Consider the following 230,686-nt stretch of genomic DNA (forward strand, 5'->3'; position numbering starts at 1 on the left):
ACTTTGGTAGAACCAAAACAGTAGTGTTGAGAAAGCTAAGAGCAAAATAGTTCGTGAAAAATACCCCGAAATTTGATTGGCAAGCTTTTCGATTTTAGGCTTTTTATTCATTGCATCTTCAAGCAAACAGACCAACTTGGAAAACATGGAGGAGGAAAAAGTATGGGTCGCTTGGTAGTGAATAACGCTGTCTAAGCAGATAGAACCACTCAGAATTTTATCGCCTTTTTGGGCTAAAACAGGAATGGATTCGCCATTAAGACGGGAAAGATCAAAAGAACCTTCCCCTTCAGTAATGACACCATCGATTGCCACTTTGTCGCCTGCTCGCACTTCGATGATTTCACCCAGTTCGACCGACTCAACACTGGTTAAAATCTTTTCATCGCCTTTGACCAAAATGACTTCTGTGGGCATAGAACTTCCAAAGGCATCAAGTGTGTCTACCGCTTTTTTCTTCGTTAAAACTTCCAAATATTTACCCGCAAAGACAAAGGTAACAATCATGGTTACTGAGTCAAAATAGACCTCAGCATTGTGTGAAAACATCGCGTAGAGAGAAAAAACATACGTGAGTGTTGCCCCCGTAGCAACGAGAAAATCCATCGTAATATAACGATGTTTGATGCCATAATACGCCCCTTTAAAATAAACCGACCCGGTGTAAAACAGCGTTGGAGTGGCGAGAACAAACTCGGCGAAATTAAGAATATTTTTGATATTGCTCTGCATGCCCGTGAAATAGCCTGCATATTGCGCAATCGCAATCCACATCACATTCATTGTCGCAAAGATACCTACTAAAAGTTTGGAGTAATACTCTCTGCGTTGTGCCGTCGCTCGCTCTTCTCCACTTTTGGGATCGTAAGGATAAGCGTTATACCCAATGCTACGAATGGTTTCAATAATTGCAGAAAGTTTAATCAATGATTCATCCCAAACAATTTTGGCTTTATGATTGGAATAACTAATCGAAACTTCAACGATTCCCTCTTGTCTAGAGAGCACTTTTTCATTAAGCCATACACACGCACTACAGTGAATTCCTTCTATAATAAGTGCTATTTCGCTAAATCCTTCTTTACTTTTTTTCACATATTTGGAAACAAATCCATCCAAATCAAAACGATTGACATCGTCTAACGTCACTTTCGGAGGGGTAAGTGTCGTCTCTCCCATTTTAGTATAAAAAGTATCCAGCCCTTCATCGCTTAAAAGGTGAAAAACACCTTGACACCCTTTACAACAAAAAAATTTAGGGGGGTTAAAACTTGTATCAGGTAGTAACATTGAGGTTTCGTATTCTAAGTGACAATGATCGCAACGTTGTTTGCTCATATTAATCTTTCATCTAAAGTTACATCTTAGAAAACATTATAGCGTGACTTTTTTGTGATGAACCTGATACTCATCTAAGCATAATAGCTTTTTTGAAATCTCCTCTCATTTTAAGACCCTAGACAAAAAAATCACTTAATTTTTTTTTAAAACCTTTGTGCTAAAGTGCTACCCCTACATGTAAATGTAAGCATCTATGGGCTCAAAGGAATACGTTGGAGAGTAGTAAAAAATTCTATCTTAAAATGGTATTCTTTCTTTTGCTTACGCTATGCCTTACTTATAGTGCCATTTGGTATCAGTTGCCAGAGATCGCTTGTCTCCTCTTCACGCTATCTGCTATTTTCAACCTTATAATTGTTACAAAAATATACAAAAGTAATACAAAACTAAAAAATGAGCTACGCAAAAATTTTTATATCGATCTTAACACCAAATTGCCAAATCGCCTTAAATTGCTGAAAGACACAAAAGAACTTGATCCCGATATTGAGTCGACTCTGATTATTATCAATATTGACTCCTTTCAAAATACCAATAACTTTTATGGACATAATTTTGGTGATAAATTTCTTAAAGTCATTGGTGAATGGCTTCGCCAAAATCTTCCTCCTATTGATGCGACATTGTATAAGTTTGAAGCCGATATTTACGCCATTTTAATCCGTGTTCCTTTCAGCGACTACAATCTCAAAAAATACCTCAAAAAAATCTCGATGAAAATCACCAAAGATCGCATTATTTGCGATGATGTCGAGGTCGATACAACCCTTTCCATTGGAGCACATCAAGGTAAAAAGAGTCTTTTGAAACTCGCATCCATTGCTTGTAAAGAAGCTAAAAATAAACGTTTGCCGTATATTATCTATGATAAAAGTAGTCATAAAGAAGCCGAGTACCATCACAATATGATGATGAGTCATACCCTCAAAGAAGCGCTTGCAAAAGATTATGTCATTCCTTTTTTCCAACCTATTTTAAATCTCCATACCAATGAGATCGAAAAGTTTGAAACCTTAATGCGCATCAAAAAAGAAGATGGAAATTATTACCTTCCAGCAGAATTTTTAGATGTCGCCAAACACTCTAAAATCTACTCTAAACTCTCTATGTCACTCATTCAAAAAGCATTTGAAACCTTTCAAATCTCGTCAAGTAGCTTTTCGATCAACCTCTCGTACCTTGATATGACGAACATTGTTACCACAACCTTTATCCTCGAAAAGCTTGAAGAGTTCAACGTGGGGCCATGGGTTATTTTTGAGATTTTAGAGAGCGATGGTATTGAAAATTATGAAGCCATCGCCAAATTTATTGACCAAGTCAAATCCTATGGTGCCAAAATCGCCATTGATGATTTTGGCTCAGGCTACTCTAACTTTGAACGGCTGACCGAACTTAGAGTTGATTTCATTAAGGTTGATGGAAGTTTGATTAAAAATATTCATCAAAATGAAGAGACGAAAATCATCGTTAAAACGATTGTCAACTTTGCCAAAGAGCTTAATATCAAAACCATTGCAGAATATGTCCACTCAGAAGAAGTTCTTGCGTGCGTTAAAGAGGTCGGGATTGATTATGCGCAAGGCTTTTACATTGGTAAACCAAACCCAAAACTTCCACCTACGGCTTCACATTAACACTTTTTTTTGACAAATAAACAGAGATAAATTCCTCCAAAAATCAAAAGGATACCACCTAAATGGTACCATTCTAAACGCTCACCTAAAAAAAGATACGCTAAGAAGCTTCCAAACAGTGGCATCAAATGGGTAAATTGTCCTGTTTTTCCAGCACCAATGTGAGCGATGCCATAATGCCACAAATAGTAGCAGAGAATAGATGTAAACAAAACGACATAAGCAATCACCCACGTGTAGTGTGTTAGGATCATCACTTCACGCTCCCACGTGTATCCTTGTGCAAGATAAAAAGGCAATAGCATGACTAAACCTAAGCTCACCGTCGTAATAAAAAACTCAAAATTACTCAAGCTCGAAGGCCTAAATTTAACCAAAACACTGTAACTTGCCCAACATAAAGATGAGGCAATCACCCAAAAATCACCTGAATTGAAACTCAAGGTAAGAATACTTTGGACATCACCTTTAAGCACTAAAAAAATGACGCCTAGGGTTGAGAGAAGAATACCAGAAACCTGTAGTTTAGAAATACGTGTTTTTAAAATTACAAAAGAGAGTAAAACAATAATGATTGGAATTGAGGAGTTAATCAACAACGCATTCGTCGCGGTTGTCTTTTGAAGTCCAATATACAAGAGTGTATTAAATGCTGCAATACCAAGGGCTGAAAGCACGACTAAAATACCAAAATGCTCTCTTAATGCTCTCCAAATTTTCTTTACATGTAAAAGTAAAAAAGGCAAAGTGACCACAAAAACACCTAACCATCTAAAGAATGCTAATTCCCAAGGTTCAATGGCTCCAGCAACAAATCGTCCGAGAACAAAATTGGCAGACCAAAAGAGCACACATAACACTAAGAGAACATAAACTTGCATTGATATCCTTTATTGCAAAGCGTGATTATAACAAATATAACGCCGTTACAACAGTAGCGCTCTATAATTTAAACCGTAAAAGGGATTGTAAGGAGACTTCAGTATGTACCATCAGCTTAATCTACGAGAAGTGACATATGTTCTCACGGAAGCACTTGATTATGTTGGCATCAATGATATACATCATGGTAAACGCGTTGCCTACATAGCCCATGAAATAGGCAAAAATCTAGGATTGAGACAATCCAAATTAGACAAAATTATGCTCATGGCAATGCTACATGATTGCGGGGTCTCATTAACCGATGTGCACAACTCTATTGTGAATAATCTTGATTGGGAAGATTCTCAAATTCACAGTGAACGAGGGGCTAAACTACTTCAAAGCGTTCCAATTTACAGTGAATTTTCAGACATCATTGCTTTGCATCATACACATTGGGAACACTTTTTACCTCAAATTGATAGCGATATAAAACTTTATGCAAATCTTATCTATTTAAGTGATCGTATCGATGCTCTTCGTTCACAATTTGGAGCCCATTTATCTCAAGAAAAAGAGTATATTCGCTCCATTATCCGTACATATACTCCAGAATTATTTGCACCAAAACTATGTGAAGCCTTTATAGAGCTTTCTCATACGGATTTCTTTTGGCATTATTTAGAATCAGATCCACTACACTACTACTTCAAAGAATGGGTTGAAAAAGGAAAAATAGAAACGGTACATTTTAGTCTATTAAAAAGTATCGCCAGTATGTTTGCCAACATTGTTGACGCCAAAGATCATTCAAACCAACATCACACCTTGATGGTTGCTTCTTTAGCACGCACGATTGCTGGGTTATGTCATTTATCAATTGGGGAGCAAGATGAAATTGAACTTGCCGCTTTATTTCAAAATTTAGGGAAACTCAGAATTCCTGATGCCATTCTTAAAAAGAGCACCTCTTTAAGCGATGACGAGCAGATTAAAATCAGGCGACAAGGATTTGATACACAGGTTATTTTGCGCCAAATTAAGGGATTTGATTATATTACCAAAATTATTTCATCCTATTATAAAGAGATGATGTCAACACTGCAAGGAAAAACATATCAAACAAAACAAAACACTTTAATTCCTTTAGAAACATCTATTTTAATGATTGCGAATACGTTTCTGACACAACTGCATAACGCAACCAAAGAGTCTATAACACCCGCAGAAATAGAGACTCTTTTAGACACACTAATCACTCAATCCCACCAACTTGAAATACCTATGAAAGAAGAGATAGCCTTATATCTTAAGTGCTATTGTGAAAAAGGAATCGCGCCTATTGTTTACATGTAAAATCATTTTCCCGTCACCTTCTTTTAGTGGGATTATGATAAAATTAACTTTGGTCATACTCAAGAGGAGTTGTCAATGCGGGCACTTATCTTTTGTTTATTTTTCTACATAACACTCTTTGCAAATCATCATCGTGAACCTATTTCATTACAACTTACATGGTTGCACCAATTCCAATCCGCAGGATTTTACGTTGCACAAGAAAAAGGTTTTTATGACGACCTTGATCTCAATGTAACCATTAAAGAGTATCAAAAAGGGCTCAATGTTGTCGATGCAGTTCTTGCGAAAAAGAGCACGTATGGCATCGGAAGATCTTCTCTCATTATTGACCGCAGCAATCATAAACCCGTTGTTGCACTTATGGCTCTTTTTCAATATGACCCTTCTATTCTTATTACCACCAATCCCACGATTCAAACACCACAAGACCTTTTCAATCGCACTATTATGATGAGTCTTGATAAATTAAATTCTGCATCCATGATTTCAATGCTTTTAAGTCATGGTGTCAAAGTGGAAGACATCTTTGTACAAGAGCCCTCTTTCAATATTGAAGATCTCATTCAACACAAAATTGATGCTATGGCATGTTATATCTCAAATGAGCCTTTTACCCTTTCTAAACAAAATATTCCCTATACCATTTTAAATCCGAAAGAATATGGTTTTAACTTTTATGGTGACATTCTTTTCACGTCAGAAGATGAACTTACCTTGTATAAAGAGCGTGCAAAACGCTTTTATACAGCAACTAAACAAGGATGGGAATGGGCATTTGAGCATATTCCTGAAACAGCACAGCTCATTTATGAAAAATACAATACTCAAAACAAAAGCTTAGAAGCGCTGATTTATGAAGGAGAGACGCTCAAAAAGCTTGCTTTTGATGATGACAAACCTTATGGGACACTAGAACCTGAGAAAGTTGAAGCTATTCGTAATGTTTATAAAATAAGCGGCATGCTGCAAAACATCCATTCGCTAGAAGGTTTTATTGACCCTCTCCATTTTGCCAAAGATATCGTAAAAATAGGTGTTTTAGCAAGCAGGGAAGACCAAGAAATCATGCCAAAGACATGGAGTAATAGCGAACAATACCTCAGTGATCTTTTTACTTCCCATCAATTTGTCATCATACCCCTTTCATTTGAAGAGATGGAAAAAAAAATTCAACACGGTGATTTAGACTTTATTATTACCAATCCAATGTTTTCCATTCAACTTTCACAAGCCTATGGAATCAGTCAAATTGCAACAATAAGCCCTCGCTACAAAAATCACTTCTACAGTGAATATGGCAGTGTCATTTTCACCAAAGCTGATGCTACTATTGAACGATTCAATGATCTCCATGAGAAAAAAATAGGTGCCGTTTCACCACGCTCATTTGGTGGTTATCTCTTAGGGATGAAAGAGATCGGTATGCCCTCATTAGAAAAAAATATTCTCTTTTTTGGTACACATGCTAACGTAGTCAAAGCTGTTCTTGAAGGTCGTGTTGACGCCGGTATTATTCGAACCGATGTATTGGAAAACATGCAAGAAGACAATCTTATCTCGTTGAGCGATATTAAAATTCTCCATGCAAAGAAGTATCCTGATTTTCCTTTTCTTGTTAGTACCGAGCTTTATCCAGAATGGGTACTTGCCAAAACATCTCATGCTTCAGAATACCTTACGAATGAAGTGCTGAGCACCCTTTTGAAATTTTCCTCAAAACCAAAAAACAAACAAGAATTTCGATTGACGACTCCTCTAGATAACTCAAAAGTCCATGCATTGATGCAAGAGTTCAATATCTATCCCTACCAGAAAGAGCCCTATACCTTCATAGATGCTCTTTTAAAATACAAATACTTTTTTTTAGGGCTTTTTATTCCCTTTATCATGGCGATCTTCTTTATAATGCATATCCAACGACTCAATAAAAAATTACGCGAACATGCCATAGAGATTGGAAATTTTAATGCGACTTTAGAGCATGAAGTAGAAGAGAGAACCCATCAGCTCACCTTGCTCAATTCCAAACTGAAAGAACTTGCCAATACCGATGAACTGACCAAAATAGACAATCGAAGACATTTCTTTCTCCTTGCCACACAATATTTTTATGCATCTAAGCGTAACGACCTAGAACTTCATATTTTTTCCTTAGACATAGACCTATTCAAGCAGGTTAATGACACTTACGGTCATGCAATAGGGGATGAAGTGCTCAAATCTTTCTGCCATACAATTAAAGAGATCATCAGGCAAAGTGATCTTTTTGGTCGTATTGGTGGAGAAGAATTTTGCATCTGCATTCAAAATACAACGCTTGAAGGGGCAACAACTCTTGCCGAAAAAATTAGAGAGCACATTCAAAATACCGTAGTGGTCATTGACACTCAAGAGCTTCCGAAAATTACCGTAAGCATTGGTATCAGTAGCTTACAAAAGGAGGATAACGAAATTTTTGACATCATTAAACGCTCCGATGAAGCGCTTTATCGGGCAAAACGCAATGGTCGGAATCAAGTACAAATCATCTTAAAATAGATTTTGATCGACATCTTAGGTTTCTGTTTATAATAAGAGTTGAACTTCTTGAGTTTAACTTCTTTAATTAAGAGTTTATTTATCCGAGTTGGCTATAATTTTCATATATTTTCAAAAAAGGACACACATGTCATCAACCAAACTCAAAGGCAATCCAGTCGCTCTTGCAGGTAAAGAAATTAACGTCGGAGACAAAGCACCCATCGTTAAAGTCGTCGCAAAAGATTTAAGTGAACTTACTATTGGTGGACCAAGTGATAAAGCACAAGTCATTGTCATCGTACCTTCTTTAGACACGGCTGTCTGTGCACAAGAGACACGTACCTTTAACACAAAAGCTGCTGCTATCAAAGATGCAACGGTGGTTGTTGTTTCTATGGATCTTCCTTTCGCAATGGGACGTTTTTGTACCACAGAAGGTATTGAAAACCTTCAAGTAGGCAGTGACTTTAGAGAAAAAGCAACAGCAAACGCTTACGGTGTTTTAATTGCAGATGGTCCACTTAAAGGATTAAGTGCAAGAGCTATTTTTGTTGTCGATAAAAGTGGTAAAGTTGTTTATAAAGAGATTTGCCCAGAAATAACAGAAGAGCCTAACTATGAAGCAGCACTCTGTGCGCTTAAAGAGACAGCAGCTCCAGCACATCACTGTGGCTGTGGTGCGAAATAACGCTTAACTCATTCCTGCTCCTTCTTGTGTCTGTTCAAGCCACAAGAGGAGTTCCTCCATTTTTAAAATCATCTTTACGTCAACACTCTTTTCAGGAAAATCCAAGATCGTCTCCATCAAAGCTCTATTTTGTAAAAATGCAATGTCATACAATGCTGCTTTTTCGATAATTTTTTCCAAAGCAGTATTATGTTCAAGCGTTGTCGCACTCTTTTGTACAGCTTGATACTGCGATAATCCTTGTCGTATCATAGGGCGATGACTCCTACAAAACGTCCTGTTGTTTTATCTCTTCGGTACGAAAAATAGTTATGATCTGTACAACTGCACTCTTTTGAAATTTCAATATGCTCAGCTTTAATACCAAGTTCCAAGAAAGCATCGTGGTTATAACATTGCAAATCTAAAAAATACTTCTTATCTTGGATGTGCACAAATTTTTCAAACCCTGCAATCACTTCTTCGCCCACTTCATAGCAACACGCATGAATCGAAGGCCCCATAAAGATGCGCAGTTCGTGCATATGGGTGCCAAATGCCTCTTGCATAGCTAATGCACACTTTTGTCCTATGTTCAACCAACTACCCACACGTCCTGCATGAGCTACCCCAATGGCTTGATGCACCGCGTCGTAAAACAAAATCGGAATGCAATCGGCAACCATAACGCACAGGGCAATATCAGGGTGTTCGGTAATCATCGCATCACAAGTTGGCATTTCTTCATCACCATGCTCAATCAAGACCACTTTATTGCCATGGATTTGATTCATAAAAACAAGTTTGGAAACACCCATATCTTCTTGTAAAAGCTCTCTATTTTTTTTTACATGTAAAGGATTATCCCCCACATGTAAAGCGAGATTGAGACTATCAAAAGGCGGTTGGCTGACACCTCCAAACCTCGTCGTAAAACGATACTGCATCAATAGATCGCCATAATGCGATCGACTCCATTCCAATCAAGCGCATCTTTTTTTTGAAACATATGGTAAAGGTATCGTGCAAACATATCGGTTTCAACGTTAACTCTACGCCCAATTTTATAACTTCCAATCAATGTTTTTTCGAGAGTATGGGGAATAATCGTTAGCCGAAAACTCTTTTTACTGACATCATTGACCGTCAAACTCACACCATCAATGGTAATACTTCCTTTAGGAATCACAAACGTGATCTGCTTTTCCGGAATACTCACTTCGATATCGAGCCCATTTTCTCTTTGGTTTAAATGTTCTATCACACCCACACAATCCACATGTCCTTGAACCATATGCCCATCAAGACGATCGCCTAAAGCAAGTGCTGGCTCAATATGTACTTTCCCTTTCAGGTTTTCAACGGCAAGTAAAGACCTACTTTCCAAAGAGAGTTCCACACTAAAACCACCTTCAAAAAGCTGGATAACGGTTAAACATGCACCATTAACGGCAATGCTGTCACCCATATGAGGCTTATAGGTCGCACGAAGCGTTAAAATGTTACTAGAATAGCTTTTGACTTCTGCAAATTCGCGAATGAGACCTGTAAACATACTTAACCTTTTTGTATTTCTATGATTTTATTATAACGCTTTTAGTATTGAACTTGCCTAAGGAAAAAGATTCATATCCAATCAAAACCATGGACATTTTATCGCCAATGCGATTTTAGATCTAGCAGAGATAAATTCTCCCCCTTTTTTCCCCTTCTTTTCTTGATAGTATGTATTGCAATAACCAACTTGTGCATAATAAGAAGCTATTTAACCTTAAAAATGCGGCGGTTTTAGTATAATGATCTAAAATGACATATGGAGATTTGACGATGGGCAACTGGACAATTTCGCAGAAAATCTACATTCCTCTCTTTGGAGGGCTAGTGATTGGCTTTATTCTTATTCTTTTTTCCTCGTATTTGAGCATTAAAGATATTGAAGGCAATGTCTATACGAAAGAAAAAACAAACTTAGATGTTTACATCGCCAACCAATTAGATACCAAAAAAGAGGTATGCCTTACAAATGCTATCGTACTTGGAAGTAATGACAATGTACTCAATGCCCTAGAAACGGGTGATCGTAAATCTGCCCTTAAAGGACTCAATGATATTGTCAAATCTTTTACAAGCAATGCCGGCAGTAAAAATCCTCAAATTCATATTCATACTAAAGATATTAAAAGCTTTTTAAGACAATGGAGCCCCAATAAATTTGGCGATGACCTCTCTTCCTTTAGACCAAGCATCAAAAAAGTCAAAGAGACTAAGACACCTATGTATGCTATTGAAATGGGTGTTGCGGGTATGTCAGCGCGAGGACTTGCTCCTGTATTAAATGAAGGAGGCGAGTATATCGGTTCTGTGGAATTTATCCTTGGATTTGATGATATCGTTCAAATGGCAAAACGCGACCTTGATGCCAGTATTATTTTCTTGACTGATAAAAAACATCTTGATCTAAGCGCCAATGCCAAAAATGCTCTTTTAGCAAAAGACACTGCCTTATCACAACCAAAAGAGATTACCGATATGGCTCTTTTTAACGAAATTAAAGATTTAAATTTAGAAGCACAAGGGCACTCTTTTTCAACACCTAACTTTTTTATCGTTCGACAAGAGATCAAAAGTTTTGAAGGTAACCGAATTGGTGAAGTTCTCATCGCTAAAAAAATAGATGCCGTTAAATCAGCCGTACACGAAGCGCAATACGTTTTAGTGAAACTTATTATCACCATGTCTGTGATTACTATGCTAATCATGGCAATGCTTGTGATCACCCTAAAAAAAGCTGTTATTGACCCTGTGAAAGAGCTCAAAGAGCGAGCAGACAATCTTGCCAGCGGCGATGGTGACTTAACTAAAAAAATGGATGTCCTCAGTGGCGATGAGATAGGGCTTGCATCCAAAGCATTCAATCTTTTCATTGACAAAGTACGAAATACCGTTAGCATGGCAAAATCAGCCAGCACTGAAAATGCTTCTGTCGCCAATGAACTCAGTTCAACGGCTCTTGAAGTAGGCAAACGCGCAGAGGAAACATCTTCCATTGTCAATGAGACTAACACGATGTCTATCAACATTAAAGAAGAACTTTCACTCTCACTTCAGAAAGCTCAAAAGTCTAAAGAAGAGATTGCTGAAGCACATTCTAAACTTGTAAATGCAAAAAATCAAATCGTTAAGATGGCAAACCAAGTGCAGTCCAATGCAGCAACTGAAATTGAACTTTCACGTCAAATTTTGCAGTTGAGTAATGATGCCGATCAAGTCAAAGGGGTTCTGACTGTTATCTCTGATATTGCCGATCAAACCAATCTTTTAGCACTCAATGCTGCCATTGAAGCAGCGAGGGCAGGCGAACATGGACGTGGATTTGCTGTCGTTGCGGATGAAGTTAGAAACTTGGCTGAGCGCACTCAAAAAAGCCTTACTGAGATTAATGCCACCATCAATGTCATCGTCCAATCCATTAATGATGCAAGCGACCATATGGGAAGCAATTCAAAAAATATGGAAACACTCGCTGTCATCGCCGCTGAGGCAGAAAAAAATATTCATGAAACAGCAGTTATTATGGATAATGCGACACTTTCAAGTGAAAATACGGTGAATGATTATATTGAAACCGGTAAAAAAGTCGATGCCATTGTCACTAAAATTGAAGTGATCAATACGATTACGATCAGCAATACCCGTAGCATGGAAGAAGTCAGTAGTGCAACGGATCACCTTAGTGATCTCACCGAAAAACTCAACCAAGTATTGGGTAACTTTAGAACCTAAAATAAAGGAGTGTTTTTACACTCCCTTTTGTCCAAAAAAGCGATAAAAAGCAAGCGTAGTTGCTCTAGCCTCCGCTAAACTCACCTCTTTAAATCTCACACGTCCACCTGTCTTAAGCTGTGTCAGTTTAAAACAATCCACAGCAATAACAGAGCCAATTTTAGGATAACCCCCAATCGTTTGGCGCTCTTTTAAAAGCACAATAGGTTCACCATGACTTGGAATTTGCACTGCCCCATAGCAAATAGGTTCTGAAAGAATGCCTGTAGCACTAGGCAACACTTTTTCACCACTCAAACGATACCCCATGCGATCGCCCTCGCCTTTAAAGGTATAGACACTGTTAAAAAATGTCTTTTGAGACAAAGTATCAAACATTGTTTCTTGATAACCTTTGACTAAACGAAGGGTTATTTCATCAGAGTAATGCGGTATAAACTGCTTCTCCAATTTTCGGCGATCCATCGGGCAACGAGCTCCCGAAGTCGGAAGTTGATCGCCTGTTTTAAGCTTTCTTCCTTCAATACCTCCGAGCCCCTCTTTAATACTGGTTGAAAAACTACCATAAAGGTGAGGCGTTTGAAAACCACCTGCTACGGCAAGGTACGCAAACTGCCCTTCACTGGCAAATCCAAAGGAGAGAGTATCTCCTTTTTTCAACTGATGCACTTGCCATAAACCAATCGTATGACCATTTAATTTGGGATGCATGGTCGCACCGCAAATGGCAATACACATCTCGCTTTGCGCTTTAAGGGCGATTCCACCTAAAGCTATCTCAATGGATGGCGTATTAAAATCATTACCCACCAAAAAGTTTGCATAACCAAATGCCATTTCATCCATAGCACCGCTTTGCGTCAGACCAATATCACTAAAACCTCTGCGCCCCGCATCTTGAATACAGCTTTGAACACCACCATTTTCAACTAAAAAGCCCTTCATAGCTCGCCTCCTAGTTTCAAAAATTCCTCTTTGGAAATAGACACAAAGCGTACCTGATCGCCTACATGTAATAGTGAAAGTCCATCGTATGAGGCATCAAACATGGCTGTAGGGGTTCGTCCTAATACTTTCCAACCTCCAGGACTTTGGGCTGGATAGACGGCTGTTTGCCGATCGGCAATGGAAACGCTCCCCTTGGGAACTGCTTTTCGAGGGCTGGCTAAACGCGAGGTGGCTAAACGCTCATCAATCTCGCCTAAATAGGCAAATCCAGGGGCAAAACCAATGGCATAAACACTGTACAACCCTTTTACATGTAAAGCGATAATCTCTTCAACTGTAAGATTTTTTTCCTTGGCTAAAAGTTCTAAATCAAGCCCTACTTCAACCCCATAATACGTTGGAATGGTGATAATTTTAGGCTCATTCATCGTAATTTCTTCGGCATGGTGAATAATTTTTTCAATCTTTTCACATACCCCATCAAAATCAAATTGCATTACATCGTAACTGACCATCAAGGATGCGTAAGAGGGGATAATCTCAAAAAAACCTTCGCACTTTTCTGCTTTTAAAGCCAAATAACTTTTTTGCACCTCTTGCGAAATAGCAGGGTCTATGGTACTTCCAAAATAGACAATAACAGAGGATTCTGAGGCAATTTTATAAATCCTACTCACATGCTTTTCCTAAGAGTTTCTACCATAGCAACGGCTTCTTCATTGTCACCATGCACACACAAAGTGTCGGCTCTTAAAGCAATCTTTTTACCCGAAATGGTTTCAAGAATACCCTCTTTTTGAAGTAGTTTTAAACGCTCAATGACTGCTTTGACATCATGAAGTACCGCACCTTTTTGCGTGCGTGGAACGAGAAGTCCACTCTCATCATACGCCCTATCGGCAAACACTTCATAAATCAGCTCCAATCCAAGCTCTTTGGCAATGGCTTCTTGTTTGGACGTATCGACCATGGAGAGAATCATCAATTTTAATTTTGGATTCACGCGTGCTACGGCCGTTGCTACTGCTCTAAAAATACGCTCATCTTTCATCATATCGTTGTAAAGTCCACCATGCGGTTTGACATACGAAAGTGTCGCACCATTGGCTATTACAAAGCCTTGAAGTGCGCCAATCTGATAAATCACCATTGACTCAACCTCTTCAAGAGAGCAGACCATACTGCGTCTACCAAAACCCACCAAATCAGGATATGCAGGATGAGCACCAATGCTAACACCATGTTTGAGGGCCAATTTAATCGATCTATCCATAATCACAGGATCACCCGCATGAAAACCACACGCAAAATTTGCCATATCAACATAAGGCATTATGGCTTCATCAAGCCCCATTTTCCAAGAGCCAAAGCTCTCGCCTGCATCACAATTTAATTTGATCATTCTGTTCTCCTACATGAGAAAAATAATTTTTGAAATATGGTATCACAGTTCGATTAAAATAAGGAGGTCAATAAATAATCAAATGATAAAAAACATCTTTACATGTAAAGCTTATTTCACCCTAGAAGTCACTGATTTAGTTTTATTTTCTCAATTTAATATACAGTCAATTCGTAGTATAATGATATAAATTATGTATATATTGAAGGTATTAGTCTTATGAAATATGATGTTATTGTAATCGGTGGTGGACACGCAGGTATTGAAGCCTCTTTAGCGTCCGCAAGACTAGGGCACAAGACCCTTTTAATTTCTATTCTTGCCGAGCAAATTGGTGCTGCTAGCTGTAATCCTGCCATTGGTGGACTTGCCAAAGGGCACTTGGTCAAAGAACTTGACGCACTTGGCGGTCAAATGGCGCTTGCTACAGATGCTGCTGGAATCCAGTTTAGAACGCTTAATCTTTCAAAAGGGCCCGCTGTTAGAGGTAGCCGCGCACAAATTGATATGGATAGATACCGCATCTATATGCGTACAACCATTTTAAACACTGAAAATTTGAGTGTTGCGCAAGAAGTTGCTGAAGAAATTGTCACAGAAGATGGCAAAGTAACCGGTGTTATTACAGCAATGGGCAACCACTACCATGCACAAAAAATTATTATTACCACAGGAACATTTTTAAAAGGTCTTATCCACATTGGTGAGTACAAACACCAATCAGGTCGTGTGGGGGAATTCCCTTCCATAAAACTCTCAGACTCAATCAAATCACTGGGTATTGTCATGGGACGTCTTAAAACAGGCACCTGTGCCAGAATTGATGCGAAAACAATCGACTTTTCTAAAATGGAGTTACAACCAGGCGATGAGAACCCTTTGCCATTCAGCTTTAGAACCGATCGCGCAACTTTTAAACCTTTTCAACTTCCATGCTATATCGCTTATACCAATGAAGAAACACATACCATTATTGAGAGTAACTTTCATCGCGCCCCTCTGTTTACAGGACAAATTGAAGGAGTAGGCCCACGCTATTGCCCCAGCATTGAAGACAAAATCAACCGCTTCCGCGATAGAGATCGCCATCATCTTTTTATCGAACCTCAAACACGCGAAGCGACCGAATACTACATCAACGGTTTTAGTACCTCTCTTCCAACCGACACACAGCTCGATATGATTCATTCGGTTGAGGGAATGGAAAATGCAAAGATTGTTCGCTTTGGTTATGCGATTGAGTACGATTATGTTCAGCCAACAGAGCTCAAACATACACTCGAAACCAAAAAAATCTCTGGACTGTACTGTGCAGGACAAATCAATGGGACAACAGGTTATGAAGAAGCCGCGGCACAAGGCTTGATGGCGGGTATCAATGCTTCACTGGCGCTCAGTGATGAAGAACCCTTAATCTTAAGACGTGATGAAGCCTATATTGGTGTTTTAATTGACGATTTAGTCACAAAAGGGACGAAAGAGCCTTACCGCATGTTTACCAGTCGTGCTGAATATCGTCTGTTGCTTCGTGAAGACAATGCGGATTTAAGACTCACACCGTATGGTTATAAAATTGGTTTGATTGATGAACAGACCCATGAGCGTGTAGTGAAAAAGCAGTTGCAATTAAATGAAGGGCTTGCGTACCTTGAAGAGATGACCCTCACGCCTTCTCATGAAAACAATGCTTTCTTAGCCAGCATTGGCGAAGATAACATCACCGATAAAGTGTCATTACAAAAAATCGTTGCACGTTCTGAATTCAGTGTTGAGAAACTTGAAAAATTAGCACCGATGGTGTGCGCTTTTAGTGAAGAAGCAAAAGAGCAGATTCTCGTTGAAGCAAAGTATAAAAACTATATTGAAAAGCAGAAAGATCAAATCGATACGATGAAAGAGATGACCAATGTCAAAATCCCACCAATGATGGATTTTAGCTCTATCTCTGGTCTGAGTAACGAAGTAGTGGAAAAATTACAGCGATTTAATCCTCCCACACTTTTTGCAGCCAGTGAGATTAGTGGAATTACTCCAGCGGCACTGGATATATTACATGTTTATATTAAAATATCTAATAAAAAAAATAATTGACGCAATATTGACGTAAATCTGTAATAATTGACATATGCCATAGATTCTTAATATAAGATGCGATAAAATTGTCACAAATTAAACTACACGAAAGGAACAAAGAATGGCTGTTGAGCAAAGCAGAAGAGACTTTATAGGCATGGCATTCGGCGGTTTTGCAGCGGCAGGTGGCGTTATAGCCCTTGGCGCTATGAAAAAGACTTGGGATCCACTCCCAAGCGTACAATCTGCTGGATTCATCACCGTTGATCTCTCTCCAATGAAAGAGGGAGAAGTCCAAACGATCCAATGGAGGGGTAAGCCGATCTTCATTTTGAAGAAAAGTGCGGATATGCCCAAAAATGAGAAACGGGACATCGTTGCAAGTGGTAGTACGTATGCAGTGATGATAGGACTTTGTACCCACTTAGGCTGTATTCCTACATGGATGCCAGCATCCAAACAATTTAAGTGTGCCTGTCATGGTGGTGAGTTTGATTCAAGCGGTGTCAACACTTTTGGACCACCTCCAAGACCAATGGACATTCCTCCTTTTAAAATAGATGGAGCGAAGCTTGTTCTTGGTGAAGAAGGACCAGAGTATAAAAAACTGGTAGCTAAGAAAGCGTAAAGGAGACAAACGTGGCAGAAATTAGAAAAGCGACAGGCTTTATCGATTGGCTCGATCAGCGATTAGCAGTCAATAAGTTTATCAAAGTGATGATGACAGAGTATTGGATTCCTAAAAACATCAACTTCCTTTGGGCAATGGGTGTAGTGTTGATGGTTCTTTTTATGGTTCTTATTGTTTCGGGAATCTTCCTTTTAATGTACTATAAACCCGACATTAAACTCGCATTTGATAGTGTTAACTATACGATTATGCAAGAAGTAGAGTACGGCTGGTTATGGCGTCATATGCACGGTGTTGCAGCGTCTGCTATTTTCCTTGTCATTTACATTCACATGTTTACGGGTATCTATTACGGTTCGTATAAAAAAGGCCGTGAGGTTATTTGGCTTACGGGTATGGCACTTTTTGGTATGTTCTCAGCTGAAGCGTTCAGTGGATACATGCTTCCATGGGGACAGATGAGCTACTGGGCAGCCCAAGTTATTACCAACCTTTTTGGCGGTATTCCTGTCATTGGTGATGCTTTGGTTATTTGGATCAGAGGGGACTTCTTAGTTGCCGATGCAACCTTAACACGTTTCTTCATGCTCCATGTCCTTTTACTCCCATTGGTTATTCTTTTACTTATTGCCGTTCACTTCTACTCTTTAAGAATGCCTCACGTCAATAACCAAGATTCTGAAGAGTTCGATTTTGATGCTGAATCTCAAAAATACCTTGATGGTAAAAAAGTTGAATCTAAAGTGGTACCTTTCTGGCCAGTGTTCCTCTCCAAAGATTTCTTTGTTGTAGGCGTTGCTCTTACCATTTTCTTCTATTTGGTCTGTTTCCATTTTGACTTTGCCATGGATCCTATTAACTTTGAGCCAGCTAACAATATGAAAACACCTCCTCATATCTACCCTGAGTGGTACTTCTTGTGGAGTTATGAAGTGCTTCGTGGTTTCTTCTTTGATATTGCAGGCGTTCCTGCCATGAAAATTGGTCTAGCAGCGTTTGGTTTTGCGAATGTAATCTTTATGCTTCTTCCATTCCTTGATAGGAATCCTATGCATACTGCACCAGCGCATAAACGACCTCTTTTCTTTGTTTGGTTTTGGTTATTACTTATTGATATGATTGTTTTAACCGTTTATGGCAAACTTCCACCAACAGGAAACAATGCATGGGTTGGCTTTGGTGCAACCATTGTCTTTCTTGCCTTGTTTATTCTTCTTCCAATTATCACAAAAATGGAAGCGAACTGTAAATGTAATAATGGAGGTTGCAAATGAGAGAGTTAAAAATATTAGCCGTTGTAATCTTCTTTACAGCCGTTGTGTATTGGGGCGTAGAACCTTTTGCTCATTCCCAAATGCATCCTCATGTTGCTCCTGCAGATTTTGCGTTTAAAGATCTCGGTGCCTCTGATAAAAAAGGTGATGCCACCAAAGGTGCTGAAACCTTTTTAAGTGCGGGATGTACGGGGTGTCATGGTATTTCTTCTCAAGGAATGCCAGCTCCCATGGATAACGCAAGTGCTTCTGCAACGTTTGGTGTCGTTCCTCCAGATCTTAGCACAGCAGGTGCTCTATACGATAAAAACTTCCTTGTGGCACTGATTAAAAACCCAACGAAGGCACTTAACGTTGAACATAAGTTTAATGAGACACGTCCTCATCCAATGATCCAATTCTTTGGTTTGGGTGGAGACTTAGATCAAGAAGTCGCTGATATTGTTGCGTATCTTCAAAGCATAGCGCCTGTCGCTCCAATGGATGATAAAAAAGTCTTCACAGATGCATGCCAAAGATGCCATGATATGAAGTATGACAAAATCATGAGTACTACGGATAAAGATGCGTTAAAAGCGTATATGGGAACCATTCCTCCTGATCTTTCGATGATGATTCGCTCTAAAGGTGCTGAGTATCTTACAACATTCATTAACAACCCACAAAAACAACTAGCAGGTACGTCTATGCCTCGTGTTGGGTTGAGTGAAAAAGCTCAAAACCAAGTGATCACGTATATGGAAAAAGTGGGTGATAGTAAAAAAGCCGAAAGAGACGATCTTGGGTATAAACTCATTGGTTATATGGCGCTCTTTACCTTACTCGCTTATCTTTGGAAAGTCAAAATATGGAGAGAGGTTCACTAGAACTTTTTATTACATGTAACGCCACCTTCCCGGGTATCTATGAAGGTGGTGTTTTAAAAGGAGGACATTAATGAAACGATTTCAAATTACAATGATATTAGCTTCCCTATCCCTTGTCTATTCTCTCAATGCAGCCGAAGAAATTGAAAAAATGAATGCAGTCGTTATGCTTAATATGGAAAATGGCCTTGCAAATATTCAAAAAGGTTTTTTGTACAATAATATGAAACTCGTTCAAGATGGAATTGACCAAGTTGAGAAAGAAAATAGTACCTATGATAATCGCAATGCCATCAAAGCTTTTTTGCCAGAAGGGAAAAAACAGATGGAAAATCTAGCATTTATTAGTTCAAAACGAATCGAGAATGCAGCGAAAGAGATGAAGTATTATTTGTCCGTCCAACAGCCTAGAAAAGCATTTAGTGCTTTTTCAGATATTGTAAATGCTTGTACAGATTGTCATACACTTGTTCGTGGTTGGTAGTTTTAACGTGCAGAAATAAAAAGTCACTTCTTTAAACGCTAAGAGATTTTCTCTTAGCGCTCTTCATACGCTCCAATAGAAATAATACGTTCATAACGCTTTGCCATACGCTCTTCATTACTGAGTTTATCAAGTTCTTCCAATGATTTCAGGAAATAATCTTCAAGTGCTTTTGCTGCACTCTCTTTGTCACGGTGCGCTCCAATCAAAGGTTCATCAATAATAGCATCAATAAGGTTTAATTGCTGTAAATCTTCAGCAGTAATTTTCATTGCTTTGGTAGCACTTTCTTGTTTCGCTGGATCGTTCCATAAAATAGCAGCACACCCTTCAGGTGAAATAACAGAAAAAACAGAATAGCGCATCATGGCTACTCGATCACTCACACCAATAGCAAGAGCCCCCCGCTACCACCTTCACCAATCACAACAGAGACACTTTTGGTATTGAGCTTACTTAACTCAAAAAGGTTTTTAGCAATCGCCTCACTTTGACCTCTCTCTTCAGCAGCAATTCCAGGATAAGCACCTGGAGTGTCAATCAAAAAGAGGATAGGAAGATTGAATTTTTCTGCCATTTTAGCAATTCTGAGTGCTTTACGATACCCTTCAGGATGAGGCATACCAAAATTACGTTTGATTTTATTTTTCGTTCCACGTCCCTTTTGTTCACCCACAACAATGACTTTACGAGTACCTATATAGCCTATATAAGAGACGATGGCAGCATCATCTGCAAAATTGCGATCACCATGAATTTCATAGCTATCATGCAAAATAGAGCGAATATAATCTAACGCATAAGGACGATCAGGATGACGAGCAAGTTGAAGCTTTTGATATTCACTTAAAGATTTATAGGTTTTAGAAATCTCTTTTGAAAGTGTCTTTTCTAAAATCTCAACAGCATGGCTATCACCTTTGATTTTGGCATTGGAAATATCCTCATCAATTTGCTTGATACCATTCTCAAAATCCAAATAAGTCGCCACTAGAATTCCTTATACACGCTTGAAAATGACAGAGCCATTCGTTCCGCCAAAACCAAATGAGTTACTCATCGTATATTCCGCTCTACATTTACGTGCAACATTGGGGATATAATCCAAATCACAATCAGGATCTGGGTTTTCATAATTAATCGTTGGAGGTAAAATTTCATCACGCATAGCCATTAAACAGACAACCGCTTCAATGGCACCCGCAGCACCTAAGCAGTGCCCAATTTGACCCTTGATAGAGCTAATTTGTGGGATGACAGTTGTACCAAAAAGTTCTTTGATCGCTGCTGTTTCATTTTTATCATTGGCTGGTGTACTGGTTCCGTGAGCATTGATATAATCAATCTTGGGACGACCCGCCATCTCATAGGCTGCTTTCATCGCACGAAGTGGACCGTCTAAACTTGGAGAGGTAATATGGCTTGCATCACCACTCTCACCAAATCCAACGACTTCACCGTAAATGTGTGCACCACGTGCTATTGCATCTTCGTAAAATTCAAGGACAAGTGAACCTGCCCCTTCACCCATAATAAATCCATCTCGTTCTTTATCAAAGGGGCGAGAAGCATGTTTAGGGTCATCATTACGCGTAGAGAGTGCTTTCATGGCAGCAAAACCACCAATACCTGAAGCACAAATAGCTGCTTCTGCACCAACAACGAGCATCTTTTTAGCGCCACCCGTCATCATCGTTTTGGTTGCATCACTAATTGCGTGTGTACCCGCAGCGCATGCTGTTACAGAAGAAAGATTGGGGCCTTTGAGTCCATATTCAATTGAAACCATGCCACCAAGCATATTAATGAGAGCAGAGGGGATGAAGAAAGGAGAAATTTTACGAGGGCCTACTGTATTAACAATCACGGAGTTTTTCTCAATGACTACTAAACCGCCGATACCTGAAGCGGAGCTAACACCAAAACTCTCTGACTCATAGTCCTCAAATTTTGCATCATTCATCGCTTCTTTAGCAGCCGCAAGTCCCAGTTGAATAAAACGATCTGCTTTTTTGACCTCTTTAGGGTTCATAATGGTATTTGGATCAAAATTAGTAATTTCGCCAGCAATGGTAACAGAATGTTCGGTTGTGTCAAACGAACTAATGCTTTTAATGCCACATTGACCTTCAACGATAGCTTTAAAAGAACTCTCTTTATCCAAACCTAATGAATTAATCATTCCTATACCAGTAACAACGACTCTTTTCAAATTTTTATCCTCTTTAGTGATCTTTTGTGGGGAAGGAAGAACCCGCACAAGCGGGTTGTATGTGTTATAAAATTATTTATGTGCTTCAATGTAAGACATAGCATCTTTTACAGTGACGATTTTCTCAGCGTCAGTGTCAGGAATTTCAATGTCGAATTTCTCTTCGAGTGCCATAACGAGTTCTACAACATCCAAAGAATCTGCGCCCAAATCTTCTACGAATTTTGAATCTTCTTTTACCTCGTCAGGATTTACATTTAATTGTTCAACAACCACCGCTTTTACATCATCAAATAGTGCCATTTACTAGCTCCTTTAAAAAATTTCCACTATTTTATCAAAAAAACCTTTAATTTGAATTTGTTACATGTAAACTCCCGTTTACATGTACATACCGCCATTCACTTTCAAGACTTCACCTGTAATGTAGCTTGCGCTATCGCTGAGTAAAAATGCAACTGCTTCTGCGATGTCTTTTGGACTACCGAAGCGTTTGAGTGGGATTTTAGACGTATAACTCTCTTTGATTTCATCACTGAGTTTATCCGTCATCTCTGTGGCAATAAAACCAGGCGTGACCGCATTAAAACGTACATCTCTCGCACTACCCTCTTGAGCAAAGCTTTTCGTCATTGCAATCAAACCACCTTTGCTTGCACTGTAATTCACTTGCCCTGCATTGCCTGTTTCACCAACAATCGAAGCAATGTTAACCACACAGCCAAAACGTTTTTTACTCATCGCCTTAAGTGCTTCACGACAACCAATGAATGCGGATGTCAGGTTAATATCGATCACAGATGTAAAATCCTCTTTTTTCATACGAATCGCAAGTTTGTCATTCGTAATACCTGCGTTATTGACCAAATAAGAGAGTTCACCATCGCTATCCACAATCGTTTTAATGCCTTCCACAAACGCCTCTTCATCAGCTACATCAAAACCAATCACAGCTGCAATTCCACCATTTGCTTCAATCTCTGCTTTGATGGCATCGGCTGACTCAGGACGCGAACGGTAATTAATCCACACTTTCAAACCATAACTTGCGAGTGTCACTGCAATCTCTTTACCTATACCACTTGCCGCACCTGTGATTAAAACATTTTTTCCGCTAAATTTCATTCTTTTCCTTTTACATGTAATTCATTATTGACCCAAAGTGGGTACTAAAATACAACTAACGGCTGGTCCATTTCTAAGGGAATTTCTAAGCCCATCAGTTTTAAAATAGTTGGCGCGATATTATTGAGTCCACCTTTTTGCACCTGTTGTACCCGTTCATCCATCACAAAACCATACACTTCAAAGGTTGTATGGTTCGTCAGTTTAGCGCCTTTTGTGTCAAACATCTGTTCGCAGTTTCCATGATCGCTCGTAAGCACAATGGCATAACCCAACTTTTTGGCCTTATCAAACAATCTACCAAGCTGTACATCCACCGCTTCCACGGCTTGAATGGCAGCCTCTAAACTTCCTGTGTGTCCTACCATATCGCCATTAGCAAAATTGACAACGATAAAATCATACTGCTCATCCATCGCTGTCAAAACAACATCCCCAACTTCAGGAGCACTCATCTGAGGCTGAAGGTCATAGGTTTTTACCTTTGGACTTGGTACAAGCAGTCTCGTCTCACCCACTTTTGGCTCTTCAATTCCACCATTAAAGAAGAAGGTAACGTGCGCGTACTTCTCCGTCTCTGCGGTATGAAATTGGGTAAGACCAGAACGTGAAATGACATCGCACAGCGTATTTTGTGGCGCATCGGCTTGAAACATAATGGGGAATGGATAACTACTGTCATACTCAGTCATCGTAATACATTCAACACCGTTGAGCGTGCGTGAAAATTCTCCAAACTCTTTAAATCCAATGGCGCGCGCGAGCTCACGCATACGATCATTCCTAAAGTTAGCAAAGATGACACCATCATCGGCATGCATGCCTGCATAAGGCTCAAATGCCATCGGTTCGACAAATTCGTCGGTAACGCCTTTATCGTACATACTTTGCAAATACTCTTTTACATGTAAAGCTTCTTTTGGCTTCGCGTCAACCATAACACGATACCCTTCTTTCACACGCTCCCACCTATTGTCACGATCCATACTAAAGAAACGACCAGATATAGAAGCGATGCTAATATTTTCATTGCAAATGCTTAAAAGTTGTTCTAAAAAACTCATCCCTGAGGTTGGGGAGACATCACGGCCATCGGTAATGACATGCAGGTAAACTTTTTTTCCTTGTGCTTCCACAATCTTTGCAAGATCAATGATATGCTCAATATGCGAATGCACCCCACCATCGCTCACAAGCCCTATGATATGGATCGCACCCTTTACATGTAAAAGCTGCGTTAAGGCTGGATTAGTAGCCAGAGAGCCATCTTTGGCAGCTAGAGAGATTTTCACCAAGTTCTGATACAAAATACGCCCACTTCCGATACACATATGCCCTACTTCGCTATTGCCCATTTGTCCCTCAGGAAGACCAACACTCAGTCCTGAAGTTGCTATAAGAGTGTAAGGAACCTCGCTAAAAAGCTTATCGTAGGTTGGTTTATGTGCCATGGCAAAGGCATTGGCAGTTTGACTGACATTGTGTCCAATGCCATCGGTAATAATAAGTAATGTTTTCGTAACGTTTGGTTTCAAAATCACACCCTTTGTTATAAGCTTATAAGCAATATCTTACTAAAATGTTGCTTTTATAAAAATTTATCTCTAGAAGCTGGAAATAACATTCATGCTATATGCTCTTTACAAACTTACCTCAATTAACCTGTTCCAATATATTACTGTTCGTGCAGGTATTGCCTTCTTTTTAGCCTTTATTTTGACGATTTACCTGATGCCGAAATTCATCAAATGGGCCAAATCACGCAACGCAAACCAACCTATCTATTCACTCGCCCCTGAATCTCACCAAAAAAAGTCTAAAACACCCACCATGGGAGGCATCGTCTTTTTGTGTGCCGCAACCCTTTCTGTATTAATCTGTGCACGAATGAACAATCTTTTTGTTCTTTTAGGACTGGCATGTATTTTACTTTTTGGGCTTATTGGGATGAAAGATGATCTCGCTAAAATTTTGGGCAAAAGTAACACCGCAGGTCTCACACCACGTGGAAAACTTGGTTTGCAAATTTTAGCCTCTTCTATTATTGCTTTGCTGTTATACCTTATCGTTGATCTAGATACGACCTTTTTTGTTCCCTTTTACAAGTTCCCACTGTTTGATATGCACCTTTTAGCCCTTGCCTTTTGGGTTTTGGTCATGGTTTCAGCCAGTAATGCCGTCAACCTCACGGATGGTCTTGATGGTTTGGCAACCGTTCCTGCCATTCTTTCGATTCTTTCACTTGCCGTGTTTGTTTATGTCGGTGGTAACGCCTTTTTAAGCAGCTACTTACTCCTTCCAAAAGTTGGCGGTAGTGGTGAAGTGGTTATTGTAGCAACGGCTGTTATGGGCTCACTTGTGGGCTTTTTATGGTTTAACTGCTATCCAGCACAAATCTTTATGGGCGATAGTGGAAGCCTTAGCATTGGCGCATTTATCGGCTATATGGCGATTATTTCTAAAAACGAAATTTTATTGCTCTTTATTGGTTTTGTTTTTGTACTTGAAACTGCTTCGGTTATTTTACAAGTGGGAAGTTTCAAAACGCGCAAAAAACGTATCTTCCTTATGGCGCCGATCCATCACCACTTTGAGGTGAAAGGTTGGCCAGAAAACAAGATTATCGTGAGATTTTGGATTATCGCTCTCATGTCAAATCTTTTAGCACTTACGGCATTGAAAATCAGATGATAACACTCTTCGGACACGGAAAAACAACCAAAGCGATTGCAAAACGCTTTGCAGGGCAATGTCAAATTTTTGACGATAACTTTACATGTAAAGCGACAGACGCGTTTGGTAACCTTTTGTTACCTCCTTCAAAATTTGATCCTAACGCGAGTAGCGTCGAGATCCCAAGCCCTGGTTTTCCAGCGCATCACCCTTTAATCCAAAAAGCGCTTCACGTGACCAGTGAATACGACTTTTTTAAAGAATCCATGCCTTTTAGTATTTGGATTAGCGGAACGAACGGAAAAACAACTACAACGCAAATGTGTGAATTTCTCCTTCAAAAACAAGGAGCGCAAGCGGGCGGCAATATCGGCACACCTTTAGCAGAGCTTAGTAATCAGGCACCAATTTGGGTGCTTGAGACCAGTTCGTTTACCTTTCACTACACCAAAGTGACAGCTCCTGATATTTACTTGCTCCTTCCTATTAAACCTGATCACATTACGTGGCATGGAAGTATGCAAGCGTATATCGAAGCCAAACTTTCACCCCTTGCGCGGATGCGTGAAGGCAGTGTTGCAATTCTTCCTAAAGCGTATGCTAACGTTCAAACACTCGCTCATGTAATCACTTATGAGACGGAAGAAGATTTGGCAGAGCAAATGGGTATAGACCTTTCAAAAATAAGCTTTAAAACGCCCTTCTTACTAGATGCAGTCCTTGCAATGAGTGCACAAAAAATTCTTTTAGACAGTGTCGATTATGATCTGCTCAATACGTTTAAAATCGATCATTATAAAATTGAAGAGTTTCATGACAAACAGGGTCGCCTTTGGGTGGATGACTCCAAAGGAACGAATGTTGATGCCACAATAGAAGCGCTCAAACGCTATAAAAACGACGAAATCCTCATTGTCTTAGGCGGTGATGACAAAGGCGTTGATTTGCAAGATTTGTTTGATTTTATGAAGCCTTTACATGTAAAGATTTTTGCGATTGGTTCCAACACTGAAAGACTGGCAACATTTGCACAAAAAGAAGGCATAGAACTTCATAAATGCTTCGTTTTGGAAGAGGCAATGAAACAGATCCATGCCGTTCATACCACCCAAACAGTCGCCCTACTCTCCCCTGCTGCGGCGAGTTTAGATCAGTTTAAATCCTACGCCCACAGAGGCGATCGTTTTAAAGAGCTAGCTTTAGCCTAGGGCTAAGCTGCTCTTAAAGTTTTTAAGCTATAATTTCAACTCTTCAAAGCGTGGCTGGATAGCTCAGTCGGTAGAGCAGGAGACTGAAAATCTCCGTGTCGGCGGTTCGATTCCGTCTCCAGCCACCACCTCATTCAAAACCCCATATTTTAGGCACTTTCAGCGTTTAAGTTTTCTTTGGGTGTCCTCCAGGGTGTCCTTTTTTAGTAAAAAATCATAAATAAATAGTTTTTACTCACTGTGTAAAATAAGACTTAATCACTTTTCAATAAGGTTAAAATTCTAAGCCAATAAAATAAAGCACTTTGATTGTTTTTTGATTGACTTATTTATTTAAAGCGATTTATCAATAATCTGCTTTTAAAAGGGTCGGCGGAAAATTTTGCTTAAGTAAGGGTGTCGCCATTTGGGTGTTACCTCTTAAATCTGTTACGCTGTCCAATGTAGGCATCGTGATTTAAGTATGCGTTAAATATTTCAAATAATAAAGATTTACTTAAATCCTGCCTTTTAGGGTTATTTGTTAAAAAAGAAGCATCCCTTTATCAAATGCTTCTTTCTCTTCGTCTGTAAATAGTTCATATTCATCATAAGGAATGTTAGTCTCTATGGCTTTTATGATATTATCTTCTACTAGTTGTGGGTCGTCCCAAAACATCCCTATAATATTTGGTTCTTTACCAAATTTTGCTTTGTGCTGTTTTCTTAACTCTTTTGTATTATTCACTTTACCCCGTTGATACTGATTTAATAGCTTATTTTTGTATTACTCTTTGCCTTGTTTTCTTTTTTCGGCTGAGTCTAAAAGTTCTTTTTTAAACTCATAAATACTGTCTATTGACTCCATAGGTATTCTTTGTTCTGCCCCTTTGGCATCAGGGAATGCAATCATTTTTTGTTTACCATTAAAATACAATCTACAAATCCATTTTGTTACTTTGCCTTGATACAAGATATTAAAATAATTTACAGTGTCTTTGAATGATACATTATGCACGCCAAGAACTTCACCCACGATTGATTTTACAATATAAAAGCCTTCAATTTCCTCATCTGTCGTTAATACTTGTTGTTTATCTTCAGTTATAGGGGTTTCTTCAATCTCTTTTGATTCACTTTTTGGAACTAATAAAGTGGATTGAATAGCCTGAATTTTTTCATTTGCCAAGTCTGTGAGTACGTCTGAAAAGGACTTTTTAATATGCCCTCTAAACTCTTCAATCGTCTGAGCTGTCATTCTTTTATCGGTTATTTTTTTAGCAAAGAAAATTACAAATTCATCCGAGGGGTTTTCAATTTCTGCACTAAAAATAGATTGTATCTCACGATAATATTTTTTAGCACTTGCCATTTGTAAAATGGAGTCGGTATCAACTAAATCTTTTGCAAACCTTGCAAGTTCTTTTATATCCCTATCTTTTATGTTTTCAAGATTGACAATCAAAAATGGGGATTTATCCATCTTGTTTTTTTCTTCAAGGTCTGAAAAAAATCTGTATTCAATGCCATTGGTTAAAATTGCAAACCTACTATCGGTTACATGAAAGTATCTCACTAATTGGTTATTGTGATTATCGAGCTTTTCAGCGTGGTTTTTTACCTCAATTATCATAATGGGCTTTCCATCATTCAAAATGGCATAATCAACTTTTTCGCCTTTTTTAGTGCCAATATCTGCCGTAAATTCAGGGACAACAACCGATGGGTCGAAAACATCATATCCAAGAGATGAAAGAAATGGCATAACAAAAGAGTGCTTTGTTGCTTCCTCTGTTTGTATTTTATCTCTCATTGTTTTTATGCGTTCGCTTAACTGTTTTATTTTCGCTTCCATGTGGATGTTCCTTTAATTGATAATACCACCTCATAGGGTGTTGTTATCGGTATCTTACATCAATATAATTGAAGCCAATATAAACCAATAGGGTGTTAATGAAATACATTGATGTGGATGAGGTAAAACTTCTTAATTTTTACAAAACGATTAGCAATAATGTAGTGAGAATTAGAAAAGAAAGAAACATCTCTCAATTAGAATTGGCAACATCTATCGGTTACACTTCATCCACTTTTTTGGGTAAAGCTGAGTTGCTATCTGAAAATAAACACTTTAATTTAGCACACCTTTACAAAATAGCACTTGCACTTGATATTGATATGAATGAATTTTTCAAAGATGTGGTAACGAAAAAATAAAATTTATGTTTTGATGTGTTTTGGCTTAAGTCTAATCTTTTTAAAAGTCTCTTTGGCTTCTTTGCGTGTGATTGTATCTTCATTGTTATTTTTTGATAACATCGTGCTGAGCTTCTTAATTTCTTTCAATGTCACGGCTAAAATTTCGGCTTTATTCTTTACTCTGATTTCATCTCTTAAAATCCTCATTGCATATAAACCAAGTGAAGCTGAATGATTAATAAGTGCTATTTGTGAGAGATTGCTTTTATCAATGGTTACAATCGTTCTAATCAATGGCTTAATCTGAGGTACGCCCTTAATCTGTTTTAACGCTCCAAGCGATTGTAAACTATTCAGCCTCACTGAGTTTGAGCCTTAAATGTTCTACATTCCCAAAATCGTCTGTTTGTTTTATTTTGGCATCAACTGAGATTTTTTTCTCTATGGCTTCAAGTTGAAAGAGTAGGCTATTTTTAATCGTAAAGAGGTCTTTAATGTTAGATGATGATAAATCAGCTTCAAGGATTGCATCGTCAATCTTGTTTAATTGCTTGAGTGTCATTTCATACTTTGTCTTTACGCTCCAACTATAAGCCTCTTTTATTTTTAAGAAGCTTTCAAATTGTAAATCTTTGATTTCATTCTCAAAAAGCTTACTCCATTGTATCAAAGTGGGCTTTGATGTTTTAAGCTCTTTTGCTATGACATCGTAGCTTAACCCCTCAGCCCGTAAGGTTAAAAATCTGTTTTGTTTATCTGTCATTTTGTGCCTCTTGTTTTAGCCTTTTTGAGTTTATCAGCATTAAGCAAAAGCGTATCATCTCCAATATTTGTATCATTTTAACCCTTTTATAGTGTGTTTAAAATTACTTTTACCTCATCAAAAGGTACAAATAACGCTCCAATCTTGCCCCGTGTTGTACACGTCAATTCTAAGCGATAAAGGGCATCTTTTAAGTGGTCTTTGGCTTGTTTGTCATAGTAGCATAGCTTTGTAATGTAGCTTAAGCCTTTGGGATTGTGTATGTATGATGTAGTAAAACACGGGTCTTTTATTCCAAAAGCTCTTAATAATGCCTCTAAATTTAAAGCGTTTGTGCTGTCTATGCAAATATCAAGCTCTATGACCTCCAAACGCTTTAAGAGGCTGTGGAGTTCTTCCAATGTGGCATTACTCAAAGGCTTGTTAGGTTGAGATAATCCAAAGATGGTAAGTTTGTACTTTGTGTAGTTACTTGATTGATTCAATGCGTGGGGCGTTTCAAGTAGGATATTTTTAAACCCCGTGTGCGTTATGATGTAAAATGCTGAGGTTATCTCTTTAGTAGCCTTTTTTCTTTTGGCGTGGGCTGAAATTTTAGAGTGACTTTGCACCTCTTTTTTAATCCAACCCGTTTGAGAGAGTATTCTTTCAATGGTACTTTTTAGAGGGGTTACTCTTATGCTATCTATGCCTAATCTCAAGGAACTTTTACCTACATTACGATAACCCCCATTTTGGGCATATTTTGCCAACTCTTCAAAATCAGCCCCAAGCCCCACTAACTCAAGGGGCGTGAGGGTTTTAGCCTCACACATTTTCACCCTCCAAAAGTTGTTTTTCGGTCGTGGAATGATTTTTGCTTATTTTCTTCTTTTTCGACTTGTTTATTTTTCTATAATCAAACTGTGGGTTTTTCTTCAAAAGTTTGTTTTTAACCCTGCTTACAGTTGATAAGACACTGTAAACAATATCAGATAACTGATCCGCTCTTTCTCCATTATGGAACTCTTGTACATATGCTTTCATGATAAGGGGATTACTTTTATCCCCACCGTACACTTTGGGATTAGATTTTATTTTCTCATATGCCCATACATAAATCTGATTTCTTGTAAACTTATCCATTGTTAGCCCCCATTTTATGAGACGCTATCCACTGATCTATTTCAGCCTTGTTATAACGGATAAACTTACCAATTTTGTAAAATGGTATTTTATTTTCCATTCGGTACTTAGCTTGAGTAGACTGCTTTATTTCTGAATGCTTTTCTAAGCCTTCAGGGCTTAACCACTGGATTAATTCGTTGGTTTCGTTGTGTTCGCTTTGCGTCATTTCTTTTCCTTTCGATTTATTTCGAAAGGGAGTTTCGCATTTACTCGGTTTTGCTTTGCGGTTAAGTGAGTATTGAGTAAAGAAGTAGGTTAAAAGTAGGGGGTTTTATTTTAAATAAAATGCCTTCTCTACGGCTTTAAATGAAATTTTTAACTCTTTTGATATTTTTGTAAAAATTTCTCGTTTTGTTTTTGTATCATCGTAGTATTTCGCAAATAATTGCTTTATCTTTAGATTAGGGTTGTATCCTCTTTGCTGTTTTTTATTGCACTTCTCTTGTTTGGTGCTCTTTATTTCTTGTTGCTCCTCATCTTCTTTAAAATAACCCTGTTCGTTTAGTTCCTCTTCATAATTATCAAGTATGTCATCTTCAAGGTATCCGTCTAAATCATTCAAATTAATATAATTAGCTTCTCTCAACTCTTCTTCAAATACCGACGTAATATCATGAATAATATCATCAGGGTAATTTTTTTTTAATTCTATTAGTATCTCATCTGTTGGGTGGTGGTGAATATTTACATATCCTAAATCTTCTAAATTATTTTCTAAAAAATACTGTGCGTCTTCTAAAAAATAGACTATTTCATTTTCTGTAAGCTCTGTAAAACGAGTTCCTAAAAAGATTTTATATTTACCATTTCCTAAATTAATCATTATTCCACCACCTCAGCGTCTATGATTTGCCCCATAGTTGCATTACCCTTTTTACTGCTATTGTGATAACTCAATGATAAATATTTGTTTATCGTTGTAGCGTCTCTATGCCCTAACATACCGCTGAGGGTTATCGCCTCAGTGCCTCGTTCTGCTAAAGCACTTACTAAAACATTTCGCATATAATGAAGCGTTAATTCGGGCATTTCTAAGTGCTTTTTGAGCTTGTTCATTTGTCCGTCTGTATTCTCTAACATTCGACCAGTGACGGGGCTTTTAAACACTAATCCAATGTGTGTATCGGGTATCTGTAACAATGCTTCTTTGATAAAGTGAGGTAACTCATACTTTTGTTTTTCGTTGTTTTTGGTATCTTCTATCCAATAGTAGTTATTATCTAAATCAATGTTTTCCCATTTGAGCTTTAATATCTCGCCTTTACGCCTACCAGTGAAGCCAAAGAGGAATAAAGCCCTATAAAAAGGCTGTGAGCTGTAATAGTCATTAATGCCCTCAAAAATGCGTTTAAACATTTCAGCCCCATTGATAACTATTTTCTTTGTGTTGTCTTTTTTCAGCACGATAAAACGTGTTGGATTGTCTCGTAATGCCTTGTTTTTAATGGCAAAATCAAAAAGGGGGCGTAATATCTCTAATGTGGTGTTTACTGTGCGTGTAGCCATTCCCTCAGCTTGTAAGTGCCTTATAATTGCCATTATGTGATGTTCTTGTATGCTATCAAGTTTCTTTTTGCCTAATGGATCTTTTAAGTAGCGTTTGTAAAAGCTCTCTTTGGTAAATGTCCAGCTTGTAGATTTATCGAGGGTTTGAAAATAAAGTTCCCATAATTCGTTCAGCTTCGTATTTGAAGTTATTTGAAGATTACCCGTGTTTGTTTCTATGCTTTTCCGATAATTAATCAGTAAAAGCTGTGCCTCTCTCTCGTACTCTTTTTTATTCCAGCCTGTGCGCTCTATAAGTGTTTCAATTTTTCGGTATCGTTTCTCATTTATCCTAAAATCAAATAAAAACTCTCTCATATTCTTTTTATTGACTTTGAGATTTTGAGCTACCGCTTTATAGTCTTTTGGATTAATAGCCATTTTTGGGTGTCCTTTTGGGTGTCCTCTTCTTATGAAAGATTATAAATCAAAAGGAATTAAAATAAAATTATAATATCGTATTTAAGGGCTTTCATACATCAATATAACGCTTAAGAAATGGTGTAGGGTTCGATTCCGTCTCCAGCCACCACTCCACACTCCACTAAAATCAATCAATCTTAAACACTCTCACAACAACGATAAAATCGAAACTTTAAAGTTAATTCTAATACTAATCAACTTAAAACACTCTCAATGTATCTTACATCTTTAGCTACACAAGTAGTTACACTGCTAAAAAACTGTAACTATAAAGAGAGGTAATCCACCTTGTCAAGCGAAGCGCAGAAGTCGTCAGTTATAATGTAAGAAAGTTGCGAATTGAAACTTAAACCACCTCTGAATTTTGACTGTTTTGGTTTGAAGATTTAGCTTCAAACTTATAGATTTCTGAGTGTAAAACTCCTGTTTGTTTCTTCTCTTTGGGTGGAGCGTATGGAGTAAGAGCTTTTCCTGATGGAGAGCTCAGTGCAGAAAATGGTTATATTGCAGGATTATAGTTCTTTTACGCTCCTCCAAGTTATGAGAGTATTACCCCAAAAGTGAGCACTTTTGGAGATACAGGTTATGTCAAAATGGAAAATTCCACAGGAATAACAGAGCCACGTCATCTTTCCGACACGGGACTTGGCTATCAAGCCAGTTAAAGAGTTCTTTACTAAAGCACAACTTGCTCGTGTTGTAGGAGGCTCAAAAGTTGAAAGTGAACCAAGCTATCAAAATAAATTTTACTTCAACTAAGATGGGTTTACTAAAAACCCATCTTTTCTTCTTTTACATGTAAATGCTTTTATAGCTTCTCTATTCTCACAGGTATCGCTTGTCTTGCGTTAGAACCGACCACAAAATCACTCAATGTGGCAATGTTAAGGCGAGAGGCATCGCTGAGCCCTAATGTATTAATATTGATTCCGCTTCGTCTGGCGATTCTGCCCTCTTTTTTGACACCATCAATCTGTACACTTAAGCCTCCTTCTCCAATTCTGCCACCACCATGTTCAATGCCGATGGAACGAGGATGCAACCCTTCACGAATGCGGCAAATGCCCTGCACTTTTCCTTCGCTTGAACTTACCACCACATGATCTCCATGTGCGATGCCGTACTGTTTTGCTGTCGTTGTGCTCAGGTCAACAAACGTGGTATAACGTGTATCACGCAATGCTTCGACAGACGCAGAGTAGGAAGAGAGTACATTGGATTTATAGCTAAAAGCTAAAAGATTAAACTCTTTAGAGTCCATATCAATCTTCGCTCCCGTGTAAAATCGAGGCATATAATAACGTGGAACGCCACTGTAAGATTCACCGCTAAGAGAATTAAATCCTGTTCCTAACGTTTGATTGTAAATGGCAATCGGTTTTTTGTAAGCATTGCTCATTTTGTTACCTTCGTAAGCACTTACTTTATCGGCAAAACGTCCGCCCCTGCTCATCACATATGCGACTCTTCGCCAGTTATCTGTACAGATACGCTGTAACATAGGAAGGTATTCGCCAAGTCCTGCAAGAGCGATTTCATCATCGCTTGCTTCAGGTGCAGGAGTCGCTCCATCCATCGCAACGTTTTCAAAAGCGCGTAAGTAAAAATCTTCAGGCTTATCAAAATCAAACTTTGCAGTCGTACCATTAATCGCATTTTTACCAAAACCAGCCAATCCCAACGCTTTTCCAAGCTCAATCATAAAGCTATCCATGCTAATAGGCTCGCCATTGGCAAATGTCGCATTGGGCGATTTTAAAATGGGGTAGCGAACATGCGTTGTTTTGGTCAAATGCCCTGCCCAAGGAGCCAACACACCCCATGTCTCATACAACACCGAATCGGGCACAATATAATCTGCGTAGCGACTGGTCTCATTGATAAACGGATCAATTGCAACAAAAAGAGGAATCGCCTTGGCAGGGTCTTTCAGTAGTGGCAAAAGATGCTCGCTTCCGCTTTGACCATACACAAAATTTGCATTCCAGCTAATCAGCGCTCCTAGCTTATACGGGTACGCATTGGCACTGCTGTTAATAACCTCTGACTCGATCGCAGGGCTAAAAGGAAACCACGCATCTTTGGCAGGGTAAGGATTTTGCCCTTGTTCCACTTTACGCTTATACTCACTGGTTTTTTCATACGCCATTCTCGCTCTATCAATACGCACACCAAAAGGTTTTTGCTTACCGGCATAGGCTAAAAGGTTGTAACATGAACCATTAAAGTCTTTGAATTTTCCACCACCGACACTCATACCGCCTTTATGATTGAGATTGCCCACGAGGGCTCCTAGCATCATAATGGCATAGGTCGTGTAAAATCCTGTCGAGTGCATCGTTCCACCGTGACAATCCACCCCAACACTTCTACCATACGAGGTAAACTCACGCGCAAGTTCTAGAATCGTTTTTTCATCCACGCCACTCTCTTTGGCATAAAAATCAAGGGAGTGCTCAAACGCCGCTTCCTTTAGCAACACAAACGAACTTTTTACCGTGTATTTCACGCCTTCTAGGCTTACGTCACCTTCATATAAAATGTCCGCTTCTAAAACATTGGCAGCATTTTTTAGCAATCCATCTGCTTTGTCAATCACATAAGCCGCCTTGGCATCATCCACCAAAATCTCACCTTTTTTCGCTCCATCCATAATGACAAGATGCGATGCATTGGTAAAGCTAACCTCGTTCAATGTTTTTTGCGCAACATCACTGGGGATTGCAAGATACGCTTTTAAGTAGCGTTCTTCGTCAATAATCACACGAATCATTCCCATCACCAACGCCAAATCGCCACTGGGTTTGATCGGCAACCATCGTGATCTTTCCCCTACGGCAATCGAATCGCTGTTCGTTAAGATAGGTGTGACGATCACATAACGAAGCGCTCCGCCGGTGCGGCTTTTGGCAAGCAGTTTGGCTTGGCGTTTAAACGGATTACCGGCTTGTGCAGGAGCCGTTCCAATGCTTAGTAAAAATTCACAATGCTCAAAATCGGGCTTCATATGCGGCGAAGTAGCAAAATCATCCAGATACGCCGCTTCTCCTGCACGCATTGAAAGCCCACAGATAGAGGTGTGCCCCATAAAGTTAACGGTTCCAAAACTTTGAACAAAACGATGCACCATGTAGTTCTGGCGACCCTCATCTGCCGTTCCTAAAACACAGAGTTTATTGGCAATAGGGCCGTAGTCTGGGTTTTGCGCATCGATGAGCGTTTTGGTGTCTGCCAAAGCTTTAAGCCCTTGAACCTCACCCTCGCCAAAGAGATTGCCCCCTTCGCTGATCTCTTTAATGAGCTGTTCAATAGAGATACTCGCCCACTTATCTTCCCCTCTCTTGCCCACACGTTTGAGTGGTGTTGTGACACGGAATGGATCTTTGAGTTTTTCATAGACGAGATTACCGCGTGAACATGCCGTTGAGCGCATCTCTAGGCCACTCTCTTTAAAGCCTGATGTTGCTTTAAAACTCTCTATAAGAGGTGTTTTATAGGGTAGCCACGGATCACTGGAGAGTAAACTGTAGGGATTACCAAAGACACGTACCACTTCACCACTTTTTGCATCAATTTTGACGCGTACGGAACAAAATGTCGTACAGCCATTGCAGACGCTAGGTTTAACAACGTAGTCATTTGAAAAGGCTATCTTTCCCTCTTTTTGAATAATTTCAGTCAATGGCGCATTACCGTAGATCGAATCTTTAGCTTTTTCACCTCTTCGCTGCATCGTGATGGCTTTGCCCAGTGTCTCATGGTAACCGCCCACCGCTGCGCTTCCTGCAACGATGCTTGTCCCGATCAAAAAATTTCTGCGTGATTTTTCCATGATTATCGCTCCTCTTTCGTTACATAATAATTTGCCATCTCTTTATCCCAAGGAAAAAGTACCATCACCACAGCGATCAAGGCGATCAACAGGCTCCAGTTAGAAAGAACCGAGAGAATGCTATCAAACCCTGCAATATGCGGATGGTATTCGAGTAAAAAAGGTGTGGTTTTTCCAATGCTTTGTCCGCCAATCACCGTATTCCAACGGAAAATCCACACGCCAATGGCGGAGAGAATCCCTCCAAAGAGAACCCATTTGAATGAACGCGTAAGGTAGCTTGTAAAGCCAATAATCATCGGCACAAATAGACAAATGACGTAATCCACGATCAACACTTCCCAAAAATTTTCACCAAAGAAAAGTTTGAGCGCATATTTTTCTTCTCCGTTAAACGTAATGGCAAAGGTAAGCCAAAAGAAGCGAATAACCAAATCAATCACAATAAACCATGATAAAAGACGTGCAAGACGTTGCATCATCTCCCTATCAATCCGTTTAAAGTCTGTAAAGAACTTTTGAAAAATCGGCAGTAAAATGATGAGCAATCCCGTTCCTGAAACCATCGCCGAAGCCAAAAACAAGATAGGCATCAGTGGTGTGTGAAATAGGGGAATGGCATGCACTGCACCTAAAATATAACCGGTGTATCCATGCACACTCAGAGCCAATGGTATACCAATCGCACCTAGAATCACACCTAAATGATGGTCTTTTTCGACTTGTTCAGCACTTCTCACCATCCCTTTTGAAAACCAAAAATAAGGACGGTATAACACCAAAGCTTCGACTAAAATCAATAAGGGATAAGCGATCAACAACAACACTCCCCACTTCATAGGTGAAGTTGGGAAATTCTCCCAGCCATAGAAGAAAAAGTTGATGATGCGCCCAGGTTGGCGAAGATCATCGATCAAGTTCATGGGTGCGGCTACAAGCAACACAAAGGCTAAAAGCAGTGAAAAACCCGCAATGGGTTTATACTCTTTCATCCCAAATACATGCGCAAAACTGGAGATGATAAACGCCGCAGCAGAGCTTCCGGTAAACCAAAAATAATTGGGGATATCAATGCCCCAAGGGCGATCAGGTGTGATCGTCGAAATCGTATGTAATAGTGCTCCAAAATCCATCTTATTCTCCTTTGGTGGACCACTCACGAGTAGTCGGCATCCCATCAATTTTTCGTGCCATATCATCCAATGCTTTGAGTGAATACGGCAATCCTTGAATCTCCCCACTGAGGGCTATGTAAAAAACACGTGGTTTCGTTCCGCTGGCAGGTTTTAAAACCGTCGTTGGGAAGGTTGCAAGTAGTTTTGAAACAGCAGAAGATGGGTCATTGAAATCACCAAAAACGCGCGCTCCTCCTACACAACTCTCCACACATGCGGGCAATAAGCCGTGATCGACTCTGTGTGCGCACAGTGTGCATTTATCGGCAACATTGGTGATAGGGTTGAAGTAGCGTTTGTCGTAAGGACAGGCGTTGACACAGTATCCACACCCCCAGCAAATTTCATTATCAACCACAACGATGCCATCTTTGCGTGCAAAGGTCGCACCCGTAGGACAAACGCTGACACAGGAAGGTTCAGCACAGTGGTTGCAGAGTTGGGGCAAAAATGCCTTATGAACATTGGGGTAACTCCCTAGTTCATACTCTGGTACATAGGTTCTAAATTTTTCAAGGGGAACTTTATTTTCACTTTTGCAGGCACTGGTACAGGCTTGACATCCAACGCATTTGCGAAGATCGATCACCATGCCAAAACGCTTACCCTCTTGTCCGATGTAGCGCGCATCACCACTTTCACGACCAGGGTTGGTCAGGCTCATGGCTTTGGCACTGGGTGCGGCAAGGACTGCTGCACCTAAGAGAGCGGTTGTCTTTTTGACAAATCCCCTTCGGCTTTGTTGAGGCTCTTTCTCATCCATCATAACTCCTTTTGGTCTATTCCAAAAGCAATCATAACAACCACAAGAGAGAAAGTAGGGAGAAAACCTTAAAGGATTATTTCAAAGACAGCACCTTGATCGCTGTTGTAAGCGCGTAAAATGCCATTAGCGTTTTTTTCGATGATCGTTTTGCTCATGTAAAGCCCAATGCCCGTGCCATTTTTGGCATGTTTGGTACTCACATAAGGCTCAAAGATTTTTTCGATCGGCGCAAGCGCGATTCCTCCACCATTATCTGCAATACGAATGAGCGTTTTTCCTTCTTTACATGTAAGGGTGATCCAAATCGTTGGAGTACTGATAGAGCGCTCTAAAAGAATGTCTTTGGCGTTACTGATGATGTTTAACATTGCTTGGGCAAATTGGCTAGGATACCCCTCTGCTTCACAATGATCATCTTCTTGAAGCAGAAGTGTGATGTGATGATTTTTCAAAGCGGATTCAATGAGAGCAAGGGATTTATGAATCGCTTCATTGACAGAGTAACGCTCCTTTTGGTTGTCACTGACAAAAAAGTTGCGAAAGTCATCGATCGTTTTAGACATGTAGGCAATTAACCCTTCTGAGCGCTTAATGCGATCGTCAAAAATTGCTGTGGTGAGTTTTTGCTTCTCCCAAAGGATTTGCAGATTCATTAGTGTCGCCCCCAGCTCACTCAGAGGTTGACGCCATTGATGAGCGATGTTCCCGATCATCTCGCCCATACTCGCAAGTCTACTTTGGTGCATTAAGATTTGCTCATTTTCCATGCGCCTGCTAATCTCCTCATTGACACGATCTTCCAGTGTATGGTTGAGCTCTTTAAGGCTTGCCTCACTCTCTTCAAGCCTTAAAATCAAGACATTAAAACCGTAATTGAGGATGACAAGAATCACAGCCATCATACTCAGTGCTACAAAAAAGGCTTCATACACTGCATCTAAAAGTTTTTGCTGTTGATCACTAATATCTTGAAAGAAAAGAAGCTCCGCTAAATCATCTCTAATGATTCCCTTAAGAGGAATGACATGGGTAATGTAGGTACTTTTTTTATTTTGAGAAATTTCACCATCGTTAAGGCTAATTCCCAAGAGTGCTTCATCTAAAGGAGCAAACTCCTCTCCTTTGAAAAGAATATAGCCTTTGAGATTGGAAAACTCTTCGACTTCGTTGAGAAAAAACTCAGGGGCAATTGCAAACTCAAGCATTCCGATGATTTTTTCATGCACCAGCACTGGCACCATAATATGATACGCCGCGTAATGTTTAGAGAAGAAAAAGCCAACCTCAGGCTCCTTGGGCACTTCACCACTCTGCTCAATCTCTTCCTTTTTAGGCTCTTTCCCAAGGTAGGCAAGCAGTGTCAATTTTTCATCGTAAAAACGAATTCCGAGTAAATAAGGATTTTCCTGCTTAAGCACGTTCCATCGAAAACTTGAAAGTCCTGTCAGTTGCGCAATATTTTTCTGCTCCAATGCTTCTTTAATACCATATGAATCAAGATTGGCATAGGCGCGATTGAGGTAAAAAGCACTGGTACGTTTCAATGTCATTTCGTAAATACTGTGAATCTGTGTTGCATAATCTTTACGCGACTTTTCAATCCCTTCTCTCACATCAATATAACGCATCCAACCAAAAATTGTCGCCATTGCGAGAAACAGCATCAGTACGAAGATCATCGTTTTGGTCTTCGTTGAAGGGGTAGAAAAGGTTCTAAGGTAAGACAAGTTTGTATCCTATACCAAAGACATTTTCGATGCTCTCTTTGGTCAATTTTTTGCGAAGTTCTTTCACGAGGGCTTTAAGCGCCTCTTTACTTCCACCCTCTTCTGCCCAAATCGCTTCTTCAAGCTCATCAAATGAGATCACACGATTTTTTTGGCGCAAAAAATACTCAAATAAAAGACGCTCTTTTTTGGTAAGAACAAACGATACACCTTCATTCACCAAGGTACCCGTTTCGGGGTCATAAAAAAGATCACTTCCCGCTTTGATCATACCGCCATCACCCCATTCGTACATCCAAGAAGCACAGGTGTGAAGTGCATCTAAAAAGCTCTCTTTAGAAAAAGGTTTGAGAAGGTATTTGCAAATATTGAGCTCAATGGATTGCTGAAAATAACTTGGTTCTGCGTATGCACTCATGATAATCACGGGAACACGTTTGTGCGATTGGCGAATCTCTTTGAGCAGCTTTAAGCCATCACACTTTGGCATACAAATATCAAGCAATAAAATGTCTGGCTTGTGTTCAAAAAAAAGGTCTAATGCCTCTTCGCCATCACGTGCTTCGACGACTTTATCAAAGAAAAGCTCCAAAGTTTGAACGACACTTTTGCGCAGACTCTCTTCATCTTCGGCGTATAAAATGCACAGATGTTCGAACAAAGAAAGTGGATTTGCCATAGTATATCCTTATTAAAACCCTATTCTAACGCACATGTAAGCAATTGTCAACATACTTTACATGTAAAGATTTTTGCACAGATCCATTTTATCAAACTAAATTAAAGTTAAAAAATTATGACTAATTTAATACAAAGTTTTGACACACTAAAATAGCGCTTAGATTTTCGTTGAAAATAAACATACCAAAGGAATAATGATGAAAAAAACCCTCGCCTTCTTAGCTGTTGTTGCGCTTCTTTTTAGTGCGTGTCAAAAAAAAGATACAACATCTACAACTCAAAATGTCTCCGTTAATGGTGTTTCCCTTAGTGCTCCAATGAAAGTGGATAAAGAAAACAAAACGATTACTATTTTAGCGGCTGTCAATGGTAAATATTTGACTGAAAATACACGTCATGCTGTTGTTTTTAAAGATGGTAAGTTTGGTGACAAACCAGTTTTTAGAGCCTTTCAAAATCAAAATGACTTTCTTCAAGCGATGCTTGAAATTGGTGGGGTTGCGGGTAATAATATGACGAAAGCCAATGGCGAAACAACCTACGTGGAAGGTCAAAAAATCGCACTAAGCGTAACATGGAACGGTGCGCCTAAAAGCTATGACATCAATGAAGTCATCAGTGACAGTAACAATAAGCTGATTGATTTACGCTTTGGTGGTAATGAAAAAAATGCTAAAGAACTCAATACAGGATGTATTACCTGTTTGGACAGTTGTTCTGTTGGTATTATTTCCAATCACGCTTATACCTATGGTGCCGTTGAAAAACGTGGCGAAGTCATTTTCCATGGCAATGCAGCCATTCTTCCAAAAGATGGTACATTGGTTGCCGTAACCTATAAATTGATCAATGAATAAACTCTTTTTAGGACTTTTTTACGCCTTTTGTGGATTGCTTTTAGCCATAAGTGTTAATCTTATCATTTCAACGAATGTCTGGCTAGAGATGCGTATTCATGAAAGGCTTGTGCTCGAAGTGTGTATGGGACTTGGCATTGTTTTCTCTTTTTTTCGAAACAGTGCCTCCATCGCACTTTTTTTGGTGCTCCAAAGTACGATGTTCTTGATCTGCTTTTGGCTCTCTAAGATGGATTTGATCTACTATAGCCTTCGTAATTTTTATTTAGATGGCATTTCCATTAGTACCATTAAGATCGTTTTTCTAACCTTTTTAACCCTGATCAATCTTTTAATTGTTTATCATCTTCTGGGTAAAAAGCTCACTGGCTTTTCCAATTTTTCCTAAAAAGAGATCTTACATGAAACGATCGCAAATCATTTTACTTCTACTTACGGCACTGTGTTTGGGGCTTTATTTCACCATTCCAAGTATTCAAACACAACTCAATCTTGCTGTCTCTATTTTATGCTCCCTCAATTTGGAGAGTGTCATTGCCTATTTACGAGAATTTGGCGTGTATGCAGCCTTGATCTCCTTTTTACTGATGATCCTTCAATCTATTATCGCTCCTATTCCGGCTTTTTTGATTACGCTTTCCAATGCAGCCATTTTTGGATGGGCATTAGGAGCGCTTCTATCGTGGAGTAGTGCGATGGTAGGAGCAGCTCTTTGCTTTTTTATTGCGCGTATTTTAGGGCGTGATGTGGTCGAAAAATTAACCAGTAAAAAAGCTTTGGATACCACCGATGCCTTTTTTGAGCGTTATGGAAAGCATACGATTATTGTTTGTCGATTACTGCCTTTTATCTCATTTGATCTTATCAGTTATGCAACAGGTCTAACGTCGATTCGTTTTTGGAGTTTTTGGGTGGCAACGGGTATTGGACAACTACCCGCAACGCTGGTATATAGCTACTTTGGACAAAATCTGAGCAGTGGTGGAAAAATTATTTTTATCACGCTTTTGATGATGTTTGCGCTCAGCATCATCATCTATATCTTTAAAAAAATCTACGATAAAAAAGCGCGTATTTCTTAGGAAAATCGAGCTTATATCGCGTCTTTAATTACGCCCAAATCAACACACGCAATGTGTGTTGGTGAGGCTTTTGCACTTTTTTTGAGAACCCCAAAGATTTCATTGAGTTCATTGTCATCAAAATCATGCTGATAGCCAAACCCATGGCAAATAACGGCTGCACTAACGGTCATCAGAGGAAACTGCTGGATCACGCCATCGCGATTTTTTGCCATGATATACCCAGAGCTCAATCCTTGCTCGCAGTAAAAACTCTTAATATCTTCAGAAAATTTCGTGACAATTTCTAAGACAATGGCATAGACTTTTTCAAAACTATCTTCCTCTTTAAGACTCCAACCGAGGAAAAAGTCATCACCACCGACATGTCCGACCAAGCATTCATCAAATCCTACCGAACTTTTTAAGATGTCAGCAAAAAGTGTAATGGCACGATCTCCTTTGCGGAAACCATAGTAGTCATTAAAGGGTTTGAAGTTGTCAAAGTCAAAATATGCCATCATCACTTTCTCTTTACTATCCATTGCATTGGCAACAAATTCATTGATAATGCGGTTGCCGGAAAGTCCCGTAAGCGGGTTTTGATCTTTGGCGTCCACAATATTTTTCTCATTGACAATATCTAAAAGCACTTTGGAGCTGAGATATCCTAAATACTTTTCATTTTCCGTGATCAAAATGGCATCATTGTCATCATCAAACGCATAAATTTTTAAAATCTTTTCAATCGGATCATTGATGTCCGCTCGCCCACAATGGGCAATAATTTTTTTTAAACTTCCTTGTGTCAAATTGTACAATAAGGCTTTGCCATAATTGGAGTAAAGATATGCCTTAATATCGGCATCTCTAATAATACCAAGCGGTGTCTGATCACGTGCAAGAACCGGAACAAAATGGTTTTTTTTATCGCCTTTGAGCACTTCATAAACATCGTTAATAGGCGAATCCATAAACACCGTAGAACTTTTTTGAAGGTATTTTTCTATGTTCGCTATTTTGCCATTTTTGCGTTTATCACTTTGATCGACCAGTTTTAGATGCTCATAACTCATCACTATTTGTGTGACATCAAGGGTAGGTTTTTGCACAAAATAACCCTGAACCATATTGCAGCCAAGCTTTTTACATTCGTTATATTCCTCTTCGCACTCAACGCCTTCAGCAATCGTAAAAATACCCATCGCCTGCGCAATTTGAACGATGGAACTCACAAAAAGCTTTTTCTTTTTACTGAGATGGATATCACAGATAAAAAAACGATCAATCTTGATGAAATTGGGATCGGCATTAAAGAGCATTTGAAGCCCTGAAAAGCCGACGCCAAAATCGTCTATGGCCATTTTATAGCCTTGCTGTTTGTAAAGGTTGAGCACGAGCTTATCAACACCAGCGTACATACCCACTTGATGTTTTTCGGAGAGTTCAAAGCAGATATTTGAGGTGTCCATTTCATAGGTAGAAAGCAGTTCACAGGTATAACCAGACTTAAAATCAGGCATCATCGTAATGCGATTATCGAGGTTGTAAAAGAGTTTAATATGTTTTGAAAAGGGGAGTAATGAAAACTTATGGATTGCTTTTTCACGAAGCTTCACATCAATACTGTAAAGTGTTTTTTCACTGTAAGCACTATCAAAAACACAATCAATCGTGGTAAAACCAGCAGGCTCATAGTTGCGAATCAACGCCTCTACCGCGTAAAGTTTACCTGTATAAATATTGACAATGGGCTGAAAAGCAAAGTCTGCTACATCAATGAGCGTTTGCCATTTTTCATTTAACATTGGGTATGATTCCTCTATGGAAGATACAGAAATCATACTCTAATGCGATTACTAAATCATTACATGTAAAACGTTTTCACTTTAAAATAACCACGCTTCATTTACAAGAACAAACGTCTCTTAGTCGCAATTTTCCACACAAATTTTATGCGGTATCACTTGACCGCCACACCCTACAAAACAGTTATCATAGCTTAGCTCACATCCACAATTCGTCGTGCAGAAACTTTGCTGATTGACCAAAATCTGCTCAAAGGTTGGACGTACAGGAACCCAAGGTTCACGTGGCCTGTCATGACTTAGACGGTTGAGATAGTGATGCAATTCATCACGTTTTTTGCAGGCATAACCATCTTTGTCTCGCTCGCATTGACTTTGATAATGACTGAGATCACGACTGTAATCATAATAATCTCTCTGCCAACGCTGCAATGCAAACTGATACTCTGTGTAATCCATTTGATAACGACTGTAGGCCATCTCATAAGCACGTTGTTCACTCACTTCGACAGCTTTGGCTTTGGCATACGCATCATCAAGGCAATACTGATAATTTTGTTGACACTGATTTTGACACCCTTGTCGTATATGAGAACAGTTATTGAGACACGTTTGCGATAGCGCAGAAGCGGGAGGGATATATTCATTTTTAATGACATAGCGTGGTCCACACCCTGCCAACAGAAAAGCAATACCTATTAAAATTAAGCGAACCATGCAACCTCTTTCAAAAGTTTTGGCGTATTATAGAGTAAAATCGTGAAGTTTTGGTGAAAACTTAAGGTTGCAATACAACGCCCTTGAGATAATTTGCCATTATACGATCATACATGCTACTCCCCTTACCATCAGGTTCTTTGAGATGATTGAGCTGCGCTTGCATAATCTGTATCTGCTCTTTAGGTACAGATTTTCCAGCTGCAATATAATAATCTGTATTCAAAAGGACATGCACCATTTTGTATTGAGAAACATCTTGTCCCTCACTGATAAGATAATAAACAAAAGGAACATCCGTATAAATTAGCGCATCAACCCTACCGTATTCCAACATTTTATACCCTTGGGCAGGTGTAGAAACACGTGTAATATTTAAGTTATGATTTTCACCAATTTCATGAAAAAGAACTTTTTCGGAAGAGGTTTCTTTAACCGTAGCAATTTTTAGAGGACGTAAAATTTCTACGATGCTATGCCCTTTTGGGATGTCTGTCCCTCGTTTGGCAATGACACCAAGTCGTACCGTTGCAATAGGCCCAATCCATTGAAAATAAGGTTCGCGCTCTTTAATTTTAGTGGTACTAATCAAAAAGGTATTTGGGTGATCCAGTGCCTCTTTATACACCTCTTTCCATGCTCCCAAATAAATCTCATCTTGTGCGATTTTAGGACGTAATGAAATCATCGAAGCCTCAAGTAGATCAAACCCCAATCCTTGGATCATCCCTTTTTCACGAAAATTAAAAGGAGGGTTTGGCTCGGTATAAACGATTACGGAAGCAGCATTAAGAGAAAAAATAAATCCTAAACAACATAATACACACCATTTAAAATACATATCAAAACCCTTTAAATTAATCTGCTCTCATCTTAGACTATAAATTATTTTGGGCATCTTTTAAGGTTTAAGAACAGCGCCATTGAGGTAATTTGCAACCATACGATCATACAAACTACTTCCTTTTCCATCAGGCTCTTTGAGACGATTAAGCTGTGCTTGCATAATGTTAAACTGCTCTTTGGGAACGTCTTTACCGACACAAATATAATAATCTGTATTGAGAATAACATAGGCCATACGGTATTGTGAGACATCTTGTCCTTCTGTTATCAAATGATACACAAAAGGAACATCCGTATAAACAAGCGCATCAATTCTGCCATACTCTAACATTTTGTACCCTTGGATCGGTGTTGAAACACGTGTAATATTCAGCCCATTTTTTTCACCGATTTCTTTAAAAAGCAATTTTTCAGAGGAGGTCTCTTTAATCGTTGCAATTCTAAGCGGACGTAAGATTTCTAAGGTAGATTGCCCTTTTGGAAGATCGGTTGTTCTCTTGGTAATCAGTCCTAATCGCACCGTAGCAATTGGTCCAAGCCAATTAAATTGTTGTTCTCTCTCTTTGAGCCTCACCATCGTCACTAAAAATGCTTTAGGATGTCGTAGCGCTTCATCATACATTTTATTTAATGCCTCAAGTTCAATCTCTTCTTGAGCAAAACGTGGTCTTAATGTTGCAAGGCTTGCTTCTAAAAGGTCAATACTTAAGCCTTTAATAGCACCTTTATCACGAAAGCTAAACGGGGGGTTAGGAACAGCATAGAGTGCAATATCCCCACCAAAAAGAGAAGTAACACCTAAAAGTATAGAAATAATTCCACATACTAAATGAGCCTGAAAATGCATTTTTTGTCCTTACAAATTCATTATCTGTGTCTATCAAAAAAGGCTTACAGTCATAAAACTTAAAAATATATTTAAAAGAATACTTAAAATTGTAACACATGCAGACTTAGGTGGAACTCAAAGCGTGACGAAAATGACGAAAAAATAAAAGTGGTTAATGTTTTGCCTCTTTAAAAGCAACATACATTAAATAAAGAATATTGCTCATTGCCCCACTGCTTAAGATCATTCCCATCACAACAATCTGATACCGTACCGCAATCAGGGGATCAACGCCTGATAAAATCTGTCCTGTCATCATTCCAGGCAGTGAGACAAAACCAACCGCCAAAAAGGAGTTAATTTGAGGGATCATGGATGCTTTAAACGCAATGGCTCTCGCTTTTTCAATGTCATAATGTTCTCTCTCTTTTTCATATCGCTCGGCACACAAAGAGATAGCATTCATGGAATTGGCATAAATCATCCCCGCTAAAGGAATCACAAAACGAGGCTCGAGTGGATTTTCAAGATTTAAAACACACCATAACACAAGCGCTAAATTTAATGTGCCGCCCAATGCGATGGAGACTAAAATGGCAAAGTACGTTTGAATATCTTGATGGCGGATATTGCGTCTGACAATGAAAGAGGCTGTGGTGATCATCACTGCAACTAACAGTGCTAAAAGCCATAGTGCATTGGTTGTAAAGAGTGAGGTTAATACATAGCCAATAACGATCAACTGAATGCTCATTCTAGCTGTTGCAAAGGCGATCTCTGTTTTTTTACCAACCCAAATGTAGTAAAAAAAAGCAACCACACACAGGGGTAAAAGCATATAGAGTAAATTTAAAAGGGGAATGGATTGCATGATGGTCCTTAGGAAAAATCAGAGATATGCAAGCGCATATCTCTGAAGCAAAGAAGAGAGATTAGATCCCTTTATTTTTGAGCGCTGCAACAATAGCTGCAATGTGCTCATGTTTGATTTCATCTTCCTCAATATCATGAATCGCATCAAGTGTAAAGGTAGGAAGTTTTTTATCAAGATAGGTCGTATCAAAGATACCTTGTTTAAAATCTTCATCACGTACAATTTGACGATGAAGTGGAATATTAGTAGGAATGCCAGAGATAATAAATTCATCCAAAGCGCGTCTCGCTTTACGTACAGCGCCTTCCCAATCAATGCCCACAACGATCATTTTTCCGATCATTGAATCATAATTGGTTGGAACAACGTAATCTTTAAAGCCGATGGCATCCAGTCTTACACCAGGACCTCCGGGAGAGAGATAGGTGGTAATGCGACCTGAAGAAGGAATAAATCCGTTTTTAGGATCTTCCGCGTTAATACGGCACTCAATCGCATAGCCTCTAAACTTAATATCTTCTTGCAATGTTGGAAGAGGTTTACCCTCTGCAATATGAATCATACTTTGAACAATATCAATGCCCGTAATTGCTTCTGTAATCGTATGTTCCACTTGTACTCTGGTATTCATCTCAATGAAATAGAAGTTATCCTCTTCATCAACAAGATATTCCATCGTGCCAACACTCTCATACCCTAGTTTGAACATTGCTTTTTTAGAAGCACGAAGCAGTTCTTGACGTACTGCGTTGTTCAATCTTGGACTAGGTGCGATCTCAACCACTTTTTGGTGACGTCTTTGAATAGAACAGTCACGCTCACCTAAGTGAATAACGTTACCAAATTTATCCGCCATAATTTGCACTTCGATATGACGAGGGTTTTGAACATACTTTTCAATAAAGGCATCACCTCGCCCAAAAAAGCGCTCAGCTTCTTGGGTTGCCGCTTCAAACATCGGAATAAACTCTTCCTCTTTTTTGACGATACGCATACCCTTACCACCACCACCAAAGGCAGCTTTGATAATCACAGGGAAACCAATTTCACGCGCAACTTGAATAGCAGCGCTCATATCAATAATCGGTTGTTCTGTTCCTTCAAGAACAGGTACTCCTACTGCTTTCATTGCAATTTTTGATGCCATCTTGTCACCAAAAAGTGCTATATGGTCAGGTTTTGGACCAATAAAAGCGATGTCATGGTCAATACAATACTGTGCAAAATCAGCATTTTCAGACAAAAAGCCATAACCTGGATGAATGGCATCTGCACCGACCTCTTTGGCAAGAGCTACGATACTTTTGTAATCCAGATAGACTTGAATAGGATCGCCTTTGAGCAAATAACTCTCATCTGCTTTTCGGACCCAAACACCGTTCGCATCAATCGTTGAAAAAACACAAACACTTTTGATCTCCAACTCTTTACATGCCCTAATGATCCTAAGCGCGATTTCACCGCGATTGGCAATCAATACCTTTGTGATTTTTCGTGCGTACACTCGTCAACTCCTACTAAAAAATAGAGAACAAATTATATCACTTAAATATTAAACTAACCCCTACAAGTAAGACATAATTTTGACATAACCTTTAAAGCCAATCTGAACGTTTGACACTCTCGTCAATATCGCGTCCCATGCGTTGATGCAATGCCCAATAGTAATCTACAAAGGAGTGCACACGAGGGTCATTAGGAAAGTATATACCCTCTTCTTTACGTGCATAGCGCTCTAAAAAGAGTTTAGCATCTGCTTTGGCGAGGTAATGTTCCAAAAGTTCTGTATAGGTTTTAAGGTACCACTCTTTAAGCGTTTCATAGGTATTGGTTGAAAGATCAATCCGCAATGTTTGATCAAAAGTCAGAACACCACTTTGAAAAAGTCCCGTCAAATGAATTAACCCTTCGCAGTAATACGGCTCCACTTCACCTGTTTTCATCCAGCCAATTAAACCAATAGAACGCTTAATGGTATCACGTAAAATTGCCTCTTTGAGACTCTCATCTTCTTGCATAAAAAACGCAACCAAACCACCTGTCGTTGCTTTAAATTCTTCAATATTTTTAAAGACGCCGCTTTGATTCATCTTCGCTTCAGTGTCATGATCCATCCACAAAATATGCCCAAATTCATGCCCAATCGTTGTCACTTCATACACTTGATGCCATGTTTTTGCATCATGATAAATCAGTTCACGTTCTTTATCCATAAAATCTTTACCTAAGACCTCTTGATTGATTTTCAAAAAGGGTTTATCACGCAAAGAGTCTAAGATGTTATCGGAAAAGGCAAAAATCTTTTTGCCAAGTTCGCGACTGACCGTTTCATCATTGGGAACCACTTGTGCTGAAAAAAGTCCATTAAACTCTGCCGCATAAAAAAGAGCAGGTCTTCCGATGTACAGCTGAACACGTTTCAAATTAAAAAGCATTATCTCTTTGATCTGTGTTGCATCAAGATTATTTTGATCAAACAGACGAATGATCATTTTCAAAATTCGCTCATACGTTACGTAAGCACCTTTGTCTTCAGGGTTAGAAACCCTGACATCCCACTCTAATGCAACCGCCTTCTTATAGTGATCTTCATAGTATTCCAAAGGATGCCCAATTTGAATTGGAGAGGTAATCTTCATCCATTTACGATCCACTTCTGCCCATTTTGCAATCAGTTCACTGCGTTCCTCTTCGCTGAAAGCATCACTGAGTGCTTTAAGATAGCTAATATACGCCTCTTTTTGATCCAAGTCTGGATCATCCATTTCAGAGAGATCATCACATAAATCTTGAAGGGTATTTCGAACCTGTGAAACCTCTTTTGGAAAAGCTGTTGCATAAGCTCTTGCAATATAGCCGCCTTCTACTTTTTCCAAAACAGAATACGACCTATCACCGTCGTTTCCTGAAGGATCTGGATCCATTAACCCTTTTACATGTAACATTTCAGCAATCGCTTGAGCGTCTTTATTGTATTCAAGTTCGAGAAGTGGGTTGATGGTATTAATAATGTGTTCATTCCAGTGCGATTGCCACGCACTCATCACAACGCCTACTTCATGGACTCCTCTTAAAAGTCGACGATAAAAAGGTGAAAATAGCCACTCTTTTTGTACTTGCATAATCAGTTCATTGTGACATTTGAGGTAGAAATCTTTTACCCACACATACGCTTTTTCTTTCGCTTGGGTGATGAAAACCTCATCTTTAGCCTCTTTTTCTAACGCTTGAACCATCTGTTCATCACGAAGGTTAATCAGACGAGTGAGTGCTGCGACCCTATTTTCACGAATTAAACTTAATTCAATACTTGTTAGAAAGGTATCGATCAATGTTTCGATACGCTTGTCACAATCTTCAGATTCCACAATACTAAAATAACTCCCAAGAGCCCTTTGGCGCTCCCCTAGAAGTTCATAAAACCGCTTTAGATCATTTTCAAATTTCGGAGTCATCATCATTCTCACATTTTTTGTATTTTTTTAAGTATAATTTTATCTCCCCTTATATCATGAAGAGATTAACTATCACCTTAATACTTAAAAATTTTAAGTTTGCTTTTCATGGACTATTAACACAATGGGATTATACTACGAAGAAGGATAGATGATGAGTAGTCACTATGAATCCATTAACACCTACCTCAATCGAGGCATTGTTGAGGCAAATATCACCTTTGCAAAAGCCCATCAAACCTCTTTTTGTATCGCTAAATTTGGATTTGAAGTCGATTTAGAAGATGCCTTTTTCTTTAAGGATCTGATCGCATTTATTCATACAGAACTTGGATTTCAAACGCTATTACAACAAGGAAATGACACTTTTTTAATTATTTTGCGCGATTTTAAAATCCATTATGCCAAAAAAATGCTCAAAAAATTAGAACACAACATCAAACAAAACTTCAAAATTGAGATCAAAAACATCGGTATGACCCTTTTTGATGCAAGCGATACTTACAAAAGTTTACTGGATCGTTTGGATAAATACTACATCATGTCGCGCCTCTCTACTCGTAAAAAAATATTTTACGGTACGCTGGATTTTGATTTTTATGAAACCCAAAATAAAAATGATGTTCTCACCTCTATTTTGCACAAAGAAAAAGCAGTCACGTTGTACAACCTTTACAATGGTATCTCCATCAAAGAAGAGGCAAATATCGCCAAGTTTGATGAAGGCATTGCACAACTAACTGTCGGCGCGCCTAAGATTTTTTACTACACTAAAGAGAGTTTTACCTTTATTCAACATGATAGAATCCCCAATATCATTAAAGCCAAAATTATTAAAGTTGATCCAGCTAAATCACTTCTCGTACTTGCCAATTTGGAATTTTTAGATGCTTCCCCACTCGATCGAAGTTACACCAGAGTACAGCCACAAAAGCCCATTAATGCGACACTTTTACTGAACAAAATCAAATGTATTGATGGCAATGTAGACACCCTTTCGGAGAGTTCTGTTGTTTTACATGTAAAGCTTGTCGACATTGAAAAACTCATCCATAAAGAGCTTGTTGACAAAGAGTTTGATGTCTCTTTTCAGATTCCTACCATCAAAGGCTTTTTAACCATGATCTCGGCAAAGGCAACGATTTTTAGCATTATTAACGAAACCATTGTGCTCAACATTCAACCCAATACCTTTATGAAAACCAAGATAAGACAGTATGTTGCCTTGCGACAAAATGGGCTCTTAGTCGATTTGAAACAACAACTCAAACACCTTAGCTAAAAAAATCAAACGCATGAGAGCGCCTTTAGGGCATTGGATGCGTAAGATTAATGAAGAAAAGGCTATGATATGCTATCCATACGAGGAATATTCCTCTAGTTTTTTAAGGTCTTGCGTGACACACCAAGCCTTATTTATATATTTCCCTCTCTTTATATTAAGGAAGGGAGCGTCTACATGTAACACTCTTTCGAGTCGATAAACCACTGTGACACAACGTCTCTTTATGACAATCCAAAAGGAAACCCCAATTTATGTTATTTTCACAACTCAATCTTAGTGCCCCTCTTTTAAAAGCCATTCAAGATGAAGGCTATACAACCCCAACACCCGTTCAAGAAAAAGCGATTCCGCCTATTTTAGAAGGTCGCGATATGCTTGCTGGTGCGCAAACAGGAACAGGAAAAACGGCGGGTTTTACCCTTCCAATTTTAGAGCTTCTCTCTGCCAAACCACGTAACAAAGTCAAACCCGTTCTACGCGTACTGATTCTTACACCTACACGAGAGCTTGCGGCACAAGTGCAAGAGAGCGTTAAAGCGTATGGCAAATACCTTCCCTTTAAAAGCGCGGTGATCTTTGGAGGCGTGGGCATCAACCCTCAAATTCAGATACTCCGCGCGGGTATTGATATTCTTGTTGCAACACCGGGTCGTTTGTTGGACCATGTGTCTCAAGGGACTATCGATCTTAAACATATTGAAACATTTGTCTTAGATGAAGCCGATCGTATGTTAGACATGGGCTTTGTGAAAGATATTCGCCGTGTCATTGCCCTGCTTCCAGCCAAACGCCAAAACTTGCTTTTTTCAGCCACCTACTCCGATGACATTAAAAAACTCTGTGAATCCATCTTAAAAAATCCCGTCATCGTCGAAGTGGCACGTCGTAATACCTCCAGTGAATTAGTCAAACAGCGCGTCATTATGGTCGATTGTAAGCGTAAAACTGCCTTACTCGCTAAGCTGATTCAAGAAAACAAATGGGAACAAATTTTGGTCTTTACACGCACCAAACACCATGCCAACAAAGTTTCTGAGTACCTTGCGAAGATTGGTATCAACTCTGCTGCCATTCATGGCAATAAAAGTCAAGGTGCCAGAACCAAAGCGCTCGCGGATTTTAAAAATGGCACCGTTAAAGTGCTTGTGGCAACCGATATTGCCGCACGAGGATTGGACATCGACCAACTTCCTTATGTTGTCAATCTTGAACTTCCAAACATTGCAGAAGACTACGTTCACCGAATTGGGCGAACAGGGCGTGCTGGCAACAATGGTGAAGCCATTTCCTTGGTGTGTATAGATGAACATGAGTATTTACGAGGCATTGAAAAGCTCGTCAACAAAAAGTTTGAACGCGAAATCGTTGAGGGATTTGAACCGAATCCTGAGATTAAAGCAGAGCCTATTCAGCAAGGTCGTGGGAGTAAACCACAAGGTCAACCACGCCGTAGAGACAATGCGCCTCGTGAATACGTTGAAAAAAGAAGAAACAGGTAAAAGATATGATCTACGTTGATGCCGATGCCTTTCCCAATACGCTTAAAGAGATTCTGCTTCGAGCCGTCTTTAAGCGTAACATTACCACCCATTTTGTGGCAAATAAAAAAATACCGCTTCAAGACTCGCCTCTGCTTAGCATGATCATTGTCTCCCAAGGTGCAGATGAAGCCGATCACTACATCGTCGAACATGCCGTAAGTGAAGACTTAGTCATTACAGCGGATATTCCTTTAGCCGACAGACTGGTCAGCAAAGGGGTTCTTGCCCTCGATCCAAGAGGCACGATTTACGATGAAAACAACATCAAAAGTATTCTTGCCATGCGCAATTTAATGCAAGAACTCCGAGATGCGGGTGAAATCACCACAGGTCCTAGTGCCATTGGTGAAAAACAAAAGCGAGCCTTCGCCGATGCGCTCAATGCGCTGTTGCAAAAGCGAAAATAGAGTTACATGTAAAGCGCAAAATCTTTACATGTAAAATGCTTATCACCTTTCTCTAAGCCCAATTCTTTGCAGAATTAGGCAATGATATTACACAATCGTTCTACCCTCCCAGAACCTTTTCGTTTTATACTTTCATCACCAATATGATTACATGGAGATGACATCAATGAAGACTAAAATACTTGGAAAAACGGATAGTAAAATCTCAAGCATCGGTCTTGGCTGTATGGGTATGAGCTTTGCCTATGGGCAAAAAGATGATAAGGAAAGCCTTGCCACACTGAGCCGTGCTTTGGAACTTGGCATCAATTTTTGGGATACGGCGGACATTTATGACAATGGCGTGAATGAAGAACTTATTTCCAAAGTCCTCGTTCCCAATCGTGACAAAATTTTTATCGCAACTAAATTTGGCTTCCGCACACGAAAAACACACGGTGATGCTTTTGAGATGTATGTGGACGCTTCACCCAAACACGCCAAAGAGGCGGTTGAAAAGAGCCTTCAACGACTGGGTATTGATACGATTGACCTTTACTATGCCCATCGTGTTGACCCGAATATTCCTGTTGAAGAGACCGTGGGGGCAATGAGTGAACTCGTTAAAGAGGGAAAAGTACGTTACTTGGGACTCAGTGAATGCACGCCTGAGGATTTAAAAAAAGCCCATGCGACGCATCCCATCAGTGCCGTACAAAGTGAGTATTCTCTTTTAACACGCGGCGTGGAAGCCGAGATTTTACCCCTAACCAAAGCACTTGGCATCAGTTTTATCCCTTTTTCACCGCTCAGTCGTGGACTGATGAGCAATGCTTTGGATGTAACGACTCTTAAAGAGGGCGATTTTAGAAAGACACTGCCTCGTTACAATGGTGAGCATTTGAAGAACAATCAAAACCTTGCCGCAGCTTTTGCACAGTTTGCTTCTGAAAAAAACTGCACCCCTGCACAACTAGCCATTGCTTGGGTCATCGCTCAAGGCGATAATATTATCCCCATTCCTGGAACCAAACGAAGAACGTATTTGGAAGACAACTCAGGAGCGGTTGATGTGAACTTAAGCCTTTTGGATTTAGAAGCCATAGAAGCTATCGTTCAACGCTATCCCAATGTGGGACCTCGTTACAATGAGCGTGAAACAAACTATATCAAAAAGTAAGCTATGAGCAATCAACAAAAAATCTACTTACTCGCTTTTATGAGTTTTTTGGTCGGCACCTCACAATATATTATTGTAGGGGTGTTAGACCAGATCGCCACTTCCTTAAATATTTCGCTTTCCAAAGCAGGGCAACTCGTGAGTGTGTATGCCCTTGCCAGCGCTATTGGTGCTCCTTTCATCATAATGATCACGGCAAAAATGAGTCAAAAGACACAACTCATCCTCTCGTTGATTATCTTCATTATCGGCATCTTTGCGATGCTGTTGTTTCAAAGTTACCTTCTCATTGTCATCTCTCGTATGATTGTAGGTGCGGGTGCGGGTGTGTTTATCGTCATCGCGTATGGCATCAGTGCGCAACTTGCCGAAAAAGGCAAACAAGGGGTTGCCATGGCAAACATCGCCATGGGCTTTAGCCTCGCTTTGGTTTTGGGAATTCCTCTAGGGCGTATGATTACGGCTGTTGCGAACTGGCAAACTATTTTTTGGATGATTGGCATTGTGAGTGTGCTCTGTTTGGTGGTCATACATAAAAGTATTCCAAAAACACTTTCGCAGACGCCTATTGCGCTAAAGGTGCAACTGTTATATCTAAAACAGCCCAAAATTTTGTCTGCCCTTGGGGTAACGTTTCTCTTTTTTATCAGTTATGCCGTGATTAACACGTACATCATGCCACTTCTGTTTTCCATCCGTACGATCAGCGAACACGAAATCAGCACGATTTTATTAGCGCTGGGAATTACGAGTTTTATTGGAACAAAACTCGCAGGTTTTTTAGCCGATCACGTCGGCATTGCACCCACGCTCATAGGTAGTATGTCGCTTTCTTGTGTCATGCTTGTACTTCTTCTTTTGGTGTCCCATTCACTGGTTTTGACATCGCTCTTACTTCTTATTTGGATAAGTGCGGCATGGACATTTGGACCCGCACAGAGTATTCATTTAGCCTTTATTGCGCCTGAAGCTTCTGGCATACTGTTAAGCCTAAATATCTCATTTGTCCAATTTGGCTTTGCCACTGGTGCAGCACTTGGAGGCATCAGCATTGCCCATTTACCGATTCATTCTCTGTATGGCATCGCCATTTTTTTTGTATTGGTGGCACTTGCGCTATTACTCTTGTCGCGAAAATGGCATTGAAAATTCTTTATCCCTGTGAACGTGTTATAATTTTCTAATAAGGAGTTTCTGATGGATCTATCCTCCAAACGCTACAAAGAAGAGCTCATTCAAATTATTTTGGCAAAACGCGATGAAGAAGGCGCGATGAAAACTGCCATTCCCTCGTTAAGTTTTTACACCACAACGACAAACACCGAGTGCATTCCTGCCATTTATGAACCCTCCTTGTGCCTTGTGTTACAGGGCGCTAAAATTTTACTCTTGGGAGGAACGTACTATCGGTATGATGCTTCGGGTTATTTGCTCTCTTCCACACACATGCCCACACGCGTTCGCATTACAGAAGCTTCAACAGAGCATCCTTTTATCTCATTGAAACTTACTTTTACGATGGAAGATATTTTTGAAGTGATGAAAGAAACGGAACCCAAAACGATGTGTGTGGCTATGCGAACACCCGAACGTGGTCTCTGTTTTGGAGAAAATAACATGCCATTGCTTGATCCACTCATACGCTTAGTGCGCCTGCTTGAGACACCTCAAAACATCAAGTTTATGGCTCCTCTTATTATGAAAGAGCTTTTGTACATCGTGATGAGCGATAAAGGTGGTGAATTTTTGCGAAAATATTTGATGGATGGCAGTAGTACACAACAAGTTGTGAAAGTTATTTCAAAAATTAAAAATGATTTTGCCGAAAATATTAATATAAAAGATCTTGCCAAAACGTTTGCAATGAGCGAATCTTCGCTTTACCATAACTTCAAAAAAGTCACTCTCATGAGCCCGTTGCAGTTTCAAAAAACACTAAGACTTGAAGAAGCTAGGCGTATGCTTTTAACGCAAGGTCTTGACGCGAGCGATGTTGCTTTCGCCGTTGGATATGAAAGTCCATCGCAATTTAGCAGAGAATACGTGCGTATGTTTGGACTTCCACCTAAAACATATGCAAAAACGGTTCATCACGATGCGGAAAATATTGCCTAATTTTTTACATGTAATCTGTTACATGTAAAAGTTTTATTGAAATATGCAACTTTTATAGAGAATTGTTCTACACTTGATGATGCAATCACCTTTATATTCAAACAAAGATTCCCTATGAACACATTTAATTTTGATCCTAAAACACAACGCTTTCATAATCTCTATCCTATTAAAACACCTAAAATGACCTTGAAGCAAAGCCTTCGCGCAGTTCAGGAAATTCTTTACAAATCAGCTCAGAAAATCCCCACAAGCAAGATACCACAAATCAAACCCAATCTTGAAGTATTTGAAAAAGCCAGCGATAGGCTCAAATTTATCTGGTTTGGGCACTCTACGGTTCTGCTCAACATCGATGGCATCAAAGTGCTCTTTGATCCTATGTTTTCACGCTATGCCTCGCCGATCAAAGGACTCATTAAACGCTTTCAGCCACCCGTACTGATGCTTAAAGAGTTGCCTCCTATCGATATTATCATTATTTCACACGATCATTATGATCATTTAGATAAAAAGAGTGTCCAATTTTTTAAAGACAAGGAGACACGCTTTTTGGTACCTCTTGGCATTAAGCACTATTTGATGAAATGGGGAATATCGGAGCAAAAAATTGTAGAGCTTGATTGGCATGAATCCTATCAAATGGACTCTATACACATTACAGCCACCCCTGCGCACCATTTTTCAGGCAGAAGCCTTCTGGGACACAATAAAACACTGTGGGCTTCATGGGTGATCAAAGGAAAACATGCAAACGTCTTTTTCAGTGGAGACTCGGCGTACAGTCCCCATTTTAAAGAGATTGGTGAACGCTATGGAGCATTTGATGTGGCTTTTATGGAAAATGGTCAGTATGATAAACGCTGGATGAATGCCCACATGATGCCAGAGCAGACTGTTCAAGCGATCAAAGATGTGCAAGCAACGTTTTTTGTTCCCATTCACTGGAGTATGTTCAGGCTTTCGCCCCATCATTGGTTAGAGCCTATCATCCAATCGCTGAAAATTACACAAGAGCAAAATGTCCTGATGCTCCATCCTTTTCTGGGCGAAATTATGAACATTCCCTTACATTAGGGAGGGCTAAGAAACCTCTAATTCTTGATCTTTCGTTTGCGTATAGAGCCAGAAATGTTTTAAAGACTCTACGTGCATTCTGATGTATTGATTATCACTGGGTTGTGTGTATTTTAGAAGCGATATTCCCAATAAATCACCCACATATTCAAAATGATCCAAATTGTGAATACTTTCAAAAAAAGCATGAGTTGCTTCAAGTTTTTCAACGAAATTTTCTAATCTTTTGGTTGCAAATGCACTGTTTAACTGCCCATCACGGCATAAAGAGTATCCAGACTCCTGATTGACAGAAGGGCAAGCGGTGTCGATCAATATATGCTCAAAATAAGGACTAACAGGGTAAAGCTTACATGCAGGTGGTCTTTGCAAGTAGATGCTACATTGTTGGTTAACATAATATTTACAATAATTCTTTCCATCATTTAAAAGAACATACGCCACCAGTTTTTGCTCTTTAACACTAAAAAGAATCGGAAAATTTTTATAAACCTCTTCGAAATCTTCTAAGATCAGAGGAGACGCGGCAAACCCTTTAGCCCCATTGCAACAATGTCCTTCGCAGGTTGAACAACCGTGAAAATGAAAATCGTGACTTTTGATATTGACAAAACTTCCTATACTTTCCATAAACCCCACTTTGCTATCAACGTTATTATGTGTCTTTACATGTAAAACCATATGCTACATAAAGCCTAAAAAAGCATTATTCATTCCTTGTTGGTTGAAGGAAAATTCAAAAGGATGTGTTATTTTTGGAATATCCACTTTTTTGGATTATAATGCTTTACATGTAAAAGCTAACTAAAGAAGTTTACCCCCTAAAACCCTAGAAATTGTTGCCTATAAAGCGTTTTGGATATTCATCTTTAAGAAAGATTTTTAACTATTTCTTTTTGAAAATCCATCTCCATTGAGTCATAAAACCCTGTACCTGTTGTAATCAAATCGTAATTAAATCCCACTAAAATTTGAACGTTACAAAACCAAACTTGACAAAAAGGATTTCTATGAAAAAAATGCTCCTTCTTTCTGCATTAGCAGCGGTTAGCCTTATTGCAGCAGATAAAATTAGTGGCGCAGGTGCGAGTTTTCCAGCTCCAATTTATTACCAATGGGCTCATACGTATGAGGCAGCAACCGGTATTCAAGTCAATTATCAATCCATCGGTAGTGGCGGTGGAATTAAACAAATCCAAGCACGTACCGTAGACTTTGGTGCATCCGATGAGCCATTAGAGCCAGCTAAACTTGCGGCAGATAAATTATTACAATTTCCAGCGGTTGTCGGTGCAATCGGCTTAGCCTACAATATCCCAACACTTGAAGGTAAAGAAGTCAAACTTTCGAACGCTGTTGTTGAGGGAATTTTCATGGGTACGATTACCAAATGGAATGATCCAAAAATCGTAGCAGACAATGCTGGCGTTACACTTCCTGATTTAGCAGTCACTATTGCTCACCGTTCAGATGGTAGTGGTACGACATGGAACTTCACTTACTGGTTAGATAAAATTAGTCCAGCATGGCATGAAAAAGTGGGTTTGGGTAAAACCGTTCAATGGCCAATTGGTATCGGTGGAAAAGGTAACGAGGGTGTGACTAACATGATCAAACAAACTCCAGGTTCAATCGGTTATGTTGAAACTTCGTATGCTGAGAAAAACAGCCTTCCTATGGCAACGATTCAAAGTGCTGAAAAAACATGGGTAAAACCAACCACTGCAACGATTAAAGCAGCGGCAGCCAATGCTAAATGGAAAGCAGAAGAAGGATTTTATCAAATCCTAGCGAACCAACCAGGTAAAGAAACCTATCCAATCGTAGCGGCAACGTTTATTTTATTGCCAACGGAAAAAGTAGCTGAAAACAAAAAAGTAGCAACATTCTTTGACTACTCGTTTGAAAAAGGTGCAGAAGAAGCACAAAAATTGGGTTATATTCCCCTTCCAAAAGAGACAATTACCGCTATTGTTGCTTATTGGAAAGCTAACGGCGCTAAATAATACTCAACTATTAAGCAAGGGTTTTCCCCTTGCTTAGCGTACTTTTTTATCTTGATAAGACAAGGAACCATTGAACCAATGAAAAACTTTAATGTTGGCGATTTTATATTTGAAAATCTCTCACGAGTGATGTCACTCTCCGTACTTTTAATTCTTGTGAGTATTTTTTATGTCTTGTATGACCACGCTAAACTTGCCATTGATGTCCTTGGACTCAAATTCATTTTTGATACTGATTGGGCGCCTAACCTTGAAAAATTTGGAGCATTTCCAGCCATTTATGGAACACTCTCCAGTACGACCATTGCTATGGTTTTAGCAACACCCATTGCCCTTGGTATTGCTATTTTTCTCTCTGAAATTGCAAGAGGACGTTTCAAAGCATTGATTGGAACTATGATAGAACTTCTTGCTGCAATTCCATCCATCGTTTATGGTATGTGGGGTCTCTTTTTCTTTGTGCCCATCATTCAAAAGCTAACCCATAGTTCAGGTATTGGTACACTGACCGCGAGTGTCATTCTTGCGATTATGATCATTCCTTTTACTGCCGCTGTTTCGCGTGATGCCATGGATACCACACCCGACATTCTCAAAGAATCAGCCTATGCACTGGGCGCTACCAAATGGGATGTCATCAAAGATGTCATTATCCCTTTTGCTAAAGTCGGTGTCATTGGCTCAATCATCCTCTCGTTAGGTCGTGCGCTTGGTGAGACAATGGCAGTTACCTTTGTCATGGGCAATAGCACCAACATGCCCTCTTCCATCCTACAGCCAGCGACCAGCATTCCGGTTATTTTGGCCAATGAATTTAGTGAAGCCGATGGCGATTTATACTACTCTAGCCTCTTTTATTTAGCGCTTATTTTGTTTGTCGTCAGTTTCTCGGTTATCGCCGTTGCTAAATTTGCCTTTTTACGAAAAGTGAGAAAAAATGGTTAATACGTCTTATAAAAAACGAAAAATCACCAACATCATCGCCCTTTCCCTTGCCTTCTTCGCAACCGCGATTGGTATCTTTTTTCTCTTTTGGATTTTAGGGGTGCTTTTGGTGAATGGACTTTCCCATATATCCCTTGATCTTTTTATGAAAGATGGTGCACCTCCAGGCATTGCACCCAGTGGTCTTCGTCATGCTTTAGTAGGGCATTTAATGCTTACGCTCTCATCAACCATTATTGGGGTGCCGATGGGACTTTTAGCAGGAACCTACCTCAGTGAATACGGTAGAAATTCACGTTTTGCCAATTTTACACGCGACATTTCAGATATCATGATGTCAGCCCCTTCAATCATCGTGGGTGTCTTTGTGTATGGTATCTTGGTCATGCCGATTGGGCACTTTTCAGGATGGGCAGGCAGTGTTGCACTCGCCATCATCATGATTCCTGTCATTATTCGCACCACCGATGACATGCTAGCTCTCGTTCCCATTGAACTCCGTGAAGCGGCCTACGCGCTGGGTGCTCCTAAATGGAAAGTCATCATCCAAGTAGTGTATAAAGGGGCGATTACAGGCATTACCACAGGTATACTTTTAGGGGTTGCAAGGGTTGCAGGTGAGACAGCTCCACTGCTCTTTACTGCCTTTAACAACAACTTTTTTTCACTCGACATGTCCGAATCCATGGCATCGCTCACCGTAACGATGTTCAACTACACCATGAGCCCTTACGAAGATTGGCAAGCCATCGGCTGGGCAAGTGCGGCTATCTTAGCCTTTGCCATTCTTGCCATTAATATTGGTGGTCGCCTTCTCATTAAGAAAAGAAATAAATAAAGGAATTTTATGTCTACGATTATTACCATGAATGATCCGCTTGAGCTCGAAGTTAAAAATTTTAATTTCTTTTATGCAGGAAAAGATGAGCCCAACCTCAAATCAGTCGATATGCCTATTGCAAAGAAAAAGGTTACGGCTCTTATTGGACCGAGTGGTTGCGGCAAAACAACACTGCTTCGATCGTTCAACCGTATGCATGACCTCTACCCAGGAAATCGCTACGAAGGAGAAATTCGCTTTCACAATGACAACCAAAACCTCTTAGATAAAGAGATTGATTTGATTGCACTTCGCATGAAAATAGGGATGATTTTTCAAAAACCAACCCCCTTTCCGATGAGCATTTTTGACAATGTCGCTTATGGTTTACGTTTACAAGGGCAGAAAGATAAAAAAATACTGGCAGAAAAAGTGGAAAAAGCGCTTCGTGGTGCGGCACTTTGGGACGAAGTGAAAGATCGCTTGAAAGATGGCGCTTCAGCGCTTTCAGGAGGACAACAACAACGTCTTTGCATCGCTCGTGCCGTTGCGGTTGAGCCAGATGTTTTGCTATTTGATGAGCCTACCAGTGCACTTGATCCTATCTCAACCTTAGCCATTGAGCAGTTAATCATCGAACTTAAAGAACAACTTACTGTCATTATTGTCACCCATAACCTTCAACAGGCCGCACGTCTTTCAGACTATACCGCGTTTATGTATTTAGGCGAACTCATAGAACTAGGTGCGACCAAAGATATGTTTGTTAATCCGCAAGAACGCCTCACAGAAGAGTACATCACAGGAAGATTTGGATGATCCCAATCTTCCATTATGCTCTTTACATGTAAAACTCACAATTTCTTCATAACTCGTCCAAATTACTTATTTTACAGCACCATACACAGCTTTCGTTATTGCATTGTTTAGTATACCGATGTATAATTGCATGCTAATTTTTAATTTATACCCATAAGGATTTTTTATGTTAACTACGATTCGTGCTAAACTCTTCTTCTTGCTTTTTGTTGTTCTCTTAGGCACTGTGAGTCTTAGCTATTTACTCATTTCCAACACCAATGGTGCGGAAAAAGCATCAAGTCAAATCCAAACGACAGGAGACATTTCCAAATATACGGCGCAACTTTTGATGTACGCAAGAGGCTATCAACTCTTTTTTGATCAAGAATCATTGGACTCCTATAACCTCTCTTATAAAAATCTATCTGACAATCTTGATACATTGCAACAAAGACTTCAGTTTAAAGAGAACATTGATCGTTTAAGTCAAATTAAAGAAGATCTTCAAAAACATCATACAACCAATGCAGCCCGTATCGAAATTATGAAAAAATATACCACACAGATCACTTCACCCGAATTTCTTGCATCGGCTGATGGTAAAAAATTTACGCAATTAACCGCGCAACTTCATACTGAAAATATTTCCCTTGAAGATCAAGTGACAAAATTTTCAAATGCTATTATGGCTTATGAAGATGCGCAACTCGAAAAGTTTAGAATCATTGGTATTATGATGGCTCTTGTTATTTCAGGTCTGGTCTCTTTTTTATTCTGGTTTATTGCCAGTCAAATTAAACGCTCCATCCGAAAATCTTCCGATGAATGTAATTATATTGGTCAAAACAAAGACTTAAGTCATACGATTCAAACCCTTGGTAATGATGAAATTTCCCAAATGATGACAACGGTTGACACCCTCCTTTCTCAACTCAGTACCGCGATTGATGGTGCGAAGCGTACCGCTTTAGAAAATGCTGCCGTTGCCGAAGAGCTCTCTTCAACCTCATTAGAGATCGGCAAACGTACGGAAGATGCCGCCAAAGAAGTTGATGAAACCGTCATAGCCACACAAGCCGTCGCTTCTATCTTAAAAACCAGCGAAGAAAGTTCTACGCATTCAGGCGATATGATTGCCAGTGTTGCCGATGAGTTAGGCGATGCCTCAAAAGAAGTTTTAGCCGTCTCGTCCGATCTTCAAACCATTGTGGTCAGTCAAACCGATCTCTCCAGTAGACTTGAGCATCTGGATCAAGAAGTTTCACAAGTCAGACAAGTACTCTCTGTTATCTCCGATATTGCAGAACAGACCAATCTTTTGGCTCTTAATGCCGCCATTGAAGCAGCGCGTGCAGGGGAACATGGACGTGGTTTTGCTGTCGTTGCCGACGAAGTGCGTAAACTGGCTGAACGTACCCAAAAAAGTCTTGTGGAGAGTAATGCAACCGTTGCTGTCATCGTTCAATCCGTCACCACATCAACCGAAATGATGAAAAAGAGTGCAGAGGAAATCCAAGCGCTTGGACTTCGCGCGGAGACAACCCAATCGTTAATGCTCAAAACCGTAGACAATATGAATGAAGCAAAAGAGCTTGCTCTGGGTACGGCAAAAGACGCTAAAGCGGGAAGTACCAAATCAAATGAAGTGTTAGTTCGTATCAATAACATTCACCAACTTTCTACTACTAATGCTCGTAGTGTTGAAGAAATTGCAAGTGCCGCTGAACACCTCTCTAAACTTTCCAACGACTTAAGTCATGCACTTTCAGTGTTTAAAACTGCCTAAGGAGCCGTAATGTCAGAAATTATGCCTAGCCTTTTTTTGGGGCATGGATCACCCATGAATTTAATCTTGGAAAATAGCTTCACTGAAGCCTTGGAAGCCATCTCACGCGAGCTTCCTACCCCAAAAGCCATTCTGGTTATCTCCGCGCACTGGTACACTACACAAACGGCTGTGAGTATCAGTTCAGGTATTGCGTATGAGACGTTGTATGATTTTTACGGCTTCCCACCCTCTTTGTATGAGCTGAATTATCCATCGCCAACCAATAATACCCTCTCCAAACGCATCGGTGATCTTTTGGATGTGCCTTTGATAGAGCGCGGATTAGATCATGGTGCATGGATGCCATTGCACTTTCTCTTTCCCAAAGCCAACATTCCGATCATACAACTCAGCCTCAATAAAAACCTTCCACTCGCTTTACATGTAAAGATGGGTGAGCAACTTAAAGTGCTCCGAGAAGAGGGCATTATGATCATAGGTAGTGGTAATATCACGCACAATTTAGGGCTGGTTGATTTTTACAACATCAATGCTCCCGCCGTAGAATGGGCCAAAAATGTTGACAATTTTGTCGACAAAGCGTTTACATGTAACGATACGGATGCACTGATCAGAATTGAGTCATTATGCCCTGATTTTAAAACAGCACACCCATCCATCGACCACTATTTACCGCTGCTTTACATCGCAGGGACACGTAAAGAAGCAGATGAAGTCAACATCATCACACCCTTTTTCCAAAATGCCAGCCTCTCCATGCGAGGTTTCATACTCCATTAACACCGCTTTTGCTCATAAACCCTTGGTATGTACATGTTTATCAAGGGTTAAATCTCTTGACATGTAACGTCAATATCACGCCAAATCTCACACAGAACAACTACAATTAGAACAATAATAAATTAAATTCTAAATATAAGGAACATTTTATGTTTCAAACCATCCAAGCAAAACTGCTTTTTTTACTGGCGATTATTCTCATAGGCACTCTTGGGCTTAGTTATTTGCTGATTACCAACGGTAATCATGCGCAAACAGCCGTGGCAAAAGTGCAGACCATCGGTAAACTTCCACGCTATACAGCAGAGCTTTTGATGTACTCTAGAGGCTATCAAATTTCATACAATCAAAAATTTATGGATGATTCCTACCAAGCACAAACTAACCTTATTCAAGCCATTGACGACCTCAAACCTTTGCTCACATCAGCCAAAGAGATCGAACTTTTGGAGGTCATTCATAAAGGTGTCGAGGAATTCAAGGCATCAAGTACCCCGCGCTTTGAAATGCTAAAAAAATACAAAGAGACGACGAACTCGCCTGAATTTCTAGCTACTCCAGAAGGCCAAAAGTTTACCGAACTGACCAACATCGGCAGAACCGCTTTCATTTCGATCTCAAAAAATTCCGATGAACTCTCCAAACTCATCGAACACGATGCAGGCACCACACTCAGCAAGGCACAACATGTGGGAATTGTCATGGCACTTCTCATTTTGGGGTTCACCACCTTTCTGTTCAGATACATCGCCCTTAAAATTAAAAAATCTCTCACCAAAGCGGCACAAGAGTGTGAGTACGTTGGGCGTACGAAAGATTTGAGCCATTCGATTGAGATTATGGGAAATGATGAAATTGCTGACATTATGCGCACAATCAATGCTCTTTTTGATCACTTACGTACGGCGATTGATGATGCGAAACGCACCGCAATGGAAAATGCCGCTGTGGCAGAAGAGCTCTCTTCCACCTCGCTTCAAATCGGAAAACGCACCGAAGAGACGGACCAAGAAGTCGATCATGCGGTCAATACCACTAAAAAAGTTGCAAGTATTTTACAGACCAGCGAAGAAAATGCTCAACATGCAGGCGTAGTAATGCAAAATGTTGCCCATGAACTCAATAATGCTTCAGAAGAAGTCCTTGCTGTTTCCAATGATCTTCAAACCGTTGTTGTCAATCAAACCGATCTTTCCGCACGTTTAGAGCAACTTGATCAAGAAGTTTCCCAAGTCCAACAAGTCCTTTTGGTGATCTCCGATATTGCAGAGCAAACCAATCTTTTGGCACTGAATGCTGCCATTGAAGCAGCACGTGCGGGTGAACAAGGACGCGGATTTGCCGTTGTTGCTGATGAAGTGCGAAAACTCGCAGAACGTACTCAAAAAAGCCTCGTGGAGAGTAACGCTACCGTCGCGGTTATTACCCAATCGGTCAACACCACATCCGATCTTATGAAAAAGAATGCGAAAGAGATTCAGTCTCTTGGAAAGCGTGCAGAAAACACCCAACAGCTGATGCTCAAAACCGTCAGTAGTATGAATACAACGGCAAGCATTGCAGAAGGTTCTGCACACGAGGCCAAACAGGGAAGCACTGAAGCTACTGTTATGCTAGAGCGTGTTGCAACCATTCATAAACTCACCTCTACCAACGCCAGAAGCGTCGAAGAGATCGCCAGCGCCGCAGAACACCTCGCCAAACTCTCCACTAGTCTTAGCAACGCACTTTCTGCGTTTAAAACCGCCTAAGCTAATAATAAAACCAAGCCCATATTAGGGCTTAGTTTTATTAAGCTCCTTTGATATACCGCGTCTTCTTAGCCTCTTTGATTTTAGCGATGTCGACTAAAATAAAGCTGTCGACACAGTTGGCGAACTCTTTGTCAATGTTAAAATCCAAAAAGTAAATGCCACCCTCTTCGCACAGTTCGGTGTATTGTTTGTAAAGCGTTGGAACACTGAGATCCATCGAGGAAAGCTGCTCTTTAAGAACAGTAAAATCCTCTTTATAGTCATCGCCTTTAAAAAAGGCTTGCGCCTCTTCTTTTTCCGCTTTGCTCATAAAAAAACGATTGCGTGCACTCACCAACTCTTTGGGTGTTGAAAAGTAGAGTGCATAAAAGGTCACAATAAGATTTTTGGCAATCTTGGGATAAACATCACTCAAACTCACAGGACCGTACATGTAACGAATATGTGGGTTTTGAAACAGATACGCTCCAATACCTTGCCAGAGGTAATCCAGCGCCCTACTTCCCCAATAACGCGGTTGCACAAAACTACGCCCTAGTTCAATGGAGTTATGTAAATAGGGCTCAAATTCAGGAGTAAACTCAAACAGAGTTTGTGAGTAAAAGCCATCTACACTAAAATATTCGCTAATAAAATTCGCCTCTCCAATGCGGTATGCTCCTACCACCTCAAGCTCTTCATCATCCCATAATACAATGTGTTTATAGTGTTTGTCAAAGAGGTCAACATCGCGTTTCCCACCCGTCCCCTCTTCCACTTTTCGAAACGTAAATTCTCTAAGTCGTCCAATTTCGCGCATCAAAATAGAGCCACTCTCATATTCGTAGAGATAGATTTTTTTTCCATCGCTGGTTTGACCCAAAAGTTTTGACTTTTTAAGCTCAGAGCGAATTGCTTTGCGCTCTTCAGGATGTGCGATAGCGGTTTGTGTTGCAAAAATCCCTTTTTTACCTTTACTGATTTTATAGAGATGTTTTTTGAGCAAATTAATCAATGTATTTTCGCCGAGCTCTGACTTTTGAAGCGTTTTATAGGCAATCATTTCACCCACTTTGAAGTTGATCACTTTAGAGCGCTTTTTAAACATCTCACTGGCAAGCAAAATCATCGAAAGCTTTTTGTTAATCATCGAAATCGTATAAAATAGCGGTGAATTTTTAGCATCAATATAAATAGGCAAAATAGGCGAATTACTCTTTTGTGCAAATTTGAGGAACCCTTTTTTCCATTTCGTATCTTTGATGCCAGTGGGATGCGCACGTGACACTTCACCTGAGGGAAAAACGATGAGTGCTTCATCATTTTCAAGCGCATCGTAGACTTTCTTGATTGACTCTTTTGCCGTAGCCCCAGATATATTGTCGATGGGAATGAGCAAACTCTGTAAAGGCTCTATCTGCATTAAAACATCATTAGCAATCACTTTGACATCGCTACGTATCTCTTTGATTAACGCAATGAGTGAAAGCGCATCCAATGCACCTAAGGGATGATTGGCAACAATGATCACACGACCAGAAGAGGGGATATTGGTTTTATCTTTATTAGAAACCGTGTAGCCAAAATTGAAATACTCCAAAACGGCTTCCACAAAGTCAAATCCACGATACGCTTCCCCATGAATAAGAAAGGTGTTAATCTCATCTTGATGCAAAAGTTTTTTCAGCAGATAAATCAGACAATTTTTCACAATTGTTGGATAATAGACAATACTAGGATACTTGAGGTGTAATGCTTTTTCAACATCAACCATGAATACTCCTTTACTTTTTTGGCATAGTATAAAAGGAGCTCATTACGATACGGTAACGAAGGAGAGCTTTTTATGTTACCATATTGTAATGATTTCCTATTAGAATGGGAGCAAATATTATAAGGAATACAAATGCTTCAAAAGTATGAAGAAAGACTCAGTGAAATCAAAAAAATGCTCTTGGGTTTAGGATCAGATATTATCATGGCAAGTGAAAAAGCACTGAGTGGCATGGAAAGTTTAGATGCGACTCGTTTTGAATCTGCTCGCACTTTACTCAAAAATGTAGAGACCCAAGCCAACGCGATTGATAATGAAATTGTTGTGACATTAGCACTTTTTGGCCCTGAAGCAAAAGACCTTCGTAAAATGGTCGCTTACCTTAAAATAACCAATGAACTTGTCAAAATTGCTGAGAATATCCGCAGTTTCAGCAAACGTATGGCACTCCATCTTCAAGGGGATGTTCCATTGATCTCACTACACGAATACTCAACACACCTGTGTAAAACTTCCGTTCAAGCCGTTACGTTAGCTCTTGGCACGATTGATATTGGCGATAAAGATACGCTTGAAGACACCTATCGCAAAGTTAAAGTGGAAGAGAGTAAAAGTGACGATCTTTACTCTATTTTGGAAAAAAATATCTTAAGTGACATTACAAAAACCATCGATCAATCGGCTGATTTTATTCAGATTTTAAGCACTATGCGCAAATTAGAGCGTATGGCAGATCGCAGTGTCAATATCGTCCAACTCATGATTTTTTCACGTGTGGGCGGAGAGATGAAAACGTATTAAAATTCTGCCACGAAAGTGGCTAGCGTAGCGTGTTGGGCTTTGCCCAGAAAGCATGTAAAATTCAGAGGTAAAATGAAACAGACTATTTTGATTATTGAAGATGAGGAAGATCTTTTAGAACTTTTAGAATACCATTTACAAAAAGAAGGCTATGAGACACTCGGCTTTTTGAGCAGTAAAAATGTTGAAAAATGCCTTCAAGAAGAGCCCATCGACCTCCTCATCGTTGATCGAAATTTACCAGGCGTTGAAGGCAGTGAGTTTGTTGAGAGCTTACGTAAAAAAGGGTTCACACAAGCCGTTATTTTTGTCACCGCAAAAGACAGTGACACTAACATTGAAGAGGGTTTTGTGCGAGGTGGGGACGACTACGTGACCAAACCGTACAATATGAAAGAGCTTCTTTTACGCATTAAAGCGATTCTCTCTCGTACCGCACCCAAAAATGAAAAATCATTACTCTCTTACCGTGACCTCAGTCTCGATCTTGAAGCACACCGTTTACATGTAAATACCAAAGAGGTCGAACTGACCAAGCTTGAGTTTGACCTCTTACGCACCCTCATTGAAAACAAAAGTTCTGTTTTAAGCCGTGAATTTTTATTGGAACACGTTTGGAAAAATGATGAATTTTTTCAAGATAAAACGGTCAATGTCGCTATTAATCGCCTCAAACAAAAAATAGACCCTACCAAAGAAAAAGAGTATATCAAGTCCATTTGGGGTGTAGGCTATACTCTATGCTAATGCTTCACCAACACATCACACGAGCGCTCCTTGCACTTTTTTTAACAACACTCTTGCTCTCAGGTGCCATCAGCTACTTTGCCATCAAAAGTGACAACATTGATCACTACTGCAGCAACCTTGAGTCCCATATTAATATTTTGGTACGTGAATTACCGCAGATGAATGACCTTGATGATTTTGCAAAACGCTTTCGAGAGAGTACGGATATTCGCTTTACCCTTATTAATGAAAGTGGCATGGTCGTCACGGACAGTGACCATGACAGTGAAACGATGGATAACCACTCGCATCGTGAAGAGATGATTAAAGCGGGCAAAGCCTCGTTTGGTTACTCTATCCGTTTCTCCGATACCATGAAAAGTAATTTTTTATACGTGGCACACCGCTTTAGTATGAATGATCATATTTACTTTTTACGATTGGCAAAAAACATCGACACCATTATGCATAACTTCTATGCCTTATGGTTTAAAATCGCCATTATCTTTACCGTGACAATTCTAATGGGATTGTATGGGGCGTATCGTTTTAGTCAAAAAATTCGACAAGAGATCGATAACATTGTCGAAAACCTTCAGCAAATTGCTGACAAAGATTATAGAATTAAACTCTCTTCACACTTTAGTATGGAGTTTTTAGAAATCTCCAATTACCTGAAAAAATTAGCTTCTAAACTGGAAAAAAGAGCCAAACAAAAACGAAAATATACGGCTAAGATCAAGCTGATCAGTCAACAACGCAGCGATGTTATTTCTGCCATTAGCCACGAATTTAAAAACCCTATCGCTTCCATCATGGGATACGCTCAAACACTTCTGGATGATCCCAATACCAATGCGCAAATTAGGGAGCGCTTTTTAGGAAAAATTGTCCAAAATGGGCAGAAAATATCCAATATGATCGACCGTTTAGCGCTAACAACCAAATTTGAAAATGGTGATTTTATAACCCAAAATACCACGTTTGATCTGGTGAAGCTGACCCAAGAGATCGCGCAAGGTTTTAGAGAAAAACATCCAACACGTACCATTCATACGGAACTTCCTGAAACCTATATGGTGTCGGCAGATCGTACGATGATAGAGCTTGTCATCTCCAACCTCATCGACAATGCCCTCAAATATTCTGAAGAAACTATTACCCTTGTCCTTGAGAATGACGCTTTACATGTAAAAGATCAAGGCATGGGGATCAAAAGCGAAGAGATCGAAAAAGTAACTCAAAAATTCTACCGCTCGAATTCACACTCATGGGACAACTCCATGGGACTTGGGCTTGCATTGGTAAACTACATTCTTAAACTTCACAACACCACACTAGAGATACAAAGCAGCTTAGGTGTAGGATCTGATTTTTCATTTAAATTACCTTCAAACAATACTGTATTATGATATGCCATTCAAAAAGAGGCTAACGCTTTAGCTTCTTTTTCATTATTTTGCATCAAAGGCTTTACATATGTACAATATGGGTGAACCGCGCATCAAAATTGTTGCTATGCCAAAAGATACCAACCCCTCTGGCAATATCTTCGGAGGCTGGATTATGTCACAAATGGACATCGCAGGAAGCCTCGCTGTACGCGATCTCAACGTTGGGCGTGTGGTAACGGTTGCGGTACAATCTATGGAGTTTCGTGAAGCGGTCAAAGTGGGTGATGTACTCAGCTGTTATGCCAAAATTATCAAAGTGGGTAAAACATCTCTTACGGTGCGCATTGAAGTCAACGCCGAACGCTCCATCGAAGGGGCACACCGTTGTTTACATGTAACGAGTGCCGTGATTACCTACGTCAACGTTTCATCGGATGGTAAAAAAATGCCCATTCCCTATACCGATAACGAACTTATTGCACTTGGTATTGAAGTAAAAGCGTAACGGCTTTTACTTCTCAAGAACAAATTGACTCAGTGGGGTATCTGCGACCATCAAATCTTCGATCACTCCTTTACCCTCTAAAATTCTAAGCTTTGCGCTTACTGTTATTCCACTATTTTGTCTTAAAACTTTTTCGGCTTTTGGCGCTAACTCTTCACGCATGTAAAAACGATCAAACGGCAATGAAAAATAGACGAGTTTTGAGACATCTTCTTTTTGAGGCATACTTTGGTAGCGTGGTTCTACATTCACTTCTAAAAAATTTCCGCTCAGTGGCTTTGTAAAGCGTATCTCTTTGATGTTATCCTTTTGATCACTGTGTTCAAAAATAGCATATGCCTTAGGACGTTCTCTCATAGCCTCACCCTCAGCTAAAGGGGCTTTTGTAGCCGTATCAAAACGAAGTGTGACATAACGTCCCCTAAATGGATCGTACGGATCAAGTGGCGATACTTTCAAATAAAAGACTTCGCCCTCTTTGAGAATGCGCTCATAACTTAGGATCTGAAAAGCAATAACACCCACTTGTACGACACACAGAAATCCAAAAAAAATCCATGAAAGAAGTTTTATATTTTTCATGCGCTTGCCCTCAACTTTCGTCGTACAAAGGCATTGATAACCAAGAATAGCACCCCCGTTACGATAAATGCCACACCTTTAGCCACCAAATCAAACTTGGCATCCATAAAGTGAATCCAAACCGTCAACGCGATTAAAATCATGCCTTGATTGATCAGTCCTAAACGCCCCTCTTTTGCACCGCATACGATCATCCACGAAGCCCCTAAAAGTAAAGAAGCATTGATAAAGAGCATTGAAGCCAAAGCAGATACTTCGTGATGACTTTGAAGCTGTGTGTATATCAAGAAAATGACAGGGGTCAGTATGACAAGCACTTCGGCGGGAACCTTTTTAACCTTTTGTAAAAATAGCACTAACAGTGCTACAAAAAGCACGATTAGACTGATTGCCAGCCAACCCATCTGGCTAGGTGCTTGAATCATTGAATCCGCCCCATCCAGCCACATTCGTGCTCGAAATGAAACCTGAGTCAGTACCAAGAACAAAGCTCCAAATTTTCCGATGCGTTCAAAAGGACGTTGCCATGTTTTTTCACCATGCGAAAGATACAGCATTCCTGCCATGTAATACAGTGCAAAGAAAAGTGCAAAATAATTCACCATGCTACGTAAATGAGGCATAGCACGCGTTTGCGTTAAGATTTCAACAAGAAAAACAAGAAAAAGTGAGATCGCAAGTCCCCAACTAAGGAGCAAGGTACCATTGGCATTTTTTGCTGTTCTCAGTTGCCACACATAGTAGCCAAGCCAACAAAGCATAATTCCTAATAGTGCCCATGTGCTGAGAAAAGAGTCTGTATTCATCTCCAACAATGCACTCAAATCACTTCGATGACTGATCCACACAACTGTCCATAAAAGGATCTGTAACAATGCAGCACCTGAAGAAGGAAGTAACCATGCAATACCAAAGGAGAGTAAGAGCCAAAGACTTAGAAAATCAAAAACCGTGCCACCCAAATGGTACGTCTGCCCAATGATCGCCAACGATGCACCCATCATCAAAAACCAAAGGATACCACTCCCTTCCAGCAATGCAGTGTCGTTTGGCTTGTAACGCTTAACCCAAAAGGAAAACGCTTGTGCACCCACTAAAAGGACAATGGCGAACAGTGTACGCTCCAGATGCCCCAACGCATCCCAATTGTACGCCAAAAGGGAGATAATGCCCAATCCTACAAGGGCAAACCCAAGTAAGCTAAAGGCTATGCCCGAAGAGCGCTGAGATGATTTTTCGCCTTCATAACGACTTAAAAGTACCCTCGCACTCTCCTGTGTAACTATGCCCTCATTCACCCACGAAGGAAGCTCCTTCTCAAGCCATTGGTAATTCTCTTTGCTCATAACTACCTTTACATGTAAAGATCAATCAACGATAAACAGCTTCGCGCCACTTGGCGTATACGAACGGTGTGCCATCGTCTCATCCGCCACTTCATAACTCATACCCGCTTGAAGAAAATGAACTTCTCCATTCATGAGTTCCGTGTAAAGCTCACCCTCTAAACACAAAAGAATATGCCCTTTTTGGCACCAGTGATCGGCTTTATACCCAGCAGTATACTCCACCATACGCACACGAATGTTGCCACACTGCTTCGTTCGCCAAAACGCACTGCAGCTCTCACCTTTGTGTTCTACTTTTTCAATATTTTCCCAATCAGTTGTACCAAATGGGATGTCGGTCATTTGCAGTGTGTTTTCCTTAGTCTATTTTACAGTTTAAACCCATAACATTTATATTTAACTCATCTCTATAAAGCTCATGAAGATTTTGTAACTGTTTTTCAAAATCTTCTTTTGAACTTCTAATATTAAAAATTAAAAAGATACCATAATCCGAATGTGACCCTTGGATATACTGGTGTAATTTTTTAACATACTCTTTGCCAATCTTTTTTCTAGCATCGGCTTCCATATTAAAGTCCAATTTCAACTCTAACAATATCTGCCCAATAAATCCGTAAGAAATCGTATAATCAATACGCTTATCATCCATTAACTGTTCTTCTCGATGTAACCTAAAATCTGTTGCTCTAAAACCATGCTCATATAGCGCTAATTTTATCGGAGGCATGAGCGTTTTGGATATAAACTCTTCTGCATCCAATTTCTTTTCTTTTCTAGCCTGTAACTCAATATGTTTATACGCACCCTCATCTTCAACCCATTGTTTCAAATCTTTTTCAATGACACGTTTGATAACTTCCAAAAGATGCGATGTCGAAGCAATAGGCAAATACAATTTATCTTTAAATTCTCTATATTTTCTTAGTGCATCTGCCATATTTGACGGTTTAGCGATGGCTTCTAAGTAGCTCTTCTTAGCTTCATCAAACCCATACTCAAATGATCCTAACTCAAGCTCATTTTGATTGCGAAGCATAAAGCTTTCCATTTTATGAATAGGCTCAAACGAACCTAAATGGCGAAGTTGTTTGAGGTGGTTGGTGACAATTTTTTCTAAAAATTCAGCGTTAGCGTGTTTCTTCTCTTTGCGTAAAGAAGAAGCTAATACCAACAAATCTTCATCTATCTTTTTCGTGTACTCTTCATGATGTATCAAAAGTTGATTTAAACTATTTTGCCCACGATGATCGTCCAAATCTGTCATAAAGGTACTGTCTTTTCCCTCTGGTACATGTGTGGTCATTGCTGTTTGTTTGACGTACTCAATCACTTCAGCAAACGCTTCTTTATCATCATGCTTCATAACCAAAGCTTTTAAAAACGCTTCTTTCAAGTCCTTTTCTAACTCTGGTTTTTTTCGCATTGCATCAATACGTTTTTTTGTTAAAACTTCAGGTGGCAAAATATCGACTATCTCTTCACGAATATGCTTTGCAATTTTTTGATTTGCAATCATTTTTAAAAGTAACGGCTCTGCCTCTTTGATGCGTAGATTTTGATACATCTGCATAAAATTCTCAGGCGAGCGCATTGCTAAGTCATCTCTTCGCTTTCCTGCATAAACATCTACTACATCTTGAAGTGCCTTCGATGATGGTTTGCTAGCAAGTTCAAATATCATTTTATCATTACTATTTGTGCTAAAAGGAAGATAACGGAAGGCATTGTCTACCATCATTTGATCCGTTAAAACAATTTTTTCATGGTACAAAAAATTGATACAACTGTACAAAAATGGTACTTCCCAAATCTGGTATGAATTCTCCCCGCTTCGTTTCACTTTTCCATCAAGAGGATTATTATGCAATAAAATTTGGTGTGACAAAGCAATCATACGTTGTCGATTGATTTCATAAGCAGGACATTGTTTAAGCTCTTCTTGGTGCGAGATAAAAAATGAAAACAGATCTCTGTGAAATCGATCTAGCACTGGTTCTATTTTATAAAGCCATTGATCACATAAACTTTTTTGCTTTTTTGGTGGGTGCATTTTTGCATATTTTGCTTGAGCTTTGTTTCTCTTTTGTATTTCTTTATGAAACAATGAATGAATTTTTTCTTTTACCTTTGAATTGAGCGTTTCTGTATAGAACAAATTTATCATTAAATCTTCTAAAGTAAAGCTTGAATGTTCCATCTTTTTAAAAATATTCAAAATAATGTCAAAATTATCGACTGTTATAAAAGGAAAGAGGTTTAAAATAATAAATTCTTGAAACTCAAAATAATATATTTTATCGGTATTTAGACGCGTTATTAACTCTTCTAAAAGTTCTTCCAAATACTTTTGATTATCTTTTATAAGCACATTTACAATTAATCGTATAAAAACTTTATAAGCATCGCTATAGTGGAAATTTTTATAAAATACTTTTAGAAGAAATTGATTTAAGAGATCACGAAGTGTATCATTGAGAACATGCGCGATATTTTCAAATAATATTTCAACTTGCTTTTCACGTAGACCAAGATAATGATATTTTAAAGAGTAATGTTCTTGTTCTCTTTGAAGGAACTTACTTAAAATATATTCAAGAGCTACAGATGTTCTACATTCAGAAATACATTCAAATACATCAAAACCACTGATTCTATTTCTATCTACTTTATTTTTATTAAAAAGCTTTTCTGCTTCAAAATAGACATCAATGCTAAAGCTATCTTCAGGCGCTATTTCACGGCATGTTCGTGCGTACTCATGCTGAAGCTGAACGCCCTTTTCAAAAATGAAACGATGGTTTTTCACCCACTCAAAATCATTTTTTGCAAAGATAGAAGCATGGCTGACAATTGTTTCATGCAAGTATTGATTTTCTTTGACATCCATTTGTAACCACGCAGAAAATGTCTCTTTCCATGTTTTCAGTTGTTGCGCTGAGAGTTTGCCTTTTTTATACACTGAGCTTATCAACTTAACAGCGTTTCTTTGTTTTGACATGTGCCATGTTTTAGATTTTGCACTTTCAAGAATCAGTGCATAATGCTCACTTTCACAGTAAAAATTGGCTAGTTTATCCGCCAACCTCCATAAAGATTTGTCATGCCTCGTATAGTAATCAAAAACAATGTTAAAGATGCGAGATTTTGTTTGAAAGTCGATTGTTTCAGCATTGATTGAGACAAGGATGTCGAAATATTCTTCCCTTAAAACCCTCTCTTTATGTCGTTGTACAAATGCAATAAAAAGCTCTAATAAAGTACTGTTTTGATCGATAAGAAAAGGTGTGACATAAAACCAATTTGCAAAAATTTCTTGAAGTGTAGGCTCCATTGCTAGGTCAAAAAATCGCTGATCAAGCTTATCAAAACGAAGTAACTCTTTTGCTGCTAAAAAGTCTAAAAACGTCTGGTTTTCAAACTCGACAAAATCAAGATTGTCTTTTAAAACACTTCGGTCATAGAGAATATTAAGTAAATCATCTCTAAAGATAATTTGACTAAAATTTGATTCTACCGAATCAAAAATAGTCATTAGTTCATCTTTGCTGATTTGTGAAACCTGATAAATTTTCATAATAAATGCAATTTTTTCTAAGACTCTTTTAATCACATCATACTGAGACTGAGGAGTTTTAACATCTCTTTCTTTGTCTAATTTTCGATAAATAAAATGGTTAAATAATTCGATACGACTCAATTTTATGATTTCTTCTATCTTCATATCTTTTGTTAATTCACAAAAATAGTAGAGGTAACGAGGTGTTTGTAAGATTTCAAAGAGACCATTTTTTTGAATCTCACTAAAAATAAAAGAAGCTTTTTGTGCATCAAAACTTTCCATATAGTCTTTGATTTGTTTACCGTAAAACTTGTCAATTTCGATGAACTTAAAGGCAAGCGAAGCCACATCAAAGTCCATCTTTTTAAGATGATGCGTGCGACATGATACAAATAGTTTAGCAAGAGAATTTTGTTGCATAAACGTTTCGATCATTTCCATAAAAGTGTAGAGTTTTTCAAAGGGGAGTTCATCAAGAGCATCGATGCAAATCAATGTGTTTTCATCTAAACTTGCATCATCCGTATTGGAAAATTTTGATTGTTTGAGTAAATCTTGCTCTGATATATTTGGGTCAATTTCTTTACATGTAAGAATATTTTTTGCAATATCGCTGTCAATAATTTTTTTCGCATCCAGATAAAAAGCTTTTTTTTGATGTTCGTGTGCTTTTAAAACAAGCTCTTTAAAAAGCCGTGTTTTACCAAATCCAGGTTCCCCGACAAACAAAAGATACTTCTCCTCAAACAACTCTGCAAAAGTGGGATGTTTGACATCACGTACAAACATCATTTCAGGTTCAAGATTAAACAAGTCATCAAGTGTTTTATACAGAGAAAGCGTTGGTGCAATATATGTCATAGCTTTACCTTACTAAATTTTAATACCACCCTCATCTATCGACTTTCTCAACGCATCATCGCTAATCTTATCATAAATCACAACATCAAAAAAATAGGGTAAATTGGTCTCTTCATCAAGTTTATATTTGAGTTTTGAAAGGGTATTAAGGTCGATATTTTTACCCTTAATGGCAAGATCAACATCGGAAGCTTTTTTGTGTGTTCCTCTGGCTCGAGAGCCAAAAAGAATGACCTCTTCGATGGCATCAAACTTAGCAAAAACTTCACGCAAGGTTGAGAGTTCTGTTTCACTCAACCCTAGCATGTCTTTTTTGCCAATACATCGTAGAGTTTTTCCATCATCGGGTAGTAGGTTTGAACAATGAGTTTTTCAAGCTCATCCAAGATAGTTTCATCGTAAGTATGCGCACTAAGATTGCGTTTTTCGAGTGCTTCAAGCCACAAAGCACCATCGTCGATGAGTCCGTATTGGAACGCTTGTTTGATGCTCTCACGAGGACTTTTGACTTCATAACCCTCCGCTACCAGATAGTCTTTCATCACTTTCCACGCTAACTCAAATCCCACTTCAAAAAACTGGATGAGCCCTGCTTTTTCGATCTCATTCAGGCTCTCTTTTTCAACTGTCATTTTAAGATGCCTAAGAGATTTTTGATAATTTGTAAAACGTTGTCTAAAGCGTATTAATGTATCGCTCATCACTTCACCTTTTTGAACCAATCGTATTTTTACATGTAAAGCTTATTTTACATCTCTTTTACAGCCATATTTTGCGGCATAGATTTCGCCAAATGCGTGCATAGAATCAAGCACTTTTTTAAGCTCTAAACCAATAGGGCTAAGGGCGTACTCCACACGTGGAGGTACTTCAGCAAAAACTGTTCGCTCAATGATATGATCGGCTTCTAACTCTTTGAGTTTTTGTGTCACCGTTTTTTGTGTCACTTGTGAAAAAGCTTCACAAATGTCTTTAAATCTTTTTTGTCCGCCTAATAATATATAAACGATAAATATTTTACTTTTGTCGTTTATAATGTCCAATGTCAATGCTACAGGGCATTGCAACTCTTTTACGTCTGTTGTTATCATTGTTGTCACCTCTTAATTTGTATTATACCATAATCACCATTTTTGTTCTTTACTTACTTTTTATTCTATAATAAACTTTAAGGTGTTAAGAGGTATATTTTTCTAAATTTTTAGGAGAGATACTATGAAAAAAACATTGATTATTTTTGCACACCCCAACATCACGGAGTCCAAAGTCAACAAAGCACTTCTTGAGAGCATCAAAAATGAGCCAAATATCACCGTACATGATCTTTATGCAACGTATAAAACCGTAGAGGCTATTGATGTTGCTAAAGAGCAAGCCCTTTTAGTCCAATATGATCGCATCATTTTCCAATTTCCACTCTACTGGTATAGCACTCCTGCTATGTTAAAAGAGTGGCAAGATAAAGTTTTGGGATATGGTTTTGCATATGGCCCAGAGGGTAGCAAACTGGCAGGAAAAGAGAGCAAAATCATTGTGAGTGTGGGTTCACCTGAGTACGCTTACCAAGCAGGTGCGTACAATAACTTTACGCTCAGTGAATACTTAAGACCGCTTTACTCAACCATTGTCTTTACAGGGATGGAATTTAAAGGGATTTTCGCATCTTATGGGGCGATGAAACTCACCGCAGAAGCGCTTGCAAAGGATGTTAAAACCTACCAAACCATCTTGCATACAGATGACTGGAGCACTTCCCTTTTCAAATTTTTAGCAGAGTAAACCAAAAGGGGCATGCCCCTTTTATGCCTCATCTTTGGGCAATACAATTGTGATAAACAGCCCACCTCGCTCATTGGTTGCATTGATGGAGCCTTGCATCGTCTGTTCAATAATCTGTTTGGACATATAAAGCCCTCCACCATTGCCACGTGTCGGATCTTTTGTGGTAAAAAATGGATCAAAAACATGAGGAAGTTGTTCATCCGTCACACCACCTCCATTGTCTGAAACTTCAATAATGACATAGTGCTCTTGCTCATACCCCTTAATGGTAATTTCACCATGAGCAATCTGCCGCTCAATAAGCGCCTCTTTTGCATTGTGAATCAGCACTAAAAGGACATGCCCCAGCTCTTTCTTAAAAGTATTCAGCGCAATCTCTTGCGGACAATCCACACAAAATAAAATATCTCGATTGGCAATGCCACCATCGTTCATCCGAATACTCTCTTCAATACATTTCGATACTGAAAACAGAACTTTTCCCGTGTCTGCTAAAAAGAAATCTTTAAAATCATCAATCGTTGATGACATACTTTGAATTAAACTTCTTAGTTTTACAATCTCGTCTTCAAGGTTTTGAGGCGTGAGTTTTTTCATTTGGCTATCAAGATAAATCTTGCTAATAACCACACTAATGGTATTAAGCGGCTGTCTCCATTGATGCGCGATATTGCCCAACATCTCTCCTAAGGCTGCCAGTTTAGCTTGTTGAAAGAGCATTCGATCTTTAAGTCTGCTGTTCGCAACTTCTTCATCGATCTTTTTTTCCAAGTTTTTATTGAGATATTCTAGCTCTTCTTTTGTATCAAAGGACTCGCACAGTGCTGTTGAAATAGCACCATATTCATTCTCTTTGAGCAAATATTTACGTAAAGGCTCTTTATTTTTAGCATTGAGCGCAACTGTGATGTCTCGCAAAGGAAAAGAGATAAATTTTGCAATCAAAAGGGCAAAAACGATCATCAAAATAACCGTATGCACAATGGTCAGCTTCAACTCTTTTTTACCATAGCGATCCAACACTTCACTCATTCGATTATGAATATGTAAATAGAGTGTGCCTACTTTCTCGCCTTGAATTCCACTTAAAGGAATTTCATGGACGGTGTTATAGTCATCGTCATTTTGAATTGCACTTAAACTCGCCTCTGCAATTCCATAACCACTCAGCTCTTTCAAAAATGCTTCATCCCAATGCTTTACAATCAGAACAAACCCTTTCGCTAAAGAGTTTTGAGCAATAGTCTCATCAATACGATGAATCGGTGCCACATAACATTCAACAATACCTTGTTGCGGTACTTTGACATAAAAGTGTAAGAGCTCCGCATTGGCAGTATCAAACATCGCAAAAGGGACAAGCGTTTCAATCGTAGCTAAAAAAGGTTTATCGGATTCGGAAAAGATGATTTTTTTGTTCTGATCCAAGATATACATTCCATCGATACCAAATTGTACAATGCTTGCTCTAAGGTTATCTTCAGCCCATTGTGGATCTTTCGTATCGGTAAAATTGGCAAGGTCATTCCACGCAGCATAATCAAGCGCTTGTTTTTTAAAAGAGTCTGATTTTAAAATTAAAAGTTGTTTGAACCCTTGAACGATCTCTTGGGCATTCTGCTTAGCCATTGCATTGACATTGTCGCGTTCATTCACCCAAATGAAAGCTTCAACACCAATAGCCACTAAAAAAGTTAACATTGTCAAGAAGAAAAAAGAGGACTTCACACTCATCGCGGCACTCCTTTTTAATATGCAAATAATGCATAACATGCTTTACATGTAAAGGGCGTCACCTACCTTTCGCGTAGGTCTCCCATCCTGCTTTTCGTAGCACACATGCAGGACATTCGCCACAACCATAGCCCCATGCATGCTTTTTATCGTGGACACCATTATAGCATGTATGTGACTCATCGATGACGAGTTCTAAGACACCCTCTTGGTGTGAAAGTTCAAAGGTTTCAGCTTTTGTGAGGTGCATAAGCGGGTAATGGAAAGTGATGTTGGCTTCGCTTCCAAGATTAAGGGCAAGTTCAAGCGCCTTTACAAAAGGCTCTCTACAATCAGGATACCCTGAATAATCGGTCTGATTGACTCCAATGATGATATGCTCAATACCTTGTTTTTGCGCAAATGCGTGCGCAAGTGTAAAAAAGATCGCGTTGCGATTGGGAACAAAGGAAGCAGGGAGATTGGTATGCGTTCTATGATGTGCGCCAATATCTTGCGTACCATCAATTAAAGCCGAATCATTCAGTTGTGAAAAGGCATCTAAGCTGAGCAGTGTATTTTTTACATGTAACGCTTTGGCGATCTTCTCAGCTTGCGCAATTTCCACGCGATGCTTTTGGCCATAATCAAACGTAATGCTTTCAACACTATCAAAACGATTCTTTGCCCAACCCAGACAAGTCGTACTGTCTTGTCCACCACTAAAGACCACTAATGCTTTGGAAGCAATTTTTCCCATTATTCCACTCCTAAAAACTTGTGCAACTGCACACTCAAGATAAATTGTGGATGTTCTTTGACAAACTCCACACAAAAAGCAACATTTTCTTTGTTGGGTCGATCCATCTCATTTTGAGGCTGAATGAAGATGGGTTTGTAGCTTGAAAATTCAAGTATTTTTTCAACTGCAGACTCTTTGCTCACCACAAATTTAATCTCATCGTAGCCATATTTTTCAATTTTATCCCAATCTTTTGGGCTATAGGTCACCCAGTTAGCACTCGCAATGTTGGAAAAATTATAGCCATTCGTTTCGACAGAAACAGCATACATATACGCTTGCAAATAATCAATAAAACCATTAAGATTATAAATACTCGGCTCGCCACCTGTAATGATGACATTCATGGCAGGATAAGGCTTAATACGTGTTAACACCTCATCAAAACTAAGACTTTCATATTCTCCTTTGTGCAAGAACTCATCACAAAAGGAACAGGTGAGATTGCACCCATACAGTCGAATAAAAATAGAAGGAACGCCCACATGTGCACCTTCTCCTTGAATAGAATAAAATATATCGACGACTTTTAGCATGCCACCCTTTTCCTTAATAATGTTTCAAAACATTATTATCTATTGTGTAACATTATAATATGAAATGGATTAGAAGATTATTTGAAAAAGTGCCTCTTGTTTTAAGATTAACAAGAGGCGTGTAGGTTTACATGTAAGCTTTTTAGTGATGTGATTTGATAATTAGAATGGTCATTCGGATGTTGATCATAATAAATTTTATCACTTGCCAAATCACACAGGTTCTTCTAAAAAGTGTAAACTTTGAAGGAATCGGTGTAAAAGCATTTTGTGAATACGGTGTTAATTTCATACTATTCTCCTTTGTTTTCATTTTTTGTCACGCCTTTAGAGCAAAGCTCTAAAGACTACGTTAACACTGAGTTTTGCTTGGCGCAATGCCCGTGCATCTTCGATGCTTTTAAGTTCTTATGGAACTTTGTCTCGCACTCAAAGCAAAGCTTCTCATGCTACGCTAACGCACTTTATTCTGGGATAATGGACCAAAAAGGTTTCATTTTGGCTTTCCAGATAAATGCATGGTGTAAAAGATGCTTAACCCAATGGGCAGCAAGACCAATTTCACCAAAAGTACCGCCAAAATCTCTACCATAATCAGGATATTTTTTATAATTCGGAATAATCGGATACATGGTCATCGCAACAGCGGTTCCTGAGAACAACCCTTTACCAGCACTCGCAACACACGCTGCACCCATTTCCGCCATACACGCGGTATGGGTTGGTGCACTCGCACCCCCTATCATATCAACGATGCTTGCAGCAACCGCTTTTCCCATCATCGCACTAGGCATTCCTGTTCGTGGAGGTGTTGGATTGATCGGTGTGCCATTAGGAGATTTCATCGGTTTAGAGATGATATGCGGTGGTGCAAAGGCAATACCTGCCGCAAAAATATTTTTATATTTAGGATTTTGACATGTTTTTGGCCAATCAGACGCATCCCATGTTTCATACGGAGCTGTTGCTTTTGAGTAATCCCCATCAACAAACATAAAACCACCCGCATTGAACATAGAAGAGGTAATGTCTTCTCCATTTTTATCGTATGCTTTCATACCAGCCCCTGCAAATGGAGGAATGAGCATAGAAAAGTCATACGTCTCTTCTTTCATTTCGCCTGCAAGATTTTCGTAATGGACTTTGTCTTTTTCAACTTTATTGACATGCGCTCTCGTGATCCATTTGACATCACGCTCGGCGTATAAAGATTCTGCAAAGACTTTGCCACTGGTGATGTAACCACCCATTTTAAGGTGCATACCGCCTACACCAAAGTCACCGAGTTCATATTCATTAGAGATATAAGTGATGGTCGCTTTGTCACGAACACCCTCAGCACGCAAGCGATGATCGACGTTAAACGTGTACTCAAACGCTGCACCTTGACAGGTACACATTCCATGACCTGTACCAATCAGAATCTTTTTCTCTTCACCTTTTTTTAATGCTTCGATAATCTTTTCAAGCTCATCTGCGGCATGTTTTGCATGTGATGCGGTACAAACGGAAACAGTGAAGCCATTGTCCGGCCCTAAACCCTCTGTTGCTGTAAAATTGAGTCTTGGACCTGTGGCATTGATGAGATAATCATACGTGATTTCCTCTTTTTCGCCCTCTTTATTTGCACCAGTGTGTTCTATAGTAACAAAATTTTTACTATTATCCACTGTGCCCTCAGGGTGAATAGTAAGTGCTTTTGCTTGAATATAGGTAATGCCCGCTTTTGCATAAATGGGTGCTAAATCAAAAAGAACTTCCTCTTGTTCCATTTGACCAACACCTACCCAAATGTTCGATGGAATCCAATTCCACTTGCTATTAGGGGTTACAACCACAACTTCATGAGTTCGATTGAGCCATTTTCGCGCAAACTGTGCGGCGGTATGCCCTGCAACACCACCACCCAAAATAACAACTTTAGCCATCAATTATCCTTATAAAAAATGTAAAACTTTTTGATTGTATAACAAGAAAAGATAAAATAAAATTGTACTATTACAAATCCGAAGTTATTTAAGGTTTAAAAAAGGTTTACTTTTTTTGACAGCTATATTTTGGTATCATTCCTAAGATATTTTTCGATGTAAAAGGGTATAACCAATGTTATGGCAAATCAGTAAAGAATTCGATTTTTGTTATGGGCACCGCGTTTGGTCACAAGAGCTGGATGCTGAATTTTCCCTCAGTGGGTGCTTAGCGTGCCGTCACTTGCATGGACATCAAGGCAAAATTATCGTTTTTTTACAAAGTAATGAACTCAAAAATGGTATGGTGACAGACTTTCATCATCTGAACTGGTTTAAACTCTTTTTAGACAATACCTTAGATCATAAATTCATCATTGACATTCACGACCCACTCTTTGCGACCTTATTGCCTCATTTTGCTGACAAACAGAATTTACTTTCCCATGAAAGTGGTTATAAAACACCCGATCTCTCTTTTATAGCGCATGAGCCAAATTATCTTGTAGAAATGTATGAGGGGTATATTATCGTTGATTTTGTGCCAACCAGTGAGAACATCTCAACGTGGCTGCTTCAAATCATTGCGAAAAAGATGAGTCGCTTGGGAGTGGAAGTCTCGCATGTAGAATTTTTAGAAACCCCAAAAAGCCGAAGTATCGTTTACAACCATTAGCGTTCTACCCGAACGCTGAACGTAGCCTCTAGAGCAAAGCTCTAAAGACTACGTTAACACTGGGTTTTCTTTGAAGTCAAGCCCGCGCACTTTCAGTGCTTTTAAGCCTTTGGATAGACCTTTTCGAGTTTTTTATAGAGCGCATCCACAGTGGGAGCAGACTCGCCATGAAGCAATGAAAGCATCACTTCGTTATCTTCTTTACCATTCCACACTTTGATGTAATGTCCCTCTTTGTAGCCATGATCTTGGCGGAATTGGTTAAGCACGTTTTTAGCCACATAGAATTTGTACAGCACTTTAAGGTTGATGCCACATTTTCTTGAAAGTGTAAAATACTCTTTCAACAGTCCATCAAAAAGATCCATTTCAAAACCTGTCGTATCGTGAATGATGCTCTCGATGTCATTGACCAGTTCCATTGGTACAGCCATACCGATAGAGAGTGGTTCTTTGGTAAATGCTTCAAATCCCTGAACATCCAACACATCTAAAACAAGTTGTTCAATATCGCCTCTGTTGTTCGTTTTATAATCTTCCAATAACAGGCTCATAATAAAATGCCAAATATCAACGATTTCAACGGTGACATTGTCCCAATCGGTCGGTTTATTAATGTTTTTCCAATGTTTCCAACTAAAACTATCAATGAGTTCCGCACACTCCATATAAATACATCGCTTCCAGTTAATCATGCGGTTATGTTTGGTATAGCCATTTTCCCAGCCAATACCATTGGTTTCGTCGTTCAGTTTTTGCTGTAACGCAAACATTTGCGTTAAATAATCTTTACTTGTCATTCTATTCCTTCGATCTTAAAAGGGTTTCATTATACTTTTTTGCGCCATAAAAGTCAAAATGGATTCACTGCCTTTGCGATATCCAAGCTCAAAACAAGCATCTATTTGTCTAAAAGTAAACAATCCAAAATCATTGAGTGTGGGATCGCTAATGCACAGATCACTCTGCTCTATCTGCTGTTTCGATGAAGCCAAAATGGAGAGATAAATAGCGCGCTCAAAACTGGAAAAAAAGTTACTTTTTTGCTTTACATGTAAAGGAAACAAATTAACACTCACCACAGGATAAGGAAGCTCTAAAAGTGGTGCTACAGGCAGGTTATCCATAAAACCACCATCAATAAGCGTGTAATTATCATAAGTGATGGGGCGAAAGATAGGAATGAGCGCGGAGCTTGCGATGGCAAGGTTAATTGTATTGCCATGGCTAAAGCGGACGATTTCGCCATGAGGGAGATCAACACATGTCATAAAAGTAGGAATGCTCATCTGCTCTAAACGCTCAATAGGGGCGATCTCTTTCAGAATAGCTGCTTTTTCATTGATGCGAAGAAGTCCCTTGCGAAAATAGTTAAAATGAAACACTTTGCGAAAGGCTCTGCTTTTAACGATACGCAACAGATCAAAAGCACTGACACCTGAACCCACACCGGCGGCAATCACCGAACCAATGCTACAGCCTGAAACAGCGGCTATCTCCACATTGTTTCGCTCCATTGCAGCAATGACACCCAGATGAAATGCCCCCCTTGCCGCACCGCCCGAAAGGGCTAAGGATATTTTCAATGTCCCAGCCATCGTATAATCCTAAATTCACCCTCTAAGGTTTCGACTATTGCGGTGCAAGACTCAACCCAATCGCCACAATTCAGGTACTTAATCCCCTCAATATCGCGAATCTCCGCCTTATGAATATGCCCGCAAATCACCCCATCGTAGTTATTGCGTTTGGCATGCTCGCTGAGAATATGCTCAAAATCGGTGATAAAAGAGATGGAGCTTTTGACATTGTCTTTGACGTATTTGGAGAGTGACCAGTGGCTGTGATAGCGCATTTTCTTGCGAAACCAACCAATAAGTTGGTTAACATTGAGCAAAAGGTCGTACCCCAAATCACCCAAGATGGCAAGCCACCGTTTGGTCATCGTAACCGAGTCAAAAAAGTCACCGTGCGTAATGAAAAATCGCTCGTTGTTGAGACTTGTATAATCCACTTCATCGACAACCGCGATGCGATCGCCCAACCCTAACGGCAAAAAGGAACGTAAAAAGTCATCGTGATTGCCGGTGATGTAAAAAACATTCGTCCCTTTTCGGGCTTTTCGTAAAATCTTTTGAATCACATCGGAGTGCGACTGTGCCCATTTGATTTTACGCTTAATCGCCCAACCATCGATCACGTCACCCACTAAATAGAGATTTTCACTGTTTGTAAATTTTAAAAAATCCAAAAGCTCCTCCGCTTGTGAGAAACGCGTTCCCAAGTGAAGGTCGGAGATAAAGATCGAGCGAAAGGCTATCGGGTCTTCATCCCCTGAAAATTCGTATTTGGTCATTTGTGTTTGTCGCCGTCCCCAAAAATATCATCCGCAAAGTGTGAGAACTTACCTCGTACCGATTTATCCAACTCTATCGCAAAGAGTGAGATGTGTGTCTGCTCTTTTTTGGTCTGTTTGAGCAGTGAGGTCAAACCGTTGTTAAAGCGGTTTAAGTACATGTTATCAATCTGTCGGTTTGAGCCAATCACAATCGCTTTACAGTTATTATCCAGACGGGACAAGATGAGCTGCGTGGTATTGTTGGAGCTGTTTTGCCACTCATCTAAAATCACAATGGCATTGGAAAGCGTTCGTCCTCTCGCCTCACCCGGCCAGAGTTTTTCGATATTGTACTTGGTGATCATCTCTTGTACTTTTTTCTCAATCGCCACTTGCGGTTCTTGGGAGTTGTCACGTTTTTTCATCTTCTTTTTAGCAATAAATTCCAATGTGTCATAGAGCGCCATATTGTAAATCCTAAACTTCTCATCATTGCCAGAGAGGTACCCGACATCCGCACCCTTGTCAACACTTTCAATGGAATTGCGCACATAGACGATCTTCTCGTAACTCCCTTTAGTGACCAAGCGCATCGCCGCAACAAAAGCCATCAAGGTTTTACCGCTACCTGCGCGTGCATCGATGACATGAATGTCGTACATATTGGAAAGCAGTGCTTTCATAAAAAATTTTTGTTTGAGGTTGATCGGTTTAATTTCCAAGCCTCTAAAGTCCAACTCTTCATTGAGCATATGAATAATGCCACCTGGAGAGATAATAGCATGTTCTGAATTGCCATCAGAACTGATAAATTCGTAGCAGTAGTTTCCACTTTTATATTCAGGGTCATACTCGCTGATCAGCTTTTTATCGAGTGTGTTGAAAAGGGCTGAATCAACAGGAAGCTGTTTAACAAACTCAAACTCTGGCACATCGCTTCGATCTTCTCTCAAAGACTCTACGGTGACATTGTAAAAAAGTCCAAACATACGCGCATACACATCTAATGAGAGAAAAATAACTTTATAATCAGGATAATACTCTTGAGCACCCGCAGCCACTTCAAGGATACGTTTGTCGTTAGATTCATTAATAAATTGCGAGTCTATATCGGACGTGTAGATCGTCTTGGAAAAAAGATGGATGGAAATATCTTCTTCGTACTGCATCTTGACAACGCGGAAGGGCTCCCCACTGTCCACTTCAATGACTTTACACGAAGCCAGCATCCTAGCAAAGCTTCTGGCTTGGTACCCAAGTTCTGTGAAGTTCTTTTTAAAATCTTCCAGCTCTATAAGCACCGTTTCTGGGATCACAATGATGTTGTTGCCGCCATCACACAACTCTTTGATAAAATTGGTATTGTGCAAGATAATATTGGTATCGAGCACATAAACTTTGTTGACTGACATCTGACTCCCTTTCATGCGATAATTCTATGCAAACATTATATCAACTTGGTAACAAAAGGGGTGTTGTTTTATTGTGCAGAAATTTTTACATGTAATCATTTCAGACCTCTTAAGAATTCGGCGAAAGCCACTATGGTATAATTGAATCTTATTCAAAGCGTCTCTCTTAGTTAAAAGGAGGTTAATAATGGATCGTTCTACCAAAATCTATCTGCTTTCACTGCTCCTTTTTGGTGGTGGTATCTTTTGGGTTATAGACTATGGTAATTCTTTTTATATCAGCACTCAGTTCATTTCCAAAACCGTTTCTGTGGGGAGCTTTTGGGAGAATTTACGAACAACGTTTCTCACCCAACTCTCACATCCATTAGCACTTTTGTTGGTCCAAATCATTGTCATTATGGCAGCGGCACGTACCTTTGGTGTTTTAATTTCTAAGTTTTCACAACCGCCAGTCATTGGTGAGATTTTTGCCGGTGTACTCTTGGGGCCTTCGCTTTTAGGGCTTATTTTCCCCGAATTTTCAGCCCTTTTGTTTCCTCAAAGCTCCTTTCAAAACTTGCATTTTTTAAGTCAGATTGGTTTGCTTCTGTTTATGTTTGTCGTGGGAATGGAGCTTGATTTTGATAAACTCAAACAGCAGAGTAAAGCGTCCGTGGTTATCAGTCACATTAGCATTATTTTTCCTTTTTTCTTAGGCACAATACTCGCTTACGTCATCTACCCCTCTTTTGCTTCAGAAACCGTAACATTTACCGCTTTTGCCCTCTTTATCGGCATCGCGATGAGTATTACAGCATTTCCCGTACTAGCACGTATTCTCAAAGATCGCAACCTGACCAAAACATCTTATGGTGCGATGGCACTGACATGCGCCGCCGCTGATGATGCTACGGCATGGTATATTTTAGCGATCGTCATTGCCGTCTCGACATCCACCAATCTTTTGATGTCCGTGCTGATGCTCATTCCTATTGTCGTCTATATTACCGTGATGCTTTTCGTGGTGAAACCGTTTTTGCGCAATTTGGGCACACATGTGATTCATAACCATTCGCTTGATATGAAGGTGACAACGATTGTATTGGTTATTTTACTCCTCAGTGCACTTACAACGGAACTTTTAGGTATTCATGCCCTCTTTGGTGCCTTTATGGCGGGCGTTATGATGCCCTCTACCACAGAGAGTGAACTCAAAGAGCGCATTGCTCCACGCTTAGAGTATGTCAGTCTTTTGGTACTTTTACCACTCTTTTTTGCGCTAACAGGACTTCGCACCCAGATCAATCAGCTTGAGTCACAGCACTGGATCGTCTGTCTGGCAATCATTGTTGTTGCTGTTGTTGGTAAGTTTATCGGCAGTGCCATTGCTAGTCGTTTTATGGGCGTTTCGTGGCGCGATTCGCTCGCCATTGGCGCCCTCATGAATACGCGAGGTTTGATGGAGCTGGTAGTGCTTAACATCGGTTATGAACTTGGAATTTTATCGCCTATTTTATTTACGATGTTCGTCATTATGGCACTGGTGACCACGTTTATGACAGGACCTCTTTTGTACCTTATCAATTTAGGATTGAAGAAAGATTAATCTTTACATGTAAAAGATTTTAACCCCTTGCAAAGAGCCATTCACGCTCGGCTCTTTGCCTATTTTTTTGAGTATAATTCACAATGGAAACACTGGAAGCATTTTACAAACGAATCACCCATCCACTACCCCAAGACTTCAATAATGGCATCGGGCACTTCAATGTCTTCACAAGGCAAGAGTGCGCTGAAATCCCTTACAGTCGTAAGGATTACTTTAAAATTACCCTTTTAAAGGGCAAACACCGAGTGCATTACGCCGATAAAACCCTGCAAAGCGACCAGTATGCGCTGATGTTTTCAGACCCTTTGGTGCCGTACAGTTGGGAGTCACTCGATGGCAAGAAGTGCGGTTATTTTTGCATTTTTACCGAAGCGTTTTTTTACAACTATGGAGCCATTCGCAACTATCCCATCTATAAACCCGAACACCCAAAACTGTTTTTACTCAATGATGAAACCGCCCAAGAAGTTGAAGCATTGTTTGAAAAAATGCTCGGTGAAATTGGCTCTGAGTACGCGTACAAAGACGATCTTTTGCGTAACTGGACGATGGAGCTTATTCATATCGCCCTTAAGATGGAGCCTGCAAGCATCATTCCCGATGTGCAAAGCGATAAAAAACGCAAAATTGATTCGCTGTTTAACGAACTGCTTGAAAGACAATTTCCAATCACATCGCCCTATGAGCGCCTTGAGCTTAAAAACCCCAGTGATTTTGCCAGACTTCTTAATATTCACCCCAATCACCTCAACCGTACCCTCAAAGAGGTGAGTGAAAAAACCACCACCGAGCGCATCGCACAGCGCGTGTTGGAAGAGGCTAAGATTTTGCTCAAACACTCGTCATGGAGTGTGGGTGACATCGCTTATGCGTTAGGTTACGAAGAATCGGCGCATTTCATCAATTTTTTCAAAAAAAAGCTCAATCAAACACCGCAAATCTATAGACAAACCCAAAATGTTTGATTTGCGCAATGATTCGCTTGAATGAGGCATGAAAGAAATCTTCCTTATCAGATACTATTTCATTACTTAGAGCATCGAAGATGCATGGGCATTCTGCCGAAGAAAACCCAGTGTTAACGTAGTCTTTAGAGCTTTGCTTTAAAGACGTGTAAAGGACTCTAATAAAAATCGATAAGGAACGAAAATGATTTCACCAAAACAGATCTACGTGATGTCAGCGGTTGCGGGCATTAATGTGGCGAATATTTACTACAATCAACCCATTTTAAATATCATCGCTCAAGATTTACATGTAAGCGCTTTAGCGGTAGGCAATCTGCCCACTTTTGCGCAAATCGGCTACGGTTTAGGGCTCTTTTTTGTAAGCCCCTTAGGAGATAAAATGGATCGCAAGAAGCTCCTTTTACTCTCTCATCTTTTATTGGGACTTTCCCTTATTGGGCTCTCCTTTGTGGAAAACATCTATGTGCTCTACGCGCTTAGCCTTTTAGTAGGACTCTTTGCCGTCTCCGCGCAAATCGTGATTCCTATGGCGGCAGCGATGAGTGGTAAAGACAAAGGTAAAGTAGTGGGTTCTATCTTTAGTGGTTTACTCACAGGCATTTTGCTTGCTCGAACACTGAGTGGTTACATTACCGACTGGTTTGGTAACTGGCATATCGTTTTTGCGCTTTCCGCCGCGCTTGTTTTTGCCTGCATGGCGATGGTTGCCAAAACGCTTCCAAGCATTGAGCCCAATTTTTCCAAAAGTTACGCATCCTTGCTCTACTCTTCAGTGTACCAGCTCAAACGCTTTTCGCTTTTAAGAAGTAATGCGCTTTTGATTACGATTTTATTTGGTGTTTTTTGCTCATTTTGGACAACTCTCACCTTTAAACTGAGCCTTGCCCCTTTTAATTTCAACAGCGATATCATCGGCCTTTTTGGTGTGCTTGCCGTTGCAGGAGCACTGCTTGCGCCGTATATTGGAAAAGTGGCTGACAAGATCAACCCAACCTTTACTAAAATGCTCTCCGTGGGAATGATTGTAGTTAGTATTTTACTGATGAAGTGGTTTGATACTAGCCTCGCCGCCTTCATCGTAGCAACCCTGCTCCTTGACATCGGATTTCAAGCCGTACAGATCAATAACTTAGCGCAAATTTACACGCTTGATGAAAGTGCGCACAGCCGAATCAATACCGCCTACATGAGCTCCATGTTTGTCGGTGGTGCGCTTGGAACGTTCATTGGGGTGTATTGCTGGGAACATGGCGGTTGGGAGCTTGTCACCGTGCAACTCCTAAGCTTAAGTGTTGTCTCTTTGGCCATTATTATTTACGCTGCTTTGTCCACACAACACGACAAAGCGGCCTAACCTCTTTTACATGTAAAGCTCTAAACCTTCACTTCTCATACCAAAGATTCATGGCTAAGCTGATCTTTGGTATGATTCTACTTTGTAACACTCATTACACTTTATGATTTTAGGAATACCTTTATGCCTTATACCTATGAAAAAAGATGGGCAGGTCTTGGCGCACTCTGCCTTGCCATGTCCATCATTACGCTCGACAATACCGTCCTTGATGTCGCCCTTCCCTCCATTTCAACTGATTTAAAAGCGAGTATGAGTGAACTCCAATGGATTGTCGATATTTACATCCTTTTTTTTGCCTCTATTTTAATTACGATTGGCGCACTGGGTGATCAGTTTGGGCGTAAGCGATTTCTTAAAATCGGCATTGTACTTTTTGTGCTCGCCTCTTTGGGAGCGGGACTTTCAACCTCAACGTTAGAACTGATATTCTTTCGCAGTCTGAGCGGTGTTGGCGCGGCATTCATTATGCCTTCCACTCTCTCTATCATCACGCATATGTTTACAGACTCGGATGAGCGCATGAAAGCCATAGGGCTTTGGTCGATGATCTTTGGGCTCAGTCAAGGATTAGGACCGCTCATCGGCGGTTTCATCCTAGAGTACACCTCATGGCACTGGGTCTTTTTTATTAACCTTCCTATTGGCGTGGTCGCTTTCTTTTATGCTTCCTTAATTTTGCCCGAATCGCACAATAAAAGCGCTCAAGCAGACATACTGGGTATGGTACTGTGCGTGCTGTTTTTATTTGCACTGACATATGGCATTATCGAAGCGGGTGTGAGCAGTTGGAGTGATCAAAGCGTGCACATCAGTCTTATCATTGGGCTGATCTTTGGCGCTTTTTTTATTTTTTGGGAGAGACGCTGTATTCACGCGATGATTCCCTTTGAGCTGTTTGAAAAACGCACCTTCACGATTCCCTCTTTTGCGATCGCGTTTATTGTCTTTGGGATGGTAGGCTCTATGTTTTTCTTCTCGCAACTCTTTCAAACAGTTCAAGGTTACGGCGCTTTGGAAGCAGGTTTACTGCTTATGCCAATGACTCTGGGTGTCGCGGTTGGCTCTAAGTTTGCACCCGATGTTGTCAAAATGTATGGCACACCGCTCAGCATTGGTGGGGGTATGATCATTTCGGCACTCGGAATGGCTGTTTTTGTCTTTACGATTGATGTACATATGCCTCTGTGGGCGATTTTAGGTGGATTTTTCATTCAAGGCTTGGGAATGGGATTTTCCATGCCACCTTCAACCGATTCGATAATGGGCTCCATTCCCAAAGAAAAAGCGGGAGTGGGAAGTGCGCTCAATGACACGACCATTGAGCTTTCAGCGGCAATGAGTATTGCCATCTTGGGCAGTTACGTTAACCGCATTTATCTTTTACATGTAAAAGAGATTGAGGTGGATTTCACACTTTTAAAAACGCTCAAAACCTCAATCCAAGCGGCGCATACTGCCATCACTTCGCTCAATGATCATGCGCTTGAGGTCAATCTTCTTCATCTTGTGGATCAAGCCTTTATTGAAGGAGTCCACCACACTATGATTTTTGGCTGTCTTATCTCTGTGATGAGTGGTCTTTTAGCCATTTGGCTCTTGCCTAAAACAATGAAAAACGAAGCACACTAACTCTTTACATGTAAAGAGTTTAGTGCGCCAAACCTTGCCCAAAAAGAGGCAAACCATGCTAAAATAGCGTAAAAATTATTGTATGAGGGATATGCGTGATTATTGAATGGGATGAACGTTATAGCGTGCATCATGAACTACTAGACCTTCAGCATCAAGAACTTTTCGATCTGGCAAACACCGTGCAAGGACTCGATCCCAATAATGCCGATAAGACAGAACTTTCGAAGCTTTTTAAACAGTTTTTTGACTATATGGCAAAACATTTTAAAGAAGAAGAGGCGTATATGCAAAGTATTGATTATCCTCTTTTTGAACACCATAAAAAATTTCATGAAAGCATTATTTTAGGAATGACAAAAATTCTTAAAGAGAAAAAGGGAATCGTCGAACTTCAAAAAAGCATGAAAATGATTGCTCAAAAATGGCTTGTTGAACATATTTTGGAGAATGATCTTAAAATTGAGAAGTGGCGCAAAAGCATCACCGTCAGCGAAGATGACCTTCACGCACCTCTTTCGTAAGCTTTACATGTAACGCTTAGGGGTGTGGTTTGATAACACTCAAACCAAAGAGCAACCAATCTTGCAAACCACCTCGGTACCACAACAATTTTTCCTTAGGATACCCCAGTTTGATCAACTGCGTCATTGCCAAACCAGACTGTGCACACCATGGACCATTGCAGAACAAAAGTGCTGTTTTTGCATGCGTGAAATCATACGTCTCTCCCACTTTTTTAAACCCTAATAGTTTTTGAATCCGCTCAAAATCTTCAGGAATCGAAGCATCGTATTCGATCTCATCAAAAGGGATATTAACCGCACTTGGAATGGTCATCTGCTCATACCAATCACGTTTACGTGCGTCCACTAAAATATAAGCATCAGGAGAGACATTGACTTTGTTTTTAATAAAATCCAATACCTCAAGTTCACCCACCGTCATGATCCCTGGGGCAAAGGTCATCGGCTGAATTTTACCCACGGTGGTGACAAAACTTTTCTGACAAGCCACTGGTACACCTTTGCCTGCATAGTTTCCACTAAAAACATCCTCTGTATTAATTCCAACGTTAGTGCATGATGGAGAAATGGTACGCTCAATCAAAACTTCCTTCGTACTGCCATCACTCATCACATGCGTTGTTTTAACACCCGAATGTTGCAACGTTGAAAGATTTTCAGCCAAAAGGGCACCCACCCAAAAAGATAATACAAGAATAAAACGCATCGATTGCTCCTTAGAGTAAATTGGTTTATATTAACCCATTTAAAATTTAAAAGAGAGAAAGAAAATATGTTATACTTTTCCCCAAAGGATACCTATGCTAGAGCCTGCCATTACCACTTTTTTAAAAAAACATCACCTTCTCAACGTGGCTACCTGCAAAGACAATCTCCCTTACTGCGCGACCTGTTTTTATACGTTTGTCGAGCAAAATGCCACCTTTGTCATTGCCACCGATGAAAAAACTAGGCATGGACGTGAAGCGCTGGAAAATACGCATGTAGCAGGCAGTGTTGCACTCGAGACAAAACTCGTTGGGAAAATTCAAGGGGTACAGTTTACGGGAATATTTAGAGAAGCAAACGAAGCAGAAAAAAAAGCTTATTTAAAACGCTTTCCTTACGCCATCGCGATGAATCCGCATTTATGGAGTATTGAGATTACGTATCTCAAATTTACGGACAACACTCTGGGCTTTGGCAAAAAATTGGAGTTTTTTGCCTCCAATTAAGTGCCAAATCTTTTTACATGTAAAGGTTATAAATTAATCGGCTCAGTTGAACACGCCGCTGTAAAAACAACGTCGGTTGAACTGTTAAGTGCTGTCTCTGTGGAGTCTTGAATAACACCAATTAAAAAGCCAATTGCAACCACTTGCATCGCAATCTCATCGCTAATGCCAAACAGACCGCACGCAAGAGGAATCAAAAGCAATGAACCACCCGCAACACCTGAAACACCTGCAGCTGCGATACTCGCTACAACGCTTAACAAAAGTGCTGTGGGAAGATCTACGGAAATGCCTAATGTATGAACCGTTGCTAATGTTAAAACAGTAATTGTAACCGCTGCACCTGCCATATTAGCTGTTGCACCCAAAGGGATAGAGATAGAGTAGGTATCTTCATGAAGTCCTAATTTTTTACACAACGCCATATTCACGGGGATATTGGCCGCTGAACTACGGGTAAAGAATGCTGTTACGCCACTCTCTCTTAGACATGTAAACACCAATGGATAAGGATTACGTTTGGTTTTAACATATACAATAAGGGGATTAAGCACAAGCGCTACAAAGACCATTGTTCCAACCAAAATAATCAGTAACTTTCCATAGCCAAAAAGTGCCGCAAAACCTGTCTCTGCAAATGTTTCAGCCACCAAACCTAAAATACCAAAAGGTGCAAGACTAATAACCGCTTGAACAATTTTCGTCATCGCATCGCTGACATCTTTCATCATCTGTTTGGTATGATTGCTACTATGATGAAGTGCAAGACCTGCCGCAATTGCCCATGTTAACACACCGATATAATTGCCTGTAGAAAGTGCTTTAATAGGATTTTCAACCATGCTCACTAAAAAGCCCTTTACAACGGTAATAATACTATTCGGAGGGGTAAGCCCAGCATCAGAGATATTGGCAAGTACCAAAGTAACAGGGAACGTGAAGCTCACAACAACCGCGATCAACGCTGATAAAAGCGTACCAATAGCATAAAGCTGAACAATAGGCTTAATGTTCGTCTGAACACCTACAGGTTTTGTAGCAATCGCAGTTGCAACCAATACCAAAACCAAGACAGGCGCAACGGCCTTAAGTGCGCCAACAAACAGTTTTCCTAAAATAGAAACAGCCATTGCAGCTGTCGGAGAAACAAGGGCGATAACAACGCCCAAAACCATGCCAATCAAAATAAGTACAATCAGATTGCCCTCTTTGTACCTTGCGACTAAACGCTCCATAAAAACCTTCCTTACTCAAAATGTGTGTACCTAAACTAATATTTTCTTTAAAAAAACACACTAATCATATAAAAAAGGTTCTTATTTACGCGTTAAACTCCTGCACTTAGCGCATTAAATTTTTGAAGTATCAAGCTTTAACGCTTCGTTATCCATCACGCCAATTTCTGTACTTAAAATGTTGGAAGCAATGCTATGCGCTTCATCCAATGAGTGCATTTTATAGGTTCCACACTGATAGACATTGAGCTCGGGAATATCGTTCTCACTCTTTACATGTAAAATGTCATTCATCGATGCTTTCCATGCATCAACTACGCGCGAAGGCTCTGGTGTACCGATCAAACTCATGTAAAAACCTGTACGACATCCCATCGGTGAAATATCAATAATCTCAACACCTTTTCCATTAAGATGATTGCGCATAAAGCCAGCGAAGAGATGCTCTAGCGTATGAATACCCCTTTCTGGCAAAATAGCGTGGTTCGGTTTACAAAAACGAAGATCAAACACAGTGATCTCATCACCATGAGGCGTTTTCATCGTTTTGGCAACTCTAACCGCAGGTGCTGGCATTTTGACATGATCTACACAAAAACTATCCAATAGTGGCATTTAAAGTCCTTTTTTTTCTTTTTTTTTATAAAAAAGTGTACAATAATTTGCCATTCAAATTCTTTACATGTAAAGGAATACCTTGAAACGACTGCTCCTGATTGTCGTCATTTTATTGCTCTCCTATGCATTTTTTCAAAGTACCAATATTCTTCATATTACCGCTGGAGTGGCTATCTTTTTGTTTGGTATGCGAAACCTAGAAGAGGGATTTCGCTTCTTTGTCGGTGGACTCCTCGATCAATTTCTCAAAAAAATTACGCATAACCTTTACCGAAGTATTCTCTTTGGTACGGTGATTACCACACTGATGCAATCCAGTGGATTAGTGGCTGTCATTGCCATCTCCTTTATCAGTGCAGGGCTGATCAGCGTGACGCAAGGTATTGGGATCATTCTAGGTGGAAACATTGGTACAACCACTGGCGCTTGGCTGATTGCAGGGTTAGGACTAAAAATCAATATTGCCACGTATGCACTCCCCATGCTGGTCTTTGGAACTTTGTTTGTTTTTCAAGAAAATAAGCGTCTTAAAGGTATTGGTTACGCTTTGGTTGGCTTGGGTTTCTCCTTTTTGGGTATCGCTTACATGAAAGAGGGATTTGACGCATTTAAGGAGACCATTGACCTTACCCAATACTCTGCAGATGGGCTTAAAGGAATTCTACTTTTTGCATTGATTGGTATGGCTGTGACGATGATCTCTCAATCTTCGCATGCCTCACTGGTTCTTATTCTCACAGCCCTTTCCGCTTCTCAGATTACGTATGAAAATGCTATTGCCCTCACCATTGGTGCCAATCTAGGAACACCCATTACTGCCATCATTGGAGCATGGGGAGCAAGCTTCGAAGGTAAAAAACTTGCGGGTGCACATTTTTTAATGAATAGTCTCACAGGCTTTTTACTGATTTGGTTTGTACCGCAATTTATCCGTTTCATCGACTTTACTGCACCCTTTTTAGGTATTGCCGAAGACGACTATACGCTCAAACTCGCACTGTATCACACCTATTTTAATCTTATCTGCGTCCTTTTATTTGCCCCACTAGTGCATGGTCTCGTCCTTCTTTTAAACCAGCTGTTTATCCCTAAAAAAACAGCAGAAAAAGAGAGAGATGATGTTCTGTTTATTAACGATGTAGCACTTGATTTTCCTGATACGGCACAAGCAATTCTGCTTAAAGAGACCAAGCATCTCTTTAACAATATTTTTGACATTATCGCTCAAGGAATGAGTGTTACCAAAGAAGATATTACCTCAGGTATGGAAGTAGATGATATTTTAATAAGACGCAATAAAGCTATGCACGTCAATATGGATGAGTATTATGAACTGCGTATTAAAGAGATTTACGGGAAAATTATTAACTTCGCTATTTTGGCACAAGGTAAATTCTCAGATGAGAGCAACCGACAGCTTATACCCATAAAAAATGCAACACTTGGGATGGTTGAAGCTTTTAAGGCTTCAAAACATATGCAAAAAAACATGCTTTACTATCTTGAATCAGACAATGAATACATCAGGCAAGAGTATAACCATATCCGCAAAAACCTTATCAAACATCTACGGAACATGCAACTTATTATCAACACTACCGAAGAAGATGTTGCTATTTTGCTTCTCAGTAAACTTCAACTGGATGCTCAAAAATATGACATTGCCGCCAATAAATCGCTCGATAATCTCATTCGTACGAATAAAATTACTTACACCATGGCAACCTCTCTGATGAATGATACGACATACGCTTATACGATTGTGTCAGAACTGACAAAAGTCGCACATACTCTTTTCATCCATGCGGATACACAATCAAGTGAAGGTCGAGAAGCGTTGATCTTAAATGAATCCGAAATCACGGATTTAACACATTCAACCGAGCAAAGGAGCACTTCATGAACGGTTTGAAATTTATCCACTCAGTCAAAGCCTTATTTGGTATATCTACCCCCGATGAAGCGGGAACAAAAAAACAGACGATTAAAGAACTCCTTCAAAAGCTCAAACTCAGACGCATCACCCTTAAAAAAGAGCTCAAAGACGAGAGTGATCTCATCAAACGTGAAGCCATCCACGATAGCATTAAAATCATCAAAAAGCAGATCAAAAAGGGAAAGGAAATCTTGGATGAGTAGACTCTGCTTTTTCTTGCTTTTTCTCTTTTACGGTTGCGCTACAACCACTACAAATCCCCAAGAAAAAATAGGCGAAGTGTTCCAATCTCATGGGGCTACATCGTTACATTACGACTACAGCAAGGTCATTGAAAATCTTATCGTCTATAAAGAAAAACTTGACCTTCGCAATCCAAAAAGTTACAGCAAAGAGAGTCAAAGCTTCATCGCTAACGAAATGCGCACCTCTCAAAACAGTATTCGTATGAAATACAACGGAGTATATCTTAAATCATACGATGACTATTTGCGTATAGCGTTTGATAAAAATAGTAATATTCCCGATCGGAATGATTTTCTTATCATTGGACTTTATAAATTGATCTGGGAGACGTATAAAATCGGAGAAGGTCACCAAATTACTACACTCGCATATGATCAAGAAGCTTTTAAAAAGCTCTACTATTACCTTGAAGTAGTTAAATGGAAAGTTAAAACAGCCAAAGATAAAAACGATACCTTCCTTTTTTTAACATGGCAAAATAACTGGCAAATCGAGTTCCAAAATAGACTGCATACAGGAGAACAGCCCTCTTGGGAGATGATCCAAAATCTTGCGTCTATCAAAAATCATAAAGAGAGCATTTTGGATCCTTCCAACTTTAATTTTGAATCATTACTCAGTCAAATAATCTTTCAAGTCAAAAATAGCGCCAGACTCATTGGAAAAGAGCCTGTAGACATTGGCATTGATGCAATGGTAAGTGTGGTTCTGTTTTTATAGACATTTTTACAAACACTTTTACGCTCATAAAAAACTCTTTGGGTTGTCTTATACTAGGTTACGAACGCTTGTCAATGTTATTGACAGAAATACGCCTTCATCATTCAACAAAAGCTTACATGTAAACCTTGATCTCGCTCAATCTTTTCTTGTTTTTTTTTAACTATAATACGCCAAATTTAACAAGGAGCTTTTTATGGAAATCAACAATATTCAAGTGTGCAATGTCTGCCTAAGAACCAGTGAGGAAAGTGAAGGTGCTGTTTTTATTAAAGCAATGAAAAATGGTGAAGAGATTCATGTTTGTACTAGCTGTATTCCACATATTATTCATGGAAGTGGTGAGGTTGTCAAATCAAACGCACAAGTGGCAGCAGAAATTAAAAACTAAAAAAGGCAAGAAATTACTTTCTTGCCTTTACATGTAAAAGGGGCTTATTCGCCCTCTTTTACCTCAACTAATTCATTTGAAAAATCAGCACTTGCAAGACGATTTAACTGTCTCCATCTACGTTGCGCATCTTTTTTATTGTGCTCAAAGAGTGCTTGTGCATGTTCTGGATTTGACTTTTTAAGTGACGCATAACGTACTTCGTTCATCAAGAAATCATCATACAATGACCAATCAGGCTCTTTTCCCGTAATTTTAACAGGGTTTTTACCTTCAGCTTCCAAACGTGGGTCGTAGGTATAAATTGGCCAGTAACCACATTTAGTTGCAAGTTCACCTTGGTTACCAGATTTTCCAAGACCGCCTTTAATACCATGTGCAATACATGGAGAATACGCGATGATGAGAGAAACACCCGGATACGCTTCCGCTGCTTCAAACGCTTTAATCGTTTGTGCCGCAGAGGCATTAGAGTTAATCTGTGCAACAAAGACATTACCGTATGTCATCGCAATGTAGCCAAGGTCTTTTTTCTGGCTAGGTTTTCCTGCTGCTGTAAACTGCGCGATAGAACCTGCACGAGAAGATTTTGAGCTTTGACCGCCCGTGTTAGAGTAAACTTCGGTATCAAGAACCAAAATGTTAACATCTTCGCCGCTTGCGATAACATGGTCAAGTCCGCCGTAACCGATGTCATATGCCCAACCATCTCCACCAAAAATCCATTGAGATTTTTTAGAAATGTACTGTTTGAGGCTTAAGATCACATCAGCACCCGCTGCTGTTGGATTTGCTTCCAATAAAGGAACAAGAAGATTGCGAATTTCAGTGCTTTTTACGCGATCGTCTCTGAATTCAATCCAGTCTTTGTAGAGTGCAGCAATGGCATTAGGTGCTGTCTTAATCGAATCATCCATCACAGAGTGAATTCTATGACGCATTGTTTCCGTAGCCACATGCATACCTAGACCAAACTCTGCATTGTCTTCAAAGAGTGAATTACCCCATGCTGGACCATGCCCTTCAGAATTTTTGCGATACGGTGTTGAAGGAGCTGAACCACCATAAATGGATGAACAACCTGTTGCGTTAGCAATCATCATACTGTCACCAAAAAGTCTGGTTGCGAGTGTGATATAAGGAGTCTCTCCACAACCTGGACATGCGCCATGGAACTCAAAGAGTGGTTGAGCAAATTGTGCGCCCTTAACCGTGCTTTTAGAGAGAATATCATCTTTGTAGGTTACTTTTTTGAAGAGGTAATCCGCATTGACTTGCTCGCCGGCTTCAAGACTCTCACCGAGTGGAACCATTACGAGTGATTTTTCTTTGGTTGGGCACGCTTCTGCACATAGGTCACAGCCTGTACAATCCAGTGAAGAGACTTGGATTTTATATTTTAAGCCTTTAAGCTCTTTACCTTTGGCTTCAAGAGCATGTGCTTTAACACCTTCAGGAGCATCGGCAAACTCTGCATCATTGATAAGGAATGGGCGAATAACGGCATGTGGACAAACAAAGGCACATTGATTACATTGGATACAATTTTCTTCGATCCATTTTGGAACCATAACACCCACACCACGTTTTTCATACTCTGTAGTTCCATGCTCAAAGGTACCATCTTCATAACCTTTGAAAGTAGAAACAGGTAAGCTATCCCCTCGAGCAGCATTGATGGGTTTTGCAATTTTTTCAACAAATTCTGTTCCAACGTATTTGCTGTCTTCTTTTTTAACATCATCAGGGAGGTTTGCCCACGAAGGGTCAACGTCAACTTTAATCAATCCATTAGCGCCTACATCAATCGCTTTGTAGTTCAACTCAACAATCTGCTCACCTTTCTTGTGGTAAGACTTATACGCTTGTTTTTTCATAAAGGTTTGAGCTTGTTCAAAATCAATGATTTCAGCAAGTTTAAAGAACGCTGATTGCATGATGGTATTGCTTCTGTTACCCAAACCAATATCATGTGCAAGTTTGGTTGCATTGATAATATAAAACTTAGCTTTTTTGTTCGCTAAGATTTTTTTAACACGATTTGGAATTCTTTTGACGGTCTCTTCTGCATCCCAAATTGAGTTCAGAAGGAATGTTCCATTCTCTCTAATTCCATCCACAACCTCATACAACTCAAGGTATGCTGCAACAGAACAGGCTACGAAATGTGGATTTGAAACGAGGTAAGTTGAGCGAATTGGTTTTTTACCAAAACGTAAGTGAGAGCGTGTAAAACCGCCTGATTTTTTAGAGTCATACGCAAAGTATGCTTGGGCATACATGTCAGTCTCATCACCAATGATTTTAATAGAACTTTTGTTAGCACCTACCGTACCATCAGCACCCAAACCATAGAATAAGCACTCTTTCGTTTCAGCGTCACCCAAACTAATTTTTTCTTTGACGTCAAGTGATTTAAAGGTAACGTCATCAACGATACCGATGGTAAAGTCATTTTTAGGGTTTTCTAATTTGAGGTTTTCATAAACAGCTAGCATTTGTGCTGGATCAACGTCTTTTGAAGAGAGACCATAGCGTCCACCCACAATAATAGGAGCATTTTTATGACCATAGAAAGCCGCTCTCATATCAAGGAACAATGGCTCACCGATAGATCCTGACTCTTTGGTTCTGTCTAATACAGCAATTTTTTTAACGGATTCTGGCATAACGTCCATCAAGTATTTGATACTAAATGGGCGGTAAAGATGGGGTGTGATCAAACCAACTTTTTCACCTTTACTCATTAAATAATCAATCGTCTCTTTCAAACACTCTGTTACAGAGCCCATTGCTACAATAATACGATCTGCATCTTTGGCACCATAATAAGTGAAAGGTTTGTACTCACGTCCTGTCTCTTTTGAGATTTCTGCCATATAGTGCGCTACGATGTCAGGCAATGCGTCATAAAATTTATTTTGTGCTTCTCTGCCTTGGAAATAAATATCGTCGTTTTGTGCTGTTCCTCTTGTTTTTGGAGACTCAGGATTGAGCGCTTCGTCACGGAAACGTTGTACTGCTTTTTTATCAAGTAATCTATCAAAAACGGCATAGTCCATTACTTCAATTTTTTGGATCTCGTGTGAAGTTCTGAAACCATCGAAAAAATGCATAAAAGGAACTCTTCCTTGAATTGCTGATAAATGAGCAACTCCCGCTAAATCCATAACTTGTTGAACAGAACCTGATGAAAGCATCGCATAACCTGTTTGACGGGCAGCATAAACGTCCTGATGATCGCCAAAAATAGAAAGTGCATGGGTAGCGAGTGTTCGAGCAGCAACATGGATAACACTTGGAAGTAATCCACCTGCCATTTTATACATATTTGGGATTTTAAGTAACAGTCCTTGAGATGCTGTATACGTTGTCGTAAGTGCACCGGCTTGGAGAGAACCATGTACAGTTCCGGCAGCACCACCTTCGCTTTGCATCTCAACAACTTTTACGGGCATACCAAATAAGTTTTTTTTGCCTTGACTTGCCCAAATGTCAGTAAAGTCCGCCATTGGGGAAGAAGGTGTAATTGGGTAAATACCAGCAACTTCGGTAAAAGCGTAAGATGCGTATGCAGCAGCTTCGTTACCATCCATAGTTTTCATGACTTTAGCCATTAAATGCCCCTTAATTTATAATATCATTCATATATTCATCTGTGATGATTTCTCATTCTACTTAGCATTCTCTTAATAACTCATAAATGAAAAAAGTTAAGAACTGTTACATTAACTACTATTTTCGCAACATTATTTACCAATTTTATAACAAAATCATCACTGTTCAGCAATCATTTTAACGGCATCAAGCGCATCACGAACAACGAAAGAAGTATGCTTTTCAAGTTCGTATTTTGTGCTGTAACCACACAACACACCAATACCTTTAATGCCCGCCTCTTTAGCACAAATAAGGTCCATTGGAGTATCGCCTATCATCCAGGTTTGTTCCAAATCAGCATTGAGTGCTATTAGTGCTTTTTGAATAGGTTCAGGGTGTGGTTTTGGGTGGGTCACGCTTTCTCGTCCAATCAAGACTTTAAAATGATGCATAACGCCTAAGTGCTCCAAAATCTCTTCGGAATAACGTGCCGTTTTTGTCGTCACAATGCCCAGAGTCGCAATTTTAGAAGCATGCCTAATCGCCTCGATAGCAAGGGGTAAAAGTGTTGTTTTTTTACGAGAAATAAGCCTGTAATGCTCTTTGTAAGCCATAACATAATCATCAGCCTCCAAAGAGTCAACTCCCAACATAGTAAACATCAAATCCAAAGGATGCCCGATCAACTTTTTGATCTGTTCATCTTCAGGGATAACACGTCCAAATGTTTCATATGCGACCCCAAAACTTTCCAAAATAGCGTCTGTTGAGTCGATCAATGTACCATCTAAATCAAATAAAATCGTTTTCATTTTTTCATTAATCCTTCTTTTACATGTAAAGTATTATTATAACCCAAACTGCTAGTAAAACAATAAAGCTTCTTGTTGTACTAGCAGTTTGGGTTAATTTAAACACTTTAAATAGTTATGAGTAAAAGTATTATCAAATTTATATCATTTTTGTGTAATACAACATATAATTGAGTAATGAATGTTTATTTTAATTTAAGGAGGTTTAGAATGGGCGCTTTTTTAAAACAGTATGGCTTGTTTGTATCTTTGATAATTTTATGTATTATCATTGCATTGCCAACACCAGAGGGACTAACCATAGCAGGGCATAGAATGCTAGGTCTTTTAGTTTTCTCTGTTATTCTTTGGATGACGGAATGTACTTCTTATCCAGTGAGTGCAGCGATCATCATAACATTGATGGTATTACTTCTTGGTTTTGCACCAGACATGGCACAACCGGAAAAATATATCGGTACATCTAAGGCATTGACAATGTCATTAGGTGGATTCTCAAATACGGCTTGGGCATTGGTTGGAGCGGCTCTTGTTATTTCTATTGCCATGATGAAAACAGGACTTGATAAAAGAATTGCTCTTAATATTCTCTCTTTAGTTGGCGCCAAAACAAATCGCATTTTAATCGGCATCATTTTGACAGGGTGTATTCTTAGCTTTTTTGTACCATCAACTACCGCTAGAGTTGCGTGTATGGTACCGATTGTTATGGGTGTCATTTCAGCTTTTGGTATCGAAAAACGTACTAAATTTGCAGCCGTTTTAATGATAGCGATTGCACAAGCTGATAGCATTTGGAATGTGGGTGTCAAAACGGCCGCTGCACAAAACATGATTGCAACGAACTTCATTAAACAGATTTTAGGACATGACATTAGTTGGGGTGCATGGTTTGTTGCGGCTTTACCTTTTGCCGTTTTGATGTCTATTGCACTTTATTTTGTTCTTCTAAAAATCATGCCACCTGAAGTCAAAGAGATTGAAGGAGGAAAAGCCGTTATTAAACAAGCACTGGAAGCTTTAGGAAAAATTACAACACAAGAAATCAAACTTGTTATCATTTCTGTATTTTTATTGCTCTTTTGGGTGTTGGAGCAGAAAACGTTTGGCGATTTTGGCATAAAAGGTGATTTGGAAAATACGTTAATTCATCGTTTTGACACTTCCTCTATTACTGTTGTCGCTGTTACTTTGATGTTTTTACCTAAAATTGATATCTTAACGTGGGAAGATGCCAGTAAAAAGATGGCTTGGGGAACACTTTTCTTGTTTGGAGTGGGTATCAGTTTAGGAAGTGCTATCATATCAACAAAAGCGGGTGTTTGGCTAGCAAAGTCCATCGTTCCATTTTTTGGACTTTCATACTCTTCTGCATTTATGATACTGGCTATTTTGGCACTTTTTTTGATCATTATTCATTTAGGTTTTGCATCAGCAACCGCTTTGGCAGCGGCCATGATTCCTATTGTCATATCCATGCTACAAGAAGTTAAAACACCAGGACTCAATATCATTGGCATGACCATGATTTTACAATATGTTATTAGTTTTGGTTTTATTTTACCTGTCAATGCTCCACAAAATATGATAGCCTATGGAACCGATACCTTTACGGTAAAAGAGTTTATTAAGACGGGTATTCCACTGACGATTATCGCTTATGGCTTGATCTTGTTGCTCGCTGCAACGTATTGGAAATGGATAGGACTTGTTTCATAGACAAGAGATGGTTTTTAAAATTATGACAAAAATCTAAAAATCTACCAACCACAAAATTTTTATACGTGTTGGTAGATTTTGTTGTTTTAAAAATGATAGACTTTCATAACCTTAAAAAGGAGAAACATGTTATCCAAAAAACTGATTCTTTTGGCACCGCTTTTGCTGTGTGCTGCGAATTGGCAAGATGCGGTCAATACTGCTGTCAGTGCCACATCCACATCTAAAACAACTGCCTCAAGTAGTTCAACAACCTCGCAAAGCAGTGCCACTTCAGGCGTCAAAGAAGCCCTGAGTCTTGGTGCCCAACAAGCCGTTTCACTTTTGGGAAAAGAAGGAGGGTTTTTAAATAACAGTGCTGTCAAAATTCCACTGCCAGCATCCATAAAACCCGTTGCCACTGCGGCAGAAAAACTAGGTGGGAAAAGCTATGTAGACGACTTTGTTAAAACGATGAACAGTGCTGCATCAAAATCAGTTCCAAAAACAGCTTCTATCTTTAGCGATACGATTTCAGCCATGAGTATTGAAGATGCGAACGCCATCGTAAAAGGTAGTAACACAGCGGCAACCGATTACTTTAAAACTAAAGCTGGGACAAAACTTCTCAGTGCCATTATGCCGATCATCAAAGAGAGTATGAACGAGAGTCAAGTGATGAGCTCTTATCAAAGTCTTAAAGGTTTTGCAGGCGGTAGTAATCCAGTAGCGGGCGCTTCAAATAATGCTTTAATGGGACAAGCTTCATCCATTGCAAAAGGATTGGGAATGGGGGATTCAGTGCCAAGTGGAGATGAGAGTATTGAAGATTATATTGGTCGTAAAACACTGGATGGTCTTTTTTATATGATCGCAGAGAAAGAAAAAGCACTTCGTAGCAATCCACTTGCAAGTGGAAGTTCAATCATCCAACAAGTATTTGGAAAATAATTACGCTTCGGGTAAGAGAGGGTGAGGAATACTTATCCTCTTTTCATCAAACGCCAATTTTACTTTTTCAAAAATATCAAAACTGACAATAGAATAATCTTCCGTTTTGACCCATACACGCACAATGAGTTTTACACTATTTTGCGCTAATTCGCCAACAGCTACAAAAGGGGAAGGTTCATTAAGGACTCTTGGCTCGTTATCAACAATCTCTTGCAATGTCACTTTAGCAAGGCGAAGATCATCTTCATAACCAATATTAAAGGTCATATCAATACGTCTGGTTGCTTTAGCGGAAAAGTTGGTTATATTTTTACCAATCACAGCAGAGTTAGGAATGATAATCTGTTTATTATCCGCTGTTTTAAGAATGACGCTAAAGAGGTTCAACTCTTCAACTGTGCCATTTTCACCAGCGATTTGTACAGAATGTCCGATTTTGAAAGGACGGAAGAATACCAGTAAAATACCAGCACCTACATTAGAAAGTGTACCTTGAAGTGCAAGGCCTATTGCTAGTCCTGCTGTTCCCAGAACGGCTAAGAAGGAAGTGGTGTTAATGCCTAGGTTGCTTAGCGCTGCTAGGATTATCACCACCAAAAGACCAAAATAGATCACATTGGAAAAGAAGCTGGTAATTGTCTCATCAATCTTTGACTTGCGCATCCCTTTAACAACTACGGTTGTTAAAAGAGAGGCTATTTTTTTACCGATGAAAAAGATCAGTAAAGAAGCAAGTACTTTCACCCCATAAAGAGTAACAAAATTGACAACGACTGCCCAGCTCAAATCCATATGCACGCTACGATCCTAAATTATTTTTTGAAAACGGCGTCAACTCTTCTGTTTTCAGCACGTCCAGCATCTGTATCATTTGAAGCAACAGGTTTACTCTCACCAAATGCCTCTGTAGTTACTTTTGCTGCAGAAACGCCAAGGCTTTCAAGTGCTTTAGCAACTGCTTTTGCACGTTGGTCTGAAAGTTTCATGTTGTATGCGTCGCTACCTTTAGAGTCAGTATGACCTTCAAGAACAACACTGTATCCTGGGTTTTGTTTCATAAAATCAGCTACTTTTTGAATCTCAGGCATAAATGCTGGTTTTACAGTTGATTTGTCGAAATCAAATTGTACATGTAAACGAATGATTTTTGGACAACCATCAGCGTCAACCACAGTACCTTTTGGAGTATTTGGACATTTATCTTTATCATCTGTTACACCATCGCCATCGCTATCAATTGGAGCTTTTACGACAACTGGAGCTGGTTTTGGCTCAGGTTTAACAACGGCAACTGGAGCAGATTTTGCACCAAATGGAATGGTAAAGCCTAGGCTGTAGAACATTTCATTGTCGCCACCTTGGAATTTAATGGCATGACGAACTTCAGCTTTAAGCGCAAAATTATCCGTTACCCAGTATTTTACACCACCACCGTATTGTGCAAACATGCTATCTCTGTTTTCAAGTTGTGCATTTGTTACATCTTCATAACCAAGACCGACTAAAGCATACAATGCAGCTTCTGGAGTAATTTTGTACTCTTTAACCAAGTTAGCATAGTAACGATTAAAATCTGTACTGTCTGTTCTACCCGCTTTATAGTCAACATTATCTGATCTATCGTAACCAAGTTCAACTTGATTGATAATCGTGTTGTCAAGGTTGATACCAAATCTTAAACCATAAGTCAATTGACTTTTAAGATCAAGATTGCCCTCTGGTAAAACACCACCAATAGTTGGTGTTACCTCGTAATTGTATGCAGTTGGTGCTGCAAACGCCAAAGATGCTAATGCCGCCAATGAAAATAAAGTTTTTTTCATTTTTATTCCTTTAAACTAATATTTCTAAGATTTCATATGTGAAGACCCGAATTATAACACAAGTTTTGGCAATTAAGTCTTAAATTTATGGTTTAATCCAATCAATAGTATTGTGCATAACCCCAATTATAGAGGTTGAGACAGGTGTGATCTCTTTATTGACCACTGTAATAGAATTAGGAATCACTAAAAAAAGGTAAGGATTCTCTGCAACAATTTTGGCAAAAATTTCTCGATAAATGGCATCGAATTTTTCTTGATCAACGATCTGTTCTGCTTGTTTAATAAGCTGATCGACCTCGGCATTTTCATAGCCTATGAAATTGAATCCGCCTTTGCGCATAGATTCACTGTGCCAAATGCTGTAGGCGTCGGGTTTTAGCCCTAATGACCACCCCATCAAAACGGCTTCAAAATGACGCGGCGTAATCACAGTATTTAAAAACGCTTGCCACTCCATGATGCGAAGCTTCATCACCACACCTGCTTTTTTGAGCTGATGCTGAAGAATTTGTGCGGAGTAACTACCACTGCCATTGGCACTCGTGCTCAGTTCAAACTCAAAGGGATGTGTCTCATCATACCCTGCCTCTTTGAGAAGCGCTTTTGCTTTTGCAATATCAGGTTTTGGTGCATCGACTGCTTCATTAAAAGCTCCCGTTCCTGGTAAAAAAGGTCCTGTACACACTTTTCCATGACCAAAATAGAGAATATCGACGAGCTCTTGACGATCAATGGCTAATGAGAGCGCTTCACGCACTCTAGGGTCTTTAAATTTCTCAGATTTTAAATTAAATCCCATATACGAAAAAATATGGGCAATGTCTTCATTAACGCTGTAATGTTTTCGAAAATCCTCATCAATTTGACGCTCTAATTGCAAAGGTGTGAGCGTACCAACATCAAGTTGATAGGATTTGAGCATCAGAAATTCAGAAGAAGGATCAGGTAGATAGTGAAATACCATCGTATCAAGGTTAGGTTTATGAATAAAATAGCTTGGATTTGCCATTAAAACGATGTCTTTTGAGATGTTAAACTGACTCAACGTATAAGGGCCTGTACCAATGGGCGCTTGATTAAATTTACTGGTCATCAAATCCGCTTCATTTTTAAGCAGATGCTCTGGCAATATCTCCATCATCCAAACTTCGAGCGCTTTAAAGTAGGGATATTTATATTTCACTTCTACCGTAAACTCATCTAACATCTTTACATGTAAAATGTGCATAAAGCCTGAAGAGTACGGTGTAAAGATTTTAGGGGAGATAATCGTTTCATAGGTGAAAAGTACATCTTTGGCCGTAAAAGGGACTCCATCACTCCATGTGACATCTTTTTTAAGCTCAAAAATCAGTGTGGTATCATCCACAAAATGGTAACTTTGTGCAAGATCCGGAACAATATTCGCATCTTTATCGTATTTAATGAGTCCATTAAAAATCCACTGCGCGACATCTGAGCTCGTTTTATCGGTTGAGACAATAGGATTGAGACGACTAGGATTGGCGGAAATAGCAAGATGTAGCGTACTGGCTAAAACATTACATGTAAAGAAAAAAAGAGTAAGTAAAAGTGTTTTCATGGAGGGATTATAACATATTAGGCTTCAGCATGAAAAAGCTTTTATTTTAAAATTAGGCATAAAAAAAGCTTCCAGACCGGGCAATCTGGAAGCTGATTTTTAAAGTTGTTAAGTGATACACAAAAAGGAGGTAATTGTCTTGGTAGTGAAAGTATAGGGGAGTTGTTTAAACGCTCTGTTAATCTTTTGTAAATAAAAAGTTAATAGGAGTTTTTTTATCTCTTTTACACTTTTTCCTTTCACTTTTTAACGTTGATAGTATGAAACCAGTGTTGCTTTCGCAAGAGTATTGGCATTGAGCATAAAACCAACGAGTGCAGGTGAAGCTTTTTCATCAAGACCTAGTTTATCCACACCAAGAGCATAAACGGTAAAAATATAACGATGTGCTTTATCGCCTTTAGGAGGACATGCTCCACCAAATCCCGTCTTGCCATAATCGGTGATACTTTGAATAGCCGCAATAGTCGCTGACTTGCTGACATTGCCAAAATCCGTCGGAAGGGCATTGATGGATGATGGAATGTTAAAAACAACCCAATGCCACCAACCACTGCCTGTTGGCGCATCGGGGTCATAAACCGTTATGGCAAAACTTTTCGTGCCCGAGGGTGCATCACTCCAATGCAATTCAGGAGAGATATTCGCACCATCACACCCAAAACCAGAAAACTCTTCCGTTTTAGAAAGTTGTCCAGCGAGGTCATGACTGTAGAGGGTAAAGCCACCTGCTAAGAGCGTGCTTCCAGATAACATGAAAGCAGCTATCCAATGTATGATTTTCATTCATAATCCTTTTGTCTCAAAATTTAAAGATTATTTTACATGTAAAAAGCATTTTGAAGTTAGTCTGTTAGGTTTGATATTTTGCCTATAAGGTTTTTAGGAGAGAATTCATGTTTTGCTTTAAAAAGACGCGTAAAGTGAGACTGGCTTTTAAAGCCTGCCTTAAATGCCGCTTCGCCAATACTAAGGTTGCCTTTTTCGATGCAAAAACGTGCGCGCTCGACTCTTTTTTGAAGTATCCACTTCATGGGCGAGGTCTGAAACTGTGAGGCAAATTCCGCTTTAAATGCGCTCAAACTTCGACCACTGCGCTTTGCAAACTCAGGGATACTCCAGTTTTGTATAAAATGCTCTTCCATAAAAACGCTTAGATCAATCCCACGTGGTAGCAATGTTTGAAAGTAAGAGACCAATTTTGCTCCCTCGGAAGAGCCCAAAAGTAAGAGTAAAAGCTCTTGCAATTTTAAGATCAAAATCGTGTCAACAAAAGCTGGTTTTTGCTCGATAAACGGAAGCAGTGACAGTGCCGTACTTTTCATAATCGGGCTCAGTTCTATCTTACAAAAAGGCTCTGACGGATAGGGTAGCATCTTTACATGTAAAGGTATTTTCTCCAAAATGGGCGAGAGCCAATTGCCAATGACCTTCTCATCAAAAAAGATGAGCAAACACGCATAATTGCCACCCTCACACACTTCGCTCATGACGTATTCACCCCGTGAGAGAAAAAAAGCTTCGCCCGCTTTAACCTCAACATCACCCTTTTTCGTGTGGAGCATTTTTTTACCTTCTAAGATAATATTGAGAAGATTTTGCTCCATAAATGCTTCGGCTTTGTAATGATCTTCCACTACAAAATAGCGCGCTATTACCACACCATTGGCTTCAATGGCATGCTCTTTATAATTTTTTTGAATGTATTCAAGCACATGAATGGACATTTACATTTCCTGTTCGTTAACTCTATTGAGTTACAATTTTAGCACATACTTCTTTGAGGAGAAGAAAAATGACACAAAACGTTTCACGTTGTGGCTGGGTAAAACTAAGCGATCCTACTTATGTGGCATACCACGATGAGGAGTGGGGAAAACCTCTGCATGATGATCGAGCCCTCTTTGAACTCTTTTGCTTAGAAACCCAATCCGCTGGGCTTAGTTGGCTCACAATTTTAAAAAAACGTGATGGCTACCGCAATGCTTTTGCTAGTTTTGTCCTTGAGAAAGTGGCGCATATGGGGGAGATGGATGTTGAACGCATTTTAAATGAAGGCGAAGTCATCAAAAGTCGCCCAAAAATTGAAGCCATCCTTCATAATGCCAAACTTTTTCAAGGTATTGTGCAAGAATTCGGTTCACTGGATACCTACTTTTGGAATTACGTAGGTGGCAAAACGATTGTTAACGATGTAAGCGATTACAAAACTGCCGCATGCACTTCGACCATTTCCGATGCTTTAACCAAAGATCTTAAAAAACGCGGTTTCAAGTTTGTTGGATCCACCACGATTTATGCATTCATGCAAGCGTGTGGGATGGTGAATGACCATGAAAACAGCTGTGGGTGCAAATAAAATGACCTTTGAAATCCTCAATAACTACTGCCTCAGCCACATAGGCGCAATCAAAGAGTACCCCTTCGATAACACGACTGCCGTTTACAAAGTTGGCGACAAGATTTTTGCACTCATTGATGAAGCAAGCAATGCTCCACGCATCAATCTCAAATGCGACCCCTACTATGCAAGAGAACTTCGTGAAATGTATGAAAACGTTATCGCAGGCTACCATATGAACAAAAGACATTGGAATACAGTCATTTGTGAAGACGACATAGACGAGACTTTGATTTTTGAGTGGGTTGATGACTCGTACGACCTTGTTTTTAGTTCACTCTCTAAAAAAATGCAATCTTTTATCCGTGATTCATAACAGGAGTTTTTATGTTTATTATTGCTCTAACCTACCAAAAATCCCTCGAAGAAGTTGATGCCCACTTAAGCGCCCATGTAGCGTTTCTCAAAGCTAACTACGCTAAAGGCATCTTCCTAGCCTCAGGTCGTAAAAATCCCCGTAATGGTGGCATTATTTTAGCCCTTGCTGCGAGCAAAGCAGAGATTGAAGCGGTTATCGCGTATGACCCTTTTTACATTCATTCTGTAGCAACCTATGAAATCACGGAGTTTACTCCGACAATGACTTCGCCAGAACTGGATTTTTTAATCAATCGCTAAAGGAATCTTATGGCACAGACACTGAATGCTTACCTTCAAAGCTCATTCGTCATTGATTTTGAACACCCTTCGATTTTAGCGAAAGCAGAGGAGCTAAAAGGGAACGCTAAAAGCGATGTGGAGATTGCCAAAAACTGTTTTACCTTTGTGCGCGATCAGATCCGTCATACGGGAGATCATAAAGATGCCATCATTACCTGTAAAGCTAGCGATGTCTTAGCCTTTCAAACAGGATGGTGCTATGCCAAGAGCCATCTTCTAGCAGCATTGTGTCGTGCCAATGGCATTCCTACAGGCCTTTGCTACCAACGACTCAGCCTTTTGGGCAATGGTGGCGAGCCTTACACGTTGCATGGACTCAATGCCCTGTATCTCAAAGATTTTGGCTGGTATCGTGTGGATGCCAGAGGCAATAAAGAAGGCATCCACGCGGAATTTTCTCCACCATTGGAACAACTTGCCTTTAAAGTCAAAGCATCCCACGAAATTGACTTCCAAGAGATCCTGAGCGAACCTTTAAGTATCGTCATCACCGCTTTACAAACGTATACAAGCTTTGAAGAATCTCTAAAGCATTTACCTGATTGCACAGAGATAACACGACTTTAGCTTTACATGTAAAGATTTTGTACAGGATTAGGCAAGAACTCTGCGAAAATGTTCTATCGCTTTGAGAACCTTTCGCTCTATAATAAACTATTAAAATTAAAGGAGAACCTATGGTTAATTTTACCTATCAAAACCCTACAAAAATAGAATTTGGAAAAGGCAAAGAAGAACTTATCGGCACAGCCATCGCGGAAGACAACATCACAAAGGTTTTACTCTGCTACGGTAGCGAGCGCATTAAAAGTGATGGACTCTATAACAAAGTGACCACCCGTTTGAAAGAAAAAGGCATCGCTTGGGTAGAGCTCTCTGGCATCATCAGCAACCCCATTCTTTCCAAAGTGCACGAAGGCATCACCATCGCTAAAGCAGAAAAGGTTGAAGCCGTCCTTGCCATCGGTGGTGGTTCTGTTTTAGACAGTGCTAAGAGTATTGCCGCGGGGGCTTTATACCATAGCGACGTTTGGGACTTTTTTATTGGCAAATCCGTCATTGAAAAAGCGCTCCCTGTATATGCCATCATGACACTGGCTGCGACAGGCAGTGAAATGAACGGTTTTGCGGTTGTCACCAACGACACTCTTCAGCAAAAGTACAACATTGCCTCCATTCATGTCTATCCACGACTTTCCATTCTCAATCCTGAACTCACCAAAAGTGTTCCTAAAAATTACCTCGCGTACTCTGCGGTTGACATTATCGCACACGTTATTGAGGGCTATTTGACCGCGACGGTTCAGCCTCATTTTCAATCACGCATGGTGGAAGGTATTATTCAAACCGTTATGGAAACGACGGAAATTTTGCTTCAAAATCCTGATGATTACAATGCCCGAGCTGAATTTACATGGGCGGCTACGCAAGCGCTGAATGGTGTGACAACCGCTGGCACCAACCCTTCCGTCTTTCCTAACCATATGATCGAGCATTCCCTTTCAGCACTGTTTAACATCGCGCATGGTGCAGGTTTAGCGATCGTGATTCCTGCCTGGATGACATGGTTTCACACGCAAAATCCTGCGCAATTTAAACGTTTTGCTGAAAAGATTTTTGGAAAAAGCAGTGCGGAAGAAGGTATCGTGGCACTCAAAAGATGGTTCGCTAAAATTGGAGCCCCTGTGAGTTTAAAAGAGGCGGGAATTAGTGTTGATTCTATTCCTGAAATTGCCGTCAATGTATCCTTAGCGGCTGAAAGACAAGGTGCACAGAAAGTTTACACCCAAGCAGTCATCGAAACGATTTTACATAACGCATAATCACTCAAGGCAAAAAGGAACTTACCCTTTTTGCCTCCAAAATGCTTCAGCTAAAACGAGCTCTTCTTCGCTAAAAACCGTAATGCCACTCTCTTGCAACAATTTACATGTAATGCCAGAATCATTAACAGGCATGTGCGTAAAGGTTCCATCATAGATAACATCTTTGCCACATGAGGGGCTTCTGGCTTTTAAAATCGCCATATACACGCCCTCTTCTCGAGCCATTCTCAAACTCTCACGCGCTCCTTTAGCAAACGCCGCACTGACATCTTCACCCGTTTTACAGATAACGCTATCCGTTCCTTCAATGACTTCACAGGCAGGTCTTGGAACGTTGAGCCCACCAAGCACTTCAGGGCACAACGGAACCAAAATGCCCTGCTCTTTCCACGCTTCCAGAATCTTTACATGTAAAGCATTATTGCCACCATCATATTTGACGTTTTCACCGATCAAACACGCACTGATAAGGATTTTTTTATCCATTATTCAAAATCATCTTTGGCGTTTTTAACTTGCCAGCGCAACCGTTTATAACGTAAACGATTTCGAAGGCGTTTGACTTTATCAATATCTCGCATATCAATGCTAATAGAGGTATCTTCAAGATCATTGCCTTTCCCAATCATGATATTATCTGCCTTTTTAAGGGCGAGTTTTTGTGACTGAAAGACGCTGCGATGCCCTGTAATCAAAAAGGCAATGACCACACTCAGTGCTGCATAGTTTGCCATATGCACACCAAAAAGTTCCACCGCCATAATAATAGATGCTATGGGTGAATTCGTTGTACCTGCCAAAACACTCACAAACCCAAGTGCGGCAAAAAGGGCTATATGTCCCCCAGTGATATGACCAAAAACAACACCACTGGTCGCCCCCACGTAAAAAACAGGGGTGATAATACCGCCACTTCCCCCTGAGCCTAAGGTCATTGCTGTAAAAATGGTTTTTAAAATGAAATCGTACCAATGTACATTATTTGAAATTAACGCATTAGGACTGAGTGCATCGCGAATCGTTATGAGCCCAAGCCCCAAATAACTCTCAGAGAGGAAATAAGAGATCACCACCATCACTAAACCCGCGACAAACGCTTTTAAATAGCGATTGTAAGGAATTCTTTTAATCGCTGTTTCTATTTTATTGACTGCAGTAATAAAAAGGTCCGAAACAACTCCAAAAAAGACACCGGCAACAACGACTTGCCCAATTAGCCCTAAATCAAGACTAAATGCGCGGTACATATTGATGTCATAATATTGGTATGTCACACCTAAAAATTGTGCGGTTGTAAATGCCGCAAAACCTGCAATGAACGAAGGAAGTAAAACATCGTACATAATCACACCAATAATGAGCACTTCAATTCCAAAAATAGCACCCGCAATCGGTGTACCAAACACTGAAGCAAAACCTGCGCTAATACCGCAGATGACTAGCTTTTTACGATCAGACTTTGAAAATTTGAGCAGTGTTGCGACAAATGAAGCTGCTCCTGCACCAATTTGCGCTCCGGGTCCCTCTTTTCCTACTGAACCACCAGAAAAAATGGTAAGAACCGTAGCAACCAATTTGACAGGAATGACTTTAGCATTGATGTAACCATCGCGTTTATGAACCGCTTCAATGACTTTTTCCGTTCCATGCCCTGTGGCATTTTGGTCAAACGTTCGTACGATCCATGTTGTGAGCATCAAAGCAAAAGGGAGAGTAAAGTAAAAGGGAAAAGGAAGAAGGCTTCTCGTCTGCTCAGCAGTTGTGAGAATTTTAATAAAGACGGACATCAGTCCGCCTATCATAATACCAACGGCTGAGGAGAGGAAGAGCCACTTGGAAACACTAAAGAAAATAACCGTTTGTTCAACAACATGTTTATTCATCAAATCACTTTAAGTTTGGGCTTATTTCATTATAGCTCTCTTTTGTAAATTTTTTATAAATATTTATTTTAAAATTATTTTAGAGATGAAATTAACCAACAATCGACGCAACAATCTCTTTAGCTCTCTTCTTTGCCGCTTCCACTTCATCTAAAACAAGCGCTACAGCCATACGACGCCCCACATGGCTCACAGGCTTTCCAAAAATACGCACAAAGGAATTTTTAGAAAAAGCTGTTTCAGGAATCGTCAGTGTTGGCACATGCTCTTCATTTGAGCTTTTAAACGCACCACTTGCGCCTGAACCGTAAAAGGTGAAATCAAGTGGTAAGCCCAAAACCGCTCTTACATGTAAAGCAAATTCACTCTGGCTTTGCGTGATCATCGTCACCATTCCCGTGTCGTGTGGTCGTGGACTAAGCTCACTAAAATAAACTTCATCATCTTTGACAAAAAACTCCACGCCAAAGAGTCCTCGACCGCCCAAACCGTCTGTCACCGCTTTTGCCATCATCTGCGCTTTGGCTAAGACTTCAGGCTTCATCGGTACGGGCTGCCAACTGAGGACATAGTCACCGTTTTCTTGAATATGCCCGATCGGTTCACAAAAAACGGTCTCTTTGCCATTGCGCACGGTGAGAAGCGTGATCTCATAGTCAAACGGTACAAACGCCTCAACGATCAACTCGCTTGCATCACCGCGTGCTTCTTTGGCGATCTCCCATGCTTTTTGAATGTCTGCCTCACGACGAATGACACTTTGTCCATGACCCGATGAACTCATAACAGGTTTGACCACACAGGGAATTCCAAGCGCTTTTGTCGCTTCATTCAGCCCTTCGAGTGTTTTGACAAAAACATAGCCACTGGTTTTTAAACCCAACGTTTCAGCGGCAAACTCACGAATGTTTTTGCGGTTCATCGTCTTTTTCACCGCATCTGCATTAGGAATGACACAAAAGCCCTCTTTCTCCGCTTCAATGAGCGCCTCGATGCTGAGCGCTTCCACTTCAGGTAAGATAAACGTCGGCTTTTCAAGGCGTATCACCTCCAAAAGCTCCTCTTTGTTTTTCATGTTGATCACATAACTTCTATTGGCAACCAAATGAGCAGGTGCTTTTGGGTATGAGTCCACCGCTACGGTTTCAATGCCCAAACGAGAGGCTTCAATGATGACCTCTTTGCCAAGTTCACCACTGCCGATGAGCATAATTTTTGTGCTATTGCTTTTAAGGGGAGTTGTAAAGTGCATGATGTCCTCTTTGTGTTAGTTTAAGAGATTTTACACAAAAGTGGTTTAAGAAATGAAAGAACTTTAAAATTTTATGGCTCTTGGTTGGATATACTTACGCATCAAACAGATTTACATGTAAAGGTTTTTTGTGGAAATTCTCTTCACCATTCTTGCGATATTCACTCTTCTTGGCTTCTTATTTCTTCTACTAAAGCCCAAAATAGAGCCAAAATCAAAAGAACAAAAACAAGAAGAGATACGCCAAAACTTTCTTGTGAGACTGGACGCCGAGCTTTCAGCCATCCAAAATCCCGATGAACGCCAAACGAAAAAAATTGCATTACTTAAAGTCTTTGCTAAAGAGTTAGAGTTCAATCTCTTTTTTGATAAAAATGAAGTGAAAATGCTGATACAAGAGTTAGCGAGTTATTAAGTCGTCTCTTCTTCTATCCACTGAAGGTAAGCAGAAAGCCCTTGTTCGATCGGTACTTGAATGATCTGAGGTGTCGTGTAGGGATGATGCTTTAAAATCAACGCTTCTATCTTTTGAAACAGAGAACTCCTCGTTTTAATCAAAAGCAACTGCTCACATGATTCGCACAGTTTCCCTTCCCAACGGTAAAAACTTTGAACGGCTTGCATCTGAATACATGCGGCAAGTTTTTGCTCTAACAAAAGATGAATAATAGATTTTGCATTTTGTTCATCAGGGCATGTTGTGGTTATTAGGCAAAAAGAGCTCATTCATGTACTCCTCGTGTGAAAAAAGAAGTATTATAACGATTTTAGGTGAAAAAGTTTTAAAAGAAGAAATGCAAGGGAAAATCCCTTGCATAAAGCACAAAAGTCTCGAAAGACTTCTGTAAAGAAATCATTAACGTTTTCAAGGAAACTTTTAATGATCCCCTTGAGGAAATCATTAACGTTTTGAGAATTGTGGGCTACGACGTGCTTTTTTGCGACCGTATTTTTTACGCTCAACAATTCTTGAGTCACGTGTCAATAAACCATAAGGTTTAAGGATCGCTCTAAAGTCAGCATCCATAGCAGAAAGTGCTTTAGAAATACCGTGACGAACGGCATCTGCTTGAGCTGAATAACCGCCACCTTGCGTAGAAGCTACGATGTCAAAGCTTGCTTCTTGTTTTGTCAAAGCAAGAGGTTGACGAACACGTTTTTTAATGGTCTCATGACCACCAAGCCACGCTTCAAAATCAACGCCATTAACTGTAATCGACCCTTTACCAGGTGCACTTACCCATACTTTAGCGATTGCTGTTTTTCTTTTACCAGTTGCGTATACTTTTGCCATATTACTTTACCTCTACTTTAACTTGCGCTGTATGTGGATGCTCACTACCGGCATAAACTTTTAGCTTTTTGATCATCTCTTTAGCAAGATTTGTTTTAGGTAACATGCCTCTTACCGCAAGTCTGTACAATTTCGCTGGGTTGTTGTTCAAAAGATCACCCAATTTTTCAGTTTTAACACCACCGAAATATCCTGTGTGTCTGTGATACAATTTTGTGTCTAATTTTGTTCCACTAAACTCTACTTTTTCCGCATTGATGATAATAACGAAATCGCCACAATCAACATTGGGAGTAAAATAAGGTTTATGTTTGCCTCTGAGCAGTGTTGCTACTTCTGTAAGGACTTTACCAAATCTCTTACCAGCAGCATCCACTACGATCCAGTCGCGTTTAACTTCGCTTGGCTTAATCGCTTGTGTAGCTTTCATCTGTCATAACCTTTGACGTATTTATTTAACGAAGTGCAAGTGTAATCAAAATATACTTAAATACTACTTAAATTAAGTGTACTATAAGCTTTTAAGAAGCTCGATTCCATCGTTCTGTAAGTAGCAGATATACGCAGCCACCGGCAAATTATAGATCGTAGAGAGGGCTTCTTGATAGAGCTTCACCTGTGCTTGATGCTTTGCACTTTGCTTTTTTGAACTTTTATAATCCACTACGACGATACGATCTGGAAATTCAAGCAAAAGATCAATCTGCTTACGCTCTTTTTGGTAAATCAACGGTTGTTCTTTGGATATTTTTGCCCCCTCGATCAAATCCAAAAAGGCTTTACAAGAAATGAGTTTTTCGCCTCTTTGATAGATCGCTTGCAAGGTTGACTCATCCAACAGTGGCGCAAAACGGTTTTGCAGCGCGATGTAAGCCCTCTTTAGCGAAGATTCATCAAAACTATCCAGCATCTCCAACAAATAGTGCTGTGCAATACCAAAGGTAATCGAAGCGATCTCAGCGCTTTCATTCTCATCCTCAGATGTACTCGCCACCTCTTGAGCGCCATAACGCTTAGGCTGGTAGACACTCATGGTGCTTGGAATGACGATAGTCTCTTTGGTTGAAACACCTATCACGCCTCGCTCTGTTGTGCTTAACTCCAACATCTCAAACGCACTGTTTTGCGCTTTGGCACACACAAACAAGGAACGTTTGGCTCTCGTAAAAGCGACATAAAGCGCATTGAGTCTATCTTCATGCATTAAAACACTCTCGTGCTCTTTGGCTTTGGCATAGACTGCATCGACCGATTCTCTGCCACCCATAGTAAGGTAAAGCCCTTTGATGTCGACTTCATCGTAGCTAAATAAAAGCGTATCGCTTCGATTGTTGTCACGACTCAAACGATCACACACGATGACATGCTCAAACTCTAAGCCTTTGGATTTGTGAACGGTCAAAACACGCAAACCATCCACATCTTCGCTTTTGGCTTCATCGCTCAGTTCATCCAGAGCAAATAAAAAGCTCTCAATCTCGTCGTAACGACTCGCAACTTCTAAGAAACTGAGCAGATCCACACTGCCATCAAACAGCCCGTAGGTTTTGATGATTTTCTGAACGAATACCAAAGGAGTTGCATCTAAATCCCAACCGCTTTTGGAAAGCGGTGTTTCCCACGTCCTGCCGCATAGCACAAGGAATTCTGCTTTGTAGAGTTCATCGCCAAAGTAGAGGTGTTTCAGTAGCGCAATAATGGCCTTGATAGAGCGAACTTCAATGAGTTTCAGCGTCGCCTCAAGTCTTACATGTAAAGCGGGAAACTGCTCTTGCACAAGCTCTTTAAAGACTTTTGCATCTTTGTTGGTATGCACCAACAGCGCAATGTCTTTAGGCTTGACACCCTGTTTTAGAAGCATTGAAATCGCTTCTAAAACAGAAGGCTCAATCATTTCTTCAATGCGTACATTGATATACCCCTCACCCGTGGCTTTGGCAACCTTTTGTGGCTCATACCCTTTGATTTTACATGTAAAGATTTCATTGACAAAATTCACGACCTGCTCGGTACTTCGGTAATTGGTATCAAGCGCATTGACGTCTAAATGCAAACTCTTTTTGGCATACCTAAACAACTCTTTAGCCCCGCCACGAAAACGGTAGATCGACTGCTTCACATCGCCCACAAAAAAGAGTGTTTTAAAGTCTTTCACTCCCTGCCCAGAACGTATCTCTTCAATAAGTGGCAAAAGAATCTGATACTGCACAATGCTCGTGTCTTGAAACTCGTCGATGAGCAGATGTTCAATGACACCATCCAAGCGAAAATAGAGAAAATCTTTGCTGATCTCTTGGCGCAAAAGGGTGTAGAGCAGATTGGTCACGTCATCAAACCGAAGTTCACCGTACTCACCCATCAAAGCTCTGAGGCTCTCATCGTAGATCGCAAAAAGTTTGCCCAGTTGCCCTAAAAAGTACGCTTCTTTGGCATTGACATGCTTATTTAAAGCCTGCTTGAGCTCACGTAAAAGTATATCGGTTGTCCCATTGGCATATTTTTTATAGTCCCAATACCCAAAATCGTCTCGCTCTAGATACTTTTTGGAAAGCAAGTCCCCTAATGTCTCTGCTTTAAGCGTCTTAAGTCCACGATCGGAAAGCCCACACTGCTCAAAATAGTCTCGTATCTGCCCTAAAATATCCAAACACGGTTTTAAAGAGGGGTAATGCCCTTCATCCAATGTGCTGATGTCCAGTTCTGATTTTTTTTGATAAAGCGTATCTAGTAGGCTAAAAAGATCGCCCAGTTTTTTATCTTCGTTGATGCTAAAAGCGATTAAGGCATTGTAGAGATTTTTGCTTTTACACCCTTTGATGAAACGCTCCACCAGCTCCTCATCGAGCCCATTTTGCCCTACTTTAAAGTCAGGTTGCAAGCCTACATGTAAGGCAAAATGGCGCAAAATCAAGGAGAAAAAAGAGTCCAGCGTTGAAATCTTGATGTCCGCTTGAAGCAACGTCTGCATCACGCGCTCTTTCTCAAAGAGTAACGCCTCTTTTGATTTGCCCGTTTGCACGCAAATCGCCTCTAATTCATCTTTGTCTTCAAGGTGTTTGAGCGTCTCAAAAATGCGCGTTTTCATCTCCGCCGCCGATTTGTTCGTAAACGTCAGTGCCACGATCTTTTGTGGATTGGCGCCCATAAACAAAAGTGAAAGGTAGCGAACGCTCAGCGCAAAGGTTTTGCCACTGCCTGCACTGGCTTCAAGGGCTAAATAAGAACTCAAATTCATATCTGCTCCTCACGTCCGCACAACTGTACGTAAGGGCAAAGCCTGCAATGTTTAATTTCCTCGCAGAGTTCATACCCATTGATCGGTTTGGAGAACTCCTGTAACTTTAAATGTAAAAGCGCTTTCTTCTCTTCGAGGAAGTTTTCGCTCACTAAAACGCCTTCTTTAAGGTCGTAATAATAAACGCCACCAACCTTGCCTAAAGCGCTTGCGATAAACGCGTAAAAGACCAACTGAAAATCGGTGGTACTCTCCAAGGAGCGCTCGTTTGTTGTCGGCAATTTCCCGCTTTTATAGTCGATGATAAAGAGCTCATCTCTTTTTTGATCGATACGGTCAATCTGCCCTTCTAACATAAAACCCTCATACGGTACGGCATGCACAAACTCTTTTTTGAAAACGCGAAAACCCTCTTCAAAACGATTGATTTCATTTTGCATAAAAGGACGGAGCTTTTGAAGCCATACATCAACAAAGTAGCCCCAGACTTCATGGTGATTGTTCTCTTTCAAAAGCGTTTCAAGTTTGGCACAAAGGCTTTTTTCTTCCATTAGCACTTCATCGCAAATCGCATCTTCAAGTACTTTGTGAAGCGTTAAACCAATCACTTGCTCATCAATCTTAGTGCTTGGCATCTTCGCCTCTTTAAGCCTTTGGATGTAACGAAAGTAAAACTGACGTTTACATGTAAGCAGCGTTTTGAGCTTGGTGGCTGAAAGAGGAAACGCTTTAAGATCGTAGGGCGCGTCAATGAACGGCTGATCGTAAAGATTTTTAGGCGCATTGAGCTCAAACAGAAGCGGTTGCAGTGCTTTTTCATCTGCCATTGTGTTCGTATTAAAGCCAAGCTCATCCAAAAAGCGTGAAGGCATTGAGGTCTCATTTTTGACATAAGCGATAGCGATTTTCTGCGCACGAGAAAAGAGCTGATGGTAGTAATAACGTTGCAAATTCTCGCGATCTCTTTTGGTCGGAAGTCCTGCATGTGCCCTCACAGCCGAGGAGAGAAAAAGGTCTTTTTGACTCCGCTTTGGGACAAACTCATCGTTGAAATCTAAGACGATCACCCCTTTATAGCTCACTCCTCTGGTTTCTAACACACCTAAAACAGTGACCTTGCCACCCCTAACATCATCTTGGCTCAGTACGGCAAGACGGTTTAAAAAGAGTTTTGTTACCTGCTCAAAGCGAAGCGCAGGAGCATGTTTTAAAAAGTGCGTGAAAGCAAAAAAGGCTTCTTGAAAGAGAGGATTTTTCTGTTCTTTCGCATCGAAAGCGAGGAGCTTTTCAAAGAAATTCATTGCCGTTTCAGGGGAGATTTTTTGATGCCAAATCTCTTTACATGTAACCATAATTTCGGGTTCAATCTTTAAGCGAGCAAGACGAAGATGGTCTTCGATTTCGTCGTTTCGCATCGCTTTTTCAATCGCACTCAGTCCCTGATAAAACTGGCTTTGCTTGAGGCTTATGCCCATCGCGAAGTTGAGATTGTGCCACGTATCAAAAGGGCGCAACACTTCGGCAAAGCGTTCATCGGGTAAAATCACCACAATCTCTTCGGGACTCAAACCCTCTTCCACAAACTGTGCAATCGCACTTTGTACATAGCCTATTTGCGCCAGCCGTGAGGAAAAACCATAGACTTGAATATCCCGTTTGGAAGTATTGTGAGGCTTTACATGTAAAATCTCTTTCGTGGAGAGATTGATCTCATAGGTCTGATTTTGTTCTAAAATGATGCCAAGTTCGGCAAAAACTGCAACCATTTTTTGATTGTAAGCACTCATCGTAACGTTTACATGTAAAGGTATCAGCGCTGCTATTTGGGTAAGAAGTTCCACTTCAAAACGGCTCAGAAACCCTTCTAAATGAATACGAACTTCCCCTAAAGAGTAAATATAAGGCTCATTGAGCTCATAGCATTCGGGAAGTGTGATACGATCGTACAGCGCGTGCTTAGAGAGAAGCGCTTTATAGTGCTTAAGCAAGGTTTGTAAGACCTCTAAATGCTCAGCGTAGTGCTCATAGGTATCAGCACTTAACAAAGCATCCAGTGCGACTTTTTCATGGCTGAGTTCTTCAAAAAAACGAAAGAGGTAGGAGGAGTTTTTCAAAAAAGTAAAAAATTCACGCTCAATGTACAAAAGCTCAAACTTGGTAAAGCGTGAAGCTTCTTGCATCAAAAGAACACGCATATCGTCATCAACTAAGGAATGATGAGGCACTAAGACAGCTTTTTGCTCAAGTTCTGCAATGGTAATAGCTTTGGGAAGAAGCGTATTAGCATCTAAAAATGTGTCATAAAAGGAGCGTACAGCACGACTCGTTGCAAAAACTTCTAACATCTTCCCTCTTTATTTTAATTCTTGACACGCTTTTAGAGCAAAGCTCAAAAACTACGTTAACACTAAGTTTTCCTAGACGCAATGCCCGAGCACCATTGGTACTTTTTTGCAAAGTGACCTTGTAAAAGGGACTATTATAACAAAGGAAAGATTTGAGAAGAATTTTTATATCAAAATGAAAGAAAACGGTAAGATCACACAACCGATCTTACCGTAGGTTATTAAGGGAGAAAGGGGAAACTACTGTGCTGCATAGGCTTCATTTTTATGATAGCCCTTAAATTCACCTAGTTCTATTTTACTCAAAATCTGCCAACGACCCGGTTTATTAATTTCAAAAGGTCCAAAGGTATAATTGCCATTTTCTACCTTAGAAGGTAATAACTGCTTATTATCCTTATTGCTATCAGGGCGAGAGAGCATCATTATAATATTTGCATTATTAACGGCTACTCCACTTTTATCGGTGAGCTTTAACGTAATGCTATTTTGTCCTATTACAAATTTTTCTGTGGAATAGGCAAGATCAAATTTAGTATCAAACTTTTCCTGTAATGCCATAATTTCATTAATATTATTCTCAACCTTTTGATATTTTTCCATATAAAAGGTATCCATCTCAACAGGATTATCAATAGCAATTTTAATGGTATAAGCACACCCAATCACACATCCAATAATCATACCGATAACTACATGAGGATAGTAGGTACGTTCACTTTTCACTTTGTCCACGGCTTTTTATCCTTTTATAAATGATGAGTATTACAACAATCGCCATAAATCCATAAATCAGAAGTCTCACAATATTGATGGTAATTTTATTGGCACTGCCAATGGCACTCTCTAACTCTATTTTACGATACGCTGCGATCTCTTCAACCAATTCCGCATAGCCATTGAGCAATGCAGGTCCAACACTCACTTCATTTTTTTTAGACGTTAGTAGTGGAATAATCGTACCATTCCATGGTAAAGGTGAGAGGAGCGCTTCACGATCAAATTCTTTCTCAAGCCCTGCTGATTGGTATACATCTACTTTTTTTTCTGCTTGAAAAAGCGTTAAAAGCACATACGGTGTGGTTAAATTTTTGGCAAAGTTTTGCTCATATGCGAGAATATTTTCACCCTCGCCACTTTTTTTAGCAATCAAAATAACTTTTACACCACTTTTTGCAAAAAGTTCACTGCCCATCTCTTCAATTTTCTGAGCGGTTCTCTCTTCGAGGCTATCATCATAAATGACAAATTCCTTGGCAAAAATCAACACTGGGAAAAAGGCAAGAAAGCAAAGAAGCCATAGCTTCTTTGCTTTTACATGTAACAAATTTTTCATTAACCGATGAACAAATGGTGTGGCGTTAATACAGCCCATACCGATACTGCTGCTAGTATAACTAAACCTAGAACAATCACTTTATCCATAATTTCAGCCATGTTATACTCCTTATTTTGCTATAACTTTTTGATTCGCATTCGCAGCATCTCTCATTTGAAGTGCTTGCGGATCCGTAATCTTATAAGGTTTATCAGCAACTGCTTGTTGTGCCTTTAATCCAAAGAATGTTAATACCCCAAGAATAGAGAGCAACAATACTGTTGCAATCAACATTCCTGTAATACCATTAAGTCCAAAGACGTTTCGATTTGTATTTTCCATTGATGAGTCCTTATTTTGCTAAAGAGCTGACATAAGTGCCAACCGCTGTTTTTTGAACATTGGTTAAGCGTCCATCATTAAACTGTGGCATATTACCAATCGTTCCTTTTTTACCCAAACCAAGGACATTGACAACAAATTTAGCATTACCATAGACGCTAAGATCTGGCGCGCTTCCAGCCATTCCTTTACCATCATCACCGTGACATGCAGCACATGTTGCCCACAGTGCTTTACCACTCTCAACAAGTGCTGGATTGCTACTTTTTTTAACTACAGAAACTTCTTGCATTACATACGCTGCAACGGCTTTGGCACTTTCTGCATCCAAAAGTCCAGCTGGCATCTCACCAAGAGGATAATTTGAACCTTTTGCACCACCCAGAATAGTAGCAACAATCGCTGCTTCATTACCCCATTTGGTTAAGTTCATTGCTTTTCCATTCATGCCATCACCCGTTACACCATGGCATGGTGCGCATTGTACCAAGAAAACGCCCTCACCCATTCCCATCAATGTAGCATTGTCAGGATTTGCAAATTTACTCTCAAAATGAGTGTTGTAGCTTTTTACTTCTTGGTTATATTCACCTATTTGTGAATAACTCGCAAGAGGGTATCCAGCAAGGAAATACCATAATCCCCATATAATAACTCCTACAAAGGAGAGTGCCCAACCAATAGGAGGTACATTTTTGTATTCTCCAATACCATCCCAATTCTCTTTTGCTAATTCTCCGCTATTTTTATCGGTTTTCATCTGTCTTATATATTTACCAACAACAAAAATAGTGAGAATTAAAATTGCTGCTGCACCAAGCAATGATAATACGTTTACATTGTCATTCAGCCAATTCATTTATTGCTCCTCTTTATTCTTTCTCTTTGTTTGATGGAGTACGGGTTTCAATTGGAGTATCGTCAATATTGTCATGCAATGCGATATCGCCATATTGCTCATAATTTCGTGTACCTTTTTTTTCAGCCTTGTAAAGGTGATACAAATAACCATACATCATTACGACCAAAAAAACTGTAGCTACCACATAAGCATATGCTTGAATTTCTCTAATTGTTTCCATACTCACCGTGAACACCTTATTTTAAGCTATTGAGATAGGCAATGAGGGCCACAATCTCTTTGATCTCACCGCGTTTAAATGCCTCTTTAACCTCTTGGCTTTTCATGTCTGCAACAATCAGTGCAGCTTCTTCCATGACAGCTTTTTTAGCCTCTTCATGGGTACCAAGTTTAGGCATATCAGGTTGATCGTAAGGTGTGTTGAAAACTTTTTTTACGGTCAATGCTTCTGCGTATGCTGTATCAATGTCAGCAATGTTTTTAAACATATGCTTGTACGCTGGCATAATAGAACCAGGGACAACGCTGATAGGATCAGACATATGATACTCATGCCAGTCGCTTGTTCGATAGTTTCCAACCCGCATCAAATCCGGTCCAGTTCTTTTAGAACCCCAAAGGAATGGTCTATCGTAAGCATACTCACCACTTAAAGAGTACATACCATAACGGTCTGTCTCTGATTTGAATGGACGAACCAATTGTGAATGACATGCATTACAGTCATCTTTAATGTAGACTTGACGGCCTGCTAATTGAAGTACCGTATAAGGCTTTGTACCAACGACTGGGCGTGCTGTCTCCATAAAATCAGGTAAAATTGTTACAACACCTGCATATGCAATCACCAAAAATACACCTACCGCAAAAAAGAATGGGTTTCTTTCTAACCAATGAAACATAATCCTATCCTCCTTTTACGCTGCCATAGGTGAAGCATTTTGAGGTTCAGCCTCAATTGCTTTACTTACAGTCATTGTTTTATACATATTGTAAGTGAATATGAAGAAACCGACAAGGTATAGTAAACCACCTGTTGCACGAATAGCATAGTAAGGAATCAATACAGTCACAGTATCAATAAATGAATAAGCGAGGTTACCAAATTGGTCTGTTGCTCTCCACATCATACCTTGAGTAATACCCGCAATCCACATACTTGAGAAATAAAGTACAATACCCGTTGTTTGAATCCAAAATTGTGCTTCAATTAATTTTTTACTGAAAATTTCACGGTTAAACATACGAGGAGCCATATGATACAGTGCTGCCATGATCATAAAACCAACCCAGCCTAATGTACCATCATGAACGTGTCCAGGAACCCAATCTGTAAAGTGCGCAAGGGCATTAACAGATTTAATCGCTAAGATTGGACCTTCAAGAGTACTAAACATATAGAATGTTGAAGCAAAAATCATCAATTTAATCAATGGATTTTCTTTAAGTTGACCCCATTGTCCTTTCATCGTAAGGAGAATGTTAATCGCACTACCCCAAGATGGGAGAATCAAAATAATTGAGAAAATTGAACCCATGGTTTGTACCCAATCTGGAACAGTTGAGTAAAGTAAGTGGTGTCCACCTGCCCAAAGGTATACGAACATCAATCCCCAGAAAGAAAGCAGTGATAGTTTATAAGAGAAAACAGGTTGACCAGACTCTTTTGGTAAAAAATAGTAGATCATCGCAATAATAGGCACGGTGAAAATAAATGCTACCGCATTGTGACCATACCACCATTGTACCATTGCATCATTTGAGCCTGCATACATAGAAACGGAGTGATACCATTTTCCTGTGCCCGCAACAAAGTAGGTTGGAACTTCCATGTTGTTGAAAAGGTACAACATAGCAACACCAAGAAATGTTGCAATAAAATACCACATAGAAATATAAAGCGTCTTTTCGCGCCTAATACCAATGAGACCAAAAATATTTAATCCCCAGAGTACCCATACCACGACAACAAGAATATCCAATGGCCATTCAAGTTCTGCGTACTCTTTAGAAGTAGAAATACCCATAAAAAGGGAAATAACTGCACATACCATTAAAATCATATAGAGCCAAAAGTGAAGCTTTGATATGAACATTAAGAATGGTGATTCTGCAATCGAAACCTTGAGTACTCTTTGCCCGATATAGTACCACGCTGCAAAGATTCCGCTTAGTAAGAATCCAAAAATTACTCCTGACGTATGTAATGGTCTTAAACGACTGAAAGTACCATATTCACCTGCCAAGTAATTCAACTCAGGGAAAGCCATTTGATAAGCGATAACCACGCCTATTAACATACCAACGATTCCAAAAAGGATCGCTGCGTAGGTAAAACATTTGGCTACTGAATAGTCATAGTTCAATGCATCTCTAGCCTGCATCAATTCCTCCTACTTGTGTTTTTATGTCACAAAAATATCACATAATGTAAGAATTATAGTGCACCAAATCTACAACGAAGCTTAAGAAGATTAAATTTGTGTTAAATAAAAAATGTTAAGAAAAAATTTATAATTAGCAGTACAAGAACGATGGAATTATCGTTCTTGCGTGTTGATTTTGTAGCCAAGACCAGGAATATTTTTGATAAACTCTTTATCTGTTTTTTCACGAACACGCTTAATAAAGGTACGTATGGCTGAATCTGTTACTTTTTTGTTTGTCCAAACATACTTTTTAATCTCTTCATGAAGGACAAATACACCTAAATTTTTAACAAGAACTGAGATAAAAAGTAACTCTTTTTTAGTTAAGAAAATTGTTTTACCCTCTTTCACTAAAACCCGTCTACTTTTATCAAACTGATAGCTGTATCCTAATTCAACGATATCACTTTGATCTAACATCTCTTTGGAAACAAATTTGAGTGTTGTTAAGAGCTCATCTGGATCAATTGGTTTGATGAGATACTTGTCAATACCAACATCAATTGCCTCTAACAATCGCTCTTTTTCACTAAATGCACTTAAAATAATAATAGGGGTTTGCTTTGATATATGTTTAATCTCTTTTGCCATCATTAAACCATCCATAACCGGCATCATAATATCTGTGACAACAATGTCAGGTTTATACTTTTTGAATTTTTTTAACCCATCATCACCATCGCGTGCAACAATGAACTTAGCAAACTCATCCCCGATGGCGCTCTCTAAGGCATTTCTGAGATCTTCTTCGTCCTCAACAAACAAAACCGTCAATTTTGACAATCCACTCATAGCTCTTCCTTTTTACTCTTTGACTGAAGGAATAGTGATAGTGAAACAGACTCCATCATTGCAATTCTCTGCAACGATAAGTCCTTGCATACTATTATTGATAATCATCTTACTCATATAAAGCCCCAAGCCAGTGCCAGCACTCGCATGTTTTGTTGTAAAATAAGGCTCGAAAATCTTATCTAAAATAGTTGACTCAATCCCACCAGCATTATCGCAGACTTTAATTATAGCATCTCCAAGCCCTAATGTGTCAATTTCAATATAAATTAATCTATTTTTTATTTTGTTGTTGCAAAATGCGTCAATCGTATTATTGATTAAATTGATTAAGACTTGAGAAAATTCATTAAAATAACCTCTGATGTTGGCATCTTTTTTTATATTAAGTTCGATAGTAACTTCATTTTTTTCTAAAGTACCTCGCATAATATCCATTGCTTCGTTCGCCACATGACTTAGCGCAAAAACTTCACTTTGACGATCAGGGCTGAAAAAATGACGGAAATCTTCAATGGTTTCGGACATTTTGGAAACAATCTTTTTGGCATGCGCGTAACTGTCTTCAAACTCTATCCCTTTACCTTCATTTTGAAGACGATAGAGCTTGTTCATTTTATAAAGTGTGATATTAAGCTCAGAAAGGGGCTGTCTCCATTGGTGTGCAATATTGGCGATCATTTCACCCATCGAAGCAAGACGTGATTGCTGAAATAAAATACGATCTTTCTCACGATTTTTTTCAACTTCTTCTCTCACACGCTCTTCCAACGTTTGATTGAGGATTGTTAAGGCTTTCGTCTGTTCTTTAACTCTCTCTTCAAGGGTTTCATTAAGTTCTTCGAGCTCTTCATCTTTGGCTATCAGCGCCTCGCTTAAGCGGACACTTTCTGTCACATCATAACGAATAGCAATAAACTCTTCAATATCACCATTTTCATCGAGTATAGGGAAAACTGTCGTATTGACGTAAAACGTACTGCCATCTTTGGCTAAATTTTTAACCGTTGACTTATACGTTTTTTTTTGAAGTATGGTTTGCCAAAGTTGCTTAAATGTCGAAGCAGGTACGTCAGGATGTCTTACAATATTATGGTTTTTTCCTACTAACTCTTCTTTAGTATAACCCGAAATTTTGCAAAACTCATCATTAACAAAGGTGATAATACCGAAAATATCGGTTTTTGAGATAATATTACTGCTTTCAATAGCACTCTGATATTGTTCTAATTTCATATAATTGCTGCACTGTAACCAAGATACGCCATATAAATTCCATACCCAACAATAATCAATGAAGCTATTTTAATCATAACTTCTCTAAATTCACTTCCTTTTAAAAATCCTACAATAAATCCAAGCCCTAACATTGCAGGCATCGTTGAAAGTCCAAAAATAGCCATTGTGAAGCCACCCAAAAGAAAAGAACCCGAAGTGGTTGCAGCCGCTAAAAAGAAATAAACTAGACCGCATGGCAGAAAACCATTTAAAAGACCTAGCCCATAAAAACTTCCCATGGATTTAGAGTGAATGAGATGTGAAAAAAGTGTTTTAATCAAAGGATTAAAAGCGACAGTTGCCTCTAATGAAGTTAAAAATTTTATTTTTCCCATCATTGATAATCCCATTAAAACCATAAGAATACCAATGACAAAGTAGAAATAACCATTAATCTGGGCGGAAAAGGTAAAAATACTCCCCAATGCACCAAAAAACATGCCAAGAAATGTATAAGCGCTAATTCGTCCTAGATTGTAAGTAAGATGTGCGAGAAATTGTCTAAACGAAGACGTGGAAGAATCAATCTTAGCACTACTGTATGCCATGACAAATCCTCCACACATGCCTATGCAATGCCCTAAACTTCCTAAAAACGCAACACTAATGATTGCTGTAATATCGATGACGTTAATGGCATTGCTCCGTTATTTAAAGTCTATTGGCAAACTCTTGGAAAATGTATCGACTCTCTTGCGGACCTGCACTCGCTTCAGGATGATGCTGTACGGAAAAAATGGGCGAGTCATTGTATTCAAGCCCTTCAATCGTATTATCAAAAAGATTCACATGCGTAATGCGAGCAACCTTACAAATATCATCAGGAACATTGTAATTATGGTTTTGCGTTGTAATTTCCACAATACTAGTTTTCATATTTTTAACAGGGTGATTACCACCATGTTGTCCAAATTTCAACTTATAGGTCGGATAACCATGCGCAATGGAAAGTAATTGGTGTCCTAAACAGATAGCGAACATAGGTACTTTTGCTTCAATTAATTTTTGAATTTGTACCGCTTCATCTTTCAAAATAAGTGGATCCCCGGGTCCATTGGATAAAAAGAGTCCGTGGATTTCGCCTTTTTTGTAGCGAGCAATGACATCATCAGCACTAAAATTATGAGGGATAACCTCAACATCAAGTCCAACTTCACAAAGTTCATTTAAGATATTGCGTTTAATGCCTAAATCTACGGCAAGAATTTTTTTACCCAATCGTTTAGGTGTGGCATTGTACGCTTGAGCTTCAGCGTCCCAAACACCGTTGACATGGACATAAGATTTTGGAGTACTGACTTTTTCAATATAGTTGACATCTTCAATACGAGGGCTGGCTTCAAGCATGGCTTTGAGCTTTGCAGGATCGCTCACTTCAGTTGAAGCGATCATCATTTTAGGGCCTGAATCTCGAATCATTTTTGTAAGATAGCGTGTATCAATGTCACAAATACCCATACTTTCATATTTTTTCAAAAACTCGGGTAACGTTTCATGTGAACGGAAATTAGAAGGCGTTTCGTTAAGACTTCGCACAAACATACCGCTCGCATAAATCGTAGAACTTTCCATATCATTCTCATTGCATCCCACAATACCAATTTCAGGCATTGTAAATACAACAAACTGTCCTGCATAGCTCGGATCACTCATGATTTCTTGGTAGCCACTCATAGAGGTATTAAAAACAATCTCTCCAGTTTTTGAACCATCAAAACCAAAACTTTTTGCTTCTAAAAAAACACCATTTTCAAGATAAATCCATACAGGTTTTAACATCATACTAACATTCCTCTTTTTCTAAGCTCTTCTTCATAGAGCTTTTCAAAAATCAAATCATACTCTTCAGAACCAGGAACTAAGGTTCGCTTGTAATTCGAAATTTTTTCAGCAACATCATCTTCAATCGCTTGAAAATTTGCAATATAGGTTTCAATCGCTGTATAAACAACATTCTTGACACGATTTTCTGTGACATTATAGTCAATCAAACCACTTTTCCAACAGATCTCTAATATTTGGTGTGCAATATCGTTATACCTATCTTCATAGGACAGAGTAACACCAAATTCGCGTGCAAGTTTTTTCTTAATTAACCAAAACATACTTCTTCGGTCAACTCGCTGAAACTCCATCTCATCTTCATTTTGATCCAAAATCTCTGTAACCCGCTCTTCAAGCGCCGTCTCTTGTTTAATATCCGCAACAATCAAATCCTCAGCGACTTTTACAATAGGCTCTAAGCCCTTAAGCATGGTAACAAATCCACAATTTAAAATATCGATCGCTATTTTATTGGCAATATAAGGGGCATGAGGCAATCTGATTTTCATCCATAAACCTTACTTCTGAATTTTCCACATTCTATCAAAAGTAAGGTAAATATCTGTTTAGAGAAAGAAAGAGGAAGGTTTCGTCACTCTTTTGTTTGATTATCTTCTACAAAAGGAGGACCTTTTTTAAGGCGTTGTGTAATATCAGAAGCAATTTGAGGATTCATCTTTGCTAAGATTTGCGATATTTTTTTAGGCGGCAATCCGAAAATAATAGCTGCACCCTCATGAATAGGGAGCTTTTCAACAATAGCTGCCGCTGCCGCATCTTTCATTTTAATATAGGTCTCATCTAGCTTATCATTTTTCTTCGATTCCACTTGCTCTAAAAGCTTTTTATTTTCAGCCAGCATTGCAGCAATCTGTTGCTCTTTGGCTTCGATCTCAGCTTTAGTTTTAGCCAGTGCATTTTCTTTCTCTTTAAGTGCATTTTTTTGTTTTTCAAAAAGTGCATTCGTTGCCGCTTGCAAAGCTTCAAAGGATTGTCGCGCTTCATCGATTTTTTCAACTTCATGCAAAAGTTCCCCTTTGCGCGTTTCAAAGACTTGCGTACAATCAATCGTTTCTGCATACACTAAAGAGCTTATCAATAAGATCCAAATACACTTCATTCTCGACCTTTTTTACTTATTTCACCCGCGAACAACATTGTTGATATTTCGTCCAAATAGAGCTGTTCTTCACGTTTGATCTTCTCCATCATCGTTTGAAGCTCTTGTTCTTCAAGATACTTAAATTTTTCATATTCAATATGTGCTTTTTTATACTCTGATTGTAGCTGTTTTGTATTCCGCTGAACAGCAATAAGTTCTTGCTCACAACGTTTTTTATCACGACTTAAGATGCTTTTTTGCTCACCAACCATGAGAAGGAGTGAAATCATACCCTCTTTAGGTATTTGAACCGCCGAAATTTCATCGTAAAGAGCCGCTATTTTATGGTTTAACATCCGCTCTTTATTTTGGCTTTTTAATAGTTCACGCTCGATTGCATCACGTTTTTGTTTTCGAATTTTAGCAATCTTGGAGAACTGGCTTTTCATAAATTACCTTTACATGTAAAGATGAAAGATCTTCTTGCAAAACGGCAAAATATTTTGCCCCGAAGAGGGAAACTATAGCATTCATCGCCTATATCAATGAACACTATAGCTTTGTCTTACAATATAATTGTGTCGTTTCTATCAGGACTTGTTGAGATAAGTCCAATTTTTGTGCCTGTCAAGACTTCAAGGCGTTTAAGATACGTTTTAGCAGCTTCAGGGAGATCTTCAAATTTACGACATCCCACAACACTCTTCCAACCTGGTAACTCTTCATAAATTGGTTTAACGTTATCCAAATCTTGTGGCAACGTTTCAACTCTTTGGCCGTTTACTTCATAAGCAACGCAGACTTTAACGGTTTCAAAACCATCTAATACATCGAGCTTCATGATGGCAAGATCATCACAGCCATTGATGCGACTGGCATATCGGCAGGCAACGGCATCGAACCAACCACAACGGCGTGCACGTCCTGTGGAAGTACCGTATTCATGCCCTTTTTCACGTAATTCATCGCCCTCTGCTCCAAAGTCTTCTGTAGGGAATGGTCCATTTCCTACACGGGTGCAGTACGCTTTGACAATACCTGTCACTTTGCCAATATCTTTAGGATTGAGTCCCAAGCCAACACATGCGCCCGCACTGATTGTGTTGGAGCTTGTTACGAAAGGATAGGTTCCATGATCCACATCGAGCATTGTACCTTGAGCACCCTCTAGTAATACTTTTTTATTTTCATCCAGACATTTCCAAACCATATGTGTCGTATCTGTTAAGAAAGGTAAAAGGGCTTTAGCATAGCCGTCTAACTCACTTTTAAGTGTCTCAAAATCAGGCGTTACAATACCGAGGGCATTAAAGAGCGCTCTGTTTTCATCGTAAAATTCAACCAAGGCACGTGCAAGTTTGTTCGTGTCTCTTAGTTCTCCTAAACGGTGTCCGCTACGCTCAATTTTACTACCGTAACTAGGTCCAATGCCTCGTCCTGTTGTACCAATCGCTTTAGCGCCACGAAGTTTTTCTTTGGCTTGGTCAATTAAAATATGATGATTAAGAATCATATGTGCTTTGTCACTGACAAACAAACGACCTGCAAGTTTTTCAAATTGTGCCATCTCTTTAATGAGTGCATCAGGACAAACAACGACTCCATTGCCAATGACATTGAGTGCTTTTGGATTTAAAATACCAGAAGGAATCAAGTGAAGTGCATAACGTACACCATCTACCCAGATCGTGTGACCTGCATTGTGACCGCCTTGATAACGGCACACGACATCATAGTGTTGTGCCATAAGGTCAACGATCTTACCCTTTCCTTCATCACCCCATTGAATTCCTACGATCATATCAGCTTTCATCTTATTGTCCATCTCTTTTAATTAATATTTCGATCAAATCATCCGTGTAAAGTCCAAAACCGCTTGAGCCAATACCCTCACAATCATAACTTCCACCTGAACCTAGTGTAAAATTTTTGTAGATAAATCTAAAAAATAGCGCATTATAATAGCGCATTTTCACATAGTAAAGCGGTGAAAAAACAATATTCTCACATGAAATATGCGCTGAGAGAACTTTCAGTTTTTCAAGTTCAGCTCTTAACTCATTTGGAACCTCATCAATAACCGCTTCTAATTCTTCCAATGTTTGCAGACAGGTTAATTTTGTCAGCCACGGAATATCAAGGGCTAAGAGCTTTTGAAGCTCTCCTTTTTCAAAGATTTTCAGATCCAAATTGAGCATCTGAGACAGCATTTTGGGAATGTTAATATTGCTTACATGTAAAAGTGGTTTGATTGAAAATTTTTCAAAAATAGACGCGCTTGTAGCAATACTCAAAGCCAAATTTTCTTCACCAATCAACTCCGCACCAATTTGGTGTATTTCATGGCTAGGATAACGAAACACCGGCTGGATATAAAACCATTTGGAGTGATTGGTCGTTCTATCGACTCTTTTTGTGATTAAACGGACCACGTCCATCGTACTATCAGCTCTTAGAGAGACAATATGGTTTTGTTCGTCTGAAAAACGTAACAACTCTTTTTCATCAATACTTTTGTGCTGATGGTATGAAAAGAAAGGTGTTACAATCTCTTCAAACCCTGCATCGTAAAAAAGTTCGCTTGCCACATTTTCAATCTTTCGCTTTAACTTGGCACTCTCTCCAAAATAAAGCTTACTCCCCGTGGGTATCTCGTGCTCATAAATCATTATTAACCTTGGTAAAATTCTTGGGTAAAGACCCTATTGGCAGTACCATCGTATGCTCGCTTGCCTAGTTCGGAAAGGGCAAGCTCGACAGCATTGAGTGTCCACGCAGTCTCATACACATTGACAAGACCCATGTGATTGATTCTAAACAGTGTCTCTTTAATGTGATCTTGTCCACCTGCCATATTGACACCATATTTACTTTTCAAAATTTTACGGATTTTGCTCGCATCGTCATGTAAAACGGCACTCATCGCTTTAGCAGGTACTTTTGGATAGATGTGCAATCCCAATGCTTGTAAAGCTTTATTGGTTGCAAGGGCTCTTTTTGCCGTATCAGCATAAAGTGCATCCAAACCGCCCTTAGAGTCTATGAGTTCAAACATAGCGACAAGCCCAATAACCAGTGTCGTTGCTGCTGTCCATGCCGTTGTGTTTTTTCGTTGATTTTTAAGTTCCGTTTTGAGGTTGAAATAATAACCCACGCCGCCATTTTCAATGATCTCTAACGCTTTAGCATTTAAACCAATAAACGCAAGCCCTGGAGGAAGCATCAATGCTTTTTGACTACCAGAAATAAGCGCATCAATGTTCGTTGTATCGACTTTTTCAACACCCACAGCCGTAATGCCATCGGCAATCACCATGATGTTAGGGCGAATCGCTTTCACTGCTTTGGCTACTGCTTCAACAGGATGACGAAGGCCACCTGCACTTTCACACACTTGCATACAGACAGCATCAATACTTTCATCATTTTTAACAAGCTCAACAATGGCATCCACACTCACAGAAGTATCCCATTCATTTTTAATTTCGACAAATGGCTTGTTGTAGGCGGCACAAATCTTGCCAAAACGCTCGCCAAATTTGCCCGAATTGACGACAATCGCTTTACTTTGGCACAAATGAAGCACACACGCTTCCATGGCGCCAGTTCCACTGCTTGCAAGCATCAAAACTTCTTCCATATCAAACAGTTGTTTTAAATAGCCTCTTGCTTTTTCAAAAATAGCCTCAAATTCAGGTGTTCTATGGTGAATGGTAGGTGTACCCATCGCCATACGAACCGCTTCAGGAACAGGAGTTGGTCCTGGTGTCAAAAGTAACATAAGAGATCCTCATCGTGTAGTTTTAGAAGCGATTGTAACAAAATATTGCTTGTTGTTTCTTTAGCACCTCCCATATTTACTAGCTTTACCTTTACATGTAAAAAGTCTTTTACGAATCGCTTTTCTATTTTAAACTTACATAATTAATGTAATTATGAAGAATTTTAGTGTCTCATTCGTACGTTTTACCATTTGTATAAAAATACCCAAGGAGTAGAATCATGTCATTTAAAGCCAAAATCATCCTGACAATTTCTGCGTTAATGTTTTTAAGCCTCAGTATCTTTTGTACCATAAGCTATATTGATACGAAGAAAAATAGCGTTGTTCAAGTTGAATCAAGCCTGAAAATGGCATCACGTGCCTTAACAGACTACATTGATCTGTGGGTCGAATCGAAGAAAAAAGGAGTCGCCGGTTACGCACGATCCTTAAGTAACAGTTCCACAATGGATGAAGCAGAACTCGAAGCCAAGCTAAAAGACATGGCTAAAACCTTTGACGCGCTAGATGCGTATGCAGGGTTTGAAGATGGTCGAATGTTTTACGGTAGTGGAAAGAAAAAAGCAGAAGGATACGATCCTAAAACAAGAGGCTGGTATAAACAAGCGAAAGTGGATGGTAAAGAAGGTATTACGGATGCTTATGTCGGTGCAACGGCGAAAGTATTGATGGTAACAGTAATGGCGCCTATTATGAAAAATAACACTATGATTGGTGTTTTTGGTATTGATCTTCCTTTGGAAACACTGACCAAAGCCGTTGGAGATGTTAATTTTAATGGTGGATATGGAATGCTTTTGGATACAAAAAAGATGATTCTAGCCCATCCTAAAAAAGAGCTCCTTGGAACTGAGTCAACATTGAGCCAAGAATTTAAAGATAAAAAAGAGGGATTTATTGAGTATATCTTTAATGGTGAAAACAAAATATTTGCTTTTAAAGTCTCAGAACAAACGGGCTGGACACCAGGAATTACATTTGATAAAGAGACTGCTTATGCCTTTTTAAAGGTGCAAGTTCAAAGCCTAATGATGGCAGGTTTTATGATGCTAGTCCTGTCCATTGGCATCATGATTATACTCATTAAAACACTGCTTCGTCCACTCGATCATCTGAATGATGTTGTCCAAGAACTCTCAAGTAGTGAGGGTGATCTGAGACAAAGACTTGAAGTAACGGCCAATGATGAATTTGCACATGTATCACACAATATCAATAAATTTATTGAAAAACTGCATGAAATCGTGAAAAAATCTAAAACGATTAGTAATGAAAATGCTTCTATCTCAGAAGAGCTTTCACGTACCGCATCCGAAGTGGTACGCAATGTCGACACCGAATCGAAAATAGTTGAAAACACCAAGGAAGAAGGTATTGCTTTAGTTAAAAGCATCGAAAGTTCTGTTCTTAAAGCAAAGAATTCGCAACAAGCCCTCTCCAATACACAAAAAGATATTTCGGATGTGAAAACCAAAGTCGAACAACTCGAATACACCATGCAAGCCACGGCAGCCAAAGAACAAAACTTAGCAGAACGCCTTAATACCGTGAGTCAAAATGCCAATGAAGTCAAAGATGTTTTGGGGATCATTCGTGATATTGCCGACCAAACTAACCTTTTAGCCCTCAATGCGGCTATTGAAGCAGCGCGTGCAGGAGAACATGGACGTGGATTTGCCGTAGTAGCGGATGAAGTACGAAAGCTGGCTGAACGTACTCAAAAAAGCCTTGTTGAGATTGATGCAACGATCAATGTAGTTGTGCAATCGATCATGGATGCCAACACCGATATTGCTCAAAATGCTGGAGAGGTGAATGCTCTTGCTTCTATCTCGGTAGAGTTGCAAGAGGGGATGAACAATGTTGCAAGTATTATCCATCAAACCATTGATGAGAGTGACCATACTGTTCATGACTTTATTGATACCGCTTCAAAAATTAAAAAAATAGTCGATGAAATTGAAAAAATAAATGCCATTTCCAAAGAGAATGTGGGAAGCATCGACAATGTTTCTCAAGCGTCTGATCATTTACATGTAATGACTGAAAACCTCAACAACGAACTGGGCAAATTTCAATCTTAAGATACATTTTCTACAGCAAGGGAGTTTTTCTTGCTGTAGTTTGATGCAAAATTTCACGTATACTCTCAAAATAAGTCTTTAAACAGTACAGACAACTCTTTTCTCACCTCAGCATGCTATAATCAAAAAGTCTCATTTTGGTCATATTTCCCGTGTTATAATAAAACATGTCTTTCGCTCTATATGATATAAAATCCCTATTTTGCATTTATTACTCAAAATAATACCAAGGAGTCATGATGAACTTCAAGATGAAGGTTACTCTGATTATCGCACTCTTAATCTGTATCAGCCTTACAGCATTTGGTTTTGTAAGCTATATTGATACCAAAAAAAACAGCATCACGCAAGTTGAATCAACCCTCAAGATGGCATCCCGTTCATTGACCGATTATATCGATCTTTGGGTTTTAAGTAAAAAGCATGGCTTAGAAAGTGCTGCTCGCATGCTCACGGATGTTGAAACGATGAGTGAGTCACAAATCAAAACTGTTTTACAAGAGACAACACTTGCATCCGGTGGACGTGATAGCTTTTTGGGTATAGAATCCAGCGGTGTCATGATCTATGGAAGCAATACAATCGCAAAGGTTGACCCAAGAGCACGCCCATGGTATATTATGGGGAAAACAACGGGAAAATCTGGTATGACCGATATTTACAGAGGTTCTGCAGACCCCATTGATCTTGTTGCGGTTATGGCACCCATTATTAAAAATGGTAAAACCATCGGTATTGTTGCAACGTCTTTTGAGCTTAAGCATATTGTCAAAGCCGTCAGTGATATTAAGTTCAATGGTGGCTATGGCATGCTTTTAGATGCTAAAAAAACGATTGTTGCCCATCCTAAAGCGGAATTCCTTGGTAAAGAATCTATTTTAAGTCAAAGATTTAAAGGAGACCCTGAAGGTATTATTGAGTACACACAAGAGGGAGAGCATAAACTCTTTGCATTTAAAATGTCTCAAGAGACAAATTGGATTCCAGGTATTACATTTGATAAAGAGACTGCTTATGAATTCTTGAATGCTCAAGTGAAAGAGCTTTTTGTGATGGGTTTAATAATGCTCGTGCTTTCTATCGCCATTATGGCCTTTTTAATCAAAATGCTTCTTAATCCCCTTGATAAACTGAACCATGTTGTCAAAGATCTGTCCAGTAGTGAAGGCGATCTTAGACAAAGACTTCAAGCCTCAAGTCATGATGAATTCGGACAAGTTTCGAATAATATTAATCTCTTTATTGAAAAACTTCATGAAATTGTCAAAAAATCTAAAGAGATTAGCAATGAAAACGCCTCTATCTCAGAAGAACTTTCACGTACGGCTTCGGAAGTTGTGAGAAATGTGGATGCTGAGGCCAAGATTGTGAGTAAAACCAAAGAGAGTGGTATTACGCTCACCAATGCAATTGAGGTATCAGTTCAAAAAGCGACCGCTTCGCAAGAAGCATTACATAAAACGCAACAAGACATCAATACCGTTAAAGATCAAGCAGAGCATTTAGAAAAAACGATGCAAGCCACGGCAGCCAAAGAACAAAACTTAGCAGAACGCCTTAATACCGTGAGTCAAAATGCCAATGAAGTCAAAGATGTTTTGGGGATCATTCGTGATATTGCCGATCAAACCAACCTTTTAGCCCTCAATGCGGCTATTGAAGCAGCACGTGCAGGAGAACATGGACGTGGATTTGCCGTAGTAGCGGATGAAGTACGAAAGCTGGCTGAACGTACTCAAAAAAGCCTTGTTGAGATTGATGCAACGATCAATGTGGTTGTGCAATCGATCATGGATGCTAACACCGATATTGCTCAAAATGCTGGAGAGGTGAATGCTCTTGCTTCTATCTCAATCGAATTACAAAATGGTATGAATAGCATTGATGCAACCATTCAGAAAACCATCGAAGGGGCACATGAAACTGTTAATAATTTTGTCAACACTGCATCGCAGATTAAAGGAATGGTTGAGGAGATTGAAAAAATTAATGTCATCTCCAAAGAGAATGTCACGAGCATCGACAATGTTTCTCAAGCATCCGAACATCTCCATGCGATGACCGAAAATCTTAACAATGAATTAGGGAAATTTAAATCCTAAGACTTAAACCTCAGCGAGCAGTTTAATCACATCGCTGGGGGTTTGAACCAAATACTGTGCTCCATGTTCTCTGAGTTCATTTTCCTCTCTAAAGCCCCATAATGCTCCTATGGCTATCATGCCAGCGCTATTGGCTGTTTTCATGTCAATCATGGTATCGCCAAGATAATAACAGTCGTTTGGCTTTACATGTAAAAGCTCACAAATCTCTAAAGCTCCTCTGGGATGAGGCTTTCTAGGAACTCCTTCACGTACACCATACACCACATCAAACTTCCATGAACGCAAATATTTTATCGCACACATTTTAGTAAAGGAATCTGGTTTATTGGAGAGAATTGCCATTTTAAAATTTCGTTTTTGAAGAAAACTCAGCATTTTACTCACACCCTCATACAGCTTGGTATTTTGGTTAAACTGCTTTGTATAATGTGTTTCAAAAAGAGTAACAGCTTGTTGGATAAGCTCAGGAGTTTGAACATTAGAGGCGAAAATGTTTTCAAATAGTTTGAAAACACCTTCACCTACGAAATAGCGGTATTTTGCACTCTCTTGTGGTTGAAATCCAAGTGAAACGAGTGCAAAATTTGCACTGATGGCGATATCTTCTAAGGTATTAAGAAGTGTGCCATCTAGATCAAATACAATGTTTTTTTTCATTATCTCGTTCTAACTCGGCCTTTAGTGCATTATAATCTAAGCCTAAAAACTCACATGCCACTTGAGTCGCTTGATGAGCTTTAAAGCCAAATTTTTCAAATAAAAGTTCCGCAGGACCACTCGCGCCAAAACGCTCCATGCAGATCACTTTATCGGCATAACGATACCATTCAATTCCTGCACCCGCCTCAATTGCAATGACTTTCGTTTGTGGTTCAATGATTGTTTGAATATACGCCTCATCTTGCTCATTTAAAAGATCAAAACAGGGGACACTGACCATATTGCTTGGAATGCCAAACATAGAAAGGTAACAGGCAACCTCTAACGCAAGATAGACTTCGCTTCCACTTGCCATGATGGTTACTTGCGCGTTTTCACGTCTTTTTACAAGATACCCACCATTTTCAACATCGCCGTATGCTCGGTCATCTTTGAGCGCTCGAAGTTTTTGACGTGAGCAGACAAATGCTGCAGGAGCTTGCATACTCAGAGCCTTTTCCCACGCTTTAACATTTTCTCTACCATCGCATGGGCGGTATACGTAGAAGTTTGGAAGGGCTCTAAATTGGCTGAGTTGCTCGATGGGTTGATGCGTTGGACCATCTTCCCCCACACCAATGCTATCGTGTGTCCAGATGTAAAAATTTTTCAATTTCATGAGTGCTGCTAAACGCACTGAAGGTTTCATGTAGTCACTAAAGATAAAAAACGTTGCGCCAAATGGGATAAACAGACCATACAAAGCAAACGCGTTGATAATCGCACCCATTGCATGTTCACGAATACCAAAGTGAATATTGCGTCCTAGTGGAAAATCACCCATATCTTTCAATTCGCTTTTATTGGAAGGACTAAGATCAGCACTTCCTCCTAGAAAACCAGGAATGGCTTGTGCAATAGCATTCAAAATTTTACCATTGCTGTCACGCGTTGCCACATCGCTATCAAAATTTGGCCATTCGATTTTTGAAAAATCAGGCGTTAGCAATGCTTCTAAAAGAGCCTTTTTCTCACTACTTAACTCGTTTTTAACCAGTGCATTCCACTTGGCCTCAGCCAAGTCACCTTTTTCAAGCGCACAGTTAAAACGCGCATAAACATCATCATCCACGCTGAAGTTTTTCTCTGGATCAAATCCTGCTTTGATTTTAGAATTTTTAATCTCTTCACACCCCAAAGGTGCACCATGAGCATGATGGCTTCCTTCCATCTCGCAAGCACCTTTGGCAATGGTTGTATCGGCAATAATTAAATAGGGTTTGGTTTGCTCTTTGGATTGCTCTAAAACATCATTAATTTCTTCATAATCATGACCATCAATACGGGAGACTTCCCAACCTTGGGCTTCAAAACGATGTTTGACATCTTCACTCCAAGCAATTGACGTATCCCCTTCAATGGTAATAGCATTACAATCGTAAATCACCACTAAATTATCTAAACACAAATGTCCTGCTAATGAGCATGCTTCGTAACTGATACCTTCTTGAAGATCACCATCGCCACACAAACAGTATACTTTATGGGAAATCACTTCTGTTTTGGGTGTATTTAAAAGAGTCGCTGCATACTTAGCCGCCATTGCAAAACCAACGGCATTCGAAATACCTTGACCTAAAGGGCCCGTCGTTACTTCAACACCGGGAACATCACCATACTCAGGATGACCTGGCGTTTTACTACCGAGTTGTCTAAAATTTTTAAGATCTTCTAAACTAATGTCATATCCGCTTAAATGTAAAAAAGAGTAAACCAACGCTGAAGCATGCCCACCACTAAACACTAAACGATCACGATTGAGCCACTTTGTATTTTTAGGATTATGTGTGATATGTCGTGCCAAAATGGTGACGATATCGGCGAGTCCCATAGGAGCACCAGGATGTCCACTATTAGCACGTTGTACCATATCTGCCGCTAAAAATCGGATTGTATCAGCTTGTTTTTTTAACATTTTTTCATTTTCCATTGGGTCACTATCCTTTAAAATATTCATCTACAATGCTTTTAAGCCTTTTTGACAAAGCAGCATCAAGCTTACCTAGTTCAACATCTAACTCTGTTAACAGTTTGCATTTCTCAACTTTTGCGCCCTCTAATCCCAGTAGGTTCACAAAAGAGTTTTTATGCCCATCATTTTGAGTGGGTTTCCCCGCCTCTTCACTGGTCAGTGTTGCATCGATAATGTCATCTTGAACTTGAAATAAAAGCCCAAGTTTCAATCCAAACTGATAAAGTGCTTCTTGTGTCGCCTTATCCAACTCGCAAATCACAGCTCCCATCAAAAGTGAAGCTGCTATCAATTTAGCTGTTTTATGCAAATGTAAAAAAGTGAGCTCATCCACATTTAAATGCTTATCTTCAAAAAAGCAGTCAATGGCTTGACCAAGTACCATACCATAGATACCTGCATCACTTGAAAGGATGGAAACCAGTTTAATTTTAATCTCTGCGCTCAAAGGAGCATTTGCTAATAGATAAAAAGCATGGGTATTTAAAGCATCTCCGACAAGCACGGCAGTCGTCTCATCATAGCTTACATGTAAAGTGGGATGTCCTCGCCTAAGCGCTGCATTATCCATGCAAGGCAGATCATCGTGAATGAGTGAATAGGTGTGCATCATCTCCAAACCAAGCGCTACATGTAAAGCATTTTCAATCAAAAGCGGACGTGAACAGTGGACAACACTGAGCAATAAAAGCGGGCGGAACCGTTTTCCTCCCACATCAAGCATTTCGCCAAAAGCATGACTAAAATGAGGGTGAAAACTTTCTATTACGGGAAGTTTCTCTTTTAAAAAAACTTCAAATTTTGATACTAACTCTTTAGAACTCAAAACGAACCTTTCAGCGTGGTAATGTTACAAAAAATTGGAAATCATCACGGTCAAATAACAGGCTAACATCACGATTATGTATTTTCGACAAATAAGCATCTGCATTTTGGATCTGTGAAACAGAAACTCCATCCACTTGCATTAAACGGTCACCTACTTTTAAACCACTTTGCTCAGCAAAAGAACCATGTTTTACATATTCAATCTTAAGATTATTATCGAACGTAAATCCTTTGCCGTGTAAAATAGTCTCTTTTTTTGACTCAGGGAGTGGCACTTTTTTAGAATCGACTTTTTTACTGGCCGGTTTTGGTGTTACAATAGTCTCGTCTATCCATGCATTATTGCGTTGAATGTGAGCAGTCACTTTAGCAGAATCTTTACCCGCTTTGAGAGCATCAGCAAATTCGGCGATAGTGCTTACTTTTTTACCATTAAGCGATGTAATGCTATCGCCAGCTTTGAGCTTTGCATCTTTAAAAGTTGGATCAACAAAATCAACGATCACACTCTCATTACCATCTATAATCCGAGCACCCAATTCTGGGAAAAAGGCTGATTTACCTGCTATAAAACGTTCTAACTCTTCTGAACTAATAAAAAACTTATCTCCAATTCCAAGTCCATACATTTCACAACATAATCCACCAACAAGACTATTGATTTCACCGATACCGCCAAATTCAAACAACTCATTACCACTTTTACCTATTTTGGAAGCATTAACCGCCACCAAAGAGTTATCGGTCATGCTGACAAGCCATTCGCCTAGCTTTAGCTCAGCGGTGGGTTTAAGTTTGACAGGAATCAATGGTTTTGGAGAATCAAATAAATAGAGGTGAGAGAATGCATCGTATCTCGCAAAAGGTACACTTGGCTTTTCTTTAGAAAACGCAATTGCTTGTTTTTCGCTAATGGCAATTGCACGCGTTTTACCAAAATAAACAACCGATTGCTTATTTTTTTCAAAGCACTGTGAAAAATCAGGGTAGACGAACTCTGCTTTGCTAGCAGGAGCAGGGATAGGAACATCCGCCGCGAAAAGAGCTTGGAGTATTAAAAGAAGAGAAAGTCCTAGACGTTTCACATACGCTCCTTAATTTTTTGCGCCAAATCCACCAATGCCTGAGAGCATCTGAGATGTTGCTAGTTTTTTATTATCTTCTACCATTTTGGAAACATCATTAATGGCACTCATGAGTAAAATCTGTAACGATTCTTTATCACTTAAAAGCGAATCATCAAGCGTAACATCGACGACTTCGCCATTACCGTCCATGCTCACACTGACCATGCCACCACCGCTTTTAGCAGTAAATTGCTTATTTCTTGCGTCTTCTTGCATTTTTTGGGCTTGCTTTTGCGCTTCTTCAAGCATTGCACCCACTTTTGATAAATCAAAATTTTCAAACATTAGATGTAATCTCGTACTTCTACCAATGCGTTGGTTTCATCAACTAAAACAACCGTAGGTTTGAAAACTTCCATTTCATCTCTCGTCATATGCGCATAAGCTATGATAATAATCTTATCACCAATATGTGCTTTTCGTGCAGCTGCGCCATTAAGACAAATATCTTTCCCACCTGCCTTACCTTCAATGACATAAGTTGTAAAACGCTCACCATTGTTAATATTCACCACTTCTACTTTTTGTCCCACGCTAAGATTAGAAGCCATTATTAACTCTTTATCGATTGTAATAGAACCAACATAGTTTAAATTGGCATCTGTAACAGTAGCTCTGTGAATTTTGCTATATAACATCTCAAGCGTCATCGCTTTTATACCTCTTTTAGATTAGGAAATTTGTTTATTTTATCCTATTTTTGCTTAGCCCATTGAGCGATAAGCTCCCTAACTACTTCTCTATCATCAAAAGGATATTTTTGACCTTGAATCTCTTGGTAAGTTTCATCCCCTTTACCAAGTATTAGAAGCACTTCGTTTTTACCTTGTAATTTCAGTGCTTTTTCAATCGCTTTGTGGCGATCTACTTCTACATGTAAATGCTCTTTAGGGTGCATTCCTGTTAAAATTTCAGTGATAATACTTTGTGGATCTTCCGAACGTGGGTTGTCGCTGGTCACCACAATCTTTTTAGCATAGCGCTCAGCCATCGCTCCCATTTTGGGGCGCTTCGTTCGATCTCTGTCTCCTCCAGCACCAAAAACAACCACAAGATCGCGCTCTTTCATACTATCGAGCACTTTTTCCATACCATCAGGAGTGTGCGCAAAATCAACGATCACTAGAGGATCATTGCTCACTACCTCCATACGACCTTCCACGCCACCAAAATGCTCTACCGCTTCACAAATAGCCTCCATTGGTGCAACACCCAACATATCAACCGCACTAATCGCTGCAAGTATGTTGTAAAGGTTAAAAAAGCCATGTAAAGGTGATTCAAAGTCATAAACTTTATCGATTTTAGCTACAGCGGCACTAATACCTTCTTTGAGTGAATAAGCTAAAATTTTATAGGTTGCGGGATGTTCAATGCCATAACTCATTGCATTGGTGCGATTAAAGCGAATTTTACTCTCATCTTTGTTGATGAGCTTCAAACTCTCATCTTCAAAAAAACAGCTTTTAACAGCAATATATTCATCAATCGTTTTGTGAAAATCCAAATGATCTTGGGTGATATTTGTTAAAATCTTTAAAGCAAAAGGAAGCCCATCGATGCGATTTTGAACAATAGCATGAGAACTCACTTCCATGACAAAATACTCGCACCCTGCTTCAACTGCCAATTTGAGATTATGGATAGTCTGTAAAACGGGTGGCGTTGTAAGACTTTTATCTTCAATGCGATGATCGTTAATAAAACAGCCACGAGTCCCTTGTAATCCTGCTTTTTTACCCAAATCTAATAGGATAGAGTAGATAGCTGCTGCTGTCGTTGTCTTACCATTGGTACCCGTTATGCCAATAATTTTGATCGCATTGGTAATAGCGAGAACATCTAAACACTCTTTGGGTGAAATAATTTTAGTACATCCATGATCTCTTGCGCTCTGCTCATAAGTGGCATTGAGCTTTGTTGAAACAAAGATGCTTGAAGCATCACATTCATTTGAATTATCCGTTACATGTAAAAACGGCGCATGGTTTTTCAAATCTATTTTCAAGGTAACTCTCTATTTTTGTGCTTTTTTAATGAGCGATAATAGCTGCTCATCATTTGGGAAAAGAGTGATAGCACTCTCAAGGTAATTAAGAGACATTTCGATAAATCCATTATCAATCAATTTAGATAAAAAATCAACAAAATCTTCTTTTTTTGAAATAATGACTTTGGTAGAGAACATAATATCTTCAAAAGCCTCTTTAAAACTACCACGAGATTTGATTAAACTCATAAAGTCTTCATACTTGATACCATTTTCTGCATTTATGCGTGCTTCAAGATCATTCTCTGTAAATAAATGGGCAATTTTTTCGCTATGTTCTTCCACGGAATTAATAATTTCTTCCATTACATCTTCACAATCTTCAGCACCATTCTCTTTGGTTAAAATATAGTACTCAAAAAGAGCCATTGCTTGTTCTTCATTTTGAGCTGCCATATCACATAAAATAGCTCCAATTCGAGCTTCTTTAGATTTTGGGTCTTCACTCAAAGCCAATGCAAACTGTAGCATTGCCTCAGCAAAGTTCTTTGCGTAAAATTTTTCAATACCTTTTTTTATGTAAGCGTTCATTGCTCTCCTAATACTTCAAACTCATTCTCCGTGCCTGGTAAAATATTTACAACTTCTATTTCAGGGTGAATATCAATTCTAAGTTGGCGTTCAACGCCATATTTAAGTGTTTGCCCACTGGACGCACATCCTTGGCACGCACCTTGTAATTGAACAAAAACACGCCCACCTTTAATGCCAAGTAACGTTAGTCCGCCACCGTCTAATGCCAACATTGGCTTAATTTTTTCAAGTGATTTTTCAACAACTGGAAGTAACTCTTCGTCACTAAATGGTATCATAGATTCTCCTATAGCAAAAGTATCTAATTTAACAATAGTTTGAGTTAAAAGTGACTTAATTTTTTAGTGGAGGAGAAGTGTTTTGGGTTAAAAAAATTTAACGAAGATATGCCTTGAGAGTAAACGACTCCCAAGGCAAAAAAAGTGAGATTTAAACGAGTTCTAAAAACGCCATAGGCGCTGCATCGCCTTTTCTAATACGTGTTTTTACAATACGGGTGTAACCACCATTTCTCTCAACATATTTAGGTGCGATCTCATTAACTAATTTTTTTGTACACTCTTTATCTTGAAGTGCAGCAAAAACTGTTTTGTGAGCATGATCGCCACCAACTCCAGCTTTCGTAATCAATTTTTCAACATATCCTCTAAGCTCTTTTGCTTTTGGAAGTGTTGTCTCGATTTTTTCATATTTAATGACAGCTATAGCCAAGTTCATCAACAATGCCGCTCTGTGTGATGAAGTACGACCAAGCTTTCTGTATCCGTGCTTATGTCTCATAAATTAACCCTCGTTGGCTTCAGATTTTAAATCTTCAATTTTTTTCTTGAGCAAACTTGCCGTATCGTCAGAGAAATTATATCCGACAGGATAACCACTCTCTTCCATAACTTGTCTGATCTCTTCTAACGATTTTTTACCTAGATTTTTAAGGTTTTTGAGTTCTAACTCACTCATCAGAGTAAGCTCACCAATATATTTAACCTCTGCTCTATCTAAGCAGTTGAAGCTACGAGCACTCAGATTTAACTCTTCAATACTCTGTAATAGCTTTCCGAGCTCTACACTCTCATTAGAACTCTCACTCTTTGGAGCCACTGCAATATCTAAAATGCCATTAAATACTGACATCTGTGCATACATCGCTTCAAGTGAATTTTTAAAAGCTTCGATTGGAGAAACAAGTCCATCTGTTTCGATTGTGAAAACAATTTTTTCGTAATTAGGATTGTCTTCAACCAAAACATTCTCAATATCGTAAACTGCTCTTTTTACGGGTGTAAAGAAAGCATCAAGTGCGATATAATCTTCTCCGACTAAACCTCTAATGTTCTCACTTGGAACATAGCCGATTCCTTTTTCGAGAATCAAAGAAAAGTTAAATTCTGCATCTTCATTAATTGTTGCCAAATATGCGTCTGGCGTAACAATCTCAATTTGTGCATTTGCTAAGTCACTTCCTTTAATCTCTTTTGGTCCAGTAAATGAGTAGTTAACCTCTACACGTTTCTCATCGCCTTTGATTTTGAAACGAATATTTTTAAGATTAATGATGAAAAGAGCAACATCTTCAAGCATACCACGCATGCTATCGAATTCATGGGTTACGCCTTCAATCTTTACAGCCGTTGGTGCAGATCCTACTGTGCTACTTAAAAGCAATCTACGTAAAGGATGTGCTAATGTTACCGCAAAACCAGATTCAAATGGGTATGCACTAATTTGAACCTTATTTGCAGCAATATTTTCTACCTCAATTTCAGTTGGCATGTAAGCTGATGTATTGATTTTTTTCATATACTACCTACTTTATTATTTAGAGTATAGCTCAACGATTAATCTTTCTTCAACCGGAATAACTACTTCTTCTCTCTCTGGAATACGTGTAAAAATACCCATTGCTTTTTCTCTTTCAACATCAACCCATGGTGCAATACCAGTTTGTTGTGTTAATTCAAGAGCTCTTTTCACTTGTGGATTATTTTTAGATTTCTCACAAACTTCTACTTTGTCACCTGCACGTACTACAAATGAAGGAATGTCAACTCTGCTGCCATTTACCAAAATATGTCCATGTGTGACTAATTGACGTGCAAATCTTCTTGTAGTTGCAAAACCCATGCGGTATACAACATTATCAAGTCTTCTTTCAATAAGAAGTACAAGGTTAATACCTGTATTACCTTCTCTTCTTGCTGCTTCGTCAAAAATACGTCTGAATTGTTTTTCAGAAACTCCATACATAAATTTAGCTTTTTGTTTCTCTCTTAATTGGAGTCCATACTCACTAATTTTTGATCTTCTTTGTCCATGTTGACCTGGTGCATATGGTCGCTTATCTAATGCGCTTTTACCAGCAAGTCTTCGCTCACCCTTAAGGGCTAAGCTAACACCGAGTCTTCTCTCGAGCTTTTCGACTGGTCCTCTATATCTCGCCATTTTTTCTCCTAATCTATTGCGTAAACGAAAAAATTATTTTGTTTCTCTATAAAGAAGTTATATTCTAAAGATTAGAAATTAAACTCTTCTTCTTTTTGGAGGTCTACAGCCATTGTGTGGAAGAGGCGTAATATCTTTTAGGAAAGATACTTTAATACCTTCTGTTGTACCAGCACTTTTTACCGCTGTCTCGCGACCACTTCCAGGTCCTTGAACTTTAATACCGATTTCTTTGAGTCCATGCTCTTTTGCTTTAGTCAATGCATCTTCTACGGCTTGTTGTGCTGCATAAGGAGTAGATTTTTTACTACCCTTAAAGCCCAAGCTACCGGCACTGCTCCAAGCAATAACATTCCCCATCTCATCAGTTACAGTTACGACAGTGTTATTAAATGTTGCAGAGATATAAATAATACCTTTAGCAATATTTTTCTTAACAACTTTTTTACGTACTACTTTTCTTTTTGCCATCTGTTTCCCTTTGAGACTTCGTTATTTAGCTTTTGCGCCAACGGTACGTTTTTTACCTTTTCGGGTACGCGCATTCGTTTTTGTTTTCTGACCACGAACTGGTAAGCCTTTTCTGTGTCTAAGACCTCTATAGCTTCCCATATCCATTAAAGCTTTAATATCCATAGCCACTTTTTTACGAAGGTCACCCTCTACTTGGAAATCTGCTTGGATCTCTTTACGAATGGCAGCAACTTCATCTTCACTTAGCTCATGTACTCTTTTATCAAACGAAATCCCAGTAGCTGTTAAAATAGCTCTAGAACTTGTCAAACCTATACCGTAGATATATGTTAAACCATACTCTACTCTCTTTTTCATTGGAAGGTCTACACCTGCAATCCTTGCCATGCTTATCCTTGTCTCTGTTTGTGTTTTGGATTTACGCAAATGACTCTAACGATACCTTTTCGTTTAATCACTTTGCACTTATCGCACATCTTCTTTACAGAAGGTCGTACTTTCATTCGTGACTCCTGAACTTTATTTCCACTGGAATTTTGAGTTAAACTGTCACAGGTTTGATGATGTATCTCAAACCAACAATCGAAAAAACAGTGGTTTCTTTTTCGATTATTCTTCACACAGCTTTACAAAAGGGGTAAATTATACATAAATTAAGCTAATAATTTACTTATACCTATAGGTTATACGCCCTTTATCTAAACTATACGGTGTTAACTCAACCTTTACGGTATCTCCTGGCATTATTTTAATATAATGCATTCTCATCTTTCCTGCGATATGACATAAAATCACATGGCTATTTTGTACTTCAACTTTAAAGGTTGCGTTGGGAAGTGCTTCGATCACTTTTCCGTCTATTTCAATCACATCATCTTTTGCCATTTTACCTCCTATAATCTCAAGATAGAGACAAAATTTCTACTTTACCATCTACAATAGCAACTGTGTGCTCGTAGTGGCTTCCTCTTAACCCATCGGCAGAAACTACGCCCCATTTATCTTCTAAAATCTTTGGTGTACCATCTTTATAGCAGATCATTGGCTCTATACAAAACACCATACCATTTTTGATTTTAGGACCACTTTTAGGATTGATTCCTTCTAAATAATTAGGAAGTTCTGGCTCTTCATGCGCTTTTCTACCAATACCATGTCCACAAAATCCACGCAAAGGAACATAGCCTTTTTGTAGAATAAATTGCTCAATAGCATAGCTCAACTCTTTAAAGCGCATTTCCGGTTCAATAATATCAATGGCATAATAAAGTGCATCCTTAGCACATGCAATTAAGGATTCATCACTCTTTGAGATCTCACCGACTCCTACTGTTACAGCAGAATCTCCATACCAGCCATCAATTTCTGTGCCAATATCAAGACCAATAATATCCCCTTCTTGAAGACGATACTCTGTCGGAATTCCGTGAATAATTACCTCATTAACTGACGTGCAAACCCCCGCAGGAAATCCATAAAGGCCTTTAAAGGCAGCACGCGCTCCCATACTTTTAATGTAAGACTCACCCATGGCATTCAGTTCTTTCAAACTGATCCCTGGATGAATATTACATGTAAGATAGTCTAATGTTTTTGCAACAATTTGATTTGCTACCGAGAGCTTTTTGATCTCTTGCGGTTTTTTAATAGTAATTGCCATACTCGTTAAAGTCCTACAGCACTCAATGTTTCATATTTATTCATGTACATTTGTGCCTCAATTTTACGCATTGTATCAAGTGCTACTTGCACAACAATCAAAACTGCTGTTCCACCAAAATAAAAAGGAACACCCATGAATTTTACTAAGACCCAAGGAAGTGTTGAAATTAGGCCTAAATAAATAGAGCCCCAAAAAGTTAGTCTACTTGCAACCTCATTTAAGAAAAGTGCCGTACTCTCACCTGGACGAACGCCAGGGATAAAGCCACCTTGCTTTTTAAGATTTTCTGAGATATCTTTTGCATTAAAAACAATTGATGCATAAAAATAAGCAAAGAAAATAATAAATAAGAATGTTAATACATTAAATACATAACTATTTGGATTCAAAAAATCATGGATCGATTGAATAATAGGATTTGTACTTGCTTGCATAATTGTGGATGGAAACATCAAAATTGCACTTGCAAAAATAGGAGGAATAACACCACTTAGGTTCATTTTAATAGGAACATAATTCATAATACGTTTATGTTGATTTTGAAGCACTACTTTGCGTGAATACGAGATAGGAACACGTCGTTCACCCATTTCAACATAAATAATTGAGCCAACTGTCGCTAAAATAACGGCTAAAATTCCAATAACGACAAGGAAATTCAATTCACCTGTATTGACAAGGTTAATGGTTCCTCCAATTGCATGAGGGATACCTGAAACGATACCTGCAAAAATAATCAAACTGATACCATTACCAATACCACGTTGCGTAATCTGTTCACCAATCCACATGAGTAGCATGGTTCCAGTAAGCATACTTGCAGCTGCAATGGCTGTAAAGGTAGTCATATCAATCATAATAGCACTCTCGCCCGCTCGACCACTAAGCCCTCCAAGACCAACGGAAACACCAATGGCTTGTACAACCGTAATAACAATCGATGCATATCGAATGATCTGCATATATTTAACCATACCATCGCGTTCTTTTTTCATTTTACCAAGTGTTGGAAAAGTTGCTGCAAGAAGTTCCATAATAATGGATGCGGTGATATAAGGCATAATACCTAGCGATATAATACTAAGGCGTTGTGCAGCGTTACCACTGAACATATTAAACATTCCAAGTGCGTTGGAACTATTGGAGTCGAAGAATTCTTTAATTACTTCTAGGTTAACACCAGGCACTGGCACATATGCCAGTATCCTGTATGCTAATATAAAACCTAATGTAACTAAGATCTTCTTCGTGAGATCTTGGCTCATTTACTCATTCCAGTAAAAATGACGTTTTCGTCTTTGATTTTAGCAGCAAGTTCTTTTGCATTCACACCAATCAATTTTACTTTTACAACCGTACTAGCAATTTTATGTACTGTACGAATTGCATCAACAGTAATTTCAGCAAGTTCTGAAACTGCCTTAATTCTATCGATATTAATAACATAAGGTTTTTCAATTTTAGAAGTAAAACCAACTTTTGGTAATCTTCTTTGAAGGGGCTGTTGACCACCTTCAAAACCTCTTTTACGTTTGTAACCCGTACGAGATTTCTGACCGTTATTACCACGGCTCGCAGTTTTACCCATACCACTACCTTGACCACGACCTACGCGTTTGATCTCTTTGGTAGAGTTTTCTGCTGGTGTAAGATTATCTAATGCCATTTTGAATCCTTCTCCACTTAGCTTTTGATCATACTAAGAGCTTTAATTGTCGCTCTTACCACGTTAGAAGCATTGTTTGAACCTAATGACTTTGTCAAAATATCTTTAATACCTGCAAGCTCAACAACAGGGCGAGTTGCACCACCAGCGATTACGCCGGTACCGTCACTTGCTGGTTTAAGAATAATACGACTTGCATTAAATTTAACTTCAACATCATGAGCGATTGTTGAACCTTTGATATTCACTTTGACAATGTTTTTAAATGCATCATCAACTGCTTTTCTAATAGCATCAGGAACCTCTTTAGCTTTACCAAAACCAAAGCCAACAAGACCTTTTTTATTTCCAACAACAACGAGTGCTGTAAATCTAAAACGTCTACCGCCTTTAACAACTTTTGTTACGCGGCCAATGTTAACGATGACTTCTTCAAACTCTTCTCTGTTGTATTTTTCCATTGAATAGTTTTCCTCTTCTTTTTCTTATAGCACTATGCCGTTTGCTCTAAGGCCATCTGCAAAAGCAGCAACTACACCATGATACAAATAACCATTTCTATCATAGACAACTTTAGTCAAATTCTTAGCCTTGAGCGTCTCTGCAAAAGCTTTTGCAACTTCAGCTGCACTTGCTTTGCTAGCATTGAAACCTAATTTTTTGCCATCTACACTTGCCAAAGTAACACCACTTACATCATCAATTGCTTGCGCATAGATAAATCTGTTTGATTTAAAGAAAGAGACTCTTGGTCTTTCACTTGTACCAGAAATATCTGCTCTTACTCTTTTTTTACGCTTAACTCTTAATGCAAGCTTTCGTTTTAAAATATTTGCTCTCATCTCTTACCCTTACTTCTTGGAAGTTTTTCCGGCTTTACGGATAATAGTTTCATCAGAATATTTAACACCTTTACCTTTGTAAGGCTCTGGAGCTCTAAAACTTCTAATTTCGGCAGCAATCTGACCAACTACTTGCTTGTCATCACCTTGAATAGTTACCACGTTTTTTTCAACTACAATGTGAATATCTTTTGGAAATTCATAATTGATTGGATGAGAAAATCCAAGTTGAAGTTCAAGAACATTACCACTAACGGCAGCTCTATAACCAACACCGTTAATCTCAAGTTGCTTTTTAAAACCTTCAGTTAAACCTGTGACGATATTTTGACCAAGTGCACGGTATGTTCCCCAAAAAGCGCTGCTCTGACGATCAGCACCTTTTGAAATAAATACAAGCTCTCCATCTTGAACATTTACGTCAACATTTCCTTTAGTATCCAATATTTTTTGAACACTACCTTTTTTAAACTCAACGAGATTACCATTTACTGACACATCAATGCCAGCAGGTATCTTGACAGGTTTTTTACCAATACGAGACATTTTATTTCCTTTTACTTGTCTACGATAAGCTTACAATCTTAGAATGGATATCGAATACCATAAAAGAACAGCTAATTACCAAATACTACAGATAACTTCGCCACCAAGACCTGCTTTGTGAGCGTCATCATTACTGAGAACACCTTTTGATGTACTAACAACAATCGTACCATAACCATTTTTGAAGCGTTTAATCTCATCACGACCTTTATAAACTCTACGGCCTGGTTTTGAGATTTTTTTCACTTCATTAATAACTTGGATGCCTCTTGCGTCATACTTCAAAACAACATTGATAAATTTCTTAGGACCTTCTTCAACAACGTTAAAACTTTCGATATAACCTTTGTTTTGGAAAATAACTAAAATCGCTTCAACCAGTTTTGAATGCATTAACTTTGTGACATCAAGTTTTCTCATTGATGCATTTCTGATTCTTGTTAAAGAATCTGCTACTAGATCATTAATCATAGTCTATTTCCTTACCAGCTTGCTTTTTTGAGGCCTGGAATAAGACCCTCATTTGCCATTTTACGAAGACAAATTCTGCAGATACCAAAATCTCTGTAAACAGAGTGTGGACGTCCACAAATTTGACATCGTGTGTATGCTCTTACTTGAAACTTAGGCTTTCTCGCAGCCTTTGCAATCATCGATTTTTTAGCCATATTATTTACCTTTTGCGAACGGCAAACCAATGAGTTCAAGAAGTTTAAATGCCTCTTTATCATTGCTAGCAGTTGTTACGACTGTAATATTCATTCCGTGAGTTTTCATGATATTATCATACTCAACTTCAGGGAACATCAATTGTTCATTAAGACCAAAGTTATAGTTTGCACGTCCGTCAAAACCTACTCTTGGAAGACCTCTAAAATCTTTTACTCTAGGAAGTGCTACAGAAATAAGTTTGTCCAAAAATACATACATATTCTCTTTACGAAGTGTTACTTTAACACCGACTGGATAACCAGCACGTACTTTAAAACCAGCAACTGATTTCTTAGCATTCGCAACAACCGCTTTTTGTCCAGCGATTAAAGAGATAGTATCAACGATATTTTGCAATAACTTAGTATCTTTACCTTCTTCACCAGCACCAACGCTAATAACGATTTTTTCGATTTTAGGTGACAACATAGGATTAGCAATATTAAACTCTTTAACTAATGCTGGTTGAACTTCAGCATTAAATTTCTCTTGCAATCTGTTCATTATTTACCCTCTACTTTAGCTACGTTAGAGACATGAATTGGTTTTTCAATATTTGAAAAACCACCCTTAGGATTGCTCTCACTTGGCTTAATGGCTTTTTTTACTACTTTGCAACCTTCAACAACGACTTGTGAAGTTTTGGGCATTACTTGAACAACTTTTGCCTCTTTACCTTTATCGTCGCCTGCGATTACTTTAACAGTATCACCTTTTTTAATTTTCATTTTAGTTGCCATTATAGTACCTCCGGTGCCAAAGATACGATTTTCATGAAGTTAGCATAACGAACTTCACGACCAACTGGTCCGAAAATCCTTGTACCGATTGGCTCTCTTTTATTATCAAGAATAACAGCTGCATTTTCATCAAAACGAATCAATGAACCATTTTCTCTTTGAATTTCTTTTTTTGTTCTTACGATAACCGCTTTGACAACTTGTCCTTTTTTAACTTTACCGCTTGGCAAAGCTTTTTTGACAGAAGCGATGATAACATCACCTACCGTTGCATAACGACGTTTACTACCACCAAGAACTTTAATACACATGATTTCTTTAGCACCACTGTTATCAGCAACAGCTAATCTTGTAAAACTTTGTATCATTATTCAACTCCCACTTTAACAACTGCGCTAAGTCTAAAAGACTTTCTTTTTGAAAGTGGTCTGCACTCGATAGCGCTTACTGTGTCGCCGATTTTTACTTGGTTGCTCTCATCATGGACTAGGTATTTTTTGAAACGTTTAACGAACTTGCGATATCTTGGGTGCATTACACGTCTCTCTACCAAAACGGTGATAGTTTTATCACCAGTTTTCTGAACAACTACGCCTTGAATCTCTCGTTTTAAAGCCATTAGTTACCCCTACTTGTTTTGAGCAGAAATTGCCGTATTAATACGCGCGATATCTCTTCTAACTTCTTTAATCTCATTTGGATTAGTAAGTTGCATTGTTTTTAACTTTTGTCTTAATGTAAACAAAAGAACCTTTTTCTCTTTTAACAACTCTAAAAGCTCTGACGCGCTTTTGCCGTTTAAATCAATATACTTCATTTTCGCTCTCTCGAGTTACAATCTTGGTTTTAAAAGGCAATTTATGCATTGCAAGAGTTAATGCTTCACGAGCCAACTCTTCAGGTACACCTGCCATTTCAAAAATAATTCTACCAGGCTTAACATTCATAACCCACTTATCAACAGAACCTTTACCTTTACCCATACGTGTTTCGATAGGTTTAGCTGTTAATGGTTTGTCTGGGAATACACGAATCCAAGTCTTAGCTTGACGTTTAACATGTCTTGTATACGCAATCCTCGCAGCCTCAATTTGACGTGAATCAATACGTCCAGCTTCAACAGCTTTGAGACCGATTTCACCAAAAGAGATTGAAGCACCACTATGGGCTTCACCGCGATTGCGGCCTTTCATCTGCTTTTTATATTTCGTTCTTTTAGGCATTAACATTAGTTTTTACCTCTCTCTTTACGCGCTCTTGGCTTACGTGAATTCTCTTTTTCAGATGCTTCTTCTTTTTCCGGAACGATACCTTTAACAAGTACCTCACCTTTGAAGATCCATACTTTAACGCCAATCACACCGTATGTTGTATGTGCTTCAGCAAAACCGTAATCGATTTTTGCACGAAGGGTATGAAGTGGAACGCGTCCTTCAAGATACCATTCAGTTCTTGCCATCTCAGCACCACCAAGACGTCCAGAAACAGAAATTTTAATACCTTTAGCACCTGATTTTTGTGCACCTTGAATTACTTTTTTCATTGCTCTTCTAAAGGCTACACGACGCTCAAGTTGCATTGCAACGTTTTCTGCACAAAGTTGTGCTGAAGCTTGAGGACGTCTCTCTTCTTTAATGTTAACATTAACATCTTTATCAATCAATTTAGTCAATTTAACTCTTAATTTTTCAATATCAGAGCCTTTTTTACCAATAATGATACCAGGACGTGCAGCAACAACTGTAACTCTAAGCTTTTTAGCAGTACGCTCGATCAAAATTTGACTGACACCTGCATAGTAAAGCTCTTTTTTCAAAAATGTTCTAATTTTGTAATCTTCACCAATGCTTGTCGCTAAGGTTTGCTTACCTGGAAACCAACGAGAATCCCAGTTTCTATTAATACCAAGTCTTAAACCAATCGGATTTACTTTTTGACCCATCTTAGTCTTCCTTCTTTGCAGCTTTTGCTACTTCAACAAATACATGAGAAGTTGGTTTTCTAATGCCACTCGCACTACCTCTTGCTCTTGGCAGAAAACGTTTAAGTACCGGACCTGCGTCAACACGGCAAGAAGCGACAATGACTTCTTGTGGTTCAAATCCGCCATTAGAAACAGCAGAAGCGATCACTTTAGAGATGATTTTTGCACCTTTGTTTGGCATAAATTCCAAACTTGCCATAGCAAGCTCAGCATTCATTCCTTGAACTTCACGCGCAATTAACCTTGCTTTTGTAGGAGATAATCTGATAAATTTTAATATTGCTTTACTCATAGTCTACCTACTTACCAATTTTTTTCTGAACAGAGCCTTTATGACCCTTGAACGTACGAGTTGGTGCGAATTCACCCATCTTATAACCGATATGGTTCTCTGTAACATATACTGGAACAAAGTTTCTACCGTTATGGACGTTAAATGTCAAACCGATCATATCAGGAATAATAGTACTTCTACGAGACCATGTCTTAATCGGCTTGTTTGATTTTGTCTCTTTTGCTTCAACCGTTTTTTTCAACAAATGAGCATCAACAAAAGGACCTTTTTTTAGCGATCTAGCCATCTATTTTCCTTTTCTTCTAGAAATAATCAGTTTGTCGCTCGCTTTTTTCTTACGAGTTTTTCTACCTTTAGTTGGTTGTCCCCATGGAGTTACTGGATGACGTCCTGAGTTGGTTTTACCCTCACCACCACCATGTGGGTGATCGACTGGGTTCATTGCAGAACCACGAGTTTGAGGTCTAATACCACGGTGTCTGTTACGACCCGCTTTACCGATAACAACGTTTGCCCAATCTTCATTTCCAACAACACCCACCGTAGCCATACACTCAGCCAAGATTTGTCTCATCTCACCACTTGGAAGTCTTACCATAACATATTGAGTCTCTTTACCCATAAGTTGAGCGTAACCACCAGCACTACGTGCCATTTGTCCGCCTTTACCTGGTTTAAGTTCAAGGTTATGTAAGATAGTACCAACAGGGATACTTTTTAGCTTCATTGCGTTACCTGGTTTAATATCCAGTCCACTTTCAGCTGCTTGAATTTTATCACCTACTTTTAATCCTGATGGTTGAAGAATATAAGCTTTTTCTCCATCAATATAATTAATAAGTGCAATTCTACAATTTCTGTTTGGATCATATTCAATAGCAGCAACTGTACCTTCGATACCAAATTTTCTACGTTTGAAATCAATAATTCTGTAAAGTTTTTTTGCACCAGCTTCTTTATGACGAGAAGTGATTCTACCATTGTTATTTCTACCTGCAGTTGCAGCGATTTTCACGAGAAGTGAAGGAACACTCGCTTTAGCAGTAATGTCACCAGAATCAAGACTTGTTAAAAATCTACGACTTGGTGTATAGGGTTTAAATGATTTTATTGCCATGATTACGCCTCCACATTCTCTAGTTTAGCGCCCTCTGGCAACTGAACATAAAACTTTTTAAAATCATTACGTTTGCCTTCAATGCCTTTAAACTTCTTAACTTTTCCCATAACTCTAAGAGAATTGATTTTTAATGGAGTGAAACCAAAGTATTGTTTTAATACTTCTTTTAAACCATTTTTTGTCATTCTTACTGAAGTTTGGATAACAACTGTACCATTCTCTTGAAGGCTCAAGCTCTTTTCAGTATAAAGGATTGCCTTAATATCAGTAATATCAGCCATTCTTAGCCCTCTTTTGTGATTGTTTCAAGCACTGATTTTTCTATGATTACCGCATAGAACGCAGTTGCTAAATACGCATTAAGCTCATTTGCTTCGACAAGGTAGCAGTTTTGAAGATTTCTAAACGCTAACAATGTTTTCTCATCAACCAATTCTTTAACGATTAATGCGTCTCTTGTGCCAAGTGTTTTAACGATTTTTGATGCGTCTTTGGTTTTACCAGATTCAACGCTCAAAGAATCAACAACAAAAAGTGCGTTATTGACTGCTTTTTCATTCAATGCGAATTCAAGCGCCAATTTTTTCTGCTTTTTGTTGACTTTTAAATCATAATTTTTGTTAGCTTTAGGGCCAAATGCAGCACCACCACCAACCCATACTGGACTTCTTCTACTACCAGCACGTGCACCACCTCGACCTTTTTGAGCCCAAGGTTTTTTACCACCACCGCTTACTTCACCTTTTGTTTTGGTGTTTGCAGTGTTTGAACGAAGTGCAGCTTGGTATGATTTGACATAAAGATATAGGTTATGTGAATGGACTTCTTCAAAACTTGCAGGAAGAGCCAATGCACCAACATTTTCTAATTTTTCATTTAATACGATTGCACTACTCATTTAACAATCCTTACTTTACCTAATGATCCATTTGCACCTGGAACTGAGCCTTTAACAGCCAAGATACCATTTTGTGCGTCAAATGAAACGATCTCATTTTTTACGGTGACTTGAGTGTTACCATAGTGACCAGGCATTTTCTTGCCTTTTTGAACACGACCCGGCCATTCACAGTTACCGATTGAACCAGGAGCTCTGTGAAAACGACTACCATGTCCACCAGGACCACCTTGGAAATTGTGGCGTTTAATAACACCTGCAAAACCTCTACCTTTAGTATTCAAAGACACTTTAAGTGTTTTTGCTTCGCCCAAAGGTGCTGTATCTAAATCGCCCGCTTCTGCATTTGCAACATCAAGTGTCACAAAACGATTGAATGCAGCAGAAAGGTTATACTTTTTTTGCTGACCTGCAATAGCTTTGTTCATTTTTTTGCCACTAACATACGAAACTAAAGCGCGTTTATCAGCATTAACTTCACATACTTTCGCTTCTAAAACTCTGAGTAACGTGACAGGAACGCTTGGTACTGCAATTGTTCGGCTCATGCCGATTTTTTCAATAATATATTCCATCATTACCCCTTATTTACCCATAGCTCTAACTTCAACATTGACTTCTGGAGCGAGGTCAAGTTTCATGAGTGAATCAACTGTATCCGTAGTCGCAGACACGATGTCAATCATACGTGCATGGATTCTCATCTCAAATTGCTCTCTTGAAGTTTTATTTACGTGCGGAGATCTAAGCACTGTATAGCGCTTGACTTTTGTAGGCATAGGAATTGGTCCGACAATTTCGGCTCCAGTTCGTTTAACAGCTTCAACGATAGCTGCAACAGATCTGTCTAAAACTCTATGGTCATACGCCTTGAGTTTAAGTCTAATTTTTTCCATTTGTACCCCTGTAAAGAACTTGCCACCTTGAAGATGACCTAATTAAAGGACTGTGATTTTACAACAATAGATATCAAAAGTCAACAAATATGGGGCTTTTTGTATTAAGAATAGTTATTTTATTTCCTTTTAATAAGGAAAGTTATACACTTTTTTCAAAGGAAAGAGATGCAAACACTTCAATTTTTTTATGAAATGAATTTCAAAAACACACTCTTTTTTGATCGTAAAATTTCTATTACCCATAAAAAAAGCATTCTTTATGGACCACGGAAGAGTGGAAAAAGTCATCTGATTATTGATCATTTAAGTCATTATGAAAAAGGTAGCTACCTTTATATTGATTTTTCCGATGACCGCATTGAGACTCATTTAGTCGCTGAAAATCTAGCCACTTTTGTGCAAAAAAATCGTATCAAACTGCTGGTAATAGAGCATTTTGACTTCTCTTTTGAACTTCCAAACGTCGATGAAATTTTACTGACAACTATCTTTACATGGAAAACACTTAAAGGCTATGATTCTCTCATACTTTTTCCACTCGATTTTGAAGAATTTATCTCTTTTGACAAAAAACACTCTAATATTGAACATCTTTTTAACTTTTATACCAACAATGGAACATTTCCACAAATCGTGCAAAATAGTGAACAAAATTCCCAAAAACAGATGCAAGAGATGCTTCACCTAATTTTAGGAGATACCACAACATTTCTCATCTACAAACGTTTATGTGAAATGCAAGGCTCAAAAATTTCACTTTTCCAGATTTATAATCATCTGAAAGTTTTTACAAAAATCTCCAAAGATAAGCTCTATGCCATAACCTCTGAACTCATCGATCAAAATCTTCTTTTTTTAGTAGAAAAATACAATCAACCAAGTAACACGAAAAAAGTCTATCCTATTGATTTTGCGCTCAAAGATGCCCTGACCTTTAAAAAAGACTTTTTGAAGCGTTTTGAAAATATGGTTTTTTTAGAACTCATCAAGCGCGGTAAAAAAGTCTTTTACGAAGAAGGAATTGACTTTTATCTACCCGATGAATCCTTAGCTATTTTATGCGTAGGCTTTGCGACCACAGAGGCGATTGAGATGAAACTTCAAAAGCTTTTACCCACTTTTTGGGCTTTACATGTAAAGCGTATTGAAGTCGTCACGCTGAGCAGTGAAAGTGCCAAAGACATTGAAGGATTTAGCTTTTCCATCGCCCCTTTTTGGGAATGGGCACTACAACTCTAAAAAAGGTGTAATAAATTTTTGAATCGTAATGGCATTACCTTTTTTATTAAAATAGAAGTGATCTAAAAGTTTTCGAATAATCACAAATCCTCTACCATTAAATTTTTCAGCATTAATGACAATGTTTTTCAACACCATCGTATCAAACCCTTCTCCTTGATCACTAATGGTCGCCTCAAAGAGTTGACGCTTTCCGCTTGGAAGAATTCCATACGTTATTTTGATTTTTTTGTGTTGATGTAGTTTTTCAAGACGTGCCATCTCATCATCAAATAAATTATGCTCTATCAAATAATTTTTATGCGCTTTATCAACGCCAAAGCTCCCGTGTTCTAAAGCATTGAGTAACAGCTCTGAAAGTGTGAGCATAATCTGGCTCAACGTTTTACTGTCCACATCATGCTCTTTTAAATACTGCGAAATGGTTGTTAAAGATTCATCAATGGCTTCGTAGGTGCTTGCAATACGTAATGTTTCAAACTCTTTGGATCGTGCAAGCTTTTGAATATAAACGTAGGTCAAATCGTCATCACCTTTGCCAATACGTGCGCTCACTTTATCGCGAAAGTCTTTGACACAAATCGAATCAATAAAATCCTCCTTCAAGTAGGAAGCATATAACTTACCATCCGAGGTGCTACTCTCACTCAATCCATCACTGTAACAGAGCATTTTAGCAATAGGAATAGAAGGCAGACTCATCGTGCGCACATTCTCGGTAAAAATACTCAGTGGCGGATTATTACTGCGAATTGCTTGAAATTCATTTTCCTCACTTAAAATAAAAAAAGTCGGCATGCCACAGGATGCATACTTGATGATAGATTCTTGTATGTCATACTCGATCAGCACAATACTCATAATTTCTTCATCAAAAAGATTTTTTTGTAAAAACTTCAATGTCTTTTTAATCCAAACATCAAAGACAAAACCCTCTTCATCTTCCAACTCATCAAAAAAATAGTTTAAAAATCGCGTGATCGCCATCGCACTCATCGCCGCGGAGAGTCCTTTACCCATTGCATCGGCGATAAAACCAACCAGCCTTCCGTCATTGGTCTTACGTAAAGAGTAGGTATCTCCGCTGAGTGTGCTGTGTGGTCTATAGGAAATATCCACACGTAAAAGTTCTTTCTTGCCATTTTTAGTAAGATCAATCTGTTGATAATAGAGGTCATTTTTAATGACAAAAAGCTCTTTGTTAAATGCTTTTTCAAGATCTTCTTTTTCGTGTAACATGGATAGACTCCTTTGGGACATTTTAGCAAATCTACACTAAACTTCGTTTACATGTAAAGGAGTTTGAATGTTATGTGGTATTGATGAAGCGGGACGTGGATGTTTAGCTGGTCCTTTGGTTGTAGCAGGAGCCATTTTAAAAGAGCCTGTCGTAGGACTTAACGATTCCAAACAACTCAGCGAAAAACAGCGTGAAGCTTTTTTTGAGATATTACAGAGCAAAGCAGAATTTAAAATCGTCTTTTGCGATAACCTCATGGTTGATACCAAAGGCTTAAGTGCTTGTCTTAGGTACGCCATAAAAACAATCAAAGCGCATTTTGAAGGTCATGATATTTTGATGGATGGTAACTGCAATTTTGGCGTATCTGGCATTACCACCATGATCAAAGCCGATGCCAAAGTACCTGAAGTGAGTGCGGCAAGTATTTTGGCTAAAGTGAGTCGTGACCGCTATATGTATGAAATTGCCTCTACGTATCCTCAGTATGAATTTGAAAAACACAAAGGTTATGGAAGTGCTTTACATGTCGAAAAAATTAAAGCCTTTGGATACTGCGAACTGCACCGTAAATCTTTCAAAATTAAATCACTTCTACAACCAACGCTTTTCTAATCACCTCTTATAAAGTTGATAACAAAAATCAAAATAAAGCAAAGTCAAAGCTTTGTTTCTCTATTATTTCAATAACAATTATCAAAACCTAAAAATACGCTTCTGTATGAAGTAGGTTTTGATAAAACAAAGGAGATAATTTATGATCGATTTATCGCAAATCAACAAAAATCAAAAAGCGCATATTAAAAGCATTCACGCGCAAAACACCCTCAAAAAACGTCTTCTCTCACTCGGACTGGGCATTGGCAAAGAGGTTGAAGTGGTCGAAACAAGCCTTCAAAAAAATACCATTAAAGTTTCACTGGGCTATAGCTCTATTGCTTTGCGTTTTGATGAAGCCAAACTCATCGAAGTAGAGGTCGCCTAATGCAAAAAATAGTCATAGCTCTCGTAGGACAACCCAATGTGGGCAAAAGCCATCTTGCCAACGCGATGAGTGGATCAAACCTCAAAATCGGTAACTTTGCAGGCGTTACAGTAGAAAAAGCGACCGCTCGTTTAAAAACAGAAGATTTCGCGATTGAGTTTATTGATCTTCCCGGTCTTTATTCTCTTGAAGATTTTTCGGCTGATGAGAAAGTCACCAAAGATTTTTTACAAAAAGGTGAATACGATCTCATATTAAATGTTGTCGATTCTACCAACTTGGAACGCAATTTAATGCTGACAACCGAGTTGATGGAGCTTCAAAGAAAGATGGTCATTGCTTTAAATATGGACGATGAAGCCATTAAAGAAGGCATTGACATTGATGCGGAGACTATGAGCAAAATTCTCTCTGTTCCTTGCGTGCGTGTCTCTTCAAAAATTAAAACGAACATTGATATATTGATTGATCAGATTTTACATGTCACTAAAAATGCGTTCATTGCACCCAAATTGGTTTACAGCGATGAAGTCGAAGAGCAACTTCAAACGATCGTGCGTTTTTTAGAAGATAAACATTTTGCAACACCTCATTTTAGCAACCGTCAAATTGCAGTGGGACTTCTATGGCAAAAAAGAGAAATTTATGCGCTAATGCATGAACAACCTCTGTATGTTGAGTTGCACCCTCTTCTCAATAATGCCCTTGGACATGTTTACATGTACGCTCAAAGTGAAGATATCGAAGAGATCATCAACCGTCAACATGGTGCGTTTAGTGCAGGGCTGAGTGCCGAAGTGCTTCATGTCACCAAAGTAATACGCAAAAATCTCACACAGACGATTGATGCGATTTTAATTCATAAACTTTTAGGGCTTCCAATCTTCATTTTCTTAATGTGGGGACTCTTTCAGCTCACCTTCACGCTAGGGCGAATTCCGATGGACTGGATTGAAGCGAGTTTTGGCTGGCTGGCAGAGACCGTCGGAAGTACCATCAGTAATGAAGCAATGAAATCATTGATTGCCGATGGTATCATCGCGGGTGTGGGCAGCGTTGTTATGTTTTTACCGAACATTATGATTTTGTTTTTAGGCATTGCATTGCTTGAAACGACAGGGTATATGTCTAGAGCCGCTTTCTTGCTCGATGGCTTCTTCCATAAGTTTGGACTTCACGGCAAAAGCTTTGTACCGCTCGTCACAGGTTTTGGATGTTCCGTTCCCGCTTACATGGCTGCACGTACGTTGAAAAATAAAAAAGACCGTCTGCTGACGATGTTTATCATCGGTTTTATGAGTTGTGGCGCACGTCTTCCGGTCTATGTACTTTTTGCTGGCGCTTTTTTTGAAGAAACAATGGCAGGAAATGTTCTCTTTGGGATTTACATCACTGGAGCACTCTTGGGGCTTATTGCCGCTAAAATCCTTCGTGTGAGTGCGTTTAAAGGTGAAGATGAACCTTTCGTTATGGAGATGCCAAAGTATCGTTTACCAAGTTTAAAGCTTTTATGGTTTGTGGTCTATTCAAAATCCCTGATGTATATCAAAAAAGCGGGTACGTTTATTTTGATGGCTTCCATGCTCATCTGGTTTATCAGTTCATACCCTAAGAACAGCCTGATTGAAGAAGAATACGCTACTAAAATCGAGGCGTTACAGCCAAGTGCTCCTGAAGTTGAAGAGGCTACAAAAACCGTTGAGGAAGATAAAAGCGCTTCTTTGGAAGAGGCCACAAAAGCGTTAGAAAATGAAAAACGTGAGAAATTGATGGCGCAAACCTACCTTGGCATGATCGGTAAGACGATTGAGCCCGCTTTTGCACCACTGGGCTTTGACTGGAAAATGAGTGTAGCGACATTCAGTGGACTAGCCGCTAAGGAGGTTATTGTTTCAACGCTCGGCGTTCTTTACTCTTTGGGTGATGGCGTCAAAGAAGACGATGGTTCACTTCGTGCGATCATTACCGCCAATATCAGTTTTCAATCGGCAATGGCATTTATCGTCTTTGTCATGGTGTACTTACCATGCCTTGCAGCAACCGCAGTCTTTGCGAAAGAAGCAGAAGAGGCACGCTATACCGTTTATCTCGTCATCTTTACCTTTGCGACAGCGTGGGTATTGGCCTTCTTGACCTATCAAGGATTGATGCTCCTTGCATAAGTGACACGAGGTGGCTACTAAAGTTAGAAGCCACCTCGTTATTTATCGATTATAAACGTGTTTGAGATGTTCTATTTTGGACCCAAGGTTTAAAAGGAGCAGATCGGCAATCACCAAAGCTGCCATTGACTCAGCAACCACACTTCCTCGCACTGCGATGCACGGATCATGTCTTCCTTTGAGATTACATGTAAGCGCATTCCCATCTTTATCGATTGTCTCTTGCGCAATAAAAATAGACGGTGTCGGCTTGAAATAGACTTTACATGTAATGGTATCACCATTGCTCATGCCTCCTAAAATTCCACCGCTATGATTGGTTACAAAACCCTCTTTGGTAATTGCATCATTATTTTCTGAACCTTTAAGCAAAGAGGCATGAAAACCCTCACCAATTTCGACCCCTTTCACGCCATTAATCCCCATCATCGCTTCGGCTAAAAGAGCGTCAAGTTTATAATAAATCGGCTCGCCCAACCCTACAGGTGCGCCAATCACTTGAACCAGTGCCACACCACCCACGGAATCATGCGCATTTTTAGCCTCTAAAATTTTTGCTTTTTGTGCCTCTTCAACACTAGCATCAAGGGCATAAATCTCACTCTTTGCCACACGCTCAAAATCATAGCTTTTTGCTTCAATGCCACCAATGGCGCAAATACCACTTTGAACCTTTACATGTAAAGTATTTAAAAGCAGTTTTGCAATCGCTCCAGCCGCTACTCGCGCCGCCGTTTCGCGTGCACTACTGCGCCCTCCTCCTCGGTAATCTCGAATGCCATATTTGGCAAAATAGGTAAAATCTGCATGCCCCGGGCGAAAAAGGTCTTTCACACTCTCATAATCACCACTTTTTTGGTTTTCATTGAAAATAACCATCGCAATGGGAGTTCCTGTGCTTTTGCCTTCAAATACACCACTTAAAATTTCGATGGTATCGCCCTCTTTTCGAGCGGTAGCAAATTTATTTTGACCGGGTTTGCGACGATCTAGCTCACTTTGGATAAAGCTCTCATCGATTCTCAAGCCTGCGGGTACGCCATCGACCACACAACCGATTGCCTTTCCATGCGACTCGCCAAAGGTTGTGAAACTAAATTTTTTGCCAAAGGTGTTGCTACTCATCGGATCTCTTTTTTCAAAATTTCTAATGCCAACATCGCCGCTTTTTGTTGCGCCTCTTTTTTACTTTTACCACTGGCAATCGAGAGGTCACGACCACGGACGGAAACTGCTATCTCAAACTCTTTTTTATGATCGGGTCCAAAAGAGCGCACCAAGCGGTACTCCGGTGTCATCCCAAAATGGGCTTGTGTGAGCTCTTGTAAAGTGGTTTTATGGTCTCTGAAGATCGCATCCATATCGATTTTAGGGTACGCCTCTTCCAAAAGGGCAATCGCTAAATTTTTGGCTTTTTCAAGTCCAGCTTCAAGATAAAGCGCGCCAAGGATGGCTTCAAACGCATTGGAGAGTAAAGAGGGTTTTTCACGTCCATTGTTGTTCTCTTCCGCTAAAGAGATGTAGATGTATTCACCTAAATGCAAGAGACGTGCAAGCTTTTCAAAGCTTTTTTCATTCACCAGTGAAGCGCGAAGTTTGGAGAGTTCACCTTCCGCAACCTGTGTAAACTCATGGTACAGATACTCCCCGACGATGAGATCAAGCACCGCATCGCCTAAAAACTCCAAACGCTCATTATTGTAAGGTTGTTTAGAACTTTTGTGCGTAAGTGCCTCGATTATCAGGTCTTGATCTTTAAACTGATAACCCAAACGCTTCTGTAACGCCTCTAATTTTTTTTGCATTATCTTTCCTTTATTTTCATTGCTTCTTCTTTAGCGATTCGGTCGCACATCTCGTTCTCGGCATGTCCATCATGTCCTCTCACCCAAATACCATGTACTTTATGGTTTTGGGAGACTTCCACATAACGTTGCCACATTTCTGGGTTCTTCACCTTAGCAAACGCTTTACGCTTCCACCCATCAAGCCATTCATTAATGCCTTTAATGACATAACTTGAATCGCTAATAAGCGTAACATCGCACGGTTCTTTAAGCGCAGCCAAGCCTTCAATGACGGCAAGCAGTTCCATCTGGTTATTGGTAGCATTTGCCATTCCACCACTGATAACGCGCTCGTTACTACCAAAACGTAAAATGGCACAATAGCCCCCAGCCCCAGGATTTCCTAAGGAAGAGCCATCACAGAAAAGAGATATTTTCTTCATCGTCTGCTTTGGTCAGTCTCGTGTGAATGGTTACGGTATTGATGCTTTGGCAATGAGGGCACCTGTAAAAATGAATCGGAAAAACTTGCTTGCATTCAGCACAAAGGTATTCAAAACCAAGACTCGCTTTAGTATAGCCAATGCTTTGAAGTTTTCCCAAAATATCAATCGCAAAGGGGGCTTCACTCTCTAGTGCTTCATAAGGGCGAAGTCCCCGCGCCATCGCAATTTGCTGCACTAAGGAATCTTTACATGTAAGGATGTCATACACCATCGGGTCAACGTACCATAAAAGATCAATCATCTCAGAAGAAGAGAGTGTTTCAAAAAAAGAAGACTCGATTTTAATGCCATTTTCTTGCAAGTATTCAAACACTTTTCGCTTTAAGAAAGGTGCTGTTTTAGAAAGTTCTAACAACTTTTCAACTTTCTGATTTTCTTTAAGACGACTCTCTTTAATCGTTTCAAGGGCTTTTAAATATGTTCGTTGTACATTTACTTTTGCCCCCAACTCTTCAAGTGAGTCTAGTACCTCTTCGGCTTTAACATACTCTTGGAGCTGTTCATAGGCTACGGTTAAGTATTTGAGAGATTCAGCATTTCGAGGATGCAAACGCAATGACTCCAAAAAGACCTCAGAACTTCGTCGCAAAAAGCCTGCTTTAAAATAAGTCTTTCCGAGGGTTGAAAGTAGGTATTGCTTTTCGTCTTTGCCTTTAACGCGCTTAAGGGTAACAAGATAGATATTAATCGCTTTTTCATAATCGCCACTTTTGGCATAAGCATGTGCCAGTAAAGCCAAAGATTCTAAAGGAATAGAAGCGTCTTCTAAAAGCTTTTTATATTCGTTTTCATCGGTAACAATTTCAAATTTTTTAACAAATTTATCGATGCTCTGCTTCTCTTCTTTGTTCTTAAAAACACCCCACCAATAGTTGGAAAAAGAGATGACAAAGACAATCGCAAACAAGATAATGACACCAAAAAGCGGATCACGATACGCTATAAAAAAATTATCCAAGACGTAAACCTTCGCATGTGAAGTTTGAAACAGAATTCTATTATACCAAACTTGCTATAATTTAACCATGATAGATAAAACATCCATAGAGAATCTCAAACAACGTCTTGATATTGTCGACGTCGTAGGCTCCTACTTAGAGCTGAAAAAAAATGGCGCTAACTATAAGTGTGTCTGCCCTTTTCACAACGACACCAGTCCTAGTCTTGTCGTGAGTCCTTCAAAGCAAATTTACCACTGTTTTGCCTGTGGCGCAGGTGGAGATAGTATCAAATTTGTGATGGAATACGAAAAGCTTTCTTACCCTGAAACCATCGAAAAACTCGCCAATATGGTTAATTTTTCACTCTCCTATACCACAACAGATGGAATCAAAAAAGAAGATCGCAAACTGATGGAAACCTTGAATCTCTTCTACATCAAACAGCTTGATAAGACTCCTTTTGCCAAAGAGTATCTCATCAAACGAGGCATTTCCGAGGCCTCTGTTGAAAAATTTGAAATCGGCTATGCACCTGCTTCCTTCGCCACGCTGGATTTTCTAAGCTCCCGTGGCTACGCGATGAGTGAAAGTATGGAATACGGTGTGGCAGGCATTGGTGAAAATAATCAACCTTATGCTCGTTTTATTGAACGCGTCACCTTTCCCATCTATTCACCTAGTAACAGGCTTGTTGGCTTTGGCGGACGCACCCTTTCTAATCATCCCGCAAAGTATGTAAACTCACCCCAAACCAAACACTTTAATAAATCACAACTGCTGTATGGCTATCAACTCGCCAAAGAGGCTATTTACAAACAAAAAACCATCATCATCACCGAAGGCTATTTGGACGTTATTATGCTGCATCAAGCTGGATTTACACATGCCGTGGCAACGCTTGGTACTGCCCTTACCAACGAGCATATTCCACTCATCACGAGGGGTGATCCTGAAGTAATCGTCGCGTATGATGGTGATGATGCAGGGATTAATGCGGCACTCAAAGCCTCTTTTTTACTGAGTGCTCATGGTATCAAAGGTGGCGTGGTACTCTTTGGCAATGGTATGGACCCTGCTGACATGGTACAAAATGGTCTGATGGATGCCCTGAACCATCTTTTCCGCACCCCTCAGCCCTTCATTGAGTTTGCATTAGAACGTATGGTGAAAAAATACAACCTCAAAGACCCTTTAGCCAAACAACAAGCACTCACCGAAGCAATGAGCTATCTTAAAACACTTCCACAAGCCGTTCAGGAGAGCTATACAGGGATGCTTTCTGAGAAATTGGGGCTTCATCACAATTTGGTGAAAATCCAAAGTCACAAACCCCAAAGACTTGATAAAAAAGAGCGTGCCTTTGAAGATATGCTAGAGCTGACCATCATCAAAACCATTTTGAGTGAGCCAAGTCTGATTGACACGGTACTCGATACCATCGATAGTTCTATGTTCAAAACCCATCATGAAGAGTTCTCTTTACTTTTAGAAAATCAATTTGAACATCCAAAGCTGAGACGTATCATGTTGTGGGAAGATATTAAGGTGTACGATGAAAAATCACTCATCGCTTCCATGGTCGCATTTTTGTATCACTACTACAACGAAAAATTCCAAGAAATCAGAATGGCAAAAGAGCTGAGCTACGATAAAAAACAGTTTTTGATCCGCAAAATTCAAGAAAAAATGATGAAATTAAAACAAGGTGAATTGGTTCCGTATGAAAGCATTAGTACTCTATAGTGGCGGGCTTGATAGCATGCTCGCAATGAAACTTTTAACAAATCAGGGCATTGAAGTGATTGCGCTGCATATCAACATTGGTTTTGGTGTCAAAGAAGACAACTACGATACCCTTAAAAGACGCGCAGCGATTGCAGGAGCGACGCTGGAAGTCATTGATGTTCGCGATGAATACCTTCAAAAAATTCTCTTTAGTCCCAAATATGGCTACGGCAAACAATTCAACCCGTGCATTGACTGCCATGGGTTCATGTTTACAGTTGCCAAGGCACTCCTGCCTCGTTACGGGGCTTCGTTTATTGCCACAGGCGAAGTTATTGGACAACGCCCTATGAGCCAAAATAAAGATGCTCTGAGGTTGGTCAAAAAAATCGCTAATGACATTGATGAAGATTTGATTCTTCGTCCACTCTGTGCCCTCGTGATGGAAGAGACAAAGCCGGAACGTGAAGGGTGGGTCGATCGCAGTAAACTTTTAGGCTTTAATGGCAGAGGAAGAAATGCTCAACTTTCCCTTGCCAAAGAGTGGGGCTGGGAAGACTACCCTACACCTGCAGGGGGCTGTTTACTGACCGATGTTCAATTTAGTATCCGCTTACGTGATTGTGTAACGCACGAAACGTTTGACAAAGAAGACATCGAAGTGCTTAAAAATGGCAGACATTTTAGATTGCCAGATGGCTCAAAACTCGTTGTGGGGCGTAACGAAAAAGAGAATGATATTATTGATAGTCTCCATAACCCTAAATTTAATCTTTTACATGTAAAAGAAGAGATGAATGCCCCTTCTTCCTTACTCTCAAAAAACGCTTCCAGTGCGGATGAAGCTCTAGCATGTCGTATTGTTTTAACTTTTACCAAAGCATTTCACGATCAAAATTATGCGCTTTGCATTGGCCAAAAACTTTTTCAATCATCACCGTTTAAAACAAAAGAAGATACCAAAAAATATCTTATATAGTTTTTTAAAGATAATTTTTGTACTATATTGCCTTATAGAATTACAATATGAGGATTATGAGATGGGCTTATCAAACAAAATGATTTTTTTAGTCGTGGACGATTCAAAAATATCACGGAAATGGCTCATCGAGATGATTCCGAAGAAAATTGTAGAAAGTGCTGAAATTATCGAAGGATGTAATGGAGAAGAGGCCATTGAGCTGTATAAGCAGCACCAACCCGATATTGTTTTTTTAGATATTACAATGCCGGGAATAGATGGTTTTGAAGCGTTACAACATATCAAGGAGATCAACGCCGATGCACTTGTGGTCATGGTCTCAGCAGATCGCCAAAAAAGTACCAAAGAAAGAATTTTGAACTTAGGTGCTTCCGCCATTATTTCTAAACCGATTGATGAAGAAGAATTTCGCACAACATTACTAAAGTTGGTATTTTAAATGACAAAATCGTCCTTTAATCCGCAACAAGAAGATATTTTAAAAGAACTCATCAACGTCTCTTTTGGACTTTCTGCCTCTTTGATTGGTGACATGTTGGATAACCGTGCTAAACTTCATATCCCTGAAATTTCTAGCATTGACATCCAATACTTAGATGATAAAATCATTGAAGTCTTGGACAATGACTCTGAATTTTATCTCACAAAACAGCGCTTTTTAGGCTCTTTTAATGGTGAAGTTCTCTTTGTTTTCAATAACTATTCAGCCAAAGTATTTTGTAGCCTTTTACTCAAACAAGAGATCAGTGATGAAAACGATATTAAATCATCTATTATGGAACTTACTAACATTATTACATCTGCGTGCATTGGTAAATTCTGTGAAATTATTCATGGTGAAACCATCTTTAAAGTTCCATCCATTGAAAAACGCGACATCTCAGAAATGGACAAGTATGACAAGATCGAGGGGTATGACAATGTTATTGTTATCAAAACAGCCTTGGATATTGAAAAAGAAAATATCTTAGGGCATATGTTTATCCTTCTTAACAACGAAATGTTAGAGCAACTAAAATGCACCATAGATAAGCTAGAACAATGATAAACTGCGAAAAAATAATTGACTCTATCAATGTGGGTATCTTGACGGTTGATACAGATCTCAACATCTACTACATTAATAAGTGGTTTGCCGTTCACAATAATGTTGAAGCTGAGCATATTATAGGAAAAAATCTACTCTCGTTATTTGAATTAACTTCAGAGCGATTAAAATCGCTCAAACGTCACATCAAAGCGGCTTTGACACTGAACAGCCCCTCTTTTTTTACAGCAGATTCCAATGACTACCTTTTCCCCGTGAAAAACTCTATGACAACAAAATCTATTTTTGAGTTTATGCAACAAGATGTTACCATCCTGCCCTACAACCTTGAAACAAAGCAAGTAACGATCCTAATTTATGATCAAACGGGATTAATGGAAGAAAAATCACGCTGCCATAAAGAAAGTGAAGAATTGGCGAAAGCGGTAAAAATTGCCAATGCAACCATTCGAAAACTCGAAACCGCAAAAAGTAAACTTATTAAGCAAAAAGATATCATTTATAAACAAGCGCATTATGACCACTTAACCTCTTTGGCGAATCGTACACTGCTCAATCAAAGACTTCAACTTTTGGTGGAAAACAATCAATACAGTGGCAAAAAATTCGGAGTACTCTTCTTGGATCTGGATAATTTTAAAGAGATTAATGACTCAATGGGCCATGATGTTGGCGATATGATCCTCATTCATGTGGCAAAAACACTCCTCCTCACTACACGTAAATCAGATACGGTTGCACGTTTTGGAGGGGATGAATTTATTATTCTTATTGATGAAATAGAAGAAATTAAAGCATTAGAACATATTGCTCAAAAACTGATTGATGCAATCCAGCAACCTATTAGAATACATCATTTAGATATTCATATTACCATGAGCATAGGCATTAGTCTCTTCCCAGACTCAGGAAAAGACTTTAATCAACTGATTAAAAATGCTGACCTAGCACTCTATCTGGCTAAAGAATCAGGAAGAAATAACTTTAAAATATTTTAATATAGATAAATTGAGCTTGTTAAATTTAAAGTTATTAAAAAAATTCTATTTCATCATCTCCACTTATATCTGCACTTTTCTCTTCAAAAATAGCTTCGATCTGGATACACGAAGAGAGCAATGACGCATCAAGATAGTGGATATCGCGAGCAACTCTAGTAATAAAAACATTTTCTCTCCACGAGGAAAGATCATGCAAAAGGTTGAGAAGCATTGAAGATAGTTTTTTAACTTTTGTCTTTTCAAATTGATCTTCTGTCAAAGTTGCTAGAAAATTGATGAGCGTTTGCACTGAAAAACCTAGATGAACAAAATCAACTAACTCGGCTAAAAGATCTGCATACTCTTGAAAATTCTCACAAATAATCGTAGCGGTTCGCTTATTAGGATCACGCTCAAAATCTAAAATAGCTTTATCTATCTCATCATTAATGATTTCAAGTCCATCAATTTTACCCATAAAAGAGATAACATTGTTGTCAATATATTCTGTAGCAGACAACACATTATCATGCGTTTTTTCCAATACTTTTTTTGCCTCATCACTGATTTCGATGGTCGCTTTTTGAACTTTAAGAGGAGTCTTCTTTTCCATGTCAAGTTGAAAGGAGAGCATCTCTTTCGTTAAAATATATTTAGCATGAGCAAAATGTTTGAGTAAAATATTTTTAATAATGCTATTTTTGATAGCGCCTTTGTGTAGTAACATCATATAGACTTTCTCAGGGCTTTCTTCCATGACAATGGTAAAAGACTGCTCATTTTTGAGCAACCACAATCCAAAACCATAGATTAATCGCACACAATCACTCAAATCTAGAATATTCTTTTCACCATTGAGCCAATAGTCCCAAAATTCCCCCAAAGATTCTTCTTTTTCAATCCTAAAAGTCGTATTCCGACTATAAACCTTGGTATTGAAAGGATTTAAGACATTGGAAGCTGTTTTTGTTTCTTTATTCCGATGGCGAATAATACGAATATAGTGCTTTATACGAGTGCAAAAAAGCTCGGCATCAATTGGTTTAGTCAGATAATCCTCTGCGCCTAAAGAGAGCATTTTATTTTTGGATGCCTGATCGTCAAGCGCACTCAAGGCAATAATCATACATTTTTTTTGTACTTGTCTAATAAGTTTTGTAGCCTCAAAACCATCCATATTAGGCATCATGATATCCATAAAAATAAGATCAAAGTTTTGTTTAACACACATCTCTACAGCAATTTGCCCATCTTCCGCTTCATATACTTCAACATTCTCTACCTCCTCAAGTAAAAGATTGAGAGTCAGTCTGTTGTTATCATTATCATCAACAATAAGCACTTTGAGCATATTAGTCCTTTAGTTTTTTCGTTACAATAAATTTAGCGCCACCCAAAGAAAGGGAATCTTCAATAATACAGCTAAAACCTAAATCTGCACAGAGTAATTTTACAAAATGGAGCCCTATCCCCGTACCTTTTTTTTCCATATTGGTAATGCCACCCCAATTTTGTTCATAAAGTTCAAAAACACCCTCTTTATCAAGAATACCTTTGCCATCATCTTCCACGATAATTTCTACTTTTTCCTTATCACATAATAAAAAAACTTCAACTAAAGAAGAGCCATATTTGATTGCATTGGAAAGAACATTAGCGATGATTTGTTTAAACCTAAACTCATCACTACTAATAAAGGATTCACTGCCATCATCTTGAAAAATGATCTCTTTTTTATTTTCCATCGCCAATGCTTCATGTTTATCAATCACATCTTGGATACTCTCTTTGAGATTAAAAAGTGTATATGTATAATTTATTTTATGGTTTCGTAGTTTACTTAAATCTAAAATATGGGTAACATTGTCTAGCATCATAGAGGCACTTTTATAAATTTGTCCCAAGAGATGCATTCGCTTTTCTTTTGGAATCTCTTCAATGCGATGCATATTTTTATACAAATACTGCGAAAAATTAATGATGGCATTGAGTGGTGTTTTAAGCTCATGGGTAAATAAAATTAAAAAAGAATCTTTTGCTTCAGCAAGTTTTGTCTGCTCATGAACTTTAATTTCTCTTGCCTGAATAGCACGACGTTCTTCTAACATTTGCGTAATATCACGTCTGATGGCAATATACTCTTCTATATTTCCATTACTCCTATTTCTATAGGGGATAATAATCGTATCGGCCCAGAAATCACTTCCGTCTTTATTAATATTTAAAACCCTCTCTCTCCAAACATGCCCCTGTTTGATCGTATCCCACATTGCGGTATATATTTCAAGCGCATTAGAGGGATGCCTCATGAAACGATGGGTTTTACCAAGAACCTCTGCTTGCTTGTAGCCTGTCACCTTCGTAAAATTATCGTTAACATAAGTGATATTGCCATGAGAATCAGTTTGGGAAACAATAGAAGCGTCTATAAGAGAGTCAAAATACTGTATCCCTTTAGAAAGGACTTTTTTTCGAGCAATGACTTCTAGCCCATTTCTTAAATACTCAAAAGCGTATTTTTTTTGTGTTTCAATACAAAAATTTTTCCCAGGAGCAAGCGTTCGAACCACTCCAAAACATTCATCATTACGTAAATCCAAAAAGAAAACCATCTCTATGTTAGGATAGAGTAGCTTTATTTCCTTTAATGTTTCAAGGTAACCTTTATCTTCGCAAGAAACTGTTCCAAAAATAAAATCAATATTATTTTGAGTGCATATGTTTAAAATCTCTTCCATAGATTGTGCCACATATAAAAAGTGAGGAAGTTTTTTTGTATTGCGTATCAAAATTTCATCATATGCCATCTCGCCTATAAAAAGTATTGATACCTTATTTTCATTAGAAAAAAAATCCATCACCATCTTTGTTCCTAATGTGATAATTTTGAAACAACGACATTGCTAATTTCACCCAGCGGTACCACAGAGTCAACTGCACCCAACTTAATCGCCTCTTTAGGCATTCCAAAGACGACACATGTCTCTTCGGACTGCGCAATTGTTTTAGCCCCCGCCTGGTGCATATTGAACATTCCTTTAGCCCCGTCACTTCCCATACCTGTAAGGATAATTCCTAAGGCATTTGCTCCTGCCACTTTTGAAACCGAATTAAAAAGCACATCGACGCTAGGGCAATGACCACTGACTCTGCGACCCTCACCAATTTCGACAAAATACCTTGCACCCGAACGCCGCAACACCATGTGTAAGCCTCCTTGTGCAATATAAGCCGTACCCATGGTCAAAAAGTCTCCATTTTTAGCGACTTTAACATCTATCTCACACAAAGAGTCCAACCTCGCGGCAAACGAACCTATAAAGCTATCAGGCATATGCTGAACAATAACAATAGCAGGTGAATTTTTTGGCATGCCCCGAAGGACAACTTTAAGCGCTTCGGTTCCTCCTGTACTTGAACCAATTGCTATCACTTTGTTAGTCGTTTCTGCAATACTCAGTCGGTTAGATAAGATGGTTGTATGAGGAATGATTTTTTGAACTCTTGCATAAGAAGCATCTATCACTTTTTGGATAAGCTCATCGTGAATTTCATCTTTGCCATCGTAAATATTGGAATGAGGCTTTGCCACATAGTCTATAGCGCCAGCCTCTAATGCATCAAGGGTTACTTGTGCGCTTTTGCGTGTCAAAGAGGAAACCATAACGACAGGTGTTGGGAAATAAGTCATCAATTTTTGTAAAAATGTCACACCATCCATGCGCGGCATCTCGACATCTAAACAAACGACATTAGGTTTAAGCTCTATAATCATATCTCGTGCTATAAAGGCATCTGCAGCAAGACCAACGACCTCAATGCGCTTATCGCTCTCTAAAATCTCTCGTAAAATGTGCCTCGCGGTGGCGCTATCGTCCACAATTAAAACCCTAATCATTTTCCATGATCTCATTTTGCACATATTTAAGAATAATTCTGTTGGCATCACTGATCATCATAATACGCCTACCATTATTTCCCCCCGTGTCTTCCGCTTTAATTGGGATAGTGTACTGTCTCAAAATCTCTTTGGCAATCATAATGTTTTTTTGTCCTATCATTTGCCCTTCAGTATTGGTTTTATGGATATTGGCGCCTCCAAAAATCTTAGCCTCCATATTACGCCTAGAACAGCCGATATTTTCCATATTTTCAATCATCTTAGGAATGGAAATATTGCCAAATTTTGGGCTTTCCAATCCATTGCCATTCCAAAGTGGTAAAAGGTAGTGGTTCATCGCTCCTATCATCTGTACTTTATCGTACAAACATACACCCACACAAGAGCCTAGTACCGTAACAATTTCTGTGGGATTGATGGCAATAAAAATTTCTCCAACATGGATGAATTTTCGTGATAACATCAAAACTCTTTCATATCATCAAAGTCATCAAACATAAATTCATTGCCACCTTCACCTAAAAGTGCTTCTGCCACGTTTTTCTCCTGAAGTTTAAGCACTACTGTAAATGTTGTTTTCTCTTCACTGGATTCATAATCAATCTCGCCATCCAATGAATCGACTAAGGCATTGACAACACTAAGCCCCAAACCAAGACCTTCAACGGATTCCCTAGCTTTGCTCTTTTTATCCACTTTTTTAAAGCGATTGAAAACCTCTTTTTTATACTCTTTCAAAATCATATCACCAGTATTGGTGATATCAATCACAAGATTTTTGCCTTTTATATCTACATTGATCGTAATTTTTTTACCTCTAAAAGAGTATTCGCAGGCATTTGAAATGATATTAGAGAGAATGCAATGAAGCTTTTTGGTATCACTGATAACAACCTCTTGCAAAGCGATATGGGACTCTATAACCAATGATTTTTCTTCTATCAAATAGGTAAAGGAACTTATTACTTCTTCAAAAAGTTTTTCCAGATCAACTTCACTAAAATAACTGCCTATTTCTCCTGCTTCTATTTCTGCTGCCATAAAGATATTGGTCAGTTGAAAATTGAGCTTGAGCAATTCTGTATTTAAAAAGCTTTTAATTTTTTCAGTTTTGGGAGAATCTTCATTTTTTTGCATCATGGAAGAAAGATTAAGCAGTGAACTGACAGGGTTGTTAAATACATTTTTAATCAACGATAAAAATTCTCCTTTTACAGAGTCCGTTTCTTTAAGCTTTTCATTGAGATCATACAACTTTTTAGTCGTAAATTCTAACTCTTCGAGCATGGTATTTTTTTGCTCAAACCGTCTTTCTATCTCTTCTAATAATGCTTTATCACTTATAGTCTCAGTCATTTTAAACCTTTTGATAAATTGATGCACTTCTGGATTTAAATCCCGTTTTGATATCGGTGAGTGCTTCTGAACTTCCGATAAAAAGATACCCACCTGGTTGCAACATGTTATAAAATTTTTGTACTAAGGTCGCTTGTGTTGGTTTGTCAAAATAGATCATAACATTACGGCAAAAAATGATATCAAATTTTTTTTCTTTAAAAATATCATAATTACCCGTTACAAGATTAAATCCTCGAAAAACAATATGACGTTTGATTTTTTCATCGATTGTGTAAACGCTATTCTCGTTATGGTGTATTTTATTAAAATACTTGTTGAGATAAATATTTCCTAGTGATTCTACGGCTTTTTCACTGTAAACACCACTACTGGCTTCTTTTAAAACCCGCGGTGAAACATCGGTCGCTAAAATCTTTATGTCACTATTGGGGGCATTTTCTTCTAAAAACATAGCAATACTGTAAGGTTCTTCCCCTGTAGAGCATGCAGAAGACCAAATGCGAAGCTTATTATTTTTCTTCTCCATCATGGTTGATAGATTATTTTTCCAAAACTCCCACTGCTTTGATTCTCTAAAAAAGGAAGTTACATTTGTCGAGATTAAAGAGCAAAGGTATTCCAGTTCATGTCCAGTTTTGTCATTTACTAAAATGTTGTAATACTCGCTAAAATCATTAAGGTGCAGCAACTTAACCCTTTTAGCGAGTCGTGCTTGCACTAAATAAATTTTTTGCTCACCTAATGAAATACCAATATGTTCATAAATATAATGTTTAAATAGCTCAAACTCTTTTTTACTGAGAGTGAGCCGCTCCATTAGTACAGTTCTTCCACATTCAAGATCAGTGCAACTTCACCGTTTCCCATAACTGCTCCGCCACTGACACCTTCCGTCTTGGCAAAAAACTCACCGAGTGTTTTAATAACAACTTGTTGACGACCAACCAGTTCATCTACTAAAAGGGCAAATTTGCCTTTATCATTTTCAATGCATACTAAAGTTGACTCCCAAGGGTTAGGAGAAGTGTGTTCAAGTTCTAAGGCTCGGGCTAATCTTATAATCGGTAATAATTCAGAACGTAATTGAACAAACTCTTCTTTACCGCCAGCAATATGCACGGATTCTTGTTGTGGCCTAAAAGATTCGATGATGGAAAGGGTTGGGATAATATAAATTTTATCCGAACATCGCACGATCATTCCATCAATAATTGCCAACGTTAGAGGTAAAACAATCGAAAAGGTACTGCCCTTTCCTTCAGCAGAGACGATGTCAATTTTACCCCGTACGCCCTCAATGGCATTACGTACTACATCGAGCCCTACTCCTCGACCAGAAAGATCGCTAATGGTATCGGCAGTTGAGAATCCAGGTTGCATAATGAGCCCAAAAACCTGTGCCTCACTCAGCTCATCATTCGCATTAATGATACCTCTCTCTAAAGCTTTTTGATACACTTTTTGCTTATTAATACCACGACCATCATCGCGCACTTCAATAATGATATTGCCACCCTTGTGGTACGCACTCAGTGTTACAACACCTTCTTCTTCTTTACCTGCTTTTAGTCTATCGGAGGGCGTGCTTTCAATACCATGGTCAATAGAATTTCGAATAATATGAATAAGTGGGTCAGAGAGAGCTTCCACCATTGTCTTATCAATTTCGGTATCTTCTCCTTCAAGCACGAGATGAATGGGTTTATTGACTTTTTTGGATGAATCTCTCGCCACTCTTTTCATCTTTTCAAAAGTGTCCCGAATCGGAATCATCCTCAGACCCATCACACGATTTTGAATTAATTTGGTAATTTTTGAGAGATTTTCAATGGTTTTCGTTACTTCAGCATCTTTGACTGCCTTGATTTTACCGTTTTCACCAAGATAGTTTTGGGCAATCACCAATTCGCCAATAGAGTCAAACAATTCATCAAGCTTTTGTGAATCTATTTTTAAAAAGCTTTTTTGCGCCACAACGGTTTTGCTCTTTTCTTCTTTTATCTCTTCTTTTACCTCAATTTTTTCTTCATCTTTGAAAACTTCCACTTCTTTTTGAGGAGGAGAAACGAGCGTTACTTCGAATTCTTCTGTTTCTAAAAAAGCAAATACATCTGCAATATCATCAACCATTTTGAGACTTGCAAGATAAACCGTTACTTCTTTGATTTCATTGTTTTCAGCATTGAAAGACTCAAGGTCATCGCATTGAGGAACCTGCCAAAAAGAGGAGAGAATTCTCCCTACATGTAAAAGGTTTTTGAAAAATAAAAAATGGTCAAAGCCCCGTAAATAAATATCGGTATCGAGTTTAAGTGTAATTTTGAAAAGCTTTTCATCCTTTTGTAAAGCACTGAAAAATTCTTCTTCATTTACTTTTTTTTGAGGAGTCATCTCAAAATCATCATTGCCAAATTCTAAAGCCAAGTCTTTACATGTGATGCTTTGTGGTTCTTCTTGACTCTTTACATGTAAAATAATATTGCGTATCTTTTCTAAACATATTTCGTAGCCCTCGGGGGTGCCACTTTTATCTTCAACTTCATAAACAAGCGTCTCTTTAATAACCGTAACGCCCTCTAAAAAGACATCGACATGACCAGCATTGGGTACTTCATCACTACTTCTAAAAAAATCTAACACATCTTCAAAGTGGTGAACAAACTCTCCAAGACGAGAAAAGTTAAATGCATTGGCACTGCCCTTGAGTGTATGAACCCCTCTAAATATCTCATTCAAGAGCCCTTTATCACTCGGAGATTCTTCAAAATTAAGGATATCAATATCCATCTTTTCGATAATCTCAGTGGCCTCTTCAATAAATATCTGTTTTAATTTTTCTTTACTCATGTGTATTCCAATACATCATTCCAAAACTTTCTAAATCTAAAGAGAGGGTATTCATAAAATCTATTTTAAGAGAAGGCTTAACCTTCTTCATACAAAAAAGAAGTGAAAAAAGAGCCGAAGTAACAGGTAAGCCCGTTTCTGAACGAAGTAGTGAAATCTCTTCGATATAATTGAGCCTATCTTTGACAAATACTTGCAATGCTTTGACCTCTTCTAAATCCATCTCTATATCTAATTCTAAGATATCACCATCAATACACATATCAAAACCTTTACTACAAGCTTTTTACAAGGAGATTATTTCATCTCCTTGCGAAGATTTATTCTAAAATTCCTTGAGATCGCTTTCTTCTAGAGGAAAAACATCTTCATTAGTGCGTCGTGAAGTTGTGGATGACGGCTTATTGATAGGCTTTTTACTGATTGCTGACATTGAAAGTCGTTTAGGAGATATACTCGGTGTTGAAATTCTTTTGATATTTGAAGGAGCACGATTTTCTTTCCCCATGTCAAACCCTGCAAGCAATGCTAATTCTGAAACATTATCAAGCATAGAGAGCGCTTGAGCATTTAGCTCTTCTGCAGCAGCGGCTGTCTCTTCAGAAGCGGAAGCATTTTGTTGTGTGATTTGATCTACTGAACCCATTGCTGTGGCAATTTGATTCATTCCTTCCGCTTGCTCTTTCGCAGAAATGGCAATCTCTCCGATAAGATCTGATGTCTTTTTAATGCCATTTAAAATATCTTCAAAAGACTCTTTGGTTTTATTGGCAACTTCGGTTCCAGCTTTCACTTGGTCGATACTCGCTTCAATAATGCCCGTAATTTCTTTAGCCGCCCCTGCACTTCTCTCTGCTAGGTTTTTGACTTCTTCTGCAACTACGGCAAAGCCCAGTCCATGTTCACCAGCACGTGCAGCCTCAACGGCAGCATTCAGTGCCAAAAGATTGGTTTGAAAAGCTATTTCATCAATTGTTTTGATAATTTTGGCTATTTTTTGAGAAGAAGCAGTGATTTGCTCCATCGCAGTCATCAGTTCTATCACCCTGTGGTTACCGACTTTTGCAGCATCATTGGAGTGCTGTGCTAGAATATTAGCTTCTCGTGAATTATCCGCATTTTGATTATTGCTAGCAGTCGCTTCTTCAATCGTTGCGCTAACCTCTTCGACACTACTCGCTTGAGAACTCGCGCCTTCCGCTAACGAAACGGATGCTGAGCTAATTTGTTCACTGGCACTGACCACTTGGGTTGTCCCCTCAGAAAGCGATTTCACTGCATCTGTGACGATTTTAACAATACTTCGTATAATAAACAGTGCAACAATAGAACTTATAATCAATGCTACAATCAACCCAACAATCATGATCCAAGAAGCAACACTTAATGAACTATTTGATTCATTAGAAATATCTTTGACATTTTTAAGTCCCAAATCTTGAACAGCTTCGGCAGAATTTAACACATCAACGGATATTCTTACTAAATTTTTGCCTTGATTGGATGATTCTTGCATAATACTTATAAAACCTTTAAGCGCACCTTCATAGGCTTTCGCAGAAGCTTCAATATTTTTGAGCTGTTCCAAGTTAACGGGGCGCACTGTTGTAGCTCTCATTTGTGCAATATTTTTATAAATACTCTCAAATTTACCAACGGCTGTATCTAATAAAGAAACATCATTTTTGACCTGTGCTCTTTGCCCAGCGATTCTTGCTTCCGTAGCAATTGATATCACATTATTAATCAAAGCTATTTTTTCATATCGATCCCAAAGTTTTGTCTTATCCGCTTTATCTTCTAAATCTTGCTTAAGTTGTTCTTGCTGAGAATCAACATAGGCCACGGTACTTTTTATAAAAGCAGCGGCATTCTCAACCATTGCCGAATCTAATATTTTCTTTTTTGCTAAGGTTTTTTCGCTCTGCTCTGTCCATGTTTGATATTCATCTAGTGATTTCGAAGCAGACTTCTCTTCCTGCAATAATTCTTTAAGGTTATTTTTTTTGCCAAGTTCTTCAGCTTGAGAAAGGTATTTTTTGAGTTCTGTAAAATTTTTCTTGACATTGACAAGAACGGTCTCATCATCATTTAAAACAAATGCGCGCATGTCGTAACGTATTTCATTGGCCGTTTTAAAGATGTTAGAGGCAACATCTACTCCTGGGACATAAACATTTGAGAGTTTTTCAGCCCCACTTGCCGCATTACGCATGTTAACAACCCCTATAATACCTAACACCACGGTGATAAATACTAAAATGCTAAAGCCAATCGTAATTCTCTTTCCTAACGTCATATTGTTGCCCATTCTCTATCCTTTATCACTGATTGTTTTACTTAAATTTTGAACTAAACTCAACTCTTCTTCACCAAAAAGTGCCACTAAATCAAGTATCATTACGACTTTATTTTTCTGTTTGGCCATATTTTCTATGAACCTTGTATCTATATTGGAACCAAATTCAGGTGGCGGAGAAATATTTTCATCATCTACATTGACCACTTCTTCGACTTTATCGACAATAAAACCAATGTTCTTGCCCTCAATCGTGATAATGACAATAGCCGTATACATCTGTGGTTCAACCTCTGGCATATCAAACTTAGCACGCATATCCACTACAGGAATGATATTGCCTCGTAAATTCATGACCCCTTTGATAAACTTGGGTGTTTTAGGCACTGGAGTTGTCTTCATCATTGCAATAATTTCTTTGACATCGGAGATCTTGACACCATAAATCTCTTCTTCAAGATAGAAAGTAAGAAATCGATTTGCCACGCTTCCAACACCTTTAATCTTTTTTTCTTCCATTTTAGAGTCCTAATACCATCGTTATAGCTTTCACAAGCTTTTCATCACTAAAAGGTTTTACCATCCAACCTGTTACACCAATGGATTTACCTCTTGCCTTCATTTCAGGAGAACTCTCTGTTGTTAAAATAAGTATAGGTCTATTTTTAAATTTTTCATGGGATTTTAACTGCTCTGAAAGGTCAAGTCCACTCATCTGAGCCATATTAATGTCACTAATGAGAAGGTCATAATTTTCAGCACCTCCAAGAAGTGCTTCTAAAAGTTCAGCAGGATTGAGATACGTTGCAAATTCGATAACCCCTTTTCCTATCATATCTTCAAGTGCCATCTCAGCAGTCGCCAAAATTGTTTTAGAATCATCGACTAAAATTACACGTTTACTCACAAAATCTCCTTGCCTATGACATTTACTTAACTATACATAAATGGGAATTAAAAAATAATTAACGTTTAAGATAAATACCGCAGTGTAATAAAACAAACCCATGTTTATAAAAATACTCTCATTGTACCAAAATCATAAAAACGGAACTTCTTTTGCTTAAAAACAGATAACCTAATAAAGAAGGAAAACACATGCGTTTGCATTTGAGTTCTGATTGTATCACAGTTAATATTCCTGAAAGCTCATCACACTTTTTACATGTAAGTAAAACGTTGTCCCAAAAATTTACTAAATCTTTTTGGGTTAATGATACACTTATTAATTTTTCGACACCCAAAGAAGAAAAAAAAAGAAAAGAATTTCTTACTTCTTTATACTACATATGTGCGCGTACCTCACAAACTCACAATTTGGCATTTTTGCAAAAACTTGTTGCGATGTATAATAAACCTATTAAAGTCGTCAAAAAAGTCGTAAAGGAAATGATTATTCATCAACCATATACTCTGGATAAATACTATAAAATTCTTGAAGTTTCGCAAACAGAAAGCCTACAAACCATTCGTAAAAAATATCTCCACCTCGCCAAAATATGTCATCCAGATCACCAAGATACCTCATCTGTTGAAAAGTTTCAACAAATTCAAGAAGCCTACGAAACGATTAAAGAACAAAAGCGTAAAAAAATAGCTGCCTAGAGCTTTTCTTAAGCTTTGCTTGGTTACAATCATGTCTCTTTTTGGGGTGTTAGCTCAGCTGGGAGAGCGCAACGCTGGCAGCGTTGAGGTCAGGGGTTCGATCCCCCTACACTCCACCATTCTTCAAGTCATTTTCTCAAATATACCTCTTTATGCACGCTGAACAAGTCATTGAACCCTTCTTCTTTCAGCTCATTTGGCAAATTTCATTTCTACACTTTTTATTTTTTTTATAGGCTATAGAGGAGTATACTTAAGCAATTAGTGCACTGGCATTCATTTTTGAGGAGATTATAAAAATGGAAAATACATCCCATAAAATCATCACTATTAGTCGCCAAATAGGTAGTGGTGGTGCTTATGTTGGGCAACAATTGGCGAAAAAACTTAATTTTAGTTATGTTGACCGAGAAATCATCTCTCAAGCAGCTAAAGAATTTTCCATGCTTGAAGAAGATCTAGAATCACGTGATGAAAAAGTACCCTCTTTTTGGCAATCCTTCTTACAATCTAGCATTTGCAGCCCCGATGTTTATCTGCCACCACAAGTTTTTGTTCCCACAGAAGAGGCTATTTTTAAAGTTGAATCTGAAATTATTAAAGGTATTGCCAAAGATCGTTCTGCCATTATTATAGGAAGATGTGGCTCACATATTTTGCGCGACAATCCAAATCATATCAGTATTTTTTTACACGCAGAAAGTCAATTTCGTCAAAAACGCATTAAAGCGCTATACCATCTTTCAAATATTGAAGCACATAAAATGCTGGAGCAAAGCGATGATGAACGTGCTCGTTACCATCAATTACTCACAGGAAAATCATGGTGCGATGCCACACAATACGATCTTTGTATGAATACAAGCAAACTAGGGATTGACTTCAGTATAGAGCTCATTGCACAGATATTAAACACTCATAGCCCTCTTTTAGATTCAAGATAGAGAGACCCCAACTCTCTCTATCTTTTCATATTTTAAAACTTATAGGCGATATGCGCTTTAATGGCATTATAGCTTTCATCGTTGTTGTCGTTATCAATATTGGCATAAATCATCGAAGCTTCAAGGTTTTTGATGATCTCATATCCAATAGTCAAGTTAAGCTCTTTCTCTCTGATTTTATCCCCTGAAGTTTCATCTAAATAGCTCGTGCTACCGTAAATGGCACCCAGCTTAATGCCTTCAATTTCATATGCTGCACTTATATAAGGTGTTTTAGCATCTTTATCAAACGTATGATTGTGCTCTTCAAAAGGTAATTGATCGCCAAACTCCCCAAGCCCTGCCATGCCATCTTTATTCACTTTAATATACCCAAGCGCTAATTTCGCACCCAAAAAGTCAACACCTTGTTCTACTTGAGCAAAAGAACCATCTAACGTGCCTACAACATCGCTGTTAATTGTTACATAATGCGCCATGGTAATCGTTTTAAACGCTTCACTTGGCTCTAAGGTCACGGTCGCTTTAAGACCGTAAGCACTCAAAAGATTATCGCCATAATAAAGATAAGGATTGAGTTCCAGCGCTTCAATCGGCGTGTATTTGAGATCTAACATATAGATGCCATTGTTATTATTGAGTTTACTAAACGCTTCAGAAACTTCATCGATGTCCACAACCGAGTATTTACGTGCCCATGCCATATTGAAAACAAGATTTTCAATGCCTTTAAATTCAAATGTCGCACCCTCGATATAATCGGTCAACCAATTAAAATCCACTGCTTGGCGACCAAGAACGACTTTTCCCATACCATCATGCTCAATCTTGATGTAAGCTTGAGAAAGGACACTTTGGTCGGCTATAGCATTTTTATAATCACCGTCGTTTTTTTCACTGGTTTTGACACTACCCCACCCAGAAACGCCTAAACTAACGCCGTATAATGGTGCTGTCTCAAACCCCACATTTAAATATCCATTTGAAAAACCACTATCCGCGGTGGTACCTTTGGCATTATTAGATTGCCCAAACCAACCAAGAGTACTTTCTATTTTGCCTTGTGTAAAAACCTCTTCCAAATTGGTAGCCTCGCTTGCGATACTTAAACTACTTCCTAAAACCATCGCCATAATCATATGTGAATAGCGTAACTGCATCTATTAACTCCTTTTTATTTTTCGAACATACAACCATTTGGGCTGTATTTTTTACAAAGCTCACAAAAGACAGAACTTTCACTGCGCTTTGCACAGATAAATTCAATGGCCTTTCGTTTTGCCTCGCTTTTAAATTTATTCATCGCATTGTGATTTAGAAAATTCGTCAACATGATGACCAGATGAACATCTTGCGGAATATCTTTTTTCACGACAGAAGGATTTCGCGCATCCCAATGTGTGATTTTCTCAAAAGAGAAATCTTGCAATACCGACGCTATCGAATCAATTTTATCTCCACCTATGACAAGTACCGACATCCTTTCTCCTTTTTGATAATTGTTATTGAAATAATAGAGTATCTTTGCTTAATTTCTTTTAAATTTGATAATAAATATCAAATAATGAACTAAAAAAACTTATTTATCTTTTTCACAATGACGCTTCTGTACAATAACCTTTACTTATTTTGGAGACTCACATGCTTTCATCCCTCGCTATCAGTTTTGCTGAAGCAAACCACTATTTCAATACCGAACTTTCTTCTCATTTCCGAGCCATTGACGATGGAAATCTAATGCCTATGTTGCTTATTTTTCTGCTCTCTTTTGGTTATGGTGTGGTACATGCCATTGGTCCAGGTCATGGTAAAGCACTTGTTGCGGGTTATCTTTTAGCCAACCCCACCAAACGCTCTCACGTGTTTCAAATAGGCTTTTTAATCGCTATCGTTCATGCCCTTTCTGCCCTTGTGGTGACACTGGCGGCAACGTATCTGATTCAAATCAGTGCGATGAAATTTTTTCGTCAAGTCAATCCACCTCTGTTTCAAATTTCAGGTGCACTGATTGTCCTCATGGGATGCTGGTTACTTTACGATGTTTGGCGCTCACGCACAATGACAAAAGAGAGTGTTCGCCCACAAAAAAGCCGTTTTGGGGTCGTTGTATTAGCCGGTGTCGTTCCCTGCCCTGGCGTTATTACCCTTTGCTTTTTTGCCATTACGTTAGGGCATATTACTATAGGAATGATCGCTGCCATCTTTATGAGCCTTGGTATGGGACTTACCATTTCGCTTGCAGGTTTATTGGTCAATGTCATGCAAAAGACGAAACCTGTTATCACTCAGCCACGTTGGTTCTGGGCATTGCGCCTTTTGGGTGTTCTCATCGTTATAGGACTGGGACTATTGTTTTTGCTCAACCCAGTTTCAACCAGAGCTTTTTAAAGCATGCTTCGAAAGTTTCTCTTAGCCTTTTTGATGCTTGCCCTTCCTTACAACCTTTTTGCCTGTGCATTGTGTGCTTTATACACCCCATCGGCTACGGTAATTATCACCATGAACGGAACGCCTTCAAAAGTTGAAACCATTACCTTTGAATGGACATTTACACAAGATTTCATCAATACTCTCTTAGCACGTTACGATGAAAATCACAATAACAAACTCGATCCCAAAGAGCTAGAGCGTATCAAAATTATTTTGGAAAATTACATCGCAAAGCGCCATTATCTGACAACCATCGAATACCTCAGTGTAGCGCGACCTAATCAAGACGATGTGAAGAAAATACCTTTACATGTAAAAACAAAAAATCTCTTTTTAGACGGTGACACGCTCATTTTTCGCTTTACCACCGAGGTCAATCAAGCAGTGACAGCAGGCGATGAACTCTCCTTTGTGACCGAAGACAAGGAAGAGTATTTTAAATTTTTAGTGCACAATGTGACCTATACGATAGAAAAACCCTTTACTATGGAATTCAATATTTTTAACCATATTGCTTTTACCAAAATTACCACGGGCATGCCAGCGGAGGCAAATATCACTGCGCCCATCATGACGGCTAAAGAAGCGTCAATACCTCCTGTGGTAGAGCAACCGCTTCCAACATCTATGTCATGGCTTCAATCACGATTAACCCATATGCAGCAGAATATTCAAGAAGCCATCACCAATCTCACAGAGAAAGGAACACTTTTAGCCTATGCCCTTTTCTTAGGCACATCTTTTTTATACGGCCTGCTTCATGCCGCGGGTCCAGGACACGGTAAAGCGTTGGTCAGCTCTTATCTTTTTGCCTCAGATCATCGCTATACCAAAGCATTGAGCATGGCTGCACTCATTGGCATTGTGCATACGTTTGCCGCTTTTTTGCTCACACTCGTCATTTACGGACTTTTTGATCTCTTCTTTAATGCTTTTTTTACCAACGTGACGTACTATGCGACGAAACTCTCAGCGCTGATGATTATTGCCATTGCGGGTTATTTAGGGTGGCAAAAAATCAAAGCGTTTCAGGCATTTAAACAGACTCCTAAAATCGTCTCATTTTCCGAACACCCTTTTACATGTAAATGCTCTGCCTGTTCACCAAAGTCGCAAAGTACCGATTGGGGCGTAGTTTTAAGCGCTGGAGTCATTCCGTGCCCGGGAACGATTACGATCTTTATTTTTGCACTCAATACGGGAGCGTACCTTCTAGGTTTTTTAGCCGCTCTTAGCATGAGTTTAGGGATGAGTAGCGTCATCGCTATAACAGCGATTGCTTCGGTCTTTACCAAAAATCGTTTTCAAACCAAAAGCCCAAAAATTCTCATTTACAGTGAGAGCATCAGTCTTAGTATTATGCTGATTCTTGGCTTTATTTTATTGATTGCTTAAGGAGTGGTTGTGTTTACTCGCTTCATTTTTTTCATCTGTTGTCTTAACACTTTTTTAGTGGCACATCCGCATATTTTTATTGATACCCAAGTGCAAGTTTTGCCTGAAAAGATCATTATCGTATGGAGCTTTGATGAGATGACTTCTGCTATGCTCATGGACGATTACGACAAAAATAAAAACAAAAAGCTCGACCCTGACGAAGTTGCTTTTATGGAAAAAGATCACTTTAGAACGTTAGAGCCTTACAGTTATTTTATCCATATGTCCGATGGAAAAGATGAGTTTGACCTTAAACGTATCATCGAATTCACAGCCTCTTTTGAAAACAAAAAACTCATCTACGCCTTCGCCATTCCCAAACCAAAACTGAAAAAATACGAACTGCGTTTTTACGATGCGGAGATGTATGTAGCGCTCATTTTAAAAAATGAGTGGCTTACATGTAAAGAACCCGTTAAGTGTAAAATTGAAGGGTATGATGCCGATTTTTATTATGCCTATAAGGTGATGGTTCAAGAATAATGCAGTACTATTCTTATAAATTTTTATAACGTCTCAAAAGGAGCAAAGATGCCACTCGATCTTTGGACATTTTTAATTGCTATTACCTTGCTTACAATGACCCCAGGGGCTGATACGATGATCGTTATTCGCAATACCGTACGTGGTGGAGCAAAAGATGGGCTTGTTTCAAGTTTGGGAATTTGTTCAGGTCTTTTTGTGCATGCAACACTTTCAGCGGTAGGTATTTCAGCGATTTTACTCTATTCAGCAACCGCATTTACTATTTTGAAAAGTGTGGGAGCGCTCTACTTGCTTTGGCTGGGATTTAACTCATTCAAATCATTTTGGAATGCAAAAGGCGTTCATCAAAAGCACATTGCTCCAAAACCTTTTCGTTTTTTGAGCTCTTTACAAGAGGGTTTTTTATCCAATGTTCTCAATCCCAAAGCGATCATTTTTTATATGGCATTTTTACCACAATTTATTTCACATGAGAGCTCCGTCCTTGGGCAATCACTCTTTCTCGCATTTTTACACTTTGTTGTAGGAACGATCTGGCAGGCGATTTTGGTCTACACCATTGTCTCTGCCAATGGCTTTATCACGAAAAAAAGTGTCCGTCAAAGCTTAGATGCCATCTCAGGAACGGTTATGATAGCGCTTGGTATTACGCTCTTTTTGGAAAAACGCTAAACCAAAATCTTTCGAAGCGAGCTCTCTAAATCCGGATATTGAAACACAAATCCTTTTTCAAGTAAACTCTTAGGGTAAACCTCTTTGCTATCCAGTAAAACCGTTGAACCTTCTCCAAAAAGCAGTTTGATCACAAACGAGGGTACGGGCAAAAAAGTGGGGCGATGCAACACTTTACCCAAGGTCTTCGTAAAATCGTAATTACTCAGTGGTTGTGGTGCAGTGGCATTATAAATACCCTCGCATTGGTGCTCTAACACAAAAGCGTAAATGGCAACAAGATCATCGAGATCAATCCAGCTGGTCATCATCCATCCATCACCAATGATGCCTCCAAGCCCCAGTTTAAAGGCGGGTAACATTTTGGCAAGTGCACCACCATCCGCACCCAAGACGACACCAAAACGTAAAATAGTGGTGCGTTTCGTACATTTTAAAGCTTCCGCTTCCCAATCCTGCGCCAGTTTTCCTAAAAAATCATCCCCAAGTAAGCGCATGCTCTCATCACACGGCACATTATTCGGGTAAATACCTACCGCAGAGGTGGAGATAAAATGCTCTATTTTGCTTTGATTGATTGCTTCAACCAACTTTTTGGTTGTCTCAATGCGACTTGCATAAAGCACTTTTTTATACGCCTCATTCCATCTTGCAACAATGGGCGCACCTGCGAGATTAAAAACTGCGTCTACTCCTTCAAGTTTTTGTTGGATCGCTTTTACATCATCTTTGCGTTCAATGACTACAAAATCAGGAAATCTCTTTTTCAGTGCATTGGCAACAAAACCGCTCGCTCCGCTGATGGCTACTTTCATTTTAGTGTCCTTGTAAGTGTTGACGTATTTTAGGATCGCTCATATTTTCACCCCTGAGCATGCGAAGACGCATCTCATTAAAGTCTATTATGCCTTCTTTTTTCTGTTGTTCATACGCCCCAAAGCCATAATGCATAGGGGTTTCATCATTGATCGCATAAGAGGCTTTGAACGCATCGATATAACGATGGGTGTCATTACTGAACACCCACATCGTAACGCTTTGAGGCTCTATCTTTTGCTCTTTAAGCCATAAAATAGCACACCCAACATCATCAAAAAAGTGTGTTTTAGAATCTCCCGTGACAATTTGTGCCGTGTGCTTTTTACCCACAAGATACATGTGACACTCAGGACATTGAATGGTATTGTCCTTAAATTCTAAGGCGACTTTGGCACTATTGGCTTTATCGGTTGGCAATTGATGCTTTACATGTAAAAACCAAAAGAGTCCACCAAGGGCAAGAAGCGGAAAGATAATCAGCACACCCATAAAAATAGTTTTCTTCACAACCAAACTCCATTCCGTATAAAATAGATGACAGGGTAACTTGTTATGATCAAGAGATAAAGTGCACACAGTATTAAAGAGGCTCTCATAAAACGCGGTTGTGCCGTGTGTGACACCAGCGCTAAAATGCCTCCACCAATGCCATAAAACGTGCCTGCAAATAAAAGTGTGTAAAGCGCATACCCCACATAATAATAATCCCTTTGCAATAAGCAAAACGGACAACGGTGTGTGGGAAGTTCATACACATACGGGCTAAAAAAGACAATTAACGCAATGATTGAAAAAATTAGAAACATACCATTGGCAAAAATCATTAAAGGCGTATGTTTCAACCCATACGCAAGCACCATCAGTCCAAAGAAGCCATAGAAAAGCCAAACCCATAATGAAGCATCTACTGCAAATAACAAAGAGATGTACGAACTGCTTGATGCAGAAAAAAGTGTCCCGCAGCAACTAACGATCTTACTGATATTCAGCCCTGCAAAGAATGCTATCTCCAATCCGATCTCTGCAAAGAGGGGAACTGAGAAAATGACAAACAGAATAAATTTGAGCTTGGTGTAAGGGAGTTTCTCATCATGAATATCAGCAGCGTGAAGCAATAACCAAAAGCCAAACAGATACAGATTTAACAGTTTAAACAGTGTAAAATACAACCCAAAGTCCACCGAATTGACCACGCCACTCGCACACATAGCACCGGTGATGATCGTAGAGAGCTTATCGCACGTGTAGATAAAAAAAGCAAACAAAGGCAGTTTGAGCATAAAGATGTATTTGATCATGGTCGAAACCAAAGCGCTCTGCTTGGATAGGGTGTATTGAAGGGAGGTAGTTGCTTGATTGTCCCACTTGAGTGCTATGCGAAAGCCAATCACCAAGGCAATTACGCCAAAGAAGAGAAAAATAGCATCCAAAATAAGCAGTGAGATAATCTCAGGAGTTAAACTCATACGATAAGCTCGCCGTTATGTATTTCAATGATTTGATCCACAAACCCCAAATCAAAAAAGAGCGGATCATGGGTTGCGATGAGGAGGGTCACTCCTTTTTGTTTGAGTTTCTCAAGCGTGGCTATCAGTTCATGTGAAAGCTTTTCATCCAGATTGGCGGTGGGCTCATCGGCTAAGATGATTAAGGGATCGTTGATTAAAGAGCGTGCGATGGCGACACGTTGTTGCTCACCTCCTGAGAGGCGATTGATTCGCATCTTTGCTTTATGCGCTATGCCACACTGCTCCATCACTGCTTTGGCTTTGCTCTCGAGTACATGCAAAGAAAGGTTCTCAGGAATCAAAGGTGTCATGATATTTTCAAGAGCACTCAGATGGGCTATGAGGTGATACTTTTGAAAGATAAATCCTATTTTCTGCCGTCGAAGAGCGGCACTAAAATGCTCAGGGAGTTTGGAAATCTCCTTCCCATCCACACGCACTTCACCCTGAGAGGGTTGCATCAGCCCTGCAATTAAAGAGAGTAAGGTACTCTTGCCACTACCACTGGATCCCTTGAGTACCACACACTCCCCACGCTTTACATGTAAAGAGATATTGGTAAGGGCATGAATGCTCTCATCGCCTTGTATAAAGCTTTTACTCACCTCTTTAATCCAAATCATCGCATCACCTCGTCAGCATCTAAGCTTGAAGCTCGCCATGCGGGAATCAGGGTAGCAGCGATGTAAATAGGAACACTTAGTAGAAATAGTAAAAAGGGCATTGCAAAATCGATATGAAAAGGTAATATAAAAGCAGGTTTAAGCTCGGAGTAACCCATAAAAACATTACGCAAAAGAGGTGCTTGCATGCCATAGACGTAAAAAAGCGAAAACGCGATGCCGACTAAAAAAGCACTCATAGCAAGGATAAAGCTCTCATAAAACTTCTCTTGTAAAATATCATCACTGCTCCAGCCAATCGCTTTGAGTATGCCGATTTCCTTTTTCTCTTCCGAACTTAGACCACTGGTTTTATCGTAGATGATGATAAAAAAGGCAAAAGCACAGACACTAAAAAGAGAGAGAAAGAAACCACTTTTATAATCAAAAATATTCTGATAACTGACTCTAATATCATCTTGGGTAATAGCACGCAGATCAGGGAAACGCGTGGTGATTTTCTGCACGATGGTAGGGATCTCTTTCACATTGGCCACTTTCACTACAATATCGGTCGCTTTGCTCTCATCCATCCCAAAAATGGCGTACGCGAGCTTTTTAGGCACAAGGATAAGATCATTGGATTCAAGCGCTAGGTCTGAATTAAAAACACCTGCGATGGAAACCTTTTGCCATTTGCCCTCACTGGTGACAAAGTTGAAAAAGTCGGTGTAGTAATTCTCACTCAAGACTTTTTTAACCCCAACACCGATGATCATTGCTTGTTGGCTCTCCAACAGTTTTAGATCGAAATGCTGTGTGAGTTTCGACAGTATTTGGGAGTATTGCTCTTCATATGCATCAACACCAACCACCGAGAAATTCACACCCGCGGGCTTGAAGTAGTAGTAGCCCCATACACGAGGCGTTACAGAACTAATCCCTTCAATATCCAAAAGGGCATCCACACAACTGATGGGCACATCACTCTGTTTCCCCGCAACAAAACGTTGCAAGGTAATCTGCGGCAAGGTTTTAAGGGTTGTATTCAGTTCCAGTTTAATGGCATCGGCGATCATCAACACCGAAGAGAGCAAGAAGATGAGCAGACTTAAGATCAAAAAGATGAAAAAGCTTTTACTCGCACGACGAAGGAGAGAGCGAATGGCGTAATCGAGCAGTAAGAAATTAGGTTTAAAAAACACGGTCTATCCTTGAAGGATTTGCATTGGGTGCATAGTGATAGACAAAGGTGGATGGAAAATACTCTAAGAGTTCAGGGGATTCATTGAAGTAGGAGAAAACATCACTCAGACTTCGGTGACGCACATAGTGTGCTTCACTCACTAAAGCTAAATCAGGTAGTCCTACCAATGCGATTAATTCTTCTTTACATGTAATCTTTTGGCAAGTGAGTGCATGCGTCTTGGAGAAGTAAAATGCTTGTGCCATTATCGTGACGCAAACCGTGAAAAATAGTGTTAAAAACGTGACCCGCGCAACCATCGCATCTCCTCTAACCTAAGCGAAGATTGTACCACATGAACGCTCTTTTATCAATACCCTCTAAGCCATTTTGGATTACAATACCCTCTTTAAAAAGCTTCTGTTAAGGACGTTTTATGCAACTCGATATTTGGCTCACGATGCTCGTTGCCTCTATTCTTATTAGTGTCTCTCCTGGGGCTGGGGCGGTTGTCTCCATGAACTATGGACTTAAATACGGACTTAAACGCTCGTATGCAGCTATTATGGGGCTTCAAGTAGGTCTTTTTGTGCAAACGTTTATTGTCGTCATAGGATTAGGCTCTCTCATCATGAGTTCGCTGCTTCTTTTTAATATCATCAAGTGGATTGGTGTGGTGTACTTGGTCTTTTTGGGAGTTATGAAGTTTATTGAAAAGCCACACTTACCAGATGACACAGCTAAAATCAAAGCTTTTTCGGCTTCCAAAGCGTTTATTCAAGCCACGCTGATTAACCTGACCAATATCAAAGCAACCGTCTTTTTGGTGGCGTTTATTCCACAGTTTTTAAACCCAAACAAACCACTTCTTGGGCAATTTGCTATTATCTGTGCAACGCTCATTTGTGTGGACATTATCGTTATGACAGGCTATAGCTCGTTAGCCTCACGACTTAAAAACGTCATCAAATCTATTCGTGCCATTAAGATTCAAAACCGCCTTACAGGAGCTTTTTTGCTTCTTGCTGCCTTTTTTATCTCAACGGCAAAACGCGCTTAAGCAAATTTTTTCGCGTACACTTCTTCATCAAAACCTACTAAAAGCGTTCCATCTTCACACTCGACGATGGGGCGTTTAAACAGCAGTTGCTCTCTTAAAAGCCAACCTCTTTTTTCTGCATCGTCCATCTCTTTACTAAGTCCCAATGTCTTAAACTTCGTCCCTTTGGTATTGAAAATCACCGACATCGGCTGACAACTAAGCCACTCTTGAAGCTTTGCTTCGCTGATCTGTGTACTTTTAAGATCGACAAAGGTATAAGGAACAACCTTCGCTTTAAAAAAAGCAATCGCTTTTTTCACACTTCCACACGTAGTAATACCATACACTTTGATCATACATTCTCCTTATAGAATTCTATGCAATTTCGCCCTTTTTGTTTGGCTTGATACATTGCTTTATCCGCTTCACTAAAAATAGTTTCTTGATGCTGCTTTTTATCGCTAAATAACGTAATTCCAATACTCGCTGTACATTGGTGATGAATGACTTTTTCATCCTCTTCTTCCTGCAATGCAATCACGTACGGTGCGCTTACATGTAAAAGAATAGAAGAAGCAATTTTGATAGCCTCTTCTTGGGCAATATACTCTTCTAGGCTTAAATTTTCCACTGCAATTAAGAATTCATCTCCACCAAAACGAGCAACGACATCCACATCACGCACGCAGGTTTTTAAGCGTTTAGCTACGTCAACGAGGAGCACATCTCCCGCTTTATGTCCAAAAGCATCGTTAAGGGGTTTGAAATTATCCAAATCCAGTACCAAAAGAGCCCCATACTGTTTTATTCGCTTTGCGTGTGATAGCATCATCGTAAAGCGTTCATGAAACAATCGTCGATTGGGTAACTGCGTTAAAGAATCATGATAAGCGAGCTCACGGATAAGCTCTTCGGTTTTTTTACGCTCTGTAATGTCCGTAGAAATACCACACAATGCGTAGACACTCCCATCTTCACGTAGAAGTGGGATTTTCGTTGAAAGACAGGTTATTGCTCTTTCTGTATGCTTGCTGGTGAGGTGTTCTTCGATCGTCACTTTGCGCCCGTATTCGATGACTTCCCTATCTGCTTTTCGAAGAGCTTGAATGGTTGGGTCATCAAAAAAATCTTCATCGGTTTTTCCAACAACTTCAATTAAATCACAATGCTTTCGGTTAGCATAAATATAACGATACTGTGTATCTTTAATGTAAATAAACGCTTCAAGGCTCTCTAAAATCGTATTGAGTTTCGCTTCACTTTGCATCAATCCTAATGTGCGTTCTTGGATTTTCTCTTCTAACGCTCTATTATTAGAGCGTACATACTCTATCATCGTGCTAAACTGTTGCGAAAGGTCTTTAATTTCAGCACTCCCAACAGGATGAAGGTCAATCTCGTAATGGCCATGTTCAATGGCTTGCATGTTCGTTTTTAAGCGATTCAAAGGATTAAGAATTAACGTGCGTAGCTGGTAACCAACGGCGATCAATGCAATTAAAAAAAGTGCACTGAGCAGGGGAAAGATGGAAAAATCTTTAACCGCATCAAGCTCTTTTGCGTCAATAAGCGTTAAGCTAAACCAATCAATTTCGTGAAGATACGTCAATCCTAAAAGCTTTTTGACATCACCATACTCTACCCAAATAGTACGTATTTCATCGGGATGCGTACTTAAATAGCTAACAGCTTCACGGATAGCATCTTTATCTTGCTGACGAACAAACAATGTATCAATCTTTTGATATGTTCCCGTAGTGTTTTTGTGACTCAGATAATCACTAAGTTTTGTACTGCGTTCCAGTTGAATATCCAAATAACGGTTGATAAAAAAGTTTTGAATTCCCTCTTGTTCAACGCCAACAGACTCTCGTACAAAACGGGTAAAATCCAGTCCCGTCCCAACAACACCAACCACTTTGTTATGGATTACCAAATCATAGTTAAGCCAGATATAGGTGTGTTTAAGGACCTCATCGGTATCAACATTAATGCGATACGCTTGATTATCGGCGATAACATTATAAAACCATGCATCATTTTTTGAAGCAGGTGAAAGTTTATACTGAAGTTCCTTGCCTGCATAACTATTTTTTGCATCATTAAAATAGTAGTTTTCACTTTTAACAAAAGCAGCAAAATAACTTTTACTTTGAAATTTTTGTCGATACGATTCTAAAATGGCCAAACCATTTTTGCGCTTACTTTCATTCGTATCATCCAGTGCCATAGCGAGAATAGCAGGCTCATTTGCCATTTCTTGAATAATCTCATGCTCTTGCAATAGAGGAAGAAGGGTGCGATTTTTATCAAAAATAATCTGTTTTTTAATAAACCGTTCTGCCCATTTTTCATTGACCTTATCCAATAATATCTCCGTGTAAAACCAAACACTCAAAGAGAAAAAAAGAAACAGCGCTAGCATAAAAATAAATAGTTTCCCTTTTATACGCATCTGCGCTTCCTTATATTTCTCGTTTTGAACATTATAACAGTTATACGTAACAAATAAAAATCAAAAAATGGTTTTAATTTAGACCTATAAGTATCTTTATCCTATAATAATGAATACTCTTTATAACAAAGTTGGAACAATGAACAATCTCTCGAAAGAGACACAAGGCTACATCTACGCTCTTTTAGCGTTTGTTTTCTGGGGTTTAATCCCGATCTATTTTAAACTGATTGCTTCAGTATCTGCCGCAGAAATACTCGCACACCGTATTATCTGGTCTGTGGTACTGCTCTTTGGTATGATTATTGTGAGTCGTCAATTCGGTGCATTTACTCTTCTGATTCGAGATATTCATAAAATCAAATACCTCGTACTCTCCGCTCTTTTGGTTTCGCTGAATTGGTTGGTATTCATTTGGGCAGTCAGTCATAATATGATTGCCGAATCCAGTCTTGGCTATTACATTAATCCGCTGGTGAATTTTGCTTTGGGCATCCTCTTTTTTAAAGATCGCCCTACGTTTTGGCAAAAAATTGCTATTGCCTTAGCTTTCAGTGCCATTGTGTACCAAGCAGTCACCCTTGGGTCTATTCCTGTCGTTTCATTGGTTTTAGCATTTAGTTTTGGCTTTTATGGACTGATTCGTAAACAGATTAACCTTCCTGCTATGACAGGACTGTACATCGAAACACTGATTTTACTCCCTTTGGCACTGCTCTATTTTGGGTATTTAGTGGCGACACACCAAAATGCGTTTGTCTTTCCTCCCAATGCAATTTCGTGGCTTTTACTTTTAGCCGGTTTTATCACTGTTGTTCCGCTTTTATGGTTTAACGCGGCGGCTACACGCATCTCTCTCATTCACTTAGGCTTTTTCCAATACATTAGCCCTACCGTTTCCTTTTTGTTAGCTATTTTTGTTTATGATGAGATTTTAGTTCCCGAAAAGCTCACCAGTTTTGTGCTCATTTGGATTGCACTTGCTATCTTTAGCATGGATGGATACCTAAAAAAGAGACGTACCAAAGAGGTCTAAATGAAAGTTTTGATCGTAGAAGATGATACTAAAATCGCCGCTTTTTTAAAAAAAGGGTTAGAGGAAGAGTATTTTTGTGTTGATATCTGCGATAACGGCGAAGATGCCATCTATTTATCAGGGATGAATGCCTACGATGTCATCATCTTGGATATTATGATCAAAGGGCTACAAGGCGATCAAGTTTGTCAAAAATTACGAGAGCAAAAAATTGCTATTCCCATCATTATGCTCAGTGCTAAAAGTACGATCAGCGACAAAGTCAGTCTGCTCAACTTGGGTGCAGATGATTATCTGACCAAACCTTTTAGCTTTGACGAACTACTCGCACGCATTCATGTGCAACTCCGAAAGCATGATCACAAAGAAGTGCTTCTTAGCGTAGGCGATCTTATACTTAACCCTCTTACCAAAACCGTCACACGAGGAAGCGAGGCTATTGCTTTGACGGCTAAAGAGTATGTCCTTTTAGAATACCTGATGCGCCATAAAAATGCCATCATTGAAGAACGCCTTTTAGAAGAACAAATTTTTAGCATGGAACAGAGTATCCAAAGTAATATACTCAATGTTTACATGTACCGCTTACGCACCAAAATTGATAAAAATTTTGAGCTCAAACTCATTAAAACCTATCGTAACCAAGGATACACGATCAGTGATGCAACGCTTTAAAAACCTCAAGTTCAGACTTCTTGCAACGCTTGGTACTGTTTTATTTGCACTTTTTTATGGCTTTGGGTACATTGTTGTGCATTCGCTTGAAAGCTCTTATCAGCAAACATCAGAAGCAACGCTTTTTGCGGTGCTTAAAGATATTAAACATGATTTTAATTTAGATCCTAGCAAAGAGATCATTTTCAATGACAATAAACAAGAATTTAATATGCCCATCTTATACGCACAAGTGGTTGCATATGACAGTTTATCCAATACGCCTACCGTCATTCAACGCTCAAATGATCTTAAAGAAAGAACACTGAAAATAGAACCTAGTATTATTCAACAAATCTTTGAACGCCCAAATGAAATTGTCTTTTCAACCATGTCCGATTCAAATCTAACACAACAAAAAATCTATATTGGCACACTGCTCTTAGCACAAAATGAAGACCAAATACTCTTTTTACAGTGTGCTATGCCCTATGACAAGCATACGCCACAAGTCAAAGAGATGACCTCTACCCTTTGGGCGGGACTTTCTTCATTACTTATGATCATTTTAGTATTGGCCTCTATTTTAATCTCAAAATCACTCCAAAATGTTCAAAAGGTGACAAATACTGCCAAAGAAATCAGTACGCAGGATTTGCACTCTACGATTCCTCAAACCCATATTGCCTACGAGATTGATGATTTAATTGCCACATTTAACACACTGCTTAATGAACTTCAAAATGCGTATGCCCAAGTCAAGCAGTTTGGTCAAAATGCTTCTCATGAGCTTAAAACTCCTCTTACAATTATCCAAGGTGAAGTTGATATAGGACTTCGTAAAGAGCGCACTATTGAAGAGTATCAACGTATTTTGCACAAAGTTGCCAAAGAGGTCAGTACCCTTCATGCGGTCATTGAAAAAATTCTCTTTTTGTCCAGTACCACTAAAAACGATCTCAAAAACCATTTTAGTGAAGTCTATTTAGACGAGGTTTTGCTGGATGCCATCGAAGAAAAACGCCTTATCTGCGAACAAAGGCATATCACATTACACCTCAATTCATTTGAAGCGCTTAGCGTACAAGGCAATGCAGCACTGTTGAAAATTGCGATCACTAATCTTCTCGATAATGCTATCAAATACTCGCCCAGCCCTTCGACGATTACAATCTCACTTTTTTCGCATGAGCTTCAGATACGCGATGAAGGAATGGGCATCAAAGAAGAAGATTTAACCCATGTTTTTGAGCAGTTCTACAGAGGGGATAAGGGCAACCAAAATATTCAAGGCAGTGGTCTTGGTCTTGCGATTGTCAAAAATATTCTTGATTTACATGACTTTACTATTACGCTTCAAAGTCAAGAGGGAGTTGGAACGACCGTTGTTATAACTTTTTAATTCATCTTTATTTCATTTAAACATGCTAAAATCTTTTTATATTATACTTTTAAGGATCATTGGCATGCCTTTTAAACTCCTAGCGTCCCACTCTCAAAGAGCAATCGCATTACTAGCTTTAGGTATTGTCGCTTTTTATAACATCACTTTTTTTTCAAAGCTTTTTCATTTTGCGATCAATGAAGAAAATTATCTCATAGCTCTTAGTTCCCCTTTTATTTTAATGCTGATGCTCGTTTGTATCCTCAATGTTTTGCTCCTTTTAACGCATAAAACACTCTTTAAAGTTATGCTGGTGACGCTTATTTTTGCAGGAGCTCTTAGCAGTTATTTCATTGATACCTTTGGCACGATTATTGATACCAATATGTACACCAATATGATGCAAACCGATAGCGCTGAAATACTCGATCTTTTCACAACGAAGCTTTTTATCTATCTAGGCTGTGCAAGCCTTCTCTCTTTTTGGGTGCTGTTTAAAGCTCCTTTTGCTTTTTCAAGCTACACTAAAGAGTTTATTCAAAAAGCATTTGTTGCGCTGCTTTCATTTCTCATAATCGCAGGGCTCTATATGAGTCTTAGTAAATCCTACAGTACCTTTTTTAGAAACCACAATGAGCTGAAGATGTATATCAACCCAGCGTATCCCATCGCTTCTTTTGTCAAATTTGTTTATGCTAAATTGAAACCCAAACCTACTTTTATGGCGATTGCAATGGATGCTACACGTCAAAGCAGTGAAAAGAAAAAATTGGTGGTGTTTGTTTTAGGGGAAACGGCACGCGCACGCAATTTTCAACTTAACGGTTATGACGTTCCTACCAATCCTCTCCTCAGCAAACGAGACGATATCGTCAATCTTCCTAATTTTGCCTCTTGCGGTACGGCGACGGCTATCTCGGTACCATGCATGTTTTCTAAATTTAGCAGAAATGATTGGAGTGATGACAAAGCTTACACGGAAAATATTGTCGATGTTCTCGCTCGTACAGGGGTTCGTATTATCTGGAGAGACAACAATTCCGGTGCGGATAAAGAGATCGCAAAACGTATGAGCGATGTTGTGCAATACGGAGGACGTGATTTTGATAGCGTGCTTTTAAAAGATTTTCAAGCCAATATTGACAAGCAGTACGAAGACACCTTCATTGTTCTACATCAAGAGGGCAGTCATGGACCAACCTATTTTAAGCGTTATCCTGAAGCCTTTAAAAAATTTACCCCAACCTGTGACACGCAAGAGCTTGATAAATGTACTCAAGAACAGATTGTGAATACGTATAATAATACGATTCTCTACACCGATTACATCGTTAATGAGACCATTAATCTGCTCAAAGCCAACGAAGACAAATATGAGACAACCCTCATTTATATCTCAGACCATGGTGAATCACTCGGTGAAAATGGTGTTTATCTGCATGGATTACCTTATATGATTGCACCTGAAGATCAAAAACACGTGCCTGCCCTATTCTATTTCGGCGATAAAGCCAAGCGTGAATTTTTACATGTAAAAGCCAATGAACGCTTTTCACAAGACAATCTTTTCCACACACTCCTAGGTCTTTTTGCTGTCAAAACAAGTGAATACAAGCCAACTCTTGATCTCTTGCACTAGGGCTTTTGATCTTTACATGTAAAGCAAAAAATGTATGAAACACTCGTTTGATCCCATTTATGATACCAACTCGAAAGTGCTTATTTTAGGTACTTTTCCTTCCGTTAAGTCACGTGAACAAAACTTTTATTATGGACATCCACAAAACCGTTTTTGGAAAGTGATTGCCGCATTAACCCACACGCCACTGCCGATAAGCATTGAAGAAAAAAAAGCAATGTTGTTACATCATGGCATTGCACTTTGGGATGTGATTGAAAGTTGTGATATCACAGGCTCAAGCGATAGTAGTATTAAAAATGTGGTGCCGATGGATTTTTCGAACATACTCCATCACACTCCTATAACCCACATTTATGCCAATGGAGCTACCGCGTTTAAACTCTTCCAAAAATACTGTGAAACCACCACAGGCATCAACATCATTAAACTTCCATCCACGAGTCCTGCCAATGCTGCCTTTTCGTTCGAAAAACTCTTACACGAATGGAGCATTCTCAAAATATAAATAGTATCTTTGATTTTTTTAATCAGCCCCGTGTTATAATAGAAATCATACTATTGAAGGAATTATGCGTGGTTTATGAGCTTATACAAGACAACCGTATTCACATCCATTTTCAACCGATTGTCTCTATCCGCAGTGCCAAAGTCATTGGGTATGAAGCACTGATGCGCGCCTTTGATGAAAACAATGAACCCCTCTCCCCTATCTTTGTTTTTGAGCAAGCCAAAAGCGAAAACCTCACGTTTGAACTTGATAAGTACGCACGGATTAAGGCATTAGAGCGTTTTAAGTCCATTTTAGATGCCAATAACGAAGTGCTCTTATTTCTCAATTTTGAATCTCACCTGCTTGATAGCCATATTAGCTTTGCCGACTTTGCTTTTTACACTCTTGCCAATGATCTTGGCATTCCTCCTTCGCGTATTGTGATTGAGATCAAAGAGTACCAAATCAAAGACAGTGAACGTCTCAAACAGTTCTGTGATTTTTACAAAGACCATGGCTTTCTGATTGCTCTTGATGATTTTGGCGCAGGTAATGCCAACTTTGACCGCATCTCTACGGTTCGCCCCCATATTGTCAAAGTCGATCGTTCCATCGTTTTTAATGTACATAATAATTTCATTCACAAAGAGATTTTAAAATCCATCGCCAATATGTGCTTTAATATCGGTGCACTCGTCCTTGCAGAAGGGGTTGAAGAAGAAGAGGAGATCTTACGCTCTTTAAAACTTGATATCGACCTCTTTCAAGGTTTTTGGTTTGCCAGACCCAGTGCCACGATTTGTGACAAAACCCTTTTAGATAAAAAAATTACCTACATTGGAGAGAAGCACACCCAAAATGTTAAAACGTCCATGCAACACAAAGAATTCTTAATCGAAAGTGCTAAAGCCTATACCCATACAATTATTGAGTCTATTAAAACAACCCATCAAACGAATCTTTTTGATTTTCTGAAAAAATTTGACATCATTGAAGCCATTTATTGCATTAATGCCACTACAGGCATACAAGAGGGTAACACCTTTATCAGTGCCGATACCAACGAGTTTTTCCAACCTGCACGAGATGGTGACAATCATGCGCTCAAAGAGTATTTTTACATTACTAAAGAATCAAAACGGGGCAATTATCTCAGTCAAAAGTACATTTCCCGTGCATCGGGTCGCATGTGTCGTACTTTTGCTCAAAAATTTGTCTTAGATAACCATGAACACATTCTCTGTTTGGATCTTAAAGTACAAACGCTTTAGACATATGTTTGGGTAAACTCAACGTCGGATTGACTAAAAGTGCGGTACTCCAAACACCTGCATCCACCGTTGTTGGAGCAATAATACTCATTTGAGCATACCTCTGTTCACTGTGAGGTGAGATAATATGCGAAAAGCGGTGTTCCTCAATCGCCGTATAACGTTTGGAATGCCCCGACGTACACAGTGATGCATCTCTTAACATTACCGTTGCGACATTCACATCAGGCTTTTTGGGGTCTTGAATACCAATACACCAAGGCTCATCATGGCACATTCCATACGCCGCAATATCGCCTCCAAAATTCACCAAGGCTGAGCTAATTCCCATCGTTTGAAGTCGCATGATGGTCTGATCTACCGCATACTCTTTGACAATACCTCCCAAATCAATCTGCGTATAAGGATTTGAAAAATAAAGCCTCTCACCTTCAAGGCTTAATGCAGTAAAGTTAGCAAAAGGTGTTAATTTAGCACTTATCGCTTGGTATTCGTGCAATGAAATTGCTTTTTGCGCTTGTTTGAGTGTTCCAGCAAGAGCAATATCAAAAGCACCTTGCGTTAGACGTGCATAAAACAACGCTAACGCTAAAAGGGCGGAAAGCTCTTTGCTAAGAGTGAAGGTATCGCTTTGACGGTGGTTGATAGCATAAATTTCGGAGGTAACATCAAAAAAACTGTACTGTTTTTGCAGGTATTTGACATCTGTTAACAAAGAAGCAAGGATGCGATCTCCCTCTTCTTTGGTTGCAACGTCAAATTGAAGTTCACACGGTGTTGTAAAGGCTGAAAAATGAGCGATATACACCGTGTTAAATTTTAGGCGATAAGGCTTGCGTTGCTGCTTGTGGTTGTATCGGTGCTGCCGTATGCTGCCAAAATCTTTTGTAACAAGCTTGATTGCAAATCTTCAATTGATTTTTTAGTGGATGTTTGCGTTGCAGAAGCATCATCCGATGACTGAGCTTGTTTTAAAGCGCTTAAAAGCTCATCCGAGCTGATCGTACCATCTTTGTTGGTGTCAAGAGCACTAAAGATTTGATCGGCATTGCTAGAACTTGTACTGGTATTGCTTGAATTACCCGACAATGAATCAATAGCTTGCTGAAATTCCGACTTATCAATGCTGTTGTTATTGTTGGTATCCATTGATGTCATCAGTGTTGATGCCATCTGGCTCATAACATTGCCAAAATCTTGTGATGATGAGGACATGCTACTTGCACTGCTTTGACTATGAACATTACTGCTATAAGATGACGTAAGACTATTGCCGATTGTCATATGAAACTCCTCTTTACTGCCATAAAACTTTTACACTATTTTACAGCAACAATAGTAACTGAAAAGTAACAAAAGACTCTTATTACGCATAATACGCTAAAAGAGCCACCCCAAAAAAAATACGATAAATACCAAAAGAGACAAAGGTATAATTTTGTAAAAATCGTACAAAGAGTTTGATGGTAAAATACGCGGTAATAAATGCTACCACAAATCCAACCCCTAAAACGATGAGATTGTCAACATTAAATTCGTTATAATTTTTAACAATACTATATCCTGTTGCAGCACTCATAACAGGAAAAGCGAGTAAAAAGGAAAACTCCGCACTGGCTTTGCGTGTCAATCCTACAAACATAGCGCCCAAGATAGTTGAACCAGCCCTACTTGTTCCAGGAACCAGTCCTGCAAGTTGTGCTAAACCAATGAGAAATGCCTGTTTATAGCTTACTTTTTCAACATCATTGATAAAATGCTCTTTGGGTTTATAGTACTTCTCCGCAATTAAGAAAATCACACCGCCCACAATAAACATCGTCGCAACAATTTCAACACTAAAAAGCGTTTTAATCTGTTTTGCAAATAAAAATCCAACGATACCAATCGGTAAAAATGCGACTGCAAGTTTCTTCCAAAGTTCTATTTTTTTGAGCGTAAACTTCTCTTTGTACGCTAAAACAACTGCCATAATGGCCGCAAACTGAATGATAATCTCATACGCCTTCGTAACCGTGTCCTGTTTAATGCCTAAAAAATCTGCCGTAACGATCATATGCCCCGTTGAAGAAACAGGCAAAAACTCAGTGAAACCCTCTACGATTCCCATAATAATTGATTGCAAAATATCCACAAAAAATCCTACATGTAAAATAAAAAAAGATTGTAACATAAGCAATGTTATAATCTTTTTTAGGCACTAAAACTTTTTACATGTAAAGGAAAACCTATGCTTTTAGATTTCTCAAAACTTGACACCACCAACATCTATAAACTCATCTCCAACACCGTCACCCCACGTCCTATTGCATGGATCAGCACCGAACACAATGGCATCACCAACCTTGCCCCTTTTAGCTATTTTATTCCCCTCTCTTCCGAGCCTCCGATGCTCATTGTCTCCATCGGTAAAAAAGAAGACGGTAGCCCCAAGGATACGCTGGCTAACTTTTTGAATGGCTCGAGAGCAACGATCAATTTTGTCTCCAAAGAGCTCAAAGATGTCATGAGCCAAAGTGCGACGTCACTTGCGTATGAGCAGAGCGAATTTGAGCAATTTGGCATTAGCGGACACAAAGTGTTGCCAAACTACCCGATGGTTGTGGAAGGAACACATGCTGTGTTCTTTTGCAGTTTTGTCAAAACTATGCCCATCGAAGGCAGTGAAACCACACCGTGTTTGCTGCTTGTGGAGTACGCATATTACGCTGATGGTGTCATTGACAAAGCTTTACATGTAAAGCTGGATAACATAGGACGCGTAGGCTCAAAATTTTTGGTCGATGGCTCGCTCGTATTATAAACTTAAATAAAAATAATTTTTAAAGATTAAACTTTTTTTAATGTCGAGTCGATTACAATACATTCATAATTGCTGTTAGTCTAAGGCTTAGACGTACATGAAGTAGCATCTTTTTTTCTGCTTACCCTCTTTACATGTAAACTCCACAGCACTACATTTTCATACAAGGAAAGACAATGGGTGTTGAACTCCATAAAGATTTACTCTCAAGTATCGGTGTTGACGTAGAGCGTCATGCAAAGATGATGGGCATGGGACTTGCAGGCTATCAAGCAGGTTTTATGAGCCAACCCAATCGCCCCAAAGCGATGGCGTATTTTGATTGGTTTATGAGCGAAATCCAAGCTGAGCGTATCGCTGAGATTAATGCGCTTAAAGCACAAAAAAAACCTGCCGTGGGGACGTTTTGTATCTTCGTCCCTGAAGAGATCGTCGTAGGTGCTGGTGGAGCATGTTTTGGGCTGTGTGGCGGAGCCAATCCTCCTATCGCGGACGCGGAGAGCGAACTGCCTCGTAACATCTGCCCGCTCATCAAATCCGCATACGGTTTTAAACTCCAACACACCTGTGCGTACACACAATCCGCCGATTTTATCTACGGTGAGACCACCTGTGAAGCGAAGAAAAAAACATGGGAGCTTTTGGGAAAACATCACCCTGTGCATGTCATGAACATTCCGCATATGAAGCGCGAAAAAGATCTTAAAATGTGGCAAGAAGAGATCAAAGAGTTTAAAGAGCACATCGAAGAAGTCAGTGAGCGAAAACTCAGCCTTGCGGAGATGCTTGAGGGCGTTAAAGTCATCAACGCCAAACGCGACGCGATGAAACGTCTTGACACACTTCGTGGTATGCACCCCGACATCATGCCTATTAGCGGCAAAGACGCGCTTTTCATCAGCCAAATGAGCTTTTTAGATGATCCAAAACGCTTCACCGAAAAAGTAAATGAACTCTGTGATGAACTGGATGTTCGCATCAAAGGAAAAGTGAGCGTTTTTCCTGAAAATACGCCTCGTATCATGGTTCTAGGCACACCTATCGCGCCACCAAACTGGAAACTTCACACCGCAGTTGAAGGATCAGGGGCGTGTATCATCAACGAAGAAGGCTGCATCGGACATCGTTACTTTAAAGACAATGTGGACATCGAAGGTGTTCAAAGCGAGGACGAGCTTTACGAGCGTCTGATGAAACGCTACTCCAAAATCGACTGCGCTTGTTTCACGCCAAATACAGGCAGAACCGACAAAATCGTCCAAATGTATAAAGATAGAAAAGCCGATGGTGTGATTTATTACACGCTCTCTTTCTGCCACACGTACAATGTCGAGTCTCACCTTGTAACCGAAGCACTCGCCAAAGAAGGCATTCCGTGCCTCGTCATTGAGTCGGATTACTCGCCAGAAGATGCTGGACAAATCAAAACCCGTGTTGAAGCCTTTTTGGAGAGCATCACGTTTAAACAAAAAGCCGAAGTGTTCGCAAACAAATAATGTTTTGGGGCGTAGATATAGGCTCAACCTATACAAAAATCATCGGCATTGGCAAAGAGCGGGAGATCGTCGATATGACGGTCATCCCGACCATCTTCAATCAAGACAAAATCGTGGGTGAGTATCTAGCAGACAAAGAGGTTAAGATGCTCGTCGCCACAGGCTACGGACGGCATATGCTAGCAGATTCGCATGGCGCACCCGTCATCTCCGAGATCAAAGCCCACGCCAAAGGGGCGTACTTTTTTCATAACGACGTCAAAACCGTCATCGACTTAGGCGGACAAGACAGCAAAGTCATCAAAATGGGCGATGACGGTGGCTTTACCGACTTTCGCATGAACGACAAGTGTGCGGCAGGGACGGGCAAATTCTTAGAAATCGCCGCGAATCGTTTAGGCTTAGACATGCAAACCTTCGCCAACGCAGGCTTTGAACACGACAAGGAACTGACCATTTCGAGCATGTGCGCTGTTTTTGCCGAATCTGAGGTCATCTCGCTGATCGCCAAAAAAGAAAGCTTAGCGAACATCTGCTATGGTGTGCACGAATCCATCGCCTCTAGGCTAGCGTCGATGGCGAAGAAATTTGTACTCAATCCAAACGACTGCATCGTCTTTAGCGGCGGTGGCGCACTCAATCCTTTTTTACATCACATGTTAGAGCTTAAACTCGAACGCAAAATCCTCATCCCAAAACACCCCCAACTTATGGGCGCAGTGGGAGCGGCACTTTCGGGGTTTGAGGTGGTAAATTAGAGCATCAGAATGATTTTTTGATGTTCTATCCTCTTTACATGTAAAGCTATCGTAGCAAGGTTTTTTCAGCGCCATCTAAAATCATCTTAATCTCATCATCCGATGCCCTATAGTGGTAAAACGTTTTGTAAAACTGCTTGACCTCTTGCTCCATCGAAATAGCTGAGAAGCGCTCGGGGTAAAACATTTTCCCAAGCCACAGTGGTTGCAAAGCACCCTCGGCACTGCGGACGGACCAGAGGTAAACACCTGTTGGCACGACATAGACGCGCTTATTTTTGATTGCATCCAGTGTTTGAAAAGCGGGGTTATTCACGATCACATCGCGACTTGTGTTGCTATTGGTGATGATGACATCAGGATTCCAAACTAAAACCTGTTCAGCGTTGATGATCTTCACCATATCATTGGAGTCGATCGCGTAGTCACGCGCAACATTGTTCCCACCTGCGATTTTGATGTACTGCGCACCAATATCACTATCGTTGATTGTTGAGTAATTGCCTGCCGAAAAGTTAAGCGCCAAAACATTGAGTTTTTGGGAAATCGTGGAAGTGCGTCTTTCAACCATTTGAAGCATCATTTCATAGTAGTCGTTGAATACTTGTGCTTTTTGAGGGGCATCGTCTCCTAAAATTTCGGCAATTAAACGAATACTCTCCTTGATCTCCGCAATGGTGGCAAAGTTACTGATCTTAACAACAGCTATGCCTGAAGCTTTAAGTTGCGCAACATTGGCTTCACTGAGAAAAAACGATGTCGGTCCAAAAACAACTTGTGTTTTAGAAGCAATAAGTGATTCAATGCTTGAGGGAAGAGTAGTGCTTGAGCTGTTTTGCTTTAAAGAGGGGAAGATTTTGTAAAACATTTCAGAGAGTCTGGGAACACTGGAGGCTATTTTCTGCTCACCGCCCAACATACATGTCACTTGGGCAAAAGCACCAATCAGCGGTGTAACTCTTTTTACATGTAAAGGAACAGCAACTTCTTTTCCATCGCTGTCTTTAACTATGCGAAACCCATCATCGGCGTAACTGAGCGAAGAACAAAGCAAACATACAAACAGTACAATGCCATGCAGTGCTCTCATTGTCTGTCTCAAAGTTTGATTTCGCATGGTTTCCACCACATAACGTAGGTTTTAGTTTTACGAAGTAAATGCACTCTACCATCATCTAAAATATTTAAATAGCGATCTACATTCATACGATACCGCTCTTCATGTTCTGGTAAAATGGTTCCTAAAAAACGCAAATCTTCATACGCCTCTTCATTGGAAGTGTAAAATCGTTCAAACCCATCATCCAAAACCACAACACTAGGATTTGCGCCCATGTCATAGATCATATTAAATGTCACATTATAATCAAACATGCGCGCATCGGGACGTGGTTTGAGTAGTGGAATATCAGTGATGCCCTCTAAAAAATCGAGTTGAATTTCCCTAAGGCTTGGAGCATTGGCAAAGCTCATTACAAAGACATATTTGGTCGCAATTTGGTTAAGTTTGATAAGATCAAACATACCTACAGAGCGTGAAGCTACGGCAATATCATGCTTTCCAATTTTTTCTACAGCATCCTCATCGAGCCAACTTTTAAACAGTGGCTTGACATTATCTAACCCCTCTTTTTTGACGTTGTACATGCAACGCTCTAACATTTTTTCATACGCATCCACGCAGGTGACAGATTTGGCTTTACGCGCCATTGGAACAGTTAATCTTCCAGGCCCACTGCCGATATCCACGACGGTATCTTCTTTTGTAATCAACATGGTATCGACCTGTTTTTGCGTAAATGCCTTTTCTAGCTTTGCCATACCATCGTACATCTCTGTGATTGTATTCCAATCAATCTCTGGCATCTTAAGACCTCCTTGCATCGCAAAACGATTGCGATGCAGGAATTCCCAGTTTACTAAACCATTCATCATGACTTAAAACTTGACTTCGATAGAGGCTGTAACATTGCGACCATCCCCTAAAAACAGTGTTGTCGTACCTGCCGTAGCGTCACCATCTAACCCTGAGACATTACCAGCAAAAATACCTGCCCAATATTTTTCATTGGTAATATTATTGACAGAAAGTCTTAAAATAGTTTTATCTCCAAATAATTGCTTCGTAGCATACCTCGCACCTATATCCGTTGTAAAGTATGAGTCAGCCCACTCAGTATTGGCAGGGTCAATTGCTCTTTTGCCCGTATAGTGAAAATTACTACTCAAGACCAACTCTTTATAACTTGGGACGGTATATTCTGCTAAAAGATTTGCTTGCCATTCAGGCATACCAATGGCTTGTTTATTATCAATATTCGCTATTTTTGCCCCTGTTATGTCTGTATCCATATAGGTAATACCTCCAAATAAGGCAACCGATTCAGCAACTTTTCCAGAAGCCATAAACTCAACACCTTGGTTAGTTTGATCGCCTTGTATTTCATAAATACCATCATAACCTAGATAAGCCGTTGGGCGCTTGATTTGGAAAAGAGCTGCGGAGAGATCAACACGGTCTAAAGAGAGTTTAGAACCTATCTCATACTGCTTGCTACGATAAGGATCAAGAATAAACGTTTTACCAGAATACGTCACGGGATCAAACTGCTGTAAACTGTCGGCATACGTGACATAAAAGCTAAGATTTTTCAACGGTTTGTAGATCAAGCTTGCCGCATAGCTGTAACCATCTTTGGATATTTCACTGGTCGTAGCTCCCGTTGTAGCATATGCATCTTTATCGATCCAGCTTTTACTTGTGGAGAGAACCGTCTGCCACTGGTCGTTCAGCTTAATCGTATCCGCTAACGTCAAACTTTCTACATCGGTTGTTGAAGAGACATAGCGTCTAGAGCCATCTGCACCATAAATATCCCAACGATAGCCATTACCGCCTAGTGCAAGGTCATGTTCTAAACCCAAAAAGTTTTGCTCTGTTGTCACATACCCCATCCAACTATCAAGATCAAATCGTGCTGCCATAGGCGATACGGAGACAACAGCTGGCGTATACGTTCCTGCATTAGAATTAAAGGTACTCGAACCAATATACATATTTCTATCTGCTCTTTGATTCAGATAACCTGCCTCCGCATGCCAATTATCGGCTATCTCATATTTGAGTTTGGTACTGTAGGTCGTTGTCGTTATCTCTCGACCTCCATTGTTTGGTCCATACTTTTTGTCAGTAGCATCAAAGGCATCGGGAAGCGTGTATTTTGCTACACCAAGAGCAGTATATGGCATAAGATATGAGCTTGAATAGCCCTCTTTAATGTAATTGTAATAACTAAAGTTCGTCTCTAATGTCAAGCGCTCTGTTAGGTGAAAGTCCAGTCCTAGAGAGACAAGCTTTCTTCGTAAAGCACTATTGTCGACATAACCTTCTCCGTCCCCACCAATCACAACGGCACGGTAACCAATGGCATCATTTGCCATGCCACCAACATCTGCCATTGCTTCGCCGTAGCCTTTGTAACCATAGGTCATTTTTACAGAATTTTCATAATCTGCGGTAGGACGTTTACGTGTAAAACTATAAATTCCTGAGGGGGCTGTTGGACCGTAAAGAGCACCCGCAAGCCCATTGATAATTTGTAAATCATCAAACATTTCCATTGCGGTAGCGGTAGTAGAAACGATATGCAATCCATCCCAGAAACTGTTTGCAACGACTTCTCCGCGCATTCCTCTGGTTTGGGGGCGACCTAAATCTGCTCCGCCACGGTACTCAATTTGTGCAGAAGGAATGTACTTAACAACATCTTCCAAGCCCATTGCTTGACCATTTTCACTTAATTCTTTAGGAATCGTATTGATTTGATACGGTGTATCGATTGCTTTTTTCTTGCCCAATGGTCCAACAGTGACGTTTTTATCCAAGAAACCATCCGAAATACCATCGTTGTTTACCATATTGACTTGTGTTGCCGTCGTTTCAACTGCATCTAACTTATACACATCCGCATGCAAAGTCAATGGAAATACCACTATGGCTACCATGACGCTTAAATTTAGCCTTTTATTGCTCATAAGTTCATCCATCCTTTTCGTTATTCTTTAAAATATATAACGGTTATTTAACTCTTAAATTACTTAAACATGCGTTAAATACATTTTAAGTGTTTATAAAAAAATCACAAAAATGAATAAAATTTAATCACTTGCTTTAAAAGAGATGAACGAAAAAATTAACCTTTACATGTAAAGATATTGCAACCCTTGAATGCTATAATGAGTTTATAAAATGAGACTTAAACTCAAGGAGCAAATACGTGCGTACTCGAATCGAGCATGATCTTATCGGCGATAAAGAGATTTCTAACGAATGTTATTATGGTGTTCAAACGGCGCGTGCTATGGAGAATTTTCACATTACAGGTGTCACGCTTGGAAGCTTCCCCACTTTTCTTGAATCCATTGCCAAAGTTAAAAAAGCGGCGGCTTTGGCCAATTATGAGTTAAATCTTCTGAGCGAACTTAAAAAAAATGCGATTGTTGAAGCGTGCGATGCCATCATTGCAGGTAAATTCCACGATCAATTTGTGGTCGATATGATCCAAGGGGGGGCGGGGACTTCGACCAATATGAATGCTAATGAAGTCATCGCTAACATTGGTTTGGAGATTTTGGGACACGAAAAAGGTGACTACAAATACCTGCATCCCAACAACGATGTCAACCTCTCACAATCGACCAATGATGCCTACCCAACTGCCCTTCGCGTCGCACTCTATGAAAAATTGGGCGAACTGACCGAGTCCATGAACATCATCAAAAACTCGTTTGCTAAAAAAGCGAGTGAGTTCAAAGATGTCATTAAAATGGGTCGAACCCAACTGCAAGATGCCGTGCCGATGACGCTTGAGCAAGAGTTTCGCACTTATGCTGTCATGATCGGCGAAGACATACAAAGGGTGCATGAAGCAAGGCAATTGGTGCGCGAGATCAACATGGGTGCAACAGCGATTGGCACAGGCATTAACGCGCATCCTGATTATGCCAAGATGGTTGAAGCCAAACTGCAAGAGGTGACGGGTCGTCCTTTTATTACTGCGGGCGATCTCATTGAAGCGACCCAAGACACGGGCGCTTACGTGCAAATCTCCGGTGTTTTAAAACGCGTTGCCACCAAAATGTCTAAAATCTGCAACGATTTAAGGCTTTTAAGTTCAGGGCCACGCACCGGTTTTGGCGAGATCAACCTGCCTGCGATGCAACCCGGAAGTTCCATCATGCCCGGTAAAGTCAATCCCGTCATTCCCGAAGTCGTGAACCAAGTCTGTTTTCAAGTCATCGGTACGGACATTGCCGTGACGATGGCGTGCGAAGCGGGACAACTGCAACTCAATGTCTTTGAGCCACTCATTGCTTACAATCTTTTTAACTCGGTCAATATGATGAAAAATGCCTTTGAAGCACTCGCGTACACGTGTGTCGATGGCATTACGGCGAACAAAGAGCGATGTAAAGCTTTGGTGCTTAATAGCATCGGACTTGTCACCGCACTCAATCCGTATTTAGGCTATGAAAACTCGACGATCGTCGCAAAAGAGGCGTTAGAGACAGGCGGTTCTGTCTATGACATCGTTTTAGAAAAAGGCTTACTAGACAAAGAACAACTCGATGAAATCATCAAACCAGAAAACATGATCCAACCCCACAATTTCGGGCTTTCCGAAAAAAGCAAATTTAATAAAGTTTAAGATTGAGGGCGTTTTGCCCTCTTTACATGTAACCATTTTCTACACTTAATTTTTATATATTTAAATTAGTATTATTCTTTCAATTTTTTTTCAAAAAGTCATTTTCAAGTCTCTTTAGAGGTTTAAACTTCCACTACCTTTAAATCTTAAGGAGACAAAATGTCAACTAGAATCGAACACGATCTAATCGGTGATAAAGAAATATCAAATGAGTGTTATTATGGCGTTCAAACAGCTCGCGCTGCTGAGAACTTTCACATTACTGGAATTACGCTTGAAAAATTCCCAACCTTTATTACATGCCTAGCAAAAGTTAAAAAAGCAGCAGCTCTTGCCAACCATGAGCTTGGACTTCTTGCGGAAAACAAAAAAAATGTTATCTGTGAAGCATGTGATGAGATTATCGGTGGTCAATACCATAACCAATTTGTGGTCGACATGTTCCAAGGTGGAGCGGGTACTTCTACAAATATGAACGCAAACGAAGTTATCGCAAATATTGGACTTGAAAAACTAGGTCACAAAAAAGGTGAATACAAATACCTTCACCCAAACAATGATGTTAACCTTTCTCAATCAACTAATGATGCCTACCCAACAGCACTTCGTGTTGCTCTTTTTGAAAAACTCGGTGAACTGACCGTTTCGATGAGCATCATCAAAAATTCATTTGCAAAAAAAGCAGTTGAGTTTAAAGATGTCATTAAAATGGGTCGTACTCAACTTCAAGATGCTGTTCCAATGACTTTGGAGCAAGAATTTCGTACGTATGCCGTTATGATCGGTGAAGATATTCAACGTGTCATCGAAGCACAACAATTGATGCGTGAGATGAACCTTGGCGCAACTGCTATTGGTACTGGTATCAATGCGCACCCAAATTACTCAAAAACCGTTGAAGCCAAACTCCAAGAAGTAACTGGTCGTCCATTTATCACGGCGGGTGACCTTGTCGAAGCAACCCAAGATACAGGTGCTTATGTACAAATCTCTGGTGTTCTTAAACGTGTCGCTACCAAAATGTCAAAAATTTGTAATGACCTTCGTCTTTTAAGTTCAGGACCAAGAACTGGCTTTGGCGAAATCAATCTTCCAGCAATGCAACCAGGCAGTTCTATCATGCCAGGTAAAGTCAATCCTGTTATCCCTGAAGTCGTTAACCAAGTCTGTTTCCAAGTCATTGGTACCGATGTTTCTGTTACGATGGCATGTGAAGCAGGTCAACTTCAACTCAACGTATTTGAGCCTGTTATTGCGTACAACCTTTTCACGTCCGTTAACATGATGAAAAACGCATTTGAGACATTGGCATACACCTGTGTTGATGGCATTACAGCCAATCCTGATCGATGTAAAGCACTCGTACTTAACAGTATTGGTCTTGTTACAGCGCTTAATCCATTTATCGGTTATGAAAACTCAACTTCTGTCGCTAAAGAAGCACTCGAAACAGGTGGTTCTGTTTATGACATCGTTCTTGCACGTGGTCTTTTAGCCAAAGCAGAACTTGATGACATTATCAAACCAGAGAACATGATTAAACCTCGTAGTTACGATAAAAAATAGCCTTCCGTGCCACAAGGAAGGCAACTTCCTTTCACACATTACTCACTTCCTTGTGGCACCTGATTTCTTTGATTACTTCAAAAAAGCGATGAAAGAAGTTTACTAAGAAGATATATTAAAAGGAGTTACCATGTTATGGTTAGAAATTATCGTCGTTCTTGCTGCCATCTTTTTTGGTGCAAGACTAGGTAGTATTGGTATCGGATATGCAGGAGGATTGGGTGTTTTAGTTTTGACACTGGGTCTTGGGCTAAAATTAGGGTCGATTCCTATCGATGTTATTTTGATTATTATGTCTGTTATTGCAGCCATTGGTGCAATGCAAGTAGCGGGCGGACTTGACTATATGGTCAGTATCGCTGAGAAAATCTTGCGTAAAAACCCTAAACAAATCACTATTCTTGCCCCTATCGTAACGTATGTTATGACATTTTTTGCAGGTACGGGCCATACAGCGTTTTCTACGCTTCCCGTTATTGCCGAAGTGGCAAAAGAGCAAGGCATTCGCCCTTCTCGCCCACTGAGCATTGCTGTTGTTGCTTCTCAAGTTGCCATTACAGCTTCTCCAATTTCTGCTGCCGTTGTCTTTTTAAGCGGTGTTATGGAAAAACAAGGTATTGGTTATTTAGAGCTATTAGCCGTTTTAATCCCATCTTCTTTCCTAGCCTGTATGTGTGCGGCGTTTGTGGCGAACTTCTTGGGCAAAGATCTTAAAGATGATCCAATCTATCAAGACAGACTCGCAAAAGGCCTCGTAAAAACCAGAGGCGCTACCCAACTTGAAATCAAACCCGGTGCGAAGCTCTCTGTAGCGATCTTTTTAGTCTCTATTTTAGCCGTTGTTACCTATGCAACCTTAATTAGTGACAAAATAGGCGTAATCAAAAACCCTGTTTTACCACGTAATGAAGCCATTATGCTTTTCATGTTTGCAGCAGCAACGTTCATCTCTTTCTTTACCAAAATTGATGCAGCTCAAGTGCTTAACTCTGCAACATTTAAATCAGGTATGAGTGCTTGTATTTGTGTTTTGGGTGTTGCATGGCTTGGTGATACCTTTGTTGTCAATCACATCAAAGAGATTAAAGCAATTGCAGGTGATTTATTGAACGTCTATCCTTGGCTACTCGCAGTGGTTCTTTTCTTTGCAAGTACCCTTCTTTATTCTCAAGCATCTACCGCTAAAGCTTTGATTCCAAGTGCTATCTTACTCGGTGTTTCACCACTCACGATTGTTGCTTCATTTGCAGCGGTCAGTGCGCTTTTCGTACTTCCTACGTATCCAACACTGATTGCAGCGGTTGAGATGGATGATACAGGATCAACCCGCATTGGTAAATATGTCTTTAACCATCCATTTGTTATTCCTGGAACCATTGCGATTGCTCTTTCTGTTATTTTTGCCTTTGTTATCGGCGGTATGATCTTATAATTTTTGCCTTCTTATCGGCTCTTGAAGAGCCGATTATGATTACATGTAAAACAACTTTTATAAGGAGTATGGTATGAATTTTTTGAGTAAATCTATCGTAGCGTTGGCACTGGTTGGTGCAACAACGAGTTTAATGGCAAAACCTACTATTGCCATTTTAGCAACAGGAGGTACCATTGCGGGTGCTGGTACATCTGAGATTAAAAGCAGTTACTCAGCAGGTGCGGTTACGGTTGATAAACTTCTTGCAGCAGTCCCAGCTATTAACGATATAGCAACGGTTAAAGGTGAACAAATCTCAAGCATTGGTTCTCAAGAGATGAACAACAAAGTTTGGTTAAAACTCGCAAAAAGAGTCAATGAACTTCTTGCACAATCTGACATTGATGGTGTGGTTATCACTCATGGTACTGATACAATGGAAGAGACTGCCTACTTCCTAGACCTTACAGTTAAAAGTAAAAAACCGGTTGTTTTAGTCGGTGCAATGCGCTCAGGTACTTCTATGAGTGCAGATGGTCCAATGAACCTTTTAAATGCTGTTAATGTTGCTACAAACAAAGACACAACAGGAAAAGGTGTTGTGGTTGTTATGAACGATGAAATCCACAGTGCTAGAGAAGTGACTAAAATGAATACCAGCTCCGTTAACGCATTTGCTTCTCCAAATGCAGGCAAGATTGGTACCGTTTACTATGGTGACGTGAAGTATTTGATGCAACCAACGCGTAAACACACTGTAAACTCTGAGTTTGACATTAGTAAATTGGAAGATCTACCACGTGTTGACATTCTTTTTGCGCACCCAGAAGATACAGATACTTTAGTTAAAGCTGCTGTTGCTGCTGGTGCTAAAGGTATTATCCATGCAGGTATGGGTAATGGAAATCCATTCCCAACAACGGAAGCTGCCCTTGGTGAAGCCGTTAAAAAAGGTGTTGTTGTAGCTAGAAGCTCACGTGTACCAACAGGCAGTACCACCCTTGAGGGCGAAGTGGATGATGCAAAACTAGGTTTTATCGCAGTTGATAGCCTCAACGCGCAAAAAGCACGTGTTCTTTTGATGTTAGGTTTAACTAAAACCAACGATAAAAAAGCACTTCAAAAGATGTTTTTAGAGTACTAAGAAGTTACTCCATCTCTCTTGGCGGAGGGGTGAAGAACTTTACATGTATGTTATAATATCTATAAAAAAGAGAACATAGACCGATGAAAAAATTCATACTATTTTTTTCTGTTCTTCTTTTCCTTAGCCAATCTTCTCTCTTTGCACACGATAAAAAAATTCTTGTTATCAATTCCTATCATAAAGGTTTTCAGTGGAGCGATGATGTCCTCTCTGGTATGGAAGAGGTCTTTTACAACCATCCTGAGATTACTATCAATATTTTATACATGGACTCTAAGCGTGTGAGCTCAGAAGAATACTACGCAAAACTAAGAGAGCTTTATAAACTCCAACTCAAAAATCAAAAATATGACCTCATCGTTGCTGTTGATAAATTTGCCTATGATTTTTTGATTAAATACTACCATGAACTTTTTACAGATGAACCCATCGTCTTTACAGGGCTTGAACAATTTGTTGTCGAAGATGTCCAAAAACAAGGACTTGATGATCGCATCTACGGTATTTTAGAAAAACGCTCCATTCCTGAGAGCATTCCCATGATCGCACACATGATGCCCAATCTTAAAAAACTTTACATTATTAACGATGCGAGTGCCAATGGCGATGACTCTGAGCCGTTTATTCAACAGGCAATGAGTGAGCACCATAATCAATTTGAGATCGAGTATATCCGTCAATCAACACTTGAAGAACTTGAAGAACGCTTTTCCAAGCCCAACAAAGATGAAGCAGTCTTTTTTGTTCGCTTTTATAATGATAAATATGGCAATCTGTATAAAAATAGCCAAATCGCATCCATGATAAACAAAAGCGCTTTACCTGTTTTTATTACCGATACTCTTTTTATCGGTAAAGGAGCGTTGGGCGGCAAACTTGTTCCTGTTAAAAATGTTGGTATTGCTACAGGTGAAATGTCCATTGATGTTTTAGATAAAAAAATTCCTCCTTTACATGTAATGACGATGGTAGATTATATTTATCAATTTGATGTCCAAAAAATCAAACAGTTTGAAGTCTATCCCAATGCAGCAGTCAAAGATTTTGAACTGGTCAATGCACCACTGACCTTTTTTGATAAACACCGTAAATTTATTGATGCTGTTTTTTTAATCTCTCCTTTTCTGCTCTTTCTCATTTTAGGTCTTATCCACAATATTTACATGCGCGTACGCAGTGAAAAAGAGCTCAAAGCCATTGAACTCCAAAAAAACAAACATCAGCAATTCATCATTCAACAATCTAAATTAGCCGAAATTGGTGAAGTTTTTTCTTCCATTGCCCACCAATGGAAAAATCCACTGGTAGAGATTGCCACCCTTACGCAAGAGCATTTTTATAACTATGAAGATGAAGGAGATGAGCAAAGTAACCAGTATGTGCATGACATTATGGTGCAAGTACGTTATATGACAGATACCATCAATGACTTTCAAAAATTTATCATGCCCTCATCCACGAAAACCGTCTTTGATGTGAGTGAAGCCATTGATACTATGCTCAAAATCATCAATCACAATATCAAGTATAACTATATTGATGTGAGCATCGATATAAGCCATGCAACCAATCTCATGGTCAGTGGCTATAAAAATGAGTTTATGCAAACCCTGCTCAATGTGGTGAACAATGCCAAAGATCAGATCAAAGAAAGCAGAGATGCCAAGCATATTCAACGAGGTTCTATTCGTATTATCATCTACAATCACGCAAAAAATGTTATTATTGAAATCCATGACAATGCAGGGGGTATTCCCATTGAATGTATTGCAAATGTTTTTGATGCCTACTTTACCACCAAAGATCATGGACATGGCATCGGACTTTATATGTCAAAGCTCATTATTGAAGATAAAATGGGCGGAAGAATTCAAGCAAGTAATGCAGATGATGGCGCTTGCTTTACAATTA

At 39.4% G+C, this 230,686-nt stretch carries 241 protein-coding genes, 2 tRNA genes and 2 pseudogenes (2 of these 245 running past the window's edge); 88 read left to right on the plus strand and 157 right to left on the minus strand.

The genetic code is table 11. The features are described from left to right. Positions 1-1,338, minus strand: partial view of a heavy metal translocating P-type ATPase gene (locus SJPD1_RS11215; RefSeq protein WP_096047243.1) — the 5' portion only. 1,083 nt of this gene lie to the left of the window's left edge; 1,338 of the gene's 2,421 nt are visible here — the first part of the coding sequence; the start codon lies at positions 1,336-1,338; its stop codon lies beyond the left edge, outside the window. 215 nt (positions 1,339-1,553) lie between these two features. Here SJPD1_RS11215 and SJPD1_RS11220 point away from each other — a divergent pair, with 215 nt between their 5' ends. After that, a complete protein-coding gene (locus SJPD1_RS11220; protein ID WP_226372192.1) occupies positions 1,554-2,978 on the plus strand; it encodes an EAL domain-containing protein in 1,425 nt (474 codons plus the stop codon). Here SJPD1_RS11220 and SJPD1_RS11225 read toward each other — a convergent pair. Next, on the minus strand, positions 2,975-3,859 hold the full coding sequence (locus tag SJPD1_RS11225) for a DMT family transporter (RefSeq protein ID WP_096047244.1): 885 nt from the start codon (positions 3,857-3,859) through the stop codon (positions 2,975-2,977). The two genes, SJPD1_RS11220 and SJPD1_RS11225, sit on opposite strands and share 4 nt — an antisense overlap. Positions 3,860-3,962: 103 nt before the next feature. Here SJPD1_RS11225 and SJPD1_RS11230 point away from each other — a divergent pair, with 103 nt between their 5' ends. The 3 genes from SJPD1_RS11230 (at position 3,963) to tpx (ending at position 8,409) form a co-directional block, all read left to right on the plus strand. Then, positions 3,963-5,198, plus strand: coding sequence for an HD-GYP domain-containing protein (locus SJPD1_RS11230; RefSeq protein ID WP_096047245.1), 1,236 nt, complete (start codon positions 3,963-3,965; stop codon positions 5,196-5,198). Positions 5,199-5,273: 75 nt separating this feature from the next. Next, positions 5,274-7,739 (plus strand): diguanylate cyclase, encoded by a 2,466-nt coding sequence (locus SJPD1_RS11235; RefSeq protein WP_096047246.1) that lies wholly within the window; start codon positions 5,274-5,276, stop codon positions 7,737-7,739. Positions 7,740-7,866: 127 nt separating this feature from the next. Further along, positions 7,867-8,409, plus strand: a complete 543-nt coding sequence (tpx, locus tag SJPD1_RS11240; RefSeq protein ID WP_096047247.1) for a thiol peroxidase — start codon at positions 7,867-7,869, stop codon at positions 8,407-8,409. Positions 8,410-8,412: 3 nt separating this feature from the next. On the opposite strand, the gene SJPD1_RS11245 is transcribed toward tpx, so the two are convergent. Genes SJPD1_RS11245 through SJPD1_RS11255 form a run of 3 tightly spaced genes read right to left on the minus strand, consistent with a single transcriptional unit; the run spans position 8,413 to position 9,943 of the window. Next, positions 8,413-8,661: a hypothetical protein gene (locus SJPD1_RS11245; protein WP_096047248.1), complete on the minus strand. Its 249-nt coding sequence runs from the start codon at positions 8,659-8,661 to the stop codon at positions 8,413-8,415. Next, on the minus strand, positions 8,658-9,371 hold the full coding sequence (gene pgeF, locus SJPD1_RS11250; protein WP_226372193.1) for a peptidoglycan editing factor PgeF: 714 nt from the start codon (positions 9,369-9,371) through the stop codon (positions 8,658-8,660). Before pgeF ends, SJPD1_RS11245 begins: the two co-directional genes overlap by 4 nt. Further along, positions 9,335-9,943, minus strand: coding sequence for a riboflavin synthase (locus tag SJPD1_RS11255; RefSeq protein WP_096047250.1), 609 nt, complete (start codon positions 9,941-9,943; stop codon positions 9,335-9,337). Before SJPD1_RS11255 ends, pgeF begins: the two co-directional genes overlap by 37 nt. Positions 9,944-10,215: 272 nt before the next feature. Here SJPD1_RS11255 and SJPD1_RS11260 point away from each other — a divergent pair, with 272 nt between their 5' ends. After that, positions 10,216-12,171 carry a methyl-accepting chemotaxis protein gene (locus SJPD1_RS11260; RefSeq protein WP_096047251.1) on the plus strand — a complete coding sequence of 652 codons (1,956 nt, stop codon included), beginning with the start codon at positions 10,216-10,218 and terminating at the stop codon, positions 12,169-12,171. 15 nt (positions 12,172-12,186) lie between these two features. Here the strand turns inward: SJPD1_RS11260 and SJPD1_RS11265 are convergent, their stop codons facing one another. Genes SJPD1_RS11265 through SJPD1_RS11275 form a run of 3 tightly spaced genes read right to left on the minus strand, consistent with a single transcriptional unit; the run spans position 12,187 to position 14,521 of the window. Then, on the minus strand, positions 12,187-13,116 hold the full coding sequence (locus SJPD1_RS11265) for a 5-oxoprolinase subunit C family protein (protein WP_096047252.1): 930 nt from the start codon (positions 13,114-13,116) through the stop codon (positions 12,187-12,189). After that, positions 13,113-13,796 carry a 5-oxoprolinase subunit PxpB gene (pxpB, locus tag SJPD1_RS11270; RefSeq protein WP_096047253.1) on the minus strand — a complete coding sequence of 228 codons (684 nt, stop codon included), beginning with the start codon at positions 13,794-13,796 and terminating at the stop codon, positions 13,113-13,115. Before pxpB ends, SJPD1_RS11265 begins: the two co-directional genes overlap by 4 nt. After that, the gene (locus SJPD1_RS11275; protein ID WP_087439235.1) at positions 13,793-14,521 is read right to left on the minus strand and encodes a 5-oxoprolinase subunit PxpA; all 729 of its coding nucleotides are present in this window, start codon (positions 14,519-14,521) and stop codon (positions 13,793-13,795) included. The genes pxpB and SJPD1_RS11275 overlap by 4 nt, the downstream gene beginning before the upstream one ends. 219 nt (positions 14,522-14,740) lie before the next feature. Here SJPD1_RS11275 and mnmG point away from each other — a divergent pair, with 219 nt between their 5' ends. From mnmG to SJPD1_RS11300, 5 genes are all read left to right on the plus strand, one after another. Next, the gene (gene mnmG, locus SJPD1_RS11280) at positions 14,741-16,612 is read left to right on the plus strand and encodes a tRNA uridine-5-carboxymethylaminomethyl(34) synthesis enzyme MnmG (protein WP_088437456.1); all 1,872 of its coding nucleotides are present in this window, start codon (positions 14,741-14,743) and stop codon (positions 16,610-16,612) included. 103 nt (positions 16,613-16,715) lie between these two features. After that, positions 16,716-17,222, plus strand: a complete 507-nt coding sequence (petA, locus tag SJPD1_RS11285) for a ubiquinol-cytochrome c reductase iron-sulfur subunit (RefSeq protein WP_087439237.1) — start codon at positions 16,716-16,718, stop codon at positions 17,220-17,222. Positions 17,223-17,233: 11 nt separating this feature from the next. Beyond that, positions 17,234-18,499 carry a cytochrome b gene (locus SJPD1_RS11290; RefSeq protein ID WP_096047254.1) on the plus strand — a complete coding sequence of 422 codons (1,266 nt, stop codon included), beginning with the start codon at positions 17,234-17,236 and terminating at the stop codon, positions 18,497-18,499. Next, on the plus strand, positions 18,496-19,365 hold the full coding sequence (locus SJPD1_RS11295; protein ID WP_096047255.1) for a c-type cytochrome: 870 nt from the start codon (positions 18,496-18,498) through the stop codon (positions 19,363-19,365). The genes SJPD1_RS11290 and SJPD1_RS11295 overlap by 4 nt, the downstream gene beginning before the upstream one ends. Before the next feature lie 70 nt (positions 19,366-19,435). Further along, positions 19,436-19,849, plus strand: a complete 414-nt coding sequence (locus tag SJPD1_RS11300; RefSeq protein ID WP_096047256.1) for a hypothetical protein — start codon at positions 19,436-19,438, stop codon at positions 19,847-19,849. A gap of 53 nt (positions 19,850-19,902) precedes the next feature. Here SJPD1_RS11300 and accA read toward each other — a convergent pair. The 5 genes and pseudogenes from accA to gpmI all read right to left on the minus strand — a co-directional run bounded on the left by accA (position 19,903) and on the right by gpmI (position 24,721). Next, positions 19,903-20,840, minus strand: a pseudogene (accA, locus tag SJPD1_RS11305) (acetyl-CoA carboxylase carboxyl transferase subunit alpha). A gap of 9 nt (positions 20,841-20,849) precedes the next feature. After that, complete coding sequence (locus SJPD1_RS11310) at positions 20,850-22,061, minus strand: beta-ketoacyl-ACP synthase II (protein ID WP_096047257.1); 1,212 nt, start codon at positions 22,059-22,061, stop codon at positions 20,850-20,852. Between the two features lie 72 nt (positions 22,062-22,133). Next, positions 22,134-22,364, minus strand: a complete 231-nt coding sequence (gene acpP / locus SJPD1_RS11315; RefSeq protein ID WP_025345613.1) for an acyl carrier protein — start codon at positions 22,362-22,364, stop codon at positions 22,134-22,136. Between the two features lie 78 nt (positions 22,365-22,442). Further along, entirely contained in the window at positions 22,443-23,186 is a 744-nt protein-coding gene (gene fabG / locus SJPD1_RS11320; protein ID WP_096047258.1) for a 3-oxoacyl-ACP reductase FabG, read from the minus strand. Between the two features lie 44 nt (positions 23,187-23,230). Then, entirely contained in the window at positions 23,231-24,721 is a 1,491-nt protein-coding gene (gpmI, locus tag SJPD1_RS11325) for a 2,3-bisphosphoglycerate-independent phosphoglycerate mutase (protein ID WP_096047259.1), read from the minus strand. Positions 24,722-24,812: 91 nt separating this feature from the next. Between gpmI and mraY the strand changes: the two genes are divergently transcribed. From mraY to SJPD1_RS11340, 3 genes are all read left to right on the plus strand, one after another. Next, positions 24,813-25,877, plus strand: coding sequence for a phospho-N-acetylmuramoyl-pentapeptide-transferase (gene mraY, locus SJPD1_RS11330; RefSeq protein WP_096047260.1), 1,065 nt, complete (start codon positions 24,813-24,815; stop codon positions 25,875-25,877). Next, complete coding sequence (gene murD, locus SJPD1_RS11335) at positions 25,874-27,067, plus strand: UDP-N-acetylmuramoyl-L-alanine--D-glutamate ligase (protein ID WP_096047847.1); 1,194 nt, start codon at positions 25,874-25,876, stop codon at positions 27,065-27,067. Before mraY ends, murD begins: the two co-directional genes overlap by 4 nt. A gap of 52 nt (positions 27,068-27,119) precedes the next feature. Then, positions 27,120-27,195: transfer RNA gene (locus SJPD1_RS11340), tRNA-Phe, on the plus strand. 395 nt (positions 27,196-27,590) lie between these two features. On the opposite strand, the gene SJPD1_RS11345 is transcribed toward SJPD1_RS11340, so the two are convergent. Then, positions 27,591-27,794 carry a hypothetical protein gene (locus tag SJPD1_RS11345; RefSeq protein WP_096047261.1) on the minus strand — a complete coding sequence of 68 codons (204 nt, stop codon included), beginning with the start codon at positions 27,792-27,794 and terminating at the stop codon, positions 27,591-27,593. A gap of 39 nt (positions 27,795-27,833) precedes the next feature. Continuing rightward, positions 27,834-28,901 (minus strand): type I restriction endonuclease, encoded by a 1,068-nt coding sequence (locus tag SJPD1_RS11350; protein WP_096047262.1) that lies wholly within the window; start codon positions 28,899-28,901, stop codon positions 27,834-27,836. A 98-nt stretch (positions 28,902-28,999) separates the two neighbouring features. Between SJPD1_RS11350 and SJPD1_RS11355 the strand changes: the two genes are divergently transcribed. Then, positions 29,000-29,263 (plus strand): helix-turn-helix domain-containing protein, encoded by a 264-nt coding sequence (locus tag SJPD1_RS11355; protein ID WP_096047263.1) that lies wholly within the window; start codon positions 29,000-29,002, stop codon positions 29,261-29,263. Between the two features lie 3 nt (positions 29,264-29,266). Here SJPD1_RS11355 and SJPD1_RS11360 read toward each other — a convergent pair whose 3' ends face one another. The 12 genes from SJPD1_RS11360 to SJPD1_RS11420 form a co-directional block, all read right to left on the minus strand. Then, entirely contained in the window at positions 29,267-29,608 is a 342-nt protein-coding gene (locus SJPD1_RS11360) for a hypothetical protein (RefSeq protein WP_096047264.1), read from the minus strand. Then, the gene (locus SJPD1_RS11365) at positions 29,595-30,008 is read right to left on the minus strand and encodes a helix-turn-helix domain-containing protein (RefSeq protein WP_096047265.1); all 414 of its coding nucleotides are present in this window, start codon (positions 30,006-30,008) and stop codon (positions 29,595-29,597) included. Before SJPD1_RS11365 ends, SJPD1_RS11360 begins: the two co-directional genes overlap by 14 nt. An 86-nt stretch (positions 30,009-30,094) precedes the next feature. Beyond that, a complete protein-coding gene (locus SJPD1_RS11370) occupies positions 30,095-30,823 on the minus strand; it encodes a hypothetical protein (protein WP_096047266.1) in 729 nt (242 codons plus the stop codon). Then, positions 30,816-31,133, minus strand: a complete 318-nt coding sequence (locus SJPD1_RS11375; protein ID WP_096047267.1) for a hypothetical protein — start codon at positions 31,131-31,133, stop codon at positions 30,816-30,818. Before SJPD1_RS11375 ends, SJPD1_RS11370 begins: the two co-directional genes overlap by 8 nt. Beyond that, on the minus strand, positions 31,126-31,341 hold the full coding sequence (locus tag SJPD1_RS11380) for a helix-turn-helix domain-containing protein (protein ID WP_096047268.1): 216 nt from the start codon (positions 31,339-31,341) through the stop codon (positions 31,126-31,128). Before SJPD1_RS11380 ends, SJPD1_RS11375 begins: the two co-directional genes overlap by 8 nt. Before the next feature lie 105 nt (positions 31,342-31,446). Next, complete coding sequence (locus SJPD1_RS11385; RefSeq protein ID WP_096047269.1) at positions 31,447-31,998, minus strand: hypothetical protein; 552 nt, start codon at positions 31,996-31,998, stop codon at positions 31,447-31,449. Continuing rightward, entirely contained in the window at positions 31,998-33,101 is a 1,104-nt protein-coding gene (locus SJPD1_RS11390) for a tyrosine-type recombinase/integrase (protein WP_096047270.1), read from the minus strand. Before SJPD1_RS11390 ends, SJPD1_RS11385 begins: the two co-directional genes overlap by 1 nt. Positions 33,102-33,951: 850 nt before the next feature. Then, positions 33,952-36,975, minus strand: coding sequence for a molybdopterin dinucleotide binding domain-containing protein (locus tag SJPD1_RS11400; RefSeq protein ID WP_096047271.1), 3,024 nt, complete (start codon positions 36,973-36,975; stop codon positions 33,952-33,954). A 2-nt stretch (positions 36,976-36,977) separates the two neighbouring features. Beyond that, the gene (gene nrfD, locus SJPD1_RS11405; RefSeq protein ID WP_096047272.1) at positions 36,978-38,108 is read right to left on the minus strand and encodes an NrfD/PsrC family molybdoenzyme membrane anchor subunit; all 1,131 of its coding nucleotides are present in this window, start codon (positions 38,106-38,108) and stop codon (positions 36,978-36,980) included. Between the two features lies 1 nt (position 38,109). Further along, the gene (gene dsrO, locus SJPD1_RS11410) at positions 38,110-38,913 is read right to left on the minus strand and encodes a sulfate reduction electron transfer complex DsrMKJOP subunit DsrO (RefSeq protein WP_096047273.1); all 804 of its coding nucleotides are present in this window, start codon (positions 38,911-38,913) and stop codon (positions 38,110-38,112) included. Between the two features lie 68 nt (positions 38,914-38,981). Then, on the minus strand, positions 38,982-40,643 hold the full coding sequence (locus tag SJPD1_RS11415; protein WP_096047274.1) for an ATP-binding protein: 1,662 nt from the start codon (positions 40,641-40,643) through the stop codon (positions 38,982-38,984). Further along, on the minus strand, positions 40,630-41,322 hold the full coding sequence (locus SJPD1_RS11420) for a response regulator transcription factor (RefSeq protein WP_096047275.1): 693 nt from the start codon (positions 41,320-41,322) through the stop codon (positions 40,630-40,632). Before SJPD1_RS11420 ends, SJPD1_RS11415 begins: the two co-directional genes overlap by 14 nt. Before the next feature lie 199 nt (positions 41,323-41,521). Here SJPD1_RS11420 and SJPD1_RS11425 point away from each other — a divergent pair, with 199 nt between their 5' ends. From SJPD1_RS11425 to SJPD1_RS11435, 3 genes are read left to right on the plus strand one after another with little or no spacing between them, the layout of a single operon-like run. After that, positions 41,522-42,181 carry a YdjY domain-containing protein gene (locus SJPD1_RS11425; protein ID WP_167749498.1) on the plus strand — a complete coding sequence of 220 codons (660 nt, stop codon included), beginning with the start codon at positions 41,522-41,524 and terminating at the stop codon, positions 42,179-42,181. Beyond that, entirely contained in the window at positions 42,174-42,569 is a 396-nt protein-coding gene (locus SJPD1_RS11430) for a hypothetical protein (protein WP_096047277.1), read from the plus strand. The genes SJPD1_RS11425 and SJPD1_RS11430 overlap by 8 nt, the downstream gene beginning before the upstream one ends. Positions 42,570-42,582: 13 nt before the next feature. Then, positions 42,583-43,263 carry a TVP38/TMEM64 family protein gene (locus tag SJPD1_RS11435; RefSeq protein ID WP_096047278.1) on the plus strand — a complete coding sequence of 227 codons (681 nt, stop codon included), beginning with the start codon at positions 42,583-42,585 and terminating at the stop codon, positions 43,261-43,263. An 11-nt stretch (positions 43,264-43,274) separates the two neighbouring features. Here SJPD1_RS11435 and SJPD1_RS11440 read toward each other — a convergent pair whose 3' ends face one another. The 7 genes from SJPD1_RS11440 to ciaB all read right to left on the minus strand — a co-directional run bounded on the left by SJPD1_RS11440 (position 43,275) and on the right by ciaB (position 51,774). Continuing rightward, positions 43,275-45,050, minus strand: a complete 1,776-nt coding sequence (locus tag SJPD1_RS11440) for a GGDEF domain-containing protein (RefSeq protein WP_096047279.1) — start codon at positions 45,048-45,050, stop codon at positions 43,275-43,277. 120 nt (positions 45,051-45,170) lie between these two features. Next, on the minus strand, positions 45,171-45,767 hold the full coding sequence (locus tag SJPD1_RS11445) for a hypothetical protein (protein ID WP_096047280.1): 597 nt from the start codon (positions 45,765-45,767) through the stop codon (positions 45,171-45,173). Positions 45,768-45,828: 61 nt separating this feature from the next. Beyond that, positions 45,829-46,608: a substrate-binding periplasmic protein gene (locus tag SJPD1_RS11450; RefSeq protein WP_096047281.1), complete on the minus strand. Its 780-nt coding sequence runs from the start codon at positions 46,606-46,608 to the stop codon at positions 45,829-45,831. Positions 46,609-46,668: 60 nt separating this feature from the next. Then, positions 46,669-47,460 carry a substrate-binding periplasmic protein gene (locus tag SJPD1_RS11455; protein WP_096047282.1) on the minus strand — a complete coding sequence of 264 codons (792 nt, stop codon included), beginning with the start codon at positions 47,458-47,460 and terminating at the stop codon, positions 46,669-46,671. A 154-nt stretch (positions 47,461-47,614) separates the two neighbouring features. Next, positions 47,615-48,313, minus strand: a complete 699-nt coding sequence (locus SJPD1_RS11460) for an ABC transporter permease (RefSeq protein ID WP_096047283.1) — start codon at positions 48,311-48,313, stop codon at positions 47,615-47,617. A 61-nt stretch (positions 48,314-48,374) separates the two neighbouring features. Next, complete coding sequence (locus SJPD1_RS11465; RefSeq protein WP_096047284.1) at positions 48,375-49,820, minus strand: acetyl-CoA carboxylase biotin carboxylase subunit; 1,446 nt, start codon at positions 49,818-49,820, stop codon at positions 48,375-48,377. A 91-nt stretch (positions 49,821-49,911) separates the two neighbouring features. Further along, on the minus strand, positions 49,912-51,774 hold the full coding sequence (gene ciaB, locus SJPD1_RS11470) for an invasion protein CiaB (RefSeq protein WP_226372194.1): 1,863 nt from the start codon (positions 51,772-51,774) through the stop codon (positions 49,912-49,914). Positions 51,775-51,925: 151 nt separating this feature from the next. On the opposite strand from ciaB, the gene SJPD1_RS11475 reads away from it, so the two are divergent. The 7 genes from SJPD1_RS11475 (at position 51,926) to SJPD1_RS11505 (ending at position 59,355) form a co-directional block, all read left to right on the plus strand. Then, a complete protein-coding gene (locus SJPD1_RS11475; RefSeq protein ID WP_226372195.1) occupies positions 51,926-53,053 on the plus strand; it encodes a hypothetical protein in 1,128 nt (375 codons plus the stop codon). Between the two features lie 254 nt (positions 53,054-53,307). Further along, on the plus strand, positions 53,308-54,555 hold the full coding sequence (locus SJPD1_RS11480) for a DEAD/DEAH box helicase (RefSeq protein ID WP_096047286.1): 1,248 nt from the start codon (positions 53,308-53,310) through the stop codon (positions 54,553-54,555). A gap of 5 nt (positions 54,556-54,560) precedes the next feature. After that, positions 54,561-55,004, plus strand: a complete 444-nt coding sequence (locus SJPD1_RS11485) for a YaiI/YqxD family protein (RefSeq protein ID WP_096047287.1) — start codon at positions 54,561-54,563, stop codon at positions 55,002-55,004. A gap of 166 nt (positions 55,005-55,170) precedes the next feature. Then, on the plus strand, positions 55,171-56,163 hold the full coding sequence (locus SJPD1_RS11490; protein ID WP_096047288.1) for an aldo/keto reductase: 993 nt from the start codon (positions 55,171-55,173) through the stop codon (positions 56,161-56,163). Positions 56,164-56,166: 3 nt separating this feature from the next. Beyond that, entirely contained in the window at positions 56,167-57,309 is a 1,143-nt protein-coding gene (locus tag SJPD1_RS11495) for an MFS transporter (protein ID WP_096047289.1), read from the plus strand. A gap of 51 nt (positions 57,310-57,360) precedes the next feature. After that, entirely contained in the window at positions 57,361-58,278 is a 918-nt protein-coding gene (locus tag SJPD1_RS11500; protein WP_096047290.1) for an AraC family transcriptional regulator, read from the plus strand. Between the two features lie 114 nt (positions 58,279-58,392). Beyond that, complete coding sequence (locus tag SJPD1_RS11505; protein WP_096047291.1) at positions 58,393-59,355, plus strand: MBL fold metallo-hydrolase; 963 nt, start codon at positions 58,393-58,395, stop codon at positions 59,353-59,355. Positions 59,356-59,361: 6 nt separating this feature from the next. On the opposite strand, the gene SJPD1_RS11510 is transcribed toward SJPD1_RS11505, so the two are convergent. Beyond that, a complete protein-coding gene (locus SJPD1_RS11510; protein ID WP_096047849.1) occupies positions 59,362-59,985 on the minus strand; it encodes a YkgJ family cysteine cluster protein in 624 nt (207 codons plus the stop codon). A 380-nt stretch (positions 59,986-60,365) separates the two neighbouring features. Here SJPD1_RS11510 and pstS point away from each other — a divergent pair, with 380 nt between their 5' ends. The 7 genes from pstS (at position 60,366) to SJPD1_RS11545 (ending at position 68,247) form a co-directional block, all read left to right on the plus strand. Next, positions 60,366-61,361: a phosphate ABC transporter substrate-binding protein PstS gene (gene pstS / locus SJPD1_RS11515; RefSeq protein ID WP_096047292.1), complete on the plus strand. Its 996-nt coding sequence runs from the start codon at positions 60,366-60,368 to the stop codon at positions 61,359-61,361. 78 nt (positions 61,362-61,439) lie between these two features. Further along, positions 61,440-62,306 (plus strand): phosphate ABC transporter permease subunit PstC, encoded by an 867-nt coding sequence (gene pstC / locus SJPD1_RS11520; protein WP_087439290.1) that lies wholly within the window; start codon positions 61,440-61,442, stop codon positions 62,304-62,306. Beyond that, positions 62,299-63,144 (plus strand): phosphate ABC transporter permease PstA, encoded by an 846-nt coding sequence (gene pstA / locus SJPD1_RS11525; protein WP_087439291.1) that lies wholly within the window; start codon positions 62,299-62,301, stop codon positions 63,142-63,144. The genes pstC and pstA overlap by 8 nt, the downstream gene beginning before the upstream one ends. A 9-nt stretch (positions 63,145-63,153) precedes the next feature. Next, positions 63,154-63,945 carry a phosphate ABC transporter ATP-binding protein PstB gene (pstB, locus tag SJPD1_RS11530; RefSeq protein WP_096047293.1) on the plus strand — a complete coding sequence of 264 codons (792 nt, stop codon included), beginning with the start codon at positions 63,154-63,156 and terminating at the stop codon, positions 63,943-63,945. Positions 63,946-64,111: 166 nt separating this feature from the next. Continuing rightward, on the plus strand, positions 64,112-65,713 hold the full coding sequence (locus SJPD1_RS11535) for a methyl-accepting chemotaxis protein (protein ID WP_096047294.1): 1,602 nt from the start codon (positions 64,112-64,114) through the stop codon (positions 65,711-65,713). 9 nt (positions 65,714-65,722) lie between these two features. After that, entirely contained in the window at positions 65,723-66,496 is a 774-nt protein-coding gene (locus tag SJPD1_RS11540; RefSeq protein WP_096047295.1) for a dioxygenase family protein, read from the plus strand. A gap of 149 nt (positions 66,497-66,645) precedes the next feature. Continuing rightward, on the plus strand, positions 66,646-68,247 hold the full coding sequence (locus tag SJPD1_RS11545) for a methyl-accepting chemotaxis protein (RefSeq protein ID WP_096047296.1): 1,602 nt from the start codon (positions 66,646-66,648) through the stop codon (positions 68,245-68,247). 40 nt (positions 68,248-68,287) lie between these two features. Here the strand turns inward: SJPD1_RS11545 and olsF are convergent, their stop codons facing one another. Continuing rightward, complete coding sequence (gene olsF, locus SJPD1_RS11550) at positions 68,288-70,003, minus strand: bifunctional ornithine lipid synthase OlsF (RefSeq protein WP_096047297.1); 1,716 nt, start codon at positions 70,001-70,003, stop codon at positions 68,288-68,290. Between the two features lie 132 nt (positions 70,004-70,135). Between olsF and SJPD1_RS11555 the strand changes: the two genes are divergently transcribed. From SJPD1_RS11555 to SJPD1_RS11570, 4 genes are all read left to right on the plus strand, one after another. After that, positions 70,136-70,804 carry a phosphate signaling complex PhoU family protein gene (locus tag SJPD1_RS11555; RefSeq protein ID WP_096047298.1) on the plus strand — a complete coding sequence of 223 codons (669 nt, stop codon included), beginning with the start codon at positions 70,136-70,138 and terminating at the stop codon, positions 70,802-70,804. A gap of 72 nt (positions 70,805-70,876) precedes the next feature. After that, positions 70,877-71,551: a response regulator transcription factor gene (locus tag SJPD1_RS11560; protein WP_087439298.1), complete on the plus strand. Its 675-nt coding sequence runs from the start codon at positions 70,877-70,879 to the stop codon at positions 71,549-71,551. After that, entirely contained in the window at positions 71,545-72,945 is a 1,401-nt protein-coding gene (locus SJPD1_RS11565) for a sensor histidine kinase (protein WP_096047299.1), read from the plus strand. The genes SJPD1_RS11560 and SJPD1_RS11565 overlap by 7 nt, the downstream gene beginning before the upstream one ends. Before the next feature lie 67 nt (positions 72,946-73,012). Beyond that, on the plus strand, positions 73,013-73,432 hold the full coding sequence (locus tag SJPD1_RS11570) for an acyl-CoA thioesterase (RefSeq protein ID WP_096047300.1): 420 nt from the start codon (positions 73,013-73,015) through the stop codon (positions 73,430-73,432). 6 nt (positions 73,433-73,438) lie between these two features. Here SJPD1_RS11570 and SJPD1_RS11575 read toward each other — a convergent pair whose 3' ends face one another. The 7 genes from SJPD1_RS11575 to SJPD1_RS11605 are packed head-to-tail and all read right to left on the minus strand — an operon-like array spanning position 73,439 to position 80,877. Then, a complete protein-coding gene (locus SJPD1_RS11575) occupies positions 73,439-74,014 on the minus strand; it encodes a GDYXXLXY domain-containing protein (RefSeq protein WP_096047301.1) in 576 nt (191 codons plus the stop codon). After that, positions 74,011-75,360, minus strand: coding sequence for a DUF2157 domain-containing protein (locus SJPD1_RS11580; RefSeq protein ID WP_096047302.1), 1,350 nt, complete (start codon positions 75,358-75,360; stop codon positions 74,011-74,013). Before SJPD1_RS11580 ends, SJPD1_RS11575 begins: the two co-directional genes overlap by 4 nt. Positions 75,361-75,381: 21 nt before the next feature. After that, a complete protein-coding gene (locus SJPD1_RS11585) occupies positions 75,382-75,705 on the minus strand; it encodes a DHCW motif cupin fold protein (RefSeq protein WP_226372196.1) in 324 nt (107 codons plus the stop codon). A gap of 16 nt (positions 75,706-75,721) precedes the next feature. Further along, positions 75,722-79,786 (minus strand): NACHT domain-containing protein, encoded by a 4,065-nt coding sequence (locus SJPD1_RS11590; protein WP_096047304.1) that lies wholly within the window; start codon positions 79,784-79,786, stop codon positions 75,722-75,724. A gap of 12 nt (positions 79,787-79,798) precedes the next feature. Continuing rightward, a complete protein-coding gene (locus SJPD1_RS11595; protein WP_210394366.1) occupies positions 79,799-80,083 on the minus strand; it encodes a nucleotidyltransferase family protein in 285 nt (94 codons plus the stop codon). 2 nt (positions 80,084-80,085) lie between these two features. Then, positions 80,086-80,487, minus strand: a complete 402-nt coding sequence (locus tag SJPD1_RS11600) for a nucleotidyltransferase substrate binding protein (RefSeq protein ID WP_096047306.1) — start codon at positions 80,485-80,487, stop codon at positions 80,086-80,088. A gap of 42 nt (positions 80,488-80,529) precedes the next feature. Then, positions 80,530-80,877 carry a winged helix-turn-helix transcriptional regulator gene (locus SJPD1_RS11605; protein ID WP_096047307.1) on the minus strand — a complete coding sequence of 116 codons (348 nt, stop codon included), beginning with the start codon at positions 80,875-80,877 and terminating at the stop codon, positions 80,530-80,532. A gap of 124 nt (positions 80,878-81,001) precedes the next feature. Between SJPD1_RS11605 and SJPD1_RS11610 the strand changes: the two genes are divergently transcribed. Continuing rightward, positions 81,002-81,565 carry an NAD(P)H-dependent oxidoreductase gene (locus SJPD1_RS11610; RefSeq protein ID WP_096047308.1) on the plus strand — a complete coding sequence of 188 codons (564 nt, stop codon included), beginning with the start codon at positions 81,002-81,004 and terminating at the stop codon, positions 81,563-81,565. A gap of 21 nt (positions 81,566-81,586) precedes the next feature. Here SJPD1_RS11610 and SJPD1_RS11615 read toward each other — a convergent pair whose 3' ends face one another. The 5 genes from SJPD1_RS11615 to SJPD1_RS11630 form a co-directional block, all read right to left on the minus strand. Beyond that, the gene (locus SJPD1_RS11615; protein ID WP_096047309.1) at positions 81,587-83,302 is read right to left on the minus strand and encodes a sensor histidine kinase; all 1,716 of its coding nucleotides are present in this window, start codon (positions 83,300-83,302) and stop codon (positions 81,587-81,589) included. A gap of 58 nt (positions 83,303-83,360) precedes the next feature. Beyond that, positions 83,361-84,041 carry a 7-cyano-7-deazaguanine synthase QueC gene (gene queC / locus SJPD1_RS11620; RefSeq protein ID WP_096047310.1) on the minus strand — a complete coding sequence of 227 codons (681 nt, stop codon included), beginning with the start codon at positions 84,039-84,041 and terminating at the stop codon, positions 83,361-83,363. Continuing rightward, positions 84,041-84,619: a 7-carboxy-7-deazaguanine synthase QueE gene (locus tag SJPD1_RS11625; protein WP_087439308.1), complete on the minus strand. Its 579-nt coding sequence runs from the start codon at positions 84,617-84,619 to the stop codon at positions 84,041-84,043. The genes queC and SJPD1_RS11625 overlap by 1 nt, the downstream gene beginning before the upstream one ends. A gap of 142 nt (positions 84,620-84,761) precedes the next feature. Continuing rightward, positions 84,762-84,911 carry a hypothetical protein gene (locus SJPD1_RS14565; RefSeq protein ID WP_162494884.1) on the minus strand — a complete coding sequence of 50 codons (150 nt, stop codon included), beginning with the start codon at positions 84,909-84,911 and terminating at the stop codon, positions 84,762-84,764. A 172-nt stretch (positions 84,912-85,083) separates the two neighbouring features. After that, positions 85,084-86,547: an NAD(P)/FAD-dependent oxidoreductase gene (locus tag SJPD1_RS11630; protein ID WP_087439309.1), complete on the minus strand. Its 1,464-nt coding sequence runs from the start codon at positions 86,545-86,547 to the stop codon at positions 85,084-85,086. Positions 86,548-86,722: 175 nt separating this feature from the next. Between SJPD1_RS11630 and SJPD1_RS11635 the strand changes: the two genes are divergently transcribed. Beyond that, on the plus strand, positions 86,723-87,262 hold the full coding sequence (locus SJPD1_RS11635; protein WP_087439310.1) for a 6-carboxytetrahydropterin synthase: 540 nt from the start codon (positions 86,723-86,725) through the stop codon (positions 87,260-87,262). A 101-nt stretch (positions 87,263-87,363) separates the two neighbouring features. Here the strand turns inward: SJPD1_RS11635 and dut are convergent, their stop codons facing one another. Genes dut through SJPD1_RS11655 form a run of 4 tightly spaced genes read right to left on the minus strand, consistent with a single transcriptional unit; the run spans position 87,364 to position 91,012 of the window. Continuing rightward, positions 87,364-88,062, minus strand: coding sequence for a dUTPase (gene dut, locus SJPD1_RS11640; protein WP_087439311.1), 699 nt, complete (start codon positions 88,060-88,062; stop codon positions 87,364-87,366). Positions 88,063-88,077: 15 nt separating this feature from the next. Continuing rightward, positions 88,078-88,860 (minus strand): patatin-like phospholipase family protein, encoded by a 783-nt coding sequence (locus SJPD1_RS11645; RefSeq protein WP_096047311.1) that lies wholly within the window; start codon positions 88,858-88,860, stop codon positions 88,078-88,080. Beyond that, on the minus strand, positions 88,845-89,618 hold the full coding sequence (locus SJPD1_RS11650; RefSeq protein WP_096047312.1) for a UDP-2,3-diacylglucosamine diphosphatase: 774 nt from the start codon (positions 89,616-89,618) through the stop codon (positions 88,845-88,847). Before SJPD1_RS11650 ends, SJPD1_RS11645 begins: the two co-directional genes overlap by 16 nt. Further along, the gene (locus SJPD1_RS11655) at positions 89,615-91,012 is read right to left on the minus strand and encodes a PhoH family protein (RefSeq protein ID WP_096047313.1); all 1,398 of its coding nucleotides are present in this window, start codon (positions 91,010-91,012) and stop codon (positions 89,615-89,617) included. The genes SJPD1_RS11650 and SJPD1_RS11655 overlap by 4 nt, the downstream gene beginning before the upstream one ends. A gap of 187 nt (positions 91,013-91,199) precedes the next feature. On the opposite strand from SJPD1_RS11655, the gene SJPD1_RS11660 reads away from it, so the two are divergent. The 5 genes from SJPD1_RS11660 (at position 91,200) to SJPD1_RS11680 (ending at position 97,081) form a co-directional block, all read left to right on the plus strand. After that, a complete protein-coding gene (locus SJPD1_RS11660; RefSeq protein WP_096047314.1) occupies positions 91,200-92,600 on the plus strand; it encodes a cation:proton antiporter in 1,401 nt (466 codons plus the stop codon). An 83-nt stretch (positions 92,601-92,683) separates the two neighbouring features. Beyond that, on the plus strand, positions 92,684-93,568 hold the full coding sequence (locus tag SJPD1_RS11665; RefSeq protein ID WP_096047315.1) for a helix-turn-helix domain-containing protein: 885 nt from the start codon (positions 92,684-92,686) through the stop codon (positions 93,566-93,568). 184 nt (positions 93,569-93,752) lie between these two features. Then, positions 93,753-94,925 (plus strand): MFS transporter, encoded by a 1,173-nt coding sequence (locus SJPD1_RS11670; protein WP_096047316.1) that lies wholly within the window; start codon positions 93,753-93,755, stop codon positions 94,923-94,925. A gap of 123 nt (positions 94,926-95,048) precedes the next feature. Beyond that, positions 95,049-96,557 carry an MFS transporter gene (locus tag SJPD1_RS11675; RefSeq protein WP_096047317.1) on the plus strand — a complete coding sequence of 503 codons (1,509 nt, stop codon included), beginning with the start codon at positions 95,049-95,051 and terminating at the stop codon, positions 96,555-96,557. A gap of 95 nt (positions 96,558-96,652) precedes the next feature. Beyond that, on the plus strand, positions 96,653-97,081 hold the full coding sequence (locus SJPD1_RS11680) for a bacteriohemerythrin (protein WP_096047318.1): 429 nt from the start codon (positions 96,653-96,655) through the stop codon (positions 97,079-97,081). Between the two features lie 16 nt (positions 97,082-97,097). On the opposite strand, the gene SJPD1_RS11685 is transcribed toward SJPD1_RS11680, so the two are convergent. Beyond that, complete coding sequence (locus SJPD1_RS11685; protein WP_096047319.1) at positions 97,098-97,790, minus strand: rhodanese-like domain-containing protein; 693 nt, start codon at positions 97,788-97,790, stop codon at positions 97,098-97,100. A 94-nt stretch (positions 97,791-97,884) separates the two neighbouring features. On the opposite strand from SJPD1_RS11685, the gene SJPD1_RS11690 reads away from it, so the two are divergent. Continuing rightward, a complete protein-coding gene (locus SJPD1_RS11690) occupies positions 97,885-98,298 on the plus strand; it encodes a pyridoxamine 5'-phosphate oxidase family protein (RefSeq protein WP_096047320.1) in 414 nt (137 codons plus the stop codon). A gap of 26 nt (positions 98,299-98,324) precedes the next feature. On the opposite strand, the gene sstT is transcribed toward SJPD1_RS11690, so the two are convergent. Both sstT and luxS read right to left on the minus strand, forming a co-directional pair. Next, positions 98,325-99,533, minus strand: a complete 1,209-nt coding sequence (gene sstT, locus SJPD1_RS11695; protein WP_096047321.1) for a serine/threonine transporter SstT — start codon at positions 99,531-99,533, stop codon at positions 98,325-98,327. Between the two features lie 114 nt (positions 99,534-99,647). Further along, entirely contained in the window at positions 99,648-100,148 is a 501-nt protein-coding gene (gene luxS / locus SJPD1_RS11700; RefSeq protein ID WP_096047322.1) for an S-ribosylhomocysteine lyase, read from the minus strand. Between the two features lie 82 nt (positions 100,149-100,230). On the opposite strand from luxS, the gene SJPD1_RS11705 reads away from it, so the two are divergent. The 4 genes from SJPD1_RS11705 (at position 100,231) to SJPD1_RS11720 (ending at position 103,444) form a co-directional block, all read left to right on the plus strand. After that, positions 100,231-102,054, plus strand: a complete 1,824-nt coding sequence (locus tag SJPD1_RS11705; RefSeq protein ID WP_096047323.1) for a Na/Pi cotransporter family protein — start codon at positions 100,231-100,233, stop codon at positions 102,052-102,054. Further along, positions 102,051-102,290, plus strand: a complete 240-nt coding sequence (locus SJPD1_RS11710; protein WP_096047324.1) for a hypothetical protein — start codon at positions 102,051-102,053, stop codon at positions 102,288-102,290. The genes SJPD1_RS11705 and SJPD1_RS11710 overlap by 4 nt, the downstream gene beginning before the upstream one ends. Further along, positions 102,283-103,053, plus strand: a complete 771-nt coding sequence (locus SJPD1_RS11715) for a hypothetical protein (protein WP_096047325.1) — start codon at positions 102,283-102,285, stop codon at positions 103,051-103,053. The genes SJPD1_RS11710 and SJPD1_RS11715 overlap by 8 nt, the downstream gene beginning before the upstream one ends. Before the next feature lie 196 nt (positions 103,054-103,249). Next, positions 103,250-103,444 carry a hypothetical protein gene (locus SJPD1_RS11720; RefSeq protein ID WP_096047326.1) on the plus strand — a complete coding sequence of 65 codons (195 nt, stop codon included), beginning with the start codon at positions 103,250-103,252 and terminating at the stop codon, positions 103,442-103,444. A gap of 44 nt (positions 103,445-103,488) precedes the next feature. Here the strand turns inward: SJPD1_RS11720 and nifJ are convergent, their stop codons facing one another. Together nifJ and SJPD1_RS11730 are read right to left on the minus strand one after the other, a co-directional pair. Further along, complete coding sequence (gene nifJ, locus SJPD1_RS11725; RefSeq protein WP_096047327.1) at positions 103,489-107,061, minus strand: pyruvate:ferredoxin (flavodoxin) oxidoreductase; 3,573 nt, start codon at positions 107,059-107,061, stop codon at positions 103,489-103,491. 159 nt (positions 107,062-107,220) lie between these two features. Further along, complete coding sequence (locus SJPD1_RS11730; protein WP_096047328.1) at positions 107,221-107,856, minus strand: HAD family hydrolase; 636 nt, start codon at positions 107,854-107,856, stop codon at positions 107,221-107,223. A gap of 210 nt (positions 107,857-108,066) precedes the next feature. Here SJPD1_RS11730 and SJPD1_RS11735 point away from each other — a divergent pair, with 210 nt between their 5' ends. Next, positions 108,067-109,575 (plus strand): SLC13 family permease, encoded by a 1,509-nt coding sequence (locus SJPD1_RS11735; RefSeq protein ID WP_096047329.1) that lies wholly within the window; start codon positions 108,067-108,069, stop codon positions 109,573-109,575. 126 nt (positions 109,576-109,701) lie between these two features. After that, positions 109,702-110,505, plus strand: a complete 804-nt coding sequence (locus SJPD1_RS11740; protein WP_096047330.1) for a DUF4197 domain-containing protein — start codon at positions 109,702-109,704, stop codon at positions 110,503-110,505. On the opposite strand, the gene SJPD1_RS11745 is transcribed toward SJPD1_RS11740, so the two are convergent. The 5 genes from SJPD1_RS11745 to SJPD1_RS11765 all read right to left on the minus strand — a co-directional run bounded on the left by SJPD1_RS11745 (position 110,506) and on the right by SJPD1_RS11765 (position 115,643). Next, positions 110,506-111,300, minus strand: a complete 795-nt coding sequence (locus SJPD1_RS11745; RefSeq protein ID WP_096047850.1) for a mechanosensitive ion channel family protein — start codon at positions 111,298-111,300, stop codon at positions 110,506-110,508. It abuts the gene before it with no gap. A gap of 20 nt (positions 111,301-111,320) precedes the next feature. After that, complete coding sequence (locus SJPD1_RS11750; protein ID WP_096047331.1) at positions 111,321-112,331, minus strand: OmpA family protein; 1,011 nt, start codon at positions 112,329-112,331, stop codon at positions 111,321-111,323. A gap of 85 nt (positions 112,332-112,416) precedes the next feature. Next, positions 112,417-113,916: a peptide-binding protein gene (locus SJPD1_RS11755; RefSeq protein WP_096047332.1), complete on the minus strand. Its 1,500-nt coding sequence runs from the start codon at positions 113,914-113,916 to the stop codon at positions 112,417-112,419. A 246-nt stretch (positions 113,917-114,162) separates the two neighbouring features. After that, positions 114,163-114,702 carry a YbhB/YbcL family Raf kinase inhibitor-like protein gene (locus tag SJPD1_RS11760; RefSeq protein WP_096047333.1) on the minus strand — a complete coding sequence of 180 codons (540 nt, stop codon included), beginning with the start codon at positions 114,700-114,702 and terminating at the stop codon, positions 114,163-114,165. Positions 114,703-114,761: 59 nt separating this feature from the next. Continuing rightward, positions 114,762-115,643 (minus strand): helix-turn-helix transcriptional regulator, encoded by an 882-nt coding sequence (locus SJPD1_RS11765; protein ID WP_096047334.1) that lies wholly within the window; start codon positions 115,641-115,643, stop codon positions 114,762-114,764. A 68-nt stretch (positions 115,644-115,711) separates the two neighbouring features. Here SJPD1_RS11765 and SJPD1_RS11770 point away from each other — a divergent pair, with 68 nt between their 5' ends. The 5 genes from SJPD1_RS11770 to SJPD1_RS11790 all read left to right on the plus strand — a co-directional run bounded on the left by SJPD1_RS11770 (position 115,712) and on the right by SJPD1_RS11790 (position 118,800). Beyond that, the gene (locus tag SJPD1_RS11770) at positions 115,712-116,275 is read left to right on the plus strand and encodes a DNA-3-methyladenine glycosylase I (RefSeq protein ID WP_096047335.1); all 564 of its coding nucleotides are present in this window, start codon (positions 115,712-115,714) and stop codon (positions 116,273-116,275) included. Beyond that, positions 116,250-116,633, plus strand: coding sequence for an MmcQ/YjbR family DNA-binding protein (locus SJPD1_RS11775; RefSeq protein WP_226372197.1), 384 nt, complete (start codon positions 116,250-116,252; stop codon positions 116,631-116,633). The genes SJPD1_RS11770 and SJPD1_RS11775 overlap by 26 nt, the downstream gene beginning before the upstream one ends. A gap of 11 nt (positions 116,634-116,644) precedes the next feature. Then, positions 116,645-116,935: a YciI family protein gene (locus SJPD1_RS11780; RefSeq protein ID WP_096047336.1), complete on the plus strand. Its 291-nt coding sequence runs from the start codon at positions 116,645-116,647 to the stop codon at positions 116,933-116,935. A 9-nt stretch (positions 116,936-116,944) separates the two neighbouring features. Next, positions 116,945-117,544 (plus strand): transglutaminase-like domain-containing protein, encoded by a 600-nt coding sequence (locus tag SJPD1_RS11785; RefSeq protein ID WP_226372198.1) that lies wholly within the window; start codon positions 116,945-116,947, stop codon positions 117,542-117,544. 110 nt (positions 117,545-117,654) lie between these two features. Next, positions 117,655-118,800, plus strand: coding sequence for an iron-containing alcohol dehydrogenase (locus SJPD1_RS11790; RefSeq protein WP_096047337.1), 1,146 nt, complete (start codon positions 117,655-117,657; stop codon positions 118,798-118,800). Positions 118,801-118,821: 21 nt separating this feature from the next. Here the strand turns inward: SJPD1_RS11790 and SJPD1_RS11795 are convergent, their stop codons facing one another. The 3 genes from SJPD1_RS11795 to purT form a co-directional block, all read right to left on the minus strand. Next, the gene (locus tag SJPD1_RS11795) at positions 118,822-119,289 is read right to left on the minus strand and encodes a 2-thiouracil desulfurase family protein (RefSeq protein ID WP_096047338.1); all 468 of its coding nucleotides are present in this window, start codon (positions 119,287-119,289) and stop codon (positions 118,822-118,824) included. Then, positions 119,289-120,686, minus strand: a complete 1,398-nt coding sequence (locus tag SJPD1_RS11800) for a chloride channel protein (protein WP_096047339.1) — start codon at positions 120,684-120,686, stop codon at positions 119,289-119,291. The genes SJPD1_RS11795 and SJPD1_RS11800 overlap by 1 nt, the downstream gene beginning before the upstream one ends. Before the next feature lie 91 nt (positions 120,687-120,777). Then, positions 120,778-121,938: a formate-dependent phosphoribosylglycinamide formyltransferase gene (gene purT / locus SJPD1_RS11805; RefSeq protein ID WP_096047340.1), complete on the minus strand. Its 1,161-nt coding sequence runs from the start codon at positions 121,936-121,938 to the stop codon at positions 120,778-120,780. Positions 121,939-122,068: 130 nt separating this feature from the next. On the opposite strand from purT, the gene SJPD1_RS11810 reads away from it, so the two are divergent. Continuing rightward, complete coding sequence (locus SJPD1_RS11810; protein ID WP_096047341.1) at positions 122,069-122,353, plus strand: hypothetical protein; 285 nt, start codon at positions 122,069-122,071, stop codon at positions 122,351-122,353. Here the strand turns inward: SJPD1_RS11810 and cutA are convergent. The 22 genes from cutA to SJPD1_RS11920 form a co-directional block, all read right to left on the minus strand. Continuing rightward, positions 122,350-122,664, minus strand: a complete 315-nt coding sequence (gene cutA / locus SJPD1_RS11815; RefSeq protein ID WP_096047342.1) for a divalent-cation tolerance protein CutA — start codon at positions 122,662-122,664, stop codon at positions 122,350-122,352. The two genes, SJPD1_RS11810 and cutA, sit on opposite strands and share 4 nt — an antisense overlap. Before the next feature lie 175 nt (positions 122,665-122,839). Next, complete coding sequence (gene rpsI / locus SJPD1_RS11820) at positions 122,840-123,232, minus strand: 30S ribosomal protein S9 (protein ID WP_096047343.1); 393 nt, start codon at positions 123,230-123,232, stop codon at positions 122,840-122,842. A 1-nt stretch (position 123,233) separates the two neighbouring features. Continuing rightward, positions 123,234-123,662 carry a 50S ribosomal protein L13 gene (rplM, locus tag SJPD1_RS11825; protein ID WP_096047344.1) on the minus strand — a complete coding sequence of 143 codons (429 nt, stop codon included), beginning with the start codon at positions 123,660-123,662 and terminating at the stop codon, positions 123,234-123,236. A gap of 81 nt (positions 123,663-123,743) precedes the next feature. Beyond that, positions 123,744-126,467, minus strand: a complete 2,724-nt coding sequence (locus SJPD1_RS11830; RefSeq protein ID WP_096047345.1) for a RecB-like helicase — start codon at positions 126,465-126,467, stop codon at positions 123,744-123,746. Next, positions 126,464-128,812, minus strand: a complete 2,349-nt coding sequence (locus SJPD1_RS11835) for a PD-(D/E)XK nuclease family protein (RefSeq protein ID WP_096047346.1) — start codon at positions 128,810-128,812, stop codon at positions 126,464-126,466. Before SJPD1_RS11835 ends, SJPD1_RS11830 begins: the two co-directional genes overlap by 4 nt. A gap of 240 nt (positions 128,813-129,052) precedes the next feature. Then, positions 129,053-129,547 (minus strand): FixH family protein, encoded by a 495-nt coding sequence (locus SJPD1_RS11840; protein ID WP_096047347.1) that lies wholly within the window; start codon positions 129,545-129,547, stop codon positions 129,053-129,055. Beyond that, positions 129,528-130,187: a TPM domain-containing protein gene (locus tag SJPD1_RS11845; RefSeq protein WP_226372199.1), complete on the minus strand. Its 660-nt coding sequence runs from the start codon at positions 130,185-130,187 to the stop codon at positions 129,528-129,530. The genes SJPD1_RS11840 and SJPD1_RS11845 overlap by 20 nt, the downstream gene beginning before the upstream one ends. Positions 130,188-130,259: 72 nt before the next feature. Then, positions 130,260-130,472 carry a DUF4006 family protein gene (locus SJPD1_RS11850; RefSeq protein ID WP_087439348.1) on the minus strand — a complete coding sequence of 71 codons (213 nt, stop codon included), beginning with the start codon at positions 130,470-130,472 and terminating at the stop codon, positions 130,260-130,262. A 10-nt stretch (positions 130,473-130,482) separates the two neighbouring features. Then, complete coding sequence (locus SJPD1_RS11855; RefSeq protein ID WP_096047349.1) at positions 130,483-131,331, minus strand: c-type cytochrome; 849 nt, start codon at positions 131,329-131,331, stop codon at positions 130,483-130,485. Between the two features lie 13 nt (positions 131,332-131,344). Next, a complete protein-coding gene (locus SJPD1_RS11860) occupies positions 131,345-131,554 on the minus strand; it encodes a cytochrome c oxidase, cbb3-type, CcoQ subunit (protein WP_420855351.1) in 210 nt (69 codons plus the stop codon). A 16-nt stretch (positions 131,555-131,570) separates the two neighbouring features. Further along, the gene (gene ccoO, locus SJPD1_RS11865; RefSeq protein WP_096047351.1) at positions 131,571-132,236 is read right to left on the minus strand and encodes a cytochrome-c oxidase, cbb3-type subunit II; all 666 of its coding nucleotides are present in this window, start codon (positions 132,234-132,236) and stop codon (positions 131,571-131,573) included. 15 nt (positions 132,237-132,251) lie between these two features. Further along, positions 132,252-133,718: a cytochrome-c oxidase, cbb3-type subunit I gene (ccoN, locus tag SJPD1_RS11870; RefSeq protein WP_096047352.1), complete on the minus strand. Its 1,467-nt coding sequence runs from the start codon at positions 133,716-133,718 to the stop codon at positions 132,252-132,254. Between the two features lie 156 nt (positions 133,719-133,874). Then, positions 133,875-134,555, minus strand: coding sequence for a response regulator transcription factor (locus SJPD1_RS11875; RefSeq protein WP_096047353.1), 681 nt, complete (start codon positions 134,553-134,555; stop codon positions 133,875-133,877). A 12-nt stretch (positions 134,556-134,567) separates the two neighbouring features. After that, the gene (locus SJPD1_RS11880; RefSeq protein ID WP_096047354.1) at positions 134,568-135,791 is read right to left on the minus strand and encodes a PAS domain-containing sensor histidine kinase; all 1,224 of its coding nucleotides are present in this window, start codon (positions 135,789-135,791) and stop codon (positions 134,568-134,570) included. After that, on the minus strand, positions 135,788-136,399 hold the full coding sequence (locus tag SJPD1_RS11885; RefSeq protein ID WP_369806280.1) for a sulfite exporter TauE/SafE family protein: 612 nt from the start codon (positions 136,397-136,399) through the stop codon (positions 135,788-135,790). The genes SJPD1_RS11880 and SJPD1_RS11885 overlap by 4 nt, the downstream gene beginning before the upstream one ends. Before the next feature lie 85 nt (positions 136,400-136,484). Beyond that, entirely contained in the window at positions 136,485-137,615 is a 1,131-nt protein-coding gene (gene carA, locus SJPD1_RS11890) for a glutamine-hydrolyzing carbamoyl-phosphate synthase small subunit (protein WP_096047356.1), read from the minus strand. Beyond that, the gene (locus SJPD1_RS11895) at positions 137,612-138,166 is read right to left on the minus strand and encodes a DUF507 family protein (protein ID WP_087439354.1); all 555 of its coding nucleotides are present in this window, start codon (positions 138,164-138,166) and stop codon (positions 137,612-137,614) included. The genes carA and SJPD1_RS11895 overlap by 4 nt, the downstream gene beginning before the upstream one ends. Before the next feature lie 83 nt (positions 138,167-138,249). Then, positions 138,250-138,777 carry a MotE family protein gene (locus tag SJPD1_RS11900; RefSeq protein WP_087439355.1) on the minus strand — a complete coding sequence of 176 codons (528 nt, stop codon included), beginning with the start codon at positions 138,775-138,777 and terminating at the stop codon, positions 138,250-138,252. Continuing rightward, positions 138,774-139,208 (minus strand): flagellar export protein FliJ, encoded by a 435-nt coding sequence (locus SJPD1_RS11905; protein WP_087439356.1) that lies wholly within the window; start codon positions 139,206-139,208, stop codon positions 138,774-138,776. Before SJPD1_RS11905 ends, SJPD1_RS11900 begins: the two co-directional genes overlap by 4 nt. Before the next feature lie 116 nt (positions 139,209-139,324). Further along, positions 139,325-140,572, minus strand: a complete 1,248-nt coding sequence (locus SJPD1_RS11910; RefSeq protein WP_087439357.1) for an adenylosuccinate synthase — start codon at positions 140,570-140,572, stop codon at positions 139,325-139,327. 1 nt (position 140,573) lies between these two features. Beyond that, positions 140,574-141,428 (minus strand): ATP phosphoribosyltransferase regulatory subunit, encoded by an 855-nt coding sequence (locus SJPD1_RS11915; protein WP_087439358.1) that lies wholly within the window; start codon positions 141,426-141,428, stop codon positions 140,574-140,576. A 2-nt stretch (positions 141,429-141,430) separates the two neighbouring features. Next, complete coding sequence (locus SJPD1_RS11920) at positions 141,431-142,540, minus strand: pyridoxal-phosphate-dependent aminotransferase family protein (RefSeq protein ID WP_087439359.1); 1,110 nt, start codon at positions 142,538-142,540, stop codon at positions 141,431-141,433. A 221-nt stretch (positions 142,541-142,761) separates the two neighbouring features. Between SJPD1_RS11920 and SJPD1_RS11925 the strand changes: the two genes are divergently transcribed. Together SJPD1_RS11925 and SJPD1_RS11930 are read left to right on the plus strand one after the other, a co-directional pair. Beyond that, positions 142,762-144,627, plus strand: a complete 1,866-nt coding sequence (locus tag SJPD1_RS11925) for a methyl-accepting chemotaxis protein (protein WP_096047357.1) — start codon at positions 142,762-142,764, stop codon at positions 144,625-144,627. Positions 144,628-144,866: 239 nt separating this feature from the next. After that, a complete protein-coding gene (locus SJPD1_RS11930; protein WP_096047358.1) occupies positions 144,867-146,729 on the plus strand; it encodes a methyl-accepting chemotaxis protein in 1,863 nt (620 codons plus the stop codon). Between the two features lie 3 nt (positions 146,730-146,732). On the opposite strand, the gene SJPD1_RS11935 is transcribed toward SJPD1_RS11930, so the two are convergent. From SJPD1_RS11935 to rpsJ, 38 genes and pseudogenes are all read right to left on the minus strand, one after another. Beyond that, positions 146,733-147,389 (minus strand): HAD family hydrolase, encoded by a 657-nt coding sequence (locus SJPD1_RS11935; RefSeq protein WP_096047359.1) that lies wholly within the window; start codon positions 147,387-147,389, stop codon positions 146,733-146,735. Then, positions 147,367-149,346: a transketolase gene (gene tkt / locus SJPD1_RS11940; RefSeq protein WP_096047853.1), complete on the minus strand. Its 1,980-nt coding sequence runs from the start codon at positions 149,344-149,346 to the stop codon at positions 147,367-147,369. Before tkt ends, SJPD1_RS11935 begins: the two co-directional genes overlap by 23 nt. A 22-nt stretch (positions 149,347-149,368) precedes the next feature. Next, on the minus strand, positions 149,369-150,229 hold the full coding sequence (locus SJPD1_RS11945) for a polyprenyl synthetase family protein (protein ID WP_096047360.1): 861 nt from the start codon (positions 150,227-150,229) through the stop codon (positions 149,369-149,371). Positions 150,230-150,239: 10 nt separating this feature from the next. Continuing rightward, positions 150,240-151,316: a DUF7488 domain-containing protein gene (locus SJPD1_RS11950; protein WP_096047361.1), complete on the minus strand. Its 1,077-nt coding sequence runs from the start codon at positions 151,314-151,316 to the stop codon at positions 150,240-150,242. A 9-nt stretch (positions 151,317-151,325) separates the two neighbouring features. Then, positions 151,326-151,643, minus strand: a complete 318-nt coding sequence (locus SJPD1_RS11955) for a YbaB/EbfC family nucleoid-associated protein (RefSeq protein WP_087439362.1) — start codon at positions 151,641-151,643, stop codon at positions 151,326-151,328. Further along, complete coding sequence (gene panD / locus SJPD1_RS11960; RefSeq protein ID WP_096047362.1) at positions 151,643-152,008, minus strand: aspartate 1-decarboxylase; 366 nt, start codon at positions 152,006-152,008, stop codon at positions 151,643-151,645. The genes SJPD1_RS11955 and panD overlap by 1 nt, the downstream gene beginning before the upstream one ends. A gap of 44 nt (positions 152,009-152,052) precedes the next feature. After that, a complete protein-coding gene (locus SJPD1_RS11965) occupies positions 152,053-153,366 on the minus strand; it encodes a UDP-N-acetylmuramoyl-L-alanyl-D-glutamate--2,6-diaminopimelate ligase (RefSeq protein WP_096047363.1) in 1,314 nt (437 codons plus the stop codon). A 9-nt stretch (positions 153,367-153,375) separates the two neighbouring features. Further along, a complete protein-coding gene (locus SJPD1_RS11970) occupies positions 153,376-153,939 on the minus strand; it encodes a tetratricopeptide repeat protein (protein ID WP_087439365.1) in 564 nt (187 codons plus the stop codon). Continuing rightward, the gene (locus tag SJPD1_RS11975) at positions 153,936-154,220 is read right to left on the minus strand and encodes a NifU family protein (RefSeq protein ID WP_087439366.1); all 285 of its coding nucleotides are present in this window, start codon (positions 154,218-154,220) and stop codon (positions 153,936-153,938) included. The genes SJPD1_RS11970 and SJPD1_RS11975 overlap by 4 nt, the downstream gene beginning before the upstream one ends. Before the next feature lie 151 nt (positions 154,221-154,371). Next, positions 154,372-154,722 carry a 50S ribosomal protein L17 gene (rplQ, locus tag SJPD1_RS11980; RefSeq protein ID WP_087439367.1) on the minus strand — a complete coding sequence of 117 codons (351 nt, stop codon included), beginning with the start codon at positions 154,720-154,722 and terminating at the stop codon, positions 154,372-154,374. Positions 154,723-154,725: 3 nt separating this feature from the next. Further along, positions 154,726-155,739 carry a DNA-directed RNA polymerase subunit alpha gene (locus SJPD1_RS11985; RefSeq protein ID WP_087439368.1) on the minus strand — a complete coding sequence of 338 codons (1,014 nt, stop codon included), beginning with the start codon at positions 155,737-155,739 and terminating at the stop codon, positions 154,726-154,728. Between the two features lie 15 nt (positions 155,740-155,754). After that, on the minus strand, positions 155,755-156,381 hold the full coding sequence (rpsD, locus tag SJPD1_RS11990) for a 30S ribosomal protein S4 (protein ID WP_087439369.1): 627 nt from the start codon (positions 156,379-156,381) through the stop codon (positions 155,755-155,757). 78 nt (positions 156,382-156,459) lie between these two features. After that, complete coding sequence (rpsK, locus tag SJPD1_RS11995; RefSeq protein ID WP_014770213.1) at positions 156,460-156,852, minus strand: 30S ribosomal protein S11; 393 nt, start codon at positions 156,850-156,852, stop codon at positions 156,460-156,462. A gap of 21 nt (positions 156,853-156,873) precedes the next feature. Continuing rightward, complete coding sequence (rpsM, locus tag SJPD1_RS12000) at positions 156,874-157,242, minus strand: 30S ribosomal protein S13 (protein ID WP_069478756.1); 369 nt, start codon at positions 157,240-157,242, stop codon at positions 156,874-156,876. A 2-nt stretch (positions 157,243-157,244) separates the two neighbouring features. Then, entirely contained in the window at positions 157,245-157,358 is a 114-nt protein-coding gene (gene rpmJ, locus SJPD1_RS12005) for a 50S ribosomal protein L36 (protein WP_038533455.1), read from the minus strand. Positions 157,359-157,521: 163 nt separating this feature from the next. After that, positions 157,522-157,740, minus strand: a complete 219-nt coding sequence (gene infA / locus SJPD1_RS12010) for a translation initiation factor IF-1 (protein ID WP_012857710.1) — start codon at positions 157,738-157,740, stop codon at positions 157,522-157,524. Between the two features lie 16 nt (positions 157,741-157,756). After that, positions 157,757-158,515 carry a type I methionyl aminopeptidase gene (gene map / locus SJPD1_RS12015; RefSeq protein WP_087439370.1) on the minus strand — a complete coding sequence of 253 codons (759 nt, stop codon included), beginning with the start codon at positions 158,513-158,515 and terminating at the stop codon, positions 157,757-157,759. A 5-nt stretch (positions 158,516-158,520) separates the two neighbouring features. Next, positions 158,521-159,783, minus strand: coding sequence for a preprotein translocase subunit SecY (gene secY, locus SJPD1_RS12020; RefSeq protein ID WP_087439371.1), 1,263 nt, complete (start codon positions 159,781-159,783; stop codon positions 158,521-158,523). Beyond that, complete coding sequence (gene rplO / locus SJPD1_RS12025; RefSeq protein WP_096047364.1) at positions 159,780-160,184, minus strand: 50S ribosomal protein L15; 405 nt, start codon at positions 160,182-160,184, stop codon at positions 159,780-159,782. Before rplO ends, secY begins: the two co-directional genes overlap by 4 nt. A 17-nt stretch (positions 160,185-160,201) precedes the next feature. Continuing rightward, the gene (rpsE, locus tag SJPD1_RS12030; protein ID WP_012857714.1) at positions 160,202-160,645 is read right to left on the minus strand and encodes a 30S ribosomal protein S5; all 444 of its coding nucleotides are present in this window, start codon (positions 160,643-160,645) and stop codon (positions 160,202-160,204) included. 24 nt (positions 160,646-160,669) lie between these two features. Then, entirely contained in the window at positions 160,670-161,026 is a 357-nt protein-coding gene (gene rplR / locus SJPD1_RS12035; protein WP_096047365.1) for a 50S ribosomal protein L18, read from the minus strand. A gap of 9 nt (positions 161,027-161,035) precedes the next feature. Further along, positions 161,036-161,572, minus strand: coding sequence for a 50S ribosomal protein L6 (gene rplF / locus SJPD1_RS12040; protein WP_096047366.1), 537 nt, complete (start codon positions 161,570-161,572; stop codon positions 161,036-161,038). A gap of 75 nt (positions 161,573-161,647) precedes the next feature. Then, positions 161,648-162,043: a 30S ribosomal protein S8 gene (rpsH, locus tag SJPD1_RS12045; protein WP_096047367.1), complete on the minus strand. Its 396-nt coding sequence runs from the start codon at positions 162,041-162,043 to the stop codon at positions 161,648-161,650. Between the two features lie 11 nt (positions 162,044-162,054). Beyond that, positions 162,055-162,240: a type Z 30S ribosomal protein S14 gene (locus tag SJPD1_RS12050; protein WP_012857718.1), complete on the minus strand. Its 186-nt coding sequence runs from the start codon at positions 162,238-162,240 to the stop codon at positions 162,055-162,057. A 1-nt stretch (position 162,241) separates the two neighbouring features. Beyond that, positions 162,242-162,787, minus strand: a complete 546-nt coding sequence (gene rplE, locus SJPD1_RS12055; RefSeq protein WP_087439375.1) for a 50S ribosomal protein L5 — start codon at positions 162,785-162,787, stop codon at positions 162,242-162,244. Next, positions 162,787-163,023 (minus strand): 50S ribosomal protein L24, encoded by a 237-nt coding sequence (gene rplX / locus SJPD1_RS12060; RefSeq protein WP_096047368.1) that lies wholly within the window; start codon positions 163,021-163,023, stop codon positions 162,787-162,789. Before rplX ends, rplE begins: the two co-directional genes overlap by 1 nt. Further along, positions 163,023-163,391: a 50S ribosomal protein L14 gene (gene rplN, locus SJPD1_RS12065; RefSeq protein WP_012857721.1), complete on the minus strand. Its 369-nt coding sequence runs from the start codon at positions 163,389-163,391 to the stop codon at positions 163,023-163,025. The genes rplX and rplN overlap by 1 nt, the downstream gene beginning before the upstream one ends. Further along, on the minus strand, positions 163,391-163,642 hold the full coding sequence (rpsQ, locus tag SJPD1_RS12070) for a 30S ribosomal protein S17 (RefSeq protein WP_069478761.1): 252 nt from the start codon (positions 163,640-163,642) through the stop codon (positions 163,391-163,393). Before rpsQ ends, rplN begins: the two co-directional genes overlap by 1 nt. Positions 163,643-163,651: 9 nt before the next feature. Beyond that, positions 163,652-163,840: a 50S ribosomal protein L29 gene (rpmC, locus tag SJPD1_RS12075; protein WP_037960715.1), complete on the minus strand. Its 189-nt coding sequence runs from the start codon at positions 163,838-163,840 to the stop codon at positions 163,652-163,654. Then, entirely contained in the window at positions 163,827-164,252 is a 426-nt protein-coding gene (rplP, locus tag SJPD1_RS12080; protein ID WP_087439377.1) for a 50S ribosomal protein L16, read from the minus strand. Before rplP ends, rpmC begins: the two co-directional genes overlap by 14 nt. Next, positions 164,252-164,965, minus strand: coding sequence for a 30S ribosomal protein S3 (gene rpsC, locus SJPD1_RS12085; RefSeq protein ID WP_087439378.1), 714 nt, complete (start codon positions 164,963-164,965; stop codon positions 164,252-164,254). Before rpsC ends, rplP begins: the two co-directional genes overlap by 1 nt. Before the next feature lie 4 nt (positions 164,966-164,969). Next, positions 164,970-165,299 (minus strand): annotated as a pseudogene (gene rplV / locus SJPD1_RS12090) (50S ribosomal protein L22); the annotation flags it as partial. Positions 165,300-165,306: 7 nt separating this feature from the next. Then, complete coding sequence (rpsS, locus tag SJPD1_RS12095) at positions 165,307-165,588, minus strand: 30S ribosomal protein S19 (RefSeq protein ID WP_025345775.1); 282 nt, start codon at positions 165,586-165,588, stop codon at positions 165,307-165,309. Then, the gene (rplB, locus tag SJPD1_RS12100; RefSeq protein WP_087439380.1) at positions 165,589-166,419 is read right to left on the minus strand and encodes a 50S ribosomal protein L2; all 831 of its coding nucleotides are present in this window, start codon (positions 166,417-166,419) and stop codon (positions 165,589-165,591) included. Positions 166,420-166,421: 2 nt separating this feature from the next. Continuing rightward, positions 166,422-166,703, minus strand: coding sequence for a 50S ribosomal protein L23 (locus tag SJPD1_RS12105; RefSeq protein WP_025345777.1), 282 nt, complete (start codon positions 166,701-166,703; stop codon positions 166,422-166,424). 2 nt (positions 166,704-166,705) lie between these two features. Beyond that, the gene (rplD, locus tag SJPD1_RS12110; protein ID WP_087439381.1) at positions 166,706-167,320 is read right to left on the minus strand and encodes a 50S ribosomal protein L4; all 615 of its coding nucleotides are present in this window, start codon (positions 167,318-167,320) and stop codon (positions 166,706-166,708) included. Continuing rightward, the gene (gene rplC / locus SJPD1_RS12115) at positions 167,317-167,895 is read right to left on the minus strand and encodes a 50S ribosomal protein L3 (RefSeq protein WP_096047369.1); all 579 of its coding nucleotides are present in this window, start codon (positions 167,893-167,895) and stop codon (positions 167,317-167,319) included. Before rplC ends, rplD begins: the two co-directional genes overlap by 4 nt. A gap of 9 nt (positions 167,896-167,904) precedes the next feature. Further along, the gene (rpsJ, locus tag SJPD1_RS12120; RefSeq protein ID WP_096047370.1) at positions 167,905-168,216 is read right to left on the minus strand and encodes a 30S ribosomal protein S10; all 312 of its coding nucleotides are present in this window, start codon (positions 168,214-168,216) and stop codon (positions 167,905-167,907) included. A 168-nt stretch (positions 168,217-168,384) separates the two neighbouring features. Between rpsJ and SJPD1_RS12125 the strand changes: the two genes are divergently transcribed. After that, positions 168,385-169,458 (plus strand): ATP-binding protein, encoded by a 1,074-nt coding sequence (locus SJPD1_RS12125; RefSeq protein WP_096047371.1) that lies wholly within the window; start codon positions 168,385-168,387, stop codon positions 169,456-169,458. On the opposite strand, the gene SJPD1_RS12130 is transcribed toward SJPD1_RS12125, so the two are convergent. Next, entirely contained in the window at positions 169,447-170,697 is a 1,251-nt protein-coding gene (locus tag SJPD1_RS12130) for an ATP-binding SpoIIE family protein phosphatase (RefSeq protein WP_168171361.1), read from the minus strand. The genes SJPD1_RS12125 and SJPD1_RS12130 overlap by 12 nt on opposite strands. A 67-nt stretch (positions 170,698-170,764) precedes the next feature. Between SJPD1_RS12130 and SJPD1_RS12135 the strand changes: the two genes are divergently transcribed. The 3 genes from SJPD1_RS12135 (at position 170,765) to feoB (ending at position 173,845) form a co-directional block, all read left to right on the plus strand. Then, positions 170,765-171,313 (plus strand): ribonuclease HII, encoded by a 549-nt coding sequence (locus SJPD1_RS12135; protein ID WP_096047373.1) that lies wholly within the window; start codon positions 170,765-170,767, stop codon positions 171,311-171,313. A 142-nt stretch (positions 171,314-171,455) separates the two neighbouring features. Next, the gene (locus SJPD1_RS12140; protein ID WP_226372200.1) at positions 171,456-171,683 is read left to right on the plus strand and encodes a FeoA family protein; all 228 of its coding nucleotides are present in this window, start codon (positions 171,456-171,458) and stop codon (positions 171,681-171,683) included. Continuing rightward, positions 171,683-173,845 (plus strand): ferrous iron transport protein B, encoded by a 2,163-nt coding sequence (gene feoB / locus SJPD1_RS12145; RefSeq protein WP_096047374.1) that lies wholly within the window; start codon positions 171,683-171,685, stop codon positions 173,843-173,845. Before SJPD1_RS12140 ends, feoB begins: the two co-directional genes overlap by 1 nt. Before the next feature lie 42 nt (positions 173,846-173,887). Here feoB and aroC read toward each other — a convergent pair whose 3' ends face one another. The 4 genes from aroC to SJPD1_RS12165 are packed head-to-tail and all read right to left on the minus strand — an operon-like array spanning position 173,888 to position 177,096. After that, positions 173,888-174,970, minus strand: coding sequence for a chorismate synthase (aroC, locus tag SJPD1_RS12150; RefSeq protein WP_096047375.1), 1,083 nt, complete (start codon positions 174,968-174,970; stop codon positions 173,888-173,890). Continuing rightward, entirely contained in the window at positions 174,967-175,650 is a 684-nt protein-coding gene (gene rnc, locus SJPD1_RS12155) for a ribonuclease III (RefSeq protein WP_096047376.1), read from the minus strand. The genes aroC and rnc overlap by 4 nt, the downstream gene beginning before the upstream one ends. Next, positions 175,650-176,075 (minus strand): ribonuclease HI, encoded by a 426-nt coding sequence (gene rnhA / locus SJPD1_RS12160; RefSeq protein WP_096047377.1) that lies wholly within the window; start codon positions 176,073-176,075, stop codon positions 175,650-175,652. Before rnhA ends, rnc begins: the two co-directional genes overlap by 1 nt. Beyond that, positions 176,050-177,096: a tetratricopeptide repeat protein gene (locus SJPD1_RS12165; protein WP_096047378.1), complete on the minus strand. Its 1,047-nt coding sequence runs from the start codon at positions 177,094-177,096 to the stop codon at positions 176,050-176,052. The genes rnhA and SJPD1_RS12165 overlap by 26 nt, the downstream gene beginning before the upstream one ends. Positions 177,097-177,163: 67 nt before the next feature. On the opposite strand from SJPD1_RS12165, the gene dnaG reads away from it, so the two are divergent. The 5 genes from dnaG to SJPD1_RS12190 all read left to right on the plus strand — a co-directional run bounded on the left by dnaG (position 177,164) and on the right by SJPD1_RS12190 (position 181,832). Further along, entirely contained in the window at positions 177,164-178,822 is a 1,659-nt protein-coding gene (dnaG, locus tag SJPD1_RS12170) for a DNA primase (RefSeq protein ID WP_096047379.1), read from the plus strand. Continuing rightward, on the plus strand, positions 178,800-179,783 hold the full coding sequence (locus SJPD1_RS12175) for an argininosuccinate synthase domain-containing protein (protein WP_096047380.1): 984 nt from the start codon (positions 178,800-178,802) through the stop codon (positions 179,781-179,783). Before dnaG ends, SJPD1_RS12175 begins: the two co-directional genes overlap by 23 nt. A gap of 61 nt (positions 179,784-179,844) precedes the next feature. After that, complete coding sequence (locus tag SJPD1_RS12180; protein WP_226372201.1) at positions 179,845-180,225, plus strand: response regulator; 381 nt, start codon at positions 179,845-179,847, stop codon at positions 180,223-180,225. Further along, positions 180,226-180,831, plus strand: a complete 606-nt coding sequence (locus SJPD1_RS12185; RefSeq protein WP_096047381.1) for a chemotaxis protein CheC — start codon at positions 180,226-180,228, stop codon at positions 180,829-180,831. Continuing rightward, positions 180,828-181,832, plus strand: coding sequence for a sensor domain-containing diguanylate cyclase (locus SJPD1_RS12190; RefSeq protein WP_096047382.1), 1,005 nt, complete (start codon positions 180,828-180,830; stop codon positions 181,830-181,832). Before SJPD1_RS12185 ends, SJPD1_RS12190 begins: the two co-directional genes overlap by 4 nt. Positions 181,833-181,866: 34 nt before the next feature. On the opposite strand, the gene SJPD1_RS12195 is transcribed toward SJPD1_RS12190, so the two are convergent. The 11 genes from SJPD1_RS12195 to SJPD1_RS12245 all read right to left on the minus strand — a co-directional run bounded on the left by SJPD1_RS12195 (position 181,867) and on the right by SJPD1_RS12245 (position 193,127). Further along, positions 181,867-183,165, minus strand: a complete 1,299-nt coding sequence (locus tag SJPD1_RS12195) for a response regulator transcription factor (RefSeq protein WP_096047383.1) — start codon at positions 183,163-183,165, stop codon at positions 181,867-181,869. Position 183,166: 1 nt separating this feature from the next. Next, on the minus strand, positions 183,167-184,672 hold the full coding sequence (locus SJPD1_RS12200) for a PAS domain-containing sensor histidine kinase (protein ID WP_168171362.1): 1,506 nt from the start codon (positions 184,670-184,672) through the stop codon (positions 183,167-183,169). A 14-nt stretch (positions 184,673-184,686) separates the two neighbouring features. After that, positions 184,687-185,694 carry a protein-glutamate methylesterase/protein-glutamine glutaminase gene (locus SJPD1_RS12205; protein WP_245391472.1) on the minus strand — a complete coding sequence of 336 codons (1,008 nt, stop codon included), beginning with the start codon at positions 185,692-185,694 and terminating at the stop codon, positions 184,687-184,689. Positions 185,695-185,704: 10 nt separating this feature from the next. After that, complete coding sequence (locus SJPD1_RS12210) at positions 185,705-186,178, minus strand: chemotaxis protein CheD (RefSeq protein ID WP_087439399.1); 474 nt, start codon at positions 186,176-186,178, stop codon at positions 185,705-185,707. Continuing rightward, positions 186,178-187,071 (minus strand): sensor histidine kinase, encoded by an 894-nt coding sequence (locus tag SJPD1_RS12215; RefSeq protein ID WP_096047386.1) that lies wholly within the window; start codon positions 187,069-187,071, stop codon positions 186,178-186,180. The genes SJPD1_RS12210 and SJPD1_RS12215 overlap by 1 nt, the downstream gene beginning before the upstream one ends. Position 187,072: 1 nt before the next feature. Beyond that, a complete protein-coding gene (locus SJPD1_RS12220) occupies positions 187,073-187,891 on the minus strand; it encodes a CheR family methyltransferase (RefSeq protein ID WP_096047387.1) in 819 nt (272 codons plus the stop codon). Next, the gene (locus tag SJPD1_RS12225; RefSeq protein WP_096047388.1) at positions 187,891-189,921 is read right to left on the minus strand and encodes a chemotaxis protein CheA; all 2,031 of its coding nucleotides are present in this window, start codon (positions 189,919-189,921) and stop codon (positions 187,891-187,893) included. The genes SJPD1_RS12220 and SJPD1_RS12225 overlap by 1 nt, the downstream gene beginning before the upstream one ends. Further along, positions 189,914-190,183 (minus strand): hypothetical protein, encoded by a 270-nt coding sequence (locus SJPD1_RS12230; protein WP_096047389.1) that lies wholly within the window; start codon positions 190,181-190,183, stop codon positions 189,914-189,916. Before SJPD1_RS12230 ends, SJPD1_RS12225 begins: the two co-directional genes overlap by 8 nt. Before the next feature lie 63 nt (positions 190,184-190,246). Continuing rightward, on the minus strand, positions 190,247-192,232 hold the full coding sequence (locus tag SJPD1_RS12235) for a methyl-accepting chemotaxis protein (protein WP_096047390.1): 1,986 nt from the start codon (positions 192,230-192,232) through the stop codon (positions 190,247-190,249). Positions 192,233-192,235: 3 nt separating this feature from the next. After that, the gene (locus tag SJPD1_RS12240) at positions 192,236-192,739 is read right to left on the minus strand and encodes a chemotaxis protein CheW (RefSeq protein ID WP_096047391.1); all 504 of its coding nucleotides are present in this window, start codon (positions 192,737-192,739) and stop codon (positions 192,236-192,238) included. Position 192,740: 1 nt separating this feature from the next. Beyond that, complete coding sequence (locus SJPD1_RS12245; RefSeq protein WP_096047392.1) at positions 192,741-193,127, minus strand: response regulator; 387 nt, start codon at positions 193,125-193,127, stop codon at positions 192,741-192,743. 191 nt (positions 193,128-193,318) lie between these two features. Here SJPD1_RS12245 and SJPD1_RS12250 point away from each other — a divergent pair, with 191 nt between their 5' ends. From SJPD1_RS12250 to SJPD1_RS12260, 3 genes are all read left to right on the plus strand, one after another. Further along, on the plus strand, positions 193,319-193,825 hold the full coding sequence (locus tag SJPD1_RS12250; RefSeq protein WP_096047393.1) for a J domain-containing protein: 507 nt from the start codon (positions 193,319-193,321) through the stop codon (positions 193,823-193,825). 43 nt (positions 193,826-193,868) lie between these two features. Next, positions 193,869-193,944, plus strand: a tRNA-Ala gene (locus SJPD1_RS12255). Positions 193,945-194,124: 180 nt separating this feature from the next. Beyond that, the gene (locus SJPD1_RS12260; RefSeq protein ID WP_210394369.1) at positions 194,125-194,769 is read left to right on the plus strand and encodes a cytidylate kinase-like family protein; all 645 of its coding nucleotides are present in this window, start codon (positions 194,125-194,127) and stop codon (positions 194,767-194,769) included. Between the two features lie 32 nt (positions 194,770-194,801). On the opposite strand, the gene SJPD1_RS12265 is transcribed toward SJPD1_RS12260, so the two are convergent. Beyond that, positions 194,802-195,929 (minus strand): Opr family porin, encoded by a 1,128-nt coding sequence (locus SJPD1_RS12265; RefSeq protein ID WP_096047395.1) that lies wholly within the window; start codon positions 195,927-195,929, stop codon positions 194,802-194,804. Positions 195,930-195,943: 14 nt separating this feature from the next. Then, positions 195,944-196,249, minus strand: coding sequence for a DUF2325 domain-containing protein (locus SJPD1_RS12270; RefSeq protein WP_096047396.1), 306 nt, complete (start codon positions 196,247-196,249; stop codon positions 195,944-195,946). 161 nt (positions 196,250-196,410) lie between these two features. On the opposite strand from SJPD1_RS12270, the gene SJPD1_RS12275 reads away from it, so the two are divergent. From SJPD1_RS12275 to SJPD1_RS12290, 4 genes are read left to right on the plus strand one after another with little or no spacing between them, the layout of a single operon-like run. Continuing rightward, on the plus strand, positions 196,411-197,157 hold the full coding sequence (locus SJPD1_RS12275) for a nickel/cobalt transporter (protein WP_096047397.1): 747 nt from the start codon (positions 196,411-196,413) through the stop codon (positions 197,155-197,157). 3 nt (positions 197,158-197,160) lie between these two features. After that, positions 197,161-198,594, plus strand: coding sequence for a nickel/cobalt transporter (locus SJPD1_RS12280; RefSeq protein WP_096047398.1), 1,434 nt, complete (start codon positions 197,161-197,163; stop codon positions 198,592-198,594). Positions 198,595-198,603: 9 nt separating this feature from the next. After that, a complete protein-coding gene (locus tag SJPD1_RS12285) occupies positions 198,604-199,119 on the plus strand; it encodes a DUF1007 family protein (RefSeq protein WP_096047399.1) in 516 nt (171 codons plus the stop codon). A gap of 48 nt (positions 199,120-199,167) precedes the next feature. Continuing rightward, positions 199,168-199,794, plus strand: a complete 627-nt coding sequence (locus tag SJPD1_RS12290; RefSeq protein WP_096047400.1) for a LysE family translocator — start codon at positions 199,168-199,170, stop codon at positions 199,792-199,794. On the opposite strand, the gene SJPD1_RS12295 is transcribed toward SJPD1_RS12290, so the two are convergent. From SJPD1_RS12295 to SJPD1_RS12320, 6 genes are read right to left on the minus strand one after another with little or no spacing between them, the layout of a single operon-like run. Then, positions 199,791-200,609 (minus strand): TIGR01777 family oxidoreductase, encoded by an 819-nt coding sequence (locus SJPD1_RS12295; protein WP_096047401.1) that lies wholly within the window; start codon positions 200,607-200,609, stop codon positions 199,791-199,793. The genes SJPD1_RS12290 and SJPD1_RS12295 overlap by 4 nt on opposite strands. 1 nt (position 200,610) lies before the next feature. Continuing rightward, complete coding sequence (locus tag SJPD1_RS12300; RefSeq protein ID WP_096047402.1) at positions 200,611-201,120, minus strand: hypothetical protein; 510 nt, start codon at positions 201,118-201,120, stop codon at positions 200,611-200,613. After that, positions 201,117-202,079 carry a hypothetical protein gene (locus SJPD1_RS12305; RefSeq protein WP_096047403.1) on the minus strand — a complete coding sequence of 321 codons (963 nt, stop codon included), beginning with the start codon at positions 202,077-202,079 and terminating at the stop codon, positions 201,117-201,119. Before SJPD1_RS12305 ends, SJPD1_RS12300 begins: the two co-directional genes overlap by 4 nt. Beyond that, the gene (locus SJPD1_RS12310) at positions 202,076-202,744 is read right to left on the minus strand and encodes an ABC transporter ATP-binding protein (RefSeq protein WP_096047404.1); all 669 of its coding nucleotides are present in this window, start codon (positions 202,742-202,744) and stop codon (positions 202,076-202,078) included. The genes SJPD1_RS12305 and SJPD1_RS12310 overlap by 4 nt, the downstream gene beginning before the upstream one ends. After that, the gene (locus tag SJPD1_RS12315; RefSeq protein ID WP_096047405.1) at positions 202,741-203,928 is read right to left on the minus strand and encodes an ABC transporter permease; all 1,188 of its coding nucleotides are present in this window, start codon (positions 203,926-203,928) and stop codon (positions 202,741-202,743) included. Before SJPD1_RS12315 ends, SJPD1_RS12310 begins: the two co-directional genes overlap by 4 nt. Then, positions 203,918-204,229, minus strand: coding sequence for a hypothetical protein (locus SJPD1_RS12320; protein WP_096047406.1), 312 nt, complete (start codon positions 204,227-204,229; stop codon positions 203,918-203,920). The genes SJPD1_RS12315 and SJPD1_RS12320 overlap by 11 nt, the downstream gene beginning before the upstream one ends. A gap of 116 nt (positions 204,230-204,345) precedes the next feature. On the opposite strand from SJPD1_RS12320, the gene SJPD1_RS12325 reads away from it, so the two are divergent. After that, the gene (locus SJPD1_RS12325; RefSeq protein WP_096047407.1) at positions 204,346-204,969 is read left to right on the plus strand and encodes a LysE family transporter; all 624 of its coding nucleotides are present in this window, start codon (positions 204,346-204,348) and stop codon (positions 204,967-204,969) included. Here SJPD1_RS12325 and SJPD1_RS12330 read toward each other — a convergent pair. Together SJPD1_RS12330 and SJPD1_RS12335 are read right to left on the minus strand one after the other, a co-directional pair. Then, positions 204,966-205,307 (minus strand): arsenate reductase family protein, encoded by a 342-nt coding sequence (locus tag SJPD1_RS12330; protein ID WP_096047408.1) that lies wholly within the window; start codon positions 205,305-205,307, stop codon positions 204,966-204,968. The genes SJPD1_RS12325 and SJPD1_RS12330 overlap by 4 nt on opposite strands. Then, positions 205,304-207,406, minus strand: coding sequence for a diguanylate cyclase domain-containing protein (locus SJPD1_RS12335; RefSeq protein WP_096047409.1), 2,103 nt, complete (start codon positions 207,404-207,406; stop codon positions 205,304-205,306). Before SJPD1_RS12335 ends, SJPD1_RS12330 begins: the two co-directional genes overlap by 4 nt. A gap of 139 nt (positions 207,407-207,545) precedes the next feature. On the opposite strand from SJPD1_RS12335, the gene rarD reads away from it, so the two are divergent. From rarD to SJPD1_RS12365, 6 genes are all read left to right on the plus strand, one after another. Next, positions 207,546-208,442 carry an EamA family transporter RarD gene (gene rarD / locus SJPD1_RS12340; RefSeq protein WP_096047410.1) on the plus strand — a complete coding sequence of 299 codons (897 nt, stop codon included), beginning with the start codon at positions 207,546-207,548 and terminating at the stop codon, positions 208,440-208,442. Continuing rightward, positions 208,443-209,117 carry a response regulator transcription factor gene (locus SJPD1_RS12345; RefSeq protein ID WP_096047411.1) on the plus strand — a complete coding sequence of 225 codons (675 nt, stop codon included), beginning with the start codon at positions 208,443-208,445 and terminating at the stop codon, positions 209,115-209,117. It begins immediately after the preceding gene. After that, positions 209,104-210,498, plus strand: a complete 1,395-nt coding sequence (locus SJPD1_RS12350; RefSeq protein ID WP_226372203.1) for a sensor histidine kinase — start codon at positions 209,104-209,106, stop codon at positions 210,496-210,498. Before SJPD1_RS12345 ends, SJPD1_RS12350 begins: the two co-directional genes overlap by 14 nt. A gap of 64 nt (positions 210,499-210,562) precedes the next feature. After that, on the plus strand, positions 210,563-212,119 hold the full coding sequence (locus SJPD1_RS12355) for a phosphoethanolamine transferase (protein WP_096047413.1): 1,557 nt from the start codon (positions 210,563-210,565) through the stop codon (positions 212,117-212,119). 34 nt (positions 212,120-212,153) lie between these two features. Continuing rightward, positions 212,154-212,627 carry a DNA-deoxyinosine glycosylase gene (locus SJPD1_RS12360; protein WP_096047414.1) on the plus strand — a complete coding sequence of 158 codons (474 nt, stop codon included), beginning with the start codon at positions 212,154-212,156 and terminating at the stop codon, positions 212,625-212,627. Between the two features lie 68 nt (positions 212,628-212,695). Continuing rightward, positions 212,696-213,883, plus strand: coding sequence for an EAL domain-containing protein (locus tag SJPD1_RS12365; protein ID WP_096047415.1), 1,188 nt, complete (start codon positions 212,696-212,698; stop codon positions 213,881-213,883). On the opposite strand, the gene SJPD1_RS12370 is transcribed toward SJPD1_RS12365, so the two are convergent. The 3 genes from SJPD1_RS12370 to SJPD1_RS12380 form a co-directional block, all read right to left on the minus strand. After that, positions 213,864-214,691 carry an FAD:protein FMN transferase gene (locus SJPD1_RS12370; RefSeq protein WP_168171363.1) on the minus strand — a complete coding sequence of 276 codons (828 nt, stop codon included), beginning with the start codon at positions 214,689-214,691 and terminating at the stop codon, positions 213,864-213,866. The two genes, SJPD1_RS12365 and SJPD1_RS12370, sit on opposite strands and share 20 nt — an antisense overlap. A gap of 11 nt (positions 214,692-214,702) precedes the next feature. Beyond that, positions 214,703-215,167, minus strand: coding sequence for an EF-hand domain-containing protein (locus SJPD1_RS12375; protein WP_096047417.1), 465 nt, complete (start codon positions 215,165-215,167; stop codon positions 214,703-214,705). Between the two features lie 82 nt (positions 215,168-215,249). Next, complete coding sequence (locus SJPD1_RS12380; protein WP_096047856.1) at positions 215,250-216,017, minus strand: undecaprenyl-diphosphate phosphatase; 768 nt, start codon at positions 216,015-216,017, stop codon at positions 215,250-215,252. A gap of 96 nt (positions 216,018-216,113) precedes the next feature. Between SJPD1_RS12380 and SJPD1_RS12385 the strand changes: the two genes are divergently transcribed. The 3 genes from SJPD1_RS12385 to SJPD1_RS12395 all read left to right on the plus strand — a co-directional run bounded on the left by SJPD1_RS12385 (position 216,114) and on the right by SJPD1_RS12395 (position 218,940). Next, positions 216,114-216,686, plus strand: coding sequence for a flavin reductase family protein (locus tag SJPD1_RS12385; protein ID WP_096047418.1), 573 nt, complete (start codon positions 216,114-216,116; stop codon positions 216,684-216,686). Between the two features lie 176 nt (positions 216,687-216,862). Beyond that, the gene (locus tag SJPD1_RS12390; protein WP_096047419.1) at positions 216,863-218,182 is read left to right on the plus strand and encodes a double-cubane-cluster-containing anaerobic reductase; all 1,320 of its coding nucleotides are present in this window, start codon (positions 216,863-216,865) and stop codon (positions 218,180-218,182) included. Continuing rightward, positions 218,182-218,940, plus strand: a complete 759-nt coding sequence (locus tag SJPD1_RS12395) for an acyl-CoA dehydratase activase (RefSeq protein WP_096047420.1) — start codon at positions 218,182-218,184, stop codon at positions 218,938-218,940. The genes SJPD1_RS12390 and SJPD1_RS12395 overlap by 1 nt, the downstream gene beginning before the upstream one ends. A 46-nt stretch (positions 218,941-218,986) precedes the next feature. Here the strand turns inward: SJPD1_RS12395 and SJPD1_RS12400 are convergent, their stop codons facing one another. The 3 genes from SJPD1_RS12400 to SJPD1_RS12410 all read right to left on the minus strand — a co-directional run bounded on the left by SJPD1_RS12400 (position 218,987) and on the right by SJPD1_RS12410 (position 222,975). Next, complete coding sequence (locus SJPD1_RS12400) at positions 218,987-220,057, minus strand: ABC transporter substrate-binding protein (protein WP_226372204.1); 1,071 nt, start codon at positions 220,055-220,057, stop codon at positions 218,987-218,989. Continuing rightward, on the minus strand, positions 220,039-220,806 hold the full coding sequence (locus tag SJPD1_RS12405; protein ID WP_226372205.1) for a class I SAM-dependent methyltransferase: 768 nt from the start codon (positions 220,804-220,806) through the stop codon (positions 220,039-220,041). The genes SJPD1_RS12400 and SJPD1_RS12405 overlap by 19 nt, the downstream gene beginning before the upstream one ends. Positions 220,807-220,878: 72 nt before the next feature. Continuing rightward, a complete protein-coding gene (locus tag SJPD1_RS12410; protein WP_168171364.1) occupies positions 220,879-222,975 on the minus strand; it encodes a TonB-dependent receptor in 2,097 nt (698 codons plus the stop codon). A 242-nt stretch (positions 222,976-223,217) separates the two neighbouring features. Between SJPD1_RS12410 and aspA (SJPD1_RS12415) the strand changes: the two genes are divergently transcribed. The 5 genes from aspA (SJPD1_RS12415) to SJPD1_RS12435 form a co-directional block, all read left to right on the plus strand. Then, complete coding sequence (gene aspA, locus SJPD1_RS12415) at positions 223,218-224,648, plus strand: aspartate ammonia-lyase (RefSeq protein ID WP_096047422.1); 1,431 nt, start codon at positions 223,218-223,220, stop codon at positions 224,646-224,648. Between the two features lie 159 nt (positions 224,649-224,807). Further along, positions 224,808-226,214, plus strand: coding sequence for an aspartate ammonia-lyase (aspA, locus tag SJPD1_RS12420; RefSeq protein ID WP_096047423.1), 1,407 nt, complete (start codon positions 224,808-224,810; stop codon positions 226,212-226,214). Between the two features lie 130 nt (positions 226,215-226,344). Continuing rightward, positions 226,345-227,646: an anaerobic C4-dicarboxylate transporter gene (locus tag SJPD1_RS12425; protein ID WP_096047424.1), complete on the plus strand. Its 1,302-nt coding sequence runs from the start codon at positions 226,345-226,347 to the stop codon at positions 227,644-227,646. A 73-nt stretch (positions 227,647-227,719) separates the two neighbouring features. Continuing rightward, entirely contained in the window at positions 227,720-228,772 is a 1,053-nt protein-coding gene (locus tag SJPD1_RS12430; protein ID WP_096047425.1) for a type II asparaginase, read from the plus strand. Positions 228,773-228,855: 83 nt separating this feature from the next. Further along, positions 228,856-230,686: the 5' portion of a sensor histidine kinase gene (locus SJPD1_RS12435; protein ID WP_096047426.1), read on the plus strand. 20 nt of this gene lie beyond the right edge of the window; 1,831 of the gene's 1,851 nt are visible here — the first part of the coding sequence; its start codon is at positions 228,856-228,858; the stop codon falls past the right edge of the window.

The organism is Sulfurospirillum diekertiae, assembly GCF_002309535.1.
Taxonomy (GTDB): Bacteria; Campylobacterota; Campylobacteria; order Campylobacterales; family Sulfurospirillaceae; genus Sulfurospirillum; species Sulfurospirillum diekertiae.

Bases quoted from the DNA above. Each gene is read 5' to 3' on its own strand.
- rplB (WP_087439380.1), bottom strand. From the start codon at position 166,419: ATGGCAATAAAATCATTTAAACCCTATACACCAAGTCGTAGATTTTTA.
- SJPD1_RS11430 (WP_096047277.1), top strand. From the start codon at position 42,174: ATGAATAAACTCTTTTTAGGACTTTTTTACGCCTTTTGTGGATTGCTT.
- SJPD1_RS11615 (WP_096047309.1), bottom strand. From the start codon at position 83,302: ATGAGTGTGAAGTCCTCTTTTTTCTTCTTGACAATGTTAACTTTTTTA.
- SJPD1_RS12050 (WP_012857718.1), bottom strand. From the start codon at position 162,240: ATGGCTAAAAAATCGATGATTGCAAAGGCTGCGAGAAAGCCTAAGTTT.
- olsF (WP_096047297.1), bottom strand. From the start codon at position 70,003: ATGGTTGATGTTGAAAAAGCATTACACCTCAAGTATCCTAGTATTGTC.
- rpsM (WP_069478756.1), bottom strand. From the start codon at position 157,242: ATGGCAAGGATTGCAGGTGTAGACCTTCCAATGAAAAAGAGAGTAGAG.
- rnc (WP_096047376.1), bottom strand. From the start codon at position 175,650: ATGCAAAAAAAATTAGAGGCGTTACAGAAGCGTTTGGGTTATCAGTTT.
- SJPD1_RS11265 (WP_096047252.1), bottom strand. From the start codon at position 13,116: ATGAAGGGCTTTTTAGTTGAAAATGGTGGTGTTCAAAGCTGTATTCAA.
- SJPD1_RS12290 (WP_096047400.1), top strand. From the start codon at position 199,168: ATGCCACTCGATCTTTGGACATTTTTAATTGCTATTACCTTGCTTACA.
- SJPD1_RS11935 (WP_096047359.1), bottom strand. From the start codon at position 147,389: ATGAAAAAAAACATTGTATTTGATCTAGATGGCACACTTCTTAATACC.
- SJPD1_RS12360 (WP_096047414.1), top strand. From the start codon at position 212,154: ATGAAACACTCGTTTGATCCCATTTATGATACCAACTCGAAAGTGCTT.
- SJPD1_RS11495 (WP_096047289.1), top strand. From the start codon at position 56,167: ATGAGCAATCAACAAAAAATCTACTTACTCGCTTTTATGAGTTTTTTG.
- acpP (WP_025345613.1), bottom strand. From the start codon at position 22,364: ATGGCACTATTTGATGATGTAAAAGCGGTGGTTGTTGAACAATTAAAT.
- rpsI (WP_096047343.1), bottom strand. From the start codon at position 123,232: ATGGCAAAAGTATACGCAACTGGTAAAAGAAAAACAGCAATCGCTAAA.
- SJPD1_RS12135 (WP_096047373.1), top strand. From the start codon at position 170,765: ATGTTATGTGGTATTGATGAAGCGGGACGTGGATGTTTAGCTGGTCCT.
- SJPD1_RS11845 (WP_226372199.1), bottom strand. From the start codon at position 130,187: ATGGGCTGTATTAACGCCACACCATTTGTTCATCGGTTAATGAAAAAT.
- rpsJ (WP_096047370.1), bottom strand. From the start codon at position 168,216: ATGGAAAAAATTAGACTTAAACTCAAGGCGTATGACCATAGAGTTTTA.
- rnhA (WP_096047377.1), bottom strand. From the start codon at position 176,075: ATGAAGAAAATATCTCTTTTCTGTGATGGCTCTTCCTTAGGAAATCCT.
- pstA (WP_087439291.1), top strand. From the start codon at position 62,299: ATGGTTAATACGTCTTATAAAAAACGAAAAATCACCAACATCATCGCC.
- SJPD1_RS12305 (WP_096047403.1), bottom strand. From the start codon at position 202,079: ATGAGTTTAACTCCTGAGATTATCTCACTGCTTATTTTGGATGCTATT.
- SJPD1_RS11455 (WP_096047282.1), bottom strand. From the start codon at position 47,460: ATGCATTTTCAGGCTCATTTAGTATGTGGAATTATTTCTATACTTTTA.
- SJPD1_RS11880 (WP_096047354.1), bottom strand. From the start codon at position 135,791: ATGAAATTAGAACAATATCAGAGTGCTATTGAAAGCAGTAATATTATC.
- rplR (WP_096047365.1), bottom strand. From the start codon at position 161,026: ATGAGAGCAAATATTTTAAAACGAAAGCTTGCATTAAGAGTTAAGCGT.
- fabG (WP_096047258.1), bottom strand. From the start codon at position 23,186: ATGAAATTTAGCGGAAAAAATGTTTTAATCACAGGTGCGGCAAGTGGT.
- SJPD1_RS11750 (WP_096047331.1), bottom strand. From the start codon at position 112,331: ATGAAAAAAACTTTATTTTCATTGGCGGCATTAGCATCTTTGGCGTTT.
- SJPD1_RS11760 (WP_096047333.1), bottom strand. From the start codon at position 114,702: ATGAAAATCATACATTGGATAGCTGCTTTCATGTTATCTGGAAGCACG.
- SJPD1_RS12355 (WP_096047413.1), top strand. From the start codon at position 210,563: ATGCCTTTTAAACTCCTAGCGTCCCACTCTCAAAGAGCAATCGCATTA.
- SJPD1_RS11660 (WP_096047314.1), top strand. From the start codon at position 91,200: ATGGATCGTTCTACCAAAATCTATCTGCTTTCACTGCTCCTTTTTGGT.
- SJPD1_RS11300 (WP_096047256.1), top strand. From the start codon at position 19,436: ATGAAACGATTTCAAATTACAATGATATTAGCTTCCCTATCCCTTGTC.
- ccoN (WP_096047352.1), bottom strand. From the start codon at position 133,718: ATGCAGGCTAGAGATGCATTGAACTATGACTATTCAGTAGCCAAATGT.
- SJPD1_RS14565 (WP_162494884.1), bottom strand. From the start codon at position 84,911: ATGAAATTAACACCGTATTCACAAAATGCTTTTACACCGATTCCTTCA.
- SJPD1_RS11625 (WP_087439308.1), bottom strand. From the start codon at position 84,619: ATGCTAAAAGTCGTCGATATATTTTATTCTATTCAAGGAGAAGGTGCA.
- SJPD1_RS12410 (WP_168171364.1), bottom strand. From the start codon at position 222,975: ATGAGCAATAAAAGGCTAAATTTAAGCGTCATGGTAGCCATAGTGGTA.
- SJPD1_RS11600 (WP_096047306.1), bottom strand. From the start codon at position 80,487: ATGAGCGATACATTAATACGCTTTAGACAACGTTTTACAAATTATCAA.
- SJPD1_RS11375 (WP_096047267.1), bottom strand. From the start codon at position 31,133: ATGGATAAGTTTACAAGAAATCAGATTTATGTATGGGCATATGAGAAA.
- SJPD1_RS11505 (WP_096047291.1), top strand. From the start codon at position 58,393: ATGAACACATTTAATTTTGATCCTAAAACACAACGCTTTCATAATCTC.
- rpsC (WP_087439378.1), bottom strand. From the start codon at position 164,965: ATGGGTCAAAAAGTAAATCCGATTGGTTTAAGACTTGGTATTAATAGA.
- SJPD1_RS11860 (WP_420855351.1), bottom strand. From the start codon at position 131,554: ATGGAAACAATTAGAGAAATTCAAGCATATGCTTATGTGGTAGCTACA.
- SJPD1_RS11295 (WP_096047255.1), top strand. From the start codon at position 18,496: ATGAGAGAGTTAAAAATATTAGCCGTTGTAATCTTCTTTACAGCCGTT.
- SJPD1_RS11555 (WP_096047298.1), top strand. From the start codon at position 70,136: ATGCTTCAAAAGTATGAAGAAAGACTCAGTGAAATCAAAAAAATGCTC.
- SJPD1_RS11710 (WP_096047324.1), top strand. From the start codon at position 102,051: ATGAACGGTTTGAAATTTATCCACTCAGTCAAAGCCTTATTTGGTATA.
- SJPD1_RS11390 (WP_096047270.1), bottom strand. From the start codon at position 33,101: ATGGCTATTAATCCAAAAGACTATAAAGCGGTAGCTCAAAATCTCAAA.
- SJPD1_RS11385 (WP_096047269.1), bottom strand. From the start codon at position 31,998: ATGATTAATTTAGGAAATGGTAAATATAAAATCTTTTTAGGAACTCGT.
- rplF (WP_096047366.1), bottom strand. From the start codon at position 161,572: ATGTCTCGTATTGGTAAAAAACCTGTCAAGATACCTGCTGGCATTGAT.
- SJPD1_RS11765 (WP_096047334.1), bottom strand. From the start codon at position 115,643: ATGTCCATTCATGTGCTTGAATACATTCAAAAAAATTATAAAGAGCAT.
- SJPD1_RS12260 (WP_210394369.1), top strand. From the start codon at position 194,125: ATGGAAAATACATCCCATAAAATCATCACTATTAGTCGCCAAATAGGT.
- SJPD1_RS12330 (WP_096047408.1), bottom strand. From the start codon at position 205,307: ATGATCAAAGTGTATGGTATTACTACGTGTGGAAGTGTGAAAAAAGCG.
- SJPD1_RS11480 (WP_096047286.1), top strand. From the start codon at position 53,308: ATGTTATTTTCACAACTCAATCTTAGTGCCCCTCTTTTAAAAGCCATT.
- SJPD1_RS12395 (WP_096047420.1), top strand. From the start codon at position 218,182: ATGTTTTGGGGCGTAGATATAGGCTCAACCTATACAAAAATCATCGGC.
- rplN (WP_012857721.1), bottom strand. From the start codon at position 163,391: ATGATACAAAGTTTTACAAGATTAGCTGTTGCTGATAACAGTGGTGCT.
- rplQ (WP_087439367.1), bottom strand. From the start codon at position 154,722: ATGAGACATAAGCACGGATACAGAAAGCTTGGTCGTACTTCATCACAC.
- SJPD1_RS11905 (WP_087439356.1), bottom strand. From the start codon at position 139,208: ATGAAAAGCCAGTTCTCCAAGATTGCTAAAATTCGAAAACAAAAACGT.
- SJPD1_RS11490 (WP_096047288.1), top strand. From the start codon at position 55,171: ATGAAGACTAAAATACTTGGAAAAACGGATAGTAAAATCTCAAGCATC.
- SJPD1_RS11485 (WP_096047287.1), top strand. From the start codon at position 54,561: ATGATCTACGTTGATGCCGATGCCTTTCCCAATACGCTTAAAGAGATT.
- ccoO (WP_096047351.1), bottom strand. From the start codon at position 132,236: ATGTTTCATTGGTTAGAAAGAAACCCATTCTTTTTTGCGGTAGGTGTA.
- SJPD1_RS11920 (WP_087439359.1), bottom strand. From the start codon at position 142,540: ATGTTACTTTTGACACCAGGACCAACTCCTGTTCCTGAAGCGGTTCGT.
- SJPD1_RS11985 (WP_087439368.1), bottom strand. From the start codon at position 155,739: ATGAAAAAAATCAATACATCAGCTTACATGCCAACTGAAATTGAGGTA.
- SJPD1_RS11855 (WP_096047349.1), bottom strand. From the start codon at position 131,331: ATGAATTGGCTGAATGACAATGTAAACGTATTATCATTGCTTGGTGCA.
- SJPD1_RS11370 (WP_096047266.1), bottom strand. From the start codon at position 30,823: ATGTGTGAGGCTAAAACCCTCACGCCCCTTGAGTTAGTGGGGCTTGGG.
- SJPD1_RS12125 (WP_096047371.1), top strand. From the start codon at position 168,385: ATGCAAACACTTCAATTTTTTTATGAAATGAATTTCAAAAACACACTC.
- rplC (WP_096047369.1), bottom strand. From the start codon at position 167,895: ATGGAATATATTATTGAAAAAATCGGCATGAGCCGAACAATTGCAGTA.
- SJPD1_RS11605 (WP_096047307.1), bottom strand. From the start codon at position 80,877: ATGATAACAACAGACGTAAAAGAGTTGCAATGCCCTGTAGCATTGACA.
- pstC (WP_087439290.1), top strand. From the start codon at position 61,440: ATGAAAAACTTTAATGTTGGCGATTTTATATTTGAAAATCTCTCACGA.
- map (WP_087439370.1), bottom strand. From the start codon at position 158,515: ATGGCAATTACTATTAAAAAACCGCAAGAGATCAAAAAGCTCTCGGTA.
- SJPD1_RS11400 (WP_096047271.1), bottom strand. From the start codon at position 36,975: ATGGAAAAATCACGCAGAAATTTTTTGATCGGGACAAGCATCGTTGCA.
- SJPD1_RS11245 (WP_096047248.1), bottom strand. From the start codon at position 8,661: ATGATACGACAAGGATTATCGCAGTATCAAGCTGTACAAAAGAGTGCG.
- SJPD1_RS12310 (WP_096047404.1), bottom strand. From the start codon at position 202,744: ATGATTTGGATTAAAGAGGTGAGTAAAAGCTTTATACAAGGCGATGAG.
- SJPD1_RS11545 (WP_096047296.1), top strand. From the start codon at position 66,646: ATGTTTCAAACCATCCAAGCAAAACTGCTTTTTTTACTGGCGATTATT.
- SJPD1_RS11910 (WP_087439357.1), bottom strand. From the start codon at position 140,572: ATGAAAGCTGATATGATCGTAGGAATTCAATGGGGTGATGAAGGAAAG.
- SJPD1_RS11925 (WP_096047357.1), top strand. From the start codon at position 142,762: ATGTCATTTAAAGCCAAAATCATCCTGACAATTTCTGCGTTAATGTTT.
- SJPD1_RS12335 (WP_096047409.1), bottom strand. From the start codon at position 207,406: ATGCGTATAAAAGGGAAACTATTTATTTTTATGCTAGCGCTGTTTCTT.
- nifJ (WP_096047327.1), bottom strand. From the start codon at position 107,061: ATGGCTAAAGTCATGAAAACTATGGATGGTAACGAAGCTGCTGCATAC.
- SJPD1_RS11685 (WP_096047319.1), bottom strand. From the start codon at position 97,790: ATGCGTTTTATTCTTGTATTATCTTTTTGGGTGGGTGCCCTTTTGGCT.
- SJPD1_RS12215 (WP_096047386.1), bottom strand. From the start codon at position 187,071: ATGACTGAGACTATAAGTGATAAAGCATTATTAGAAGAGATAGAAAGA.
- SJPD1_RS11780 (WP_096047336.1), top strand. From the start codon at position 116,645: ATGTTTATTATTGCTCTAACCTACCAAAAATCCCTCGAAGAAGTTGAT.
- SJPD1_RS11690 (WP_096047320.1), top strand. From the start codon at position 97,885: ATGCTAGAGCCTGCCATTACCACTTTTTTAAAAAAACATCACCTTCTC.
- SJPD1_RS11580 (WP_096047302.1), bottom strand. From the start codon at position 75,360: ATGAGCAAAGAGAATTACCAATGGCTTGAGAAGGAGCTTCCTTCGTGG.
- SJPD1_RS11645 (WP_096047311.1), bottom strand. From the start codon at position 88,860: ATGGCTGGGACATTGAAAATATCCTTAGCCCTTTCGGGCGGTGCGGCA.
- SJPD1_RS12195 (WP_096047383.1), bottom strand. From the start codon at position 183,165: ATGCTCAAAGTGCTTATTGTTGATGATAATGATAACAACAGACTGACT.
- SJPD1_RS11450 (WP_096047281.1), bottom strand. From the start codon at position 46,608: ATGTATTTTAAATGGTGTGTATTATGTTGTTTAGGATTTATTTTTTCT.
- SJPD1_RS11800 (WP_096047339.1), bottom strand. From the start codon at position 120,686: ATGAATAAACATGTTGTTGAACAAACGGTTATTTTCTTTAGTGTTTCC.
- SJPD1_RS11510 (WP_096047849.1), bottom strand. From the start codon at position 59,985: ATGGAAAGTATAGGAAGTTTTGTCAATATCAAAAGTCACGATTTTCAT.
- secY (WP_087439371.1), bottom strand. From the start codon at position 159,783: ATGAGCCAAGATCTCACGAAGAAGATCTTAGTTACATTAGGTTTTATA.
- SJPD1_RS11915 (WP_087439358.1), bottom strand. From the start codon at position 141,428: ATGATTTATGAGCACGAGATACCCACGGGGAGTAAGCTTTATTTTGGA.
- murD (WP_096047847.1), top strand. From the start codon at position 25,874: ATGATAACACTCTTCGGACACGGAAAAACAACCAAAGCGATTGCAAAA.
- rpsD (WP_087439369.1), bottom strand. From the start codon at position 156,381: ATGGCGAGATATAGAGGACCAGTCGAAAAGCTCGAGAGAAGACTCGGT.
- rpmC (WP_037960715.1), bottom strand. From the start codon at position 163,840: ATGAAGTATATTGATTTAAACGGCAAAAGCGCGTCAGAGCTTTTAGAG.
- SJPD1_RS11440 (WP_096047279.1), bottom strand. From the start codon at position 45,050: ATGTTAAATGAAAAATGGCAAACGCTCATTGATGTAGCAGACTTTGCT.
- tkt (WP_096047853.1), bottom strand. From the start codon at position 149,346: ATGTTAAAAAAACAAGCTGATACAATCCGATTTTTAGCGGCAGATATG.
- SJPD1_RS12235 (WP_096047390.1), bottom strand. From the start codon at position 192,232: ATGGGCAACAATATGACGTTAGGAAAGAGAATTACGATTGGCTTTAGC.
- SJPD1_RS11260 (WP_096047251.1), top strand. From the start codon at position 10,216: ATGGGCAACTGGACAATTTCGCAGAAAATCTACATTCCTCTCTTTGGA.
- SJPD1_RS11655 (WP_096047313.1), bottom strand. From the start codon at position 91,012: ATGTCAGTCAACAAAGTTTATGTGCTCGATACCAATATTATCTTGCAC.
- ciaB (WP_226372194.1), bottom strand. From the start codon at position 51,774: ATGATGACTCCGAAATTTGAAAATGATCTAAAGCGGTTTTATGAACTT.
- purT (WP_096047340.1), bottom strand. From the start codon at position 121,938: ATGCACTTTACAACTCCCCTTAAAAGCAATAGCACAAAAATTATGCTC.
- SJPD1_RS11835 (WP_096047346.1), bottom strand. From the start codon at position 128,812: ATGTTAGAAGTTTTTGCAACGAGTCGTGCTGTACGCTCCTTTTATGAC.
- SJPD1_RS11650 (WP_096047312.1), bottom strand. From the start codon at position 89,618: ATGACCAAATACGAATTTTCAGGGGATGAAGACCCGATAGCCTTTCGC.
- SJPD1_RS11380 (WP_096047268.1), bottom strand. From the start codon at position 31,341: ATGACGCAAAGCGAACACAACGAAACCAACGAATTAATCCAGTGGTTA.
- nrfD (WP_096047272.1), bottom strand. From the start codon at position 38,108: ATGGATTTTGGAGCACTATTACATACGATTTCGACGATCACACCTGAT.
- queC (WP_096047310.1), bottom strand. From the start codon at position 84,041: ATGGGAAAAATTGCTTCCAAAGCATTAGTGGTCTTTAGTGGTGGACAA.
- rpmJ (WP_038533455.1), bottom strand. From the start codon at position 157,358: ATGAAAGTACGACCTTCTGTAAAGAAGATGTGCGATAAGTGCAAAGTG.
- petA (WP_087439237.1), top strand. From the start codon at position 16,716: ATGGCTGTTGAGCAAAGCAGAAGAGACTTTATAGGCATGGCATTCGGC.
- SJPD1_RS11895 (WP_087439354.1), bottom strand. From the start codon at position 138,166: ATGAAAATCAGATTGCCTCATGCCCCTTATATTGCCAATAAAATAGCG.
- SJPD1_RS11475 (WP_226372195.1), top strand. From the start codon at position 51,926: ATGAGTAGTCACTATGAATCCATTAACACCTACCTCAATCGAGGCATT.
- SJPD1_RS11560 (WP_087439298.1), top strand. From the start codon at position 70,877: ATGAAACAGACTATTTTGATTATTGAAGATGAGGAAGATCTTTTAGAA.
- SJPD1_RS12220 (WP_096047387.1), bottom strand. From the start codon at position 187,891: ATGGAGCGGCTCACTCTCAGTAAAAAAGAGTTTGAGCTATTTAAACAT.
- SJPD1_RS12325 (WP_096047407.1), top strand. From the start codon at position 204,346: ATGCAACTCGATATTTGGCTCACGATGCTCGTTGCCTCTATTCTTATT.
- SJPD1_RS11770 (WP_096047335.1), top strand. From the start codon at position 115,712: ATGACACAAAACGTTTCACGTTGTGGCTGGGTAAAACTAAGCGATCCT.
- SJPD1_RS11425 (WP_167749498.1), top strand. From the start codon at position 41,522: ATGAAAAAAACCCTCGCCTTCTTAGCTGTTGTTGCGCTTCTTTTTAGT.
- SJPD1_RS12190 (WP_096047382.1), top strand. From the start codon at position 180,828: ATGATAAACTGCGAAAAAATAATTGACTCTATCAATGTGGGTATCTTG.
- SJPD1_RS11735 (WP_096047329.1), top strand. From the start codon at position 108,067: ATGGGCGCTTTTTTAAAACAGTATGGCTTGTTTGTATCTTTGATAATT.
- carA (WP_096047356.1), bottom strand. From the start codon at position 137,615: ATGATGTTAAAACCTGTATGGATTTATCTTGAAAATGGTGTTTTTTTA.
- SJPD1_RS11790 (WP_096047337.1), top strand. From the start codon at position 117,655: ATGGTTAATTTTACCTATCAAAACCCTACAAAAATAGAATTTGGAAAA.
- SJPD1_RS11420 (WP_096047275.1), bottom strand. From the start codon at position 41,322: ATGGCAAATCCACTTTCTTTGTTCGAACATCTGTGCATTTTATACGCC.
- SJPD1_RS12400 (WP_226372204.1), bottom strand. From the start codon at position 220,057: ATGCGAAATCAAACTTTGAGACAGACAATGAGAGCACTGCATGGCATT.
- SJPD1_RS11610 (WP_096047308.1), top strand. From the start codon at position 81,002: ATGAAAAAAACATTGATTATTTTTGCACACCCCAACATCACGGAGTCC.
- pstB (WP_096047293.1), top strand. From the start codon at position 63,154: ATGTCTACGATTATTACCATGAATGATCCGCTTGAGCTCGAAGTTAAA.
- rpsS (WP_025345775.1), bottom strand. From the start codon at position 165,588: ATGGCTAGATCGCTAAAAAAAGGTCCTTTTGTTGATGCTCATTTGTTG.
- SJPD1_RS11460 (WP_096047283.1), bottom strand. From the start codon at position 48,313: ATGCAATCCATTCCCCTTTTAAATTTACTCTATATGCTTTTACCCCTG.
- SJPD1_RS11785 (WP_226372198.1), top strand. From the start codon at position 116,945: ATGGCACAGACACTGAATGCTTACCTTCAAAGCTCATTCGTCATTGAT.
- SJPD1_RS12375 (WP_096047417.1), bottom strand. From the start codon at position 215,167: ATGACAATCGGCAATAGTCTTACGTCATCTTATAGCAGTAATGTTCAT.
- SJPD1_RS11540 (WP_096047295.1), top strand. From the start codon at position 65,723: ATGTCAGAAATTATGCCTAGCCTTTTTTTGGGGCATGGATCACCCATG.
- SJPD1_RS12425 (WP_096047424.1), top strand. From the start codon at position 226,345: ATGTTATGGTTAGAAATTATCGTCGTTCTTGCTGCCATCTTTTTTGGT.
- SJPD1_RS12275 (WP_096047397.1), top strand. From the start codon at position 196,411: ATGCTTTCATCCCTCGCTATCAGTTTTGCTGAAGCAAACCACTATTTC.
- SJPD1_RS11445 (WP_096047280.1), bottom strand. From the start codon at position 45,767: ATGGTTCGCTTAATTTTAATAGGTATTGCTTTTCTGTTGGCAGGGTGT.
- SJPD1_RS11670 (WP_096047316.1), top strand. From the start codon at position 93,753: ATGATTTCACCAAAACAGATCTACGTGATGTCAGCGGTTGCGGGCATT.
- SJPD1_RS12385 (WP_096047418.1), top strand. From the start codon at position 216,114: ATGCTTTTAGATTTCTCAAAACTTGACACCACCAACATCTATAAACTC.
- SJPD1_RS11830 (WP_096047345.1), bottom strand. From the start codon at position 126,467: ATGAATTTGAGTTCTTATTTAGCCCTTGAAGCCAGTGCAGGCAGTGGC.
- SJPD1_RS11720 (WP_096047326.1), top strand. From the start codon at position 103,250: ATGGAAATCAACAATATTCAAGTGTGCAATGTCTGCCTAAGAACCAGT.
- dut (WP_087439311.1), bottom strand. From the start codon at position 88,062: ATGACAAGTAAAGATTATTTAACGCAAATGTTTGCGTTACAGCAAAAA.
- SJPD1_RS11730 (WP_096047328.1), bottom strand. From the start codon at position 107,856: ATGAAAACGATTTTATTTGATTTAGATGGTACATTGATCGACTCAACA.
- SJPD1_RS12430 (WP_096047425.1), top strand. From the start codon at position 227,720: ATGAATTTTTTGAGTAAATCTATCGTAGCGTTGGCACTGGTTGGTGCA.
- SJPD1_RS12320 (WP_096047406.1), bottom strand. From the start codon at position 204,229: ATGGTTGCGCGGGTCACGTTTTTAACACTATTTTTCACGGTTTGCGTC.
- mnmG (WP_088437456.1), top strand. From the start codon at position 14,741: ATGAAATATGATGTTATTGTAATCGGTGGTGGACACGCAGGTATTGAA.
- SJPD1_RS12295 (WP_096047401.1), bottom strand. From the start codon at position 200,609: ATGAAAGTAGCCATCAGCGGAGCGAGCGGTTTTGTTGCCAATGCACTG.
- SJPD1_RS12350 (WP_226372203.1), top strand. From the start codon at position 209,104: ATGCAACGCTTTAAAAACCTCAAGTTCAGACTTCTTGCAACGCTTGGT.
- SJPD1_RS11795 (WP_096047338.1), bottom strand. From the start codon at position 119,289: ATGGATAAAAAAATCCTTATCAGTGCGTGTTTGATCGGTGAAAACGTC.
- SJPD1_RS12200 (WP_168171362.1), bottom strand. From the start codon at position 184,672: ATGGATTTTTTTTCTAATGAAAATAAGGTATCAATACTTTTTATAGGC.
- aroC (WP_096047375.1), bottom strand. From the start codon at position 174,970: ATGAGTAGCAACACCTTTGGCAAAAAATTTAGTTTCACAACCTTTGGC.
- SJPD1_RS12405 (WP_226372205.1), bottom strand. From the start codon at position 220,806: ATGCCAGAGATTGATTGGAATACAATCACAGAGATGTACGATGGTATG.
- SJPD1_RS12270 (WP_096047396.1), bottom strand. From the start codon at position 196,249: ATGTCGGTACTTGTCATAGGTGGAGATAAAATTGATTCGATAGCGTCG.
- SJPD1_RS11435 (WP_096047278.1), top strand. From the start codon at position 42,583: ATGAAACGATCGCAAATCATTTTACTTCTACTTACGGCACTGTGTTTG.
- dsrO (WP_096047273.1), bottom strand. From the start codon at position 38,913: ATGGATGAGAAAGAGCCTCAACAAAGCCGAAGGGGATTTGTCAAAAAG.
- SJPD1_RS12185 (WP_096047381.1), top strand. From the start codon at position 180,226: ATGACAAAATCGTCCTTTAATCCGCAACAAGAAGATATTTTAAAAGAA.
- rplE (WP_087439375.1), bottom strand. From the start codon at position 162,787: ATGAACAGATTGCAAGAGAAATTTAATGCTGAAGTTCAACCAGCATTA.
- SJPD1_RS12175 (WP_096047380.1), top strand. From the start codon at position 178,800: ATGAAAGCATTAGTACTCTATAGTGGCGGGCTTGATAGCATGCTCGCA.
- SJPD1_RS11255 (WP_096047250.1), bottom strand. From the start codon at position 9,943: ATGTTTACAGGTCTCATTCGCGAATTTGCAGAAGTCAAAAGCTATTCT.
- SJPD1_RS12390 (WP_096047419.1), top strand. From the start codon at position 216,863: ATGGGTGTTGAACTCCATAAAGATTTACTCTCAAGTATCGGTGTTGAC.
- SJPD1_RS11535 (WP_096047294.1), top strand. From the start codon at position 64,112: ATGTTAACTACGATTCGTGCTAAACTCTTCTTCTTGCTTTTTGTTGTT.
- panD (WP_096047362.1), bottom strand. From the start codon at position 152,008: ATGACGCTTGAGATGTTATATAGCAAAATTCACAGAGCTACTGTTACA.
- SJPD1_RS11900 (WP_087439355.1), bottom strand. From the start codon at position 138,777: ATGAAGTGTATTTGGATCTTATTGATAAGCTCTTTAGTGTATGCAGAA.
- SJPD1_RS11745 (WP_096047850.1), bottom strand. From the start codon at position 111,300: ATGGATTTGAGCTGGGCAGTCGTTGTCAATTTTGTTACTCTTTATGGG.
- sstT (WP_096047321.1), bottom strand. From the start codon at position 99,533: ATGGAGCGTTTAGTCGCAAGGTACAAAGAGGGCAATCTGATTGTACTT.
- SJPD1_RS12230 (WP_096047389.1), bottom strand. From the start codon at position 190,183: ATGTGTATTGATGGTGATATCTTAGAATTAGATATAGAGATGGATTTA.
- SJPD1_RS11970 (WP_087439365.1), bottom strand. From the start codon at position 153,939: ATGAACGCTTACATAAAAAAAGGTATTGAAAAATTTTACGCAAAGAAC.
- SJPD1_RS11350 (WP_096047262.1), bottom strand. From the start codon at position 28,901: ATGGAAGCGAAAATAAAACAGTTAAGCGAACGCATAAAAACAATGAGA.
- SJPD1_RS12250 (WP_096047393.1), top strand. From the start codon at position 193,319: ATGCGTTTGCATTTGAGTTCTGATTGTATCACAGTTAATATTCCTGAA.
- SJPD1_RS11585 (WP_226372196.1), bottom strand. From the start codon at position 75,705: ATGACCGACATCCCATTTGGTACAACTGATTGGGAAAATATTGAAAAA.
- SJPD1_RS11665 (WP_096047315.1), top strand. From the start codon at position 92,684: ATGGAAACACTGGAAGCATTTTACAAACGAATCACCCATCCACTACCC.
- rpsH (WP_096047367.1), bottom strand. From the start codon at position 162,043: ATGATTAATGATCTAGTAGCAGATTCTTTAACAAGAATCAGAAATGCA.
- SJPD1_RS11930 (WP_096047358.1), top strand. From the start codon at position 144,867: ATGAACTTCAAGATGAAGGTTACTCTGATTATCGCACTCTTAATCTGT.
- rplO (WP_096047364.1), bottom strand. From the start codon at position 160,184: ATGGCATTAGATAATCTTACACCAGCAGAAAACTCTACCAAAGAGATC.
- SJPD1_RS11275 (WP_087439235.1), bottom strand. From the start codon at position 14,521: ATGATCAAATTAAATTGTGATGCAGGCGAGAGCTTTGGCTCTTGGAAA.
- SJPD1_RS11885 (WP_369806280.1), bottom strand. From the start codon at position 136,399: ATGTGTGGAGGATTTGTCATGGCATACAGTAGTGCTAAGATTGATTCT.
- rpsK (WP_014770213.1), bottom strand. From the start codon at position 156,852: ATGGCAAAAAGAAAAGTAGTACGTAAAAAAGTTGTTAAGAAAAATATT.
- SJPD1_RS11755 (WP_096047332.1), bottom strand. From the start codon at position 113,916: ATGAAAACACTTTTACTTACTCTTTTTTTCTTTACATGTAATGTTTTA.
- SJPD1_RS12240 (WP_096047391.1), bottom strand. From the start codon at position 192,739: ATGGAAGAAAAAAAGATTAAAGGTGTTGGAAGCGTGGCAAATCGATTT.
- rplM (WP_096047344.1), bottom strand. From the start codon at position 123,662: ATGAAAGCTACACAAGCGATTAAGCCAAGCGAAGTTAAACGCGACTGG.
- SJPD1_RS11715 (WP_096047325.1), top strand. From the start codon at position 102,283: ATGAGTAGACTCTGCTTTTTCTTGCTTTTTCTCTTTTACGGTTGCGCT.
- SJPD1_RS11225 (WP_096047244.1), bottom strand. From the start codon at position 3,859: ATGCAAGTTTATGTTCTCTTAGTGTTATGTGTGCTCTTTTGGTCTGCC.
- SJPD1_RS11355 (WP_096047263.1), top strand. From the start codon at position 29,000: ATGAAATACATTGATGTGGATGAGGTAAAACTTCTTAATTTTTACAAA.
- SJPD1_RS12140 (WP_226372200.1), top strand. From the start codon at position 171,456: ATGATCGATTTATCGCAAATCAACAAAAATCAAAAAGCGCATATTAAA.
- SJPD1_RS12105 (WP_025345777.1), bottom strand. From the start codon at position 166,703: ATGGCTGATATTACTGATATTAAGGCAATCCTTTATACTGAAAAGAGC.
- SJPD1_RS11675 (WP_096047317.1), top strand. From the start codon at position 95,049: ATGCCTTATACCTATGAAAAAAGATGGGCAGGTCTTGGCGCACTCTGC.
- rarD (WP_096047410.1), top strand. From the start codon at position 207,546: ATGAACAATCTCTCGAAAGAGACACAAGGCTACATCTACGCTCTTTTA.
- mraY (WP_096047260.1), top strand. From the start codon at position 24,813: ATGCTATATGCTCTTTACAAACTTACCTCAATTAACCTGTTCCAATAT.
- pstS (WP_096047292.1), top strand. From the start codon at position 60,366: ATGAAAAAAATGCTCCTTCTTTCTGCATTAGCAGCGGTTAGCCTTATT.
- SJPD1_RS11955 (WP_087439362.1), bottom strand. From the start codon at position 151,643: ATGTTTGAAAATTTTGATTTATCAAAAGTGGGTGCAATGCTTGAAGAA.
- rplD (WP_087439381.1), bottom strand. From the start codon at position 167,320: ATGAGTAGTGCAATCGTATTAAATGAAAAATTAGAAAATGTTGGTGCA.
- SJPD1_RS11235 (WP_096047246.1), top strand. From the start codon at position 5,274: ATGCGGGCACTTATCTTTTGTTTATTTTTCTACATAACACTCTTTGCA.
- rpsE (WP_012857714.1), bottom strand. From the start codon at position 160,645: ATGGAAAAATACAACAGAGAAGAGTTTGAAGAAGTCATCGTTAACATT.
- SJPD1_RS11570 (WP_096047300.1), top strand. From the start codon at position 73,013: ATGTACAATATGGGTGAACCGCGCATCAAAATTGTTGCTATGCCAAAA.
- SJPD1_RS11975 (WP_087439366.1), bottom strand. From the start codon at position 154,220: ATGATACCATTTAGTGACGAAGAGTTACTTCCAGTTGTTGAAAAATCA.
- SJPD1_RS12130 (WP_168171361.1), bottom strand. From the start codon at position 170,697: ATGTTACACGAAAAAGAAGATCTTGAAAAAGCATTTAACAAAGAGCTT.
- luxS (WP_096047322.1), bottom strand. From the start codon at position 100,148: ATGCCACTATTGGATAGTTTTTGTGTAGATCATGTCAAAATGCCAGCA.
- SJPD1_RS11630 (WP_087439309.1), bottom strand. From the start codon at position 86,547: ATGGCTAAAGTTGTTATTTTGGGTGGTGGTGTTGCAGGGCATACCGCC.
- SJPD1_RS11365 (WP_096047265.1), bottom strand. From the start codon at position 30,008: ATGACAGATAAACAAAACAGATTTTTAACCTTACGGGCTGAGGGGTTA.
- tpx (WP_096047247.1), top strand. From the start codon at position 7,867: ATGTCATCAACCAAACTCAAAGGCAATCCAGTCGCTCTTGCAGGTAAA.
- rplP (WP_087439377.1), bottom strand. From the start codon at position 164,252: ATGTTAATGCCTAAAAGAACGAAATATAAAAAGCAGATGAAAGGCCGC.
- SJPD1_RS11500 (WP_096047290.1), top strand. From the start codon at position 57,361: ATGGATCTATCCTCCAAACGCTACAAAGAAGAGCTCATTCAAATTATT.
- SJPD1_RS11775 (WP_226372197.1), top strand. From the start codon at position 116,250: ATGAAAACAGCTGTGGGTGCAAATAAAATGACCTTTGAAATCCTCAAT.
- SJPD1_RS12225 (WP_096047388.1), bottom strand. From the start codon at position 189,921: ATGAGTAAAGAAAAATTAAAACAGATATTTATTGAAGAGGCCACTGAG.
- SJPD1_RS12280 (WP_096047398.1), top strand. From the start codon at position 197,161: ATGCTTCGAAAGTTTCTCTTAGCCTTTTTGATGCTTGCCCTTCCTTAC.
- infA (WP_012857710.1), bottom strand. From the start codon at position 157,740: ATGGCAAAAGATGATGTGATTGAAATAGACGGAAAAGTGATCGAAGCA.
- SJPD1_RS11740 (WP_096047330.1), top strand. From the start codon at position 109,702: ATGTTATCCAAAAAACTGATTCTTTTGGCACCGCTTTTGCTGTGTGCT.
- rpsQ (WP_069478761.1), bottom strand. From the start codon at position 163,642: ATGGCTTTAAAACGAGAGATTCAAGGCGTAGTTGTTCAGAAAACTGGT.
- SJPD1_RS11590 (WP_096047304.1), bottom strand. From the start codon at position 79,786: ATGACATATATTGCACCAACGCTTTCTCTGTATAAAACACTTGATGAC.
- SJPD1_RS11850 (WP_087439348.1), bottom strand. From the start codon at position 130,472: ATGGAAAATACAAATCGAAACGTCTTTGGACTTAATGGTATTACAGGA.
- cutA (WP_096047342.1), bottom strand. From the start codon at position 122,664: ATGAGCTCTTTTTGCCTAATAACCACAACATGCCCTGATGAACAAAAT.
- aspA (WP_096047423.1), top strand. From the start codon at position 224,808: ATGTCAACTAGAATCGAACACGATCTAATCGGTGATAAAGAAATATCA.
- rplX (WP_096047368.1), bottom strand. From the start codon at position 163,023: ATGGCAACTAAAATGAAAATTAAAAAAGGTGATACTGTTAAAGTAATC.
- SJPD1_RS12345 (WP_096047411.1), top strand. From the start codon at position 208,443: ATGAAAGTTTTGATCGTAGAAGATGATACTAAAATCGCCGCTTTTTTA.
- SJPD1_RS11230 (WP_096047245.1), top strand. From the start codon at position 3,963: ATGTACCATCAGCTTAATCTACGAGAAGTGACATATGTTCTCACGGAA.
- SJPD1_RS12210 (WP_087439399.1), bottom strand. From the start codon at position 186,178: ATGTTATCACGAAAATTCATCCATGTTGGAGAAATTTTTATTGCCATC.
- SJPD1_RS11635 (WP_087439310.1), top strand. From the start codon at position 86,723: ATGTTATGGCAAATCAGTAAAGAATTCGATTTTTGTTATGGGCACCGC.
- SJPD1_RS12180 (WP_226372201.1), top strand. From the start codon at position 179,845: ATGGGCTTATCAAACAAAATGATTTTTTTAGTCGTGGACGATTCAAAA.
- SJPD1_RS11575 (WP_096047301.1), bottom strand. From the start codon at position 74,014: ATGAAAAATATAAAACTTCTTTCATGGATTTTTTTTGGATTTCTGTGT.
- feoB (WP_096047374.1), top strand. From the start codon at position 171,683: ATGCAAAAAATAGTCATAGCTCTCGTAGGACAACCCAATGTGGGCAAA.
- SJPD1_RS12265 (WP_096047395.1), bottom strand. From the start codon at position 195,929: ATGCAGTTACGCTATTCACATATGATTATGGCGATGGTTTTAGGAAGT.
- SJPD1_RS11565 (WP_096047299.1), top strand. From the start codon at position 71,545: ATGCTAATGCTTCACCAACACATCACACGAGCGCTCCTTGCACTTTTT.
- SJPD1_RS11875 (WP_096047353.1), bottom strand. From the start codon at position 134,555: ATGAGTGGATTGTCAAAATTGACGGTTTTGTTTGTTGAGGACGAAGAA.
- dnaG (WP_096047379.1), top strand. From the start codon at position 177,164: ATGATAGATAAAACATCCATAGAGAATCTCAAACAACGTCTTGATATT.